General features: G+C 67.5%; 201 protein-coding genes, 6 tRNA genes, 1 other RNA gene and 2 pseudogenes (1 of these 210 cut by a window edge). 108 read left to right on the forward strand and 102 right to left on the reverse strand.

The window, feature by feature from the left end; all coding sequences use genetic code 11:
* The 8 genes from ACWPXK_RS03315 to ACWPXK_RS03350 form a co-directional block, all read left to right on the forward strand.
* Window positions 1-694 carry the 3' portion of an alpha/beta hydrolase gene (locus ACWPXK_RS03315; RefSeq protein ID WP_454194516.1) on the forward strand. 347 nt of this gene lie to the left of the window's left edge, so 694 of the gene's 1,041 nt are visible here — the last part of the coding sequence; its start codon lies off the left edge, out of view; its stop codon occupies window positions 692-694.
* A gap of 217 nt (window positions 695-911) precedes the next feature.
* A complete protein-coding gene (locus tag ACWPXK_RS03320; RefSeq protein WP_454195425.1) occupies window positions 912-2,711 on the forward strand; it encodes an alpha/beta hydrolase-fold protein in 1,800 nt (599 codons plus the stop codon).
* Between the two features lie 234 nt (window positions 2,712-2,945).
* Complete coding sequence (locus ACWPXK_RS03325) at window positions 2,946-3,464, forward strand: DUF732 domain-containing protein (protein ID WP_454194517.1); 519 nt, start codon at window positions 2,946-2,948, stop codon at window positions 3,462-3,464.
* Window positions 3,455-4,447 (forward strand): cutinase family protein, encoded by a 993-nt coding sequence (locus ACWPXK_RS03330; RefSeq protein WP_454195426.1) that lies wholly within the window; start codon window positions 3,455-3,457, stop codon window positions 4,445-4,447. The genes ACWPXK_RS03325 and ACWPXK_RS03330 overlap by 10 nt, the downstream gene beginning before the upstream one ends.
* A 168-nt stretch (window positions 4,448-4,615) precedes the next feature.
* Window positions 4,616-5,659: an LLM class F420-dependent oxidoreductase gene (locus tag ACWPXK_RS03335; protein ID WP_454195427.1), complete on the forward strand. Its 1,044-nt coding sequence runs from the start codon at window positions 4,616-4,618 to the stop codon at window positions 5,657-5,659.
* 190 nt (window positions 5,660-5,849) lie between these two features.
* Window positions 5,850-7,766: a long-chain-fatty-acid--AMP ligase FadD32 gene (fadD32, locus tag ACWPXK_RS03340; protein ID WP_454194518.1), complete on the forward strand. Its 1,917-nt coding sequence runs from the start codon at window positions 5,850-5,852 to the stop codon at window positions 7,764-7,766.
* Window positions 7,767-7,874: 108 nt separating this feature from the next.
* Window positions 7,875-13,238 (forward strand): polyketide synthase Pks13, encoded by a 5,364-nt coding sequence (pks13, locus tag ACWPXK_RS03345; protein ID WP_454194519.1) that lies wholly within the window; start codon window positions 7,875-7,877, stop codon window positions 13,236-13,238.
* On the forward strand, window positions 13,235-14,779 hold the full coding sequence (locus ACWPXK_RS03350) for an acyl-CoA carboxylase subunit beta (RefSeq protein ID WP_454194520.1): 1,545 nt from the start codon (window positions 13,235-13,237) through the stop codon (window positions 14,777-14,779). Before pks13 ends, ACWPXK_RS03350 begins: the two co-directional genes overlap by 4 nt.
* Window positions 14,780-14,848: 69 nt before the next feature.
* Here ACWPXK_RS03350 and ACWPXK_RS03355 read toward each other — a convergent pair whose 3' ends face one another.
* The gene (locus ACWPXK_RS03355; protein WP_454194521.1) at window positions 14,849-15,346 is read right to left on the reverse strand and encodes a peptidylprolyl isomerase; all 498 of its coding nucleotides are present in this window, start codon (window positions 15,344-15,346) and stop codon (window positions 14,849-14,851) included.
* A 237-nt stretch (window positions 15,347-15,583) separates the two neighbouring features.
* Here ACWPXK_RS03355 and ACWPXK_RS03360 point away from each other — a divergent pair, with 237 nt between their 5' ends.
* Window positions 15,584-18,940, forward strand: coding sequence for an arabinosyltransferase domain-containing protein (locus tag ACWPXK_RS03360; protein ID WP_454194522.1), 3,357 nt, complete (start codon window positions 15,584-15,586; stop codon window positions 18,938-18,940).
* 96 nt (window positions 18,941-19,036) lie between these two features.
* Here the strand turns inward: ACWPXK_RS03360 and ACWPXK_RS03365 are convergent, their stop codons facing one another.
* On the reverse strand, window positions 19,037-19,195 hold the full coding sequence (locus ACWPXK_RS03365) for a hypothetical protein (protein WP_169333839.1): 159 nt from the start codon (window positions 19,193-19,195) through the stop codon (window positions 19,037-19,039).
* A 68-nt stretch (window positions 19,196-19,263) separates the two neighbouring features.
* Window positions 19,264-19,683 (reverse strand): winged helix-turn-helix transcriptional regulator, encoded by a 420-nt coding sequence (locus ACWPXK_RS03370; RefSeq protein WP_454194523.1) that lies wholly within the window; start codon window positions 19,681-19,683, stop codon window positions 19,264-19,266.
* Window positions 19,684-19,782: 99 nt separating this feature from the next.
* Here ACWPXK_RS03370 and ACWPXK_RS03375 point away from each other — a divergent pair, with 99 nt between their 5' ends.
* A complete protein-coding gene (locus tag ACWPXK_RS03375) occupies window positions 19,783-20,715 on the forward strand; it encodes an NADP-dependent oxidoreductase (protein WP_454194524.1) in 933 nt (310 codons plus the stop codon).
* Window positions 20,716-20,796: 81 nt separating this feature from the next.
* Here the strand turns inward: ACWPXK_RS03375 and ACWPXK_RS03380 are convergent, their stop codons facing one another.
* The 5 genes from ACWPXK_RS03380 to ACWPXK_RS03400 form a co-directional block, all read right to left on the reverse strand.
* Complete coding sequence (locus tag ACWPXK_RS03380; protein WP_454194525.1) at window positions 20,797-24,135, reverse strand: arabinosyltransferase domain-containing protein; 3,339 nt, start codon at window positions 24,133-24,135, stop codon at window positions 20,797-20,799.
* 37 nt (window positions 24,136-24,172) lie between these two features.
* Window positions 24,173-26,044, reverse strand: a complete 1,872-nt coding sequence (locus ACWPXK_RS03385; protein WP_454194526.1) for a glycosyl transferase — start codon at window positions 26,042-26,044, stop codon at window positions 24,173-24,175.
* A 142-nt stretch (window positions 26,045-26,186) separates the two neighbouring features.
* Complete coding sequence (locus tag ACWPXK_RS03390; protein WP_454195428.1) at window positions 26,187-28,151, reverse strand: galactan 5-O-arabinofuranosyltransferase; 1,965 nt, start codon at window positions 28,149-28,151, stop codon at window positions 26,187-26,189.
* Window positions 28,152-28,366: 215 nt separating this feature from the next.
* A complete protein-coding gene (locus ACWPXK_RS03395; RefSeq protein ID WP_454194527.1) occupies window positions 28,367-29,128 on the reverse strand; it encodes a decaprenylphospho-beta-D-erythro-pentofuranosid-2-ulose 2-reductase in 762 nt (253 codons plus the stop codon).
* Window positions 29,125-30,612, reverse strand: coding sequence for an FAD-binding protein (locus ACWPXK_RS03400; protein ID WP_454194528.1), 1,488 nt, complete (start codon window positions 30,610-30,612; stop codon window positions 29,125-29,127). Before ACWPXK_RS03400 ends, ACWPXK_RS03395 begins: the two co-directional genes overlap by 4 nt.
* A gap of 207 nt (window positions 30,613-30,819) precedes the next feature.
* Here ACWPXK_RS03400 and ACWPXK_RS03405 point away from each other — a divergent pair, with 207 nt between their 5' ends.
* On the forward strand, window positions 30,820-31,314 hold the full coding sequence (locus tag ACWPXK_RS03405) for a GtrA family protein (RefSeq protein ID WP_454195429.1): 495 nt from the start codon (window positions 30,820-30,822) through the stop codon (window positions 31,312-31,314).
* A 20-nt stretch (window positions 31,315-31,334) separates the two neighbouring features.
* On the opposite strand, the pseudogene ACWPXK_RS03410 reads toward ACWPXK_RS03405, so the two are convergent.
* From ACWPXK_RS03410 to ACWPXK_RS03420, 3 genes and pseudogenes are all read right to left on the reverse strand, one after another.
* Window positions 31,335-31,934, reverse strand: a pseudogene (locus ACWPXK_RS03410) (pyridoxamine 5'-phosphate oxidase family protein); the annotation flags it as partial.
* Window positions 31,935-32,552: 618 nt separating this feature from the next.
* Window positions 32,553-34,739 (reverse strand): molybdopterin-dependent oxidoreductase, encoded by a 2,187-nt coding sequence (locus tag ACWPXK_RS03415; RefSeq protein ID WP_454194529.1) that lies wholly within the window; start codon window positions 34,737-34,739, stop codon window positions 32,553-32,555.
* A gap of 189 nt (window positions 34,740-34,928) precedes the next feature.
* Entirely contained in the window at window positions 34,929-35,447 is a 519-nt protein-coding gene (locus ACWPXK_RS03420; RefSeq protein WP_454194530.1) for a hypothetical protein, read from the reverse strand.
* Window positions 35,448-35,818: 371 nt separating this feature from the next.
* On the opposite strand from ACWPXK_RS03420, the gene ACWPXK_RS03425 reads away from it, so the two are divergent.
* Together ACWPXK_RS03425 and ACWPXK_RS03430 are read left to right on the forward strand one after the other, a co-directional pair.
* On the forward strand, window positions 35,819-36,397 hold the full coding sequence (locus ACWPXK_RS03425) for a DUF4282 domain-containing protein (RefSeq protein WP_454194531.1): 579 nt from the start codon (window positions 35,819-35,821) through the stop codon (window positions 36,395-36,397).
* Between the two features lie 214 nt (window positions 36,398-36,611).
* Window positions 36,612-37,490 carry a helix-turn-helix domain-containing protein gene (locus tag ACWPXK_RS03430; protein WP_454194532.1) on the forward strand — a complete coding sequence of 293 codons (879 nt, stop codon included), beginning with the start codon at window positions 36,612-36,614 and terminating at the stop codon, window positions 37,488-37,490.
* Window positions 37,491-37,500: 10 nt separating this feature from the next.
* Here ACWPXK_RS03430 and ACWPXK_RS03435 read toward each other — a convergent pair whose 3' ends face one another.
* Window positions 37,501-37,920 (reverse strand): MarR family winged helix-turn-helix transcriptional regulator, encoded by a 420-nt coding sequence (locus ACWPXK_RS03435; protein ID WP_454194533.1) that lies wholly within the window; start codon window positions 37,918-37,920, stop codon window positions 37,501-37,503.
* A gap of 85 nt (window positions 37,921-38,005) precedes the next feature.
* Here ACWPXK_RS03435 and ACWPXK_RS03440 point away from each other — a divergent pair, with 85 nt between their 5' ends.
* Window positions 38,006-39,469: an MFS transporter gene (locus tag ACWPXK_RS03440; RefSeq protein WP_454194534.1), complete on the forward strand. Its 1,464-nt coding sequence runs from the start codon at window positions 38,006-38,008 to the stop codon at window positions 39,467-39,469.
* Between the two features lie 120 nt (window positions 39,470-39,589).
* Here ACWPXK_RS03440 and ACWPXK_RS03445 read toward each other — a convergent pair whose 3' ends face one another.
* Together ACWPXK_RS03445 and rfbA are read right to left on the reverse strand one after the other, a co-directional pair.
* A complete protein-coding gene (locus ACWPXK_RS03445; RefSeq protein WP_454195430.1) occupies window positions 39,590-40,138 on the reverse strand; it encodes a dTDP-4-dehydrorhamnose 3,5-epimerase family protein in 549 nt (182 codons plus the stop codon).
* A gap of 2 nt (window positions 40,139-40,140) precedes the next feature.
* Complete coding sequence (rfbA, locus tag ACWPXK_RS03450) at window positions 40,141-41,013, reverse strand: glucose-1-phosphate thymidylyltransferase RfbA (protein ID WP_454194535.1); 873 nt, start codon at window positions 41,011-41,013, stop codon at window positions 40,141-40,143.
* A 225-nt stretch (window positions 41,014-41,238) separates the two neighbouring features.
* Here rfbA and ACWPXK_RS03455 point away from each other — a divergent pair, with 225 nt between their 5' ends.
* Window positions 41,239-42,273 (forward strand): alpha/beta hydrolase, encoded by a 1,035-nt coding sequence (locus ACWPXK_RS03455; RefSeq protein ID WP_454194536.1) that lies wholly within the window; start codon window positions 41,239-41,241, stop codon window positions 42,271-42,273.
* A 301-nt stretch (window positions 42,274-42,574) separates the two neighbouring features.
* Here the strand turns inward: ACWPXK_RS03455 and ACWPXK_RS03460 are convergent, their stop codons facing one another.
* Complete coding sequence (locus ACWPXK_RS03460) at window positions 42,575-43,276, reverse strand: hypothetical protein (RefSeq protein ID WP_454194537.1); 702 nt, start codon at window positions 43,274-43,276, stop codon at window positions 42,575-42,577.
* 306 nt (window positions 43,277-43,582) lie between these two features.
* On the opposite strand from ACWPXK_RS03460, the gene rfbB reads away from it, so the two are divergent.
* Window positions 43,583-44,599 (forward strand): dTDP-glucose 4,6-dehydratase, encoded by a 1,017-nt coding sequence (gene rfbB, locus ACWPXK_RS03465; protein WP_454194538.1) that lies wholly within the window; start codon window positions 43,583-43,585, stop codon window positions 44,597-44,599.
* Window positions 44,600-44,780: 181 nt separating this feature from the next.
* Here the strand turns inward: rfbB and ACWPXK_RS03470 are convergent, their stop codons facing one another.
* The 3 genes from ACWPXK_RS03470 to ACWPXK_RS03480 form a co-directional block, all read right to left on the reverse strand.
* Window positions 44,781-45,494 (reverse strand): hypothetical protein, encoded by a 714-nt coding sequence (locus ACWPXK_RS03470; RefSeq protein ID WP_454194539.1) that lies wholly within the window; start codon window positions 45,492-45,494, stop codon window positions 44,781-44,783.
* Window positions 45,495-45,985: 491 nt separating this feature from the next.
* Entirely contained in the window at window positions 45,986-47,575 is a 1,590-nt protein-coding gene (locus ACWPXK_RS03475; protein WP_454194540.1) for a DUF2142 domain-containing protein, read from the reverse strand.
* Window positions 47,572-48,564: a glycosyltransferase gene (locus ACWPXK_RS03480; protein WP_454194541.1), complete on the reverse strand. Its 993-nt coding sequence runs from the start codon at window positions 48,562-48,564 to the stop codon at window positions 47,572-47,574. The genes ACWPXK_RS03475 and ACWPXK_RS03480 overlap by 4 nt, the downstream gene beginning before the upstream one ends.
* Before the next feature lie 147 nt (window positions 48,565-48,711).
* Here ACWPXK_RS03480 and ACWPXK_RS03485 point away from each other — a divergent pair, with 147 nt between their 5' ends.
* Both ACWPXK_RS03485 and ACWPXK_RS03490 read left to right on the forward strand, forming a co-directional pair.
* On the forward strand, window positions 48,712-49,254 hold the full coding sequence (locus ACWPXK_RS03485) for a GtrA family protein (protein WP_454194542.1): 543 nt from the start codon (window positions 48,712-48,714) through the stop codon (window positions 49,252-49,254).
* A gap of 128 nt (window positions 49,255-49,382) precedes the next feature.
* Entirely contained in the window at window positions 49,383-51,293 is a 1,911-nt protein-coding gene (locus ACWPXK_RS03490; RefSeq protein ID WP_454194543.1) for a glycosyltransferase, read from the forward strand.
* Window positions 51,294-51,389: 96 nt separating this feature from the next.
* On the opposite strand, the gene ACWPXK_RS03495 is transcribed toward ACWPXK_RS03490, so the two are convergent.
* The 7 genes from ACWPXK_RS03495 to ACWPXK_RS03525 form a co-directional block, all read right to left on the reverse strand.
* Entirely contained in the window at window positions 51,390-52,259 is an 870-nt protein-coding gene (locus ACWPXK_RS03495) for an SDR family oxidoreductase (protein ID WP_454194544.1), read from the reverse strand.
* A gap of 138 nt (window positions 52,260-52,397) precedes the next feature.
* A complete protein-coding gene (locus ACWPXK_RS03500; protein WP_454194545.1) occupies window positions 52,398-53,099 on the reverse strand; it encodes a hypothetical protein in 702 nt (233 codons plus the stop codon).
* 56 nt (window positions 53,100-53,155) lie between these two features.
* Window positions 53,156-54,202, reverse strand: a complete 1,047-nt coding sequence (gene rsgA / locus ACWPXK_RS03505; protein WP_454194546.1) for a ribosome small subunit-dependent GTPase A — start codon at window positions 54,200-54,202, stop codon at window positions 53,156-53,158.
* 220 nt (window positions 54,203-54,422) lie between these two features.
* Window positions 54,423-55,433, reverse strand: coding sequence for a galactofuranosyltransferase GlfT1 (glfT1, locus tag ACWPXK_RS03510; protein WP_454194547.1), 1,011 nt, complete (start codon window positions 55,431-55,433; stop codon window positions 54,423-54,425).
* Complete coding sequence (gene wzt / locus ACWPXK_RS03515; RefSeq protein WP_454194548.1) at window positions 55,430-56,266, reverse strand: galactan export ABC transporter ATP-binding subunit Wzt/RfbE; 837 nt, start codon at window positions 56,264-56,266, stop codon at window positions 55,430-55,432. The genes glfT1 and wzt overlap by 4 nt, the downstream gene beginning before the upstream one ends.
* Before the next feature lie 8 nt (window positions 56,267-56,274).
* The gene (gene wzm / locus ACWPXK_RS03520; RefSeq protein ID WP_454194549.1) at window positions 56,275-57,156 is read right to left on the reverse strand and encodes a galactan export ABC transporter permease subunit Wzm/RfbD; all 882 of its coding nucleotides are present in this window, start codon (window positions 57,154-57,156) and stop codon (window positions 56,275-56,277) included.
* A 225-nt stretch (window positions 57,157-57,381) separates the two neighbouring features.
* The gene (locus tag ACWPXK_RS03525; RefSeq protein WP_454194550.1) at window positions 57,382-57,987 is read right to left on the reverse strand and encodes a bacterial proteasome activator family protein; all 606 of its coding nucleotides are present in this window, start codon (window positions 57,985-57,987) and stop codon (window positions 57,382-57,384) included.
* 253 nt (window positions 57,988-58,240) lie between these two features.
* Between ACWPXK_RS03525 and ACWPXK_RS03530 the strand changes: the two genes are divergently transcribed.
* Window positions 58,241-59,443, forward strand: a complete 1,203-nt coding sequence (locus ACWPXK_RS03530; protein WP_454194551.1) for a cysteine desulfurase-like protein — start codon at window positions 58,241-58,243, stop codon at window positions 59,441-59,443.
* Window positions 59,444-59,466: 23 nt separating this feature from the next.
* Here the strand turns inward: ACWPXK_RS03530 and ACWPXK_RS03535 are convergent, their stop codons facing one another.
* Window positions 59,467-60,471 (reverse strand): NAD(P)H-quinone oxidoreductase, encoded by a 1,005-nt coding sequence (locus tag ACWPXK_RS03535; protein WP_454194552.1) that lies wholly within the window; start codon window positions 60,469-60,471, stop codon window positions 59,467-59,469.
* Between the two features lie 132 nt (window positions 60,472-60,603).
* Here ACWPXK_RS03535 and ACWPXK_RS03540 point away from each other — a divergent pair, with 132 nt between their 5' ends.
* The 5 genes from ACWPXK_RS03540 to ACWPXK_RS03560 all read left to right on the forward strand — a co-directional run bounded on the left by ACWPXK_RS03540 (window position 60,604) and on the right by ACWPXK_RS03560 (window position 64,782).
* Window positions 60,604-61,782, forward strand: coding sequence for a lactate 2-monooxygenase (locus ACWPXK_RS03540; protein WP_454194553.1), 1,179 nt, complete (start codon window positions 60,604-60,606; stop codon window positions 61,780-61,782).
* Window positions 61,783-61,823: 41 nt separating this feature from the next.
* Window positions 61,824-62,324 carry a MarR family winged helix-turn-helix transcriptional regulator gene (locus ACWPXK_RS03545; RefSeq protein ID WP_454194554.1) on the forward strand — a complete coding sequence of 167 codons (501 nt, stop codon included), beginning with the start codon at window positions 61,824-61,826 and terminating at the stop codon, window positions 62,322-62,324.
* Window positions 62,325-62,348: 24 nt separating this feature from the next.
* Window positions 62,349-62,433: transfer RNA gene (locus tag ACWPXK_RS03550), tRNA-Ser, on the forward strand.
* Window positions 62,434-62,605: 172 nt separating this feature from the next.
* Window positions 62,606-63,637, forward strand: a complete 1,032-nt coding sequence (locus tag ACWPXK_RS03555) for a HoxN/HupN/NixA family nickel/cobalt transporter (protein ID WP_454194555.1) — start codon at window positions 62,606-62,608, stop codon at window positions 63,635-63,637.
* Between the two features lie 71 nt (window positions 63,638-63,708).
* On the forward strand, window positions 63,709-64,782 hold the full coding sequence (locus ACWPXK_RS03560) for an alpha/beta hydrolase (protein ID WP_454194556.1): 1,074 nt from the start codon (window positions 63,709-63,711) through the stop codon (window positions 64,780-64,782).
* Here ACWPXK_RS03560 and hisC read toward each other — a convergent pair.
* Window positions 64,779-65,852 (reverse strand): histidinol-phosphate transaminase, encoded by a 1,074-nt coding sequence (gene hisC / locus ACWPXK_RS03565; RefSeq protein WP_454194557.1) that lies wholly within the window; start codon window positions 65,850-65,852, stop codon window positions 64,779-64,781. The two genes, ACWPXK_RS03560 and hisC, sit on opposite strands and share 4 nt — an antisense overlap.
* A 118-nt stretch (window positions 65,853-65,970) precedes the next feature.
* Here hisC and ACWPXK_RS03570 point away from each other — a divergent pair, with 118 nt between their 5' ends.
* The 3 genes from ACWPXK_RS03570 (at window position 65,971) to ACWPXK_RS03580 (ending at window position 66,960) form a co-directional block, all read left to right on the forward strand.
* Entirely contained in the window at window positions 65,971-66,675 is a 705-nt protein-coding gene (locus tag ACWPXK_RS03570) for a dienelactone hydrolase family protein (protein ID WP_454194558.1), read from the forward strand.
* Window positions 66,676-66,763: 88 nt separating this feature from the next.
* Window positions 66,764-66,853: transfer RNA gene (locus ACWPXK_RS03575), tRNA-Ser, on the forward strand.
* Between the two features lie 34 nt (window positions 66,854-66,887).
* Window positions 66,888-66,960, forward strand: a tRNA-Arg gene (locus ACWPXK_RS03580).
* Window positions 66,961-67,366: 406 nt separating this feature from the next.
* On the opposite strand, the gene ACWPXK_RS03585 is transcribed toward ACWPXK_RS03580, so the two are convergent.
* Window positions 67,367-67,837, reverse strand: a complete 471-nt coding sequence (locus tag ACWPXK_RS03585; protein ID WP_454194559.1) for an SAM-dependent methyltransferase — start codon at window positions 67,835-67,837, stop codon at window positions 67,367-67,369.
* An 87-nt stretch (window positions 67,838-67,924) separates the two neighbouring features.
* Window positions 67,925-69,130 carry a helix-turn-helix domain-containing protein gene (locus ACWPXK_RS03590; RefSeq protein WP_454194560.1) on the reverse strand — a complete coding sequence of 402 codons (1,206 nt, stop codon included), beginning with the start codon at window positions 69,128-69,130 and terminating at the stop codon, window positions 67,925-67,927.
* A gap of 939 nt (window positions 69,131-70,069) precedes the next feature.
* Between ACWPXK_RS03590 and ACWPXK_RS03595 the strand changes: the two genes are divergently transcribed.
* The 3 genes from ACWPXK_RS03595 (at window position 70,070) to ACWPXK_RS03605 (ending at window position 71,772) form a co-directional block, all read left to right on the forward strand.
* Window positions 70,070-70,279 (forward strand): hypothetical protein, encoded by a 210-nt coding sequence (locus ACWPXK_RS03595; protein WP_454194561.1) that lies wholly within the window; start codon window positions 70,070-70,072, stop codon window positions 70,277-70,279.
* Window positions 70,280-70,350: 71 nt separating this feature from the next.
* Window positions 70,351-70,884 carry a hypothetical protein gene (locus ACWPXK_RS03600; RefSeq protein WP_454194562.1) on the forward strand — a complete coding sequence of 178 codons (534 nt, stop codon included), beginning with the start codon at window positions 70,351-70,353 and terminating at the stop codon, window positions 70,882-70,884.
* Window positions 70,885-70,935: 51 nt separating this feature from the next.
* Window positions 70,936-71,772 (forward strand): hypothetical protein, encoded by an 837-nt coding sequence (locus ACWPXK_RS03605; RefSeq protein ID WP_454194563.1) that lies wholly within the window; start codon window positions 70,936-70,938, stop codon window positions 71,770-71,772.
* A 368-nt stretch (window positions 71,773-72,140) separates the two neighbouring features.
* Here the strand turns inward: ACWPXK_RS03605 and ACWPXK_RS03610 are convergent, their stop codons facing one another.
* The 8 genes from ACWPXK_RS03610 to ACWPXK_RS03645 form a co-directional block, all read right to left on the reverse strand.
* Window positions 72,141-72,455: a hypothetical protein gene (locus tag ACWPXK_RS03610; RefSeq protein WP_454194564.1), complete on the reverse strand. Its 315-nt coding sequence runs from the start codon at window positions 72,453-72,455 to the stop codon at window positions 72,141-72,143.
* 273 nt (window positions 72,456-72,728) lie between these two features.
* Complete coding sequence (locus ACWPXK_RS03615; protein ID WP_454194565.1) at window positions 72,729-72,956, reverse strand: hypothetical protein; 228 nt, start codon at window positions 72,954-72,956, stop codon at window positions 72,729-72,731.
* 195 nt (window positions 72,957-73,151) lie between these two features.
* The gene (locus ACWPXK_RS03620) at window positions 73,152-74,411 is read right to left on the reverse strand and encodes a cytochrome P450 (RefSeq protein ID WP_454194566.1); all 1,260 of its coding nucleotides are present in this window, start codon (window positions 74,409-74,411) and stop codon (window positions 73,152-73,154) included.
* Between the two features lie 264 nt (window positions 74,412-74,675).
* A complete protein-coding gene (locus ACWPXK_RS03625; RefSeq protein ID WP_454194567.1) occupies window positions 74,676-75,401 on the reverse strand; it encodes a maleylpyruvate isomerase family mycothiol-dependent enzyme in 726 nt (241 codons plus the stop codon).
* Window positions 75,402-75,472: 71 nt separating this feature from the next.
* On the reverse strand, window positions 75,473-75,865 hold the full coding sequence (locus tag ACWPXK_RS03630; protein WP_454194568.1) for a RidA family protein: 393 nt from the start codon (window positions 75,863-75,865) through the stop codon (window positions 75,473-75,475).
* Window positions 75,866-75,904: 39 nt separating this feature from the next.
* A complete protein-coding gene (locus ACWPXK_RS03635) occupies window positions 75,905-76,555 on the reverse strand; it encodes a DUF998 domain-containing protein (protein WP_454195431.1) in 651 nt (216 codons plus the stop codon).
* 259 nt (window positions 76,556-76,814) lie between these two features.
* The gene (locus ACWPXK_RS03640; RefSeq protein WP_454194569.1) at window positions 76,815-77,246 is read right to left on the reverse strand and encodes a very short patch repair endonuclease; all 432 of its coding nucleotides are present in this window, start codon (window positions 77,244-77,246) and stop codon (window positions 76,815-76,817) included.
* Entirely contained in the window at window positions 77,243-78,376 is a 1,134-nt protein-coding gene (locus tag ACWPXK_RS03645; RefSeq protein WP_454195432.1) for a DNA cytosine methyltransferase, read from the reverse strand. Before ACWPXK_RS03645 ends, ACWPXK_RS03640 begins: the two co-directional genes overlap by 4 nt.
* 328 nt (window positions 78,377-78,704) lie before the next feature.
* Between ACWPXK_RS03645 and ACWPXK_RS03650 the strand changes: the two genes are divergently transcribed.
* Window positions 78,705-79,955 carry a KasA/KasB family beta-ketoacyl-ACP synthase gene (locus ACWPXK_RS03650; protein ID WP_454194570.1) on the forward strand — a complete coding sequence of 417 codons (1,251 nt, stop codon included), beginning with the start codon at window positions 78,705-78,707 and terminating at the stop codon, window positions 79,953-79,955.
* Between the two features lie 107 nt (window positions 79,956-80,062).
* Window positions 80,063-81,991, forward strand: coding sequence for a long-chain-fatty-acid--AMP ligase FadD32 (gene fadD32, locus ACWPXK_RS03655; RefSeq protein WP_454194571.1), 1,929 nt, complete (start codon window positions 80,063-80,065; stop codon window positions 81,989-81,991).
* 137 nt (window positions 81,992-82,128) lie between these two features.
* Here the strand turns inward: fadD32 (ACWPXK_RS03655) and ACWPXK_RS03660 are convergent, their stop codons facing one another.
* Window positions 82,129-82,407: a putative quinol monooxygenase gene (locus tag ACWPXK_RS03660; protein ID WP_454194572.1), complete on the reverse strand. Its 279-nt coding sequence runs from the start codon at window positions 82,405-82,407 to the stop codon at window positions 82,129-82,131.
* A 245-nt stretch (window positions 82,408-82,652) separates the two neighbouring features.
* Here ACWPXK_RS03660 and ACWPXK_RS03665 point away from each other — a divergent pair, with 245 nt between their 5' ends.
* From ACWPXK_RS03665 to ACWPXK_RS03675, 3 genes are read left to right on the forward strand one after another with little or no spacing between them, the layout of a single operon-like run.
* On the forward strand, window positions 82,653-84,464 hold the full coding sequence (locus ACWPXK_RS03665; protein ID WP_454194573.1) for an ABC transporter ATP-binding protein: 1,812 nt from the start codon (window positions 82,653-82,655) through the stop codon (window positions 84,462-84,464).
* A 2-nt stretch (window positions 84,465-84,466) separates the two neighbouring features.
* Window positions 84,467-86,353: an ABC transporter ATP-binding protein gene (locus ACWPXK_RS03670; protein WP_454194574.1), complete on the forward strand. Its 1,887-nt coding sequence runs from the start codon at window positions 84,467-84,469 to the stop codon at window positions 86,351-86,353.
* A gap of 45 nt (window positions 86,354-86,398) precedes the next feature.
* Entirely contained in the window at window positions 86,399-87,013 is a 615-nt protein-coding gene (locus tag ACWPXK_RS03675; protein WP_364326424.1) for a putative glycolipid-binding domain-containing protein, read from the forward strand.
* 254 nt (window positions 87,014-87,267) lie between these two features.
* Here ACWPXK_RS03675 and ACWPXK_RS03680 read toward each other — a convergent pair whose 3' ends face one another.
* Complete coding sequence (locus ACWPXK_RS03680; protein ID WP_454194575.1) at window positions 87,268-88,218, reverse strand: prephenate dehydrogenase; 951 nt, start codon at window positions 88,216-88,218, stop codon at window positions 87,268-87,270.
* Between the two features lie 58 nt (window positions 88,219-88,276).
* On the opposite strand from ACWPXK_RS03680, the gene ACWPXK_RS03685 reads away from it, so the two are divergent.
* The 4 genes from ACWPXK_RS03685 to ACWPXK_RS03700 all read left to right on the forward strand — a co-directional run bounded on the left by ACWPXK_RS03685 (window position 88,277) and on the right by ACWPXK_RS03700 (window position 89,979).
* Window positions 88,277-88,816 carry a tRNA adenosine deaminase-associated protein gene (locus ACWPXK_RS03685; RefSeq protein WP_454194576.1) on the forward strand — a complete coding sequence of 180 codons (540 nt, stop codon included), beginning with the start codon at window positions 88,277-88,279 and terminating at the stop codon, window positions 88,814-88,816.
* Between the two features lie 25 nt (window positions 88,817-88,841).
* Window positions 88,842-89,294: a nucleoside deaminase gene (locus ACWPXK_RS03690; RefSeq protein WP_454195433.1), complete on the forward strand. Its 453-nt coding sequence runs from the start codon at window positions 88,842-88,844 to the stop codon at window positions 89,292-89,294.
* A 66-nt stretch (window positions 89,295-89,360) separates the two neighbouring features.
* A tRNA-Ser gene (locus tag ACWPXK_RS03695) sits at window positions 89,361-89,451 on the forward strand.
* A 72-nt stretch (window positions 89,452-89,523) separates the two neighbouring features.
* Window positions 89,524-89,979 carry a deaminase gene (locus tag ACWPXK_RS03700; RefSeq protein WP_454194577.1) on the forward strand — a complete coding sequence of 152 codons (456 nt, stop codon included), beginning with the start codon at window positions 89,524-89,526 and terminating at the stop codon, window positions 89,977-89,979.
* Window positions 89,980-89,983: 4 nt separating this feature from the next.
* Here ACWPXK_RS03700 and ACWPXK_RS03705 read toward each other — a convergent pair whose 3' ends face one another.
* Genes ACWPXK_RS03705 through ACWPXK_RS03720 form a run of 4 tightly spaced genes read right to left on the reverse strand, consistent with a single transcriptional unit; the run spans window position 89,984 to window position 93,348 of the window.
* Entirely contained in the window at window positions 89,984-90,937 is a 954-nt protein-coding gene (locus tag ACWPXK_RS03705; protein WP_454194578.1) for an antibiotic biosynthesis monooxygenase, read from the reverse strand.
* A 9-nt stretch (window positions 90,938-90,946) separates the two neighbouring features.
* Window positions 90,947-92,350: an amidohydrolase family protein gene (locus tag ACWPXK_RS03710; RefSeq protein ID WP_454194579.1), complete on the reverse strand. Its 1,404-nt coding sequence runs from the start codon at window positions 92,348-92,350 to the stop codon at window positions 90,947-90,949.
* A gap of 55 nt (window positions 92,351-92,405) precedes the next feature.
* On the reverse strand, window positions 92,406-93,008 hold the full coding sequence (locus ACWPXK_RS03715) for a carboxymuconolactone decarboxylase family protein (protein WP_454194580.1): 603 nt from the start codon (window positions 93,006-93,008) through the stop codon (window positions 92,406-92,408).
* 16 nt (window positions 93,009-93,024) lie between these two features.
* The gene (locus ACWPXK_RS03720; protein ID WP_454194581.1) at window positions 93,025-93,348 is read right to left on the reverse strand and encodes a hypothetical protein; all 324 of its coding nucleotides are present in this window, start codon (window positions 93,346-93,348) and stop codon (window positions 93,025-93,027) included.
* A 275-nt stretch (window positions 93,349-93,623) separates the two neighbouring features.
* Between ACWPXK_RS03720 and ACWPXK_RS03725 the strand changes: the two genes are divergently transcribed.
* Both ACWPXK_RS03725 and ACWPXK_RS03730 read left to right on the forward strand, forming a co-directional pair.
* Complete coding sequence (locus ACWPXK_RS03725; RefSeq protein WP_364326451.1) at window positions 93,624-93,824, forward strand: hypothetical protein; 201 nt, start codon at window positions 93,624-93,626, stop codon at window positions 93,822-93,824.
* 223 nt (window positions 93,825-94,047) lie between these two features.
* Window positions 94,048-94,296: a hypothetical protein gene (locus ACWPXK_RS03730; protein ID WP_454194582.1), complete on the forward strand. Its 249-nt coding sequence runs from the start codon at window positions 94,048-94,050 to the stop codon at window positions 94,294-94,296.
* 138 nt (window positions 94,297-94,434) lie between these two features.
* Here the strand turns inward: ACWPXK_RS03730 and ACWPXK_RS03735 are convergent, their stop codons facing one another.
* Window positions 94,435-96,729 carry an MMPL family transporter gene (locus ACWPXK_RS03735; RefSeq protein WP_454194583.1) on the reverse strand — a complete coding sequence of 765 codons (2,295 nt, stop codon included), beginning with the start codon at window positions 96,727-96,729 and terminating at the stop codon, window positions 94,435-94,437.
* A gap of 203 nt (window positions 96,730-96,932) precedes the next feature.
* On the opposite strand from ACWPXK_RS03735, the gene ACWPXK_RS03740 reads away from it, so the two are divergent.
* The 5 genes from ACWPXK_RS03740 (at window position 96,933) to tgt (ending at window position 103,173) form a co-directional block, all read left to right on the forward strand.
* A complete protein-coding gene (locus tag ACWPXK_RS03740; RefSeq protein WP_364326460.1) occupies window positions 96,933-97,526 on the forward strand; it encodes a TetR/AcrR family transcriptional regulator in 594 nt (197 codons plus the stop codon).
* Between the two features lie 39 nt (window positions 97,527-97,565).
* Window positions 97,566-98,069 (forward strand): RrF2 family transcriptional regulator, encoded by a 504-nt coding sequence (locus ACWPXK_RS03745; RefSeq protein ID WP_454194584.1) that lies wholly within the window; start codon window positions 97,566-97,568, stop codon window positions 98,067-98,069.
* A gap of 79 nt (window positions 98,070-98,148) precedes the next feature.
* Window positions 98,149-99,882 carry an ABC transporter ATP-binding protein gene (locus tag ACWPXK_RS03750; protein WP_454194585.1) on the forward strand — a complete coding sequence of 578 codons (1,734 nt, stop codon included), beginning with the start codon at window positions 98,149-98,151 and terminating at the stop codon, window positions 99,880-99,882.
* The gene (locus ACWPXK_RS03755) at window positions 99,879-101,783 is read left to right on the forward strand and encodes an ABC transporter ATP-binding protein (RefSeq protein WP_454194586.1); all 1,905 of its coding nucleotides are present in this window, start codon (window positions 99,879-99,881) and stop codon (window positions 101,781-101,783) included. Before ACWPXK_RS03750 ends, ACWPXK_RS03755 begins: the two co-directional genes overlap by 4 nt.
* Window positions 101,784-101,934: 151 nt before the next feature.
* On the forward strand, window positions 101,935-103,173 hold the full coding sequence (gene tgt / locus ACWPXK_RS03760; RefSeq protein ID WP_454194587.1) for a tRNA guanosine(34) transglycosylase Tgt: 1,239 nt from the start codon (window positions 101,935-101,937) through the stop codon (window positions 103,171-103,173).
* 179 nt (window positions 103,174-103,352) lie between these two features.
* Here the strand turns inward: tgt and ACWPXK_RS03765 are convergent, their stop codons facing one another.
* A complete protein-coding gene (locus tag ACWPXK_RS03765; RefSeq protein WP_454194588.1) occupies window positions 103,353-104,132 on the reverse strand; it encodes a queuosine precursor transporter in 780 nt (259 codons plus the stop codon).
* A gap of 29 nt (window positions 104,133-104,161) precedes the next feature.
* On the opposite strand from ACWPXK_RS03765, the gene ACWPXK_RS03770 reads away from it, so the two are divergent.
* The gene (locus tag ACWPXK_RS03770) at window positions 104,162-104,677 is read left to right on the forward strand and encodes a DUF4190 domain-containing protein (protein WP_454194589.1); all 516 of its coding nucleotides are present in this window, start codon (window positions 104,162-104,164) and stop codon (window positions 104,675-104,677) included.
* 74 nt (window positions 104,678-104,751) lie between these two features.
* Here the strand turns inward: ACWPXK_RS03770 and ACWPXK_RS03775 are convergent, their stop codons facing one another.
* The 3 genes from ACWPXK_RS03775 to ACWPXK_RS03785 are packed head-to-tail and all read right to left on the reverse strand — an operon-like array spanning window position 104,752 to window position 106,956.
* Entirely contained in the window at window positions 104,752-105,453 is a 702-nt protein-coding gene (locus ACWPXK_RS03775) for an RDD family protein (RefSeq protein WP_454194590.1), read from the reverse strand.
* A gap of 46 nt (window positions 105,454-105,499) precedes the next feature.
* A complete protein-coding gene (gluQRS, locus tag ACWPXK_RS03780; protein WP_454194591.1) occupies window positions 105,500-106,417 on the reverse strand; it encodes a tRNA glutamyl-Q(34) synthetase GluQRS in 918 nt (305 codons plus the stop codon).
* Window positions 106,418-106,473: 56 nt separating this feature from the next.
* A complete protein-coding gene (locus ACWPXK_RS03785; protein ID WP_454194592.1) occupies window positions 106,474-106,956 on the reverse strand; it encodes a DUF309 domain-containing protein in 483 nt (160 codons plus the stop codon).
* Window positions 106,957-107,381: 425 nt separating this feature from the next.
* On the opposite strand from ACWPXK_RS03785, the gene ACWPXK_RS03790 reads away from it, so the two are divergent.
* Window positions 107,382-107,591, forward strand: coding sequence for a DUF397 domain-containing protein (locus ACWPXK_RS03790; RefSeq protein ID WP_454194593.1), 210 nt, complete (start codon window positions 107,382-107,384; stop codon window positions 107,589-107,591).
* A gap of 100 nt (window positions 107,592-107,691) precedes the next feature.
* Here ACWPXK_RS03790 and qcrB read toward each other — a convergent pair whose 3' ends face one another.
* Entirely contained in the window at window positions 107,692-109,332 is a 1,641-nt protein-coding gene (gene qcrB, locus ACWPXK_RS03795) for a cytochrome bc1 complex cytochrome b subunit (protein ID WP_454194594.1), read from the reverse strand.
* A 177-nt stretch (window positions 109,333-109,509) separates the two neighbouring features.
* Here qcrB and ACWPXK_RS03800 point away from each other — a divergent pair, with 177 nt between their 5' ends.
* Window positions 109,510-110,880, forward strand: coding sequence for a wax ester/triacylglycerol synthase domain-containing protein (locus tag ACWPXK_RS03800; protein ID WP_454195434.1), 1,371 nt, complete (start codon window positions 109,510-109,512; stop codon window positions 110,878-110,880).
* A gap of 63 nt (window positions 110,881-110,943) precedes the next feature.
* Here the strand turns inward: ACWPXK_RS03800 and ACWPXK_RS03805 are convergent, their stop codons facing one another.
* Both ACWPXK_RS03805 and ACWPXK_RS03810 read right to left on the reverse strand, forming a co-directional pair.
* Window positions 110,944-111,579 (reverse strand): hypothetical protein, encoded by a 636-nt coding sequence (locus tag ACWPXK_RS03805; protein ID WP_454194595.1) that lies wholly within the window; start codon window positions 111,577-111,579, stop codon window positions 110,944-110,946.
* Between the two features lie 153 nt (window positions 111,580-111,732).
* Window positions 111,733-113,310, reverse strand: a complete 1,578-nt coding sequence (locus ACWPXK_RS03810; RefSeq protein WP_454194596.1) for an MFS transporter — start codon at window positions 113,308-113,310, stop codon at window positions 111,733-111,735.
* 57 nt (window positions 113,311-113,367) lie between these two features.
* On the opposite strand from ACWPXK_RS03810, the gene ACWPXK_RS03815 reads away from it, so the two are divergent.
* Complete coding sequence (locus ACWPXK_RS03815; RefSeq protein ID WP_454194597.1) at window positions 113,368-113,760, forward strand: MerR family transcriptional regulator; 393 nt, start codon at window positions 113,368-113,370, stop codon at window positions 113,758-113,760.
* Between the two features lie 112 nt (window positions 113,761-113,872).
* Here ACWPXK_RS03815 and ACWPXK_RS03820 read toward each other — a convergent pair whose 3' ends face one another.
* Complete coding sequence (locus ACWPXK_RS03820; protein ID WP_454194598.1) at window positions 113,873-114,349, reverse strand: hypothetical protein; 477 nt, start codon at window positions 114,347-114,349, stop codon at window positions 113,873-113,875.
* A 307-nt stretch (window positions 114,350-114,656) separates the two neighbouring features.
* Here ACWPXK_RS03820 and ACWPXK_RS03825 point away from each other — a divergent pair, with 307 nt between their 5' ends.
* Entirely contained in the window at window positions 114,657-114,887 is a 231-nt protein-coding gene (locus ACWPXK_RS03825) for a hypothetical protein (RefSeq protein WP_454194599.1), read from the forward strand.
* Window positions 114,884-115,558, forward strand: coding sequence for a hypothetical protein (locus tag ACWPXK_RS03830; protein WP_454194600.1), 675 nt, complete (start codon window positions 114,884-114,886; stop codon window positions 115,556-115,558). Before ACWPXK_RS03825 ends, ACWPXK_RS03830 begins: the two co-directional genes overlap by 4 nt.
* A 4-nt stretch (window positions 115,559-115,562) precedes the next feature.
* Here ACWPXK_RS03830 and ACWPXK_RS03835 read toward each other — a convergent pair whose 3' ends face one another.
* The 3 genes from ACWPXK_RS03835 to ACWPXK_RS03845 all read right to left on the reverse strand — a co-directional run bounded on the left by ACWPXK_RS03835 (window position 115,563) and on the right by ACWPXK_RS03845 (window position 118,088).
* The gene (locus ACWPXK_RS03835) at window positions 115,563-115,874 is read right to left on the reverse strand and encodes a hypothetical protein (protein ID WP_454194601.1); all 312 of its coding nucleotides are present in this window, start codon (window positions 115,872-115,874) and stop codon (window positions 115,563-115,565) included.
* A 45-nt stretch (window positions 115,875-115,919) separates the two neighbouring features.
* Entirely contained in the window at window positions 115,920-116,612 is a 693-nt protein-coding gene (locus ACWPXK_RS03840; protein ID WP_454194602.1) for a RibD family protein, read from the reverse strand.
* 90 nt (window positions 116,613-116,702) lie between these two features.
* A complete protein-coding gene (locus ACWPXK_RS03845) occupies window positions 116,703-118,088 on the reverse strand; it encodes a helix-turn-helix domain-containing protein (RefSeq protein ID WP_454194603.1) in 1,386 nt (461 codons plus the stop codon).
* Between the two features lie 298 nt (window positions 118,089-118,386).
* Here ACWPXK_RS03845 and ACWPXK_RS03850 point away from each other — a divergent pair, with 298 nt between their 5' ends.
* From ACWPXK_RS03850 to ACWPXK_RS03865, 4 genes are all read left to right on the forward strand, one after another.
* Window positions 118,387-118,566 carry a hypothetical protein gene (locus ACWPXK_RS03850; protein WP_454194604.1) on the forward strand — a complete coding sequence of 60 codons (180 nt, stop codon included), beginning with the start codon at window positions 118,387-118,389 and terminating at the stop codon, window positions 118,564-118,566.
* Between the two features lie 11 nt (window positions 118,567-118,577).
* Entirely contained in the window at window positions 118,578-119,072 is a 495-nt protein-coding gene (locus tag ACWPXK_RS03855; RefSeq protein WP_454194605.1) for a DUF4254 domain-containing protein, read from the forward strand.
* A 181-nt stretch (window positions 119,073-119,253) separates the two neighbouring features.
* Window positions 119,254-119,763, forward strand: coding sequence for a hypothetical protein (locus tag ACWPXK_RS03860; RefSeq protein ID WP_454194606.1), 510 nt, complete (start codon window positions 119,254-119,256; stop codon window positions 119,761-119,763).
* 16 nt (window positions 119,764-119,779) lie between these two features.
* Window positions 119,780-120,070: a Clp protease N-terminal domain-containing protein gene (locus ACWPXK_RS03865; RefSeq protein ID WP_454194607.1), complete on the forward strand. Its 291-nt coding sequence runs from the start codon at window positions 119,780-119,782 to the stop codon at window positions 120,068-120,070.
* On the opposite strand, the gene ACWPXK_RS03870 is transcribed toward ACWPXK_RS03865, so the two are convergent.
* Entirely contained in the window at window positions 120,067-120,861 is a 795-nt protein-coding gene (locus ACWPXK_RS03870) for a helix-turn-helix domain-containing protein (RefSeq protein WP_454194608.1), read from the reverse strand. The two genes, ACWPXK_RS03865 and ACWPXK_RS03870, sit on opposite strands and share 4 nt — an antisense overlap.
* Before the next feature lie 253 nt (window positions 120,862-121,114).
* Between ACWPXK_RS03870 and ACWPXK_RS03875 the strand changes: the two genes are divergently transcribed.
* Window positions 121,115-121,777, forward strand: a complete 663-nt coding sequence (locus ACWPXK_RS03875) for a DUF4097 family beta strand repeat-containing protein (protein WP_454194609.1) — start codon at window positions 121,115-121,117, stop codon at window positions 121,775-121,777.
* Window positions 121,778-121,906: 129 nt separating this feature from the next.
* Here ACWPXK_RS03875 and ACWPXK_RS03880 read toward each other — a convergent pair.
* Window positions 121,907-121,994 (reverse strand) — tRNA-Ser (locus ACWPXK_RS03880).
* A 129-nt stretch (window positions 121,995-122,123) separates the two neighbouring features.
* On the opposite strand from ACWPXK_RS03880, the gene ffs reads away from it, so the two are divergent.
* Both ffs and ACWPXK_RS03890 read left to right on the forward strand, forming a co-directional pair.
* Window positions 122,124-122,218: signal recognition particle sRNA small type (gene ffs, locus ACWPXK_RS03885), an RNA gene on the forward strand.
* A gap of 181 nt (window positions 122,219-122,399) precedes the next feature.
* Window positions 122,400-123,689, forward strand: coding sequence for an aminotransferase class I/II-fold pyridoxal phosphate-dependent enzyme (locus tag ACWPXK_RS03890; RefSeq protein WP_454194610.1), 1,290 nt, complete (start codon window positions 122,400-122,402; stop codon window positions 123,687-123,689).
* 193 nt (window positions 123,690-123,882) lie between these two features.
* Here the strand turns inward: ACWPXK_RS03890 and ACWPXK_RS03895 are convergent, their stop codons facing one another.
* The gene (locus ACWPXK_RS03895) at window positions 123,883-124,323 is read right to left on the reverse strand and encodes an SRPBCC family protein (RefSeq protein ID WP_454194611.1); all 441 of its coding nucleotides are present in this window, start codon (window positions 124,321-124,323) and stop codon (window positions 123,883-123,885) included.
* Between the two features lie 9 nt (window positions 124,324-124,332).
* On the reverse strand, window positions 124,333-125,139 hold the full coding sequence (locus ACWPXK_RS03900) for a methyltransferase domain-containing protein (protein WP_454194612.1): 807 nt from the start codon (window positions 125,137-125,139) through the stop codon (window positions 124,333-124,335).
* A gap of 282 nt (window positions 125,140-125,421) precedes the next feature.
* Here ACWPXK_RS03900 and ACWPXK_RS03905 point away from each other — a divergent pair, with 282 nt between their 5' ends.
* From ACWPXK_RS03905 to ACWPXK_RS03915, 3 genes are all read left to right on the forward strand, one after another.
* Window positions 125,422-125,988 (forward strand): HhH-GPD-type base excision DNA repair protein, encoded by a 567-nt coding sequence (locus ACWPXK_RS03905; protein ID WP_454194613.1) that lies wholly within the window; start codon window positions 125,422-125,424, stop codon window positions 125,986-125,988.
* 125 nt (window positions 125,989-126,113) lie between these two features.
* A complete protein-coding gene (locus ACWPXK_RS03910; RefSeq protein WP_454194614.1) occupies window positions 126,114-126,827 on the forward strand; it encodes a hypothetical protein in 714 nt (237 codons plus the stop codon).
* A gap of 342 nt (window positions 126,828-127,169) precedes the next feature.
* Window positions 127,170-128,444 carry an ROK family protein gene (locus ACWPXK_RS03915; protein WP_454194615.1) on the forward strand — a complete coding sequence of 425 codons (1,275 nt, stop codon included), beginning with the start codon at window positions 127,170-127,172 and terminating at the stop codon, window positions 128,442-128,444.
* 67 nt (window positions 128,445-128,511) lie between these two features.
* On the opposite strand, the gene ACWPXK_RS03920 is transcribed toward ACWPXK_RS03915, so the two are convergent.
* Window positions 128,512-130,143 (reverse strand): DUF2207 family protein, encoded by a 1,632-nt coding sequence (locus tag ACWPXK_RS03920; protein WP_454194616.1) that lies wholly within the window; start codon window positions 130,141-130,143, stop codon window positions 128,512-128,514.
* A 340-nt stretch (window positions 130,144-130,483) separates the two neighbouring features.
* Here ACWPXK_RS03920 and ACWPXK_RS03925 point away from each other — a divergent pair, with 340 nt between their 5' ends.
* Complete coding sequence (locus ACWPXK_RS03925; RefSeq protein ID WP_454194617.1) at window positions 130,484-131,401, forward strand: neutral zinc metallopeptidase; 918 nt, start codon at window positions 130,484-130,486, stop codon at window positions 131,399-131,401.
* 267 nt (window positions 131,402-131,668) lie between these two features.
* On the opposite strand, the gene ACWPXK_RS03930 is transcribed toward ACWPXK_RS03925, so the two are convergent.
* From ACWPXK_RS03930 to ACWPXK_RS03940, 3 genes are all read right to left on the reverse strand, one after another.
* Window positions 131,669-132,358: a TetR/AcrR family transcriptional regulator gene (locus tag ACWPXK_RS03930; protein ID WP_454194618.1), complete on the reverse strand. Its 690-nt coding sequence runs from the start codon at window positions 132,356-132,358 to the stop codon at window positions 131,669-131,671.
* Entirely contained in the window at window positions 132,355-134,601 is a 2,247-nt protein-coding gene (locus ACWPXK_RS03935) for an MMPL family transporter (protein ID WP_454194619.1), read from the reverse strand. The genes ACWPXK_RS03930 and ACWPXK_RS03935 overlap by 4 nt, the downstream gene beginning before the upstream one ends.
* An 81-nt stretch (window positions 134,602-134,682) precedes the next feature.
* A complete protein-coding gene (locus tag ACWPXK_RS03940; protein ID WP_454194620.1) occupies window positions 134,683-135,504 on the reverse strand; it encodes a hypothetical protein in 822 nt (273 codons plus the stop codon).
* A gap of 440 nt (window positions 135,505-135,944) precedes the next feature.
* Between ACWPXK_RS03940 and ACWPXK_RS03945 the strand changes: the two genes are divergently transcribed.
* The 5 genes from ACWPXK_RS03945 (at window position 135,945) to ACWPXK_RS03965 (ending at window position 147,820) form a co-directional block, all read left to right on the forward strand.
* Complete coding sequence (locus ACWPXK_RS03945; protein ID WP_454194621.1) at window positions 135,945-138,836, forward strand: DNA polymerase III subunit gamma and tau; 2,892 nt, start codon at window positions 135,945-135,947, stop codon at window positions 138,834-138,836.
* A 291-nt stretch (window positions 138,837-139,127) separates the two neighbouring features.
* Window positions 139,128-140,342, forward strand: a complete 1,215-nt coding sequence (locus tag ACWPXK_RS03950) for an acetyl-CoA C-acetyltransferase (RefSeq protein WP_364326563.1) — start codon at window positions 139,128-139,130, stop codon at window positions 140,340-140,342.
* Between the two features lie 40 nt (window positions 140,343-140,382).
* On the forward strand, window positions 140,383-142,533 hold the full coding sequence (locus tag ACWPXK_RS03955; RefSeq protein ID WP_454194622.1) for a 3-hydroxyacyl-CoA dehydrogenase NAD-binding domain-containing protein: 2,151 nt from the start codon (window positions 140,383-140,385) through the stop codon (window positions 142,531-142,533).
* A gap of 81 nt (window positions 142,534-142,614) precedes the next feature.
* Entirely contained in the window at window positions 142,615-143,712 is a 1,098-nt protein-coding gene (locus tag ACWPXK_RS03960) for an esterase-like activity of phytase family protein (protein ID WP_454194623.1), read from the forward strand.
* Window positions 143,713-144,232: 520 nt separating this feature from the next.
* A complete protein-coding gene (locus tag ACWPXK_RS03965) occupies window positions 144,233-147,820 on the forward strand; it encodes a protein kinase domain-containing protein (RefSeq protein WP_454194624.1) in 3,588 nt (1,195 codons plus the stop codon).
* Between the two features lies 1 nt (window position 147,821).
* On the opposite strand, the gene ACWPXK_RS03970 is transcribed toward ACWPXK_RS03965, so the two are convergent.
* Both ACWPXK_RS03970 and ACWPXK_RS03975 read right to left on the reverse strand, forming a co-directional pair.
* Entirely contained in the window at window positions 147,822-149,138 is a 1,317-nt protein-coding gene (locus ACWPXK_RS03970; protein ID WP_454194625.1) for a class I SAM-dependent methyltransferase, read from the reverse strand.
* Window positions 149,135-150,577, reverse strand: a complete 1,443-nt coding sequence (locus tag ACWPXK_RS03975) for an FAD-binding oxidoreductase (protein WP_454195435.1) — start codon at window positions 150,575-150,577, stop codon at window positions 149,135-149,137. The genes ACWPXK_RS03970 and ACWPXK_RS03975 overlap by 4 nt, the downstream gene beginning before the upstream one ends.
* A 338-nt stretch (window positions 150,578-150,915) precedes the next feature.
* Here ACWPXK_RS03975 and ACWPXK_RS03980 point away from each other — a divergent pair, with 338 nt between their 5' ends.
* On the forward strand, window positions 150,916-151,350 hold the full coding sequence (locus ACWPXK_RS03980) for an SRPBCC family protein (protein ID WP_454194626.1): 435 nt from the start codon (window positions 150,916-150,918) through the stop codon (window positions 151,348-151,350).
* Between the two features lie 65 nt (window positions 151,351-151,415).
* On the opposite strand, the gene ACWPXK_RS03985 is transcribed toward ACWPXK_RS03980, so the two are convergent.
* The 3 genes from ACWPXK_RS03985 to ACWPXK_RS03995 are packed head-to-tail and all read right to left on the reverse strand — an operon-like array spanning window position 151,416 to window position 153,332.
* Entirely contained in the window at window positions 151,416-151,766 is a 351-nt protein-coding gene (locus tag ACWPXK_RS03985) for a VOC family protein (RefSeq protein ID WP_454194627.1), read from the reverse strand.
* 13 nt (window positions 151,767-151,779) lie between these two features.
* Window positions 151,780-152,592, reverse strand: coding sequence for a MerR family transcriptional regulator (locus tag ACWPXK_RS03990; RefSeq protein WP_454194628.1), 813 nt, complete (start codon window positions 152,590-152,592; stop codon window positions 151,780-151,782).
* Window positions 152,593-152,642: 50 nt separating this feature from the next.
* Entirely contained in the window at window positions 152,643-153,332 is a 690-nt protein-coding gene (locus tag ACWPXK_RS03995) for a hypothetical protein (RefSeq protein ID WP_454194629.1), read from the reverse strand.
* A 193-nt stretch (window positions 153,333-153,525) separates the two neighbouring features.
* Here ACWPXK_RS03995 and ACWPXK_RS04000 point away from each other — a divergent pair, with 193 nt between their 5' ends.
* The 3 genes from ACWPXK_RS04000 to ACWPXK_RS04010 all read left to right on the forward strand — a co-directional run bounded on the left by ACWPXK_RS04000 (window position 153,526) and on the right by ACWPXK_RS04010 (window position 155,169).
* On the forward strand, window positions 153,526-153,858 hold the full coding sequence (locus tag ACWPXK_RS04000; protein WP_067477672.1) for a YbaB/EbfC family nucleoid-associated protein: 333 nt from the start codon (window positions 153,526-153,528) through the stop codon (window positions 153,856-153,858).
* A gap of 13 nt (window positions 153,859-153,871) precedes the next feature.
* A complete protein-coding gene (recR, locus tag ACWPXK_RS04005) occupies window positions 153,872-154,480 on the forward strand; it encodes a recombination mediator RecR (RefSeq protein ID WP_195129485.1) in 609 nt (202 codons plus the stop codon).
* A 71-nt stretch (window positions 154,481-154,551) separates the two neighbouring features.
* Window positions 154,552-155,169: a LysE family translocator gene (locus tag ACWPXK_RS04010; protein WP_454194630.1), complete on the forward strand. Its 618-nt coding sequence runs from the start codon at window positions 154,552-154,554 to the stop codon at window positions 155,167-155,169.
* Between the two features lie 44 nt (window positions 155,170-155,213).
* Here ACWPXK_RS04010 and ACWPXK_RS04015 read toward each other — a convergent pair whose 3' ends face one another.
* Window positions 155,214-155,858, reverse strand: coding sequence for a hypothetical protein (locus ACWPXK_RS04015; protein ID WP_454194631.1), 645 nt, complete (start codon window positions 155,856-155,858; stop codon window positions 155,214-155,216).
* A gap of 411 nt (window positions 155,859-156,269) precedes the next feature.
* Here ACWPXK_RS04015 and ACWPXK_RS04020 point away from each other — a divergent pair, with 411 nt between their 5' ends.
* The 3 genes from ACWPXK_RS04020 (at window position 156,270) to ACWPXK_RS04030 (ending at window position 160,670) form a co-directional block, all read left to right on the forward strand.
* Window positions 156,270-159,044: a circularly permuted type 2 ATP-grasp protein gene (locus tag ACWPXK_RS04020; RefSeq protein WP_454194632.1), complete on the forward strand. Its 2,775-nt coding sequence runs from the start codon at window positions 156,270-156,272 to the stop codon at window positions 159,042-159,044.
* Window positions 159,041-159,967, forward strand: coding sequence for a transglutaminase family protein (locus ACWPXK_RS04025; RefSeq protein WP_454194633.1), 927 nt, complete (start codon window positions 159,041-159,043; stop codon window positions 159,965-159,967). The genes ACWPXK_RS04020 and ACWPXK_RS04025 overlap by 4 nt, the downstream gene beginning before the upstream one ends.
* Window positions 159,968-160,148: 181 nt before the next feature.
* On the forward strand, window positions 160,149-160,670 hold the full coding sequence (locus ACWPXK_RS04030; protein WP_454194634.1) for a hypothetical protein: 522 nt from the start codon (window positions 160,149-160,151) through the stop codon (window positions 160,668-160,670).
* A gap of 133 nt (window positions 160,671-160,803) precedes the next feature.
* Here the strand turns inward: ACWPXK_RS04030 and ACWPXK_RS04035 are convergent, their stop codons facing one another.
* The 5 genes and pseudogenes from ACWPXK_RS04035 to ACWPXK_RS04055 all read right to left on the reverse strand — a co-directional run bounded on the left by ACWPXK_RS04035 (window position 160,804) and on the right by ACWPXK_RS04055 (window position 166,572).
* A complete protein-coding gene (locus ACWPXK_RS04035; RefSeq protein ID WP_454194635.1) occupies window positions 160,804-161,514 on the reverse strand; it encodes a type 1 glutamine amidotransferase in 711 nt (236 codons plus the stop codon).
* 191 nt (window positions 161,515-161,705) lie between these two features.
* Window positions 161,706-162,944 carry a MurT ligase domain-containing protein gene (locus ACWPXK_RS04040; protein ID WP_454194636.1) on the reverse strand — a complete coding sequence of 413 codons (1,239 nt, stop codon included), beginning with the start codon at window positions 162,942-162,944 and terminating at the stop codon, window positions 161,706-161,708.
* Window positions 162,945-163,011: 67 nt separating this feature from the next.
* Window positions 163,012-163,653 carry a pyridoxamine 5'-phosphate oxidase family protein gene (locus ACWPXK_RS04045; protein WP_454194637.1) on the reverse strand — a complete coding sequence of 214 codons (642 nt, stop codon included), beginning with the start codon at window positions 163,651-163,653 and terminating at the stop codon, window positions 163,012-163,014.
* Window positions 163,654-163,733: 80 nt separating this feature from the next.
* Entirely contained in the window at window positions 163,734-165,509 is a 1,776-nt protein-coding gene (locus ACWPXK_RS04050; RefSeq protein WP_454194638.1) for a hydroxysqualene dehydroxylase, read from the reverse strand.
* A gap of 104 nt (window positions 165,510-165,613) precedes the next feature.
* Window positions 165,614-166,572: pseudogene (locus ACWPXK_RS04055) on the reverse strand (EamA family transporter).
* 111 nt (window positions 166,573-166,683) lie between these two features.
* On the opposite strand from ACWPXK_RS04055, the gene ACWPXK_RS04060 reads away from it, so the two are divergent.
* Window positions 166,684-167,610, forward strand: a complete 927-nt coding sequence (locus tag ACWPXK_RS04060) for a LysR family transcriptional regulator (protein ID WP_454195436.1) — start codon at window positions 166,684-166,686, stop codon at window positions 167,608-167,610.
* A gap of 76 nt (window positions 167,611-167,686) precedes the next feature.
* Here the strand turns inward: ACWPXK_RS04060 and ACWPXK_RS04065 are convergent, their stop codons facing one another.
* Window positions 167,687-169,306 (reverse strand): MinD/ParA family ATP-binding protein, encoded by a 1,620-nt coding sequence (locus ACWPXK_RS04065; protein WP_454194639.1) that lies wholly within the window; start codon window positions 169,304-169,306, stop codon window positions 167,687-167,689.
* 432 nt (window positions 169,307-169,738) lie between these two features.
* Window positions 169,739-171,532 (reverse strand): 2-isopropylmalate synthase, encoded by a 1,794-nt coding sequence (gene leuA, locus ACWPXK_RS04070; RefSeq protein ID WP_454194640.1) that lies wholly within the window; start codon window positions 171,530-171,532, stop codon window positions 169,739-169,741.
* 269 nt (window positions 171,533-171,801) lie between these two features.
* On the opposite strand from leuA, the gene ACWPXK_RS04075 reads away from it, so the two are divergent.
* The 4 genes from ACWPXK_RS04075 to ACWPXK_RS04090 all read left to right on the forward strand — a co-directional run bounded on the left by ACWPXK_RS04075 (window position 171,802) and on the right by ACWPXK_RS04090 (window position 177,292).
* The gene (locus ACWPXK_RS04075; RefSeq protein ID WP_454194641.1) at window positions 171,802-172,569 is read left to right on the forward strand and encodes a sulfite exporter TauE/SafE family protein; all 768 of its coding nucleotides are present in this window, start codon (window positions 171,802-171,804) and stop codon (window positions 172,567-172,569) included.
* 105 nt (window positions 172,570-172,674) lie between these two features.
* Entirely contained in the window at window positions 172,675-174,270 is a 1,596-nt protein-coding gene (locus ACWPXK_RS04080; protein ID WP_454194642.1) for an alpha/beta hydrolase, read from the forward strand.
* Between the two features lie 76 nt (window positions 174,271-174,346).
* Window positions 174,347-175,963 (forward strand): GMC oxidoreductase, encoded by a 1,617-nt coding sequence (locus tag ACWPXK_RS04085; RefSeq protein ID WP_454194643.1) that lies wholly within the window; start codon window positions 174,347-174,349, stop codon window positions 175,961-175,963.
* A gap of 453 nt (window positions 175,964-176,416) precedes the next feature.
* Window positions 176,417-177,292, forward strand: a complete 876-nt coding sequence (locus ACWPXK_RS04090) for an ion transporter (RefSeq protein ID WP_454194644.1) — start codon at window positions 176,417-176,419, stop codon at window positions 177,290-177,292.
* Here the strand turns inward: ACWPXK_RS04090 and ACWPXK_RS04095 are convergent.
* Complete coding sequence (locus ACWPXK_RS04095; RefSeq protein ID WP_454194645.1) at window positions 177,270-178,481, reverse strand: low temperature requirement protein A; 1,212 nt, start codon at window positions 178,479-178,481, stop codon at window positions 177,270-177,272. The genes ACWPXK_RS04090 and ACWPXK_RS04095 overlap by 23 nt on opposite strands.
* A 103-nt stretch (window positions 178,482-178,584) precedes the next feature.
* Entirely contained in the window at window positions 178,585-179,043 is a 459-nt protein-coding gene (locus ACWPXK_RS04100; RefSeq protein ID WP_454194646.1) for an SRPBCC family protein, read from the reverse strand.
* Window positions 179,044-179,480: 437 nt separating this feature from the next.
* On the opposite strand from ACWPXK_RS04100, the gene ACWPXK_RS04105 reads away from it, so the two are divergent.
* The gene (locus ACWPXK_RS04105; RefSeq protein ID WP_454194648.1) at window positions 179,481-179,639 is read left to right on the forward strand and encodes a hypothetical protein; all 159 of its coding nucleotides are present in this window, start codon (window positions 179,481-179,483) and stop codon (window positions 179,637-179,639) included.
* A 225-nt stretch (window positions 179,640-179,864) separates the two neighbouring features.
* On the opposite strand, the gene ACWPXK_RS04110 is transcribed toward ACWPXK_RS04105, so the two are convergent.
* Window positions 179,865-180,050, reverse strand: a complete 186-nt coding sequence (locus ACWPXK_RS04110) for a DUF1918 domain-containing protein (RefSeq protein ID WP_040773002.1) — start codon at window positions 180,048-180,050, stop codon at window positions 179,865-179,867.
* 66 nt (window positions 180,051-180,116) lie between these two features.
* Window positions 180,117-180,695, reverse strand: coding sequence for a TetR/AcrR family transcriptional regulator (locus ACWPXK_RS04115; protein ID WP_454194649.1), 579 nt, complete (start codon window positions 180,693-180,695; stop codon window positions 180,117-180,119).
* 73 nt (window positions 180,696-180,768) lie between these two features.
* On the opposite strand from ACWPXK_RS04115, the gene ACWPXK_RS04120 reads away from it, so the two are divergent.
* Both ACWPXK_RS04120 and ACWPXK_RS04125 read left to right on the forward strand, forming a co-directional pair.
* Window positions 180,769-181,344 carry a dihydrofolate reductase family protein gene (locus ACWPXK_RS04120; protein WP_454194650.1) on the forward strand — a complete coding sequence of 192 codons (576 nt, stop codon included), beginning with the start codon at window positions 180,769-180,771 and terminating at the stop codon, window positions 181,342-181,344.
* A gap of 32 nt (window positions 181,345-181,376) precedes the next feature.
* A complete protein-coding gene (locus tag ACWPXK_RS04125) occupies window positions 181,377-181,952 on the forward strand; it encodes a dihydrofolate reductase family protein (protein ID WP_454194651.1) in 576 nt (191 codons plus the stop codon).
* 6 nt (window positions 181,953-181,958) lie between these two features.
* Here ACWPXK_RS04125 and ACWPXK_RS04130 read toward each other — a convergent pair whose 3' ends face one another.
* Window positions 181,959-182,369 (reverse strand): secondary thiamine-phosphate synthase enzyme YjbQ, encoded by a 411-nt coding sequence (locus ACWPXK_RS04130; protein WP_454194652.1) that lies wholly within the window; start codon window positions 182,367-182,369, stop codon window positions 181,959-181,961.
* A gap of 164 nt (window positions 182,370-182,533) precedes the next feature.
* Between ACWPXK_RS04130 and ACWPXK_RS04135 the strand changes: the two genes are divergently transcribed.
* The 5 genes from ACWPXK_RS04135 to ACWPXK_RS04155 all read left to right on the forward strand — a co-directional run bounded on the left by ACWPXK_RS04135 (window position 182,534) and on the right by ACWPXK_RS04155 (window position 186,361).
* Window positions 182,534-183,799 (forward strand): aspartate kinase, encoded by a 1,266-nt coding sequence (locus tag ACWPXK_RS04135; RefSeq protein WP_454194653.1) that lies wholly within the window; start codon window positions 182,534-182,536, stop codon window positions 183,797-183,799.
* 3 nt (window positions 183,800-183,802) lie between these two features.
* Window positions 183,803-184,837 (forward strand): aspartate-semialdehyde dehydrogenase, encoded by a 1,035-nt coding sequence (locus ACWPXK_RS04140; RefSeq protein WP_454194654.1) that lies wholly within the window; start codon window positions 183,803-183,805, stop codon window positions 184,835-184,837.
* Between the two features lie 63 nt (window positions 184,838-184,900).
* Entirely contained in the window at window positions 184,901-185,149 is a 249-nt protein-coding gene (locus ACWPXK_RS04145) for a type II toxin-antitoxin system Phd/YefM family antitoxin (RefSeq protein WP_454194655.1), read from the forward strand.
* Window positions 185,146-185,403, forward strand: coding sequence for a Txe/YoeB family addiction module toxin (locus tag ACWPXK_RS04150; RefSeq protein ID WP_454194656.1), 258 nt, complete (start codon window positions 185,146-185,148; stop codon window positions 185,401-185,403). Before ACWPXK_RS04145 ends, ACWPXK_RS04150 begins: the two co-directional genes overlap by 4 nt.
* A gap of 40 nt (window positions 185,404-185,443) precedes the next feature.
* Complete coding sequence (locus ACWPXK_RS04155) at window positions 185,444-186,361, forward strand: aminotransferase class IV (protein WP_454194657.1); 918 nt, start codon at window positions 185,444-185,446, stop codon at window positions 186,359-186,361.
* 331 nt (window positions 186,362-186,692) lie between these two features.
* Here the strand turns inward: ACWPXK_RS04155 and ACWPXK_RS04160 are convergent, their stop codons facing one another.
* Window positions 186,693-188,042, reverse strand: coding sequence for a serine hydrolase domain-containing protein (locus tag ACWPXK_RS04160; protein WP_454194658.1), 1,350 nt, complete (start codon window positions 188,040-188,042; stop codon window positions 186,693-186,695).
* Window positions 188,043-188,602: 560 nt separating this feature from the next.
* Window positions 188,603-189,844, reverse strand: coding sequence for an APC family permease (locus ACWPXK_RS04165; protein ID WP_454194659.1), 1,242 nt, complete (start codon window positions 189,842-189,844; stop codon window positions 188,603-188,605).
* A 114-nt stretch (window positions 189,845-189,958) separates the two neighbouring features.
* Here ACWPXK_RS04165 and ACWPXK_RS04170 point away from each other — a divergent pair, with 114 nt between their 5' ends.
* A complete protein-coding gene (locus tag ACWPXK_RS04170) occupies window positions 189,959-190,426 on the forward strand; it encodes a hypothetical protein (protein WP_454194660.1) in 468 nt (155 codons plus the stop codon).
* Window positions 190,427-190,441: 15 nt separating this feature from the next.
* Here the strand turns inward: ACWPXK_RS04170 and ACWPXK_RS04175 are convergent, their stop codons facing one another.
* Window positions 190,442-191,077, reverse strand: coding sequence for an HD domain-containing protein (locus ACWPXK_RS04175; RefSeq protein ID WP_454194661.1), 636 nt, complete (start codon window positions 191,075-191,077; stop codon window positions 190,442-190,444).
* Between the two features lie 71 nt (window positions 191,078-191,148).
* Between ACWPXK_RS04175 and ACWPXK_RS04180 the strand changes: the two genes are divergently transcribed.
* Window positions 191,149-192,090 carry a GlxA family transcriptional regulator gene (locus tag ACWPXK_RS04180; protein WP_454194662.1) on the forward strand — a complete coding sequence of 314 codons (942 nt, stop codon included), beginning with the start codon at window positions 191,149-191,151 and terminating at the stop codon, window positions 192,088-192,090.
* A gap of 78 nt (window positions 192,091-192,168) precedes the next feature.
* Here ACWPXK_RS04180 and ACWPXK_RS04185 read toward each other — a convergent pair whose 3' ends face one another.
* A complete protein-coding gene (locus ACWPXK_RS04185) occupies window positions 192,169-192,963 on the reverse strand; it encodes an SDR family NAD(P)-dependent oxidoreductase (RefSeq protein ID WP_454194663.1) in 795 nt (264 codons plus the stop codon).
* 122 nt (window positions 192,964-193,085) lie between these two features.
* Between ACWPXK_RS04185 and ACWPXK_RS04190 the strand changes: the two genes are divergently transcribed.
* On the forward strand, window positions 193,086-193,751 hold the full coding sequence (locus tag ACWPXK_RS04190) for a TetR/AcrR family transcriptional regulator (protein WP_454194664.1): 666 nt from the start codon (window positions 193,086-193,088) through the stop codon (window positions 193,749-193,751).
* A gap of 151 nt (window positions 193,752-193,902) precedes the next feature.
* Window positions 193,903-194,049, forward strand: a complete 147-nt coding sequence (locus tag ACWPXK_RS04195) for a hypothetical protein (RefSeq protein ID WP_454194665.1) — start codon at window positions 193,903-193,905, stop codon at window positions 194,047-194,049.
* Window positions 194,050-194,361: 312 nt separating this feature from the next.
* Here the strand turns inward: ACWPXK_RS04195 and ACWPXK_RS04200 are convergent, their stop codons facing one another.
* Together ACWPXK_RS04200 and ACWPXK_RS04205 are read right to left on the reverse strand one after the other, a co-directional pair.
* Window positions 194,362-195,342, reverse strand: coding sequence for a DUF2332 domain-containing protein (locus ACWPXK_RS04200; protein ID WP_454194666.1), 981 nt, complete (start codon window positions 195,340-195,342; stop codon window positions 194,362-194,364).
* Between the two features lie 332 nt (window positions 195,343-195,674).
* A complete protein-coding gene (locus ACWPXK_RS04205) occupies window positions 195,675-195,953 on the reverse strand; it encodes a hypothetical protein (protein WP_454194667.1) in 279 nt (92 codons plus the stop codon).
* Window positions 195,954-196,663: 710 nt separating this feature from the next.
* Here ACWPXK_RS04205 and ACWPXK_RS04210 point away from each other — a divergent pair.
* The 3 genes from ACWPXK_RS04210 to ACWPXK_RS04220 all read left to right on the forward strand — a co-directional run bounded on the left by ACWPXK_RS04210 (window position 196,664) and on the right by ACWPXK_RS04220 (window position 199,210).
* Window positions 196,664-197,554, forward strand: coding sequence for a helix-turn-helix domain-containing protein (locus ACWPXK_RS04210; RefSeq protein WP_454194668.1), 891 nt, complete (start codon window positions 196,664-196,666; stop codon window positions 197,552-197,554).
* On the forward strand, window positions 197,544-197,747 hold the full coding sequence (locus ACWPXK_RS04215; protein ID WP_454194669.1) for a DUF397 domain-containing protein: 204 nt from the start codon (window positions 197,544-197,546) through the stop codon (window positions 197,745-197,747). The genes ACWPXK_RS04210 and ACWPXK_RS04215 overlap by 11 nt, the downstream gene beginning before the upstream one ends.
* Before the next feature lie 719 nt (window positions 197,748-198,466).
* Entirely contained in the window at window positions 198,467-199,210 is a 744-nt protein-coding gene (locus ACWPXK_RS04220; RefSeq protein WP_454194670.1) for a glutamine amidotransferase, read from the forward strand.
* Between the two features lie 60 nt (window positions 199,211-199,270).
* On the opposite strand, the gene ACWPXK_RS04225 is transcribed toward ACWPXK_RS04220, so the two are convergent.
* Entirely contained in the window at window positions 199,271-199,696 is a 426-nt protein-coding gene (locus tag ACWPXK_RS04225) for a nitroreductase family deazaflavin-dependent oxidoreductase (protein WP_454194671.1), read from the reverse strand.
* Window positions 199,697-199,791: 95 nt separating this feature from the next.
* Here ACWPXK_RS04225 and ACWPXK_RS04230 point away from each other — a divergent pair, with 95 nt between their 5' ends.
* Window positions 199,792-200,361 carry a TetR/AcrR family transcriptional regulator gene (locus ACWPXK_RS04230; RefSeq protein ID WP_454194672.1) on the forward strand — a complete coding sequence of 190 codons (570 nt, stop codon included), beginning with the start codon at window positions 199,792-199,794 and terminating at the stop codon, window positions 200,359-200,361.
* A gap of 337 nt (window positions 200,362-200,698) precedes the next feature.
* On the opposite strand, the gene ACWPXK_RS04235 is transcribed toward ACWPXK_RS04230, so the two are convergent.
* Window positions 200,699-201,094: a VOC family protein gene (locus tag ACWPXK_RS04235; protein ID WP_454194673.1), complete on the reverse strand. Its 396-nt coding sequence runs from the start codon at window positions 201,092-201,094 to the stop codon at window positions 200,699-200,701.
* An 852-nt stretch (window positions 201,095-201,946) separates the two neighbouring features.
* Between ACWPXK_RS04235 and ACWPXK_RS04240 the strand changes: the two genes are divergently transcribed.
* Together ACWPXK_RS04240 and ACWPXK_RS04245 are read left to right on the forward strand one after the other, a co-directional pair.
* Window positions 201,947-203,173, forward strand: a complete 1,227-nt coding sequence (locus ACWPXK_RS04240) for a cytochrome P450 (RefSeq protein WP_454194674.1) — start codon at window positions 201,947-201,949, stop codon at window positions 203,171-203,173.
* Entirely contained in the window at window positions 203,170-203,760 is a 591-nt protein-coding gene (locus tag ACWPXK_RS04245; protein WP_454194675.1) for a TetR/AcrR family transcriptional regulator, read from the forward strand. Before ACWPXK_RS04240 ends, ACWPXK_RS04245 begins: the two co-directional genes overlap by 4 nt.
* Window positions 203,761-203,879: 119 nt before the next feature.
* Here ACWPXK_RS04245 and ACWPXK_RS04250 read toward each other — a convergent pair whose 3' ends face one another.
* From ACWPXK_RS04250 to ACWPXK_RS04265, 4 genes are all read right to left on the reverse strand, one after another.
* Window positions 203,880-205,115 (reverse strand): FAD-dependent monooxygenase, encoded by a 1,236-nt coding sequence (locus ACWPXK_RS04250; protein WP_454194676.1) that lies wholly within the window; start codon window positions 205,113-205,115, stop codon window positions 203,880-203,882.
* A gap of 168 nt (window positions 205,116-205,283) precedes the next feature.
* Window positions 205,284-207,011, reverse strand: coding sequence for an allophanate hydrolase (gene atzF, locus ACWPXK_RS04255; protein ID WP_454194677.1), 1,728 nt, complete (start codon window positions 207,009-207,011; stop codon window positions 205,284-205,286).
* Window positions 207,012-210,623: an urea carboxylase gene (uca, locus tag ACWPXK_RS04260; RefSeq protein ID WP_454194678.1), complete on the reverse strand. Its 3,612-nt coding sequence runs from the start codon at window positions 210,621-210,623 to the stop codon at window positions 207,012-207,014. It lies immediately after the preceding gene.
* 12 nt (window positions 210,624-210,635) lie between these two features.
* Window positions 210,636-211,343: a GntR family transcriptional regulator gene (locus tag ACWPXK_RS04265; RefSeq protein WP_040773044.1), complete on the reverse strand. Its 708-nt coding sequence runs from the start codon at window positions 211,341-211,343 to the stop codon at window positions 210,636-210,638.
* A gap of 185 nt (window positions 211,344-211,528) precedes the next feature.
* On the opposite strand from ACWPXK_RS04265, the gene ACWPXK_RS04270 reads away from it, so the two are divergent.
* On the forward strand, window positions 211,529-211,987 hold the full coding sequence (locus ACWPXK_RS04270) for a hypothetical protein (protein ID WP_454194679.1): 459 nt from the start codon (window positions 211,529-211,531) through the stop codon (window positions 211,985-211,987).
* A gap of 8 nt (window positions 211,988-211,995) precedes the next feature.
* Here the strand turns inward: ACWPXK_RS04270 and ACWPXK_RS04275 are convergent, their stop codons facing one another.
* From ACWPXK_RS04275 to ACWPXK_RS04290, 4 genes are all read right to left on the reverse strand, one after another.
* Window positions 211,996-212,724: an SDR family NAD(P)-dependent oxidoreductase gene (locus tag ACWPXK_RS04275; RefSeq protein ID WP_454194680.1), complete on the reverse strand. Its 729-nt coding sequence runs from the start codon at window positions 212,722-212,724 to the stop codon at window positions 211,996-211,998.
* Between the two features lie 192 nt (window positions 212,725-212,916).
* A tRNA-Pro gene (locus tag ACWPXK_RS04280) sits at window positions 212,917-212,990 on the reverse strand.
* Window positions 212,991-213,050: 60 nt separating this feature from the next.
* A complete protein-coding gene (locus ACWPXK_RS04285; protein WP_454194681.1) occupies window positions 213,051-214,154 on the reverse strand; it encodes a hypothetical protein in 1,104 nt (367 codons plus the stop codon).
* A gap of 988 nt (window positions 214,155-215,142) precedes the next feature.
* A complete protein-coding gene (locus ACWPXK_RS04290; protein ID WP_454194682.1) occupies window positions 215,143-216,105 on the reverse strand; it encodes a metallophosphoesterase in 963 nt (320 codons plus the stop codon).
* Between the two features lie 133 nt (window positions 216,106-216,238).
* On the opposite strand from ACWPXK_RS04290, the gene ACWPXK_RS04295 reads away from it, so the two are divergent.
* Complete coding sequence (locus tag ACWPXK_RS04295; RefSeq protein WP_364326733.1) at window positions 216,239-216,703, forward strand: GatB/YqeY domain-containing protein; 465 nt, start codon at window positions 216,239-216,241, stop codon at window positions 216,701-216,703.
* Between the two features lie 126 nt (window positions 216,704-216,829).
* On the opposite strand, the gene ACWPXK_RS04300 is transcribed toward ACWPXK_RS04295, so the two are convergent.
* Window positions 216,830-219,199 (reverse strand): penicillin-binding protein, encoded by a 2,370-nt coding sequence (locus ACWPXK_RS04300; RefSeq protein WP_454194683.1) that lies wholly within the window; start codon window positions 219,197-219,199, stop codon window positions 216,830-216,832.
* Between the two features lie 367 nt (window positions 219,200-219,566).
* Here ACWPXK_RS04300 and ACWPXK_RS04305 point away from each other — a divergent pair, with 367 nt between their 5' ends.
* Window positions 219,567-219,890: a WhiB family transcriptional regulator gene (locus ACWPXK_RS04305; protein ID WP_014981178.1), complete on the forward strand. Its 324-nt coding sequence runs from the start codon at window positions 219,567-219,569 to the stop codon at window positions 219,888-219,890.
* A gap of 95 nt (window positions 219,891-219,985) precedes the next feature.
* On the opposite strand, the gene ACWPXK_RS04310 is transcribed toward ACWPXK_RS04305, so the two are convergent.
* Together ACWPXK_RS04310 and ACWPXK_RS04315 are read right to left on the reverse strand one after the other, a co-directional pair.
* Window positions 219,986-221,104: an ArsA family ATPase gene (locus ACWPXK_RS04310; RefSeq protein ID WP_454195437.1), complete on the reverse strand. Its 1,119-nt coding sequence runs from the start codon at window positions 221,102-221,104 to the stop codon at window positions 219,986-219,988.
* Window positions 221,105-221,121: 17 nt separating this feature from the next.
* Window positions 221,122-222,141: an ArsA family ATPase gene (locus ACWPXK_RS04315; RefSeq protein ID WP_454195438.1), complete on the reverse strand. Its 1,020-nt coding sequence runs from the start codon at window positions 222,139-222,141 to the stop codon at window positions 221,122-221,124.
* A 294-nt stretch (window positions 222,142-222,435) separates the two neighbouring features.
* On the opposite strand from ACWPXK_RS04315, the gene ACWPXK_RS04320 reads away from it, so the two are divergent.
* Genes ACWPXK_RS04320 through ACWPXK_RS04330 form a run of 3 tightly spaced genes read left to right on the forward strand, consistent with a single transcriptional unit; the run spans window position 222,436 to window position 223,920 of the window.
* Window positions 222,436-222,600 (forward strand): DUF4177 domain-containing protein, encoded by a 165-nt coding sequence (locus tag ACWPXK_RS04320; protein ID WP_364326744.1) that lies wholly within the window; start codon window positions 222,436-222,438, stop codon window positions 222,598-222,600.
* A gap of 12 nt (window positions 222,601-222,612) precedes the next feature.
* Entirely contained in the window at window positions 222,613-223,071 is a 459-nt protein-coding gene (locus tag ACWPXK_RS04325) for a RidA family protein (protein ID WP_454194684.1), read from the forward strand.
* 57 nt (window positions 223,072-223,128) lie between these two features.
* Complete coding sequence (locus ACWPXK_RS04330) at window positions 223,129-223,920, forward strand: MBL fold metallo-hydrolase (protein ID WP_454194685.1); 792 nt, start codon at window positions 223,129-223,131, stop codon at window positions 223,918-223,920.
* 282 nt (window positions 223,921-224,202) lie between these two features.
* Here the strand turns inward: ACWPXK_RS04330 and ACWPXK_RS04335 are convergent, their stop codons facing one another.
* Together ACWPXK_RS04335 and ACWPXK_RS04340 are read right to left on the reverse strand one after the other, a co-directional pair.
* Complete coding sequence (locus tag ACWPXK_RS04335; RefSeq protein ID WP_019044571.1) at window positions 224,203-224,877, reverse strand: Crp/Fnr family transcriptional regulator; 675 nt, start codon at window positions 224,875-224,877, stop codon at window positions 224,203-224,205.
* A 209-nt stretch (window positions 224,878-225,086) separates the two neighbouring features.
* Complete coding sequence (locus ACWPXK_RS04340; RefSeq protein ID WP_040686056.1) at window positions 225,087-225,329, reverse strand: hypothetical protein; 243 nt, start codon at window positions 225,327-225,329, stop codon at window positions 225,087-225,089.
* 172 nt (window positions 225,330-225,501) lie between these two features.
* Between ACWPXK_RS04340 and nth the strand changes: the two genes are divergently transcribed.
* The 4 genes from nth to ACWPXK_RS04360 are packed head-to-tail and all read left to right on the forward strand — an operon-like array spanning window position 225,502 to window position 228,860.
* Window positions 225,502-226,254, forward strand: coding sequence for an endonuclease III (nth, locus tag ACWPXK_RS04345; RefSeq protein ID WP_454195439.1), 753 nt, complete (start codon window positions 225,502-225,504; stop codon window positions 226,252-226,254).
* Complete coding sequence (locus tag ACWPXK_RS04350) at window positions 226,251-226,898, forward strand: TlpA family protein disulfide reductase (protein ID WP_454194686.1); 648 nt, start codon at window positions 226,251-226,253, stop codon at window positions 226,896-226,898. Before nth ends, ACWPXK_RS04350 begins: the two co-directional genes overlap by 4 nt.
* Window positions 226,899-226,953: 55 nt before the next feature.
* The gene (locus ACWPXK_RS04355) at window positions 226,954-227,670 is read left to right on the forward strand and encodes an NUDIX hydrolase (protein ID WP_454194687.1); all 717 of its coding nucleotides are present in this window, start codon (window positions 226,954-226,956) and stop codon (window positions 227,668-227,670) included.
* On the forward strand, window positions 227,667-228,860 hold the full coding sequence (locus ACWPXK_RS04360; RefSeq protein ID WP_364326761.1) for a MarP family serine protease: 1,194 nt from the start codon (window positions 227,667-227,669) through the stop codon (window positions 228,858-228,860). The genes ACWPXK_RS04355 and ACWPXK_RS04360 overlap by 4 nt, the downstream gene beginning before the upstream one ends.
* Window positions 228,861-229,066 lie beyond the last annotated feature (206 nt).

Here is a 229,066-nt window from a genome sequence, read left to right on the forward strand (position 1 = left end):
GCAGCAGTTCGGCAACGACAACATCACCTTGGTGATGCCGGTCGGCGGCCAGTCCAGCTTCTACACCGACTGGTACGCGCCGTCGAACCTGAACGGCCAGAAGACCACCTACAAGTGGGAGACCTTCCTCACCAAGGAACTCCCGGCCTTCCTGGAGGGCTACGGCGTTTCGCGCACCAACAACGCGGTCGTCGGCCTGTCCATGGGCGGCAGCGCGGCGCTGGCGCTGGCGGCCTACCATCGCGACCAGTTCAAGTTCGCCGCCTCCTACTCGGGCTACCTGAACATCTCCGCCCCGGGCATGCGCGAGGCGATCCGCATCGCCATGCTCGACGCGGGCCGCTACAACGTCGACTCGATGGCGGCTCCGTGGAGCCCGCAGTGGCTGCGGATGGACCCGTTCGTCTTCGCACCGCAGCTGCGCGGCCTGCCGATGTACATCTCGGCGGCCAGCGGCCTGCCGGGACAGTTCGACCAGCCGAACTCGGCGGTCGGCGTGTTCAACACCGGCAACGCGATGGCGCTGGAGGCCCTGTCGCTGGTGAACACCCGCGCGTTCCAGGTTCGCCTGAACTCGCTGGGTATCCCGGCCCGGTTCGACTTCCCGGCCGCGGGCACCCACTCCTGGAAGTACTGGGAGGGCCAGCTGTTCGCCTCGCGCAACATGATCCTGGACGCCACCGGCGCCTGGTGATCTGATTCACTCCTGACGCGTTCAGGCCGCACCGATCTCGGTGCGGCCTGAATTGCGTTCGGGGTGGCCCGACTGGAGCGAACAGAGTTTGCTGTGCAGCGCGTGTCTCGCATGAACCCCGCCATAACCGGAGTACAAAGCTCATGTGACAGGGATAACGCGCGGTAGCTGGGGCAAATTCGAGCGCCTCGTCGCTCGTTCGGCACGCGGGCGGCTCATGCTGCTCGCCACCGCTTTGGTGGTCCCGCTATCCGCGAGCCTGTCGGTTGCCGCTCCCGTCGTCGCGCAGCCCGCCGCGGTATCGGCCGCGCCGGTCGTGCAGAAGGTCCACTGGCTCAGCGACCGTCGCGTCGCGCTGTGGGTGACCTCGCCGTCCATGGGCGCGCCGATCCAAGTTCAGCTGCTGCTGGCCAGGGACTGGAACGCCAGGCCGGAGGCCCGGTTCCCCGTGCTGTTCCTGCTCGACGGCCTGCGCGCCACCGAGGACGAGAGCGGATGGACCAAGGAGGCGGGGGCGGTCGAATTCTTCGCCGACAAGAACGTCACCGTCGTGCTTCCGGTCGGCGGCCAGTCCAGCTTCTACTCCGACTGGCTCGAGCCGGACAACGGCCGCAACTACAAGTGGGAGACCTTCCTGACCAAGGAGCTCCCGCCGCTGCTGGAGAGTCAGTGGCGAGCATCGGATGTGCGGGGTATGGAGGGCCTGTCGATGGGCGGCACGGCCGCGATGTTCCTCGCCGCGCGCAATCCCGGGTTCGTGCGGCACGCCGCGTCCTATTCCGGTTTCCTGACCACGACGACGCTGGGCATGCCGCAGGCCATCCAGTTCGCCATGCGTGACGCGGGCGGTTTCGACTCGGCCGCCATGTGGGGCCCGCCGACGAGCGCGGAATGGGAGCGACACGACCCGTACGCGCTGGCCGACAAACTGAGGGGCGTCAGCCTCTATGTTTCCAGCGGCAGCGGTGCGATCGGTCCCTTCGACCAGGCCTCGGCCATTCCGGGGGTGAGCACCAACTTCGCGGGCATGGGCCTGGAGATCCTGTCCCGGCTGACGTCGCAGAACTTCGTCACCAAACTGGCCGAGCTGGCCGTTCCGGCGCAGGTGAACTACCGCCCGTCCGGCACCCACTCCTGGCCGTACTGGGATTTCGAGATGCGCCAGTCCTGGCAGCAGGCCGCGACCGCGCTCGGCGTCGAGCTCGACAAGCCCGCCTGCCAGACGGGCGGGGCGATCGGCGCGGTGGCCGCGACGACCGGCTGGCTCGGCGAGTGCCTCACCGGCGAGTACCCGGTGGCGGGCGGCATGGCCCAGGACTTCAAGGGTGGGCGGGTGTTCTTCGTGCCGGGCAGCGGCGCGTATCCGGTCGGCGGCATGATCGGCGCCGGTTACCAGGCCGCTATGGGCCCCGGCGGGCCGCTGGGACTGCCGACGGGCGACGAGCGCGCACTCGGGGACGGACGGGGCAGGTTCCAGTCCTTCCAGCACGGTTCGCTGTACTGGACACCACAGACCGGCGCCCAGGTGGTCCGTGGCGCGATCCTGGAGGAGTGGGGCAAGCAAGGGTTCGAGCGTGGCCCCGCGGGCTATCCGGCCGCGCCGGAAATCAAGACGCCGCACCGAGACGGTACCGTGCAGGCGTTCGAGAACGGCCCGTTCTACTACGGTCCGTCCACCGGCGTGCACCGCGTCCAGGGTTTGATCCTGGGCAGGTACGCCCATCTCGGCTACGAGAACAGCCCGCTCGGTTTCCCGGTCGCCGAGGAGCAACCGCTGAAGGATCTCGGCCGGTTCAGCCGATTCGAGGGCGGCAACATCTATTGGAGCCCGCTGTCGGGGGCCTGGGCGGTGCGCAACGGGCCGGTACTGGATGCCTGGCGCGAGATCGGTTACGAGAACGGCAAACTCGGCTATCCGATCAGCGATGAGTTTCCCATTCCTGGCGGCGTCCAGCAGAACTTCCAGGCCGGATTCATCACGGTGCGCAACGGCAAACCGGAAGTTCACGGGATCTGAAGCCCGCAGCCACACCCCCCGGCTGTGAGCGAAGCGAGGCCGGGCATCCCGGTTCGCGGCTCGGCTGGTATCCAAGGGGGCGAAGCGCGGATGCGGTCGAGTCCGTACTCTTCAAGGCTGAGCCACCAACCGCTCGATCCAAGACGTGTCAACCCCGTCGGGTGCGAGTCTTACGAGCACCGTTCGCGGCCCGGCTCGTGTCCGAGCGGGCGAAACACAGGAGGACAAGGATTCATGCATCGGACCCGTGGAAAGGTATTCGGCGTGGTTGCGGCGATCGCCGCGACCGGCCTGCTCGCCGCGTGCGGCGACAATGATTCGACCGCGACGAGCACGCCGGCGCCGACCCGCACCACGACGGTGACCCAGGCGCCTGCCGCCACCACGCCCGCCGACACCGCACAGCCGGCACCCGCGCCGGAGCAGCCCACCGCGACCGAGGCGCCCGAACGTCCGCAGCCGGTGCCGACCGAGGCCGTTCCGCCCGCGGATACCTCGAAGCTCTCCGACAAGGACAAGCGTTTCCTCGACGAGCTGGCGAAGCAGGGCGTCACCCCGTCCACCCCGGACATCGCGCTCAGCATCGGAGCGTACGTCTGCCAGGGCACCGCCGCCGGGGCGTCCGACCAGGATCTGATGACCTTCGTGAACGCCATGGCCGGTTCCGACCCGTCCTTCGACCCGTCGAAGATGCCGGTCGAGAAGGCCGGGCAGATCTACATCTCGACCGCGCGCGCGACGTACTGCCAGTGAGTTCGCGTGTCAGTTCGGCGTCCCGCCGGTCCAAGCCGGCGGGGTGCTTGATCGCGATCGGCGTCCTCGTGCTGATCGTCCTCGTCGTCCTGCTGCTGTGGTATTTGCTCGCGGGACGGTTGCGCCCGCCCGCCCCGGGGCCGAAGCCGCCGGAACGGCCGACCTCGCAGCCCGCGAGTTGCCCCGATGTGCAGATGATCTCGGTGCCGGGCACCTGGGAGTCGAACAGCTACGACGACCCACACAACCCGACCGCCAACCCGTTGTCGCTGATGCTCAACATCTCCGGCCCGGTCGCCCAGCGATTCCCGGCGGAGCGGTTGGACGTGTACACCGTCCCGTATGTCGCGCAGTTCTCCAACCCGATCGCGATTCCGCCGGACGGACAGCAGTCCTACAACAACAGCCGATCCGAAGGCACACGGCGGATGGTCGATGCCATGGCCGCCCGGCATCAGGAGTGTCCGCTGACCACCTACGTGCTCGCGGGGTTCTCCCAGGGCGCGGTGATCGCGGGTGACGTCGCCGCGCAGATCGGCGCGGGCAAGGGCCCCGTGCCCGCCGACTTGGTGCTCGGCGTGACATTGATCGCCGATGGACGGCGCACCGGCGAGACCGGCCCGGGTCAGCCGATCCAGGTGGGGACGCCGCCGCCCGGCGTGGGTGCCGAAGTCGCGTTGCGGGGGCTGAATGTTCCCGGCATCACGATGACCGGTCCGCGTCAAGGGGGCTTCGGCGCGCTCGCCGACCGCACCTACACCATCTGCGCGCCCGGCGATCTGATCTGTGACGCGCCGCGCGAGGCACTGAGTCCGTGGAACATCGTGGGCAGCGTGAACGCGCTGGTCCGGGCGGCGGGGAACCCGGTGCACGCCCTCTACCACGGCTTCGTCGTCGACCCCGATGGCGCCACCTCGACACAGTGGACGGTCGACTGGGCGGTGGGACTGATCGAGGCCGCGCCGCATCCAGCGCATTCGTGAGAAATCACAGCCAGTGAGATACCCCGCACCCCGTTGGCGTGACAAGCGCAACTCGAGTTCGGCAGCACGCTGTAAAGTGCGCTGGTGATCGCGACGCCGGGCAACGCCGCAGCAGACCTCGCCACGGGTGTCGCGCCCGTATTTCCTTACAGCCAGGAGCATGAGTTCATGACAGAAGCCGCCGCCCCGGCCACCACGGCGAGCCGCGACGCGGATGCTGCGTTGACCGCGCTGGGCACTCCATTGCGCCCGTTCCGCTTCGCGGCGGCCGGCGAGGGAAACAAGCAGGAGGGCGGTGCCCGCAAGTTCGTCCAGACCGCCCAGCAGGCCGAGGAGTACGGCTTCGACACCTTCGTCGTGCCGGACCACCTCGGCGAGCAGATCGGCCCGATCGCCGCGCTCGGCGCGCTGACCCAGGCCACCGAGCGGATCCGGCTCGGAACGTCGGTGCTGGCAAACGGTTTCCGCCACCCGGTCGTGCTGGCCAAGGACCTCGCCACGATCGACGTGCTGTCCAAGGGCAGGCTCGAGGTCGGCCTCGGCGCGGGCTGGATCAAGGAAGAGTTCGAGAACGCGGGTATCCCCTACGAGTCGCCCGGCGTCCGGCTGGAGAAGCTGGACGAGGCGCTGACCATTCTGGACGTGCTGCTGCGCGGCCAGGAGTGCACCTTCGAGGGCAAGCACTACCAGGTGCGCGGCGTCAAGGGGACTCCTCGGCCGCGGCAGGGCCCGCGTCCGCCGATCTGCACCGGCGGCGGCGGCCCGAAGATGCTGCGCCTGGCCGCCAAGCACGCCGACATCATCTCCGTCGTTCCGGTGACCACCAAGAACGGCAAGGGCCTGCTCTCCGGCATCACCATGGAGAAGGCCGTCGAAAAGGTGAATCTGATCAAGGAGGCCGCCGGTGACCGGTTCGCCGACATCGAGCTGAACTGGGCCATCACCGCCATCGTGATCACCGACGATCGCGAGAAGACGGCGGAGATGGCGCTGTCGGCGTTGGACCGGGGACTGCACCCGAACCTGGAGGTGGACGTTCAGCTGTCCGTCGAGGACATCCTGAACTCGCCCTACGTGGCGATCGGCACGTTCGAGGAGATCGCCGAGCAGATCCGACGTGTGCGGCAACTCACCTCGATGTCCTACGTCGGTGTATTCCCCACCCAGATGGACGCGTTCGCCCCCGTTATTCCCCTGCTGCGGGACGAGTGAGCGGGGCTTCTCTGTAACATGACTCTGGTTTGAGTACATCTAGCCGATAAGCGGTCACCGCGCAGACCGCACAAAATCTGCAGGCTGGCTCTGCACTTGGAGCACCCGCGGGCGAAAGCGAGTCGGGGCCTCACAGGTAATAGCGGCGATCTCGCCGTCTTGCTGCGTGTGCCTCGGAGGAGAAGAAGGAATGGAAGAGACTTTCGACGACTACCTGGACGAAACCGGGAACATCCGAATTCCCGAGGATCACACCCTGGTTGATCACGTCGAGAAGCACACCCGGAACGACGCGAACACCCTGGCGTATCGCTACATCGACTACTCGCGCGAGCGCGACGGCGAGGCGCAGGAGCTGACGTGGCGTGAGTTCGGTATTCGGCTGCGCGCGGTGGCCGCTCGACTGCAGCAGGTGACCAACCCGGGCGACCGGGTCGCGATCCTCGCTCCGCAGGGCTTGGACTACGTGATCTCCTTCTTCGCCGCGATCTACGCGGGCACCATCTCGGTCCCGCTGTTCGACCCGGACGAGCCGGGCCACACCGACCGCCTGCACGCGGTGCTCGGTGACTGTGAGCCCTCGGCCATCCTGACCGCGAGCTCCTCCGCGGCCGGGGTCCGGCAGTTCTTCCGCTCGCTGCCCGCCGCCCAGCGCCCGCGCATCATCGCGGTGGACGCGATCCCGGACAGCGTCGGCGAGACCTGGGTGCGTCCGGACATCGCCATCGACGACATCGCCTACCTGCAGTACACCTCGGGCTCCACCCGGGTTCCGGCCGGTGTCGAGATCACCCACCGCGCGGTCGGCACCAACCTGCTGCAGATGGTGGACGCGATCAAGCTGGACTGGAACTCGCGCGGCGTCACTTGGCTGCCGCTGTTCCACGACATGGGCCTGCTGACGGTGATCCTGCCCGCGGTGGGCGGCAAGTACATCACCATCATGTCGCCGAGCGCGTTCGTGCGCCGCCCCTATCGCTGGATCAAGGAACTTGCCGCGGTCTCCGACGGCGCGGGAACCTTCGCCGCCGCACCGAACTTCGCCTTCGAGCACGCCGCGGCGCGCGGTCTGCCCAAGAACGGCGAGTCGCTGGACCTGTCGAACGTCATCGGCCTGATCAACGGCAGCGAGCCGGTGACCACGTCGTCGATGAAGAAGTTCAACGAGGCGTTCGCGCCCTACGGCCTGCCCAAGACCGCCATCAAGCCGTGCTACGGCATGGCCGAGGCGACGCTGTTCGTCTCCGCCACCAAGGCCGAGGACGAGGCCAAGGTCACCTACGTCGACCGCAAGGAACTCAACGCCGGTCGCATGGTGCGGGTCGACCCCGGCCACGAGGACGCGATCGCGCAGGTGTCCTGCGGCTACGTCGCGCTCTCGCAGTGGGCGACGATCGTCGACCCGGACTCGGTGGAATCCGACGGCGGCGGCCGCGAGCTGCCCGACGGCCGGGTCGGCGAGATCTGGCTGCACGGCAACAACATGGGCATCGGTTACTGGGGTCGCCCGGACGAGACCACGGCGACGTTCCGGAACAAGGTCACCCACCGGCTGCCCGAGGGCAGCCACGCCGAAGGCACCGAGCCGGACGCGAACTGGATGCGCACCGGCGACTACGGCGTGTACTTCGAGGGCGAGCTCTACATCACCGGCCGCGTCAAGGACCTGGTGATCGTGGACGGCCGCAACCACTACCCGCAGGACCTGGAGTACTCCGCGCAGGAAGCCAGCACGGCGCTGCGCCCCGGCTTCGTCGCCGCGTTCTCGGTGCCCGCCAACCAGCTCCCGGCCGAGGTGTTCGAGCAGGGCAGCCATTCCGGCCTGCAGTTCGACGCCGACGACGCCTCCGAGCAGTTGGTCATCGTCGCCGAGCGCGGTCCCGGCGCGGGCAAGGCCGATCCGCTGCCGATCGCCGACGCGGTGCGGGCGGCGGTCTCCCAGCGCCACGGCGTGACCGTCCGCGACGTGCTGCTGGTGCCCGCGGGTTCGATTCCGCGCACGTCCAGCGGCAAGATCGCCCGGCGGGCCTGCCGGGCCGCCTATCTGGAGGGAACACTGCGGGGTGGTTACACCCAGCAAGCCTTCCCCGATGCACCGGAAGAGTAATTGCCAAGGGCGGCCTCGGACCGACCATTGACGCTCGGCGCCGACCTTCCCACGCCGAGCGTGAATTCACGGTACGCCCGGTACGCAGACAGGTAGCTTGAGGAATTGATGGCTGACAACGAGGGCACGCCCACCCAGACGACCGACACCACGTCCGCGGAAGCCGTCGCCGACGCGGCGGCCCCGGCCGAGTCCGCGAAGGGCGGCGCGCCGACCGACATGTCGGTGGCGGAGCTGCGTGAGTGGCTGCGGCGCTGGGTCTCCGACGCGACCGGACAACCGATCGAGCAGATCACCGTGGACCGGCCGATGGAGGAGTTCGGGCTCGCCTCGCGCGATGCCATCGCGCTCGGCGGTGACATCGAGGAACTGACCGGGGTGATGCTGAACGCGACCATCGTGTACCAGCATCCGACCATCGCGGCGCTCGCCGAGCGGATCATCAACGGTGAGCCGGACGTACCGGCGGAATCGTCCGACGACGCCTTCTACACCGCGGGCTACACCCCGGGCGAGGCGCACGACATCGCCATCGTCGGTCTCTCGACCCGCCTGCCCGGCGCGGGCAGCACGCCCGAGTCGACCTGGGAATTCCTCATCGGACGCGGCGACGCCATCCGGGAGCTGCCCGAGGGCAGGTGGGAGGAGTTCGCCGGCGACCCCATGGCGGCCAAGGCGATCGCCGAGGGCAACACCCTCGGTGGTTATCTCGACCAAGACGTGGTGAAGAGCTTCGACGCGGAGTTCTTCGCGATGTCGCCCATCGAGGTGGAGCGGGTCGACCCGCAGCAGCGCTTGATGATGGAGTTGACCTGGGAGGCGTTGGAACACGCAAGGATTCCGGCCAGCGACCTCAAGGGCGAGTCGGTCGGCGTCTTCATCGGCACATCGACCAGCGACTTCATGCTGATCGCCGCGCTCGGTCTCGGCGCGGAGGATCCATCCACGCCCGCCTCCGCCGCCGCGTACGGCTTGACCGGCAGCTCGTCGTCGATCATCCCGAACCGCATCTCCTACTTCTACGACTTCCGCGGCCCCTCCGTCGCGATCGACACCGCGTGCTCGTCCACTCTGGTCGCCGTGCATCAGGCGGTGCGGGCGCTGCGCAGCGGTGACGCCGATCTGGCGCTGGCGGGCGGCGTGAACATGCTGCTGGCTCCGATGGCCACGCTCGGCTTCGACTCCGTCGGCGCGGTCGCGAAGAACGGCAGGATCAAGGCGTTCTCCTCCGACGCCGACGGTATGGTGCGGTCCGAGGGCGCCGGTCTGGTGGTGCTCAAGCGGCTCGCCGACGCCGAGCGCGACGGCGACCGGATCCTCGGCGTGGTCAAGGGTTCGGCGGTCAACTCCGACGGCCGCTCCAACGGCATCGTCGCCCCGAACCCAGACGCCCAGGCCGACGTGCTGCGCCGTGCCTACCGCGACGCGGGCATCCCACCGTCCGCGGTCGACTACATCGAGGCGCACGGCACGGGCACGTTGCTCGGCGACCCGATCGAGGCCGACGCGCTCGGCCGGGTGGTCGGTCGCGGCCGCGAGGCCGACAAGCCCGCGCTGCTCGGCTCGGCGAAGACCAACTTCGGCCACCTCGAGTCCGGCGCGGGCGCGGCCAGCCTGGCGAAAGTGCTCATGGCGTTGCAGCACAACGTCATCCCGCCGAACGTCAACTACGCGGGGCCGAACCCGTATATCCCGTTCGACCAGGCGCACCTGAAGGTCGTCGACGAGCCCACCGAGTTCCCGCGGTACAGCGGCAAGGCCACTATCGGCATCTCCGGGTTCGGTTTCGGTGGCACCAACGCGCACGTCGTCGTCCAGGAGTACGTGCCGGCCGCCGCTGCCGGGCCGCAGGCTCCGTTCGCCGAGCTCGAGACGCAGTTGGACGAGGATGCGTTGGACGGCGAGACCACCGACGTGGTCGCGGAAGCCGGCGCCGTCGTCGCCGCGGCCGAGGTGGCCGCCGTCGCCGTGGCCGCGGAGGTCGCCGACGTCGACGTGCCCGTTACCGAATGGACCGCCGAACGCACCGAGCCGCTGCCGCTGATCCTGCCGGTGTCGGGCTACCTGCCCTCGCGCCGCCGTCGCGCCGCCGCCGAGCTGGCCAACTGGCTGGAGTCCGAGGCGGGCGCGCGGACTCCGCTCGCCGACGTGGCGCGGTCGCTGGCCAAGCGTAGCCACTGGCGTTCGCGCGGTGTCGTGCTCGCCAAGACGCACGAAGAGGCGGTCGCCGGACTGCGCGCCATCGCGGCGGGCAAGCCGGGCCCCGGCGTGTTCACCGCCGACGCGCCCGCCGCCGTTGGCCCGATGTGGGTGCTGGCCGGCTTCGGCGCGCAGCACCGCAAGATGGGCAAGCAGCTCTACCTGGAGAACTCGATCTTCGCCAAGGCCGTCGACGAGGTCGACGAGCTGGTGCAGGACGAGGCCGGATACTCGGTGCGCGAGATGTTCCTGGACGACAGCCAGGACTACGACGTGGGCACCTCGCAGGTCGGCATCTTCACCATTCAGGTGGGCCTGGCCGCGCTGCTGCGTGCGCACGGCGCGGAACCCGCGGCGGTGGTGGGCCATTCCATGGGCGAGGTCGCGGGCGCGTACATCGCCGGTGGCCTGAACATCGAAGACGCCGTCCGTGTGATCTGCGCCCGCTCCCGCCTGATGGGCGAGGGCGAGCAGATGATCAGCGACGATGACGTGCGCAACATGGCGCTGATCGAATACAGCGCCGAGGACGTCGCGAATCTGCTGCCGGAATACCCGGATGTCGAGGTCGCCGTCTACGCGGCGCCGACCAACACGGTGATCGGCGGCCCGCAGGAGCAGGTCGCGGCGATCGTCGCGCAGGTGGAGGCGGCGGGCAAGTTCGCCCGCGTGCTGCAGACCCGCGGCGCGGGCCACACCTCGCAGATGGATCCGCTGCTCGGCGAGCTGGCCGCGGAACTGGCCGGCATCGAGCCGACCAAGCTGAAGACCGGCCTGTACTCCACCGTGCACAAGGAAGAGTTCTTCCGCCCCGGCCACGACCCGATCCACGACGAGGCCTACTGGGTCAAGAACATGCGCCACAGCGTGTACTTCACCAACGCGGTGAAGCTCGCGGTGGACGCGGGGCACACCACGTTCCTGGAGCTGGCGCCGAATTCCGTCGCGCTGATGCAGGTACTGGGCACCACCTTCGCCGCGGGCGTGCACGACGCGCAGCTCATCCCGACGCTCAAGCGCAAGGAGGACGAGTCCGCCGGCGTGATCGCGGCGCTCGCCCAGCTCTACGTGCACGGGCACAAGGTGGATCTGCCCTCGCTGCTGAGCGTCGGCGACTACGCCGAGATTCCGCGAACCACGTTCCTGCGCAAGGAATACTGGCCGAAGGCCAGGATGTCCGCGGGCGGCAACGGCCGGATTCCCGGTGCGCACGTCGCCCTGCCGGACGGCAGGCACGTCTGGGAGGTACAGGCGGACTCGGTGACCGATCTGGCCGCGCTGGTGCATGCCGCCGCGGCGCAGGTGCTCAGCGACGTGTCGTTGGGCGCGTCGATCCCGCACGCGCCGATCCCGGCCGCGGGCACACTCACCACCACGCTCACTCCGCACCCCGGCGGCGCCTCGGTGCAGGTGCACGCCAAGCAGGGCAATAGCTTCCAGCTGGTCTTCGATGCCGTGGTGACCTCCGGCGCACCGCTGCCCGAAGCCGTCGTGGCCGAGCCGGTCCCGGCCGCGGTGACGCAGAGCGACGCCGACATCGAGATCGTGGAGACCTTCGGCGAGCGATGGGATCCGAACGGCACGCAGACCGTCGAGGAGCGGCTCGCGGTGATCGTCGCGGAATCCATGGGCTATGCGGTCGAGGACCTGCCGATGGAGATCCCGCTGATGGAACTCGGCCTGGATTCGCTGATGGCCATGCGCATCAAGAACCGGGTCGAGTACGAGTTCGACATCCCGCAGTTGCAGGTGCAAGCCGTGCGCGACGCGAGTCTGCACGAGGTCGGCAAGGTGCTGCGCTACGCCATCGAGCACCGCGACGAGGTGCAGGCGATGGCCGATCAGCAGGCCGCCGAGAAGGCCGCGGGCGGATCGGGCGAGCTGGCCGTCGACGCCGACTTCATGGCCGCGGCCAGGCAGGCGCTGGCGACCGGCGCCGACCCCCTCGCCGCGGTGGCGGGCGCTGCGACCACGTCGCCGGAGACGGGTACGCCCGGCAAGGCCACGCCGGAAACCGCTGTACCCGAGACAGATTCGGCTCTCGCCGCGGACACCGCGACATCGGAAACGTCTTCCGAAGCTGACTCGGCTCCCGCCGCGCAACCGGTTGCCGAGCCCGCGCCGGTCGAGGCGGCCCCGGCCACACCGGCCGCGGTGTTCGGCGGCGCCCAGCAGCCCGCCGACGAGGATGACGTTCCGCCGCGCGACGCCGCGGAACGCCTGACCTACGCCACCTGGGCGGTGGTCACCGGTAAGTCGGCCGGAGGCATCTTCAACACCCTGCCGATCCTCGACGAGGACACCGCCGAGAAGCTGGCCGCGCGCCTGACCGAGCGGGTCAAGGCCGAGGTCACCGTCGATGACGTGCTCGACTGCGAGACCATCGAGCAGCTCGCCGACATCGTCCGCAACCTGCAGGACAGCGGGGCGGACGTGGACGGTTTCGTTCGTCCGCTGCGTGCGCGGCCGGAGGGCTCGAACGCCGTGCCGGTCTTCGTGTTCCATCCCGCGGGCGGCAACACGCTGGTGTACGAGCCGCTGCTGAAGCGGCTGCCCGCCGATACGCCGATGTACGGATTCGAGCGGGTCGACGGCGCCATCGAGGAGCGGGCCCGCCAGTACGTGCCGGAACTGCGCAAGTTGCAGGGCGACGGACCATTCGTGCTCTACGGCTGGTCGCTGGGCGCCGTGTTGGCCATGGCGTCGGCGCAGATCCTGCGCGCGGAAGGCGCGGACGTCCGCGTGGTCGGCTTGATCGACCTCGCCATCCCGAGCGAGCCCGAGGACAACAGTCCCGAGGAGCGGATCCGCCGCATCGAGCGGTACCAGGCATTCGCGAAGAAGACCTACAACGTGCAAGGCGAACTCCCGCCCGAGCAGTTGCAGGAGCTGGCCGCAGCGTCGGACGAAGAGCAGATCAAGATGATCACCGATCTCGTCAAGATGACCGGCGCCAAGATTCCTGGCGGCGTGCTGGAGCATCAGCGCACCTCGTGGATCGAGAACCGGGCATTGCAACAGGTCCGGCCGGCCCGGTACGACGGCGACGTGGTGCTCTACCTCGCCGATCGCTACCACGACGGGGCGATCGAGCTGGAGCCGCGCTACGCCGATCGCCTGCCGAACGGCGGATGGGACGAGTACATCCCGAATTTGGAGATCGTCCACATTCCGGGCGATCACCTGCAGATCATCGATGAACCGCGGATCGGGAAGATCGGAGCCGACCTGACCGCGAAGCTCGCCGCGATCGAGGCGAAAGGGGCCAAGTGAGCACTACTGCCGAAAAACTCGCCGACCTGCGCAAGCGATTGGAATTAGCGCAGGAGCCGGCGGGTGAAGCGGGGGTGGCCAAGCGGGCGAAGAAAGGGATCCCCAGCGCCCGCGACCGGATCAACATGCTGCTCGATCCGGGAACTTTCGTCGAAATCGGTGCGCTGGTGCGCAAACCGGGTGACCCCGCCGCGCTGTACGGCGACGGCGTCGTCACCGGGCACGGTTTGGTCGAAGGCAGGCCGGTCGCAGTGTTCTCGCACGACCAGACCGTCTACGGCGGTTCGGTGGGCGAGATGTTCGGCCGCAAGGTGGCCGGGCTCCTGGAGTACGCGGCCAAGGTCGGCTGCCCGGTGGTCGGTATCAACGACTCCGGCGGGGCGCGCGTGCAGGAGGCGGTGACCTCGCTGGCGTGGTACGCGGAGCTGGGGCGGCGCCAGGAGCCGCTGTCGGGTCTGGTGCCGCAGGTCTCGATAATCCTCGGCAAGTGCGCGGGCGGCGCCGTGTACGCCCCGATCAACACCGACGTGGTGGTGGCGACCGACGAGGCGTACATGTTCGTCACCGGTCCGAAGGTGATCCGCGAGGTCACCGGCGAGGATGTGAGCCTGGAGGAACTCGGCGGCGCGCGCAGCCAGGCCGAGTACGGCAATATCCACCACGTCGCCAAGGACGAGGTGGCCGCGTTCGAGTGGGTGCGCGATTACCTGAGTTTTCTGCCGACCAGCTGCCAGGAACTGGCGCCGATCGTGAATCCCGGCTTGGAGTCGCAGATCACCGACAGTGACCTGGAGCTGAACGCGATCGTCCCGGACTCCGACAACGCCGGGTACGACATGCACGAGATCCTGCTGCGGATCTTCGACGACGGCGCTTTCCACGAGGTCGGCGCGTCCGCGGGCCGCAACATCATCACCGGTTTCGCCCGCGTCGACGGGCGCAGCGTGGGCGTGGTCGCCAATCAGCCGATGGTGTACGCGGGCGCGTTGGACGCGCGGGCGTCGGACAAGGCGGCGCATTTCGTCCGGCTGTGCGACGCGTTCGAACTCCCGCTGGTTTTCGTGGTCGACACGCCCGGGTTCCTGCCGGGAGTGGAGCAGGAGAAGATCGGCGTCATCAAGCGCGGCGGGCGGTTCTTGTTCTCCTACGTCGAGGCCAGCGTGCCGAAGGTGACCGTGGTGATCCGCAAATCCTACGGCGGCGGCTACGCCGTGATGGGATCCAAGCAGCTCGGCGCCGACGTGAACCTGGCTTGGCCCACCGCGCGCATCGCGGTGATGGGCGCCGAGAGCGCGGTCAGCCTGATCGGCGGCAAGCAGATCGAAGCCGCGCCGGAGGAGCAGCGGGCGGCGATCCGCCAGCAGATGATCGACTACTACAACGCCACGGTGGCGACGCCGTGGGTGGCCGCCGAGCGCGGGTACATCGACGCTGTCATCGAGCCGTCGAGCACCCGGCTGGAGCTGCGCCGCGCGCTACAGCTGTTGCGGGACAAGGCGGTTGCCCGCAACCCGCGCAAGCACCATTTGCTGCCGCTGTAGCGACACCGGAACACGATCGGGCCGCACCCTAAGGGGTGCGGCCCGGTTCACGTTCGGCGTGCCGAAAGGTCAGCTGACGCTGGCGGATTCGATGACGACGTCGTCGACCGGCACATCCTGGTGCATGCCCGCGGAGGAGGTCCGGACGCCCGCGATCTTGTCGACCACATCGGTGCCTTCGGTCACCGCGCCGAAGACGGCGTAGCCCCAGCCGGACGGGGTGGGGGCGGAGTGGTTGAGGAAGTCGTTGTCGGAGACATTGATGAAGAACTGCGCGGTGGCCGAGTGCGGGTCGTTGGTGCGCGCCATCGCGACGGTGTACTTGGTGTTCTTCAGGCCGTTGTTCGCCTCGTTCTGAATCGGGGCCTTGGTGCCCTTCTGGCGCAGGCCGGGCTCGAAGCCGCCGCCCTGGATCATGAAGCCGGGGATGACGCGGTGGAAGATCGTGCCGTTGTAGTGGCCGGAGTTCACGTAGTCCACGAAATTGCGCACCGTGTTCGGCGCCTTCTGATCATCCAGTTCGAGGACGATGGGCCCGTAGTTCGTCGAGAGATTCACCTTGGTCATACCCCCACCTTTCCATGCCGCCTCTCCGGGTCTTCAGGCCGTACAAGTCGGGTGACGCGGGATTTGCGTTCAGGTCCTGCGCTGGGTGCCGCTCGAGTTCTGGGGGTTCCCGGCGAGTTACCCATGTTCTTACGAAATCAATTGGCTGGGTCAAATCCAAAGCGCTGATCACACGCCATCTGACTGGTATGCCCTAAAGACCCGGAGAGGCGGAGGAGCCAGATAGCATTGCGAACCGTGCCCGACGCCGCTACCGCTGTTCTAACGAAGCCTCCCGCCACCCCGGCGGTGAAATCGAACGATTTCCGGACCGCGCGCCTGATCGCGCTGGTCGCCGGATTGCTCGGCGCGCTGTGCGCGCTGGCGACGCCTTTCTTGCCGGTCACGCAGACGACCGCGGTGCTGAACTGGCCGCAGAGCGGAACGCTCGGCAACGTGCAGGCGCCGCTGATGTCGCAGGTCCCGATCGAGCTGACGGCGACGATTCCGTGCGACACGATCGCCCAGTTGCCCGAGCGGGGCGGCATGTTGCTGGCCACCGCGCCGCCGCAGGGTGACCGCGCCGCGCTGGAGGCCATGTTCGTGCGGGTCTCGGAGAGCTCGGTGGACGTGATCGACCGGAACGCGGTCGTGGTGTCGGCCGATCGCGCGCGGATGGGCGAGTGCACGTCGTTGAGCATCAGCTCGGACGCCGATCGCACGCACGCGGTGTTCACCGGGCTCACCAAGCAGGTCGAGCGGCCGGTCGAGGGTGCGGCGCCCGAGACGGTGACGGTGCCGGTGGAGGGCCAGCTGAGCGGCGACCTGCGACCGCAGGTGGTCGGGGTGTTCTCCGACCTGAAGGGCGCGGCGCCCGCCGGGCTGGCGTTCCACATGACCGTGGACACCCGGTTCTCCTCCAGCCCCACCGCGATCAAGCTGATCGCGATGCTTGCGGCGGTGCTGTGCACGCTGGTGGCGCTGGCGGCGCTGGCCCGGCTCGACAGCAGTGATGGGCGCGGGCACCGCCGGTTCCTGCCGGCGAACTGGCTGAAGCCGACCTGGGCGGACGGCGCGGTGGTCGGCACGCTGCTGCTCTGGCACTTCGCGGGTGCGAACACCTCCGACGACGGCTACATCCTCAGCATGGTGCGGGTCGCTCCGCACGCGGGCTATATGGCCAACTACTTCCGCTGGTACGGCGTGCCGGAGGCGCCGTTCGGCTGGTACTACTACGTGATCCAGGTCTTCTCGGAGATCTCCACGGCCAGCCCGTGGGTGCGACTGCCCGCGCTGGCCTGCGCGATTCTGTGCTGGCTGGTGATCAGCCGCGAGGTCGTGCCGCGGCTGGGCCGGGGCGTGCGCACCAGCAAGGTGGCGCTGTGGACCGGTGGCTTGGTGTTCCTGGCGTTCTGGCTGCCGTTCGACAACGGTCTGCGCTCGGAGCCGATCGTCGCGCTCGGCGCGCTACTGACCTGGGTGTCGATCGAGCGGGCCATCGCGACCGGTCGCCTGCTGCCCGCCGCGGTCGCGGTGCTGGTGGCGGCATTCACCCTGGCCGCCGCGCCGACGGGTCTGATGTGCGTGGCGGCGCTGCTCGCGGGCATCCGGCCGCTGGTGCGCATCGTGGTGCGCAAGCACCGGCGGTTCGCCGCCGAGGGCGTCGGTCGGTGGGGCTCCACGCTGCCGCTGCTCGCGCCGATCGCCGCGGCCGGTTTCCTCGTGCTGACGGTGGTCTACAGCGACCAGACCTTCGCCGGTATCCAGGAGGCCAACCGGGTGCGTCAGGTGACCGGGCCGAACCTGGCCTGGTACGAGGACTACCTGCGCTACTACTACCTGTTCGTGGAGACCGTCGACGGCTCGCTGTCGCGCCGCTTCGCCTTCCTGGTGATGCTGCTGTGCCTGTTCACCACCATGCTGGTGCTGTTGCGGCGCAGGCAGGTGCCCGGCATCGCGAGCGGACCGACGTGGCGGCTGATGGGCGTGGTCTTCGGAACGATCTTCTTCATGATGTTCAACCCGACCAAGTGGACCCACCACTTCGGCGCGTACGCGGGTATCGCGGGCTCGCTGGCGGCGGTCACCGCGGTCGCGGTCTCGGCGAGCGCGCTGCGGGCGCGCAAGAACCGGGCGATCTTCCTGGCCGGGTTGCTGTTCGTGCTCGCGGTCGCCTTCTCCGGCATCAACGGCTACTGGTACGTGTCCAGCTTCGGCGTGCCGTGGTTCGACAAGCGCATCTCGCTGCACGGCTACCAGTCGAACACCCTGATGCTGATGCTGTTCGGCCTGGCGCTCGCGCTGGTCGGCTGGTACACGCTGCGCGAGGACTACACCAAGCCGCAGCCGTCGGCGAAGACGGCCCGGGGCAGGCGGATTCGCCGGTTCGCCGCGATCCCGCTGACCGTGGTCGCCGCGGCGATGGTGGCGCTGGAAGTGCTGTCGCTGGTCAAGGGCGCGGTGTCGCAGTACCCGGCGTACTCGCTGGCCCGCTCGAACATCGACGCGCTCGGCGGCAGCACCTGCGGTCTGGCCAACGACGTGCTGGTGGAACCGGACCCGAACGGCGGCAGGCTGGAGCCGATCATCGATCCGGCGCATCCGCCGACCGATCCGGCCGATCCGCTGGCCGGCGTCGACCCGGTCGGTTTCGACCCGAACGGCGTGCCCAACGACCTGTCCGCCGACAGCGTCGAGGTGAAGCCGGGTACGGGCAACACCTCCACCCAGTCGGTCGGTGCGGCGTTCGCCGAGGGCCAGAGCGCGGGTACCGGCGGCGGCCAAGGCGCGCGCGGCGTCAACGGCAGCACCGTCGCCCTGCCGTTCGGTTTGGACCCGGCGACCACGCCGATCCTCGGCAGCTACCAGAACGGTGTGCAGCAGCCCGCGAGCGTCACCTCGAGCTGGTACCAGTTGCCCGCCCGGTCGGCGGACACGCCGCTGGTCGTCATCTCGGCCGCGGGCCGGATCCTCTCCTTCGACGACACCGGCGCGATGAAGTACGGCCAGTCGCTCACCGTCGACTACGGCAAGCGACTGCCCGACGGCAGCGTGGAGAGGCTCGGCACCTACCTGCCGCGCGATATCGGTCCGTTCCCGTCTTGGCGCAACCTGCGCGTGCCGCTGGATGAGATCGCGCCCGATGCCGACGCGGTGCGCATCGTCGCCAACGATCCGATCCTGATCGGTGACCAGTGGCTGGCGTTCACCCCGCCGCGGATGCCGAAGCTGCAATCGCTCAACAGCCTGCTCGGTTCTCAGCAGCCGATCCTGCTGGACTGGGCGGTGGGCCTGCAATTCCCGTGCCAGCGGCCGTTCGACCATGAGAACGGCGTGGCGGAGGTGCCCGGTTACCGCATCCTCCCCGACCGCCCGCTGGCCATCAGCTCCACCAACACCTGGCAGGCCGAGGAATTCGGCGGTCCGCTCGGCTTCGCGCAGATGCTGGCGAAGTCGGTGACCGTGCCCAGCTACCTGAAGAACGACTGGGCGCGCGACTGGGGTTCGCTGGAGCGCTACGACCGGTACGACCGCAATGCGGTCCCGGCCAAGCTGGACACCGGTACGGCGACCAGGTCGGGCCTGTGGTCGCCGGGCCAGCTGCGGGTGTTCTGACCCCAGCCAGGGCCATCCCGGACACAGGGCCGCCGCGCAGGCAACAAATCCTGCGCGGCGGCCCTGCCGTTTGTTTCCGGTGCGATACCGGGGCGCTCAGACCTTCAGGCGAAGACCGAGCTCGCGCCGGAGCACCTCTTGCGAGGGGAGGCGGTTGAGCACGCGCAGCACCGCAGGCCGCAGCTCCCGTTGTTCCTCTTCGCTGAGCAGTCCGACAAGATCGCGCAGATCCATATCATCGAATGCCGTTGTCATGGATCTCAGATTAAGGCCAGGAGCGCGATTCGTCCTGCGATGCATCGCCACAGGTGGGAGCACATTTTTCAGACCGTACAACCGGTTTTGTCCACGCTGCTGTCGTAGCGCGCCCGCGCGGCGAGCACGTCATCCATCCGCGTCTCCGCCCAGGCTTTGACGGCGCTCATGACCGGCTGCAGGCTGTGCCCGAGCGGGGTGAGTTCGTAGTCGACGCGGACCGGGACCTCGGCGGTAACCCGCCGCTCCACCAAGCCGTCACGTTCCAGGCCGCGCAGCGTCTGTGTGAGCATCTTCGGGCTCACGCCCGCGATGACCCGGTTCAGTTCGGCGTAGCGCCGCGGGCCGTCGGCGAGCGCGGCCAGCACCAGGCTGACCCATTTGTCGCTGATCCGGTCCAGCAGCTGCCGGGTAGGGCACTCGGCGATGTACGCGTCGTAGTGCTGTTTGGCCAGGTCGCGGCGCTGCGCCGCGGTCATCGTCGCCATCGAAGTACCTCCATACCCCTAACGCACTCTCAGGTAACTACTATCCATCGGATAGTAGCTCCTCTTAGGTTGGTCTGGCATCCGAGAGGAAGGAACGTCATGCGTGCAGTAGTAGTCCGTAATCCGGGACCGGACGGCGTGGTGGAGATCGTCGAGGCGCCGACCCCGCAGCCGGGTCCGGGCACAGTCCGTATCGCGGTCGCGGCGGCGACGGTCAACCCGGTGGATCTGATGGTGCGGGCGGGCGTGGGCGGCACCCCGTTCGCCGCGCACCGGGACCAGTGGGGCATAGGTTGGGATGTCGCGGGCACCGTGGACGCGGTGGGCGCGGGCGTCACCGGATTCACGGTGGGGCAGGCGGTGGTCGGTATCAGTGACCGGCTCGACGTATCACTCGCCGCGCAAGCGGACTATGTGGTGCTGGAGACCGGAAATATAGCGCCCGCACCGGTTTCCGTGCCGCCGGTGCAGGCGGCGACCATTCCGCTCAACGGCCTCACCGCGGTGCAGGCACTCATCGCGCTGGACTTGGCGTCCACCGACACGCTGCTGGTCACCGGTGCGGCGGGTGCGGTCGGCGGATTCGCCGTCGAACTCGCGGCGGCACAAGGTGTCCGGGTGATCGCCTCCGCCTCGCCCGCCGACGAGGAAGCGGTCCGTGCCCTCGGCGCCACCGATTTCGTGCCGCGCCAGGCGTCGCTCCCCGATGCCGTGCGTGCCCTGATCCCCGGTGGCGTCGACGCCGCGCTGGACGCGGCCACGCTCGGCCCGACGGCACTCGCGGCGGTCCGGGGCGGCGGCCGGTTCGTTTCGGTGCTCATCCCAGCCACCCCTGCCCCCTTGCGTGGCATCGATGTCCGGACGATCCTCGTGCGAGCCGACCGCCGACAACTGGACGAACTCATCGCGCAGGTAGACGCCGGCCGACTCACCCTACGAGTGGCCGAAACCTTGCCGCTCACATCGGTCGACACCGCCCACAAACGCCTGGCAGCCGGCGGCATACGCGGCCGCCTGGTGCTGGTCCCCTAACCAGACCGATCCGGCGAGTGGCACATGGCTGCGGCGAAGTCCGAGATGACCTCTCCACCATGTGCCACTCGCGGACAAGCGTCAGCGGATTCGGATCGGGTCGTCGGTGGAGAGGCCGGTGCGGGTTTGCAGGGTGATGTCGATGGTGGCGGGGGTTGGGGCGTAGGGGGTGAACTTCTCGAGGGAACCCCAGTCGCGGGCCCAGTCGCGGTGGAGGTAGCTGGGGATGGTTTGCGACTTCAGCAGCAGGCCGGTCCAGCCGAGGGGGCCGCCGCCGATGTCGTCCTGCCAGGCGTTGGAGGCGTCGGAGCCGACGCGGTCGGGCAGGATGCGCCAGTTCGGGATCTCGGCGACGCCGTCCTTGTGGTCGAACGGCCGCTGGCATGGGAAGGCCAGGCCGACGTGCCAGTCGAGCAGCACCGGATCCTGCGATCCGACGACCGAATTCAGCGTGGCCAGTTTGGGCAGCCGGGGTGGGGTGACGGCCAGCCACTGCTTGGGCGTGATGTCGTTGTCGATCGCGACCAGTCGCACCGCGTTCACCTCGACGGGCAGTTGGTCCAGCGGCACGCGCAAATTGCGCCAGGACGGCGCGGGTCCGATGTCGAGCGGGTCGATGGAGCCGAGTGTGCGCACGTCTCCGTTCTGGTCGCGGACGCCGTATTCCAGATGCAGTTCTTGACCGTAGGTGAGCACACCATCGGCGTCGATCGACCGGATGCGGCCCGCCGCGGTGATCGCGAGCACCTGGTAGGCGGGGTCGTGGCGCATGCTGTCGGTCAGGTCGAGCCGGTACCACTGCGTGGTCAGCTTCGCCTGCTGCTGCTCACCCTCCTGGTAGCTGCCCAGCACCGGGGTTTCGGCCGGGTCGAGACCGAATGGCAGCGCGACGGTGCTGCCGTTGACGCCCGCCTGCTCGGTGGTGCCGCCACCCGTACCCGCGCCGGTGGTCTTGGTGGTCTTGTTCTCGGAGTCCTTCTCCAACGAATTCGCGCCGCCGCTGACCGTCTCCTCGGCGTCGGCGGTGAGGTCGCGGGCGACCCCGTTCGGCGTGAAACCTTGGTTCTGCGCGGCCAATCCGTCCGCGGGTGCGCCGGTGTAGGGCTGCAACAGCGAGTCCGCGGTGTCGGTCTCCACCAAGACCTCGTTGGCCAGCGCGCACGAATCGCCTTGCAGTGTTTCCACATTCGACTTGGTGATCGAGTACGCGGGATACTGGCCGGCCGCGGCCTTGGCCAGCGAGGCGACCTCGAAGATCACGAGCAGGGCGGCGGCGATGGTCAGCGGGGCCGAGGCCCACCGATCGAAACGCCGTGGCGCCGTAGTGGTCCCCCGCCGATACGGCTCGCGATAGTGCTGCCAGATCGCTACCAGCAACGCGACGCCGCTGAGCCCCAGGAACAGCGTGGACAGTCCCTTACCCGCGATCAGCGGAGCCTTGTCCCACCACGGAACGCCGTAGCTGGACACGTACCACCACCCGTTCGACCCGGTGAAGGTCACCGCGAGCAGGAACAGCACCGCGGCGGCGAACAGCGAGCGGTTGCGCGGCGAGCGAATGCCGGTGGTGCCCACCGCGACCGCCGCGAGCGCGGCCAGCGACCCGGCCAGTCCGGCGTACACGCCGAAGTGATGCGTCCACTTGGTGGGGGTGAACATCATCAGGAACAGCGACGCGAACACGATGCCGAGAATGCGTACCGACGGGCCGCGCGAGGTGCCCGGAATCCGTCCTTTGCGCAGCACCTGCAGTACGCACACCAGCAGGCACAGCAGCATCACCAGCACGCCGAAGCGCCGCGCCAGTGAACCGTCCGGCGACAGCATCAGCAGTGAGTCCCAGCGGGTGCGCTCGTCGAACCACGCCACGTTCGGGCCGACGATCGTGCGCACCCTGGTCGCCTCCAGCACCGTCGCCAGCGTCTGGTCGGCGAAGATCACCACCAGCACCAGCGTGCCCGCGGCCAGGCCGGGCGCGAGCAGCGCCGCGAACCGGAACACCGTGCCCGCCCTGGATGGCTTTCGCACGTCCGCGGGGGCGTTCACCGCGGCCGCGGCGTCCGCGGAACCAGCGGCGGCCGCATCCGCGTCCGGTCCGGTCCGGGTCGGGACCGCCCCGCGCGCACGCTTGATCAGGATCAGCAGCACCGGACGGGAGCCGGCGATCAGCGCAGCGATGCAGATCAGGCCGGTCGGGCCGGCCGCGAGCGAGAACGCGGCGATCAGGACGGCCACCGCGGCGGGCAGCAATCGCCCGGTCGCGATGGCGCGTTCGATCGAGCACCACGTGAGCAGCGCGCCCGCCGCGATCAGCGGCTCGGGACGCAGACCGTTGTCGTAGGGCAACCAGAACGCGAGGAACACCAAGCCCGCCGTCCACAGCGCCACCTTGTCGCGCCGCACCCGCGCGCCGAGACGCGGCAGCACTTCCCGGCTGATCACCAGCCAGCAGACGATTCCGGCCGCCAAGGTGGGCAGGCGCATCCACAGGCTGGCGTCGGAGATCCCGGCCATCCACGCCAGCACCTCGTAGGACCAGCCGAACGGGGCTTCGGGCACCGCGAACCACCGGTAATAGTTCGCCATGTAGCCCGCGTGCTCGGACGCGCGCGCCATGTTCAGGATGTAACCGTCGTCGGAGGTGTTGGCCCCGATGACGTGCCACAGCGCCAGCGTGCCCAGCACCACACCGTCCGCGGGCGTGACCCGCCACCAGTGCGCGGGCAGGAACCGCCGCGGCCTGCGGCCGTCGCTGGTGTCCAGCAGATGCAGTGCGACCAGTGCGATCAGGGTGAATACGGCGGCGGCGATCATCGCGGCCAGCTTCAGCGGTGACGGAGTCGAGGAGAATCGCGAGTCGATGTCCGCGTGCACTCGCGCGCGGTCGAGGCGACCGGCGTCCAGATCGGTGAACACGCCCACCAGTTGCGGCCGGATGTCCCGGCCGACCGTTGACCGGAATGGCGTGCCGTCCTGCCTGGACACTCCGGTGAGCTCCGCGGTCGTGGCGGCAGCGGTGGACTCGACGGTGAGCGCCGTGCACGACCCGATCTCGGACAGCGGCGCCGACAGCAGCGGAACGTCCCGCAGCACCACCGAGAGCACGCCGTCGGCCACCGAGACGACCAAGCCCTTGGTCGCCGCCTGGCCGGACGCCGCCGGAACGGTGGACAGCACGGTGCCCGCGGCGACCGATCCGGTGAGTGAGCAGGGCAGCGTCGCGTCGAACCGCAGGGGCTCGTAGGAGACCAGCGGCGCCGTGACGCTCGTACTGCCGGACTGGGGCCAGTCCAGGCTCGCCCGATCCTGCCGCACGGGCAGCAACGGGGTCAGCAACGCCAAGAGGAAGCCGAGGAGCCCTGAGACGAGGGCGATCAGTCGGCTACGGGTGAACGCTCGAGAAGCTCGGTCCGGTCGCACGGTGGTTGATGCTAGCTACCGTCCCGTGTGACCCGGACTACCGCAGCATGTGAACGTCCCACAGCCAGACGTCGTCGACCCGGGTCGGTGCGAATCCGAACAGTTGGGTGACGGTTTCACGGAGCACGTCGCCGTTCTTGGTCGGCGGCAGTACGAGGACGTCGGCCTGCCAGAACCGCAGGTCGGTCAGCGCGCGGGTGCGGGTGTCCGCGTCGATCCGCGGCACTGCCCCGGTGTCCTGCGCTTGCACCAGCAGCGCGGTGGTCGGCCGGGTCTCCGGGCCGTAGATCCCTTTCTTGGTGGTGCCGGTCGGGCCGACGAAGTAGCCGCCGGCCAGCGGGAAGGTGAAATCGGCGTCGGCCTGCCAGCGCAGCGCCCGCGCGTCCGGCGGTCGCGGGGGCGGCACCATGACGACCGAGCCGCCCCAGACGTAGCGCCGGACCGTGCCGTCGGCGAAGAAATCCGGTGTCGGTGCCCGATCGATCACCGGGAGGACGGTCGGAGTCAGCGGCAGCAGCGCGCAGGTGACCGCGGCGAACCAGGCCAGCGGCTGCCGGTCCGCCTCCGACTGCCGCCAGGTCGTCACCGCGCGCTCGGTGGCCAGCGCGAGCACCACCGCGATCGCCGGGATCGCGGCCATGCTCAGCCTGCTCTCCAGCACCGTGTTCAGCAACGGCACCTGTTCGGCCCATCGCCACGGCAGATCGATGCCGGTGGGCTGCTTGCCGATGGTGACGACCCCGCCCAGCGACAGCACGCCGAAGACCGCGATCACCACGCTCGCCGCCCGCACCACCCGGTCACGCCACAGCAAGCCCACCGTGATGACGACCAAGAGCAGCAGCGGCCACCCGAAGTACGCGTTCTGCTCGGTGGGATTGATCGCCACGTTCTCGCCGGGAGCGAAGACGCCGCCCAGCGATTCGGACGGGAACTGCACCAGCGCCTCGAGGTCGTTGCCCATCGGACCATGGTCGATCGAGCGGTAGCTCTGCGGGCCGAAGAACTGCCACCAGAGCGGAATCTCGGTGAGCGCCAGCGTGATCACCGCGGCCAGCGCGAGAGTGGGTGCGCCCGAGCGCAGCACGCGCAGCGCTTGCCGCGGTGTGTGCAGGTAGTAGACGACGGTGAACAATCCGAAGGCGAGGGCAAAGATCAGCAGCGGTTCTTCGCCCAGCGCGATCTGCAGCGCGACCAGCAGTCCCAGCGCCACCGCGTCACGAACCCGCCCGCGCGGCCGATCCGGTCCGATTCCGCCTGCCTGCCGCGCCATCCGGATCACCCGTCCCGCGATGACCGGAAGCAGTAGCAGGACGACGAAGTTCGGGTGCGCGTTCGCGTGCGAGATCATCCCGGGGGCGAAGCCGCAGAACAGGCCGCCGATCACCGCCGCGACCCGCGCGTCGACGAGTTCCCGGCAGAACAGCCGGTACCAGGCGAATGCCGTCCCGGCCAGGCCGGCGGTGAGCACGAGCACGAACGTGACGGTGGGCCCGAAGAGCAGGGTGACCGGTGTGAGCGGCACACCGACGCCGAACATGGCCGTATTGGCCATCATGTTCACTCCGGCCGGGAAGTTCTGCAGGTCGGTGCCGAGCGGATTCTGCAAGTTGGCTACCGCGTGCGCGGTGACCGCGAAGAACCATTCCCACATCGTCTGGTCCTGACCGCTTTTGATCAGGTACCCGCTGTCGGTGTTGCGCCACTGACCCGACAGCACGGTGGCCGCGAGCGCCAGATAGCCCACCCCCACGAGTAGATCGGCGCCGACGAACCGGATGCGACCATCGCGGACCGACCGGGGGAGCAGGCGTGGGCGCGCGGGTCTGGTGAGCACCTCTTCTGCTGTGACAACCGCGACCGCCGAGTCCGCCAATTCGGCGGTTTCGACGTGTTGTGCCTGTTTCACCTGCGCATCTCTCCTCGCCGACGCTGAAGCAGCCGCCCTCTGTAACCGACCACGCCGTGCGTGGACTCACAATCGGATGGGTTATCCACTGCGCGGCGGGTTCAACCTCCTCGCGTCGGCTCGGCGAGCGGCGTGGAATCGGTCAGCGACGGACGGTGACGAGGGTGAACGGGCCGATATCGGTTGTGGTGAAGCGCGGGTCGGCGAACAGCTCTTCGGGGAAGCTCACCGTGTAGCGCGCCACGTTCGGATCGTTCGGGTAGACGTCCTTCGCCAGCCGCAGCGTGTAAGCGTCGCCGCTGCGCCGGAACAGGAAGGCGTCCGGCGCGCGCCACGGACTCGTCGCGAGTGCGTCGTGCAGCTCCTGCGGCGTCTTCAGCTTGCTCCAGCGCTCGATCGTCGCCGCGCGGCCCGCGAAATCGGCGAGCGGGTTGGCGTAGTGCGAGGTGAGCGCCTGGAAGCCGAAGTAGGGATAGAAGGACAGGAAACTGGTGTCGGCCGTGAGCACCACGGTGTCCGCGCGCGGGCGTCCAGTCTGGGCGGTGAGGGCCGCGTCCACGTCATGGTAGAACGAGACGGCCGAGGGAGCCCGCTCGTCGGCACGCCGTCCGTCGCCATCGGTGTCGGTGTAGGCGGTGGTGATCTCCGCTGCCAGGATGTGCGGAATGTCCTGGGTGAACGCCAGCGCACCGACCGTCGCGACGACGATCACCACGAGCCGGAACCGGGCGGGCTCGTTCAACGCCTGGTAGATCGCCCGCGCGCCCTCCACGAACCCGAACGCGCCCGCGACCGCGAGCAGCACCAGCAAGACCGGCTCCAGCCGGAACGACAGCAGCGTGGTGCCCGCCGCCGTGGCCGCCATGGACAGCAGCGCCCACAGATAGATCGCGGCCACCCCGATCCCCAACGCCTGCGCCCGCCGCGACGACGCGGCGCGCAGTACCAGCCACACCGTGCCGATCAGGCACAGCGCACCGAGCAGGGAGAACTCGAACATCGGCAGCGGCAGCTGCGAACCCGCTTCCGGCAGATAGTGCAACGCGGTGCCGGAGCTCGCGGTGGCGCTGCGCAGCGTCTTCGCAAGGTACGGCGCCCACACGATGAGTGCGACCACTCCGGCGATCGCCCCGATCACCACCAGACGCAGCAGCGGCGGCACTCCCGCGCGCCAGGAACGACCGGCGCCGGTCGCGCCGCGGGTGCGGCGCGGATGGTCGGCGGCACGCTGCTCACGCACCGCCAGCACGGCCGCCAGCAGGCCCATCAGGCCGACTGCGAAAGCGGCCACGAGGAAGTAGAGGGTGTAGAAGGTGGCCGCCCAGCCGAGAAACAGCCCGGTGCCGATGACCGCGCCCCAGCCACCGGCAGTGCGCTGCCCGGCATCCTCCGGCGTCGTGCCCGACCGGACGTCCTCCAGCGGCCGGTAGAGCGCGCCCCAGGCGAGCACGAGCGCGGGCGGAAGCAGCAGCACGATGACGGCGCTGTAGGCCTCCGGCGCGGCGTACGCCACCGTGACCGCGGTGCTCGCCGCCGCGACGCCCACGGCCCAGTCCGCACGGATCAGCTTCGACCACAGCACCAGCGCGACGACCGCGGCCACCGCGAGGAACCCGATCGCGTACGGCTTGAACACCTCCCAGCCGTCCATCCCGAGCAGATTCGCCACCCGCCCGCCGATCCAGAACCAGCCGGCCGGGTAGAACGGCGGCAGATCCGCGTACGTCATGTCGCGCAGCGCGGCGGAGTCGGTGAGCCGGGTGAGGAACTCGGTGCGGAACTCCTGATCCACCGAGACGCCGAACAGATACAGCTTGGTCGCCGCCAGCGGCATGCCGAGCGTGACCGTGACGAACGTCGAGATCCCCACCCAGGAAAGCAGTTTCGCGATCCACGGCCATTTGTGCAGCCGCAGCAGCGCGATCGCAACTGCGAGCATGACCGCCGCGACGACCTGCCCGACCGTGGTCAGCGCCCGCGTGACGTTCGAGGAATTGAAGGCGGGCCACTGCACCATGGAAAACGCGACGAGCCCGACGGTGGCCACCACGGCGGCTACGACCGCCGCGAGCGCGGCCTCCCCCGCACCGGAGGCGAGCTGTCGCACCAGCAGCGCTGCCCGCCCCGGCGCCGGGGCCGGATCGGCGGGCTGCGACGGCGCCTCGCCCGTCGCGGTGACCGTGCTCAACGGACCGCTCCGTGCTCGTCGCACTCGATTACTCGCATAGCGCCTCCGGATTCACTGGGGTCGACTCCGTCAGACGATAGGTGCCCGCGTGATCGAGGATCACGCGGGCACTGGGTCCGAGCCCGATCGCCGGGTCAGATGGGCAGTCTGCGGAAGATCGCGCGCGGGATGTGCCGCAGGATCATCATCACGTAGCGGAAGGAGCCCGGCGCCCAGACCAGTTCCTTGCCCTTCTGCGAGGCCGAAACCGCCAGCACCGCGACGTCTTCCTTGTCGACGGTGAGCGGGGCCTCTTTGACGTGCGCGGAGAACTTGGTCCGCACCATGCCGGGCCGGATCACCAGCACACGCGGGCCGTGCGGGCGCAGCGCCTCGCCGAGTCCGAGGTAGAAGCCATCCAGGCCGGCCTTGGTCGACCCGTAGACGAAGTTCGAGCGCCGTACCCGTTCACCGGCGACCGAGGACATCGCGATGATCCGCCCGAAGCCCTGCGCCTTCATCTTCTCGCCGACCAGCACGCCGACGGAAACCGCCGCGGTGTAGTTGATCTGCGCGACCTGCACGGCCTTGCGCTGGTTCTGCCACAGCTGTTCGGGGTCACCGTCGAGGGCGAAGGCGACGATGGCGACGTCCACGTCGCCGGCGTCCCACGCGGCATCGATCACCTTCGGGTGACTGTCGGTGTCCAGCGCGTCGAAATCGATGACATCGACCTGGCTCGCGCCCGCGGCCTTCATCTGGGCGACCGCGTCCTCGCGCAGCGGATCGCCGGGCAGCGTCGCGAGGATGATGCGCGCGGTGCCTTTCCTCAGGTACTGCGCGCAGATTGCCAAGCCGATCTCCGAGGTGCCACCGAGCAGCAGAATCGACTGCGGGTTGCCAACGGCATTGATCACTGCAGCTCCAGCCTTCTCGCCATATCGGACATGAAAACTCCTGTGGGATCGACGCTCCGGCGGACCTTGATCCACTCGTCGATCCGCGGGTACATCTGGTGGAACGTCTCGGCGGTGGTCCGCGAGTCCTTCGCGGTGTACAGCCGCCCACCGAACTCGAGCACCCGCCGGTCCAGCTCGCTGACCAGCTCGTTCAGGCCCCGCTTGATCGGGAAGTCGACACAGATGTTCCAGCCCGGCATCGGGAAGCTCAGCGGGGCCTGGTTGCCAGGACCGAACAGCTTGAACACGTTCAGCGCCGAGTAGTGCCCGGACGCCTGGATATCGATGATGATCCGCTTGAACTCCTCGACCGCCTCGGTCGGCACCACGAACTGGTACTGCAGGAAGCCGTTGGAGCCGTAGCCGCGGTTCCACTCCGCGATCATGTCCAGCGGGTGGTAGAACTGCGTCAGATTCTGCACCTTGCCGGTGTAGTTGCCGCCCATCCGGTAGTACGCCTCGCCGATGGACATCAGCGTGAGCTTGTTCATCGTCCAGTTCGGGAAGATGTCCGGGACGGTCATCAGCTGCGGCGCGTCGAACTTCAGCGGCTTGCTGCGCAGCCGCTTCGGCAGCTCGTCCAGCTTCGCCAGCCTGCCGCGGGTGATGGTGGCCCGGCCCAGCTTGGGCAGCGGGCTGATCACGTCGAACCAGGCGCTCGAGTAGGTGTAGTTCGCCTCGCTGCCGTCGCTGTGCGCGGCGATGGTCTCGTCGAGCGTCGTGGTCTTCACGCCGTCGTTGAGGAAGTAGGCGGTCTCCGTCGGCACCATCTCGATGGTCGCGCGCAGGATGATTCCGGTGAGCCCGTTGCCGCCGACGGTCGCCCAGAACAGTTTGGCGTTGCGCTTCGGTGTGATGTGCTGCACCTGCCCGTCGGCGGTGAGCAGCTCGATCGAGCGCACGTGGTTGCCGAAGCTGCCCTCGCTGTGGTGGTTCTTGCCGTGGATATCGGAGGCGATCGCGCCGCCGATGGTCACCTGGCGGGTGCCGGGCAGCACCGGAACCCAGAGCCCGAACGGCAGCGCGGCCTTCATGAGCTGGTCCAGGCTGACGCCACCGTCCACGTCCACGATCCGCGTATCGCGGTCGATCCGGTGGATGTTGTTCAGGGCGGTCATATCGACGACCAGGCCGCCTGCGTTCTGCGCGTGGTCGCCGTAGGAGCGGCCGAGGCCGCGGGCGATCACACCGCGCCGTAGGTGGGCGGGCTTGCCGTCGTTGTCCTCGGCGACCATGGCGACTGCCTTGGCGATCAGTTCGGGATCGCTGGTCGAGAGCACTTCGGAAGAGGTGGGTGCGGTGCGACCCCACCCGGTCAACGTGCGGGTGCGCGTCGGAAGAGTGAACGCGTTCCCCGCGGCCGGGCCGTCGTTCGTGACGCCGGCGCCAGTGTCGTTCCCGGTTGTCGTGGTGGCGGTCGGAGCTTTCGTGGACATCGGCATAGAGGCTACAGGTATGACGCCAGATCCGGTCGCGGTCGCTGTACCCACGGGTAGTGACGAACACGTCGTTTAGAACCGAATCCATCCCGCGGGCTCCTCGGCGCTACGCTCGTCGGCGTGCAAGCCGAACCCCACCTGCCGCTCCCGGCCGAGTTGCCGCTGGTCGACGAGCCCGGCGGCGCGAGCGACGGGCCCGAAGGAGGCAGCGTGCGTAACCACGTAGGGCCCCGGGAGCGCCGAATCGGACACAGCACCGATGTCGACCTCAAGACGCAGATCATCCGGTTCACCCTCACCGGCGGGTTCTCGGCCGTCGTCGACTACGGGCTCTACAGCCTGCTGCTCAACCTGGTCGGCCTACCGGTCAGCGTCGCCAAGTCGATCGGCTTCGTGGCCGGCACCACGACCGCCTACCTGATCAATCGCCGCTGGACCTTCCAGGCCCCGCCCAGCCGCCTCCGCTTCCTCGCGGTGGTCGCGCTCTACGCGGTCACCTTCGCGGTGCAGGTCGGTATCAACGCGGTGCTCTACCACGCCTTCGACGAAGTCTGGTGGCGCCAGCCGCTGGCCTTCGTCGTGGCCCAAGGCACCGCGACGGTGATCAACTTCGTCGTCCAGCGCCTGGTCATCTTCAAGATCGGGACCGATCGCTCGGATGCGTCCGGCGGGCGCGGGACCCGGGCCGAAGCCGTCAGCGGGTGAGCCGGGCCAGGGCCGCCTTCGCGGTTCTGCGCTTTGGCGCCGAAGTAGTCCCCGCCCTTGGCGCGCATGTTGTCGGTGCCCCACTCGCGTTGCGCCCGTGCGGCGGGGACCAGGTGCGGGATGTGCTTGCGGCAGTGGATGTATGCCTCTTCGATGTCGACCACTACCCAGTGCTGCGCGACGCGGCCCTGGTGGTTGGGGGGTAAGTCGGTCACGGCGCCGCGCAGCGCGGGGTCGGCGACGATGCGTGCCGAACCGTTGATGTGCAGTCCGATGAGATCCTGGACGAAATCGATCAGCAGAATGCCGACGTGCGGGTTCTCCAGGATGTTGCCGAGACTGGCCATCACGCCGTTGCCGCGGTATTCCGGGTAGGCGATCGTGCGTTCGTCGATGACGTGCAGAAAACCGGGAAGTCCGGCGCGGAAACTCGCGTCGCATTCGCCCCGTTTGTCCGCGGTGGCGATGAAGGCCATATCCATGCGGCCGATGAATTCGATCATCTCGGCATTGAGCCGGTCCAGCACCTGATCGTCGTAGAACCGCTGGGCTCGGTCCTGTGTGCCGTACCTTTCCTGCAGTTCGCGCTCGCCGACACTGCCGATCTGTGTACCTCGCATCTCCGCCCCTCTGGGTTGTCGGAATCAGGATCCACGAGGCTCGACGTTGAACCGCGGCGCACCGAAATCCCGTTCATTTTAGATGAGAACCGCACGGCAAAACTTCGAAATCAACGTTGAGAATGCACTGAATCGCCCCGTGGCGCAAGGTTTTCCGCAAATTAGCTACAATCCGACCGGCCGGGATTGTCCGGGCGCGGTCAATTGGCCGTCGGCCGCGAAGATCTGGGATCTCATGGAAGATCCGGGGCCAGCCTCCATGATTGCGGGCTACACGGTCGCACCGTCGCCGCCGCACCTGTTTCGAGCGCAGCGAAGTCGAGCATTGCCCAGCGGCGGCTCGTGTCCGAGTTGTCCGTTGCATCCGCGATGACGTGGCGAGCGGCGGCCAGCCAGCGGAGAGCGCCCGAGGGCGGCGCAACCCCGGTACCGCGGATACCGCGCCACGCAACACATCGGCCCCACTCCATTTTCGAGCGAAGCGAGACCGAGCATGTCCCGTTCGCGGCCGGCTCGCGTCCGAGTGGCCGACGCGCAAGCGACGAAGTCGCAAGCGGCGGTCACTCGGACGCGAGCAACAAGGGGGCCGCGAACACGCAGCGCCGCAGGCGCTGCAAATCAAACACAGCTCAAGGTGACCGGGACCCCGTTGAAGACGGCGTTACCGGACGGCACGTCGACTACCGAATCATCGGTGAGCACATTGGCGTTGACCCCGGCGTGTGCACGGGCGACGGTTTGCGCGCTGTCGACGTGGCCCCAACCATGCGGCAGGCTCACCACCCCGGGCATGATGGCGTCGGTCGGCTCCAGCGGAACCGTCAGCGTCCCGGCGGCGGACTTCACCACGGCCTGGTCGCCGAGTCCGAGCCGCTCCACGTCGGCGGGATTGATATGCAGCGTGCAGCGATTCGATCCGCTCACCAGCGGCGCGATGTTGTGCATCCAGCTGTTGTTGGACCGTAGCTGGCGTCGCCCGATCAGCACGATCTCCGGGGCCGCGTCGCCGAGCCGGTCGCGCATCCGCGCCACGTCGTCGAGCAGCGGCTGCGGCGCCAGATCGACCTGCTTGGTAGCCGTCCGCAACACGCCTGGCAGCCGCGGCCGCAATGCGCCGAGGTCGATGCCGTGCGGGTTGTCCAGCAGTACTCGCAGGTTGAGCGTGCCGCCGTTCCATTCCCCGTACGGGCCAAGCCGCAACATCAGGTCGATGCGCTGCTCGGTGCTGTTCTCGCCGATCAGCTCGCCGCGCCGGTCCGCGAGCCCGGCCTTGTGCAGCAGACCCGCGATGACCAGTTCGTCCACGGCGGTGAGCGGGTCGACGCCGTCGGATCCGTCATGTGGCCGGCCGGTCAGCGCCGCGGCCAGGCGGGCCAGCACGGCGGGCTCCGAAGGCCGGTCGCCCAAGGGCACCAGCGGACGCGAATACCGGGTGTAGTTGCGAACCGCGAACTGCAGCAAGGCGAAATCGTAGTGCGGCGATTGCGTCGGACGCGGCGGCGGCAGGATCACGTCGGCGTGCCTGGTGGTTTCGTTCACGTACCGGTCCACGCTCACCATGAAGTCCAGCTGGGCGAACGCCGCGTCCAAGCGCGCGCCGCTCGGCGCGGACAGCACCGGGTTCCCGGCGACCGTCACCAACGCGCGGATCTGTCCCTCGCCCGGCGTGGTGATCTCGTCGGCGAGCGTCGCGACGGGCAATTCGCCCATGGCCTCGGGCAGCTCGCGAACCCGGCTGGTCCAGCGCCCGGTGCGAAACGGCCTGGTGCGGGGGATGCCGCCGGCGGCCGCCATGGCGAACATGGCGCCGCCGGGAGAATCGAGGTTGCCGGTCAGCGTGTTGACCGCCTCGACCAGCCACTGTGTGATCGTGCCGAACTCGGCGGTGCAGGTGCCGATCCGGGCATAGACCGCCGCGGTCGGCGCCGCGGCGAGCTCGCGGGCGAGGCGCACGATCGTCGACGCGGGCACTCCCGTGCGGACCGCCACCGTTTCCGGGTCGAATGCCGCCGCGGCCGCGCGCAATTCGTCCAGTCCGGTGACCTCGACGCGGACGTTGGTCAGCTGCTCGGCGAACAGCGTGTGCACGATGCCGAACAGCAGGTACGCATCGCTGCCCGGACGGATGAACAGGTGCTCGTCGGCCAGTTTCGCGGTGCGTGTCGCCCGGGGATCGACCACGACGAAGCGGCCGCCCCTGCGCCGCAACGCCTTCAGCCTGCCGGGGAAGTCCGGTGCGGTGCACAACGAGCCATTGGATTCAAGCGGGTTCGCCCCGAGCATCAGCAGATAGTCGGTGCGGTCCAGGTCGGGTACCGGCACGGTCAGCGGGTCGCCGAACATCAGCCCACTGGCCACCTGCTTGGGCATCTGGTCGGCCGTGCTCGCGGAGTAGATGTTCCTGGTGCTCAACGCGCGCAGCAGAATCGGTACGTACAGCGTGCCCGCGATGGTGTGCGCATTGGGGTTGCCCAAGTAGGCCGCCGCTGACTGGTTTCCGTGCTCGGCGACGATGGCGGGAAACCGCTCGGCGATGTAATCGAAGGCTTCGTCCCAGGACACGGTGCGCCAGGTGTCGCTGGCGCGGTCGCGGATCAGCGGTTCGGTCACCCGGTCCTGGTCCTCGTCGAGATGGCCGAAGCTGGCCCCCTTCGGGCAGATGAAACCCTTGCTGAAGGGATCGTTCCGGTCGCCGCGGACCGCGGTGACATGGTCGTCGGCGTCGAGGGTGAGTTCGAGTCCGCAGACCGCTTCGCAGAGCGGGCAGGTCCGCAGCAGGGTGCGCGATTGCGTGATCGGGGCCATACCCCATCTTGGCGTCCAGCGGTGGAACTGAAAAGAGAACGCTCGATATCCGCAACGCCGAACGACCGGCACCCGGCGGCGCTCTGGGGTGGGGAGCCAGAGCGCCGAGACGGATGCCGGTCGCAAACAGGCCGGTCAGCGCGGTCCCAGCCCGCGATCAGCAGGTGAACTGAATCTCGGACGCGATCTTCAGCAGGCGATGGTCAGCTTCGCGCGGCGCGACGCGCGGGCGGCGCGGACGGCGGCGGCGATCGCGACGACCGGCGGCACCCAGCGAGCCTCGGCGGGCGCGATACCCCAGTGGGCCGAGCCGGCCGAGAGCTGGGTGGGCGGCAGCGGGATGCCCGCGCCGTCGCTGTACACGGTGGCGCCGGCCTCGCGCAGCGCCTGCAGCGCCATCGCGGCCTTGCGGACACCGGTGACCAGGTGAACCTCGCGACGCTCCGCGCCGGGGATCTCGATCACCGGACCGGACAGATTGTTGGCGCGCAGGAAGCGGCGGACCTCGCCGGCCAGTTCGCCGGTGACCTCGATGCCGGACAAGTCGTCGTCGGTGATCAGGCTCAGACCGTTGGCCGTTTCGGCGACCGTCCATCCGCGCTGGTTGTAGTCCTGCGCAGCGGCGGTCATCTCGGCCGCCGTGACGGAAGTCGGAAACGTGGTGCGCACTGTCTTCTCCATTCCCCGGTAGATCTCTGGGTCCTGCATTCATGGGTCGTATCGCCAGGGGCCGCTTCGAGCGTTACGCGATCTTCGGAACAAATTTCCGGAGTGTCGCCTAGGTCTCATTTCCGAGAGGTCCGACCGTGTGCCGCCGAGCGTCCCGCCGTGGCTCGCAGTTGTTGCTACGCAGCTACTTTCGGCCGCTGACCTGAACACTCGCTGGGTCGAAGCTGTGAAACTGCTGGGGACGGTGTGATTGATGTTGCATGCGCGAAAACTTCCCGGTCCCCCGCGTTTCCGGGCTGGATCGCGCCGCCACGAACGAGGAGGATTCTCGGCATGAGGGAGCGCAGCGAGCGAATCATCATCACAGCGCTGTCGCGCATGCCGGAGCCGAGCGCCAGCGAGGCGCAGGCATGAGCGTCAGGCCGGGAGGCGATGAATCGAACGACACGGGGGTGCCCGCCGGCGGCGGCCAGGCGGAGGAATTCGAGGCCGAGTCGCGGTGGATCACGTGGAAGGCGGCCGAGCGGTCCTCCCGCGACGAGCCGGACGAGGAGCTCGCCGAGCCGTTCGGCAGCCCGCGGGCGTTCATGCAGTGGAGCGAGGCCGCCGCACGCGCCCTGCTCGACGTACAGTTCCATCGCCCGGCCACCCGCACGCTGCTGCCGCTGGCCTACATCCTCGGGCTGGTGTTCGCTTTCGCGGTGCCGATCGCGCTGACCATCTCGATGTGGCGGGTGTCGGCGGTGTTCGGCGTGCTCGCCGCGCTGCTCGGGGTTCCGCTCGCGCTGACCATCGCGGCCGCCGTGCGCCTGATTCTCGAATTCCTGGTGAACGCCTCGCGTCTGGCGACCAGGGTGGAGCACATCAGCGAGCTGGCCGACGATCTGTTCCAAGCTCTGGCCGACGTGGCGGAGCCGGTCAACCAGCTCTCCGAAGACGTTCGAGCGGTGCAGTTCTGGCGTTTCCGCAAACGCACCCCGCGCAGGTAGACAGCGCGAAACGCGTTGCGCGGAGGCCGTTTGGCGCCGAAGTGACACCGACCTGGCTGAGACACGCACAGTGACCGGTGTCAGTTTCGCTGTGAACAATGCTGTTCGGACACCCTCGAACATCCACCGCGGGTGTCCGAGAAGGTGGGCCGCGCAGCCGACCGGGACGTGATCGGTCGTAGCGCGGTCGGTGTACGGCTAGAAGGGGGGAAGTATGGGGCTACCGCAGGGGACCACCGGTTCGACGATGCCGCGGCGGCAACTCGGCCGCCAGCTACGCGATCTGCGCAACCGGGCCGGGATGACCACGCGGGTGGCCGCGCAGCAACTGGAGTGGTCGGAGGCGAAGATCTGGCGGATCGAGACCGGGCAGACCTCGCTGCGCAGTCTCGACGTCGAGGCGATGTGCAAGATCTACGGCGCGCCGCCCGAACTGCTCGAACCGTTGACGGCATTGGCGCGCGACACCAAGGCAAGGGGGTGGTGGACCGCCTACGGCGACGTCATCCCGGAGGGCTTCGAGGTCTATATCGGGCTGGAGGAGGCGGCCGCCCGGCTGTTCACCTACGAGAACGAACTCGTGCCAGGCCTGCTGCAGACCGAGGGCTACACCCGCGCGGTGCTCGCGGCGGCGCATCCGGAACTGTCCGCCGACGCTGTCGACCGCCGGGTGCGGCTGCGTCAGGCCAGGCAGGCGCTGGTCACCCGCGCCGACGCGCCGCTGCGTTTGGACGTGCTGATCGACGAGGCGGTGCTGCGGCGGCGCATCGGTGGCCCGGCGGTGACCGCCGAGCAGCTCGATCATCTGCGCCGCATGTGTGATCTGCCGAACGTCCGAATTCGCCTGGTACCCATGGATTCCGGGTATCACGAGGGCATGAGTTCGGGCCGGTTCGTGCTGCTGGAGTTCCCCGAGGTTGGTTCCGGCGAGCTACCCGAACCGCCCGTGGTGTACGTGGAGGCGTTCACCGGATCGATCTACCTGGACAAAGAGCACGAGATCACGCGCTTCCGCGCGGCTTTCGCGAGTATCGAGGCGGTGACGGTCGACGCGCGCGCGAGCATCGAGAACGTGCGCGCGTCGCTCGGATAGCGCCGCGGGGTCAGCACTTCGGCGGGCCCGGCAACTCCCACGTTTCGTTCAGGACGGCCCGATGGGTGGGCAGCGCCTGCTCGTGGACCTCGCGGCCCTTGTCGGTCAGGCAGACGAACACGACGCGGCGGTCTTCGGCGCACATGGTGCGCCGCACCAGGCCGTCGCGCTCCAGCCGGGCCACGGCGCGCGACAGCGCGCTCTGGCTCAGGTGGATGTCGCCGGCCAGATCGCTCATGCGGTAATCGCCGCAGTTGGCGTCGATCAGCCGGTCCAACGTCTCGAATTCGCTGAGTCCGATGCGATGCCGGGCCTGGAGCGCTTTCTCCAGCGCACAACTCACCACCGCGTGCCGATCGAGCAGCGCACGCCACTCTTCGACCAGCGCGCCGGTGCGCCGGCCCGCGTGCACTGTGGACGGCTTCGACATGGCCCCATCCTAGTGGCCCACGCCATCGTATGCAACTGCATTAGATGTGTTGGCATTTAATGCACGCGCATGTAATGTCCTCCGCATGACTTCACCAGCAACGCTCTCGGCCGCCCCGGCGACCGATCCGACCAGATGGTCCATCCGGCTTTGGGGCATGCTGATCACGCTGTGCATCGTGCTGTTCCTCGACGGTCTCGACGTTTCGATGATCGGTGTCGCGCTGCCGTCCATCGGCGCGGAACTCGATCTGTCCACCTCCACCTTGCAGTGGCTGGTCAGCGGTTACGTGCTCGGTTACGGCGGTCTGCTGCTGCTCGGCGGACGCACCGCCGACCTGCTCGGGCGGCGCAAGGTCTTCCTGATCGCGCTCGCGGTCTTCGCCGTCGCGTCGCTGGCCGGTGGCCTGGTCACCTCCGGTCCGCTGCTGATCCTCACCCGGTTCGTCAAGGGCCTGGCCGCCGCGTTCACCGCGCCGACCGGCCTGTCCATCATCACCACGAACTTCGCCGAGGGACCGGCCAGGAACAAGGCGCTGTCCATCTACACCGTGTTCGGCGCGGGCGGTTACTCGTCGGGTCTGCTGTTCGGCGGTCTGATGACCGGTGTCGGCTGGCGCTGGACGTTCTTGCTTCCGGTGCCGATCGCGCTGGCCGCGCTGGCCGCTGCCTACGTGCTGGTTCCGAAGGACAAGCCCGCCGAAGAAGGCGGCCACGACCTGCTCGGCGCGCTGCTGTCCACCGCCGCGATGCTGCTGCTGGTCTACACCGTTGTCTCCGCGCCGGAAGCGGGCTGGGCCTCGGTGCGCACCATCGGTTCGTTCGTCGCGGTCGCGGCGCTCTTCGCCGGATTCATCGCGACCGAGCGGCGGGTGCGCTACCCGCTGGTGCGCCTCGGCATCCTGCGCAAATCCTCCCTGGTGCGGGCCAGCCTCGCGATCGTCGCGGTGGCCGGCTCCTACTTCAGCTGGCAGTTCATCGTGACCCTGTATATGCAGGACACCCTGGGCTGGTCGCCGCTGAAGCTGGCGATGGCGCTGCTGCCGGTGGGTCTGCTGGTCGTGCTGTCGGCGTTCTTCTCCGACAAGCTGGTGGATCGGTTCGGCACCGGGCCGGTGATCGCGATCACCATGGTCGTGATGGCCGTCGGCTACCTGCTGTTCCTGCGGCTGGACACCGCGCCGTCGTACCTGACCATGCTGCTGCCCGCGGTGCTGCTCATCGGCATCGGCTGGGTCGGCTTCCCGGCCATCAACATCCAGGCCACCAATGGCATCGATGACGACGAGCAGGGCCTGGCGGCAGGCGTGTTGCAGACCGCCATGCAGGTCGGCGCGGCCATCGTGCTCGCCGTGACCACGGCGATCATCGCCTCCGGCGCGCACGCCGACATCTCCGCGGCCGGGATGCTCGACACCTACCGGCCCGGCCTGGAGTTCGCCGCAGGCGTGTCCATCGTCGGCGCGCTCGTCGCCCTGCTGGCTTTCGTGCCGAAGTACCGCAGGCAGGAGCAGCCTGCCGAGGTGAAGGAGCTGGAACTCGTCGGCTGAACGCCGCACGTCGAAGCGCCGTCATCGCAACGGATGACGGCGCTTCGGCGTTTGCGGCTGCCTCGCCGTCGCTCGGCCTGCTTCGGACGGATTACGCCCGGCAGCAGCCTTTCATGCGGCTCAGGAGAAGGGCGGGGCCACGGTGTCTTTCGCGGAACGGATGAAGGTGAGCTCCTTGCCGTCGCGACCGACCCGCGGCCACTCGATGCCAAGTGTGGGGTCGAAGGCATCGAGGTCCCGGTCGAACTCGGGCTGGTACTCCAGCGAGCACAGGTAGGTGACCGTCGACCCGTCCTCCAGCGAGAGGATCGCGTGCCCGAGGCCCTCGGACAGGAACACCGACCGCCGGTGTACGTCGTCGAGCAGCACGCTGTCCCAGCGCCCGTAGGTCGGCGAGCCACGGCGCAGGTCGACGACCACGTCGAGGAACGCGCCGCGCACACAGGTCACGTATTTCGCCTGACCCGGCGGATCCTCGGTGTAATGGATGCCGCGCAGCACCCCGGCCGCCGAGACCGAGCAGTTCACCTGCCGCAGGTCGAACGCGCGTCCGGTCGCCTTTTCGAACTCCGAGGCCTTGAATCCTTCGAGGAACATGCCGCGATCGTCGCCGTGCTGGCGCGGGGTGATCACCCACGCACCGGGCACCGCGAGTTCTCGGAACTCCATGCTCACCAGTCCCGTCCGCGTTCGAGCAAATCGAGCAGGTAGCGGCCGTAGCCGGAGCGGACCAGCGGTTCGGCGAGCGAGCGCAGCCGCTCGTCGTCGATGAAGCCCATCCGCCAGGCCACTTCCTCCGGGACGCCGATCTTCAGGCCCTGCCGCTCTTCGATGGTGCGTACATAGTTGGCCGCGTCCAGCAGTGAGTCGAAGGTGCCGGTGTCCAGCCACGCGGTGCCGCGGGCCAGCACGTCCACACGCAGCCGATCCTGCTCCAGGTAGGCGCGGTTGATGTCGGTGATCTCGTACTCGCCCCGCGCCGACGGACGCAGCGAACGGGCGATCTCGACGACGTCGTTGTCGTAGAAGTACAGCCCGGGAATCGCGTAGTTCGAGCGGGGCACCTTCGGCTTCTCCTCGATGGACACCGCGCGCCCTTCGGTGAACTCCACGACGCCATAGGCCGTCGGATCCGATACCCAGTAGGCGAAAACCGCGCCGCCGTCGATCCCGTGGAAGCGGCTGAGGCTGGTGCCGAGCCCGGGGCCGTGAAAGATGTTGTCGCCGAGCACCAGCGCGGCGCACTGGGTGCCGATGTGGTCGGCGCCGAGGACGAAGGCCCTGGCCAGGCCGTCCGGCTCGGGCTGGACCACGTAACTCAAGTCGAGGCCGAACTGGCTGCCGTCACCGAGCAGCCGCATGAACGCGTCGGCGTCCTCCGGTGTGGTGATCACCAGGATGTCCCTGATCCCCGCGAGCATCAGCGTGGAAAGGGGGTAGTAGACCATGGGTTTGTCGTAGACCGGGACCAGCTGCTTGCTCACCCCGCGCGTGATCGGGTGCAGCCGGGAGCCGGTGCCGCCCGCCAAGATGATTCCGCGCATGCTTGGAGTCTGCCAGTTTCGCGGCGCCGGGATTCGATGAGGTTCCGAGTAGTCGTCAATTCGATTACGGGCGTTTCACTTCCCCCTGCTTCAGGCGATTCTGTTGCGTAGGTCACTTGTGCACGATGTCCTGAAAAACATCGTGTGAGATGTCAGCGCCGACAGCTCGCCTGGGCGACCTCGATCCGGTCTTGACTCGGCGCGCCAGTGTTAGGTAGGTGCGCGATGTCCGACCTCGACGCCCAGTTCGGACGCCGGCATGGTGTGCGAGCCGCGGCCGGCGACGGCGAGCCCGGCGTGGTGATGAATCCGGAAGGGCCCAGCGCGCAATCGCGCTTGCTATTGGCGGCGTGCATGGGTGTGGTGCGGCCCGTGCTGCGGACGTTCCCGGTCACCAAGGCGACCATTCCGATCGGCGCCGCCACGGTGAACGGGCTGGCATGGTTGCGGCCCGAGCCGCGCGGCGTCGACCGCGAGCAGGTATCGCTCAATGGTTTCCACTTGGAGATCATCCGTCCGGCAGGCGCGGCGCGTGCGCTGCGGCACGGTGCGCTGCTCTACGCGCACGGCGGCGGTTTCGCGATCTGCAACACCCGCAGCCACCGGCCGATCGCGGCGAGCCTGGCCCGCCGCACCGGACTTCCGGTGGTCAACGTCGAGTATCGCCAGTTGCCCGGTCGGCGCATCGAGCAGTCGGTGCGGGACTGCCTGACCGCCTACCGATGGCTGCTGCGCCACGGTGCGAATCCCGCCCGGATCATCTTCGCGGGCGACTCGGCGGGGGGATACCTCGCTTTCGCGACGGCACTGCGCGCGTTGGCGGCGGGACTGCCCGCGCCGGCCGGGCTGGTCGGACTGAGCCCGCTGCTGGATCTGGACTACGGCGCGAAGCGGGACTACGTGAACGTCACACGCGATCCGTATATCCCGCTGTCGGCGTTGGAGGCGGTGGTGCGCATCGGCGCGGAGGTCGACGGCGTGCTGGATCCGGCCCTGTCGCCGGTGAACGCGGCGCTGTCCGCGCTTCCTCCGGTGCTGCTGATCGCCGCCGAGGACGAGGTGCTGCGGTTCGACTGCGAGCTGATGACGCAGCGGCTCACCGCGGCGGGCGTGCCGAACGCGCTGGAGCTGTGGCGCGGCCAGGTGCACGCCTTTATGAGCATGGCGCCGAACCTGCCGGAGAGCAGGGCGGCGCTGGCGCGGGTTTCGCGGTTCGTGCGAGCCCGCATCGAGGACGACCAGCAGGCACGGACGGCCTGACCGCCCGGCCTCTTCGAGGCGAGCCCCGCCCCGCATCCGGACGGGACGGGGCTCGCGTCCGTCCGGACTCGTTCGGCCCGGCCAGGTCCGATTTGGCTGCGCAATCCAGATTTAATTTCCAAATCGAAGTTATCTGACGTAGTCAGGGCACGTCAGAGGCCTGACAAATAGTTTCCGTTCCGTATTTGTTCAGCATTTGTTCATCTTCGCAATAGCGGCCCATGAATAGCGCCGAGCCCCGCCGCGCGGTAGCGCGGCAGGGCTCGGCGTTGGTTTTCAGTTGTGTGCGTTCAGCCGTGGATTACTTGGCCGGCGCGTTGAACGGCTGGTTGATCGTCGAGAAGTACTGGATCGCGGCGAGAATCGCGACCGGAGCGGTCACGAACAGCTGCCCGGCCAGGGTGCCGAGGAAGCCGACGGCGGCCGCACCGGCGATGCAGCCGGCGAGCGGGCCCGCGCCGAACAGGCCGAGCAGCGGCCCGGTCAGGACCAGGCCCGCGCCGGCGCCCGCGACACAGCCGAGGGCCGCGCCGCCGAGACCACCGACCAGGGTGCCGAAGGTGGCGCCCACGGAGATGGTGTCCTTCAGGCGGTTGAACGCGGCCACCTCACGGTCGTACTCGGACTTCCACGGCGCCTTGTCCTCGTACGGCAGGGCGACGGGCTTGTAGACCGCGTGCTCCATATCGAACTGCGGGGTCAGGATGGCGGTGCGGTCGGAGATCTCGGCGGCAATCGGGAACTCGAAGTCGTCGACGCGGAACTTCAGCTCGGTGCCGGCCAGGGTGGTTCCGTTGGCGGCCTTGATCTTGAACACGCCATCCTCGTTGACCAGCGAGCCGGCGTCGGTCTTGATGATGGTCGACGTCGGGGTGGCGCCCGCGCTCCAGTTCACCACGCCGCTGTCGGCTTCGGTGGCCGGAGCCGCGTTGACGGTGCCGGCGGTGACGCCGAGTGCGGCGATCAGCAGTGCCGACGTCGCGGCGAATTTCCTCATCAGCATTTTGTTTCGAACCTCGATCTGAAGCGTTCGGAGGGGACTAGACGAGCAAAATCTAGACCAGCTAACGATTGGTGAACCCGTTGTGACTGTTTATTCAAATTTTGTTCACCATGCGGACTCGCGGCTTGGTGGGATTCCGGAAATGTGGGCCTTGACCGGGGTTTTCCGCAACAAACCAAACCTGCGGTTCTCATCGATGGGAATCAAGTGAGACGAAGGTCACAGATTGAAATCCTGGATAGCTCTCGGGGTCATGGGGTTTCGAGTCCGTCGTCGGCGGGACCGTACCCCACGTAGAGTCATGGGGTGCGATTGCTCGTCACCGGCGGAGCCGGATTCATCGGCGCGAACTTCGTCCAGCAGACCGTGTCCGACCAAACCGATACGACCGTCACGGTCCTGGACGCCTTGACCTACGCCGGGAACCGGGCCTCGCTCGATCCGGTCGCCGACCGCATCGACTTCGTGCACGGCGACATCGCCGACCTCGATCTGGTCGACGAGTTGGTCAGCGGCGTCGACGCGGTGGTGCACTTCGCGGCCGAGTCGCACAACGACAACTCCCTCGCGGAGCCATGGCCCTTCGTGCAGACCAATATCGTCGGCACCTATTCGCTGCTCCAGGCTGTGCGTCGCCACGATGTGCGCTACCACCACGTGTCGACCGACGAGGTGTACGGCGACCTGGCGCCGGACGCTCCGGCGTTCACCGAGACCACGCCGTACAACCCGTCGAGCCCGTACTCGGCCACCAAGGCGTCGAGCGATCTGCTGGTGCGCGCGTGGACCCGCTCGTTCGGTGTCCGGGCCACGATCTCCAACTGCAGCAACAACTACGGCCCCTACCAGCACGTAGAGAAGTTCATCCCACGCCAGATCACCAACCTGATCGACGGGGTGCGCCCCCGCCTCTACGGCGCGGGGGACCAGGTGCGCGATTGGATCCACGTCGATGACCACAATCGCGCGGTGTGGGAGATCCTGCGGCGTGGCAAGATCGGGCAGACCTATCTGATCGGCGCCAACGGGGAATTGGACAACAAGTCCGTAGTGCGGCTGCTGCTGGAGGAGTTCGGGCGGGATCCCGGCGACTTCGACCACGTCACCGACCGGCCCGGTCACGACCAGCGGTACGCGATCGACGCGACCCTGCTGCGCACCGAACTCGGCTGGCAGCCGCGCTACGCGGACTTCCGCGCCGGATTGGCGGCGACCATCCAGTGGTATCGGGACAACGAATCCTGGTGGCGGCCGATCAAGGCCGACACCGAACGCGCCTACCGCGAGGCAGGCGAGCGGACGCTGAGCGCGGCCGGAGACTGAAGCGGCTCGAATGCCGTTGCGGGTAAGCCCCGGACGACAGTGTGGTCCTCCGCCGTAGGCCCCGACCAGCACCAGGATCACGGTGGCAGTCGGCCCCAATCGGTCAGACGAAGAACCCCGCCCGTGCTGGTGCGCGGGCGGGGCTCCGGTTCGTTTTCGGTTGTGTGCGTCGAGTGGTGAGTTACTTCGCTGGCGGGGTGAACGGCTGGTTGATCGTGGTGAAGTACTGAATCGCGGCGCCGATCGCGACCGGAGCGGTGACCAGCAGCTGGCCTGCGATGGTGCCGAGGGCACCGATGGCGATGATGCCGCCGATGCAGCCGATGGCGGCGGCCGGGAGGAACGGGCCGAACAGGCCGACGATCGTGGCGGCGGCGACGGTGGCGCCGGCGATGCCGCCGAGCACGCAGCCGACCGCGGCGCCGCCGAGGCCGCCGACCAGGGTGCCGATGGAGGCGCCGGTCGAGATGGTGCTGGTGAGACGGGACCAGGCGGCCTGCTCACGGTCGTACTCGGACTTCCACGGCGCCTTGTCCTCGAAGGGAAGGGCGACCGGCTTGTAGACCGCGTGGGCCTTGTCGAGTTGCGGGGTGAGGGTGGCGGTCCGGTCGGAGATGTCGGCGGCGATCGGGAACTCGAAGTCGTCCACCCGGAAGGTCAGCGGCGTGCCGGCGACCACGCTGCCGTTGGGAGCCTTGACCTTGAAGACCCCGTCCTCGACGACCAGGGAACCGGCGTCGGTCTTGATGATGGACTTGGTGTCGGTGGCGTGCGCGGTGAAGTTCACCGCGCCGCTGGCGGCTTCACCGGCCGGGGCCGCGTTGACGGTGCCGGCGGTGACGCCGAGGGCGGCGATCAGCAGTGCCGACGTCGCGGCGAATTTCTTCATCAGCATTTGTTCGGAACCTCGATCTGAAGCGTTCGGGGGACTAGACGAGCAAAACCTAGCCGAAGAGTGTCCAGATTGTGACGTGTCCGTGATTGACTATTAGTTGATCTTGTGCTGTATGTGGTGCCGAATTCCTACGGCCGCTTGGGTTTCCGTGATAGGTAACATGCTGTTCACGCGAATTATGTGATGCATATCACAGTACATCGGCGGAATCGCCGACCTCGACCCGGCATACGAGCAGGTCAGCGGTATCTAGGCGGTGGTCCGTCTCGCGGCCGAATCGGACCATGGCGACTCCCTCTCCGCGATGGGAGCGCGACGCCCGACTTCCCCTGCATCTCGAAGTCGTTGGCGGAGCTGCTGAGCTGATCGGCGATATGCGCTCGACCTTGCTGCGCACGAACGCGGTTGGCGGCCGCGTTACATAGCCTTCCGCGTCGCATTTGCGGCGACCATCACGAATCCCATGTGCCGCGGCCGAATGACGTTGCCGCTCAGCCCCACACGATGGTGTAGTACTTCGCCGCCGCCGCGATGAGCGCCGCGCTCGTCGTCACGAGCACGGTGACGGCCGGACCCACCGTCGGCGTCTTCGCCGCGGAATCGGTGAGCCGCAACGGCATCCAGCGCAGCAGCACCGCGAACGCGACGATCGCCAGCGGCACGAAGTAGCGGCCCTGCACGCCGTCGACGATGTAGTAGCCGACCGGCGTGAACGACATGTAGAGCGTCACGTAGATCATCGCCACGCTCGCCGCCACGGTGAGCGCGACGATCAGCGTGCGGCGGAAGGCGGGGGCGTCCATCCGCTCGGCGACGCCGAGGCTCACCGCGAACGCGAACAGGCAGGCCAGCATCGAGAGAGCGGGAACGTCGACATAGGCGAAGCCGAGCTCACCGAAGAACTGGCTGAACCAGCGCTGGTCGCGCAGCGCGATGCTCTCCCCGAACACGTGCACGAACTCCGGCGGGTCACGGAGGATGCCGCTGAGCTGGTCACCGGGACGCACCGAGTGCCATTGGTGTTGCGGCCGCATCAGTCCCATGCCGTCGCCGGTCGGCGCCGCGATCTTCATCCACACCGCGAACGCGAGCGCACCCGTCGCGGCGAAGACCCAGGGGATCCAGCGCTGCCAGCCGCGGAAGCCGAACCGGCCGGCGGGCACCAGCACGACGAGCAATGCGAGCAGCACGTACGTGGGCTTGCTCACCGGCAGCAGGATCGTCGCCGCCAGCAGCGCGCCGATCTCCGCCCGGCCCAGTCGCTGGCCGAGGAACAGAGCCTTCACCAGCAGGGCGGAAACCAGGATCGCCAAGGCGTTGGTCATGGTGTCGGCGGTGACCGTGCCCGCCTGGAACACCGCGATCGGCAGCACCGCGACGGTGAACGCCAGCCACTGCATCCGGTGCGCGCGCAGCGCGTACAGGCCGAATCCGACCACCGCGAGGTAGGCCGCCAGCCCGGCGAGCCGGGTGAGCAGGAGCAGGCCGCCGACGTCGAGCCCGAGCAGTTCGCCGAGCCGGATGCCGATCGCGGCCGGGATATAAGGCACCGGCGAGTAGGCGGCGGTATTGGTGAACCACACCGGTTCGGTGGCGTCGGAGACCGCGGCGTTCGTCAACTGGTCGTAGCGGGCGGGGCTCTCCACCATGGGGTCCGGCTCGTCCGGGTTGGTGGTGTAGTCCTTCAGGGCGTAGCCCATCAGCCCGGTGATGCTGGACGGAACATCGCCGCCGTAGGCGATGCCGCGGTCGTCGTGGATCCGCTGCGGCAGGAATCCGCCGTGCGCGACCTGGTAGGCGCGGCCGAACTGGGTGATCTCGTCATGACCCCAGAACGGCGGGGTGAGAACGGTGAACAGGCCACCGAAGATCGCCGCGAGCACGGTGAAGGCGATCGTGGCGCCGCCGAGGCGCGCCACGGCTCGGCGCGCGAAGCCCTGCACGGACCGGCCCCCATGGGTCGCCGGTGCCGGATCGGTCGCCGGTAGCGGTGCGGTGTCGGTCGCGGGTAGCGGCGCGGTGTCCGCGGGAGGGGCCAGATCCTTGTCCGGCGTCGCGGTCCGATCCGCCGAGGTCGTCAACGCCCGGCTCCGCCGTCGCGCGCGGCATCGTCGGTGCCGTTCAGGCGCTGGTCGTCCGCGCCCACCGCCGTGTACCGCAGGTAGACCAGGCGCGCGGCTTCGTGCCTGGAACGCCGGATGCCGTCCAGGATCAGGCCCGCGGTCCAGGCCAGGCTGCCCAGCAGCAGCAGGGTGAAGCCGAGGAACAGCGTCGGGAACCGCGGCACCTCATGGGTGTTGTAGAACTCGACGACGATCGGGATGGTCAGGATGATCGATACCAGCCAGCTCAGCGTGCCGAACAAGCCGTAGAACGCGACCGGCCGCTCATGCCTGGCCAGCCCGATGATCAGGGCGAGGATCTTGAACCCGTCGTGGTAGGTGCGCAGCTTGCTCTCGCTGCCTGCGGGACGGTCCCGGAAGCCGACCGGCACCGCGGTCTGTGGCACCCGCAGGTGCAGTGAATGCACGGTGAGCTCGGTCTCGATCTCGAACTCGCGGGAGACCGCGGGAAAGCTCTTCACGAAACGGCGGGAGAACACCCGGAAGCCGGAGAGCATGTCCTCGACGTTCTCGCCGAACACCTTTCCGACCACGCCGTTGAGCACCCTGTTGCCGGTCTCGTGTCCCGTGCGGTAGGCCGTGGCGCCCTCGTCCTGCTTGCGCACGCCGAGTACGTGGTCGTAGGGGCCGTCCAGCAGGGTTTTGATCATCAGCGGCGCGGCCGACGCCTCATAGGTGTCGTCGCCGTCGATCATCAAGTAGACGTCGGCCTCGATGTCGGCGAAGGCGCGGCGCACCACGTTGCCCTTGCCCTTGGTGTGCTCGTGCCGCACGATCGCTCCGGCCTCGCGGGCCCGCTCGGCGGTGGCGTCCGTGCTCAGATTGTCGTAGACGTAGACGACGATGCCCGGCACAGCGGCCTGCAGGTCGGCGACGACCTTGGCGACCGAGGCCTCTTCGTTGTGACACGGAACCACTGCGGCAATACGAAGCTCGGTGGAGTCCACCCCGGTCAATCCTCGCGATCGGTGCTGAATGTGGGAACACGGGGAGGGTACAGGGAACCCACCGCCGATGCGTGGCCGACCTCACCGGGTGCGGGGACGGTTTGCGCCCTCACGTCCGGTCGGCCCGTGCTGCGGTACCGTCGGGCCGTGCCATCCCGTGAGTCCACCGCACCCGCCGCCGAGCCCGTGACCCAGGAGACCGGATCGCTCGTTCGCACGGTGCTCACCGCGCTGCGTCGAGGCGGGGCCTTCCTCGTCGTCGGCGCGATCGGGTTCCTGGTGGACGCGGGCACGTACAACCTCCTGGTGTTCTGGGGTGGCGAGGGCCTGCTCTATCACTACCCACTGCCGGCCAAAATCATCGCGATCGCGGTGGCCACGGTGGTGACCTACTTCGGCAACAAATGGTGGACCTTCGCCCACAAGCAGACCGACAACCCCGGGCGCGAGTATCTGCTGTACGCGGTGTTCAACGTCGTCGCGATCGGCCTGCAACTGGGCTGCCTCGGCTTTTCCCGCTATGTGCTCGACCTGTCCACTCCGCTGTCGGACAACATCTCCGGCACCCTCATCGGGCAGATCGTGGCGGTGGTGTTCCGCTACTGGGCCTATGACAAATTCGTCTTCACCGGGGCTCGCGAGGACGCAGGCAACACCGCGGACAACGAATCAGCGAACGTTCAGCAATAGTTCGGGTAAGCGACGGCGCGGCTGCACGGCGGGCACGGCCACAAGCCGGTTGATATCCTCACCCCCGCCGTGAAGGCATCCAGGGGCGTGTCTGTCCCGTCCGGCACAATGAGAATTTCGAGGATTTCATGGATCAGTCGGCTACCCAGGCCGTTACCGAAACAAACGATCGCTCGACGGCCGCTGACGCGCCTGCCGCACTGCGCGCCGACCATCGGGCGCCGGACCGTCTCGTGTTACAGCGCGGCATCTTCACCGGCCCGTCGGCCAGAGTGAGCGACGAGCTGTATGCCGTCGTCAAGGGTGGCTCGCATCGGGAGCGCCAGACGTTACGCCTGGACAAGGGCGCGACCGCGCACACCAATACCTACTTCGGCCGGTTCGCCGCCAGCTACTGGCAGCGCTGGACCACGGTCACCGAAGTGCGGGCCACCATGGTGCTCGACGTCGCCGCGAAGGCGAAGATCCGGCTGGTCGCCTCCGACATCGCGGGCCACCGCAGGATCATCGACACCACGCAGGTCGACGCGAGTGGCTCGGTGACGCTGACCGCCCCGCTGGACCAGTACGTCGACGGTGGCGCGCTGTGGCTGGAATTCGACGCCATCGGCGGCGCGCTCGGCATCGCGGAGCTCACCTGGACCGCTGTCGCACCGGAGCACGTGCGACCGGTCGCGATCGCCATCTGCACCTTCAACCGTGCCGAGGACTGCGCCGAGACCGTCGCCGCGCTGTCGTCCGACCCCACCGTGCTCGCGGCGATCGATGCGGTGTACGTCGTCGACCAGGGCACCGATCTGGTCCAGGACCGGCCGCGCTATCAGGAGGTCGCGCCGGTCTTCGGGGACAAGCTGCGCTACATCCGTCAGCCCAACCTGGGCGGCGCGGGTGGTTTCACCCGCGGTCTGTACGAGGTGTCCGCAGTCAACGAGCACGCCGACGTCATCCTGATGGACGACGACATTCTGTGCGAGCCGGAGACGGTGCTGCGGCTCAACGCCTTCGCCAACCTGACGGTGGAGCCGACGTTGGTCGGCGCGCAGATGCTGTTCCTGCTCAACCCCGACTACCTCAACGTCGGCGCCGAGGAAGTGCACCTGCACCGGCTGCGGCACGGGCAGCGGGTGCCCAAGGCGCTGCGCAACACCAGCATGCTGAAGAAGAACCAGGAGCGCCGCGTCGACGCGGGCTACAACGCCTGGTGGACCTGCCTGATCCCGGCCGAGGTGGTCGCGAAGATCGGGCTGCCGATCCCGATCTTCTTCCAGTGGGACGACGTGGAATACGGCATCCGGGCGCGCGAGCACGGTTTCGTCACCGTCACGCTGCCCAACGCCGCCGTATGGCACGCGGACTTCTATTGGAAGGACTACGACGACTGGGCGCGCTACTTCAGCACCCGCAACTCGCTGATCGTCGGCTCGCTACACGCGGAGCTGGACGCGAAGGAGATCACCCGCAAGCTGTTCCGCGAACTGTCCGAGCAGTTGGTCGCGATGCAGTACGGCCTGGTGCACACCACATTGCAGGGCATCGAGGACTTCCTGAAGGGTCCGAAGGTCTTGCAGGACGGCGGTATCGAGGCTCTCGCCGCCGCGCGCACCAGCCGGGGCGACTACCCCGAGACGATCAAGCACCCGGCCGCGACGCCGCCGGTCCGCTCGGCGGACATCCAATTGCGCCGGGCCGGTGGGGAACCCAGCCGCGTGACGCTGGTGCTGATCAAGCGCGCGATCAACCAGTGGCTGGGCCGCACCCAGCACGGCATCATCGGCGTCACCAGGGAAGACGCCTACTGGTGGCATGTCTCGCTGTTCGACCACGTGGTGGTCACCGACGCCTCGCAGTCCGGCGTGCGGGTGCGCAAGCGGGACAAGGCCCGCGCCCGTCAGCTGCTGCGCCGCACCCTGCGCGTACTGCGCCGCCTGCGCCGGGAACTGCCCGCCGTGCAGGCGCAGTACCGCGCCGCCATGCCGGAACTCACCAGCCGCACCAACTGGGAACGGTTGTATGGGATAGCAAGCAAAGGCGACAGCTGATTTCGCAGGTACATGGGTAACTCGTAGGGGACGGGCTCACTCGCCCGTCCCCTGCCGCCTGCCGCCGACGTAATCATCGCGGCACCTGAGTCTGGCCTAAAGACGCGGAGAGGCGGACAAGAACAGGTCGGTGGTGAGTTCGGCGTCGCCGGGGGTGACGCGGTACTTGTCCAGGTCGGTGATGCCGTGGGCGGCGAGGACGTCGTCGTCGATGAAGAAGTTGCCGGTGGTCTCCTTGCCCGGCGAGGTGAGCACCAGGTAGGCGGCGTCGGCGTAGATGTCGGGGGTGCGCGAGGTGGCGACCATCTCCTCGCCGCCGAGCAGGTTCTTCACCGCGGCGGTCGCGATGGTGGTGCGCGGCCACAGTGAGTTGACGCCGATGCCGTCGCCCTTCAGCTCCTCGGCCAGACCCAGTGTGGTCAGCGACATTCCGTACTTCGCGATGGTGTAGCCCAGCGCCATGCCCGCCCACTTCGGGTCCAGGTTCAGCGGCGGGGACAGGGTGAGGATGTGCGGGTTGCGGCCGGCCTTCGCCGATTCGCGCAGGTGCGGGATGCTCAGCTTGGACAACAGGAAGCTACCTCGGCAGTTGATGTCCTGCATCAAGTCGTACTTCTTCATCGACAGCGCATCGGTGGGCGACAGATCGATCGCCGAGGCGTTGTTCACCACGATGTCGATGCCACCGAACCGCTCGACGGTCTGCCGCACGGCCTCGGCCACCGACTCGTCGACGCGGACATCGCCGACGAACGGCAGCACCTGCCCGCCGGCCTGCTCGAGTTCCGCGGCGGCGGTGTGGATGGTGCCGGGGAGCTTGGGGTGCGGCTGATCGGTCTTCGCGATCAGGGTGATGTTGGCGCCGTCGGCCGCGGCCCGCTTGGCGATCTCCAGACCGATGCCGCGGCTGCCGCCGGACATGATCATCGTCCGCCCCGCTAGCGGCTTGGATCCCGGTTCCGTCATGTGACCTGCTCCTTCGTGTGTACCGCGGACACCCGCGGCGTCGCGCGCTTGCACACTAAGCGTAAACCCCGGCCATATGCAATCAGTTGCATAGGGTGTGCGAAGAGAGAGCACCGGTATACCGGTGCCCTCTCTTGTTCAGAGCGCCGCGAGCGCCAGGATGTTCAGCAGGATCATCAGGCCGGTGAGTGCCCAGACGATGTAGAGGAACACCATGCCCGGCGCCTTCTGCGGAACCGGGCCGATCGCACCATTGAGGAAGATCACCACGGGCGCCTTGTAGTAGAAGCGCGTGGCCTGTCCCTCGGCGATCGGCACCGTCACGTTGGCCGGGCCCATGTCGAACAACCATGGGGTGGTGACCCGGACGTGGTACTGGCCGGGGCCGACCGGAATGTGGTTCGCACCCCAGCGGGTGTTGGGCACCCGCTGGCCGTTGACCAGGATCTTCGGCTTGGTCAACGCGAGCAGGAACGCCCAGCCGGAGTACGAGGCATCGATGGTGATGCCGGGCGGATCGGCGGGCTGGCCGTAACCCTGAGGCTGCCCGAACTGCTGCGGCTGACCGAACGGCGCGGGTTGACCATACGGCTGCGGCTGGCCGTATTGCGGTGCGGGCTGGCCGAATTGGGGCGCGGACTGCCCGTACGGGGGCTGCCCGGCCTGCGGTTGCACGAGGTGCGGTTGGCTCGGATGCTGCCCCGCGGGCGCTGGCGCGTACTGCGCCGGCGCCTGCGGGGGCGGGTACTGGCCGACCGGCGGCTGCTGACCGAACGCCGGCTGCCCAGGCCATTGCCCGGGCTGCTGGCCATGAGGCGGGTACCCGCCGGGGTGAGTCATCTATCCCTCCCAGATAGCGAACAGTGCGAGGGCGACCCTACCGTGCCTCGGGGGAATCAGCGCCGCGAGTTCTTCTCCCGGAACATCTTGCGATGCTGCTTGGTGATGTCCCGCCAGGCTCGCTCGCGTTCGGCCTGTAACCGCTTGTCGGTGCGCGCTTGGATCCGCGCGTTCTCCCGTGCCAGCTTGCGGTAACTGTCCAGCCTGCGCTGGGTCAGCTCGCCGTTCTCGATCGCGTCCCGCACCGCGCATCCCGGTTCGCCGCGGTGTGCGCAATCGCCGAAACGACACTGGGCGGCAAGAGATTCGATGTCGCTGAACGTCTTCTCGATGCCTTCGGTGGCGTCCCACAGCCCGACGCCACGCAGCCCGGGCGTATCGATCAGCGTGCCGCCGCCGGGCAGCGGCCGCAGCTCCCGGTGCACCGTGGTGTGCCTGCCCTTCTTGTCCGCCTCGCGGACCGCGTTCGTGGCGAAGATCTGCGCGCCGAGCAACGCGTTGGCAAGGGTCGACTTCCCAGCACCGGAGGGTCCGATCAACGCGACGGTGCCCGCCAGCATCGCGACGAGCACATCGAGCCCGGCGCCGGTATCCGCGCTAACCGCGAGCACGGCCGCGCCCGGCGCGACCGCGCGCACCTCGTCCAGCGGAAGGTAGGCCGCCGCGTCGGACTTGGTGAGCAGCACGATCGGCTGGGCGTCGCTTTCCCAGGCCAGCGTGAGCATGCGCTCGATGCGGCCGAGGTCCACGTCGCCGTCGGCGGCGGTGCAGATCAGCACGGTGTCGACGTTGGCGGCCAGCACTTGGCCCTGCGAGCGGCCGGACACCGACGACCGCATGATCGCCGACCGGCGCGGAAGCAGTCGCCGCACGGTGGAATCGGTATCGAGGCTCACCCAATCGCCCGTGCACAGCCCGCTGACCTCGGAATCCGCGCGGGGGCAGCGGGCGCGGGCGAGCCCCTTCGGCGTGGCCACGTCGCATTCGCTGCGGTCCATCCGGATGATCCGCGCCGGCACACAGCCTTCCTCGATCATCGAGGCGTAACGGGTGGAAACGGCTTCGGTCCAGCCGTAAGGGATGAGAAGGTCGTAGTCGACCATGGTGGAAGGAATCCTTCGTCGGGCGCCGAACCCGACCAGGGGTTCAGCGAATGGAGAATGAGCAGGAGTTTCGTGTGGCCGCATGCGTAGCGCGCCCGGACACGACAACCCGAACGTTCCTCGTCACGGTCCACACCTCCTTGCTTCTCTCGCAGTTGCCCTACCTTCGCACCCAACCCCTCACCCGCGCAACCGAATTTCCGATCGCACGAATCGGCGACTACTCGGGTTTGCCGAATTGTTCGTGGCGGCCGAGGGAGCGCAGGTGAAACCACTCGCGCAGACCCGCGGGGTCGCGGCGAGTGACGAGGAAGAACCAGGAGAAACGGACCCACTCCTGGGGCAGTAGTTTCCGCATTCCGGGCTGGGACATCAGATAGCCGCGGTTGCGGTAGGTGAAGTAACGCTTCACCGGGTCGTCGGGGTACTGCGTGTGCATCCGGCCGCCGAGAATGGGCTTGAACTCGGCCGCACCGTTGGGGTGCAGGTATGCCGTCTGCAGGCAGGTGCCGAACGGCAGTCCGGAGCGCACCAGGCGGCGATGCACCTCGACCTCGTCGCCGCGGACGAACAGGCGTAGGTCCGGCACGCCGATCACGTCGACCGCCTTCGCGGAGATCAGCGCGCCGTTGAACAGCGAGGCGATCCCGGGCAGGAAGTCCTCGTCGCCGAGTTCCGAGCGCAGCCGCCGCCACACCACGCCCCGGCGCAGCGGGAAGGCGAGGCGGTCGGGTTCATCGATATCGCAGACCACGGGCGACACCTCGACCAGCCCGTGCCGGTCCGCGCAATCGAGCAGAACGGACAGCACGTCGGGACCTTCTGGCCTGCCGTCGTCGTCGGCGAGCCACACCCAGTCCGCGCCGATGCTCAGGGCGTGCAGTATGCCCAGCGCGAACCCGCCCGCGCCGCCGAGATTGTGCGCCGAGCCCAGGTAGGTGGATTCCACCGGCTGGTCGCGGACCAGCGCGGCGACCTCCGGTTCGTTGCCGTTGTCGACCACGATCAGGTGGTCCACCGGCCGCGATTGGGAGGCAACGACTTTCAGCGACTCGGTGAGCAGTTCGCGGCGCTTGTGCGTGACGACGACGGCCACGATGCGCGCGGCCGAGCCGGAGCCCGTGGAGTCCTCGGCACCGCTCAGGTTGTCGACGCTTTCCTCCGACCCGGAGCCGACCTGGGCCTGCGCCCCTTCGTCGATCGGGGTGTCCTGCCCGGTCGGCTCACTCATGCCTGATTCCGCTCCAATTCTCGCTCGGTTCCCACGGCCCGTTCGGCCTCCATCTCGCGCAGCACGGTCGCCACGTGATTCCCCGCTTCCGGCCCCTCATAGGCTCGCACCACTTCTTCGATACCGCCACGCAAGCGGATCTGACCGTGGTCGATCCACATCGCCGTATCGCACAGCTGCGCGAGGAATTCGTTGGAATGGCTGGCGAAAACCAGGATGCCGGAACGCGCCACCAGCGACTGCAACCGGAGCCGGGCCTTCTTCATGAATTCCGCGTCCACCGCGCCGATGCCCTCGTCGAGGAGCAGGATCTCCGGATCGATCGAGGTCACCACGCCCATCGCGAGCCGGACCCGCATACCGGTGGAATAGGTGCGCAGCGGCATGGACAGATATTCGCCCAGCTCGGTGAAATCGGCGATCTCATCGATTTTCGAGAGCATCTGCTTGCGGGTCTGCCCGAGGAACAGGCCGCGGATGATGATGTTCTCGTAACCGGAGATCTCCGGATCCATGCCGACGCCGAGATCGAAGACCGGCGCGACCCGCCCGCGGATGCGGGCACTGCCGCGGGATGGTTCATAGATGCCCGAAAGCAGCCGCAGCAGCGTCGATTTGCCCGCGCCGTTGTGTCCGACCAGGCCGATCCGGTCGCCCTCTTGCAGCGAGAGCGTGATGTCCCGCAGTGCCTCGACCACGACGACGTCGGACTGGTTGCGTCCGATCGCACCGCCGGCCTTGCCGAGGAACGCCTTCTTCAACGACCGCGATTTGGCGTCGAAGATCGGGAATTCGACCCACGCCTCCTGGGTTTCGATACTCACACGGCTCACGGGCGCTCCTATACCCAGTACGGTACGCGCGAACGGTACTGCTTCATGGCGAAGATCGCCACGATCCAGCCCAGCAGGGTGATCGTGCCGACGACCAGCCAGTGCCGCAGTTCCTGCGGTTCGCCGAGCAGGGGCGCCCGGACGATTTCGAGATAGTGGAATGTCGGCACGAGCTCGGCGAGCTTGGCGCGGTCACCGGTGCCGACCTGCGATTCCAAGGTCTTGGTCGTCCACATTACCGGCGTGAGCACGAACAGCATCAGCGTGGTGCTGCCGAGAATCGGCGCGATATCGCGGTAGCGGGTGCTGAAAATGCCGAACACGATCGACACCCACGCGCAATTCAGGAAGATCAGCACGATCGCCGGAATCGCCAGCAGACTCGCAGGCCCGAGATTGCGCCAGACGCCGAACGCGGCGAGCATCACCAGGTAGATGACCATGTTGTGGGCGAAGAACAGCAGCTGTCGCCACACCAGCCGGTAGACGTGCACACTCAGCGCGGAAGGCAGCTGTTTGATCAGGCCTTCGTTGGCGATGAAGACCTCCGATCCTTCCAGGATGCTCGCGCTGATCACGTTCCAGATGATCAGGCCGACTGTCACGTAGGGCAGGTACTCCCGCAGCGGCTGACCGAGCAGCGCCGCATAGAGCACGCCCATCGCTATGGCCTGCAGACCGGTGGCGATGGTGATCCAGAACGGGCCGAGCACCGAGCGGCGGTAGCGCTGCTTGATGTCCTGCCAGCCGAGCGACAGCCACAGCTCGCGCTGGGCGAATCCGCCGGTGAAGTCCTGGAACGCGCGCCGGAACGTCTGCGAGTCCGGCACGATCTTCGCCACGGTTGCACCGGCGCGCGCGGCCTCGGTCTGCGGCGTGGTCGCGCTCACCGGATTCTCCTGCGCCGAGTCGTCGCCGGAGCGCACGTCGTCGTTCGGGGAGGCCGGTGAGCTGTCGTCTGTACGCGCTTGGTCATCGGAACCAACTGAGCTCTCTTCAGGACGCACCGCACTCGGGTCGGATACGGAGTCGGGGCGAGCGGCAGCGGCGGGCACGGTGCACGAGACTACCCCTGCGGCTTGCCGCCACCGCGTGGCACACGCGCGTCGCCGGTCTCACAAGTACTGGCCGGAACCGCCGGTGACCTGGCTCGCCTGGCCGCCGCGCGGGTCGGTGGCGTGGATGCCGGGCGGCAGGGCGCCCTGACGCATCTGCTCGAGCTGGGCGCGTGCGGCCATCTGCTGGGCGAACAGCGCGGTCTGGATGCCGTGGAACAGGCCCTCCAGCCAGCCGACCAGCTGCGCCTGCGCGATCCGCAATTCGGCGTCGGTCGGGACGGCGTCGTCGGTGAACGGCAGGGTGAGCCGCTCAAGTTCCTCGCGCAGCTCGGGGGCGAGCCCCTGCTCCAGCTCCCGCACCGAGGACGTGTGGATCTCCTTGAGCCGATTGCGGCTGGCCTCGTCGAGCGGAGCCGCGCGGACCTCCTCGAGCAGCTGCTTGATCATGGTGCCGATCCGCATGACCTTCGCGGGCTGCTCGACCATATCGGCGAGCGATTCGCCGGAGTCGTCGCGGTCGTCCGAGTCGTCCTTCTCGTCGGCGTCGGTCACCACGTGTGCGGTGTACGGCGTGTCCGAGCCAGGAGCCGCCGGGATGGCCAACGGCCTGCCGTTGGGGCCGACGACGACGATGTGGTCCGGTGCCTCATCCGAGTGCGTCATGGTCCCTATCATGTCGCGTCCGCCGCGAACGCGCTAAGCCGGTGCTCCCCGGCCCCGGCGGCGCGGAGGGCTCGCCAGGGGTTTCCCGGTCGACGCCGCCGCGTGGCCTCGGCGTTCTATTCTGTTCGGGTCGTGTGGTTCGGATTTGTCGAAAGTCGGTCGCCATGCTGAGTCCCAGGTCGCTGTGCTCCCACCAGATCGCGGAGAGGAACGCGGTTACACAGGCTCGCCCGCTGCCCTTAGAGTGGCCAACATGACTTACGACGTCGCGAGGGTTCGGGGCCTGATACCGTCCCTGGGCGACGGCTGGATCCACCTCGACCCGCAAGCGGGCATGCTGGTTCCGGATGCGGTATCCCGTGCCGTCTCAACGGGTTTCCGAACTTCTTCATTTTCGCATATCGGCCGCACCAGCGCCGCGGTGCGCAGCGCGGCGATTCTGGACGCCGCTCGCGAGGCGGTGGCCGATCTGGTCGGCGGTGACCCGGCGGGAGTCGTGCTCGGCCCCGACCGCGCGGTCCTGCTGGCCTGGCTCGCCGAATCGCTGAGCTCCCGGCTCGGACTCGGCACCGGCATCGTGCTGTCCCGGCTGGACGACGAGGCCAACGTCGCGCCCTGGCTGCGCATCGCCAACCGATACGGCGCGCACGTGCGCTGGGCCGAGGTGGAGATCGAGACCTGCGAGATGCCGTCCTGGCAGTTCGAGGAACTGATCGGTCCCACGGCGCGACTGGTGGCGCTCACCGCCGCCTCACCCATCGTCGGTTCGGCGCCGGCCGTGCGGGTGGCCGCCGACCGGGTGCACGAGGTGGGCGGGCTGCTGGTGGCCGACGCGTTCGGCGCCGCCCCCTACGCGCTGATCGACATCGACGAATTGAACGCCGACGTGGTCGCGCTGAGCGCACCGGCATGGGGTGGTCCGCAGATCGGCGCGCTGGTCTTCCGCGACCCCGCGTTCCTGGACCGGATCCCGTCGATGTCGCTGAACCCGTATGCGAAGGGCGCCGAACGACTCGAGGTCGGCGGGCATCAGTACGCGCTGCTCGCCGGCCTGACCACCTCGATCGACTTCCTCGCCGGGCTCGACGAACGGGCGCGCGGAACCCGGCGCGAGCGCTTGGAGATGTCGATCACCTCGCTGCAGGACTATCACGACGAGCTGTTCGAGCACTTGATGGCCGTGCTGAACGCGATCCCGAGCCTCACCGTGATCGGCCGCGCGTCCACCCGCATCCCCACCGTCAGTTTCACGCTCGCCGGCATGCAGGCGGAGAAGGTCGCGGCCAAGCTGGCCGACAACCGGATCGGAACGGTCAGCGGCGTGCACGGCGGCAGCAGGCTGCTCGACGCGCTCGGCGTCAACGACGAGGGCGGCGCCGTGACCATCGGCCTCGCGCCCTACACCACCAAGTTCGAGATCGATCAGCTCGGCAGGGCGCTGCTGGCGCTGGAGTGAGCGGATCGAGCGAAGGCGACCGCTCAGAGTTCTTTCACCCGCAGTACCACCTTGCCGAACACCTCGCCGGAGTCCAGCAGCCGGTGCGCTTCGGCCGCCTCTTCGATCGGCAGCTCCGCGGCGATGACCGGGACGACGGTGCCGTCGGCGATCAACGGCCACAGGTGCCTGCGGACCTCGGCGATGATCTCGGCTTTGCCGCCGACGCCGGTCGCGGGCCGCGCCCGCACGTTGGTGGCGTGGATGGCGCCCCACTTGCCCAGTAGCGCCGCTAGATTCAGCTCCGCGCTCACACCGCCCTGCATACCGATCACCACGAGTTTGCCGTGGGCGGCCAGCGCGTCGACATTGCGCCCCAGATAGGCCGCACCCATGTTGTCGAGGATGATGTCGGCGCCGCGCCCGCCCGCGCCCGATTCCTCGGCGCGCACCGCGGTGACGAAATCGTCCTCGCGGTAGTTGATCAGCACGCTCGCCCCCAGCTCCGCGCAGCGCGCCAGTTTCTCGGCCGACCCGGCGGTCACTGCGACGCGCGCGCCGAGCGCCTTGGCGACCTGGATGGCGTGGGTGCCGACGCCGCCTCCGCCGCCGTGGATCAGCACCAGGTGATCGGCGCGCAGGCCCGCGGTCATCACGAGGTTCGACCACACGGTGGCCGCCACTTCGGGCAGTCCGGCCGCCGCGCCCAGGTCGAGGCCGTCCGGGACCGGAAGCACCTGTGTCGCGGGTACCGCGACTCGTTCGGCGTAGCCGCCGCCGGACAGCAGTGCGCACACCCGATCGCCGACCGCCCAGTCCCGCACCCCGTCGCCGAGTTCGGCGATGACGCCGGAACATTCCAGGCCGATGATCGGGCTCGCGCCCGGCGGGGGAGGGTAGTGGCCTCGGCGCTGTAGCAGGTCGGCCCGGTTGACGCCGGCCGCGGCCACCTCGATCAGGACCTCGCCGTGGCGGGGCGTCGGATCGGGCGCCTCGGCCCAGGACATCGTCTCGGGTCCGCCGAATCCGTTCAGGTCGATAGCACGCACCGTGCCATAGTGCTCCGCCGGTGCGGACCACCGCGCGCTGACCCCTGTCCAGCGGCGCTGAACCTGGGCGGCAGCAAACGCAATCCGGCAAGCAGCCTGCGATGATCGGCGTCACAGACTACCGTTCCGTGGATGAGCGGCGGCTTCATCAATTTTCAGAACGAGATCTACCTGGGCGGCCTAGGTGGCGCGGTGCCCGAATTGCCCATGACAGCCGCGGGTTTGGAGTCGCTCGCGCAACAGCGGCTCGACCCGGCCGCCTTCGCCTACGTGGCGGGCAGCGCCTCGGCGGAGCGCACCGCCGCCGCCAACCGGTCGGCCTTCGATCGATACCGCATCCTGCCGCGGATGCTGCGCGGCGCGACCGGACCCGGCGCCAGGGACCTCTCGGTCGAGGTGCTCGGGACCCGGCTGGCCGCTCCCGTGCTCACCGCACCGATCGGTGTCCTCGAGCTGCTGCACGAGCGCGGTGAGGTGATCGCGGCCGAGGTGACCAAGGAGCTGGGCATCGGCACGGTGCTGTCCACCGCGGCCTCGTCGACCATCGAAGAGGTCGGCGCGGCGGCCGGTGCGTGGTGGTATCAGCTGTACTGGCCCGCGGACGACGAGCTGGCCCGCTCCTTCGTCCAGCGCGCCGAGCGAGCAGGGGCCTCGGCGATCGTGGTGACCGTGGATACCCCGACGCTCGGTTGGCGTCCACGTGACCTGGAGCTGGCGCACCTGCCGTTCCTGCACGGCAAGGGCATCGCCAACTACCTCTCCGATCCGGTGTTCCGCGCCAAGCTCCCGGCCGCGCCGGAGGAGAGCGAGGAGGCGATGCGGACGGCCATCCTCACCTGGGTCGGGTTGTTCGGCAACCACACACTGCGGCCCGCCGACCTCGCGCACCTGCGGGAATGGACCGACCTGCCGATCGCGGTGAAGGGCATCCTGCACCCGGAAGACGCGCGGCAGGTCGTCGATGCCGGCGCCGACGCGGTGGTGGTGAGCAACCACGGCGGACGCCAGGTCGACGGCTCGATCGCGGCGCTGGACGCGTTGCCCGCGGTGGTGGCCACCATCGGCGACCGTGCCGACGTGCTCTTCGACTCGGGCGTGCGCACCGGCTCGGACGTACTGGTCGCGCTGGCGCTGGGCGCCAAAGCGGTGCTCTACGGGCGGCCCTGGGCCTACGGTCTCGGCCTCGCGGGTGCCGCGGGCGTCCGGCACGCGCTGCGGATATTGCTCGCCGACTTCGACTCGGCGCTCGGGCTCTCCGGGTGCGCGGATCTCGCCGCGGTGAGCCGCTCGCTGCTGTCCACGGTGCGCTGACCTGCGGCACTCGCCGATTTGCGCAGTTCGCGGCGCATAGAATGACCATCGTGCATCCCGAACCGAGCGCTCGAGCGGTAGCCGAACCGCGGTGGCTCACCCCAGCGCAGCAGCGCGCCTGGCGCGCGTACATGGACGGTCACCAGCGCCTGATGACGGAACTGAACCGCCAGCTGCAGCGCGACAGCGACCTGACCATCGCCGAATACCGGATCCTGGTCCTGCTCTCGGAGGCCCCCGACCGCTCGCTGCGGATGAGCGAGCTGGCCGACGGCGTGCTGTCCTCGCGCAGCAAGCTGACCCACCAGATCCGGCGGCTGGAGACACAGCAGATGGTGCGCCGCAACACCTGCCTGGAGGACGGCCGCGGCGTGCTGGCCGAACTCACCGACGAGGGCATGCGCCGCCTGGAGGCCGCCGCCCCCGGCCATGTCGAAGCCGTCCGCCGCCACTTCATCGATCTGCTCGCTCCGGCCCAGCTCGAGGTGATCGGCGAGGTGTTCGGACGCGTCGACGAGGAAATCGGCAAGCACCCCGGCTGAGCGGTCCGCTACGATCAGGTCCCTGGAGACGTGGCAGAGCGGCCGAATGCACTCGCCTTGAAAGCGAGCGTCGCGAGAGCGACCGGGGGTTCAAATCCCTCCGTCTCCGCTTCACTCCTGGCTGCCTCATGCTCACGGAGATCATGAGCCGCGCTCGTTTCGCCACGATTTGCTTCGCTGAGCGGTCGAACGCACGGCCGGAGATCGCCGCTGTCGAGTATCGTTGACGTGATCGGCTTTTCGAGGGTTCGAGGGGGTCGCTCGTGCGGAGCGTCATCGGGATGGCGGTCACCGTAGTCGCGCTGCACGTGCTCGGCTGGGGAACGCTCCTGCTGTTTGTGGCGCCCGGTCATTATCTGATCCAGGGATCGGTATTCGGCGTGGGGCTCGGGGTTACCGCGTACACCCTCGGCATGCGGCACGCCTTCGACGCAGACCATATCGCCGCGATCGACAACACCACGCGAAAACTGGTGGCGGAGTATGGGAAACAGAAGACGCAAACCGTGGGTTTCTGGTTCGCCCTCGGCCATTCCACCGTAGTGTTCGTGCTCGTCGTGCTGCTCGCCTTCGGTGTGCGTGCGCTCGCGGCCGACCTGGAGAACGAGGATTCGGCGCTGCAACGCTGGACCGGTCTATGGGGTACCAGCGTCTCGGGTACCTTCCTGATCCTGATCGGCCTGCTGAATCTTGCCTCGCTGGTAGGGATCTGGCGGGTATTCCGGCGAATGCGCCGCGGCGAGGTCGACGAAGCGCAGCTGGAGCGGCAGTTGGACAGCCGTGGTCTGCTGAACCGAGTACTGCGTCCGGTGATCGGGCTGGTCCGCAAGCCGAGGCACATGTATCCGGTCGGCGTGCTGTTCGGTCTCGGGTTCGACACCGTCACGGAGGTCGGGCTGCTGGTCATCGCGGGCGGCGCGGCGGCGACCGGGCTGCCCTGGTATTCGATCCTCGTTCTGCCCGTGCTGTTCTCGGCGGGCATGGCGCTGTTCGACGCACTGGACGGCTCGTTCATGAGCTTCGCCTACGACTGGGCTTTCGCAAAGCCGGTGCGCAAGATCTACTACAACTTGGTGGTCACCGGTCTGTCGGTCGCGGTCGCACTGCTGATCGGCGGTCAGGAGATCGTCTCGATCTTCGCCGAGAAGCTCGAGGTCGAATCGGGCGTCATCGGCTGGGTCGGGAACCTCGATCTGGGTGATCTCGGTTACATCATCGTGGGCCTCTTCGTTCTCACCTGGGTGGTCGCGATCGGCATATGGCGGTTCGGCGGAGTGGAACGGCGCTGGCAGGAAGATCTCGCCACTCGATGAGCGCGACGAACGGGCTTCGACACGGCTGTGACCTACGGCCCACCAAGGGCGGCTCTGGCAGGATGGTTCGCATGCTGTCTCGCCGCGGGGTGCGGCGTTGGGTCTCCAGCGCCCTGGTCAGCGCCGCACTGGTTTCGGGTGTGGTGGCGTTCGGCGCTCCCCAGCCAACGGCGGCCCCCGGCGCTGCTCCGCCGGTGAACACCGGCTCATCGGACGGCCCCGGCCCGGCCGAGCCGACCAGTAAACAGCCCTCGACGCCCAAGATCGACCGCATCGAACCGATCAACGACCGGTGGCTGCGGGTCTTCGTCGCGTCGCCGTCGATGAGCCGGGTGGTCGAGGTGCAGGTACTGCTGCCGCACGACCAGTCCCGCCCGCGCCCGACCGTCTACATGCTCGACGGCCGCAGCGCGAGCCCCGACAGCAACAACTGGACCGAGCTCGGGCACGCGGACCGCTTCTACGCGGACAAGGACGTCAACGTGGTGCTCACCGTCGGCGGGCCGGCCAGCTTCTACACCGACTGGCAGCAGCCCGATCCGGTGCTCGGCACCAACATGTGGGAGACGTTCCTCACCAAGGAGCTGCCCCCGCTGATCGATGCGAAGTTCGACGGCAACGGCACCAACGCGGTCATGGGCGTCTCGATGGGCGCCGAGGCCGCGATGATGCTCGCGTTCCGTCAACCGAAGCTCTACACCGCGATCGCCGCGCACAGCGGATGTTTCTCGATGGGCACCGATATCGGCCAGGCGCAGGCCCGCGCGGTGGTGGCCACCTACATGGGTGAGCCGGACAACATGTTCGGCAAACAGGACGATCCGGCTTGGCTGGCCCACGACGTCACGTTGCACGCGGACGCGTTGCGGGGCAAGACGATCTATCTGTCGGTGGGCAGCGGCCTGCCCGGCGTGCATGACGTGCCCGGCACCCCGAATGTCGACGTCGCCAGCGCCATCGGGTTCGGCGGCCCGCTGGAGGCCGCGACCAATGCCTGCACCCGGCGACTCACCGACCGGCTCCGGTCGCTCGGTATCCCGGTCACCGCGCACTTCCGCGGCACCGGCACGCACTCCTGGCCGTACTGGGCGGACGAGCTGGCGCTGTCCTGGCCGACGATCGCGGGCGCGCTCGGCGTTCGCTAGCCGAGGAACCGCGTCAGTGCCGCGGGATCGGTAGCGAAGCCGAGGAACAAATCGTTCTCGTGCGGGTCGCCGACCGTGACGCGGACCCCGTCGGTGCCGTAGGGCCGTACCAGTACTCCCGCCGCCGCGCTCGCCTCGCCGAACTCGGCGCTGCGCTCGCCCAGCGGCAACCAGACGAAGTTCGCCTGACTCGGCGGCACCCGGTACCCGGCCGCCACCAGCGCGTCGCGCACCCGTCCGCGTTCCGCGACCAGAAGGTTGGTGCGATCCAGCAATTCGTGCCGTGCCTCCAGCGACGCGATCGCCGCCGCCTGCGCGAGCCGGTTGACGCTGAACGGGATGTGCACCTTCAGCAGTGCCGTGATCACGGCTGGATCGCCCACCGCGTAGCCGACCCGCAGTCCGGCCAGCCCGTAGGCCTTGGAGAAGGTGCGCAGCACAACCACATTGGGCCGGGTCCGGCCGAGCTCCACGCCGTCCGGGTGATCGGCCAGCCGCAGGTATTCGTAGTAGGCCTCGTCCAGCACCACCAGCACGTGCGGCGGCACCGCGTCCAGGAACCGGCTCAGCTCCGCCTTGCCGACGGCGGTGCCGGTGGGGTTGTTCGGGTTGCAGACGAAGATCAGCTTGGTTCGTTCGGTGACCGCCGCGGCCAGAGCGTCCAGATCGTGCACCTGGTCGGCGGTGAGCGGTACTTGGACGGTGGTGGCGTTGCCGACCTGCGTCACGATCGGGTACGCCTCGAACGAGCGCCACGCGAACAGCACCTCGTCGGACGGGGACGCGCAAGTGATCTGCACCAGCTCCTGGCACAGGGCCACGCTGCCGCAGCCCACCGCGACGTTGTCGAATCCCACCCCTAGGAAGTCGGCCAGCGCCGCACGCAACTCGGCCACCTGGTTGTCCGGATACCGGTTGGCCAATTCCGCCGCCTCGGCGATGGCCTTGGCGGCGGCGGGCAGCGGACCGAAGGTCGTTTCGTTGCTGGCCAACTTGACCGCGCCGGGATGGCTGCGGCCGGGGGCGTACGCCGGGATCGAATCGAGGTCCGGCCGGATCTGCGCTGTCACACTCCAACCCTAATCCGCGGCACAGATAGCCCGGTCAGCGTACCGGAAATTCTCTGGGCTATAGGCCCCCACGTGCGATTTTCTACCGAAGAACCGCAACTCGCCCTACGCTGGTTTCATGTCGGGCACCTACGACGATATGGCCCCGCTACGGGGAAGCGACCAGGAAGACGAGCAACCGACTGCCCGTGGGCAGGTGCCCATAACCGTGGTGGAGCCCGAGGGCAATTCCCGCGGCGGGATCGTGGTGCTGCACGAGTCCCGGGAGTTGACCGCCGCCCTGCGCGACCTGATGAACGCGCTGGCCGGGGAGGGCTGGACGGTAGTCGCGCCCGATCTCTTCCACCGGGTGACGGGCGAACCGGGGGGAGTCTTCGGCGACGAGCTGTTCGACGACTTCGACGCCTGCTTCGACTGGCTCACCCGGCGCGGGGTGTTCCCCGACACCGTCGGCGTGCTCGGTTTCGACTCCGCGGGAACGGCGGCGTTCCTCGTCGCGACCAACCGTCCGATCGGGGCCGCGGTGAGCGTCGCGGCGCGCGGCATCGTGGAGCCGCTCGCCGAGCAGGTCGATCCGCTGGTGCGGGCTGCTCCCCGGTTGCAAGCGCCCTGGCTGGGCCTGTTCGGCGCCGACGACCCAGCCACCCCACCCGACCAGGTCGAACATTTGCGCGACGCGACCGCCCGCGCGGACGTCGCCAGCCTGGTCGTCACCTACCCCGGTCTGCATCATCGCGCGGACACCGCGCCCGCCGACGATGACGCCGACGTCGTCGATTCGCAGACCAGAATCTTCGACTGGTTCGACAGTAACCTGCGCTGACCAGCCGTTTTGTGATCTGGACCGTAGCTCCTGTAACCTTGCTGCTCGGCGGTTCGAAAGGACCGGTGCCCTCGAAGAGAAGGCTCCAGGAGGCGTGCCAGAGCGGCCGAATGGGACTCACTGCTAATGAGTTGTCCCTTCACGGGGACCGGAGGTTCAAATCCTCTCGCCTCCGCCACGCCCGGGAAACCGGGTACAACTGAATAACACCTGCGCCCGTAGCTCAACGGATAGAGCATCTGACTACGGATCAGAAGGTTAGGGGTTCGAATCCCTTCGGGCGCACATCAGTAGAAGGCCCCTTCGCTCTTTGCGGAGGGGCCTTCTCGCATCTTTGACGACGCCTTTTGACGACAATGTCACTCGAACGGCAGTCCATGCCCGTTACCGTCCGTGACCCTGCTGACCAGCACGAAGACGCGGACGCCTGCACGACAGGTCCGACCCGCCCATGCCCGTCCGGAGATAATCCCAGCTCAGAGCCCGTGGATATGGCTTCGGAGACCTTCCCGGGGGTACAGGTGTGGCCCGCCAGCGGTAAAACTACGGCTACCTGCCTCGCATATAGGGCGCACAGGTCGGTAACCGGCTGGGCAGCGGAGAAGGCCATCACACCCGACACCGCGTAGGCCCGACGACACGAAGTCCCCGGCCCCTCGTCTCAAACGAGAGGTCGGGGCTTTCCGTCGGCCTAGAAATAGTCTTTGAGCATCTCGGTTGACCATGGAGCTTGCCGGATCTCTCCACGTGGGCCGAATTCCGCGAACCACGGCTTGATGTCCAGTACGGGTGTGCCGTCTACCGCGTCCAGCTCGGCTACGTGCAGGTCCAGGCCGTCTACTCGGAGCAGCCGAGTGCGGGAGACCCCGAGCCAGTTGACGCGTCGCATGTTTCGATGCCCGAAGATGCCGACCTTGGGCCATGCGGGGTTGTCGCGGGCACTGCGCGCGCCGAAGTGCAAATCGGTTGGGTCGGTCAAGTGGAACCGGAACACGATCTCGAGGTGACTGAACGCGTCCAAGCCTTGCACGGACTCTTCGGTGAACCGGGGATCATCTATGCGGATGATCGCCTGGCTACCTCCCCAGTGATCGTCTGTAGGTTCGCGACGGCCGCCCACTACATGTGCAACCGGCGCCACTTCGAACACATTATCTGCCATACGACCTTGTCCTACTTCCCGTTGGCGGCTAGATAGTCTGCGGCCCGTTCATCGAACTTATCGGCTACGACAGGGGTGAAGGCTAATTCAAGCCGAGTGTACGTAGGCAACCAAGGTTTCCCGCATGTCTCCCGCAACAGAGGAGTCCGGGAAGTTCTCTGCCAGTAGCCCTTCCAACTGGTTGAGACGCTTGCGCACCCATGAGAAGTGAGCGCTGATCGGGTTCTCCAACACTGGCGATACTGCGGCAATACTGCCGTCCAAGTCTCCGAGACGTGCGCTCGCAGAGGCCAAATAGATTTGAGACAGCATCTCATCACCGGGGGAGCGTTGCACTTGCCACGCTTCGATTGCTTCCTCAGACGCCTTCACAGACTTACGCAGCGTCTTCTCGTCGTCCGCCCACATAAGCGAAAATCCCCGGTAATAAATCTGTTTCGCTGGCGTGAATGTGAACAAGCCGGGTATTTCGTCGGGTCCCGCTGCGTCTCGTGCACGCTCCGCCTGGTCGAGCAGTTCGAGCGCGCGCGCCGCGTCGCCAAGGTTCGCGACCGACGCCGCCAAACCACACAAAAGCCGGGGTTCGGCGGTGCCGGTCGAGTGCGTGACGTACTTCAGTCCGTCTGTTGCCGCGTCTCGTGCGCGTTCGAAATCCTTCACGAACCGGAACGCCAACGCTTGTGTGCCGCGCGCCCATGCCCTCAACTGGTCGTGGTCCGCCCGGTCGCCCAGTTGGAACGATGCTTGTGCGTGAACGCGCGCCGTGTCCGCCTGCCCAAGGTCGAGCGTCAGGTACGACAACACGCCACACACACGGCCGAGCGCTACGTACAGCTCCCGTATCTCGTATGGCCGGTGCGCGCCCAACTTGATACGTCGCATCAACTCCGCGCGAATGTCCGTCGCCCGGCTGAGGGTTCGGTCATACGACTCGAACCGGGCGTTGCGGGCTACGTCGATGATGCCGGATTGCATATCGTCCAGCGGCACCGCGTCTGGTTCAGCGAGAATTGCTTCGGAGTCTCGCCGCGCCTGGTCGAGCATCCGCAACGTGTCATTGCGCCGCGCGTGGTCCGCTTGGTCCGCGTCCCACGCCGAGATCAAGGTGCCACCTGCATTGAGCGCACGGTCAACGCGTTCGGCCCATCCGCGATCTTTCGGCCAACGTCGGCCCGCTTCAATGTTCGCGAGCTGGGAGTAGTCGCAGAACGTTGCCCCGGCGAGTTCGCGCAAGGTGAGTCCGCGTTCGGTCCGTAGCTGCCTGAGCGTGCGGCCGGTTCTGTCTGGTTCCATCCCGCACAATCGTTGCTCCGCTGACGGCATCTCACACCCACCCGTGTGTTTTCAAATGTGGACCTGTCGCTTTGAAAACAGCTTAGTCCTGCATAGATGCCCTCGCTCGTGCTGATGTTGATTCGCGCCCGGTAGGGAGTGCGGAACCGCAGACACCGCAAGACTTCCGCCCTCGGGTACCGGTCAGGGGGTTGTCGAGGACCGGGCGCACCCAAAGCCTTTCCGATACGAGTAGAGGTCTTCATGGGCCACATAGTGTTTGGGGACACCCCGGTGTCTCGATGCCACTTTTACCGGCGTGTGTGCGATCTGCCCGCGGTGATCGACCCGCCCGAACCGGGCCGCATCATCATGCGAACGTCGCATGTGTGGGCACTGACCATGCCCGCGCCGTTAGGGCGGGCTGTCAGGGAAGTGATGCAGCGCCGGAGAGATGCGATGGGTCCGATCGTGGCGCACCCTCGCTCGAACAGGTGGACCTTTCTAGTTCGACCCGACCTTCCGGACAACACAAAGCTTTTCGCGGAGTTGTTCCGGCTCGACGTGTCGATTGTTCGAGAGGGTGGGACAGTCGCGTTGCCATCGCCTACGGTTGAGTCCGGCGCTATCAGGCATTGGATAGAGACACCGCAGGATAGGTTCCGCCCGTCGGGGCTGGTTGTGGTCGAGTCCATCCGTGCCTGTGGTGGTCCGGGTAGGCGTCGGGTGGTCGCTCATGTCTGACTGCACGGTTCTCCTGTCGCGGTGCCGATGGTGGGCGACGGCGGACGGGACACCGAACGGGCGCGGGTTCGTGACGCACGTCCGGTGCCCGGACAGCCAACATTGCCTGCGCCTGGTCCCGTTGGTTGGCGGCATGATCGGTGAGCACGAACGCAACATCGGCGGTGTCTGCCCATGGATCGGGGTCCGTGTCGTGGATGACCGGAGGGAAGCGCGATGAGTTCGCCGCTGCCGAACGATCCGGATGTGCATCTGTCGGTGTTCCTGCATGGCGTCCGGTTGGACTTCGCGGCCTGCCTCACTGCTGCTCTGATGTTCGTTCAAGAGCATCGAGAACGGCACTACGTCGACGCCGTGAACGTGCTCCCTGATAGTGCTGAGGGCTGGCCCAGGTTGCCGTGTGAACGGCTGTATGTCGAGCGATGATGGTTCCTTGCCCGGTGACCTGTGCGCGCGCGACACTGACCTGTTCGGACCATGACGAGAAGGAGCTAGGCGTGGGGAATGACGAGCAGCTGGCCATCGATCTCGGCGTACCTGTCGAGCAGACTGAATGGGGAAAATGGGTCGACTCCGACCGCCGCAAGGCGCAAGCCCGGAAGTTCATGGACTATGCGGGCATACGTGAGATTCCTTCGGAACCATGGCCGGAAGTCTCGGCGGAGGTGAAACGGCTCAACCCCATTGTCGCGGACCTGTTCCCGGATATGGCTACCGCGATGGCTCCCGAGAACGCCGACATGGCCGACGCATTCATTTGCTTCATCGGCGAATGCTTCATCAAGTTCGCGGGTGCTGAATGGATCGAATACGAATTGCCCGGAAGGGAATACACGTTCTACGAAAACGTAAATCCCGCCCTTCGCCTCGACACGGACGATGAAGATGAAATCACGGCATGGTACCTGATGGACAGCATGATTGGATACAACCCCGAGGATCACGAAGGTATGTTCTCGGATATGGCCGCAGCCATCCGTGAATATGCGGGTTATCACGACGAGAAGCGTAGAGAAGATTCCAGCGCATAACGTAGTCATTCACCTTCAGTCAACTGCTTCACGCCTCCGGGGGGCGCGGCAATGCCCGAGTACGACAGGGACCGCCATAACTGCAACAACAATGAGCGTGGCAGGATATTTGAAAACGGTGCGGCTCAGTACTTTCGCGACCGTGAAAACGGATACGTTCAGCAGTCGCGAATTTTCAGGGTTCCGAATGTAGGTAATGTTAGGTTCGACAAGATCAGAGACGACCGAGGGCTGATCTTCACGATTGAAGAGAAGTCCGGGAGGATGGAGAGTAAGAAGGATAAGAAACAGCTGGAGGTTGTTCGAGCGCTTCTCGACAAGGGTGAAATACAGCAACACGTACTCCGGACCGTCGAGGGCGAATACAGGTCACCGGAAGTGCAGAAGCTTATCGACGGTTTAGTCCTCGACTTCAAGGAAAAGTTCACGCACCAAATCATCCCCCGACACGTTGCCCGCGAGATTTGGGCGATCGGACTGCAAAGGGAAGCGGGTAAACAGCTCGAATTGCCCGGTGTCCGCGAGAAGGCGGGACAGGAAAAGGCTCAGGAGCTACAGAAGCGGCGGGATAAAATCGCGTTGCTGGCGCGAGCGCGAGAGCGAGCCGAAAAATTCGGGAAGATGGTGCGGTTCCGGGAAGGTGCCACGCGTGGCAGGGCGGATGCCCCCCCCAGAAGATCGAACGTGATCGGCAAGCGCGAGAAGAAGCCGAGCGAGCCAGGCAAGCACGCGAAACCGATGAGCGTGCACGGGTTGAACGGGCGGCTGCCGAACGGGTGGCGCTGGAATTCCCGGTGCCCAATCACGTCCAGGAACGGGAAGCCACCGACACAGGGGAACAGGCAGCCCGAGAGACGGCCGACGCTGCCAGCCTGGAACGGCAAGTAGCCGACGCCCGCACGGCGGAGGAGAAAGCGCGCGAAGAAGCCCGCATTGCCCGCGAGGCAGACGACAAGGAACGCGCCGAAGAACTCGCACGCCTGCAAGCCCGGGGAATGCCCCCGGAAGTAGTGAAACTTCTCGGGCTCGGGCAAGCTCAACCACCGTCAGCGGCGGTGCGGGAGCCGCCGGAGCAGGCTCCGCAGGTGCAGCGCGGCGGCACTGGCTACGGGCAGGAACGCAGCCGGGGAATCACCCGAGACCGGTGAAATCGTCTGTGTGACATCAACGCAGGCCTTCGTCACGGGCAAGATACATGTCCGGTGACTGTGTCGGGTGGCTCTGATGTGCAAGCAGAGCAAGGTATTCAGCGCGGGTCAGGCGCAGACGCGATTCAGTTCGTCGGTGTAGGGGTTGAGCTCTGTGACGTTGTCATCGATCAGCGCTCGAGCGTAAGCCGCGATGGCCTCCTTTTCGGCCCCTTGGGCGAAATCGGCCAGGCCGGTCAGCCTCTCGGACAGGGCTGTCGCCGTCGCCTGATCCAGAGTGCCTCCGCTCGTGTCGATTGCGATGTTGATCAGCTCGATGGCCTTGGCGCAGCTGGGGGACTGGGCGTGCGCGGGCGTGGCTGGAAGGAAGAGTAGAGCAGCAGCCGCAGAGAGGGCAGCGGCTAAGGACAACGACTTGGTCATGGTTTCCTCTCGGGGTGGGTAAAGAGATCCCGTGCACGCAGGGGCAGCAGTATGGAACAGCACGCAGCCCTTTACGTTCGCGAGCGTCTCGTATTATGCCCACCTCCCTCCTGGGCGCGGTGTGTGGATCAAATTCCACCGCCCCTCGGCCGGAGGACCAGAAGCCAGCGGCACTGGCAGGGGACTCTCGGTGACGTGCCGACCCAGTCGTACCGGGAGCCCCCGCTTACATGCCCAGCGTCACACTCCGGCTAGTCGCCGGATTCTCGAGGTTTACTGGCAGTTCTGCGGTCCCTGGTTGAGCAGCACAAGCTTGAGGATCGTGCATACGACCTGATTGAGCGCCTCCGCCGAGCCGGTGGAAGAGCCGCTGTCGCCGGCGGCTACCAAGGACACGGACGGAGTGGGCTGCGGCGATATCTCGGCCTGCGCGGTCGCGGCGGGGGACAGCACAGCGCCGGTCAATAGCACACCGACGGTGAGCCGAGTGATTCGATTCATCTCGAATTCGCCTTTCTGCGAAGGGTTTTGGTCCGCTGATGCGTACCGACAGGACCATCGCGGGCGTCGCTTTGCCCGTTACATCCGCATTTCCTAGTCCACGTCTGAGAGCTCAGGTGAAGCGGACGGGTCGATCCGTCAACGCGGAGCGGCCTTCTCGCATCTTTGACGACGACTTGGGTGGCGGTCGACGGCTCATTCCATGATGTGCAGCGGAGGGGACTCGGGGAAGACGACCGGCAGCTGCGTCATTGCCCGATGGAAGGGGCCCGGTCGCCACACCAGCTGCTCGGGCGGCACGGCCAACCGCATCTCGGGGAGGGCGTCGAGAAGTTGGTCGATGGCGTCCTGCACGATCAGGTAGGCGACGGATTTGGCCGGGCAGGCGTGCGGGCCGGTGCTCCAGGCCAGGTGGGAGCGATTGCCCGCGCGGTCGCCGCCACGGATCTCGGGGTCGTTGTTGCATCCGGCCAGGCTGATCAGAACCGGCTGGTGCGCGGGCAGCCAGGTGTTGTCGATCAGGATCGGCTGGCGTGGGTAGGTTGCGCAGAAGTTGGCCAAGGGCGGGTCGTTGAACAGCACCTCGTCGAGGGCGTCACGCGTCGACATGCTCCCACCGAGTACGTCGCCGCCGAAGCGGTGGTCGGTCAGCATCAGCAACAGCGTGTTGGTGATCAGATTCTGCTGCGGCTCGATACCCGCACCGTAGAAGCTGATCAGCTGGGAAAGCATCTCCGTGTCATCGAGGTTGGCCGGATGGTGCGCGAGCCGGGAGGTGACGTCGTCCGCGGGTTCCGCGCGTCGCAGCTGAATCAACTCCATCAGCGCCTCGCTGAGCATCTGCATGCCGCGGGCAGCCTCGACGGTGTCGAAGAGCGCGGCCATGCCGGTCGCGACCCGCTGGCCCAGTTCGGCTGAGCAGCCGACCATCTGGTTGAGGGCCTCGAAGACGAGCGGAAACGCATACTGGGACACCAAGTCGGCCGAGCCATCCTGGCAGAAGCTGTTGATCAGCGGGATCGCGATCTTCTCGACCGTCGAATGCAGGGCGTGCAGGTCGATCCCATCGATGGCCGCGGTATACGTCTGCCGATAGCGAGCATGTGTATCTCCGGTGTTGCGCAACGCGTTCGGATGCCACTCCATCATCGGCTTGATGGGCGAGTCGTCGGGAATGCTCCGCTGCCAGGTGCGCGGATCGGCCGGAAAATGGTCGGGGTCGTTGAGGATCCGCAACGCGGTGCGGTACCCGAGCACCAAGGTGGCGGGGACATTCGGCGCCAACTCCATCGGAACCAGCGAACCGTGCTGCTGGCGCATCTGACGGTAGCCGCTGTGCGGATCGGCGGCGAACTTCCGGCTGCGCAAGCAAACTTGAGGTGTTTCGGTACCGATCGGTGATCCCTGGACGGGGCAGCTTCGGGGGGCGGACGTTGGGGACTGCGCTGCGGTCATAGGCGTGACTCCAGACGAGGGAACAGGAATTCGGCGAGGATGATCGCTGAGCGCAGGCACGTGCCTGGATCACGCGCGTCCGTTGGCCTCGACGTCGGTCAGGCGAACGTGGTGGTGCCGTTGGCGCAGATCATCTGTCTCCGAAATGGTTTGCCGCTGGGGCAAACATCACGCTAGATCGCCCATCCGGTGGAACCTATCGTCGGAAGCGACATCTTTGGTACTGAAAGCGACATAGATGTCGTCCGCTGGTTCGCGCAGCGCCTACTTCCACGCCGGAAGGGTCGGGAGGTTGCCGGTCAAGTCCGAGCCGGGGCTGCGGCCGAGGAGCCAGGCGGCCAAGGACGATGCGGGGCCGGTGATGGTGTTGGTGGCGGGGGAGGCGCCGATGGTGGCGGTGAAGTCGGTGTCGGTGGCGTGGAGGGTGCAGGGTTCGAGTGGGTTGTCGGCGGTGAGGCGGGTCAGGTCGGTGGCGGCTTGGGGGAGGATCCGGGCGACGAACGGGGCGGGCCAGTCGGACGGCTGGTAGCCCGCGTTCAGGTCGACGTGGTGAATTTCCACCTCTTGCAAGCGCATCCAGGGGATCTCGGTCGCGGGGATGGGGCGGCCCTGGCGGGTGCGGACCTGGGTTTTCCAGGCAGTGTCGGTGAGTGAGCGCGCCAAACCGAGCCATCGGGTCGCGGCGGCCTCGTTGTCGGCCAGCTGCTCGGCGAGCGGACGAGGTGCTCCTGCCTCGATGTCGCTGTCGCGCAGGAAAGCGCTGGCGTATTGCGGTATTTCGACGCCCGTGTGTGCCCACAGCAGCAGGTTGACCAGACTGTCGGCATTGCGGGCCAGGTGGGCGAGAACGTGGCCGCGGGTCCAACCCGGCAGCAGGGACGGCTCGGTCACCGCGCTTTCACCGAGTCCGCGGATGGTGTCGAGCAGGCGTGCGGTCGCCTCGGCGACGGTGTCGAGCTGCACGGGAGTCTGCGAAGCTGCGGTGGTCACGGCTTCGACCCTAGCGACAGAAAACCCGGCCCGCCGCAACGACGAGCCGGGTCCGCACGTCCAGCCTCGCCCTACTCGGCGACGATCGCGTCGGCCTCGATTTCCACCAGCAGCGCCGGGGTGATCAGGGCTTTGATCTCGTACATGGCCGTCGCGGGCCGGATATCGCCGAATACTTCGGCGTGCGCCTTGGCGACTTCGGGCCAGCGCGCGATGTCGGTGACGAAGATGCGGGTGCGCACGACGTCGGCCAGGCTCGCGCCCGCCTCCGTCAACGCGGAACCGATGCGGCGCAGGGTTTCTCTGGTCTGCTCGCCGATGTCGTCGCCGCCGACGGCGGTGCCGCCGGGGGCCGAGGCAGTGGTGCCGCTGACCGCGATGACATTGCCGAGCCGGACCGCCCGCGAGTAGCCGACGATGTCTTCGAACTCCGAACCGGAGGAGATGTTCACGCGATCACTCATGCGCGACAGCATCGCATGGGCCGCCGTCGTGGCCGCATGTCAGCTCGGCTCGATCCGCTCCTTGGCCTCCACGATCACCGCGGCGGCCAACGCGAGCAACCACAGCGACATCGCGCCGACCTGAATGCGCTGCGCGATCCCGAGCGCGTAATTTCCGGGCAAATTGTCGGCGATCAGCATCCAGACCGTCGCGACCGAGCCGATTCCCAGCGCGACCAGTCCGAACTCGCGCAAGATCCGCCAGCGCCGATAACGGAACGCGGCGAGGCTGAATGCGAATGCCGCGACCGCGATCGAGGTGACCGCTAGCGTGCTCGTCAGCGCGTGCGGCTGATGCAGCTGCGGGAACAGTTCGCTGGGCTCGCCGCACCCGGCCTCGCCGGGGGTGCAGTCACGCAGCGGCAGCAGTACGTCGGCGATGGTCGACGCGCCGAAGCAGAACAGCGCCACCCAGCCGATCGTGGTGAGCCTGCGGCGCGGGAACAGCAGCAGCCCCGCGATCGCGGCGGACATCAGCGCCGCCCCGGTGATCGTGTCGGCGGTCGCGAACACCAGCCGGTACGGCTTGCCCTCCGCGTCCAGTTCGCTGAGGAAGGAATTGACCGGGTCGAGCTCGATCTTCAGCACGAACTGGAGCACCCAGGACGAATAGCAGAGTCCCGCGAGCGCGATCACCAGCGCGATCACCATCGACACCGGTCGCACGCGCCGGTCGGCGGTCTTCTGGCCACGCGTCACGACATCATTGTGCTGCCTACCGCCCGAACCATGAGGTAGGCACGGGCCTTTACCACCCCGCACACAGCCTCTTGTCAGCTTCGCGGGGCAGGCTGGACCGCAAGTGCAATTCGAGGAGGTCCTCATGCTCGGCTTCGCGACTGCCGCCGCCGGAATCGCGGTCATGACGGTGATGGTGGTGTCCGGCTACCTGGCCGCACACGCTCCACGCTCACTCGTGCGCGTGCGGCGCCGCTGACGCCAGCGCCTCCTGGACGCGATCGGCCGCGCTCACCGCGTCCTCGTGCTCCCACACTCGGACAACCTGCCAGCCCTCCGCGATCAACGCCGCGTCGGTGGCGCGGTCTCTTGCCACGTTTCCGGCCAGCTTGGCGGCCCACCATTCGGCGTTGTTCTTCGGGTCGGTGGCGTGTTGCGGACAGCGGTGCCAGAAGCAGCCGTCCACGTAGACCGCGACCCGTCGGCGCGGAAATACCAGATCCGCGCGGCGGCGCTGCCCGCGGATCGGTGCTCGATCGACGAAATAGCGCAGCCCGCGCCGGTGCAGCTCCCGGCGCAACGCGAGTTCCGGATCGGTCCCGGTGCGCCGCTGGCGCGCCATCCGCGCGCTGGTGGCCGCGTCCGTGCCGGGTCGCCGCGTCATGCCGCCCAGCCGCCCATCCGGTCGAGATGGCTTTCCACGTCGGCGAGGAAACCGGGTGGAAAACGCAGGCTGCCCATGGTGGTCCGGCGGAGGAATCCAGCGGTGGCGCGGGCGGAGAGCAGTTGCGCGTCGGTGAGGAAGTGGGTCAGGTCCTCGTAGGGCTCGTGCACCGGCCAGGTGGACACGGGCACCCGATAGGCCGCGCCGGCGCGCCCCCATGCGGCCACCGGCCACGGCGTACCCGGCGCGAGCCGCTGATCGCCGGGGATCGGGTCCAGCGGCGCGGACAGTCGCGATCCGACCCAGGCCGCCATCCGTACGCTCACCGCGTTGCCGACCAGCTTCCAGCGATGACCCTTCCGCACGCCGGGCACGTCGGTCGCGGGTGCGGTCCAGCCCGGGTCGAAACCTTGGAGGCGTTCGGCGTCGGCGATGCCGGGCGTGACGATCTCGCCGGACGGCAGTCGCACCGCGGGCGGGCTCGCGATGCCGAGCGCCGATCCACCCTTCAGCGTCGGCACCGCGTTCACCGCCCAGCCCAGCCCGCGCACCCCTTCGGTCCAGTAGAAGCCGCACGGATCGAGCGCGGGATCGCCGACTGTGCGCGGACCGGCGTCCTCGCCGAACAGCACCCGGCGCGGGTCTTCGGTGCGCGAGGCCAGCATCAGCACTCGTTGCCGCCGTTGCGGCAATCCGAACGCCCGCGCGTCCACCACCCGGTAGGCCCAGGTGTAACCGAGCTCGTCGAGGGCGCCGGTGATGTGCCGCATCGCCGCCCCTCGCCCGAGTTGCAGCATGAACGGTACGTTCTCGATCAGCAGCCAGCGCGGACCGCGTTTGCGGCGCACCAGCCGGAACACCTCGTCGACCAGACCCGATCGGGTGCCGGTGATGCCCGCGGTGCGTCCGGCTTGGGAGAGGTCCTGGCACGGGAATCCCGCCGCGACCAACTCCGTTCCCGCCGGGATGGCGCGCAGCCGGGTGATGTCGGAATGCAGCGGCACATCGGGGAATCGGGCCGCCAGCACGCCCTGGGCGCCGGGCTCGATCTCGCACAGCAGTTCGGTGTGCCAGCCGTGCCTGCCGAGACCGAGCTCGAGTCCGCCGATTCCGGCGAACAGCCCGACCATCCGCGCGCCCGTCAACGACCTTCCCTTTCTCGCGTCCACACCGGACGCCGCCCGCGCGTCCAGTGCCCGGGAGCAGGTTACTCGAGTCGTCCGAGGCGATCGCCGAACATCGCGACCAACGGCGAGGGCACCTGGTACGGTCCGCGTGTCACACAGTGCTATTGGTGCGCTTTTTTCCAATAATCACAGGACCGGTCGCGCGATGTCGTGATGATCGGCCGTTCCGCCTGCGCTCCAGTGCCATGTGTGCGGGCCGCCCTGGTGGTGCGCTCGCAGTGCTTTTGCTCCACGACGTTTCCTCGAGCGACGCTAGGGAAAGTGAGCGAAGATGCAGATTTCTTCCACCAAGAACGGAAATTTCCGCCCTGTCGTGGTCACCAGTCTCGCGGCGACCACGTCCATCGCCGGTGACGTGGACTCCACGTGGAAGGGTCTGCTCAATGGTGAGAGCGGCATCGACCTCCTGGAAGACAGCTTCGTCGACCAGTTCGAGCTGCCGGTGCGGATCGGCGGTCATCTGAAGGTCGCGCCCGCCATGTGCCTCGGCAAAGGTGAGACGCACGGGCTGGCCTACGTGGAGCAGATGGCCATCGCGCTCGCTCGTGAGGTCTGGCGCAACGCGGGGAGCCCGGAGGTGGACAAGAACCGGCTCGGCGTGTCCATCGGCACCGGTCTCGGCGGCGCCGAGGCGATCATCGACGCGCGGGACAAACTGCGCAACGGTGGCTACCGCAAAGTTTCGCCGTACTCCGTGCAGGCGGCGATGCCGAACGGGGCCGCGGCGTGCGCCGCGCTGGAGATCGGCGCGCGCGCCGGTGCGACGACGACGGTGTCGGCCTGCTCGTCGGGCTCGGAGGCGATCGCCAACGCCTGGAAGATGATCGTCATGGGTGACGCCGACATGGTGGTCGCGGGCGGGGTGGAGGGCTCGATCCAGGCCCTCGCGGTCGCGGCGTTCACGATGATGCGCGCCATGAGCACCCGCAACGACGCGCCCAAGCGCGCATCGCGACCGTTCGACGCCGACCGCGACGGCTTCGTCTTCGGCGAGGCTGGCGCGATGATGGTGCTGGAGACCGAAGAGCACGCCGCGGCGCGCGGCGCGACCATCCACGCCCGGCTGCTCGGCGCCGGCCTCACTTCCGACGGCTTCCATCTCGTCGCGCCCGATCCCGAGGGCTCCGGCGCGGCGCGCGCGATGACGCGGGCGCTGCAGACGGCGGGTCTGACCAGAAACGACATCACGCACGTCAACGCGCACGCGACGGGCACGCCGGTGGGCGATACGGCGGAGGCGCGCGCGATCAACAAGGCCATCGGCAACCACCCGTCGGTCTACGCGCCGAAATCGGCCCTCGGCCACTCCATCGGCGCGGTCGGCGCGCTCGAATCGGTGATCACCGTGCTGAGCCTGCGTGACGCTATCGTGCCGCCCACGCTGAACCTGGACAATCAGGACCCCCAGGTGGATCTGGATGTCGTCTGCGGCCAATCCCGGCCCGGCCGTATCGATTACGCCGTGAACAACTCCTTCGGCTTCGGCGGGCACAACGTCGCGCTCGCCTTCGGCCGATACTGACCGCGGGTGGCCGGGACACCTGCTAGCCTTCCCGACGCTTCGTTATCGACCTGTGTTCGGTGTCATTGCACGGCCTGAGCGCCTGTGCGTTGGAAAAGGATAAGGCGATGATCGACGAAACCTTCGACGACTATCTGGACGATCAGGGCAATATCAAAATCAGGGGGGACAAGACCCTGATCGACTTCGTCGACAAGCACTGCGCGGAGAACGGCGACGACCTCGCCTACCGCTACATCGACTACTCCCGCGAACGCGACGGTGAATACCTCGAACTCACCTGGCGCCAGTTCGGTGTGCGGCTTCGCGCGGTGGCGGCCCGGTTGCAGCAGGTGACGCGGCCGGGCGACCGGGTGGCGATTCTCGCTCCGCAAGGGCTGGACTACGTCGTTTCGCTTTTCGCCGCGGTGTACGCGGGCAACATCGCGGTCCCGCTGTTCGATCCGGAGGAGCAGGGCCACACCGATCGGCTGCACGCGGTACTCGGCGACTGCACGCCCGCCGCGATCCTCACCGTTGGTTCCGCGGCGGGCGGTGTGCGGAAATTCTTTCGTCATCTACCGGCGCCGGAGCGTCCGCGCATCATCGCGGTGGAGGCGATCCCGGACGGTGTCGGCGCGTCCTGGGTGCGGCCGGATGTCAACATCGACAGCGTCGCCTACCTGCAGTACACCTCGGGCTCGACCCGGACGCCCGCGGGCGTGGAGATCACGCACCGGGCGGTGGGTACGAACCTGTTGCAGATGATCGACGCCATCGGCGTGACCGAGCATTCGCGCGGGGTCACCTGGTTGCCGCTGTTCCACGACATGGGCCTGCTGTGCGTGATCCTGCCGACCGTCGGCGGCGGGTTCATCACGATCATGTCGCCGAGCGCGTTCGTGCGCCGCCCCTATCGCTGGATCAAGGAACTGGCCGCGGCTTCCGATGGTGCCGGAACTTTCGCCGCCGCCCCCAATTTCGCGTTCGAGCACGCGGCGGCGCGCGGCATGCCGAAGCCGGGCGAGGAATTGGACCTGTCCAACGTGATCGGGTTGATCAACGGCAGCGAGCCGGTCTCGGCGTCGTCGATGAAGAAGTTCAACGAGGCGTTCGCGCCGTACGGACTGCCGGAGACGGCGATCAAACCGTGCTACGGCATGGCCGAGGCGACGCTGTTCGTGTCGGCGACCAAGGCCGAGGACAAGGCGAAGGTGGTCTATGTCGACCGCGCCGAGCTGAGCGCCGGGCGGATGGTCGAGGTGGCGCCGGATGCCGACAACGCCATCGCCCAGGTGTCCTGCGGTTATGTCGCGCTGTCGCAGTGGGCGGTGATCGTCGATCCGGAGCGCGGCGCCGAGCGGGGTGACGGTGAGGTCGGCGAGATCTGGTTGCACGGCGAGAACATGGGCATCGGATACTGGGGCCGTCCCGAGGAGACCGAGTCCGTCTTCCGTGCCAAGCTGGCGGCGCGGCTGCCGGAGGGCAGTCATGCGGAGGGAACACCGCAGGACGCCAACTGGATGCGCACCGGCGATTTCGGCGCCTATCTCGACGGCGAGCTGTACATCACCGGCCGGGTCAAGGATCTGGTCATCGTGGACGGACGTAACCACTACCCGCAGGATCTGGAGTTCTCCGCCCAGGAATCGAGCCAGGCGTTGCGTCCCGGCTTCGTGGCGGCGTTCTCGGTTCCGGCCAACGAACTGCCCGCGCTGGTCTTCGAGCACGACAGTCACTCCGGACTGACGTTCGACGCCGAGGACACCTCCGAGCAGCTGGTGATCGTCGCCGAACGCAATACCGGCGCGGGCAAGCTGGAGCCAGAGCCGGTCGCCGACACCGTGCGCGCCGCGATCGCGCGGCGTCACGGCGTGACGGTGCGCGACGTGCTGCTGGTTCCCGCGGGATCGATTCCGCGCACATCCAGCGGAAAGATCGCGCGCCGCGCCTGCCGGGCCGCCTATCTGGAGGGCACGCTGCGTGGCGGCCATCAGCAACAGTCGTTCCCGGACGCGCCGCGGGAGTGGGAGTCCGAATCCGTGGTCGTCGTATAACAGGCGCGGTTGGAGGGCGTCCGTCCGTGGTCCGCGCCGGGCCGAGCGGATGGCCGAGGCAACCGCAGTAAGGCGCAGCCCGGGCGGAGTCCGCCCCTAGTCCGCGCCGGGGCGAGCGGAGGCGAGGCAGCGGCCGCCTAGATCCGAATCTCGGTTTGGTACTCGAATTCCCGGACGTCGGCGCCCATGATCTGGGCGGAGAGGTCGCTCGAGGGACCCGTGCCGCGGAAGCGCTCCATCGCGGCGCGGGTCGCCCAGCGCTCGTAGACGTTGACTCGATCGGGCTCGATCAGATCCGCGCCGAGATCGAAGTCCAGGCATCCTTCGGCGGCGCGGGCCAGCCGCACCACCTCGCGACAGTTGTCGAGGTAGCGGTCGCGATCGGTGACGCGCAGGTATCCGGCGACGATCAGCACGCTACCGAGTCTAGGCCCCCATGCCTTGACCTCGAGGTAACTCGAGGTTGTTGGCTCGGTGGATGAGTCACGATCCCCCCGCGACCGCGTCGGCCGGCGCGGATGCGCGGTCGCAGGCAGGGGACCGGCCGGAAAATCGGTTGGTCGCCGCAGGCTCCGATGCGACCCTGAAATGTCGGACCTCGATGCGAACATCACCGAGGGGCCCGCTCCACGCCGCCAGTCACATATCTCGAGGGGGAGTTTTGTCTGTCGCACTGGACATTTCATCGGCCGAACCGGAGGCCGACAGACCGGAGCGGTCCGCCGTGGCGGGCCGTGGGCATTCGCTGCGGCGGTTCTGGCCGTACCTGCGTCCGCACGTCGGGATGCTGCTCGCCGCGAGCGGTCTCGCGATGCTCGCGAGCCTGACGGCCATCGTGATTCCGCTGATGATCGCGCGAATCATCGATGGCCCGGTGGCACATCGTGATCTCGCGGGCGCTATCGGTCCGGTGGCCGTCGTCTCGGTGCTCGGTCTGGTGGAGGCGGCAGGCGTGTGGGGCCGCCGCTGGCTGATCGCCGCGCCGGCCACGCGCTTCGAAATCACCTTGCGCGCCAAGATCTTCCGCAAGTTGCAGGCGCTGTCGATCGGCAGGCACGACGCGTGGGAGTCGGGTCAGCTGCTGTCGCGTGCGGTGGACGACCTGTCCACCATGCGGCGTTTCGTGTCCTTCGCGGGGCCGTTCCTGGTCATCCACACCGTTATCATCCCGGTCGGGCTCGTCGCGCTGGTCGCGCTGAGCTGGCAGATCGGCCTGATCTTCGCGATCGTGTCGATCCCGTTGGTGGTCATCTGCCTTCGCTTCGAGCGCCGGTACTCGGTGGCCTCGCGGCGTTCCCAGGATCAGGCCGGTGACCTGGCCACCACGGCCGAGGAGTCCGCGCAGGGCGTGCGGGTGCTGAAGGCGTTCGGCCGCGGTGTGTTCTTCGGCCGCCGGTTCACCGCCCAAGCACGTGAGCTGCGGCAGACCGAGATGCTGAAAGTGCGATTGGACGCGACGCTGTGGTCGGGCATGGTGAGCCTGCCGAAGCTGGCCATCGCGTTCGCGCTCGGCTACGGCGGCTACGCGGTGGCGCACGGCACGATGACGCTCGGCACCCTGGTCGCGGGCATCACGCTGGCGACTTTCCTGCAGTGGCCGATCATCTGGACCGGCTTCCTGCTCGCCGAGCTGAACGACGCGCGCACCGCCGCCGACCGGTATTGGGAGATCATCGACACTCCCATCGATATCACCGACCCGGCCGAGCCGGTGGACTTGCCAGAGCGCGTAGTAGGCGAACTGCGTTTGACGGGCGTGCGTTTCGTCTTCCCCGATGCCGAAAAGGCGGTGCTGGAGGATGTTTCGCTGAGGGTGCGTCCCGGTGAGACGGTGGCGCTGGTCGGTGCGACAGGCAGCGGGAAGACGGCACTGCTCAACCTGATCCCGCGCTTGTACGACGTGACCGGTGGCGCGATCACCATCGACGGCATCGACATCGCGACGATGCGGGTCGCCGACCTGCGCTCGCTGGTGTCGGTGGCGTTCGAGGACCCGGTGCTGTTCTCGGCGAGCGTGCGGGAGAACGTCGCGCTCGGCGATCCGTCCGCCACCGACGCCGATGTGCGCCGCGCACTGGAGGTGGCCCAGGCGACCGAATTCGTGGACAACCTGCCCTGGGGCTTGGACACCAGGATCGGCGAACAGGGCCTGAGTCTGTCCGGCGGTCAGCGTCAGCGGCTCGCGCTGGCCCGCGCGGTGCTCGCCGGCGCGGGCGCCGGAAAGCGCAGCCGGATCATGGTGCTCGACGACCCGCTGTCCGCGCTGGACGTGGAGACCGAGGAGCGGGTGCAGGCGCGTTTGCGCACCGTGCTGGCCGACGCGACGACGCTGCTGGTCGCGCACCGTCCGTCCACGGCGGCGCTGGCCGATCGGGTGGCGGTACTCGCCGATGGCCGGATCGTCGCCGAGGGAACTCACGACCAGCTGCTGCGAACCAGCAAGAGGTACCGAGAACTGATGGGAGGTGAGTAGCGATGAGTATCGAGACGATCGTTTCGAAAGACGACGCGGCGCAGCATGATTCGGGCCGCACGGACGAGGCGGCCGATTGGCGCGGTATCGCGAGCGAGGACAAGGAGGTCACCCGGACCGGAAACCTGGTGCTGGCCAGCCGGTCCCGGCGGCTGCTGGTCGACCTGGTCCGGCCCTACCGCAAGCTGGCCGCGCTCGCGCTGGTGCTCATCGTGGTGGACAACATCGCCATGGTGTCGGCGCCGCTGTTCATCGCGCACGGTTTGGACACCGGCATCGCGCGGGGCGTCGCCGGTGATTGGGCGCCGCTCGCCTGGTCCGTGGCCGGGTACCTCGGGTCGGTGCTGGTCGGCGTGCTCACCACCTTCTCCTTCCTGCGGGTGTCCGGCAGGCTCAGCCAGAGCGTGCTGTTCGACTTGCGGGTGCGCTCGTTCACACACATGCAGCGCCTCAGCGTCGCCTTCCACGAGAAGTACACCTCGGGCAAGGTGGTCGCCCGGCTCACCGGCGATATCGAAACCCTGCAGGACCTGCTGGAGAGCGCGCTCAACCAGGCGCTGAGCGCGATCCTGTCGGTGCTGACCATCGCGGCGTTGCTGATCTACCTGGACCAGGTCCTGGCCGCGATCGTGCTGGCCGGTTTCGTCCCGCTGGTGCTGGTCACCCGCTGGGCGCAGCGCAGGCAGCGGGCGGGCTACCGCCGCACCCGCGGCGCGATCGCGAAAGTGGTGGTGCAGTTCGTCGAGTCGATGGGCGGCATGCGAGCGGTGCAGGCGTTTCGCCGCGAGCAGCGCAACGAGTCGGTGCTCGCGATCGAGGACGCCGAATTCCGCGAGGCGACCACCGCGGCCATGCGCGGCATGGGCGACTACGCCGGACTGACCAAACTGCTCGGCAACCTGACCACGGTGATCATCATCGTGGTCGGCGCGTGGCGGGTGATCGAGGGCGACCTCGCGGTCGGCGTGCTCGCGGCCTACCTGCTGTATCTCAACGAGTTCTACGGTCCGCTGGACGAACTCGCCCAGGTGTTCAACGCCTACCAGTCCGCCGCGGCGGCGCTGGAGAAGATCTCGGGCGTGCTGGAGGAGGAACCCTCGGTGCCGGAGCCCGCGAAGCCGGTGGCACTGGGGAAGGCTTCGGGCGCGGTGCGGATGGACCAGGTGTGGTTCGGGTACAGCGCGGGGCCCAGCGCGGATTCGCGACCGGTGCTGCCCGAGTTCACCCTGGACATCCCGGCCGGGCAAGTGATCGCGCTGGTGGGCGCGACCGGTGCGGGCAAGTCGACGCTGGCCAAGCTGCTGACGCGGTTCTACGACCCGTCCGGCGGCACGGTCACCCTGGACGGCGTCGACCTGCGCGACCTGTCCGACGCCGATCTGCGGCGCAACGTGGTGATGGTCACCCAGGAGTCCTACCTGTTCTCCGGCTCGGTGGCCGACAACATCCGGCTCGGCAGACCCGAGGCCACCGACGCGGAGGTATTCGCCGCGGCGCGTGCGGTCGGTCTGTACGACTTCGTGCGGGAACTGCCCGAGGGTTTCGCCACCGACGTGCGCAAACGCGGCGGCAGGCTCTCGGCGGGTCAGCGGCAGCTGGTCGCGTTCGCGCGGGTGTTCCTGGCCGATCCCGCCGTGATCGTGCTGGACGAGGCCACCTCGAGCCTGGACATCCCGAGCGAGCGGCTGGTGCAGCGGGCGCTGGAGACCGTGCTGCGCGGGCGCACCGCGGTGATCATCGCGCACCGGTTGTCCACGGTGGCGATCGCGGACCGGGTGCTGGTGCTCGAATCCGGCCGGATCGTCGAGGACGGCGCACCGGACGCCCTGATCGCGGGTACCGGCCGGTTCGCAGGCCTGCACGCGGCGTGGCGGGAGTCGCTGGTGTGATGCGAGGTATGCGGGTGCGGGCTGAATGTCGCTTACGGTAGATACGTGACAACCCAAGCCTCCGACCCCGAGAGCCCCGCCGAGAGCCCGCCGGAATCCCGGTGGCCGGCGATCCTCACCTGGCGTGCCCACGACGCGTCGCGGATGGAGTCGGTGCGGGTGACGCTCAACGGCAACCGCATCCGCGCCGCCGGGCGCATGATCGGCGGCGCGTGCGCGGAACATCCCGCGTTCAGCGCGTCATATGACCTAGTCACCGACGAGAACGGTGCGACGAAGCGGCTCTCGTTGCGTACCACGACGGCCGCCGGTGAGCGGCACGCCTCGATCGCCCGCGACGAGGAGAACTACTGGCTCATCGACGCGGGTGGCAACCACGTCCGCTCCACCTTCGCCGGCGCGCTCGACGTGGACGTGGTGCTCAGCCCGTTCTTCAACACCCTGCCGATTCGCCGCTACGACCTCCAGCACGCGGTCGAGGACGTGCAGGTCCCGGTGGTCTACGTCCGCCTGCCCGACCTGCTCGTCCAGGAGGCCACGCTGATCTACAGCAGCGCGGCCGACGGCATCAGCGTGCTCTCCCCGGTCTCCAGCGCGACCGTCACGGTCGACGCCGACGGCTTCCTGCTGGACTACCCGGGCCTGGCCGAGCGCATCTGACCGGACTTCCGGCGGTCGACGATCGTTCGCGGCATATCGCGCGTTCGAGCCCGTGCGCTGGGCGCGTTTCGGCTCGGCCGGGCGTTTCAGTTCAGCCCGCGGATTCTCCAGCCGGTTGTGATCGCCGGGCTGGATAGGTTTCTGACCGCGTCGTTCAGCCGAGTCGGATGAGGATGCTGCCGCGCATCCCGGCTGCGCGATTCTCCAACCACCTCTGGTCGCCGGGCCGGGTAAGCGCATGTGACCGCGCATTTTCAGTCGAGTCGGGTGAGGACGCCGCCGCCTGCACCGGCCACCCGCAAGTCCTCCAGCCAGTTTGGGGCACCCGGCCGGACATCGGTGATCTCCCAGCGCCGCGCCGATTCGTAGCGTTGTCGCGCGTCGTGGCCCGCTTCGACCAAATCCGCGAGGGAATGCTCCGCACGCAGGCTGTCGCGTGCCGAGCCGAGCACTCGGAGCGTTTCGTCCAGAACTTCCAGCAGTGCGGCGGAATTCGGTTCGCAGATCGCGCGCACTAGATCGGGCGCGGTGCCGGCGACCCGCGTTCCATCGCGGAACGATCCTGCCGCGAGGCCCAGGGCGAGCTCGCCGCCCGCGGCGCCGGCCGTAGCCAATGCCTCGGCGAGTATATGCGGAAGATGGGAGATGCGGGCCACGGCTCGATCGTGCTCCTCGGCCACGACCGGCACCACCACCGCGCCGCAATCCAGTGCGAGTCGCACCACGCGGCTCCACGGTTCGGCGTGCGTTCCCTCGTCCACGCCGACCGCCCACACCGCGTCGCGGAAGAGTCCCGGATCGGTCGCTGCCCATCCGGATTCGGCTGTGCCCGCCATCGGATGACCGCCGACGTACCGGTCGGCCAGACCGTGCGCGTGCACGGCCGCCGCGACCGGCGCCTTCACGCTCACCACGTCGGTGAGCGTGCAGCCCGGCGCGAAGGTGGCGATCGCGGAGAGCATGTGCCCCACCGCGGGCATGGGCACCGCGACCACGATCAGCGCGTCCGTTTCCGCGGCGCGTTGCAGCGTGGCGGTCAGGTCTTCGGTGACATCGAATCCGTCATCGCGCGCGGCCTGCGCACCCGCCGCGGAGCGGTTGTATCCCCACCCGTCATAGCCCGCGGCGGCAGCCGCGCGTAGCAACGACCCACCGATCAGGCCCGTCCCGAGGACGCATACGGGTGCTTTCTTCGCCGAAGTCACCGGAACAGATTGGCATACGACTTCAACATTTCAGCTCGAGCAGACTACCGTTGCGGCCATGGCAGCACAGCGCTCGGGCACGAACAGGGCGGCGTCGGAAGATTACGACGACGTGGAAGGGTTCGCAGTGGCGGTTGTCCGCGAAGAAGGCAAGTGGCGATGCAGCCCGCTGAGCCGGGCCGCGCTCACCGATTTGTCTGCCGCGGAAAACGAACTCAAGGCTTTGCGCAGCTCCGGGGCGGTATTCGGCCTGCTCGACGTCGACGACGAGTTCTTCATCGTGCTACGGCCCGCGCCGAGCGGCACCCGGATGCTGGTATCGGACGCGACGGCCGCGATCGATTACGACATCGCCGCCGACGTCCTGGAGGCGTTGAACGTCGACATTCCCGACATCGACCCGGACGACCTCGACGACGTCGAGCCGTGGGAAGAGGGCGACCTCGGTGTGCTCGCCGATCTCGGCCTGCCCGAACCGGTGCTGAGTGTCATCCTCGCCGAGACCGACCTCTACCCGGACGAGCAACTCGGCATGATCGCCCAGCGGCTCGGCTTCGCGGGTGAATTCTCCGCGGTGCTCGACAAGCTGCCACGCTGACGTGCGAGTCCTGCCGGACGACCCGATTCCCTCGGACGCGGACATGATGCGCGTCGCCCTGGACGCCGCGGCCGCGGCAGGGGAGCGGGACGTCCCCGTCGGCGCGGTTGTGTTCGGTTCCACCGGAAGGGAACTCGCCCGCGCCGCGAATGCCAGGGAAGCGCTCGGTGACCCGACCGCGCATGCGGAGATCCTGGCGCTGCGCCGTGCGGCCGCGGTCCACGGCGACGGGTGGCGGCTGGAGGGTGCCACCCTCGCCGTCACACTGGAACCGTGCACCATGTGCGCGGGTGCGCTGGTGCTCGCCCGGGTCGGCCGGTTGGTCTTCGGCGCGTGGGAGCCGAAGACCGGCGCCGTTGGCTCGCTGTGGGACGTGGTCCGGGACCGTCGGCTCAATCATCGACCGGAGGTGCGCGGGGGCGTGCTCGAAGCCGAGTGCGCGGCGTTGCTCGACGAGTTCTTCCGCGCCCAGCGCTGAGTACGACGTCATCGCAGGTCACCTGGCGATTTAGTGATCCGGTGACGGTCCGGTATGGTTGTCGGCGGTGGCGTGTCCGAGCGGCCTAAGGAGCACGCCTCGAAAGCGTGTGAGGGGTAACCCCCCTCCGAGGGTTCAAATCCCTCCGCCACCGCCACAGCCCCTCATCTGTTCACGCAGGTGAGGGGCTTTTTGCTCCGCAGGACGACCAGCCGAAGGAGGCCATGCGGTGACCGAACCCGGCCATCACTACTGGATGCGGCGGGCCATCGAGCTCGCGCGCCTGTGTCCGGTGGTCGAGGGCGCGTTCTCGGTGGGTGCGGTGATCGTCGCCGACGGCACGGAGATCTCGGCCGGATACTCCCGCGAGACCGACCCGAAGGAGCACGCCGAGGAGGCCGCGCTGAACAAGCTCGACTCGGCCGACCCCCGATTGGCCCGGGCCACGCTCTACAGCACGCTGGAACCGTGCTCGGAGCGCGCGACCAAGACCCGTCTGCCGTGCACGGACCGGATACTTCGGGCCGGTATCCCGGTGGTGGTGATCGCGTGGCGGGAACCGTCGACGTTCGTCGCGAATTGCGTCGGTGTGGAAAAGCTCCAGCAGGCAGGCGTCACGGTGATCGAGCTGCCCGAGCTGGCGGAGGCGGCGATGTCGATGAACCGGCACCTCGACCTGTCCTAGCGGCTCATCGGTCGTAGTCCCAGTACTGCAGCCATTTCACCGACGCGAACAACAGCAGCGTCAGCGCGTAGAGCCCGACGACCACCGCGGCACCGGCGGCGCTGACCCGCAGGCCCGCGCCGTCGACCGGATCGAGCCAGCGCCGGAAACGCGCCGCGACCGCCGGTGACAGGAAATAGCTCATCAGCCCGACGCTGACGATCTGGCTCAGCCACATCGCCAGCCACGGCTGCGCTCCGAACCGGTCCAGCACCGGGCCCAGGAATCTCGACAGCGTCATCACCGTCGGATACAGCACCAGCAGCACCAACATGGCGGTCTTCCACGTCGGCGTCATCCGGGTCGCGCCGTCGACCGTTCGTACCGTGGACCCGAACGGCGTGGTGTGCGCGTCCACGGTGAAGTCCTCGGTCAGTTTCGAGCGCAACTCCGGCAAGGCCGCGGCGCGTTCTTCCGAGCGCATCCAGTCCGACAGCTGGTTTCCCGTCCGGAACCGGAGCACCGAGAACCAGCGCCCGCTATCGCCGGACGGGAAGAGGGCGGCGCCCTCGAATCCCGGAAACTCCGAACTCACCGCGACGAGTCGCGCTTCGGTCGCCGCGAATTCGGCTTCTTTGCCGCGGGCCACGCTGTGCCGGAATACGCCGATCCCTGGTGGCGGCGATTCTCCTTCCACAATGATCAGGTCCGAGCTCTTGCGGCGAAATCCGCGCGACTCGCCTTCACTCAGCGAGCGTGTTCGCTCGGCCGAGTCCAGGAAATGGTGCAGCAGTCGCTCGGATCGAAACGTGACGCTGAAACCCGGCTCCAGCCGCGGGTCTTCGGTCACCGCGATGGCGGCGTCGACGAATCCCTCGGCAGTTTCCGCGATTTCGGTCATCCGTGCCAGCCAGCCTCGAAATTCCGCGTCGTCGGCGGTGCGGTGGAAGAGTGTGACAGCGGTCGCGGCAGCGTTCATCGACGGCTTCTAGTGGAGGTCGATGCGGCGACCCCGCACGTAAACCTCGGCGATCGCCGGCTCGCGGAGACCCATCAGCAGTGCGAATAACGTCTGGTCCCGTGCCAATGCGGGGTCTTCGGAACGAATCCCCTGTGCCAGCGCGCTTTCCAGCGACGGAACCCGAGCGGGGTCGATGACGACGAAATCGGCTTCCTTGCCGAGGTCGAAATTTCCGAACCGGCTTTCCATGTCCAGGGCCCGCGCGCCCGCCAGCGTGCCGGTGAAGAGCATTTCCGCCGGGTGCATCGACACCCCGTCTTCACCCGGTTCGGAGATGTGCACCTTGAAAGCGGCCGACAATACCTGCGGGATCAGCCATTCGTCGCCGCCGCCGAAATCCGTGCCCGCGGCCACCGTGACGCCCGAGGCGATCGTCCGCTTCCACGGCATCGTGCCGGAGCCGAGGAACTGCTGAGACACCGGGCAGTGCGCGATCGACGTGCCGGTCTCGGCCATCCGCCACAGTTCCACGTCCTGGCAGTGCACACAGTGGGCGAGGATGCTGCGCCTGCCGAGCAGGCTCTTGCCGCCCTCGGCCGATCCCGGCAGGAACTTCCCGTCGTAGGTGTCCAGGTAGGTGGCCACGTCGTACGCCTGCTTGGTGCTGTCGACCTCCCCGGTTCCCGGACGGTTGTTCTCGTTGAGATGGCTGTGGAAGTACACACCACGGTCCCGGACCGAATCGTACAGTTCACCAAGGTTTTTCAAGGTCTCGCGCGTAACCGCCAGCGAGAAACGTGGGACGACCGCCACATGCAGCAATGCCGTCCCGAGATCGCCGGTATCGGCCGCGTGCCATTTGTCGATTTCTTCGCTCGTCAGCCGGATGGCGTCGTCTTCGGTGGTGATCAGCGGCGCCGCTGACGGCTCCCCTGTCGTTTGGATACCGCGTCCGCTGACCATTCGCAGACCGCGCCGCTGGGTCTCGGTGAACAGCGCGTCTTGCGCATGGGGAAAGGCCGAGCCGAAGACCATCGCCGCCGTGGTGCCCGCCGCGATGCGCCGTTCGCAGAATTCCACGGCCGCCAATTGAGCGAATTCCGGTTCGGCGTAACGAGATTCCGCGGGAAAGATGCACTGTTCGAGCCATTCCAGCAGCTGACCGCCACCGTACGCGTCGCCCGCGAAGGTTTGCGGGAAATGAACGTGGGTGTCGACGAACCCCGGAAGCAGGAAACCCGGACGGTGGTCGAACACTTTTTCGCCGCGGTGATCGGCCGGAATATCGGCTCTGCTTCCGCAGTATGCGATGCGGCCGCCGTCGTCGATTACCAGCGCCCCGTCCGGCACGGCGACCAGGGCGTCGGTCACTTCGCCGGTAACGGGACTACCGGCGATGTGAAAAATGTGCCCCAAGTGGACTTGGCTCACTGTTCGAGGAGAACACAAATCAACCCGGCGCGGCAGAGGATCGGACGAAATGGAGTCAGACGCCGCGGGAGAACAACGTCACCGGCGGGGGCATGCGATAGCCGACGAGCTTGATGAATCGTGCGCTCACCGGGCGTTGCTTCCCTTCCAGAGGACCGGCTCCGACGGTGTTCATCATCCGGTTGATCACGTTGAAGCAGGTCCCCACCCAGACAGCCTCCTCGAACGCCTCCTCGGAAACACCCGCCAGACGCACCAGCGCGGCGTCCTCGGCGGTCAGCCCGTCCGGATCGCGGGCCATTTTCGCGAGGAAACCGAGCATGACGCGCGCTTCGGGGCGCAGCGGAGAATCAACGCCACCGGCCAAGGCGCGAGTCACTACGTCGGCATCGACATACGCGCCCGCGATGGCCTCGTGCGAGGTCGCGCAGAACGGGCACTCGTTGGCCTGGGAGGTCTGCGTCGCGAAGATCTCGCGTTCGGCGACGGTCCAGTACGACGGTCCGCGCATCGCGTCCTGGATCAGATCCGACAGCGGCGAACCGAAGAACCGATGCCGGTAGAACAGCACCTTCAGCACCGCGGGCACCTCGACCCCGCTGAACCGCCGCATGGTCCACAGCACGAACTTGGTCGGCCGGTCATGCCCGGATCTCACTGCTTCGAGCCACATTTCAGCGTCCCTCCCAGGCCAGGCGCGCCGCGCGGTAGCGGCGATCGGCCGCCCCGTAAGCGGCGACCGCGGCCGCCTCGAAGATCTCGTCGTCGCTGTGCCCGGCCGCCTTCAGCGCCGCGATGTCCCGCTCGGTGACCCGGTAGGACCGGTTCGCCACCAGTTCGGCGAAAGCGGCCAGCTCGGGCGCCGCGCCCTCGCCCGACGCGGCCCCACCCGCGGCTCCGGCCCGCAGGACCCGCCGGACCTCGCTGGACAGCCGCCCCGGCGCGGACTCGAGATGTTCACCGAACCGCCGCCACTTCTCACCCATCGAGCCTCGCATGGCCTCATTCTGGCCGACCGTCGCCGCGTTCGCCCGGCTTTGCAGGCGGGCAAGGCAACTCGCTACCGGTGCTCGTCCTTGCGCAGGACGACCGTGCGGCGGTCGAGGTCGAGGCCGACCAGCGGCTTGCCCGGCGCCGAACGGCTCGAGAATGACCTTCCCGGGACGGATATTCGGTGCGATCGGGGGTATACGCCCGATACGGAAGTGCGGGAAGGACGTGACGCGAAATGCGCCGTCGAACAGTCCGCGCGGGAGTGATGCGCGAGAGAACCATGAGAATCGGAAGTGTCATCGTCTTGATCTGGTTGCTGATCGGCGTGATCGCCGCGGCACAACGCAACTATTTCGACACCGGTCCGGTGAACTGCGCCGGTTTCGGCACGATCGTCGTCACGGTCATCGCGGGACCGCTCAACTACATGGGCGTGAACCCGAAGGTCGCGGATTGCGATGTGCCGCAACCGAGCCCGTAGCTCAACCGAGTGAAGGTGGCGAACGATGGCCGGGTTGGTACTCCACCCGGCCATCAGAAGTCGTGTCATCCTTCTGTGCCGATGTGTCCCGAACTGGCCGCGAGCTGAGTGAACTGAAAGATTGCGGACTGTTCGGTAATGCCTCTCGGCCAGTAGTTCGAAAGGGTAGCTGTCGGAAGTTCCGGGTATCCGGCTCTCGGGGAGCACGGAAGGAACCGATGAGATGCGCGACCAGGAACCTCGCACGCCGGCCAGGCGCCGAACAGGCTCCCGAGTTCTCGGGTTCCTGCTGCTGATCTGGCTGGCCATCGGGCTGCTCGCGGCCGCTCAGCGGCACAATTTCGCCAGCGGGCCCCCGATCGACTGTGCCGGATGGGGCACGATCGCCCTGACGGCGGTGGCCGGACCGCTCAATTACGTGGGCGTCAATCCCAAGGTCGGCGCCTGCGAAATTCCGGAGCCAAGCCGGTAATCGCCCACGGCTTGCCTGAGGCGGATCGGCGTCAGCCGACGTCGGTCGCCATGTGCCGACCTTTGGACGCGGACCGGGAAACGAACTCGGCCCCGCCCCCGAGGACCGGGGCGCGGGGCCGAGTGAACAGTTGTCGGATCAGCTGACGCCGACCGGCACCTTCGCCGTCTCGGCCGAACGCCGCTGCAGCTCACGCAGCTTCGAGCCTTCGACGTCGATGTCGGGCAGGATCCGGTCGAGCCACTTCGGCATCCACCACGACCACTTGCCCATCAGCACCAGTAGCGACGGGATGAGCACCATGCGGACGATGAACGCGTCCAGCAGCACGCCCACCGCCAGCGCGAAGCCGAACGACTTCGCCGTCACGTCGCTTTCCATCAGGAACGAACCGAACACCGAGATCATGATGATCGCCGCCGAGGTCACCACGCGCGCGCCGTGGTGGTAGCCGGAGACCACCGCATCCTTGGCCGACTTGCCGTGCACGAACTCCTCGCGCATCCGGGTCACCAGGAAGACCTGGTAGTCCATCGCGAGGCCGAACACCAGGCCGATCAGCATGATCGGCAGGAAGCTGACCAGCGGATGCGGATCCTCGATCAGGCCGAGCTTGCCTTCCTGGAAGATCAGCACGGTCGCGCCGAAGGTCGCGCCCATCGACAGCAGGAACCCGAGCGCCGCGGTGAGCGGCACCAGGATCGACCGGAACACCAGGATCAGCAGGACGAACGCCGCGCCCGCCACGATCGCCAGGTAGGGCACGATCTTGCTGAGCAGCACGTGGTCCACGTCGGCGTAGATCGCCGTGGTGCCGGTGATGCCGTACTCGATGCCGTACTCGGCCTTCAGCTGGCCTTCGGCCTCCCTGGCGTCGCGCACCAGGTCCTTGGTGGCCTGGTTGTTGGGTCCGGACTTCGGCACGCCGTCCAGCAGCACGCCCTCCTGGTCCTGGCTCCACTGCGGCTCGGTCACATAGTCCATGTCGGGGTAGGACGTGAGCTTGTCGCGCAGCGCCTTGACCGCGGCCTCCCGGTTCTCGGCGGGCACGCCGCTCAGGTCCGCGGCCACGTTCAGCACGCCGTTGCTGCCCTCGCCGAAGCCTTCGGTGCGCAGTTCGTAGGCCTTCCGGATGGTGGAGGTCTTGGGCATGCTGTCGTCGCCGGGCAGGCCGAGGTTCAGGCCCGCCGCGGGGGCGGCGAGCGCGCCGAGCACCGCGACGCTCAGGATCAGCGCGGCCCAGGGCGCCCGGCCGATCAGCCGGCCGAAGCGCATGCCGTTGGTGACCGAGGTGTCGTCCTCGGGGTCGTGCTGGGCCACCACGGGCAGCTTCGGCTTGAACAGGAAGCGGCCGAACGCGCCGAGCAGCGCGGGCATCAGCGTGATCGCGGTGAGCACCGCGAAACCGGCGGCGATCGCGCCACCCAGGCCCATGAAGGTCATGAACTCGACACCGACGATGCCGAGGCCCGCCAGAGCGATGATGACCGTCAGACCCGCGAACACCACCGCGGAACCGGCCGTGCCGAGCGCGGTGCCCGCGGCCTCCTCCGGCGAATCCTGCACCGCCAGCTCGTGCTTGTACCTGGACACGATGAACAGCGCGTAGTCGATGGACAGCGCGATGCCGATCATCGAGGCGAGGAAGGTGGTGAAGCTGGGGACCTCGATCACCGAGGTGCCGAGCATGATCAGCGAGGTGGCCGCGCCGAGGCCGATGATCGCGGTGACGATCGGCACGAACGCGGCGACGATGGCGCCGAACGCCACGATCATCACGACCAGCGCGACGGCCATGCCGATCAGCTCGGACTTGCCACTGGGGGCTTCCTGCTTCTGCGCGATCGAGCCGCTCATCTCGACCGTGAGTCCGGCATTGCGGGCGTCGGCGCCGATCTCGTACGCGGTAGCACGATGCTCGTCGGTGACGTCGGTGAACTTCTTGATCGTGAAGGGGACGTTGATCACCGCCACGGTCTCCGGCGCGGTCTTGCTGAGCACGTTCAGCGGTGCGCCGCTGCACTGCGCCGGGTCGGGGTTGGCCAGGCAGTCCATCTTCTCGGCCGCTTCGACCGGATTGCTGATCGGCTTGTCGTGGTCGACGATGTCGAGCTGGCCGAGCTTGGCGATGAACGCTTCCAGCGCCGCACGGTTCGCCGGGTCCGTCAGCTTCTGCCCCTCGGGGGCGGCGAGGACGTAGGTGCCGGTGACCGCGTCGAACTTGAAGGCGTCGGACGCGCCGGGGAAGTGCTTGTCGAGAATGTCATTGGCACGGGCGGACGGCAGGTCCGGCATGCTGAAGTCGTTCGTCATCGGCTTGCTGAGCTGGGCGCCCAGGCCACCGAGGAGCACGAACAAGACGAGCCAGACGGGAAGGACTATCCATTTCCGGCGGAAAGCGAACTTTCCCCATCTATACAGATAAACGGACACGAGGGGTTTCTCCTAGCGATGACTGGGACCGTGCTGGATCTGCGTGTAGACAGCACTCGCGGGGCGCCCTGCATGGCCCCACCTCCACTTGACGCTTTCTGCCTACCGTGCGGTAGGTAGACTACCTAGGAAGTAAGTGGAGGTACAACCTCTATTTTGCGGGTGGCGTTCGCCCGGCGCGCGAGTGATGAGAGGATCGTCGAATGGTTGTCCGAGACACACCCGGCGCTGTTTCCCCAGGTGGAGGCACTAAGGCCGCGATTCGCGACGCCGCGGTGAAGCTGTTCGGGGCCAAAGGATTCGAGCAGACGAGCCTGCGCGAGGTCGCGGATGCGGTAGGAATCACAAAGGCGTCGCTCTACTATCACTACGCCTCGAAGCTCGATCTGCTATTGGCGATCATCGATCCGATCGTCGATCACATGCGGTCGGTCGTCGACGAACTCGACCACGTGCAGCACGACGCGGAGGGCATCCGCCAGGTTCTGCGGACCTATCTGCGCGGTCTGATCCATCATAGGGACGCCGGTGCGCTGGTCGTGCGCGACACGGTGGCGATCATCAACGCCATGGCCGATCGCTATCCGGACTTGATGGACGCCAGTCAGGTGCTGCGCACCTGGCTGGCCGGGCCCAACGCCACCGAGGAGGCGCAGCTGCGCGCCAGCGCGGCGCTCGAGGTGATCGGCGTGGCGTTGATCTCCAAGGAACTGGTGCCCGGCGCGGACGACTCACTGGTCGAGTCATCGCTGCTGGACGCGGCGACCTGTGTGCTCGGTGTGGGCGGCGCCGCGTAGATTCGAGCTACCCACCGCCGGACGCCAGGAGTCACCGCTGTGCACATCACCGCGAAGGTCGATTACGCGGTGCGGACGCTGCTCGAGATCGCCAGTGCGCCGCCGCTGAATCAGTCCGTGGCCGGGCACGGCGCACCTGTTGTGCAGGCCGCTCCGGTAGTCAAGGCCGAGGCCATCGCCACCGCCCAGCGGATCCCGCCCAAGGTGCTCGAGTCCGTGCTCGGCGAGCTGCGCCGCGCCGATCTGGTGATCAGCAGACGCGGTCCGGACGGCGGCTACTGGCTGGCCAGGCCGGCGTCCGAGATCTCCATCGCCGACGTGATCCGCGCGATCGAGGGCCCGCTCGCGTCGGTGCGCGGGGCGCGGCCGGAGGACGTGCGCTACTCCGGCTCGGCCGAGGCCTTGCAACGGGTGTGGATCGCGCTGCGGGTCAATATCCGTGCGGTGCTGGAGAACGTGACCATCGACGACATCGCGCGCGACCGGCTGCCCGGATTCGTCGAGGCGCTCACCGAGGACCCGGGCGCCTGGGCGCGAAGATAACGCCGGACGGAAGGGCATTCATGCTGGTCGGAAATCCCCACGACGCCTCGCGCCGATTGCCGGTAGCCTGCGGTTCATCATGCTGATCAGACTGCTCCGCACGTATCTGAACCCCTACCGCGCCCAGCTGGCGGGGGTCGTTGCGCTGCAGCTGATTTCCGTCATCGCGATGCTGTACCTGCCGAGCCTGAACGCGGACCTGATCGATAACGGCGTCACCAAGGGCGATCTCGGCTACATCTGGACCACCGGTTTGTGGATGCTCGCGGTGACCGGCGTGCAGATCGTCGCCTCGTCCGCCTCGGTCTATCTCGGTGCGCAGGCGGCGATGGGCGCGGGCCGGGATCTGCGCGGCGCGGTGCTGCACCGCGTCGGCACGTTCTCCGCCCGCGAGGTGGGGATGTTCGGCGCGCCCTCGCTGATCACCCGCAATACCAACGATATTCAGCAGGTTCAGCTGCTCATCGTGATGTCGGCGACCATCCTGGTGATGGCGCCGATCATGTGCGTCGGCGGCATCGTGATGGCGCTGCGCGAGGATCTGGGCCTGTCCTGGCTACTGCTGATCGCGGTGCCCGCATTGGGTCTGTCCATGGCCGTGCTGATCTCCAAGATGGTGCCCGGCTTCCGCGACATGCAGGCCAGGATCGACGAGGTGAATCGGGTGCTGCGCGAGCAGATCACCGGGATCCGCGTGGTACGGGCGTTCGTGCGGGAACGGCAGGAGACCTGGCGATTCGGCCTGGCCAACACCGAACTGACCGACACCGCGCTGCGCGTCGGCCGGTTGATGGCGCTGATGTTCCCGACCGTGATGCTGATCAGCAATGTCACCGCCGTCGCGGTGATCTGGTTCGGCGGACGGGCGATCGACGCCGGGCACATGCAGATCGGCTCGCTCACCGCGTTGCTGTCCTACATCATGCAGATCCTGATGGCCGTGATGATGGCCTCGTTCCTGGCCATGATGGCGCCGCGTGCCGCGGTTTCCGCCGACCGGATCGGCGAGGTGCTGGACACCGAGTCCTCGGTCCATCCGCCGCGACTTCCGCAGCCGTTCACCGACGACCCGGCCGTGGTGGACTTCCAGTTCGCCGAGTTCGCCTTCCCGGGCGCGGAGAAGCCGGTGCTGAAAGCCATTCGGTTCCAGGTGCGGCCGGGCATCACCACCGCGATCGTCGGCTCCACCGGTTCGGGCAAGACCACATTGGTCAACCTCATTCCCCGGCTGATGGATGTCACCGACGGCGCGGTCTACGTGGGCGGCACCGATGTCCGCCACATCGATTTGGAGCTCTTGCGCTCGCAGATCGGGCTCGTGCCACAGAAGGCGTACCTGTTCTCCGGAACCATCGCGAGCAATCTGCGCTATGGCAATCCGGACGCCACCGATGAAGAACTATGGCGCGCCCTGGAGATCGCTCAGGCCGCCGATTTCGTCCGGGAGATGCCGGAAGGGCTGCAGGCGCCGGTCGCGCAAGGCGGGACGACGGTCTCCGGTGGCCAGCGCCAGCGGCTCGCCATCGCGCGAGCGCTGGTGAAGAAGCCGAGGGTCTACCTGTTCGACGACTCGTTCTCCGCGCTCGACGTCGCCACCGACGCCAGGCTGCGGGAGGCGCTGAAACCGCAGACCGCCGATGCCTCGGTGCTCATCGTGGCCCAGCGCATCGCCACCATCCGGGACGCCGATCAGATCGTGGTGCTCGAGGACGGCGCGATGGCGGGCATCGGCACGCATGAGCAGCTGATAAGGGACTGCTCGGAGTATCGAGAGATCGTCGAATCGCAGCTGAGTGCCGAGGAGGCGCGATGAGACCGGGAATGCCTGCTCCGGGTGCGCCGGACGCCAAAGCGAGATCATTCGGGCCCTCCCTGAAACGTCTGCTGCGCAGGCTCGCCCCGGAACGGGTCTACGTCGGGCTGATCGTCGCGCTCGTCGTTGCCTCGGTGTTGTTGAACACCCTCGGTCCCTACATCCTCGGCAGGGCGACCAACCTGGTCTTCGACGGCGTGGTCGGTAAGCAGCTCCCGCCGGGCGTCACCAAGGACCAGGCGATAGAAGCGTTGCGGGCCAAGGGCGACGACACTTTCGCCGACATGCTCAGCGCCATGGACGTGGTGCCCGGCGTGGGTGTGGATTTCGATGCGGTCGCCCGGGTTCTCGGGCTGGTGCTGGTGCTCTACCTCGGCGCCGCCGTCTTCGGCTGGCTGCAGGGGCATCTGCTCAACATCGTGATCAACCGGACGGTGAAGCGGCTGCGCAGCGACGTCGAGGACAAGATCCACCGACTTCCGTTGCGCTACTTCGACTCCGCGCCGCGCGGCGACGTGCTCAGCCGGGTGACCAACGACGTGGACAACGTGTCGCAGAGCCTGCAGCAGACCATGAGCCAGCTGTTGATCTCGGTGTTCTCGGTGCTGGGCATCCTGGTCATGATGTTCTGGATCTCGTGGGTGCTGGCGGTGATCGCGCTGCTCACCGTGCCCGCCGCCATCGTGGTCACCGCGCAGATCGCGAAACGTTCCAAGCCGCACTTCGTCAACCAGTGGAAATACACCGGCCTGGTGAATGCCCAGGTCGAGGAGGCCTACACCGGGCACGAGGTGGTCACCGCGTTCGGGCGCAACCGCGAGGTCGGCAAGGAGTTCGACAAGCGCAACGAGGAGCTCTACCAAGCCAGCTTCAAAGCGCAGTTCATCTCCGGGCTGATCATGCCCGCCATCATGTTCCTCGGGAACGTGAACTTCGTGCTGGTCGCGCTGGTCGGCGGCCTCAAGGTGGCGACAGGCAGCCTCTCGCTCGGCGAAGTGCAGGCGTTCATCCAATACTCCCGGCAGTTCAGCCAGCCGCTCACCCAGCTCGGGGCGATGGCCAACCTGCTGCAATCCGGCGTCGCCTCGGCCGAGCGGATCTTCGAGATCCTCGACGCCGAGGAGCAGACCCCCGACCCGGTGATGGACAATGCCCGTCCGGTCGATCGCGGCCGGGTGGAGTTCGAGGCCGTCTCGTTCCGCTACGAACCGGAGAAGCCGGTGATCGAGCGGCTCTCGCTGGTGGCCGAGCCAGGGCACGTGGTCGCGATCGTCGGCCCCACCGGCGCCGGCAAGACCACGCTGGTGAACCTGCTCATGCGGTTCTACGAACTGGACGCGGGCACCATCACCGTCGACGGGGTCGACATCACCAAGATCACCCGCGACCACCTGCGTTCACGCATCGGCATGGTGTTGCAGGACACCTGGCTGTTCCGCGGCACCATCCGGGAGAACATCGCCTACGGCAACCCGAACGCCGGCGAGCAGGACATCCTCGCCGCGGCGCGCGCCGCCTACGTGGACCGCTTCGTGCACGCGCTGCCCGACGGCTACGACACGGTCATCGACGAAGAGGGCTCCGGTGTCAGCGCGGGCGAGAAACAGCTGATCACCATCGCACGCGCCTTCCTGGCCAAACCGTCCATCCTCATCCTGGACGAAGCCACCAGCTCGGTGGACACCCGCACCGAGCTGCTGGTGCAGCACGCGACCGCCGCGCTGCGCCGGGACCGCACCAGCTTCGTCATCGCCCACCGCCTGTCCACCATCCGCGACGCCGACCTGATCGTCGTCATGGAATCGGGCCGGATCGTGGAACACGGCACACACGAACGCCTCCTCGAGGAGCGCGGAGCGTACTACCGCCTCTACAACGCCCAGTTCGCCGCGGCTGTGTAGTTTGGCAGCGCCTGCGGCGCTGCGTGTTCGCGGCCCCCTTGTGGCTCGCGTCCGAGCGACCGCCGCTGGCGACTTCGTCGCGGACGCGGCGGCCGCGCCCCTGTTGGTGGCCTGGTGCGGTCGGTGTCCGGGGAACTGCGAGGATAGCGGGGTGTCCGGTCCCGAATCGTTCTCCTTCACCGTTGGTACGCGTCTGGACGGGCGGCACGGCCGGTCCGGTGTGATCGGTACGCCGCACGGGTCGATCGCCACGCCCGCGTTCATTCCGGTGGGCACCAAGGCGACGGTCAAGGCGGTGCTGCCGGAGACCATGCGCGACCTCGGCGCCCAGGCGTTGCTGGCCAACGCCTACCACCTCTACCTGCAGCCAGGCGCCGACATCGTGGACGAAGCGGGTGGGCTCGGCGCGTTCATGAACTGGCCCGGGCCGACCTTCACCGACAGCGGCGGGTTTCAGGTGATGTCGCTGGGCGTCGGGTTCAAGAAGGTGCTCGCGATGGAGGCCGTCGACGTCCGCAGCGATGATGTGATCGCCCCCGGCAAGGAACGGCTGGCCACCGTGGACGACGACGGCGTCACCTTCCGCTCGCACCTGGACGGTTCCGTGCACCGGTTCACCCCCGAGGTATCCATGGGCATCCAGCACCAGCTGGGCGCCGACATCATGTTCGCCTTCGACGAGCTCACCACGCTGCTCAACACCCGCGCCTACCAGGAGCGGTCGGTGCAGCGCACGCACGAGTGGGCGCAACGCTGCATCGACGAACACGAGAGGCTGACCGCCGCACGCGCGCACCGCCCGTACCAGGCGCTGTTCGCCGTCATCCAGGGCGCGCAATACGAGGACTTGCGCCGCAAGGCCTGTCGCGGTCTCGAATCGATTCGGGGAAGCGCGGGAGCAGGTTTCGACGGCTACGGCATCGGGGGCGCGCTGGAGAAGCACAACTTGGGCGCTATCGTCGGCTGGTGCAGTGACGAGCTGCCCGAGGACAAGCCGCGACACATGCTCGGCATCAGCGAGCCGGAGGACGTCTTCACCGCCATCGAGAACGGCGCGGACACCTTCGACTGCGTGAACCCGTCCCGGGTCGCTCGCAACGCGGCGATCTACGTCGACACCGGCCGGTTCAATATCAACACCAGCCGCTTCCGGCGCGACTTCACCCCGATCGACGAGACCTGCGACTGCTACACCTGCGCCAACTACACCCGCGCCTACATCCATCACCTGTTCAAGGCCAAGGAGATGCTGGCGGCCACGCTGTGCACCATCCACAACGAGCGGTTCACGGTACGCCTGGTCGACCGCATCCGGCAGAGTATCGAGGGCGGCTACTTCGACGAGCACAAAGCAGAAGTATTGGGCCGCTGGCGGCGGAATGGTGGTTGATCTGCACCGCACCGGCCCAACTCCCCGGTTTCGAGCGAAGCGGGATCGGGCGTTGCCCGTTCGCGGCCTGGCTCACGTCCGAGGGGCCGACGCATAAGCGCAGTCGCCAGCGGCGGTCGGTCGGACGCGAGCCTTATCAGGGCCGCGCAGGCCCGGAGGTGCTGCGAATCGAACCCAGCTCAGGCTTGCAGTGGGGCGACTTCCGTTGGGGAGTAGGTAGGTTCGCGCTTCTTCAGGAATGCGATCACGCGATAGGTGATCGGAAGCACCAGAACTTCGACGAGGGTCTTCCAGAGGAAGCCGACGATCACGTAGTTCACGAACTGCTGCCAGGTGTCGATACCGATGGCGCCCGCGGCGATCGAGCAGAAGATCAGTGTGTCCGCGAACTCGCCGACGATGGTCGATCCGATCAGCCTGGCCCACAGGAACTTTTCCTTGGTCCTCTCCTTGATCAACACCAAGGTCGCGGAATTCAGTAGCTGTCCGACGAAGTATCCGGCCAGGCCTGCGATGACGAGCCGGGGCGTCGTCCCGAGGACCGTGCGGAACGCCTCTTGGTTCTCGTAGAAGCTCGCGGCGGGCAGCCGGATCGCGATGGCGAAGCACACCACCGTCAGCAGCAGGGCGGCGAAGCCGTAATAGATGGCGCGCCGGGTGGCGCGGAAGCCGTACACCTCGCTCAGCACGTCGCCGAGGATGTAGGCCAGGGGGAACAGGAAGAAGGCTCCGTCGGTGGCGATGGGCAGGATTTGCAGCGGCCCCAGCGACGCCGAGTGATCGCCGAGGAACTCCACCCCCTTGGTGGCACAGATGTTGGAAATGATCAGGGTCGCGGTGAACAGGGCCACGATCGGTGCGTAGTACCCCCGCGCCACCTGGGCAAATGCCGCATGGTCCGCGGGGCGTCCAGGCCCGCCGTGTTCTTCGGTGGTATTCGACTCACTCACCCGCATCATCCAACCAGGTTGTGGAATACCCTGTAGCAATGACGAATCCCGGCGATTCCGACGAGTGGTGGAAGCAGTACGGCGGCCAAGGCGTGTCGCCGGAGTCCGGTGGGCAGAGTTCGGTGCCGCAGTACCCGAGCGCCGAGCAGCCGTCGGGTTATCCGTCGGCGCCGCAGTACCCGGTGCAGCCGCCGTCGCAGCCGATGACGCCGCCCCCGCAACCGCAGTACCCGTCGTATCAGCAGCCCGCGCAGCCGTATCCGCAGCCGAATTACGGCTATCAGAGCCCCTACCAGCCCTACGGCGCTCCGGCGCAGGGCACCAACGGCATCGCGATCGGCGCGCTGATCTCGTCGCTGGTCGGGTTCGTCACCTGTGGGCTCGGCTCGATCATCGGCGTCATCCTCGGCGTGGTCGCGCTGAATCAGATCAAGCAGTCCGGCCAGGAGGGGCGGGGCATGGCGCTCGCGGGCATCTGGATCGGTGTCGGGGCGTTCGTGCTGGGCCTGCTGTATTTCGTCGTGGTGATCGTCGTCGGGGTCTCCAGCGCGTAGCCGCCGGGCCGGGAAAGCATCAGGGGCGCACCCGAATGGGTGCGCCCCTGCGCATTTTGGACGCCCTACGCGGCTCAGGCCTTGACGACCTGGGTGCCGCCGGCGAACTTGTCGTGCCAGCCCTGCTTGTTCGGGTCCTGGGAGATGGTGATCATGATGTAGATCACCAAACCCAGCGACACGAGGCCACCGACGCACGGAATGATGTTCGCCGCAATGAACGCGTTGCGCTTCAGCGAGGTGACCGGGTCCACATTGCCTGCGCCGCCGGGGGCGAGCACCTTCAGGCCGAGGATCTTCTTGCCGAGCGTGGCGCCCTGCGAGGTCTCCAGGCCGACGAAGTAGCCGAGCTGCACCAGAGTCCAGACCAGGCTGAGCACGATGGTCAGCACGAAGGAGTCGCTGACCAGGGCGTACAGGATGAAGTAGGGGATCAGCAGGATGATCGCGTCGATGACGCGGGCACCGATGCGGGTGCCGAGGTCACCCGGCTGACCGCCGTAGTTGTTGTTGAAACCGGGCTGCTGCGGGTACTGACCGTAGGGCTCCTGCCCGTACTGCGGCTGCTGCCCGTACTGCGGGGGCTGCTGCCCGTACTGCGGGGGCTGCTGGCCGTACTGCGGAGGCTGCTGCCCGTACTGCGGGGGCTGCTGGCCGTACTGCGGCTGCTGGCCGTACTGGGGCTGACCGTGCTGGTCGCCGCCCTGCGGGTACGGCTGCCCATACGGCTGCCCGCCCTGCGGATATTGGTTGGGGTCGTACCCACCGCTTGTCATAGTTATTTGTCCTCGTCGATTGATCAGTAGTTGGACGATGCGTACGTTACGGACATCGGCTGTGTTGCAACAACCCATTCACGTCGAGTGTCCACGGTCCGCGCGGCACCAGGCGCGGATCGAAATGCGTGAGTAGCTCGGCGGACGAGGTCGCGGTGTAGCCGAGCGAAGCGGCGAGCGCCGTGACGACTTCCTCGGGCGTGTTGCCGAGCGCCCTCCGGTCGGTAAGCGTCACGGCGCCATCCCGTTTCGCCAGCCGCCGTCCCTCCGGGTTGAGCACCAGCGGCACATGAGCGTAGCGCGGTACCGGAAGACCGAGCAGCGTCGCGAGGTATGCCTGTCGCGGTGTCGACGGCAGCAGATCGTCGCCGCGCACAACTTGGTCGACGTCCTGTGCCGCGTCGTCCACCACAACCGCGAGGTTGTAGGCCGGTACGCCGTCGCCGCGGCGCAACACCACGTCGTCGACCGGGCCGCGGTAGCGGCCGTGCAGGTCGTCGTTCACCTCGAACTCGGTGACCGTCGCGCGCAGGCGCAGCGCGGCAGGGCGGCCCGCGGCGTGCAGCCGGGTGCGCTCGGACGCGCTCAATCCGCGGCAGGTGCCGGGATAGGCACCCATCGGCCCGTGCGGCGCTGTCGCTGCCTTCTGGATTTCTCTTCGGGTGCAATAACATTCGTAGGTGCGCCCGGCGGCGGTGAGGCTTTCGATGGCCGCATCGTAAAGCGGCAGCCGTTCGGACTGGCGTACCACGGGGCCGTCCCAATCCAGGCCGATCGCGGCCAGATCGTCCAGTTGCCGCCGCTCGGCGCCGGGGCGCACCCGATCCAGATCATCGATCCTGAGCACGAAGCGGCGGCCGGTGGAGCGGGCGAACGCCCAGGCGAGCAGCGCCGTGCGGAGATTGCCCAGGTGCAGGTCACCGGACGGGCTCGGCGCGTACCGGCCCGCGCCCGGCTCAGCCACGGGCTCGGCTGGTGAACGAGGAGATGCGCACTCCTGCCATCGTAGGAGCGAGGCGATCAGCCGCGCAGACGCGGCCTCAGGTCGGCCTCCGATAGTTCTTCGCCGGCCTCCAGCGCGGCGAGTAGAGATTCCGCGTGGGCGACCAGTCCCGGACGGTCGATACCGTAGGGCATCTTATCTTTCTCGGGGCGATAGGCGGTCAGCCGGGACACCGCGCGGGCGATGAGTGTACGCGCCCCCTTGGGATTTCCGCGCTGTATGTGGGTGAGACCGACAGCGAACTGTGCGAGCGCCTGCCACAGCATCCGCTCGGCGAACGGTCCGTTCTTCCATGCGGCCTCTAAAACCTCATGTGCGTTGAATGCTAGTCCGTTGTCCAGCAGTTGCTGGGCGAAGGTCAAGGTTTGCTGGGGTGGCAGATCGAGATCATCCGGAATTCGGGCAACTCCGGTGCTGCCCGGCGGCAGTGGCCGCCCGAGCCGGTCGCGCGGGCGGGCATTACGGGCGCGACCTGCGTCGTCGCGATCGCGTTCGACCATAGTTTCCATGATGCACGGCCGCGGCGCCGCAGTCGAAGCGGGCCGTGGCGGCCGGCGAATTGTCGGCCGATAACAGAGCAATCACATCCGTTAAAAAGATTGTGGTACGCCAGTGCTGGGAATGAATGTCAACGGCTGGCAATGTTTCCGCAACCCCCTTCCTTCGCAAACGTGTGTGGCTGCGATGATTGAATAGGCAAGAGGCGGGCAAACTTTCGATGGACCTGCTAGTGTGGGCCCGCGGGGACAAGCCCCGCGCGAGGTTAATTTCCTCTCGAACTCGATGTGCGATATCCCCGCACCGGGAAAGTGCACTCTGCCAAGGGTGTACTGCGGGATTCGGCTTTCAGCCGAGTGCCGAGGCTAGCTGAAACGATGTCAGGAGAAATCTATCTCGCTCTCGACGCAGCAAAGGAGCTAGTGCCGTGGAAGTTGATTGGGCGGGCGCTGTGTGGCGCAAGAGCACATACAGCGGTCCGGATGGGAACTGCGTAGAAGTCGCTTTCCTCGGGAACGGCAATGTCGCGGTTCGTGACACCAAGGACAACGGACGTGGCCCGGTCTTGGCCTTCGTGCCGGGCGAGTGGGATGCGTTCCTAGCGGGGGTCTCGGCGGGGGAGTTCCAGCGCGGATAAACCGCACTGGAGTCGCCTGAACCAGGCAAAGCGGGCCCCGGGTCGTATGGACTCGGGGCCTTCGCGGTTTTCCGTGGACGACTTTCCGTGCCGTCCGAGATCAATGGGGCGAGCCGTTTCCGCTGCCGTTCGCCCGCTCCTGGATCTTGCGCAGCACGGCGAGTTGTTTGCGTTCCTCTTCGTGCTCGGTCGCGAAGTGCTGCGCGCTCTCCTGGCGCGGGTCCGCGCGCAGGAAGCTACCGGTGCCCGGCTTACCGGCCGCGCCGAGCTTGCTCATCTTCTTCGGGACGGGGGCGCCCTGGTATTCCAGCGGGATCGGGTGACCGTGCTCGTCCACCGGGCCGAGTGGCTGATGGATTTCGATGTACTCACCGTGCGGCAAGCGCTTGATCACACCGGTTTCCACGCCGTGCTCGAGCACCGCGCGGTCGCTGCGCTGCAAGCCGAGGCAGATGCGGTAAGCGAGGAAGTAGGCCAACGGCGGCGCGAGCAGAAGCCCGATCCGGCCCACCCACGTCGTCGCGTTCAACGAGATGTCGAACTTGTAGGCGATGATGTCGTTCACGCAGGACAGCGTCATCACCACGTAGAACGCGATGGCCATCGCGCCGATCGCGGTGCGGACCGGCACGTCACGCGGACGCTGCAGCAGGTTGTGGTGCGCGGCCCTGTCGCCGGTGAGCCGCTTCTCGATCCACGGGTAGGCGATGAGCAGGGCGAACACCAAAGTCATGATCACCGCCACCCAGAACACCGCGGGCACGGTGTAGCGGCCCAGATACAGCTCCCACGGCGGCATCAACCGTGCCATGCCGTCGGTCCACATCATGTAGAAGTCCGGCTGCGAGCCCGCCGACACCTGCGAGGGGTTGTACGGGCCCAGGTTCCAGATCGGGTTGATCTGCAACAACCCGCCCATGAGCCCCACGACGGCCAGGGTGAAGGCGAAGAACGCGCCCTGATCCGCGGCGAACACCGGCACGATCCGGGCGCCGACCACATTGTTCTCGCTGCGGCCCGGACCCGGGAATTGGGTGTGCTTCTGGTACCACACCAGGGCAATGTGCGCGGCGATCAGCGCCAGGATGATGCCCGGGAACAGCAGTACGTGCGCGATGTACAGGCGCGGGATGATGATGTCGCCGGGGAAGTCGCCGCCGAACATCAGCCAGTGCAGCCAGGTGCCGATGATCGGGATCGAGATGGTGATGCCGGAGAAGGCGGCCCGCAGACCGGTGCCCGAGAGCAGGTCATCCGGCAGCGAGTAGCCGAAGAAGCCCTCGAACATCGCCAGGATCAGCAGCAGCGAGCCCATTACCCAGTTCGCCTCACGCGGCTTGCGGAACGCGCCGGTGAAGAAGATCCGGAACAGGTGCACGATGATCGACGCCGCAAAGAGCAATGCCGCCCAGTGGTGCACCTGGCGGACGAATAGGCCGCCGCGCACCTCGAAGGAGATGTCCAGCGCCGTCTCGTAGGCCCGCGACATCGTCACGCCGCGTAGCGGCTGGTAGGAACCGTTGTAGACGACCTCCGCCATGGAGGGGTCGAAGAACAACGTCAGATACACACCTGACAGCAGCAGGATGATGAAGCTGTAGAGCGCGATCTCACCGAGCAGGAACGACCAATGCGTCGGGAAGACCTTGTTGATCGACCGCTTCATGAACGCGGCGCCCTTATACCGCTCGTCCGCCTCATGGGCTTGCGTAGCGATTGTGCGAGCTAGATCTGTAGCCATGGCCGACACCCCGCCCTGGGAGAGAGTGGTATCCGTTGCTACTACAGACGGTAGCAGAGCTTGGTGGCGGAATCGATGGGGTTTTCCGGCCGGTTGTGGAACAAGATCATTCACATTTACTTCGGGCTTGCCGGAAGTGGCCGTATCCGAGTCGATATCGTTTTACTTGTGAGCGCGATGGCCCCGCAGGACGCGACGATGTACTGGTTGTCCCGACGCACGCGCAATGATCTGTTTCTGCTGCATTGCTTCGCGGATTCTGGACGGCCGACCAAAGAACTGCGCGCCGCCGTCGCCGAACGTAGCGAACGGATCGCAGACCTGCGGGTGCGCCTGCGCGAACTGCCCGCGGACATCGATTACCCGTCCTGGACGCCCGATGAATTCACCGCCGAGCAATTCGTGGAACACCGGCTGGCGGAGCCTAATTGGTCGCGGTTGCTGGACGCGCTCGGTGGTGTGCTCGGCACTGGGGTCGACGCCGCCGTGCATCCGTGGCGATTGCATGTGTTCCGCGGGATCGTCGACGCACCAGGTCCTGGGAACGGGCCCGCCCTGGTGGCGGTGCTGCAGATGTCGCATGCGCTTGCCGATGGACGGCGTGCCTCGGCGATCGCGCGTGCGCTGTTCAGCGAGGCCGCGGAGGATGTCCCGTCTCGGGACGGTCGTCGAGCGGGGTCGGTGCCGGGAAGTGGCGGTGTATTGGCCGATGCGGCGCTAGGGCTGCTGCGTATGCCGGTTCGGCTGGGGGCGACCGCGGTGCGGGGTTACGAAGCCTTTCGGGCGCAGCAGCAACTCGCACAGTTGACCGAGTCGGGCCGACTCCCTCCACCGGGGGCAGGTTTCCCGCCAAGCTCGGTGAACCGGTCTGTGGCCGAGGGAAGCTCGCGGCATGAGGTCCGGATGCTCGTGTTCTCGGCCGCAGACCTGCGGGTACCCGGTCGCACCGTGACCGTTGTCGTCCTGACGGCGGTGTCACTGGCGCTCGCTCGCTACCTGGCCGACCGGGAGGAACCCATGCGGCGCCTGGGCGCACAGGTGCCGATGGCCCTGCCGGAGTCGTCCACCGAACGTGGCATCCGGCCGCGCAACAATTACCGCAGCCTCGGCGTCGACCTGTTCACCGACGAGCCGGACCTGCGCCTGCGCGCCGACATGATCGCCGCCGCGCTCGCCGAGCGGCGCCTGCGCGCTCAGCACCCGCTCTTGTCCGCGCAGGACCGGGTCACCGCGACCATCCCCGCCCCGTTGCTGCGCCGCGATGTCGACCGCTATCCCATCGACACCGTCCCCGACTCGATCGCGGGCCACACCGTCGTCTCCAGCGTCGACCGTGGCGCCGCCGACCTCGTCTTCGGCGGCGGCCCCGTGCGGTTCACCGCGGGCTTCCCGGCTCTGGGCTCGGTCATGCACCTCACCCATGGCGTGCACGGCCTCGGCGACACCGTCACCGTTTCCCTGCACGCGGACTCCGCGGTCGTGCCTGATGTCGACACGTACGCCGACCTGCTCCGCTCCGCCGTGAAAGAAGTCGTCGCCGCGCTGTGAGCCCACGGCGCACACCGGGATTTCCGCACGACTCTGTGCCGAGCCGATCTGCGACCAGGAGGTTCAGGCTCGGGCGAGGGCCGGTGGGGGCGTCTGCGCGAGTTCGCTGGAGACCTTGATCTCGAGTTCGATCCGCGTCGCGCTGATCACGGAGCGTTCTTCCTCGACCGTGTTCTCGATCGCCCGCGACCACAGCGCTTGGATTTCCGCGATCTCCTCGCCGGTGGCCTCACCGTCGAGTTCGATGCCACGGCGCTGCAGGGTGATGTTCAGCGCCGCGCTCAGCGTGCGCATCAGATCCGCACAGCGATTGGGGAGCTTGCGGTGTGCCACGACGCGCAGACTGCTGATGAATCCCACTGAACCGGCGATGGTTTGGCGCAGTTCCTCACCCACCCGGTCCAGCTCGTCGTCCGCCCAGCGGTCGCAGTGCATCAACTGCTGCCGGACTTCACTGGAGATCGCCAGCACGGAAGAGACCGCGGTCAGCACGGATTCGCGCCGCCACTTGTCGTGTTCCCGGCGCTCCGCCGCCGCGTTCGTCTGCTCCACACTCCGCTGCGCGGCATCGAGTGTGACCCGGTTCCGCTCGTCCGCGGCGGTGACCGCCGCCCGATTCGTGCGGTTGTTGACCAGAACGCCGACCAATGCCGCAAGGGCGACGATGAGGGAACCGAAGAGTGGGAGCCACTGAGTCACGGGGAGATCATCGCATCGTAATCGGAAGTCGCACAGTCTCGATCGGATCGTTGCGGGTAGCGGCTGAACCCACGCCTGGGTCTGTTCCCGCGACCCCGCCTCGGAATCCTCCACAAGCCGAAGAGCTTTCGGATTCGCGGGAGCAAATGCCGATCATCGCAGCACCGGCTCCGGGTCTTCGGACTTGTCGTCCCCGGAGCGGGTGTGCCGGAGCAATCCAACGGCCGTGACGGATAGTAGGGCGGCGACTGCGGCGCAGCTGAGGGCAGCGGTGTTGAGGCCATTCGTGAACGCTTCGCGGGCCGAAAGGAGCAGGGCGTCGCCGAGTTGCTCGGGAAGGTCCGCGGCGGCGGCGCTGGCACCGGCGAGAGAATTTCCGGCCGCGTCGTCAGTGGTGATCGGAACCCCGGCCGGACCGGTACGGCCGACCTCGGTGCGGTAGATCGTGGTACCGAGGACACCGAGGACGGCTACACCCACGGCAACGCCGAACTCCATGCTGGCCTCCGACATCGCCGCTGCCGAGCCGGCCTTCTCCGGCGGGGCGGTCCCGATGACCAGGTCGGTACCGAGCACCATCAGCGGGCTGGTGCCGATGTAGACCAGAACGAAACCCGCCACCAGCATCGGCAGTCCCCCAGCGCTTTCGACGAAGCCGAGTATCAGGTAGCCGATCGCCGCGATGCCCAGGGCCGCGCCGACGAGGTATCCGGGCGCGATCTTGCGGGCCATGATCGGCGTCAGGATCGACATGACGATCAACGCGAATGCCGAAGGCAACAGCCACAGTCCGGCTCCCAACGGGGACAACCCGTGGACCAGTTGCAGATACTGCGTGATGAACAGATAGATTCCGCCGACCAAGCCAAGGCTGAGCAGCAAGATCAGCAGCGCCGCACAGAACGACCGGTCGCGGAACATGCGCAGGTCGAGAAGTGGGTCGCTGAGTGCTCGTTGCCTGCGGCCGAAGATCCAGCCGAAGACGCCGCCGGTCACGATCGCCGCAACGGGCATGGCGGACGGGCCCGCTTCCGAGAGCTTCTTGATGCCGTAGACGACGGGCAGGATGGCGCAGAGCGACAGCACCACGCTCGGCAGGTCGACACTGCCCGCCGCACCGTCCCGGTATTCCGGCAGTAGCGCCGGAGCGGTGATCAGCAGCAGCGCCATCACGGGCACGCCGAGCAAGAAGACCGAACCCCACCAGAACGACTCGAGCATCAAACCACCGATTATCGGACCGGCAGCCATCCCGGCCGACATGCATGTGGCCCAGACGCCGATCGCCATACCCCGCTGCCTGGCATCAGGGAACATGTTGCTGATCAGTGCCAGGGTCGAGGGCATCAGGGTGGCGCCCGCTATGCCGAGAACCGCGCGTGCGGCGATCAGCAGGAGGGGACTGGTCGCGAACGCGGCGAGCACGGAGGCGGCGCCGAACGCGGTCGCACCCAGCATCAGCAGTTTGCGCCTGCCGATACGGTCACCGACGGTGCCCATCGTGATCAGGAAACCGGCGATCATGAACCCGTAGATGTCGGCGATCCACAGTTGCTCGATGCCGGTGGGCCGCAGGTCCGCGGTCAGATGCGGCACGGCCAGATAGAGCACGGTGACGTCCATGGCCAGCAGCAAAGTGGGCAAGGCGAGCACAGCGAGACCGATCCATTGGCGTGGACCGGCGGACAGGGACTGAATCCGTACTTCGTGTAACGGTTCTCGATCGGTCATGTCGGTTACGCTAAAGTCTCACATCTATGTGAAGGTCAAGTGCGCTCGGAGGTTTCGATGCGAATCGGAGTGTTGGAACGACGAACCGGGGTCAGTCAGCGGCTGCTGCGCTACTACGAGGAACAGGGCCTCCTCCGACCGAGTCGGCAGCCCTCGGGATATCGCGAGTACAACGAATCGGACGTCGCGACCGTGCTGCATATTCGAAATCTGCTCGCCGCCGGTCTGTCCACGACCACCATTGCCGATCTGCTGCCCTGTATGGGTTCCGAGGGTGGACAGCTCATCGCCGACTGCCCGGAATTGCTGATCGACCTGTACCGCGAACGCGAACGCATCAACTCCAACATCCGTGAGCTGGAGGCCGCCCGCGGCGCCCTCGACGCAGTCATCGCGACCGCGCCACCCGACATCGCGCGAGAAGTCGCGGACGTATCCACAGTCGGTTGACGGGCGCCGACGTTCGTGAACGAACCACGGCGGACTTCCGGTGCAACAGGCGCACCGGGCAACGGCAGCGGAGTCAGTCCGGGAAGTCCGACGTCATGCTCCAGATGAGGCGTCAGCCCCGCGCGGCGCCTTCCGGCCACACGACATCGACCGGCACGCCATGTTCACGCGCGAGTTCCACCACGCTCGCGGTGCCAGCCTTTTGTCCGTCAACGCCGTCCCATACCGCGACCAGGCGATCCACCGACCCGACCACGGCCTCGTTCGCCGCCTCGTAGGCTTCGCGGCCTGCGTCGTCGAAGTCCATCACCCGCACCTGCGCGGCTCGGCTCATCAGGTCGTCGAACGTCTCGGCGTCATCCGGCTTCACCTTCGCTTCGCGGTAGTTCCGTGACGGCAGTACCACCTCGAGCTGACCGCCCGCGTCGAGCACCGCTTGCGCGAACACTGAATCCGCGCCCCGTGCAATGCAACTCACCCCAATCAGGGCGCTTGGGTCTTGCTCGTCGAGTAGCGCGCGCACTGCTTTGTAGACCAATGGCGCTGTCGCCTCGGTGATGTTCATGTGCCCGGTGACACCGATCCGCATGCCGATTTGCTCCTATGCTGTGGCGGCAGGAAGGGGCCGCATCCGTGCCCGGAGATCGGACACCGCCCGTACCGACGTGAACTGTCCAGTGCGGGTATACACCCTCGCCACCTTCTTGCTGACACGGTTCGATGCGGAACCATGGCAGCAAGTAAGTCGATACCGGTTTACGGTCGAGTGCTGAGCCGCACCCAGTCCACGGCGAGACCGTGGTGGACGAGAACACATCAAGCTGTCGACCGTCGATGTCGAACTGCCCGACGGAGTGAGGTTCGCCCAGTACGTCGCACGGATGCCGCGATGTGCGATGACGCTGGTTCTCAACGAGCACCGCGAGGCCCTGCTGATGTACCGGCATCGGTTCATCATCGACCGCTGGGTGTGGGAATTGCCTTGCGGATATGTCGACCACGCCGAAGACGTCGCCTTCGCCGCCGACCATGCGTACGGTGATCCTGATGGAGTTCGAGAAGTCGAACTCTGTGTCAACACATTCCATGGCGCTGAGGTTGCAGTGCCCATAGACTCTGCGGGGTGAGCGAGCAGCATCCGCCCACGGGGGGCTCCCGTGCGAATCATCCTGAACAGCACCCACCATCGCGGCAACCGGGATCGCCGACACCTGAACCCGTGCCTAGTCGTCGTGCCCGACTCCACGAAATCGGGCCAGCTTGGATTACCGCGATCTCCGGCCTCATCGTCGCCTTGACCGGAGCCGGCGTGCTCGTGGGGCGCGTGACGGCACCTGCGTCGACTCCACCCGCGACGTCCACATCCGCGATCGCTTCCGCACCGACGACGACAGCGATCTCCCCACAAGCACCGACGACGGCACCGGTATCGAACGTCCCAGCTGGCACGGTGCTGGTCGAAAATTGTGCTATCGACATTGCACATGGCTACCGTCTGCCGATCGGACGACTATCTGAATGTCCCGTGCCCACAACGGATTACGGTATCGGCGTCGAGATGCGCTACTTGACTTTCTTCACTGAAGCTCCGTTGAAGCTTGCGAGGCTGGACTCGCCCCCCGCAACGTTCGAAGCCTGCAAGAAGAACACCAAGTTCACCGATGAGGTATTTGGTCCCAGAAGAAATTACGTAGTGTGTATCACCGGCAACGGTGTCGTGGCTGCCGCTACATTCACGAAGACGGCCGAAGGCGATGATCCGACCGCGACGTTCAATCTGACAATCTGGCAGGAGTAGAGCATCAGCGTGGCGGCGCGCAGCAGGGAATCTGACGCCACGCTCCAGATGTGGCGTCAGCCCTGTGCGGCGCCTTTCGGCCACACGACATCGACCGGCACACCACGTTCACGCGCGAGTTCCACCACGTTCGCGGTGCCAAGCAATTCTGTCCGGCGTCGCCGTCCCACACCGCCACGAGCCGATCCACCGCGCCGACCACGGCGTCGTTCGCCGCCTCGTACGCTTCGCGGCCCGCCTTGTCGAAGTCCACCACTCGCACCTGCGCGGCTCGGCGCATCAGGTCGTCGAACGTTTCGGCGTGATCCGGCTTCACCTTCGTTTCGCGGTCGTTCCGTGGGCCCCATCCGTTCCTCTTCGGTTACCGTTGGGTCTCCTTCGGTCGGTAGCGCAGCAGTGCGACGTCACCGATCTGGGCGACGTCGATCAATCGCATCCGGCGCGTGGAACCACCTGGATAATTGCCCGCATTGAGAAATCGTGGTGCAGCTGGATCTCCAACCACCATGGGGCCTACTGCGTAGTGCAGTTCGTCCGCCAGACCAGCGGAGAGAATCGCCGTATGGATGTGGCTGCCGCCCTCGATCATCAGTCGCCCGATTCCGCGGTCGCCGAGGTCGTCCAAGACCGCTTCCCAAAAGTTGCGGTCCTCTCCGATCGGCACGACATCGGCGATTCCATCCAGGGCTCCGGCGATCTTCTCGGCACCCGCAGGGGTTGTGTACACGACGGGGCGGCCTGCTTCGACGCCGTGGTGGAACATCCGTGCACCTGGATCGATGTCACCGGTCCTGGTGACGGTCACTTTCAACAGATTCGCGGGCTTGCCAGCCGCGACCCGAGCTTGCCGACGTGTCTCGCTCTTGATCAGCAGACGAGGGTTGTCCCGGCGAAGAGTCTCGGCGCCGATCAGGATGGCGTCGGATTCGGCGCGCACCTGGTCTACACGATCGAAGTCGGCGTCGTTGGAGACCAGTAGGCGTTCGTCGGTGGTGTCATCGATGTAGCCGTCGATGCTGGCTGCAACCGAGAGCAACACGTATGGGCGGGTCATGATGCGATAACCGCCCACTGTCGCGCGGTCTCGCAGAACTCGACGTTCTCGGGCAGGGTGTTTGGCTGTTCGAACATTGTCTCCCCGATGTCACATCAGTTGCAGCTCGGCCAGTCGTGCATCGAGTGCTCGGGCGGTGACCGACCCTGGCGCGCGAATGTGTACCAGACGACGTGCCTCGCGCAGCTGGGAAGATATCCGCGCGGACGCGGTGGCTGCTTCGGCCTCGGCACCGGCCAGGATCGAAGCGATTCCCGCATCCAGGTCACCGGCATCGACATAGATCGTGCCGAGCAGGATGTGCGATGCCGCACGGTCGCGAACAGCCTGCAGCATCAGAGAATCTTCGGCAGCCTCGATGGCCGCTTGCAGGTCGCCGATCTGCCGCAGTGCTTTCGCCTTCATCCGCGCCAGGTGCCCGGCGGTGCAGAAGTAGGCCAGCGACTCTTCCGGACCGCGCGTGGTGGTCACGTTGTAGCTGTCGGCGCGCGTAAGCGCCGCACGGGTATCGGACGTGTGACCCGACTTGGCGAGCGCGAGAGCCGCTATCCCTGCGACGTGGGCACGTAGCAGCGGATCGTTCGTTCGCGCGGCGCGGGCTTCGGCTGCCGCGGCTTGGTCTGCTGCGACCGCTGGTTTGCCGACTTCCTCTGTCATTCCAGACCATTCCGCAAGTGCCATTGCTCCGGCGGCGTGGTCGTCGATGCCGTCAGCGGCGTCGCGCGCCTTGCCGAATTGTCTTTCTGCCGACTCCTTGCGGCCGAGGTCGAACAGTTGCCAGCCCGCCGAAGTGCTGATCTTGCTGCGCAGCGACATCAAGCGTCGCTCGAGCGAATCGGGGACACGTGTGAGCAACGCTTCCGCGATATCGGCTTGGGTCAGGGTCGTGCGGATCGCGGCCTGCGGACCGAGCAGATCGTCCTGCAGGCGAATCTGATTCAGAATTGCCTCGAGGTTGTCGAGCGCAGCGGTATCGACACGATGGGATGTCGCAACCGCGCCTACGGTCCGTTCCAGCTCGTCGGCGTTGAGCGCAGCTATGATTGCCGGCGACGCCGCAGTGAGGACGGCGATGGCTCTCATCAGCTCTCGGCGTTGCATCTCGTCAACCTCCTCGCCACCCAAGCCCAAGAGTAGGGCAGTATCAACACCCGGCCCGGTCGGCGGCTGTGGGCCACGAGTGTCATTCGCCAGCGTAACCGTTGCGAGCGATCTGGGACCGGTTTCGTCTCGCTGCGATCCGCTATCCGCAAGGGCCCGCTCGAACCGGGCGACGACCTCTGGCGTGGCGGAGGCCAGCGCATTCTCTAGCAGTTCCCGACTGGTCGGGCGTAGCCGTGCTTCGGCGCCCTGGGCCTCCCAGTTAATTACCGTGCGCGCGGAGATGTGCAGTTTTGCCGCGAACTTGTCGACGCTCAACAGCACGGCGTCGCGCAACGCCCTCGATTCGATTCCCGTCCAACGATAGATGATCATCGGCCCAGCTCCGGCCCCCTGCTCGTGCTGCCGTCGTGGAACGAAAACTACACCGGGCCAAACGCATCCGCCCCCGATTCGCCGAACGACGATGCAGCGAATTTGCATGGAATCTGCACCGGTACGTCGTGGTTGCTTCCGCAGGCTCCGGAGACGCTGAAACAGCACCCGGCGTCGGTCCGCAGGCGATTCCTGATCACGGATACGTGCACCGGCCGCCAGGAGGTCGAAACGGGTTCGGGCCCTGTGTGGTCGGTCCGGCGCCGGTGTGCCCTCAAATGCCTACCAGGGAGCCGCCATGCACATTTCGCAGGACACTCGGGACCTGTGGGCCGCGCAGTACCGCGATTGCGCGGCCGAGCCCACCGATCTCGATCTGGATCGAGCCCGATTCATTCTCAACGATCACGCCGCCCATGGCGGCCGATGCTTGCAGTACCTCGCGGCGATGGCCTACTCCTTCGGATCTCAGGGATAGCCGACCGGAGCATGGACGCAGCCAACGAATCTCGGCCCAGCGGACGGCATGCCGAACGTACGACGGGGCTTCAGGAGATACCTGACTGGCACCAGCTCTGTGCCGCATTCCGCGGCGCGGTTGGCCATAACCCGGGCGACCATCTGATCACCCGATGGGCGCAAAGCCTCGCGCACCTGCACCGCACCCGCCACATCAACCCCGGACGCGCGACCGAAATCGACAACCGCCGAGCCGATCTCGTGACACTGATCAACAACTGGGTCAGCACCCACATTCAGCCCAGAACGAGCAGCGCCGAACATGTCGGCCGAACAGCGGACGCCCTCGCCGGAGCCTACGTCGACGCCGAGTTACTGCTCCTCGCCAACATCGCAGTGCCCGAAGACACGATGCATGCGGCGTGGTCGAGGGTGGGCTACCTCGCCACGCGGTGGGCAGACCTCGTCGCCGAGGTGATCGACGGGCAGCCCGGCATGCCGCGCCATCCGCCGGGCCCTCGATGATCATCCTCGTCACGGCGCTGGGCGCCGTCTTCGCCGTCGTCTTCATCACCGCGTGGCTGTTGACCGGTGTACCGGCGACCGGGCCGCGAGTGAGCGAGATCGACGAGCGCCTCAGCCATGAGGCTCCGATACGACCGCTGACAGTCGAGCAAGCCAACCAGCAATGGCCCCGGCATCTCGCATGCCGACTCGGCTGCTGCGCACGCAAGCGGGAAATCTTGCGGACGCTGCGCGCGGCGGGCGCGACGCCGGACATCGACGCCACACCGGGTTCATGCACTGCACCGACCAGTCGAGGTGGTCGGCATGCCCACCACCGAAGGAGGAAAACATGAAGGTTTGCAACAAATCTCGCGTTCTGCTCGCCGGATTCGCGCTTGCCGCCTCACTGGTTGGCGGCACGATGCTGGCGAGCGCGACACCGGCCGCCTATGCCGGGCCCTGCCTGTTCGGGCACGTCGACCCGAACGATGACAAGTCCGCGTGCCGCGGTTCGGATTCGGCGAAATGGCCGGAATCGGAATCGACCCCAGACGGTACCCCGGCGCTGTCGTGCACCCGGCTCAATGAAGGCCAGAGGGTCGCGACCCGACTTCCAGATCCTCTCGGCGAACGCCACTGGATATGCAAGAAGTACAAGGATTCGTGGGGCCACACCTACTATGACTGGACCGAGGTACTCGTCTCGTAGATGGGAGACTGGAGTAATGGCGGAGCCGATCATCCACACGCCCATGTATGAGCAGCTGCTGGCCGACGCCGAACGGCTCGCGCGCGATCGCGGCGACGGATGGGTGGGTGTCGAGCACGTCTTGATCGCTGCCTTCTCCGACTCCGACGCAATCTCGACCGTTGAGCTGCGCGATCGGATGGGCGTCGATCCCGCCGAACTGATCCGCCGGTTGGCACAAATCATCGATGCCCCGATCCCCGGACCGGGCGAGTACCGGGTGCGCAGCCTGGACGGCACGACCGTTATTCGGTCGGTCGACGGCTAGCCTGATCGTTCTGTCGTGCGATTGGGGACACTCGGCGAGCGAAGAGTCCGATCGTCATTGTCCACACTGCGTTCTGGATCTGTTCGGGGTTTGGTGTAGAGGATGTCGCGGGCTTGTTCTGCGGCGCGGACCATGCTTTCGCCGACGAAGTCGAGAAAACGAGCGACATTCTCGAGGCGGACTGCGGCCCGGGAGTCACGGCCGAGCACGCCGGCGGCTTGGCGGGCGATTTCGACGAGCTGGTCGTTGGATCGGGCGCTGGTGATCATGGCCTGGTACCAGAGGCCGTCGTCGACGACGTAGCGTTCGCGTCGGCGTTCGTCGCGTTCGCGGCGGACGAGGGTCTGACTTTCCAGGAACGCGATCGCTTTGGAGATCGACGCCGGGCTGACCTGGAGCCGTTGGACGAGTTCGGACGCGGTGAGGCTGCCTCCGTCGGTGGTGTAGAGGCAGGCCAGGACCCGCGCCATCATCTTGGGCAGGCCCGATGTCATGAAGACGGTGGTGAGGGCCTCTTCGTACGCACGCACGGCCTCGGCGTCGCGTCCGTGCGGCTGGGGCACCGACTCCGATGCTCGCGACGAGGCCGGCCTGCGCCGGGTGCGTCGTTCCGTGGCGCGGTGGGCCAGATCGGCGCGGTAGCCGGTGGGGCCGCCGTTGCGCATCACCTCACGCGTGACCGTCGAGGTCGGACGGTCGAGACGTCTGGCTATCTCCGCGTAGGCGAGTCCGTCTGCTAGCCCCGAGGCGATCTGCTGGCGTTCGGGCTGGGTGAGCCTGCCCCCTGGCATCGCGTTCCCCTTTCCTGCATCCGTGGATCCTTTGCGCTCTCTGGTGACTCGAACATAGCGTTAACGCGCAGTCATTGCAACGTAGCGAGCGTTCAATGTTGCGTTAAGCGAGAGGCTGTTGCAACGATTTAAAGCCTTTGATCTGCATTGATGCACTTTGAGTGCAACGTCATGGTTGAAGAACTCGCGAATGCAACGTAGCGTTTCCAACATCAGAAACAACGGCGGGAACGCCGCATCCAAGGAGAGCATCATGCAGAAGTTCGACACCCCAGCCCCGATCGCCGCCGTCCTCGACATCCCCGCCGGGCGCGTGCAGTTCATCGCCGCCGACCGCGCCGACACCACCGTCGAGATCCGCCCCGTCGACGCATCAAAGGGCCGCGACGTGAAGACCGCGGAGCAGACGACAGTCGAATACAGCGACGGCGTCCTGCGGATCGAGGTGCCGACCAAGAACCAGCTTTTCGGAACCTCCGGGTCCGTCGAGGTGACAGTCCAGCTGCCCGCGGGCTCACGGGTCGAAACCAAGGCCGCCGCCACCGAGTTCCGCGCTGTCGGACGGCTGGGCGATGTGACCTTCGACGGCGCCTACGACCAGATCAAGGTCGACGAGGCTGCCAGCGCCCACATCACCGCCGTCGCCGGTGACGTCCTGGTCGGCCGCCTGACCGGCCCCGCGGAGATCAGCACCAGCAAGGGGGACATCCGCATCACCGAAGCCGGCCGCGGCACGCTCACGCTGCGCACCGAGGCCGGCGACGTCACGATCGGCGCCGCCCCCGGGGTCTCCGCTTCCCTCGACGCCGGCACCAGCTACGGCCGAATCGACAACGCACTCAACAACAACGGCAGCACCGAACTCCACATCCACGCAACCACCGCCTACGGCGACATCACCGCCCGCAGCCTCTGACCCACTCCCGGACGGCGGCCTCGGCCTCGGCTCGGGTGCCGCCGTCGCCCTGCTCGACGCGGTCAACCTGCCCAAGCTACGAAAAACGCCTCTGACCAGCCAGTAAGGGCTGATCAGAGGCGTTTGCCGTGGCGGAGGATAGGGGATTTGAACCCCTGAGGGCGTTAACCCAACCCGCGTTCCAGGCGAGCGCCATAGGCCACTAGGCGAATCCTCCGTGGAGCAGCATACCGGTAGGGCCGGGCTGGTCGCCAAATAGGCGCGAGGGGATGGGGTGAAGTGCCTGGTGGAGCGGGGTGGCGGACCCCGGGGAATGGACCTGCGGGTGGGAGCGGCTACACTGGCCGACGGATCCCGCGCGGCGCGCATCCTGTGAACCCCCCCAGGGCCGGAAGGCAGCAAGGGTCAACGGGCTCTGCCGGGTGCGCGGGGTCCCCTTTCAAAGGGGTCGCGCGGACAGGGGATCCGCCGTCGGATAACGCCTCCAATTCCGCGCAGCGCACGGGTAACGTGAACACCGTCCGCGGATGCACGTGCGTCTGCACGGACACCATGTTCGGCCGCCGCCGCACATCGGTCCGGCCAACCCATCGTCCCTTCGCTGCTTGAAAGGCTGCCCAGGATGCCCCGGCAAACGCAGATCGGTTTGATGAGCCATGAGGAACTCGTGCACGAGCACGACACCCAGACCGCGAACTACGCGACGCTCAAGACCGAGAAGCTGACGCTGGACCTGACCCGGGGGAAACCTTCTCCGGAACAACTCGACCTGTCCGCCGCGCTGCTCGACTTGCCCGGCGAGGGGGATTACCGCGACGGCACCGGCACCGATTGCCGTAACTACGGTGGCCTGCACGGTCTCCCGGAGCTGCGGGCGATCTTCGGTGAGTTGCTCAACATCCCGGTGGACAATCTGCTCGCGGGCAACAACGCCAGCCTCGAGCTGATGCACGACGTGATCACCTACGCGATGCTGTACGGCACCAACGATTCCGAACGGCGCTGGGCGGCCGAGGACACACTGAAGTTCCTGTGTCCGGCCCCCGGCTACGACCGGCACTTCGCCATCACCGAGGCGCTCGGCTTCGAGATGATTCCGATCCCGATGCGCCACGACGGTCCCGACATCCACGCCATCGCCGAACTGCTGGCGAACGACCCGCAGATCAAGGGTCTGTGGGCGGTGCCGAACTACTCCAACCCGACCGGTGTCACGTTTTCCGAAGATGTTGTCCGCGAGCTTGTTTCGATGCCCGCCGCGGCACCGGACTTCCGGCTGTTCTGGGACAACGCCTATGCGGTGCACCCACTCACCGACACCGCGGCCCCGGTGCACGATGTGCTCGGCATGGCCGCCGCGGCCGGAAACCCGAACCGTCCGTTGGTGTTCGCCTCCACCTCGAAGATCACCTTCGCCGGCGCGGGCGTGAGTTTCATCGGCGGCTCTACGGCCAATCTGGACTGGTACCTGAGCCATGCGTCGAAGAAGAGCATCGGCCCGGACAAGATCAACCAGTTGCGTCACCTGCGTTTCTTCACCGACGCCGACGGCGTGCGCGCGCACATGCAGAAGCACCGCGCGATTCTGGAGCCGAAGTTCGCGCTGGTGCTGAAGATCCTGGAAGACCGCCTCGGCGCGTCCAAGGTGGCGTCCTGGACCGAACCGAAGGGCGGCTACTTCATCAGCCTGGACGTGCTGGAGGGCACCGCGGCGCGGGTGATCGCGCTCGCCAAGGACGCGGGCATCGCGCTGACCGCGGCGGGCTCCGCCTTCCCGTACCGGAAGGACCCGGAAGACAAGAACATTCGCATCGCACCCAGCTTCCCGAAGCTCCCCGAGCTGGAGAAGGCGATGGACGGCCTGGCCACCTGCGTGCTGCTCGCGGCCACCGAGAAGTTGCTCGGCAAGTAATCGCGGACAGATCGCACCCAGTGGCGCCCGGCACGGACTTCGTGCCGGGCGTTCGCCTACCCGAGGGCCCCGTCGGTAGGAGCCTGCCCGGCCCCGGGGCCCCGTCGGTCGGAGTCTGTCCGCACCCGGACCAGCCCGAGCGAGGCGAGTCGGCCGCGTGGTGGGTGCAGCCGGGCGAACGCGCGGCCGCCGCTTATCCGGTCTCCAGCAGCGTCTTGAGTTGCGCGAGGTCGGCGCGGTTCGCCCGGCGGATCGCTGCCTCCAGCAGGGGTGCCGCGATCTTCCCAAGTCCACTCGGCTCGCCCCTGTTGCGCAGCGTCATACGGGTGCCGCCCTCCGGCGTGTCCGCCCAGGTGTAGGTCGTTTCCATTGGAAACGGGCCCTCCGCGGTCCGCATCACCAACCGCTCGCCGGGCACATAGTCCACGACCTCATAGGTGTAAGTCAGCCGACGCCCCAGGAAGTGGGCGACGAATGACATCCGCGAGCCGACCCCCAGCGGCGGCTCCGTTTGCCAGGTGGCGCTGTGTATGCGCGAGTACCAGGCCGGAGCATGGGTCGGGTCGGCGGCGAAGGCCGCGACCAGCTCGCGCGAGCGGTCGATCTCGACTTCGGTCAGCACGTCGACGGCCATCGGGCCGGTTCAGCGTGGTTTGTGTGCGAGGACGGCGAACATGGTGACCGAGAGGTGGATGTCGCCGCTGGCCGCGCCCGCCTCGAGGTCGGTGAGCAGTTGATCGCGCTGCGCCTCGGTGATCGCGCCGCGCGCGACCGCCATCGCCGAGATCCTGGTGACCAGCGAGCCGACGCCGACGCTGCGGTCCTGTACCAGGGCTTGCGAGCCGATGTCGTCGACCACCAAACCGGCCTTGGTGAGCAGGCCGGGGATACGGCGGCCGGACAGCGGGTTGGTGGTCGCCGACACGAGCGTGTCGATCACCTCGCGCACGACCCGCCGGTCGCCGGGGTGCATGATCGCCGTGCCCCAGTCGCTGTCCACCACCACGACGCGTCCGCCGGGTCGCAGCACGCGCGCGATCTCGCCGGCCGCGCGGGCGGGGGCGGTCAGGTGCTGGAAGACGCGCTCGCACAGCACGGCGTCGAAGCTGTCCGAGCCGAACGGCACACCGTAGGCGTCGCCGGAGTGGAACTTGGCCGTCGAGCCCGCCTCGGCGGCCCGGCGTTCCGCGGAAGCGAGCAGGTGCGGGTCGGGCTCGACGCCGACGGCGCTGCCGTTCGGGCCAACGGCTTCGGCGAAGGCGATGACCTCCCTGCCGGTGCCGGAGCCGATGTCCACGGCATGTTCGCCGGGTCGCAACGCGAGCGCTTCATGCGCCCAGGCGCGCAGGCGGCGGATACCGGGTAGCGCGGCCTGGAGGTCACGCACGTCGACAAGCTGGTCCTGACCTGCTCGGTCGAACCGATCTGGGCGCAATCCGGAGGTGTTCATAGGCCCGTGTCCATCCCTGGCCATTGCCGTCGTGTCTGTCGGTGTCGCCGTCATCTGAGGCATGGCCTGGAGCCTACGCGGCGTGTCGTCTACCCGCGCGTAGGGCATGTGAGGAGAGTCACAATTTATGTGTATTGTCGGTGAACCGGGTGCTTGCTTTCGTGAGTACATGGGTAACTCGCCGGGTACGCCCAAAACCCGAGCGGCACCCAACGCAGGACCTGAACGCGGATCCCGCGGCACCTACTAGTACGGCCTGAATACTCGGAGAGGCGGGACAACATGCTGTGCCTGGCGCAGGACGCCGAGGCGGACACGCTTCTGACCGAGGACCACTTCGCCACGTTGCTCGGAATGCTCCTGGACCAGCAGTACCCGATGGAGCACGCCTTCCGCGGCCCGAAGAAGATCGCCGACCGGATGGGCGGGTTCGACATCCATCGCATCGCCGAGGCCGACCCGCAGGAGTTCGAGGATCTCGCCGCGACGCCGCCCGCCATCCACCGCTACGGCCGTTCCATGGCCCGGCGTGCCCAGGAGCTGGCCCGCTACGTCATCGAGCACTACGACGGCAAGGCCGAGAACATCTGGACCGCGGGCGACCCGGACGGCAAGGAGGTGCTGCGGCGCCTGAAGGACCTGCCCGGCTACGGCGAGCAGAAAGCCAAGATCTTCCTGGCGCTGCTCGGCAAGCAGCGTGGCGTGCGGCCGGAGGGGTGGCGCGCGGCGGCGGGCGCGTACGGCGAGGAGGGCTCGCGCCGCTCGGTTGCCGACGTGACCGACGCGGAATCCCTGGCGCAGGTGCGGGAATTCAAGAAGCAGGCGAAAGCGGCCGCCAAAACGACCTAGCGTGGCGGCCGTAACTCGCGGGTTGCCTATTTGAAATCTACCTGCGTTTTTTCCTCGTTCTTCCGGAGTTTGTAGCCGATGCTTTCGGCTGGAACAGCTCCACCCGAGATGAGGGATTGCAGGACATGAGGATGAGGAAGCTCGCCGTACTCGCGGCGCTGGTGACCGTGGCGACCGGAGTGGCCGCGGGTACGGCCGGTGCCGCACCGGCGGAGGAAAGTGCCGAGGGCGCGATCAATTTCACCGCGCATGCGACCGATACCCAGTCGATCATCGAAACCGATGCGGGCTCACTGGTCGTCGAGGAGGAGGTATTCAAGGTGAAGGCCTCCAACGGTACCGTGGTCGCGGCCACGCCGCTGCGGTTTCAGCTCGACGATTTCGAATTCCCGATCGCCGCAGCGATTTCCGGCCGCAGCGCCACCCTGACCCCGATCTTCGACCGGGAGCACGCGGTCTACAAGCCGGTCGCGCTGCCGTACGAGGACAAGGCGCCGTGGAAGACCGAGTACGACCGTGAGGTCGCCGCCTGGACCCGCCTGACCAGTACGATCAGCGCGGGCGCCACCATCGGCACGCTCGTCGGCGGCCTGGCCGGCGGCGCTGTCGGCTGCGTGCTCGGCGGCATTGCCGGAGCGACCGTCGCCTCCGCGGCGATCGTCGGCCTGTTCGGCGCGTTCATCCCGGCCGCGGCCATCGGCTGCCTCGGCGGCATCATCGCGGTCGGTGCGCTCGGTACCCTCGCGGGCCAGATCCTGATCACCGCTCCGGTGGCGATCGGCGCCGCGATCCAGTACTTCACGACGATCAATCAGCCGTTCGCCGCGCCCGCGAAGTAATCCGTCGCGCGAAAAGACCCCGCCCCGAGGCTCTCTCGGTGGATCGGGGTCTTTTTCGTGCGCTCACGACCTGCGGAAACAATGTGTGGGTGCGCACAACGGCGAGTCGAGGGTTGGTGCGTCGCGGATATCGGTGTTAATTTCAATGACATGTCTGCCGGCCGATGGAACCTCCCGCGGGTCACGTATGTGACCGCCGCGCTGGGTCTGCGGCTGCCTTTGACGCGCGAACTGTGTCACCTTTCTTGCTGCAGCTGAGCAGCTTTTCCTGCTCATTTGCTGCCTCGCCGCCCATGTAGGCATGTCCCGTTGGATAACGGGACTTCAGCAAGGATCCGCACAATGTCCCTTCCTACCCTCGACCGATCCGTCTCCAGGGTTGCCAGCGGTCGTGCCCGGGTTCAGCGTCCCGTGGTCGCTCCCGAACTCCGCATCGGCGACAACCCGGCGGCCGCGGTCCTGCGCGCCGCGACCGGCGGCCCTGTTTCCCGCGACAACGCCGCGCGGACAACGGGTTTGAGCATCGCCACGGTCAACCGCCAGGTCTCCGCGCTGCTCGCGGCCGGCCTGCTGCGCGAGCGCCCCGACCTGACGGCCTCGGGTGCGGTGGGGCGGCCCCGCGTCCCGTTCGAAATCGATCACGATGCCTACCTGACCATCGGCATCCATATCGGCGCCGCGGCCACCAAGATCGTGGCCGCCGATCTGCGCGGCCGCATTCTCGGCGGTCTGGCCATCGCCACCCCGCAGACCGGGCAGGAGTTCGCCACCATCACCCTCGCCCGCAGCGCGAAAGCGTTCCTGCAGCGCTGGCATCGGCGCAAGGCATTGTGGGCCGGGGTCGCGATCGGCGGCCGGGTCGATCCGCTCACCGGCGTCGTCGATCATCCGAAGCTGGAATGGCAAGGCGCCCAGGTCGGTTCGGTGCTCGGTGAGGTATTGGAGCTACCGGTGTCGGTGGCGCCGCACGTCGAGGCGATGGCCGCCTCCGAGCTGCTGTTGCCCACCGGCGAGCCGAAGGACAAGGCCCGGGTCGAGCGGGGCAGCAGCCTGTACTTCTACGTGCGCGAAACGGCCGGTGTCGCAGTGACTTTGGACGGTCGCGTGCACACTCCGAGCAACGGCCCCGGTTCGATCGCGCACTTGCCCACCGGCTCGGACGTGGAATGCACCTGCGGACGTCGCGGCTGCTTGGAGGTGACCGTGGGCGATCGCTCACTGCACTCCAGGGCGGTCGGCCGCGGCATCATCCCGGCCCATAACGGAACCGGAGGCTCGACCATCGCCGACCTGTACCGGGCGGCGGAGGCGGGGTCGGAACCCGCGCGCGAACTGCTGGCCGAACGAGCCACCATCCTCGGGCAAACCGTGGCCATGGTCCGCGACATGCTCAACCCGGATCGGGTGGTCCTCGGCGGTCAGGCCTTCACCGCCTACCGGCCCGCAGTCGCCCATGTGGCGCACGCGTTCAACCAGAGCTCCACGCTGCCGCCGACCGATATCCGGATCAGCGGATTCGGTGGGAAGGTGCAGGAATTCGCCGCGGTGGTGACGTCGCTGAGCGTCCTCTACGCCGATCCGCTCGCCGCGATCCGGCGAACAACGTTGAGCGACTGAGCAATACGAGAAAGGGCGACCGGCCACGTGGCTGGTCGCCCCTTTCTCGAGTGTGCTCGGAAAAGTCTTAGCGGTGCCGATCGCCCGCGCTCGCGAACAGCCCTTCCAGCGCGGTGATGAAGAACGGGAAGTGGCTAGCGAAGCGCTGGAGGTTGCGCTCACGCTCGAAGCCGGTGAACCAGTAGAGGCCGGGTTGCGCGTCGGCTGACGGATCGAGGTCGCGGAAGACCCGGATCCAGTTGTCGACGCGGCCGCCGATCACCGTGAACGGCAGGGCGCGAGAGAACACCGTCTCCTGGTCGATCGGGGGGATCTGTTCGCGCCGCGTCGCTTCCAACCCGCGTTGCAGCGCACGGATCTGCCGGGTGAGCTCCAACCCGCGAGCCGTGCGGACCGGCAGGTACTTCGGCAGCAGCAATGTCGCGACGCCACCGAGGGCGATGGCGACGCCGACCAGGGCGTGCCCGGAGGTCAGGGCGAGCACGACGGTCGCGGCGATACCCGCGACGACCAGCGCACCGCCCAGCCACACCGGGAGACCCGGGCGGCGGCGATCGAGGAAGTTGCCGCGAGCGACGGCGTCGGCGAGCAGCGCGGTGTGTACCGGACCGGCGGCGATACGGCCCGGCTCGCGCAGCTCGGCGAGTGTCACCGCGTCGGTGCCCGCGGGCAGCAGCGCTTGGTAGACGGCCTTCTCGTAGTCGCGCAGCTGATCGTCGGGGGCGTTCACGCGGGTGATCCGCCAGTCCCGGTCGCTGAGCGGAGCCAGCCGGATGTATCGGCGCACCGCGAGATCCACCACGGTGGCGGCGATGTCGATGGGGTCGACATACCCGTCCAGCAGTAGGCCGGCCTCACCGGGCAGCACGCCATCGGGCGAGGTGAACTGCACGCGGTCGCTCTCGCGCAGCAGCGGATCGATCGTCGCCGAACCGCTGCCGGCGGCGGCGTCCTGACGACGGGCGCGCAGCACGAACGCGACCAGGCCGGCCAGGGCGAGCAGCAGGACGCCGAACGCGACGAGTACCGGGCCGGTGATCGCGAAGGGACCTCCGGCGCCGCTGCCGCGCACGTCGGCGTTACTCGGCACGGTGCCCGGCGGCAGCTGCAGGGTCAGATCGATCGCGTCGCCCTTGTGCAGGTCGGTCTGCTCCAGGAAGAGCACTCCGTCGGATTCGATCTTGACGTCGGCGCACGGCCGCGTGTTGCCGGGCGGGCCGAGTTTGCAGTCGACGATGCCCATTTCGAAGCTGGGGCTGATCAGCGTCGCGCTGATCGCGGCGATATCCGCGTTGAGCACGCCGAGCCAACGGAATACCTGGGTTCCGGGCGCGTCGCTGACCGTGTTCCGCACCGAGTACCTGAAGGTGGATTCGCCGGGCTTCGCTTCTATGGTGAACTGGTCGTTCGCCACCGTCGCGGTGCCTGCGCCCTCCGTATCCACGTCGGTGACCTGGAAGACGCGCTCGGCGTCGTCGCTCACCTTCAGCCGCAGTGGAAGTGACATCCGGAACGAGCCGTCCGGCGGCACCGTCACCTGCTCGACCACCTCGAGGACGCCCTCGCGGCTCAGCTTCAGATCGGCGGTGATGGTTACACCGCTCGGTGCGGGCTCCGTGTGGGCGACCGGGGCCGACGCGAGCATTCCCGCGGAGGCGAGTAGCAGCGCGCCTACGGCGGCCCCCCGAAAAGTCAGCATGGCTGCCTACTCTAGACAGCTTGCTATTCTGCGTCAGCGGCTGTCGGCGATCACTGAGATGAGGGGGTACGGGGGCGTGACACAACCACCGTACGGACACGGCGCGGTTCCGCATGGCGGGCGCCCGGTTCCGCCGCAGCCCGGTTACGGTGCGCCCTTCGGCTCGCAGCCGGGTTATGGCCCGCCTCCTGGTTACGGTGCTCCGCCGGGGTACGCCGCGCCTCCTGGTCACGGTGCTCCGCCGGGATATGCCCCGCCGCCCGGGTATGGCCCGCCGCCCGGGTATGGCCCGCCGCCCGCCCACGGTGCGCCGGGTTATCGCCCGCATGTTCCGCCGCCGATGCCCTATGGTCCGCCTGGACGTCCGCCCTATCCACCGCCGCGCAAACGCGGTGGCGGCGGCTGGATTGCGCTGCTGGTCGTGGTCGTGTTCCTGGTCGCGGCCGGACTGGTGCGCAACGCGATCTCCGTCGGACGCGACGACAGCGACGCGTCCGGCCCACAGCCCACCTTCACCTTCGACCCTCAGCCGGACGGCTCGGGACCCTCGGAGACCGGCAACAACCCGCTGCTGACCGACCCCAACGCGACGCTGCTCCCGGCGCGGTGCGACTACTCCCCGTGGGGAACCCAGGTGGACGCCGCGCGGAAGTTCTTCGAAAGCGCCGCGTCGTGCCTGGAGGCGGCGTGGAAACCGGTGCTGCGCAAGGCGAATCTGCCGTTCCAGCCGCCCACGGTGAACGTCAGCGCGACCACGTCCGGCATCACCACGCCCTGCACCGGATCGACCAGCAACTTCGCCGCGTTCTACTGCCCGGCGAACAAGACCATCTACATGCCGATCAGCCAATTGCAGACCGACTACTTCAAGGACAACTGGGTGGTCTACCTGTCGGTCTTCGCACACGAGTACGGACATCACGTGCAGGCGATGTCGGGAATCCTGCGCCGGGCCAACAGCGAGCGCGCCGACGTGGGGCCACGCAGCGCCAAGGGGCTGGAATTGTCGCGCCGAGTCGAGTTGCAGGCCAACTGCTTCGACGGCATGTACCTCTCGTCCTCGGCGGAGGGCGGCTCGCTGACCGATCCGCAGCTCACCCTCGCGCGCAAGGATGCCTACGGCCGTGGCGACCAGGCAGGGGACATGCGCGACCACGGTTCGTCCGAGAACGGCGGTCAGTGGTTCGAGACCGGGCTGGACAAGAACCGTGCGGCACAGTGCAATACGTTCATCGCGTCGGCGAGCTCGGTGAGCTGAGGGGACGATCCGGGCTCCGGCGTCAGCTGCGCCCCGGACCACCCCCCACCGAGGCCACTCGCAGGCACCGGGTGGGCCAGCGGCGAAATACGGTGCCCAGCCTTCCGGCTGCGGCCATTCGAGAGGCTTCCGTCCCGGTCCTGATCGTGGGTCCCCACACCGTACGGTGCTGTCCCACCGTGGTCCGCCTGACGGCCCGCCGCAGCCCGACGGTCTACAGCCCCGAACACGTGCGCGCGGGCTGGCAGACAAGCGCTGTAGGTTCGGTCAGTCCGGCGACTCGGGGCCCCGGAGACTCGCTACCCAGGCGGTGACCGCGTCCGGTGTCGGTGGGTCCGCGCCGACCAGGTCGAACACGCTATAGCCGATACACGCGGCGCTCATCACGCGCGAGGCGACCGCTTCCACGTCGCCCCAGGGCAGGAAAGGCTTGGCGATCAGTAGCGAGGCGATGCCGTGGGCAACCGACCAGAGCTCCAGCACGACGGGCAGCGGGTCGCGTGACGCCATCGTTCCGTCGTCCATGCACTTGCGTACGGTGGCGGCGAAATGCTGGAACGCTCCACTGGTGAGGACTTGGTCCACCGCGCCCGAGGCCTCGGTGGGCGCGGTCGCCAGCCGGTACTGCTCGGGATGGGCGAGAGCAAAGCGGACGTAGGCCATGCCTTGGTCGCGCAGCTGGGTCACCGGTGAGGTCGCTGGATCGGTGGCCGCGCGCATCGCCTCGGCCAAGTCCTCGAAGACCTGGGCGACCACGGCCTCGATGAGTTCGTCCTTGTCCGCGAAGTGCCGATAGATGGACGGCGCACTCACCCCGACCAGCTTGCTCACCGCGCGGATCGAGACCGCGTCGGCATGGCCGGTCCGCGCGAGCAGTTCGGCGGTGGCGCGCAGGATCTCCTCGCGCAGCTGGGCTCCGGAACCGCGCGGCGATCGCGGACGTTGGCCACCGATCATGCCCGTCCCGCGGTTTCCAGCGTGCGGGACGCGGTGCTCTCCTCGCCCTCGGTCAGCCCGATCTTGGCGTGCAGGCGCGCCAATGGTTCGGGCGCCCACCAGTTCGCCTTGCCGAGCAGCCGCATGAGTGCCGGCGCGAGCAGGCCGCGGATGATCGTGGCGTCGACGAGCACGGTCAGCGTGAGGCCGAGGCCGAGCAATTGCATGAACGACACCTTGGAGGTCACCAGGGCGCCGAGCACGATCGCCATCAGCACGGCGGCCGCGGTGAAGATCCGGCCCGTGCGAGCCACGCCGACCGCGACCGCGCGGGTGTTGTCGTGCGTCGCCAGCCATTCCTCGCGCACCCGCGACAGCAGGAACACCTCGTAGTCCATCGATAGGCCGAAGGCCAGGCAGAACATCAGGATCGGCATGGTCGGCACCAGGTAGCCGACCGGGGTGAAGCCGAGCAGCCAGGACAGGTGGCCCTCCTGGAACACCCACACCATCGCGCCGAACGCCGCGGCCAGCGAAAGCGTGTTCAACACAAGCGCTTTGATCGGCAGCACCACGCTGCCGGTGAACAAGAACAGCACGATGAACGTGGTCAGCGCGATCAGCGCGACGGCGAGCGGCAGCCGGGCGGCCAGTGCGTGCAGCGAGTCGGCGTTGGCCGCCGCCGCGCCGCCGTAGAGCGCGGGGCCTGGTGCCGGGATCGCCCGGATCTCTTGCAGTTGCCGGTCACCGGCGGGCGAGAAGGGATCGAGCTTGGTCGCGACGCTCAGATATGTCCCGGTGTCGTTGGCCATACCGGGTGGAGGCGCGCCGAGGCGGGCCCCGGAGACGTAGATCCCGGCGCTGGACAGCACCGCCGGTACACCGTCGACCCGAGACAGCTCGGCGGCGTAAGAGCCGATCGCCGCGGTGCCGCCGCGGTATCCGTCCAGCACGATCGTGGTGTTGGCAACCGGGTCGGCCTGCGGGAACTGGGTGCGCAGCGCGTCGCCGACCTGACGGCTGGAGGCACTGGTAGGCAGCACCCGGTCGTCGGGATAACCGAACGCGACCGACAGGAACGGAGCGCCGAGCGCCAGCAGCACCGCGATGATGACGATCGCGACCGGCGCCGCGTGCCGCATCACCCAGCTGACCATTCGGTACCAGCCGGTGTCCTCCGGTGCCTGCGGGCCGGGAGCGGGCGCGCCGCGGCGGAACAGGCGCCGCAGCGGAACCCGCAGATCGAGGGAATTCACCCGAGGGCCGAGCAACACGAGCGCGGCGGGCAGGACCACGATCGAGGCGGCCGCAGCCGCGACGACGACCGCGACGCCCGCGTACGCGAAAGATTTCAGGAAGTACAGGTCGAACACGCTCAGCACGGCCATCGAGAGCGCCACGGTCAGTGCGGAGAACAGCACGGTGCGTCCGGCGGTCTGCACGGAGCGGATGGTGGCCGCGGTCGTGTCGAGGCCGTTGCCGAGTTCTTCCCGGAAGCGGCTGACGATGAACAGGCTGGCGTCGATGGCCAGCGCGAGGCCCATTGCCGTCGTCATGTTCAGCGCGTAAATCGAGACGTCGGTGAACAGCGTGAACAGCCGCAGGATCGCCAGTGTGGCGAGGATGGCGAACACGCCGATGGCCAGTGGGAGAGCGGCGGCGACCAGGCTGCCGAACACCAGGATCAGCACGATCATCGACAGCGGTACCGCGACGCCCTCGGCCAGGGCCAGATCTCGGGTGGTCTGTTCGGTCACGTCGTGATAGACCGCCGCGATGCCGCCCTGGCGGACCGTGATGCCGCCGGAGTCCAGGGCCAACTGCTTCTCCAACTCGCCCGCGGTCTGCTGAATCCGCGTTTCGTCGCCATCCAGGAAGGCGACAACCAGGGCGTTCTTGCCGTCGGTGCTGCGCAGCGCGCTCGCCAAGGGCGGCGGTGCGGTCCAGTAGGACTGGACGCCCTGCACACCGGAGCGCGCCTTCAGTGCGTCCACCAGTCCGATGCCCGTCGCTTTTGTGGCCGGATCGTCGGCGCCCGCGTCCGAGCTGACCAGCAGCACGAAGTTGGGTGCGGCGCCGCCGAAGTTGTCGGCGATGAGCTGGGTCACCCGTGCGGACTCGGCGTCGTCGGAGGTGAAGCCGCCGGACTTCAGGTGCGTGGCCGCGGTAGCGCCGAAGACGCCGAACAGCACGGCGAGGGCAAACGCCGTCGCCAGCACGATGCGGGGTGCGCGGGTGGTGAATCGGGCTATCCGGGTCAGCATCGCGGCTCTCCTCGGTAGGTTAACGGCGTTACAGTAACGCCGTTAACCTACCGTTGTCGAGGCCGCTCGACGAGCCGGAGGTCAGCCGCGGGATTTACGGATCGCCCGTAGGCCCCTGCGTCCTGGTACGGGGAGATCATCGCGCATGGCGACCCACTCGGCGGTGGTCAGCCAGAGCTGTTGGGCGCGGGCATCGGCGGTGTTGTGGAAGATCCGGCGGCCGCGGTCGTCACGCAATTCCTGTGCGACCACCGACCAGCGCGGCGGGCGGCCGTGCTCGTCCAGATAGTCGGCGAGGTACGTCGCGATGGCGGTACCGATCGTGTTCACCGGGCGCAGCGACACTCGGTTGCCGTACTGGGCGGCGTAGAAGCGCCGTGCGGCACAGAGGGATCGGGGATTGGCGTTGGAGGCGATCCAGCCGGCGCGCTGTGCCCGTTCGATCAGCCACAGATGCTTGACCGCCGACGGGGCGATATTGCCGACACGGGTGCGGATCAGCGTCATGATCTGCTCGCTGCACAGCACGTCGCGGCGGGTGGGTCCGTATCCGTATGTGGTCCAGTGCGCGTCGGCGAGTTTGGCGAGCACCCTTCCGAAGTCGTCGATGCTGCGCTGCGCGCGACGGCCGAGGCGTTCGATGCGTTCGGCCTCGCGGCGCATCTCGTTCTGCGCGGTCAGGGTGCGGATCGCGGCCATGGTGGGGACCTGGCCGCGTTCGAGGAGTTCGAGGATGGCGGCCGAGGTAGCGGGGTCGGCCGCCGCGGTCACCGGGAGCGAGTCGCGCTTGATCGCGAAATCCTGCGGGCTGATCGCGCGGCTCAGTAGAGCTACGGCGGAGCGGTCGCCGGCGAAATCGGTGCTGGACAGCCATGCGGCGGCGATGTCGTCACACGACGGCACGGTGGAAGTTCCTCCGGTGGAAGTGTGGGAATTGGCGCTGGTCACCCGTGGGCCGAGCTTTTGGTTGTGCCCCGGTCGGGATGAGGGACCGGCCGGGGTCACCAACCTGATGAAGGTTTGGCTACCGAAGTTGCCGACAGTCACGTTAGCCAGCGGATTGCGTCATGTCACTCATGGTGACGGATTCGTTATCTCCGAAAAGTCGGCGTCAATCGGGGTGTGCGTCCATATTTTCATCCTCATGAGGAGTGATGTGGCGACCGACTTCCGGATTGACCCACGCGGCATATGTGATTGCTAGATCATTGCCATCTGGTGGAGCGCGGTTGATCGCCGAAGAAGGCGCGCGGCATGTTGTGACCTGAATCACATATGCGGCCTGGAATCCGCCGTACCGGGCGGGCATGTCGTTTGTCGGTGGCCGCCGGTAACCTCTGGCCGTGGCTCTGTACCGGAAGTACCGACCGGCAACGTTCGCTGAGGTGGTGGGTCAGGAGCACGTCACCGACCCGCTGAGTATCGCGCTCGACACCGGGCGGATCAGTCATGCCTACCTGTTCTCCGGTCCACGCGGCTGCGGCAAGACTTCCTCTGCGCGCATTCTCGCCAGATCGCTGAACTGCGTACAGGGCCCGACGTCGACGCCGTGTGGTGTCTGCCCGTCGTGCGTGGCACTCGGCCCTGGCGGTCCGGGCAACCTGGATGTGATCGAACTCGACGCCGCGAGCCACGGCGGTGTCGACGACACCCGTGAGCTGCGTGATCGAGCCTTCTATGCGCCCGCCGAGTCCAGGTACCGGGTGTTCATCGTCGACGAGGCGCACATGGTCACCACCGCGGGTTTCAACGCGCTGCTGAAGATCGTCGAGGAACCGCCGGCCCATCTGATCTTCATCTTCGCGACCACCGAGCCGGACAAGGTGCTGCCGACCATCCGCTCGCGCACGCATCACTATCCATTCCGCCTGCTGCCGCCCGCCACCATGCGCGGCCTGCTCGGCCGGATCTGCGAGCAGGAGCAGGTGCCGGTCGAAGAAGCGGTGTACCCCTTGGTGATTCGCGCGGGCGGTGGTTCGCCACGCGACAGCCTGAGCGTGCTCGATCAACTGCTCGCGGGCGCGGGCCCCGAGGGGGTCACCTACACCAGGGCCGTCGCACTGCTCGGCGTCACCGACGTGGCGCTGATCGATGACGCCGTCGAGGCGCTGGCCGCCGACGACGGAGCCGCACTGTTCGGCACCGTCGACCGGGTGATGGAGGCGGGCCACGACCCGCGCCGCTTCGCCGTCGACCTGCTCGATCGTTTCCGCGACCTGATCCTGCTGCGCGCGGTGCCCGACGCCACCGAACGCGGCCTGGTCACCGGCCCCGGTGACGTGCTCGACCGGATGCGTGATCAAGCCGAGCGTCTCGGCCCGGCCACCCTGACCCGTTACGCCGATCTGCTGCACGAAGGGCTCGGCGAGATGCGCGGCGCCACGGCGCCGCGACTGCTGCTCGAGGTCGTCTGCGCCCGCATGCTGCTGCCCTCGGTGTCCGATGCGGAATCCGCCACGCTGCAGCGTTTGGAACGGCTGGAGCGGGGGTTGGCCAGCGGTTCCTTAGGCGCGGCACCTGCTGCGTCCTCGGCGACGCCCGCCGCGCCGTCCCAACCCGCTCCCTCGGGTGCGTCGCCGTCGGAGCCGCCGCGGCGCCGGGGTGCGGAGGCCCTGGCCGCGATTCGCCGCGAGAGCCGTGGGGATGGTCGATCCGGTACCGGTTCGGCGCCCAGCTCGCAGGGGGCGATCGAAGCCGGTGATGTGCCGTCCGCTGGTGATCCGGCGCAGACCGGCGGTGCTGCGAGTGCCGGGGGTGCGGTGCCCGCCGGAGGTGCCGCCGCTACCGGAGGCGCCGATCGCTCGCCGCCGGTAGGGACTGCACCAGCGGCAGGTGCGGCTTCTGGTGCTGCCGGTTCCGCCGCCGTTGCTGGACGTACCGAGGACGCATTCGCTGGTCGGCCAGCGAATGCCGGTGGCGCGGAACCCTTCGAGGTCGGTGGATCGTCCAGCCGTCCGGGATCCGGGGCGTCGGGTGTCGAGGACGGGGCCGACCGGATCGCAGCGACTGCCGAACCGGGGCCGCCTGCCGTAGTGTCGGCCGTCCCTTCAGCGGGCGGGTCGAGCGCGGCCGCGGAGCCGGATGTCTCGAGCGCTCCACACGGAACGGCGGGCGACCCGACCGGTTCCGGGTCCGCCGCATCCGGTGGCAGGTCCGGCTCGGCGCATGGCGCGCCTGCACGAGCGCCAGAACCCGGTGTTCCACAGCAGATTTCCCATGCCGGCGGGCCTGGTTCATCGAAGCCTGTGGATCCGGCTTTCGCCCGCGGCGCCGAGACGGTCGATCCGGGTGCTGGACAAGATTCGCGAACGGTCGATCCCGCTGGTGCACAGCGCGGTGACGAAGGGACCGGTGCGGCCGACGGTCGCGGCGTCGACCGAGCTGGTGCGCGGGAGCCGCGCGCCGCAGACGCTCGATCATCGCCCGCGAGCCCGGTATCGCAATCGGCCGCGCAACCGGCGTCCGACACTGCGGGTCGTGACCTGCTGAGCGAGGTGGAAGCCGCCTGGGCGGAGATCCGGGCCAAGGTGCGGGAGTTCGGCGCGGCGGTGCAGGCGATGCTCGCCGGTGCGTCGGTCGCGCGGATCGAGGGCGATGTCGTCGTGTTCGCGCATCAGCACGCGCCGCTGGCGCAGCGGTTGTCCGATCCGCGGAATCTGGAGGCGGTCCGGTCGGCGGTGCGCGCGGTGCTCGGGCGCGATCTCGAGGTGCGCTGGGAAGTGGGCGGCGCGCCGCAGCGACCCGCCGCGCCGCGGTCCGGCGGATCGGCCAATCGCTCGCGCACGTCCGGCGCCCAGGCGGCGGGACGTGAATCCGGCAACGCGCCCGGACGCGCGTCGGACACGGCGGCGCCGCCGCGATTTTCGCGACCGAGTCAATCCAGGAACGCGGGCGCGGACAAGTCGGCCGATGCGGGGCGTTCGCGCTCGGCCGGCGCGAACCCCCGCCCACATGCCGCCGACGACGACATCCCGCCGCCCGACTACCCCGACCTACCCGACGATCCCGGCCCGGCGGACTATCCGCGGCACGACCCGGAGTCGAGCGGAAACAGCGCCGTCACCAGCAGGGGCTGGGACCACGACGGGGCCGTCCCCGCCTCGACGCCGGAGGAGGAGCAGGAGATGATGGCCGCCGCGGCCGATCCGGTCGCACCCGGCGACCGGCGCGACCCGGACGAGGTCGCCCTGGAATTGCTGAAGAGTGAGCTTGGTGCCACACGGTTGGATGGTTGACAACCACCGTTCCCGCGACGTTAAGTTAACCGGAGTTCGCACACCGCGGTAGTATGAACGGGTAGCCGTGAGCTCCGGGACGACGACGTTCTATGGTATGCGCAGGCGTACGGGCGACCGGAACGTGCGTCCGCTGTTGCCTACCTGGTTTTGTACAGCGTTAGGAACGGTCGGCCACAGGGCCGGTCGGCGAGGTCAGCCGCAGCCACGCCGCACACGCGGTGTCGCCGCACACCAGCGCTCGGACGGACGAAGGTCCGGCCGCCGCACCTTAAGGAAGGAAACTCCGATATGACCACAGAGGCCTACATTTACGAGGCCATCCGCACTCCGCGCGGCCGCGGCAAGAAGAACGGCTCGCTGCACTCGGTCAAGCCGATCGACCTGACTGTTGGTCTGATCCAGGAGCTGCGCGGCCGCTTCCCGAACCTCGACGAGGACCGGATCTCCGACCTGATCCTGGGCGTGGTCATGCCGGTCGGCGACCAGGGCGCCGACATCGCCCGCACCGCGGTCACCGCGGCCGCTCTGCCCGACACCGTCGGCGGCGTCCAGATCAACCGCTTCTGTGCCTCCGGCCTGGAGGCGGTCAACATGGCCGCCCAGAAGGTCCGCTCCGGGTTCGACGACCTGGTTCTGGCCGGTGGCGTCGAGTCCATGTCGCGCGTGCCGATGGGCTCCGACGGCGGGCCCTGGGCGATGGACCCGGCCACCAACTACGACACCTACTTCGTCCCGCAGGGCGTGTCCGCCGACCTGATCGCCACCATCGAGGGCTTCTCCCGCGACGACGTGGACGCCTACGCGGTGCGCTCGCAGGAGCTGGCCGCCCAGGCGTGGACCGGCGGTTACTTCGCCAAGTCGGTCGTTCCGGTCAAGGACCAGAACGGCATCGTCGTGCTGGACCGCGACGAGCACATGCGTCCCGGCACCACCGCCGAGGACCTGGCCAAGCTGCAGCCGTCCTTCGCCGTGATCGGTGAGATGGGTGGCTTCGACGCGGTGGCGCTGCAGAAGTTCCACTTCGTGGAGAAGATCAACCACGTGCACCACGGCGGCAACAGCTCCGGCATCGTCGACGGCGCCGCCCTGGTGCTGGTCGGTACCGAAGAGGCGGGCAAGGCCTCCGGCCTGACCCCGCGTGCGCGCATCGTCGCGACCGCCACCAGCGGCGCCGACTCCACCATCATGCTCACCGGTCCGACCCCGGCCGCCAAGAAGGCGCTGGCCAAGGCGGGTCTGACCCTCGACGACATCGACCTGGTCGAGATCAACGAGGCGTTCGCCTCCGTGGTGCTGAAGTTCCAGAAGGACCTGAACATCCCGGACGAGAAGCTGAACGTCAACGGTGGCGCGATCGCCATGGGCCACCCGCTGGGTGCGACCGGCGCGATGATCACCGGCACCATGGTCGACGAGCTGGAGCGCCGCAACGGCCGGTACGCGCTGATCACCCTGTGCATCGGCGGCGGCATGGGCGTGGCCACCATCATCGAGCGGGTCTGATTCCCAACCGACAGCTGATACACCAAGGAGACACAGAGCTGTGAGCGAAACCAACATGATCGGTTGGGAGCAGGATTCGGACGGCATCGTCGTGCTGACGATGGACGACCCGAACCAGGGCGCCAACACGATGAACGAGCTGTACAAGAAGTCGATGACCGCCACGGTCGATCGGCTGGAGGCGGAGAAGGACAGCATCACCGGTGTTGTCCTGACCTCCGCGAAGAAGACCTTCTTCGCCGGCGGCGACCTGAAGAACATGATGAAGGTCGGCCCGGACGACGCCAAGGCCCTGATGGACGAGCTCGGCGAGATCAAGGGCGCGCTGCGGCGCCTGGAGCAGCTGGGCAAGCCGGTCGTCGCGGCCATCAACGGCGCCGCGCTCGGTGGCGGCCTGGAGATCGCGCTGGCCACCCACCACCGCATCGCGGCGGACGTGCCTGGTTCGCAGATCGGTCTGCCGGAGGCCACCCTCGGCCTGCTGCCCGCGGGCGGCGGCGTCATCCGCACCGTGCGCATGCTCGGCCTGCAGAACGCCCTGATGCAGGTGCTGCTGCAGGGCCAGCGCAACAAGCCGGCCAAGGCCAAGGAGATCGGCCTGATCGACGAGCTGGTCGGTTCGGTCGAGGAGCTGATCCCGGCGGCCAAGGCGTGGATCAAGGCCAACCCCGAGGCCGGCGTCCAGCCGTGGGACAAGAAGGGCTTCAAGATCCCCGGCGGCACCCCGTCCTCGCCCGCCTTCGCGGCGAACCTGCCGGCGTTCCCGGCCAACCTGCGCAAGCAGATCAAGGGTGCGAACATGCCCGCGCCGCGCGCCATCATGGCGGCCGCGGTGGAGGGCTCGCAGGTCGACATCGACAACGCGTCGCTGATCGAGTCCCGCTACTTCGTGCACCTGCTCACCGGCCCGGTCGCGAAGAACATGATCCAGGCGTTCTTCTTCGACCTGCAGACGATCAACAACGGCGGTTCGCGTCCGAAGGACGTGCCGAAGAAGGAGATCAAGAAGGTCGGCGTGCTCGGCGCGGGCATGATGGGCGCCGGCATCGCCTACGTCTCGGCCAAGGCGGGCTACGAGGTCGTGCTGAAGGATGTCTCGATCGAGGCGGCCGAGCGCGGCAAGAACTACTCGGAGAAGATCGAGGCCAAGGCGCTCTCCCGGGGCAAGACCACCGAGGAGAAGTCCAAGGCGCTGCTGGACCGGATCAAGCCGACCGCGGACGCGGCCGACTTCGCCGGTGTGGACTTCGTCGTCGAGGCCGTCTTCGAGAACACCGAGCTGAAGCACAAGGTGTTCCAGGAGATCGAGGACATCGTCACCCCCGACGCGCTGCTCGGCTCGAACACCTCCACCCTGCCGATCACCGGTCTGGCGACCGGCGTGAAGCGCCAGGAGGACTTCATCGGCATCCACTTCTTCTCGCCGGTCGACAAGATGCCACTGGTGGAGATCATCAAGGGTGAGAAGACCTCGGACGAGGCGCTGGCCCGGGTGTTCGACTACACCCTGGCGATCAAGAAGACCCCGATCGTGGTCAACGACAGCCGTGGCTTCTTCACCTCGCGCGTGATCGGCACCTTCGTCAACGAGGCGATCGCCATGCTCAAGGAGGGCATCGAGCCCGCCACGATCGAGCAGGCCGGTCTGCAGGCCGGCTACCCGGCCGCGCCGCTGCAGCTGTCGGACGAGCTGAACATGAAGCTCATGCAGAAGATCGCCAAGGAGACCCAGGAGGCCGCCCAGGCGGGCGACACCACCATGGGCGCGAAGCGGCACCCGGCGCAGGACGTCATCGACTACATGGTGTCCGAGGGTCGTCCGGGCCGCCTGGAGAAGGCGGGCTTCTACGAGTACGACGAGAATGGCAAGCGCACCGGTCTGTGGCCTGGCCTGCGCGAGCACTTCAAGACCACGGCGGACTTCTCCGTCCCGCTGCAGGATCTGATCGACCGCATGCTGTTCGCGGAGGCGATCGAGACCCAGAAGTGTTTCGACGAGGGCGTGCTGACCTCGACCGCCGACGCCAATATCGGCTCGATCTTCGGCATCGGCTTCCCGGCCTGGACCGGTGGTGTGCACCAGTACATCGTCGGTTACCCGGGCGGCCAGGAGGCCTTCGTGGCCCGCGCCGACTACCTCGCCAAGACCTACGGCGAGCGCTTCGAGGTTCCGGCCTCGCTGCGTAAGTAGTCTCCACGCCGAACGAACGACGAAGCCCGCCATCGCTTTCCGCGATGGCGGGCTTTCGTTCGTGCGGATAAGTTACCAGCCGTGCCAAGACGTAGTCACCGCATCCTGATCGCCAGTTGTGCTCTCGCGCTCGCGTCGGCGCCGCTCGCCGCCGCCGATCCGGCGGCGGGCCCGTCGGTGCGGCTGCTCGGCGAACAGACGGTAGCCCACGATCTGGACTTCGAGGGCACCACCGTGGGCGGGCTGTCCGGTATCGACTATCTCGAACGCACCGGCGAGTACGTGCTGATCAGCGACGACCGGTCGAACAAGAACCCCGCCCGGTACTACACCGCGCGTATCGATGTCGGTGTGCACGGGGTCGGTCCGGTGGCGTTCACCGGCACGCGTGCCCTGTCCACCGCGACGGGCACCGCCTACGCGCCGAATTCGGTGGACCCGGAGGAGATCCGGGTCGATCCGTGGACCGGCGACTACTACTGGACGCAGGAGGGCGAACGGCTCGACACCGTTCTCGCGGACCCGTCGACGCGCATCGCGCACTCCGACGGCTCGTATGCGGGCGAGTTGCCGATCCCGGACAACGAACGGATGCGCGCCGGCTCCGGCCCCAGGCAGAACCAAGGGCTGGAGGGCGCGACCTTCGCAGCAGGGGGCACGTTGTTCGTTACCTCGATGGAGGGGCCGCTGCTGCAGGACGGCCCGATGGCGACCACGACCAGCGGCGCGACCGCCCGGATCACCGTCCAGGCGCGCTCCGGACAGCTACTCGCCCAGTTCGCGTATCCGATGGAGCCGGTGCACGCCGAGTCACGGCCCGAACCGGGGCGCGGAGGGACCGGGATCGCCTCGATCCTGGCCGCCGACCCGCTGGATCCGACGAAACTTCTTGTGTTGGAACGCTCCTTCGTGCCGGGCGTGGGCAACAAGATCCGGGTCTACGAGGCCGATCTCGGTGTCGCGACCAATATTCTCGACGCTCCGATCGGTGCCGCGCGTCCGGTGGCCAAGCGGCTGGTCGTCGACCTCGACGACGTCGGACTTTCCGCCATCGACAACGTCGAGGGCATGACCTGGGGTCCGCGCCTGCCTTCGGGAGCGCGAACCCTGGTGCTGGTCAGCGACAACAATTTCGATCGTGACCAGATCACCCAGGTCATCGCCTTGGCCGTCGGCTAGTCGGTGCGGGGCGGGTTCTCCACCTTGCGCCGGTCACCCGGGGACCGGCGAGTTCGAGTCGAAGCCCTTCGGCGGGGTCGTCTTCGGGTATTGACACGGCGTCCCCATTCATAATTGTTTCTTCAACAAAACTCGGCGGCCGCCGCGGCCTGTCGCCGGATTTCTCGAGGGCATCCGATTGGCCGACTCTCACTTGGGTATCCGTTCCCGGGGCCGGGATATGGCCGCGCCGCCAGCAAGGCGACATCCGAGAAGGTGAGCGCCGCGTAGTTGTCGGCTGGCAAATCGTCGGCGTTTTCAGAACGCCAAGCGCCAGAACGTGAGCCTGCGGCCGCCCGCTGAGCGGCGCGAAACGCCCGGACCCGCGACACGCTCCATCCGGTTCCGAAACATCTCCCGCGGGCTCTCCCGCCGCGCTACGTTGGAGTATGCGCAGACATATCGGACACCCGCCGTGTCCGGCTTCGGCGCGAAGTTGGCCGCCGGTGACGCCGATTCGATGTGGGATCGAGGTGATCACATGAATCCACAGACGCGTTCGGCCCGGGTGGGCCCCGAATCGTCTGCGGCCGAATCGAATACGCAGCGCCAGACGCCCATCGACATCGGTGACGAGCTGGAGGCGATGGGCCTGTCCGGCGCGGTGGAGATCGGTCGTGGCGGGTTCGGGGTGGTCTATCGCTGCATCCAGACCGCACTGGACCGGGTGGTCGCGGTGAAGGTGCTCTCCTCGGAGATCGACCAGGAGAGCCGGGAGCGCTTCCTCCGCGAAGAACAAGCCATGGGCAGGCTGTCCGGTCATCCGAACATCGTCGACATCCTCCAGGTGGACGTCACCGCCACCGGTATGCCGCTGATCGTCATGCCGTACTGCACGCGCGGGTCGCTGGAGCAGTTGATTCGCGATCACGGCCCGCTGACCTGGCCGGACTCGCTGCGCGCCGGCGTGAAGCTGGCGGGGGCGATCGAGAGCGCGCACCGGGCCCATATCCTGCACCGGGACGTGAAACCGGCCAACGTCCTGCTCAGCGGTTACGGCGAACCGCAGCTGACCGATTTCGGCATCGCCCGGATTCCGGGCGGATTCCGTACGTCGAGCAGCATGATCACCGGCTCGCCCGCGTTCACCGCGCCCGAAGTGCTCAAGGGCGACGAGCCGACCGTCCGCTCCGACATCTACGGCCTCGGCTCGACGTTGTTCGCACTGCTCACCGGGCACGCGGCCTTCGAGCGGCAGGCGGGCGAGCGAGTGGTCGCCCAGTTCCTGCGGATTACCACGCAGCCCGTGCCCGACTTGCGCGAACAGGACATTCCCCAGGACCTGGCCGCGGTCATCGAACATGCCATGTCCCCGGATCCGCGCGACCGCCCGGACAGCGCGTACGAATTCGGCGAAATGCTGCGGACCGTGCAGCGCGACCACGATCAGTTGCCCGACGAGATGGCGCTGCTGGACACCACGCCGGAACCTCAGTCGACTACCTCCACCGACGTCAGCGAGCCCACCGTGGTGTGGACCGGTACCCATCCCGCGGTCACCGCGCGGCGCAGCTGGCCGCTGACGTTGCGGCCCGCCGTCTCGCAGCACCCCGGTACGCCGGGCGCGATCACGACGCCGCCAACGGCGGTAACCAAATTTCGTCCGCCGACACCGACGCGCGCCCCGATACCGCGGCCGCGTTTGCTGGACATCCTGCGTGCGGGCGACCGGCGTAGGCTGGCGGTGATCCACGGGCCCGCGGGATTCGGCAAGAGCACGCTGGCCGCGCAGTGGCGCGCCGAACTCGCCGAGAGCGACGCCGCGGTCGCCTGGATCGGCATCGACCGCGACGACGACAACGAGATCTGGTTCCTGGCTCACCTGATCGAGGCGATCCGCCGCGTGCGTCCGGATGTCGGCGACGGCTTGGAACAGGTGCTCGAGGAACGGCCCGCCGACGCGGCCGCGTTCGTGATCCCCACGCTCATCGACGAGATCCATGCCGCGCGCCAGACGATCGTGGTGATCGTCGAGGACTGGCATCGGATCACCGACGCGGGCGCGCATCGCGCGATGGAGGCGCTGCTGGACAACGGTTGTCACCACTTGCGATTCGTGGTGACCAGCCGGGAGCAGTCCGGTCTGCCGACCGGCCGGATGCGAGTGCACGACGAACTGGTCGAGATCGGCTCGGCCGCGCTGCGCCTGACCGAGGCGGAGACCAGGCAGATCCTGGTGGAGCGCAATGGATTCGAGCTCACGCCCGAGCAGGTCACCGAGATTCACACGGCCACCGACGGCTGGCCCGCCGCCATCCAGCTGGTCGGCTTGTCGCTGCGCGGCAACACCGATCCCGCACAGCTGATCGCGACGCTCTCCGAGGGCGACCACGGCATCCGCGAGTACCTCGCCGAGAACGTGCTGGACACCCTGGAACCGAGGATGCTCGAGTTCCTGATGTCGATCGCGGTGACCGAGCGGGTGAGCGCCTCGCTCGCTGCGGCGCTGTCGGACGAGGCGGACGCCGACCAGCTGCTCGAGCAGGCCGAACAGCGCGAGCTGTTCCTGCGGCGCAGCGAGCACGATCCGGACTGGTTCCGGATGCAGCCGCTGTTCGCCGAGCATCTTCGGACGCGGCTCGACCGCGTCCATCCCGGGAAATCGAAAGCTCTGCATCGCAAGGCGTCTCGGTGGTACGCCGAGCACCAGCTGCTGCGCAAGTCGGTCGACCACGCGCTGGCCGCGACCGATCTGAAGATGGCGCTGGACCTGCTGGAGAGCGGCGGCATGGACCTGATCGACGGTTCCCGCCTGGCCACGCTGCTGGGCAGCGTGTCGAAACTGCCGATGCAACAGGTGGCTTCGCGCTCGAAGCTGCTGATGGCGGTGGCCAGGGCGAACGTCAACCTGCAGCAGTCCGGCGCGGCGCGCAACGCGCTGGGCAGGCTGTCGAACATTTTGGCTCGCGGGTCATCCAGCGACGACGACGTACGCGTGCAGCGCTGCCAGGCCGTGGTACTCGCCGCGGCGGACCAGATCGCGCGCGACCACACCGAAGGCGTGCTGGACCGGGTCGCCGACTGTCTGCAACACCCGGACGAACTGCCGCCGTGGACGATATCGACCGCGGCGAACCTCACCACCTTCGTGCGGCTGTGCGAGTTCGATTTCGAGGGCGCCAGGAAGGTCCAGGAATGGGCCGTGGAATACCACGAGCGTTCGAAGGATCCGCTCGGCATGGTCTTCGGCCTATGCGGCCAGGGCGCCGCAGCCTATGAGCAACTCGACGTCGCAACCGCCACCAGGTGCTTCCAGCAGGCATGGGAGGCCGCGCGGGCGCGCGCGGGCCCGCGCTCACACGCGGTGCGCGTCGCCGCCGCGCTGCTCGGCGAATTGAGTTACCGCCGGGGCGATCTGGGCAGCGCCGACCCGCTACTGGACGAGAGTCACGAGCTGGTCACCCGGGTCGGCCCGGTGGACTTCCTGATTTCGACGTTCGTCGTCGGCGCCCGGGTCAAGGCGGTCCGCGGCGACCTGTACACCGCGGCCACCCGGCTGGACGAGGGCGCCCGCATCGCGACCGACAATCGCCTCGCCAGGTTGAGCGCGCACATCCGCGCGGAACGGCTGCGGCTCGGCCTGCCGCCGGACGCCGCGGACCGCCGCTACACCGATGTCGCCGAGTCCACGCCGCTGCAGGCGGGCCACCGGCTGACCGGCGCCGCCCTGCTCGCCGCCGAGGCCGAGGAACTGGCCGCGATCCGTGCGCTGCTCACCGAACACGGCCTCGGCTCCGATGACCGGGCGGTGCGCCGCGCCCGCGCGTTGTACGATCACACGCTGGAAAAGCGCCGTCCCCGTGCGCAACTGGACGCCGCGCTGCTGCTCGCGGAATGCCTGGCTACCTCCGGTTGGGTCGGCGAGGCCACCAACCTGCTGCTGCCCGCCGTCGCGACCTGCGCCGAACTCGGCTGGACCAGGCCGCTGCTGGACGCGGGCCCCGGCGTGGTCGGCATCCTGCGCGTGCTGCGCGCTGATCTGCCTCCGTCGGGACAGGTCGCGGACACCGAACTGCCCGCCCCGTTCCTGGATGAACTCCTGGACGAGGCGGGCAGCCAGGCTTTTTGAATTACGGCTGCCACCACGGGCGCAGTGGCACGGTCCAGTCGCCGTCGGCGGGCAGTTTGACGCCGAGTACCTGGTGCAGCTGAACCACGTTGCGCTGGAAGCCGAGCCGACAGCCCGCCATGTACAGGCCCCACACCTTCGCGGTGCCCTCGCCGACTTCCGCGACGCAGGCGTCCCAGTTGGCGACCAGGTTCTTGCACCATTCGTGCAGAGTCAGCGCGTAGTGCTCGCGCAGGTTCTCCTCGTGCAGCACCTCGAGTCCGATGTTCTGGATCTCGGAGATGATCCGGCCGGAACCGATCAGCTCGCCGTCCGGGAACACGTAGCGGTCGATGAAATCGCCCGCCTTGGTGGTGCGGGTGTTGTCCGGGCGGGTGATGCAGTGGTTCAGGAACAGTCCGCCGTCGCGCAGCTTGCTCTTGATGTAGTCGAAGTAGAACGGGTAGTTGTGCACGCCGATGTGTTCGGTGAGACCGATCGAGGACACCGCGTCGAAATCGCCCTCCGGCACGTCGCGGTAGTCGGAGTGGCGCACCTCGGCCAGGTCGGTCAAGCCGTCCTCGGCGATCTTCTTCTGCGCCCACTCCGCCTGCTCGGCCGACAGCGTCGCGCCGATGACCTTGACGCCGCGCTTGGCGGCGTAACGCACCATGCCGCCCCATCCGCACCCGATGTCCAGCAGCCGATCGCCTTCCTTCAAACGCAGCTTGTCGAACACCAGGCGGTATTTGTTTTCCTGCGCCTGCTCCAGCGACCAGTTCTCGTCACCGTAGACCGCGCAGGTGTAGGTCATGGACGGGCCGAGCACATACTCGTAGAAGGCATTCGAGACGTCATAGTGATGGTGGATGGCTTCGGCGTCCCTGGTCTTGGAGTGCCGCAGGCCCTCGAAGGCGATGCGGCGCCAGCGCGGCAGGGTCTCCTGCGGCGGCGGGGCGACCGGCTTGAGCCGCTCCCAGCCGAGCGAGCGCGCGATGGCCACCAGGGCCAGCGCGGACGGACGACGGAACTTCAGCCCGTCGATCGCCTTCAGGATTTCGTACGGATCGCCGGGGTGTACGCCGCTGGCGGTCATGTCGCCTGCGATGTAGGCGCGGGCCATACCCAGGTCGCCGGGGGCGGTCGCCAGATAATTGATGCCGCGCGGCGTCCTGATGTCCAGCGCGAACGCCGAATCCTCCGGTCCGGCCGCGCTGCCGTCGTAGGCGGTCAGGCGGATCGGCACGTCGCCCTCGACGAGGGTCTCGAAGATGTCGGCAATGCTGAGCTTGGTTCCGAGGTCAGCGAAGACATCGGAACGGTCCCGGAATGTCGTCATTTGCGTTGCACCGCCTTCGAATACAAATCCAGCAAGCGCTGGTCTGGGTCGTAGCGTTTCTTCAGTTCGGTGTAGGTGTTTCCGCCGTAAAGCGCGGCGAACTCATCCTTGTCGTAGAAGGAATCCGAGTACAGCGACTTATGTCCGTCGAACTCGGTCACCGTGCGTTCGATGGCGCGGTTGGCCGCTCCTTCTCGCTGCCCGGGGACGGTGGGAACGGCCGACCAGAATCCGACGTTTACGTAGGTTCGGTTCGGCTCCAGGGGATACAGCGGCCACGCGCGCTCGCCCGGCCGGTTTTCCTCGCCGGTCTCGCGCAATCGCAGCGGGCACAGCCAGATCGGTTCGATCGGAATCTCCCGCAGGAACCATTCCACGAAGTCGGCGGTGCGCTCCACCGGTACCTCGATGTCCTGCACCACCCGCTCACGCGGCGGATTGCCCTTGCGGGCATCCAGTTTGTCGCCGATGTGGTATTTGTGGTCGAGCGCGACGAGCTTCCAGTAGAAGCTGCTGCGCCGGTAGCGTTTCGGCCAGAACCGGCGGATCCTGGGGTTCTGTGTGCCGAACGCGCGAGAGCACCAGAACCAGTCGGTGTCCCAGCGCCACAGATAGTCGTGGATGGTGAGGCGGTCGCGTTTGGGCGCGCTGCCGTCGTGCCGGATGGACCGGTAGTAGATGTCCATGCCGGTGTAGTCGCTGGTCGGGCCCGGCTCGTCGGTTCGGCGGCCCAATGTCAGGTAGCTCTCTTCGGCGGAGAACACGACGCCGTCGAGATAGTCGACCCGCTCGCCGGAGAAAGCCCGGTCCGTCACGATCGTCGCGAGGGTCGTCTCCAGCTCGCGCAGATCGCGAAAGCGCACGTGCCGCAGCGCGACGTAGGGCTGCACCTGCTCCAGCTCGATCTTCAGCCGGACGGTGTAACCCAGCGTGCCGTAGGAGTTCGGGAAACCGCGGAACAGGTCGGCGTGCTCGTTGTCCGGCGTCGCGGTGATGATCGCACCCGCGCCGGTCAGCACGTCCATTTCCAGCACCGACTCGTGCGGCAAACCGCTGCGGAACGAGGTGGACTCGATGCCGAGCCCGGTGACCGCTCCGCCCAGCGTGATCGTCTTGAGCTGCGGAACGACCAGCGGCGCCAGCCCGTACGGCAGGGTGGCGGCGACCAGTTCTTCGTAGCTGGTCATGCCTGCGACATCGGCGGTCTTTGCGACCGGATCCACCGCGATGACCTTGGTCAGGCCGGAGACGTCCAGACCGGGCGCGGTGTTCTTGGCCCTGGCGCGGAATAGGTTCGAAGTTTTCTTGGCCAACCGGACGTTGGCGTGCTCGGGTATCGCGCGGTAACTCGCCAATAGGCGGTCGACGCCCGCTCGATGCGCGGCAAATCCTGATTCGCGTGTGGCCGGTGCGTGTCCGGCCTTCCCCAACAGACTCACTGCCACCCCTCGACGCTAGTACGCACCCTGACCTACAGCCACCGAGAAATGATCAATCCGGGAGAAAAGTCACGCGAATGTTGCATCGGGAATACCGCGCGTTCGACGTGACAGGCCGCGTGGGGCAATGCCCGATTCAGTACGGCCGAAACCCCGGCGCCGGGCCGTACTGCGGTCCCGGATAGCCCGGCTGGTTGACGTACTGTGGCCGCATGCGGCCCCCTCCATGGACTGGTCGAGTGCGGAGCATAGCAAGGCGAGGCTGGACGGTGCGCCCGCAAGGAGGCAGGGCAGGATAGGGAACGGTCGAGACACCGCATCCGGACAAGGAGCTCATTGTGGGACAGGTCAGCGCCAGCAGTTCGATCGTCGTTGCGGCGGACCCGCAGCGCGCACTCGAGGCAATCGCCGACTACGACACGGTGCGTCCGCGCATCCTCTCCTCGCATTACCGCGACTACAAGGTGGTCGAAGGTGGCAAGGGAGCGGGCACCGTCGCGGAGTGGACGCTGCAAGCCACCGAGAAGCGCACGCGCAATGTGCACGCGGTCGTCTCGGTATCGGATTCCATTGTCACCGAGCGCGATTCGAATTCAACGATGGTGAACACCTGGACAGTCACCCCGGAGGGCTCCGGCGCGCGGGTCACGCTGCGCACCACCTGGAAGGGCGCGGGCGGCATCGGGGGCATCTTCGAGGGGATCTTCGCGCCGCTGGGTCTGAAGAAGATCCAGGCCGAGGTGCTCGGGAACCTGCAGCGCGAACTGGCGTGATCGGCTGACCACGACAACGGCCCGGTACCGCGTTGGTGCCGGGCCGTTGTCGGTATCGCGCCGGTTTACTCGCCGCCGATGTCGAACAGATTGCCCTCCGGGTCGGCCAGTGTCGTCCACTTCGTGCCGTACATGTCGAAATCGCCTCTGTGCTCGGCGCCGAGGTCGATCGCACGCCGAACCTGCTCATCTCGGTCGGGTGCGTGCAGGTCCAAGTGGATCACGTTCTTGCCCGGGTTCTTGTCCGGCACCCGGATGAACATCAGCACCGGCGTGGCGCCCGCCGTCCGGCCCACAGTGGCGAACTCCGCGTTGGCATCGGGGTCGACCGGCTGGTCCAGCAGTCGCGCCCAGAATCCGGCGAGCGCACCGGCATCCGCGCAATCGATGGTCACGTGGGCGATCGAGAGTGCCATGGATATCTCCTTTTCACGGCTGGGCGATGGGCCAGCACACTTCGGTCCGGTAGGCGGTGGGGTCGTCGGCTCGGTCCGGTCCCCACAGGTACATCTCCCGGATGGGCTCCGGCAGGGCGAGGTCGTGTTCGGCTACATGGCTGCCCAGCGCGCCGTAGGTGCGATCGAAATCGTCGAACGGACCCTCGTGCACGGCGACGGCGAAACGGCGCTCGGGCAATTCGATGGCCGAAAGCCCTTGCGGCAGCTCGATGCCGGTATCGGCGATTGGGACGAACGCGACCACCTCGCCCTCGTCCTCCTCGAAGAACTCGGTGCCGTACGTGGCGCCGCTGATACCCGCGGGCGCGATGCCGGTCGCGGCCAGTGCCTCGTACAACGCCTGGAACGTCGAGCCGCACCACTCGCCGATGTGTTCGCGCGCCACCACCGCGCTGATGGCGGCGGCCGGGAAGGCCGGGACCGTGCGATGCTGCACGGCGATCGGCGTCGCGGGCGTCAGCAGCGAACGCAAGGAAGCCACGACCGCGCGGGTGCGGGTCAGTTCCTCCTCCATGCGCGTCAGGTGTGCGCGCAGCGCGGCGTCGCGGGCGTTCTCGTCCGGCGCGGCGAGCACGGCGCGGATCTCCGGAAGCGGCATGTCCAATGCGCGCAGCCGCCGGATCAGTTGCGCCTGCTCCACCTGTGCCGTCGAGTACCGCCGATAGCCCGAACTCGGGTCGATGTCGACCGGAGTGAGCAGGTGGATCTCATGGTAGTAGCGCAACGTCTTCACGCTGAGATGGCTCAGCCTGGAGAACTCCCCGATCGGGACGGTGGCCGTCATGGCCTCAGCCAACACCCTCCAGTGACGGGAGGGTCAACCGCATCCCGTGGTCAGGCGAGGGCGAAGGTCAGCAGCAGGGTGGTCTGGAAGGCGCCGCGCCACCAGGAGTAGCCGAACCAAACGCCCGGGGTGACCTCGCGGATTTCGTCGTACACCTGCGGCGTTGGCGACGGTGTGTAGTTGAGTGCCCAGGTGGGGCCACCGTCGGTCAAAGCGGGCGCGGCATAGACGTCGGCACGCCAGCCTTCGATGCCGGCACCGGTGAGACGGTTCATCAGGTAACCGCCGTCCGGTCCGGTGTAGAAGGTCTTGCCGATCCAGAACGGGGGCGCGAGAGACTGCATGATCGGCGGGCGGGTCACCCAGCCGGCCTTCACGCCCATCGGGACCGCGCCGAGCGGTGCGTCACGGAAGATGGCGTCCTGCTGTACCGGTGAGCAGCGGAACCGTAGCGAATCCAGGGTCGCCGCCTTGTCGTCCGGGTAGAGAACGCAGCCACCGCCGTAGTCGGCTACGGCCGGGACGACGACCTCCGTTTCGATGACCTCGGCGTCGGAGGACGCAGCTGGATCGGCGTCGGCGGACGCAGCTGGATCGGCGTCGGCGGACGCAGCTGGATCGGCGTCGGCGGACGCAGCTGGGGTGGTATCGGCGAATGCAATGGGGGTGGCAGCGCCGAGAAAGATGCTGGGGAGGCCCAGCGCGAGCACCACGCTGGGCAGGAAACGGTATGCCCTCATCGTTGTCTCCAGATATTCCGCATCGGTCGCCGACCCAGTTCGATGGTAGGGCGAGCCTGATCTCTCTCCATGGGAACTACCCAACCTGTTACCGGCACTGCTTCGAACACCTCGGACCGATCGGGCCGCGCCGGACATCCGGTGCGGCAGGACTAGGCTGGCCGATGACACCTTCTCCAGAGAGGACCCTCCCGTGCAGCCAGGTGGTCAGTTCGATATGCAACAGTTACTCGCCCAGGCGCAGCAGATGCAGCAGGCGGTGATGGAAGCCCAAGCCGAGATCGCGGCGAGCGAAGTGGATGGCGCGGCGGGCGGTGGGCTGGTCAAGGTCACCATCAAGGCGACCGGTGAGGTGGTGTCGCTGACCATCGACCCGAAGGCCGTCGACCCCGACGACATCGAGACCTTGCAGGACCTGGTGATCGGCGCGGTCAACGACGCGATGGCGAACGCGCAGCGCCTTGCCGCGGAACGGCTCGGGCCGTTGTCCGGGGGTTTCGGCGGCGGTTCGCTGCCAGGTTTCTGAGCCGAGGTAGCAGTTGTACGAGGGTCCGGTTCAGGATCTGATCGACGAGTTGGGCAAGCTGCCCGGCGTCGGTCCGAAGAGCGCCCAGCGCATCGCCTTTCATCTGCTCCAGGTGGAGCCGCCGGAGATCGATCGGTTGCAGGCCGCCCTGCAGAAGGTGCGCGACGGCGTGCGGTTCTGCGTGGTCTGCGGGACGGTCTCCGACGGTGAGCTGTGCCGCATCTGCGCCGACCCGCGGCGGGACCGCACCATGATCTGCGTGGTCGAAGAGCCCAAGGACGTACAGGCGATCGAGCGCACCAGGGAGTTCCGCGGCCGCTACCACGTGCTCGGCGGCGCGCTCGATCCGCTCAGCGGTGTGGGCCCCGATCAGCTGCGGATCCGGGAGTTGCTGGCGCGCATCGCGAATCAGGAGGACGGTGTCGACGTCACCGAGGTGATCATCGCGACCGATCCGAACACCGAGGGCGAGGCCACCGCCACCTATCTGGTCCGGATGCTGCGCGACTTTCCCGGCCTGAGCGTGACCCGACTGGCTTCGGGCCTTCCGATGGGCGGCGATCTGGAGTTCGCCGACGAGCTGACCCTCGGTCGCGCGCTGTCGGGGCGGCGCGCGCTGTAGCCCTGCTTGCGACAACACATTTGCGCGCTAAGGGGATTGCGCCGCGGCGAGCGTGGGTTACTGTGTCGGGGATGAGCATCGAATTCGTGCTGACGACGCTCGTCATCGTCGCCACCCCCGGTACCGGTGTGCTGTTCACACTCGCGGCCGGTCTGTCCCGAGGCACCAGGGCCAGTGTGATCGCGGCCTTCGGCTGCACGCTCGGCATCGTTCCGCACATGATCGCGGCGATCACCGGCTTGGCCGCGGTCCTCAATGCCAGCGCGGTCGCGTTCCAGACGCTGAAATACCTCGGCGTCGCCTACCTGCTGTACATGGCATGGAACACGTTCCGGGACAAGGGCGCGCTCGCGGTCCCGGAGCGGGCCGAGCACGCCGCACCGTCGGCGCGCAAAGTGATCACCTCAGCGGTGCTGCTCAACATCCTCAACCCCAAGCTGACCGTCTTCTTCTTCGCGTTCCTGCCCCAGTTCGTGCCCAGCGGCGCGCCGAACGCGTTGGCGCGCATGCTGGAACTGAGCGGCATTTTCATGCTCGCCACCTTCGTGGTGTTCGCGATCTACGGCGCCTGCGCGGCCGCGGTGCGCGACCGGGTCATCTCGCGCCCCGCCGTGGTGACTTGGATGCGCCGGGCCTTCGGCGCTTCATTCGTCGCCCTCGCAGGCCGTCTCGCCACCCAGAACCAGTGAGCGGACTTCCGCTCGGAGCCGGGAAGCGCGCGGCGGTGGGCGGTTCAGAGTTCGACGCGGGACCAGGGGAGGCTGGGGAAGCGAGCCCGGTTGTCGTTGGCCCAGTCCCAGATGACGGCGGCTACGGTGGCGGGATCGGCGACGGTGGTGCCGAAGTGCTTGTCGGGGGAGCCGTCCCGGTATTCGAGGGTGTAGACCCCGGTGTTCTCGCGGTAGGTCTGGATATAGAACTGCTCGCCGCGCTCCACGACGAGGTACGGGTTCGGCGGGCTCAGCTCGGGAACCCACTGCTCGGCGAGTGCTTTGGTGAGGTACGGGAACTCGCCCGCGCCGCCGTGGGTGACGGTGGCCGCGATGTGCCCGGCGGGATCGATCAGCCAGGCCAGCTGCGGGTCGTAGACGGCGTAGTTCAGTGGTGTCGCGAGTTCGAACAGCAGGTGGCGCACGAAGCCGATCGCGTCATACGGGCAAGATACGTACAGCGCCGCGCCGGTCGCGGCGCCGCCCACCGGGACAGTGCTGAGAAAGCTGTCCTCTTCGGGTAGCTCCGCGTTGCGTCTGTTGAGCTCGGCCGCGATCTGCGCGACCACCCCCGCCTCGGGGATGCCTTGCTGGGTGCTCAGGTAGGCGTCGACCTGCGCGATCGACGACGCGACACCGGAAGGCAGCAACACGTGGTCATAGCTCACCTCGGCCAGGGTACGGAACCGCGAAAACCCGCCGACGGGTCCCGTCGCCTTCGGTGCACCGGCAGCCGCCCGCGAGATCGCCGCAATCGATGACGAAGGCGTGTCGAGCGTGGGCGGGATCAATGCACATCTCGTCGGTGCATTCGGAGATCCGGCCCGCATGCACGATCAAGGTTCCGTGGCAGTGGTCGAACGCCGAGTCGCAGGATGAACAACTTGTTGTGCCCATGTGACCTCCTGGAGAGACCGGAGTTGTCATTCGGTGATATTGGCGCCGCACTGGGTGCGGTAGGACCATTGTCGCGTGTGTTGCCGCACTTTCTCGATCATTCAGCAATCATGTCGCAACTTTTTCTTTGTGACGGGTATCGTTCCCAACTCGCTCGATCTCTAGAGCTGTTACGTGCGAAAATGGCAGCACGATCCACCGATTCCAGTCCGTCGGACACGCTCGCTGCACGTCTGATCGAAATGCTCGAGGGTTTCCGGCGACTGTTTAGCATCCTTGATGGCGGAAGTGAGGTCGGCGCGGTGGCGGTGCGCGATGAGCCGCGAGAGACGGCGACCGGTGCGAATGCGCGCGAGCAGTTCGCGCGCTACCGCGCCGAAGGTGCCGGCACCGCCGCGTACGACGAATGCGGTAGGCCCACCGCGAGTTACTACGACGAATTGGTCGATGCCGAGGGCAAAGTGCGGCCGATGTGGCGGGAGTTGTCGGCCGATTTCGTCGACCTCGGCAGCGACGGACTCGATCGGCTGGACAGCCGGGTGCGCAGGCTGGTCGATGACGACGGCATCACCTATTTCGAGGCCGGTGCGTCGGCCGAAAGCGCGGCACCGAGCCCGTGGCGCCTCGACCCGATCCCCCTGCTGGTCTCCGCGGACGACTGGAGCCGGCTGGAGGCGGGCCTGGAACAGCGTTCCCGATTACTCGACGAGGTACTCACCGACATCTACGGCCCGCGCAGGACGCTCAGCTCGGGACTGCTCGCACCGGAAGTCGTGTTCGGCAACCGCGGTTACGTGCGAGCCGCGCACGGCATCACCGTGCCGGGGCGGCATCAGCTGTTCCTGCATGCCTGCGACCTCAGCCGTTGGGGCGACGGCCGATTCCGGGTGATCGCCGACCGGGCGCAGGTGCCGTCGGGCGCCGGATACGCGCTGGCCGATCGCAGGGTGGTGGCGACGGCGATCCCGGAGTCGTTCGAGCACGCCAATCCCCGGCCGCTGACCCCTTTCGCCAGGGCGATGCGGGCGATGCTGATCGAGTCGGCGCAGGCCGACGACGACGAGCCGGTGATCGTGGTGCTCAGCCCCGGCGTGCACTCCGAGACCGCGTTCGATCAGGCGTATCTCGCCTCGACGCTGGGCTTTCCGCTGGTGGAAAGCGCGGATCTGGTGGTGCGCGACGGGGCGCTGTGGATGCGGTCGCTGGGCACGCTGAAGCGGGTGGACGTGGTGCTGCGGCGGGTGGACGCCGAGTTCTCCGATCCGCTCGACCTGCGCCCGGATTCCCGGCTCGGTGTCGTGGGACTGGTCGAAGTGCTGCGGCGCGGGGCGGTGACCGTGGTGAACACACTGGGCAGCGGGCTGCTGGAGAATCCGGCGCTGGCCGGGTTCCTGCCTCGGCTCTCGCGCCCGCTGCTGGGGGAGGACCTGCTGCTGGAGAGCGCGCCGTCGTATTGGGGTGGCGACGACCGGGAGCGCGCACACCTGCTCGCGAATCTGGAGACGTTGATCATCCGCTCGGCGGTCGACGGCGCCACGCTGTTCGGACCCGAACTGAGCCGGGATCAGCGGGACGACTTGATCGCCAGGATCGACGCATGCGGATGGCAGTGGGTCGGTCAGGAACCGGCGCAGTTCTCCGTCGCGCCGGCCGTGCGGGAGCATGGTGGACTCGCCGCGGCTCCGGTCGGTATGCGGCTGTTCTCGCTGGCCCGGCGTGGCGGCTACACCGTGATGTCCGGTGGTCTCGGCCAAGTGCGTGAGCGCATGGTGCCCGACGGCGTCGTGACCAAGGTGGCCGCCAAAGACATCTGGGTGCGTGCCGCGCCGACGACCGCCGCCGCGGTCGGCACCGAGCCGCTTCGTGAGGAACGCGAACGGCCCACCGTCCCGGTTGTGGAATCGATCAGTTCCCCGCGTGTACTCAACGATCTGTTCTGGATGGGCCGCTACGGCGAGCGCGCCGAGGCCACCGCGCGCCTGCTGATCGCCACCCATGATCGCTATCAGGAGTTCCGCTACCGTCCCTGGCTGGAAGGCGCGGACGCGCTGCCGGTCCTCTTGGCCGCCGTCGGCCGGACCACCACCACGGCCGCACCGACCGACGGCCTGTTCGGTCCAGAGGAGCAAGACCTTGCTGCGCAGCAGGGTTCGGCCTCGCGCGCGGGACACGACTACCTCGTCGCGCTGACGATAGACCGGGAGCAGCCCGGGTCGCTGGCTTTCGCGATCGACCGGTACGGCATCGCGGCGCGAGCCGTGCGCGACCAGCTATCGGTGGACACCTGGATGATTCTCGGCGCGGTCGACCGAGCACTGGCCGACTATCGCGGAACGGCGGGTGACGAGGAGGCGGAGCTCTCGCAGGTGCATTCGCTGACCCTGGCCGGTCTGCTCGCATTGTCCGGCATCGACGCCGAGTCGCTGGTACGTGAACCCGGCTGGTACGTGATGGACATCGGCAAGCGCATCGAGCGCGGACTCACGCTGACCGCACTGCTGTCGGCCGCGCTGATCCAGGAGTATCCGGAGGAGACCGAACGCGAGGTCACCGAATGGGTGCTGCGCGTCACGGAGTCGTCGGTGAGTTATCGCCGTAGGCACCGGGATTCGGTGCGGATCGCCGCCGTCGCCGCGCTGCTGCTGTTCGACACCGGCAACCCGCGATCGCTGGCGTATCAACTGGACCGCCTCGATGCCGATTTCCGCGCGCTGCCCGGCGCGGCGCGATCGTCGCGCCCGCGGCGGCTACTGGCGGATGCGCAACGCATGCTGCGGCGCTTGGACCCCGACGACCTGGAAGTCACCGACACGGACGATCGGCGGACCGAATTGGCCGAGCTGCTGGAGGGGGTGCACGTGCGGTTGCGCAAGCTGTCCGAATCGTTCGAGACCACCACACTGTCGCTGCCGGTCGGCATGCAGCCACTATGGGGTAGCGCGCAGGTTGTCGGATGATCGCCGGGGGCGCGGCCCGGCGCTATCGGGTGGAGCACCGCACTACGTACTCGTATTCCGGGGAGGTCATCAGCTCCTATGGACGCGCGTTTCTGACGCCGCGCGATTTGCCTGGCCAACGGCTACTGACACACGACATCCACATCGACCCGACGCCGTCGGACCGGTCGGTCGGCGGGGACGTGTACGGCAACGTCGCCTCCTTTTTCCACGTCACCGCGCAGCATCGCGTCCTCGCCGTCACCGGTGCGTCGCTGGTCGAGGTCGACGCGCCCGTTCGCGATCCGGCCGACACCGCGCAGCTGTGGGAGGTAGCGCGTCCGACCAGTGCGAACGGACCGCTCGCCACGGAGTTCGCCCTCGACCTGCACCCGCGGGAGATCACTCCGGAGATCGTCGCGTACGCGGCCGAGTCCCTCCGGCCGGGCCGGCCGCTGCTGGACGCGGTGGCCGAATTGAACACCCGCATCTTCACCGATTTCACTTACATGTCCGGCGCCACGACCGTGTCGAGCAAGGTCGCCGACGTGTTCGCCGCCCGCGCCGGCGTCTGCCAGGACTTCGCGCGGCTCGCCTGCGCCTGCCTGCGGTCGCACGGTCTCGCCGCCAGGTACGTGTCCGGTTATCTGGCCACCGATCCGCCCCCGGTCAGCGCACCGTGGACGGGCAAGGAGCGGATGGTCGGCGCCGACGCCACCCACGCCTGGGCGGCCGTGTGGCTGCCCGGCACCGGCGAACACGACCGCACCGGCCACTGGATCGACTTCGATCCCACCAACGACCAGTTCGGCGACGAGCGGTACGTCACCGTGGCATGGGGCCGCGACTACGCCGACGTACCTCCGCTGCGCGGCATCATCTACACCGACGCGAAAGACAGCGCCATCACCGTGTCCGTCGACGTTTCCGAGGTCGACGGGTGATCACCGTGCGCACGGCCGTGGCCCGCTGTCTGGCCGGTCACACGCTCAGCTCTCGGCGTGCGCGCGGCGCGAACTGTGGAAGCATCGTAGGTAGCCCGTAGCCGACCGTCCGGTGGCGCCGCGGTTCCAGCCGGAATTTTCGGGGAACTGACGCCGGAATGGGGACGAAATGAACAAGCACATGACCGACACGTGGGCGGCAGACCAGCTCGCATTCCGGCCGGACGTATCACACGAGGACCTGCGCAAGCTGGTGGAGCGGATCCGGGCGGAAGGTCTCCCGGATGCGCTGTGGCTGATCCTGCGGCCGTGGACCACCGAACCACGGCGGTGGCACCCGGAGGTGTACGGCATCGATGTGCCCGAGGTCGAGGGCGGCCCGTGGGTCTGCGAGCTCAACGCACCGGTCAGATGGCACTTGCTGATCGGTGGCCTGGAATCGGTCGAGTGGGTGAACAACCGTCCGACCATCGACGAATTGGGCCGGGCCTGGGACAAGCTCGAAGCGGCAGGCATGCGCCCTTCGGTCTGCGTCAACCTCGGCCCGGCCGGGCACGACCGCTGGCAGGTGCACGTCGTGTCGGTGTCCGCGCTCGGCAAGATCGACGACGACACCATGAGCGATGTCGGCGAGACCCTCGGTGGACGACTGGGGTATTGGTCGATGAACCCCGAGTGGATCTTGTGGCGAACCGACAACTGAGACTCGCGGTTGAACCGACGACCATTCCGGCCCGGAGAAATTGACTGCGCCGCGCTTACGCGGGCAGCCGACAACTCTTCGACACCGCCGCTCTGGACTTCTGCGGCCACCGGTCGACAGATCGAGCTTTCGTTCAGGCGCGCAGGCGCTCGCGGCGGAGCTGGTCGACCTCGGGGAGGTCGAGTGGGGCCAGTTCGGTGACGCCAAGGGCGCGCATCAGCAACAGGTCGGCGAGTTCGGGGTTGCGGGCCAGTACGGGGCCGTGCATGTAGGTGCCGATCACCGAATCCTGGACGACGCCCTCCAGCCCGTCTCCGACACCGTTGCCGACACCGCGGGAGACGCGGGCCAGTCCGGTCGCGTCGCCGCCGAGCTTGGTGCCACCGCGGTGGTTTTCGAAGCCGGTGAGCGCCGCGGTGAGCCCGTCGAGCAGCGGTGTGGTCGTCACCTCGCCGATGGCGCGCTTGTGCTGCGGCGATGTGGTGACGTCGATCAGGCCGACGCCGTCCACCCGCTCGCCCGCCGAGGTCTCGTACCACTGGCCGAGCACCTGGATGGCCGCGCAGATCGCCAGCACCGGAGCGCCTTTCGCGGACGCCCGCTGCAAGCCGGGGTAGCGCTGCAGGTGCCGGGTGGCCAGCCGCTGCGCGGAGTCCTCCGCGCCGCCGAGGGTGTAGATGTCCAGCGAATCGGGCACCGGGTCGGGCAGCGTGATATCGACGATCTCGGCGTCGTAGCCGCGCATACGCAGCCGCTGACGCAGCACGAGCGCGTTGCCACCGTCGCCGTAGGTACCCATTACGTCCGGCAGAACCAGGCCGATCCGGATGGTCGATTCACTCATACTCTGTCCTCTCTGGCATGCGCGGAACCCTCCATGGTCACGCTTCGCTGCCGCCTCCGGGCCTGACCGCTCATGCCGTGTCCTCTCTGGCATGTGCGGAGCCCTCCGTGGTCACGCTTCGCTGCCGCCTCCGGGCCTGACCGCTCATGCCGTGTCCTCTCTGGCATGCGCGAAGCCCTTCATGGTCACGCTCATGCCGTCCGCTGCTCGAGGTCGCGGTTGAGATCACGGAACGCGGTGTAGTTCGCCAGCACTTCGACGTGGCCCGCCGGGCACGACGCGATGGCACGCACCGGGTCCGGCACCGTGGTGTGCGCGACACCGGCGTAGGTCAGCCGTACCGCGAGGTCGGTGGCGCGTTCGCCCGCCGCGACCACCTGCACGCCTTCGAAGTGCTCGAACCGTACATCCCACAGCCAGGAGAGGTCTTCGCCGTCGGGCACCTGACCGTTCACCGCGATCACCAGGCCCGCCGAGGTCGGTTCGATCATCGACAGCGCCTCCTGCCACCCGGCCGGGTTCTTCGCCAGCAGCAGACGGGCGTCGTGCTCGCCGACCTGCACGGTGCGGTAGCGACCCGCGATCTCGCGAACCGTCCCGGCGGCCGCCACCGCCTGCGCGGCGTCGGCGCCCAGCGCGACGGCGGCGGCCACCGCCTGTGCGGCATTGCCGCGATTCGCCCGCCCCGGCAGTGCGAGCCGCAACGGGAAACGCGCGCCGTCCCGGCCGATCAGATCGTCTCCGTCCAGCCACCAATCCGGTTCGGGGCGTTGGAAATCAGCACCGGTGCTGCGCCAGTGCGCACCCTCCCAGATGATCGGCTCACCGCTGCGCGGGCAGCTGGTCGCGTCCATCGCCCAGCCGCTGCCCGCGGCCACCCACACCACATTGGGGTGGTCGTAGGCGATCGAGGTGACCAGCACGTCGTCGCAGTTCGCGATCACCACGGTGGCCGGGTGCTTCGCCAGCCCCGCGCGCAGCTTGCGCTCGATCATGTTGATCTCGCCGACCCGGTCGAGCTGGTCGCGGCTGAGGTTCAGCAGGACCACCGCCGAGGGGTTGAGCGAGTCGGTGACGTGCGGCAGATGCAGTTCGTCCACCTCGATCGCGGCCAGCGGAGCGCGCCGGTGGGCGTTGAGCGCGGCGACGATGCCCGCGTCCATGTTGGCGCCGTCGGCCTGCGTCGCGACCTGGCCGAGCGTGCTGAGTGCGGCGGTGGTCATCCTGGTGGTGGTGGACTTGCCGTTGGTGCCGGTCACCAGCACGGTGCGCCGCTGCCGTCCGAGCTGGTCCATGACCGTCGGATCGATCTTCAACGCGATCAGGCCGCCGATCATCGAACCCTTGCCGCGACCCGCCTTCTGCGAAGCCCAAGACGCCGCGGCCGCCGCCGCCAGCGCGAGCCGCCCGCGCACCGATATGTCTGCCACGTCGCGAGTCTATGTTCGCCCCGCGATCCGGGCGCGGCGCGGTCTCCAGGGGCGTGGGCCACCCGCCTCAGTCGCGGTAGAGCTTCGCCTCGTAGTTCTCCGGCGCGTAGTAGCGCTCCAGCTGCTCCACCGTCTCGGTGATGTCCCTCTGCACCTCTTTGACCAGGCAGGCAGCGCTCGGCAGGGTGTCCTGCGGCCACTGCTGCGGCTCCCACAGATGGCTGCGCAGGAACGCCTTGGCGCAGTGGAAGAAGATCTGCTCGATGTCCACCTCGACGGCGAGGATCGGGCGATGGCCGCGCACCACCATGTCGTCGAAGTAGGGCGCGTCACGCACCAGCCGGGCTCGCCCGTTGATCCGCAATGTCTCGCGGCGGCCCGGAATCAGGAACAGCAGGCCGACGTGCGGGTTGGCCAGGATATTGAGGTAGCCGTCGGCGCGCCGGTTGCCGGGACGCTCCGGGATGGCGAGCGTCGTGTCGTCGAGCACGCGCACGAACCCAGCCGGATCGCCCTTCGGCGAGGCGTCGCAGTTGCCGTCCGCGTCGCTGGTGCTCATCACCAGGAACGGGGAGGTCGCGATCCACTCCCGGTCCCGTGCGTGCAGGGCGACCCGCTCCTTGGTGGCGGCACGCGGCATCACTTCGCCGAGCAACTGCCGCAGGTCCGCCGGGTCGGTGATCTCGTTCGGGACGGTGCTTTCGCGCATACTTCGATTCAAGCATCGCCCGGGACCGTGTGGCGATCGAATTCCCTTCGGGTGTGCTCAGATCGATCGCCCGGCCGGGATCAGACCGGCACGTCGAACATGTTCCGCTGCCCGGCCGCGTAGCGATCGGCGTCGATACTGCGCAACGGCTCCAGTTCCGGCGCCCGGTACAGCGTGAACATCCGGCAGCGCTCTGCGTTCGAACCGGCCACGTCCAGTAGCGCATTCACCGCGGCGCGCGCGGATTCGTTGGCGCCCTCCATGGTCGCCAGATCGACGTTCGTGCGCACGTAATCGCCTGCCAGGAACAGGTTTTCCAGCGCGCCGTGCGGGGCGGGCCGATACTCCCACGAACCGGCCGTGTTGATCAGCAGCGGGTCGGCGTTGGCGTTGCGCCGCTGTCCCTCCTGCCAGCTGATGCCCGGGTCGAGGAACCAGGAATGCAGGTCGGCGTCGCGCAGCACCTCACCGCGATCGTCGAGGTGGGCCTTGATCTGGGCCCATGCCTCGCGAGCGATCTCCTCGTGCGTGCACTCCTTGGCCGGTTTGCCGAACAGCATGCCGGGGGTGTTCCAGTCGGAGATGTCCACCGACAGGCAGTCCTGCACGCTGCCGTCGCCGAATTCGCTGAGCTTGTGGCGCCACAGCTGATTCTGGCTGATCGAGGTGAGCGACCACGGCGCGTCGACGTAGGCGGTGTGGCCGCGCGAGATGTCGGCCGGTCGGCGCAGGTAGAACTGGATGCCGTTCATCCAGTCGGTGACCAACCGGTCCATCCCGGCCAATTCCGGCCGCACCGCCAGCACCTGCGGTGACCACAGCGTGCGGGCCTGCTCGGCGGGCAGCGCGACGACGAAGTAATCGGCCTCGATGGTGCGCTCGGCGCCGGTTTCGTCCACCGCGCTGGCAGCGGTGATCCTGCGGTCTCGCACCTGGAGTCCGCGCACTTCGGTGCCGAGCACGAATTCCGCGCCCAACTCACGGATCCGCCGCATCCACGGGTCGATCCAGACCGCGTTGGTCGGGCCGTTCAGCACGCGGTCCAGCCCGCCGTCGTTGCCGATCTCGAGGGGATTGCCGAGGAACTGCTCGCCCATGGTGCCGATGGTGCGCACGCTCGCCGCATTTTCCTTCGCGGCGACCATGATGCTGGTCAGTGTGCGGGACAGCAGCGCACGGAACTCGTGTGAGCGCGCGTGGCCGCCGACGAAGTCGTGCCAGGAAGTGTGCTCCCACTGCCCGAGGCGGCGGGCATCGCAGCTGGAATTGAAGACCAGCAAGCGTTCGGCGAAGTAGATCCCTTCCCGGGGAGGCATTTTCAGCCCGGTCGCCAGCGCAGCGCCGAGCGTCTCCCGGAAGCCGTCCGGGGTGAACCCGGACCGTGCGCGCGGACCGAGCGGCACGCGGAAGTCGTCGCCACCGCGGCGGGCGAAGCGCGCCTCCGGCACCGCGACCAGGTTGTCCCAGACGCCATTCGAGTTACCCGGGAACGGGATTCGGCGCATGGTGTCCGGCACGTGTTGATAGAAGCCGGGGAAGAAGCGAAACCCGTGTTCCCCGGGGAGGTCCGGCCGTCCCCCAGCTCCGGTTCCCGGCACGCCGACGCTGCGGGCTTTGCCGCCCCACGCGCGTCTTTCGTAGATGGTGACCCGGAATCCACGTTCGGCCAGCTCATGCGCCGCGGTCAAACCGGCGACACCGCCACCGAGTACCGCGACCCGCGGACCGCCCGGACTCGCCGCTACCGGCGCCGGTTTCAGCGCACCCGCCGTCAGTCCCCCCGCCGTTGCCACCCCTGCCGCAACCGTGCCACGAAGCAGTGCTCTCCGCGAGACGGTCCACCGATGTTCTGCCATGCGCCGATCTGCTGTCTAGCCTCGGGACCAACTTCCACGCTCGGGCACTACTGTAAAGCGGTAGGTCTTCCCGGTCGCGTCGACCCCGCAAACCGATTGTTGTCCTATCGGTGCGGTCGAGCGATACCGAGCGCGGGTCGTCCCGTACCTATCAGGGCTTTCGTCGGCGGGGCGGCGGCGTCCACCGGTCGCGGCTTGCTCGATGTCGCGGCAAAGGCGCCTGTGATCACCACGGCACCACCGAGAAGCGACAGCGGGGTAGGGACCTCGCCGAGGAATGCCCAGGCGGCAGCTATCCCGACGACCGGAACCAGCAGCGAGAACGGGGCGACCATGCCCGCCGGGTAACGGCCCATCAAATACGTCCACAGTCCGGTGCCGACGACCGTGGCCAGGACGGCGATGTAAGCCAGCGCCACCAGGGCGGGCCAACCGGCGAGTGAGAAGGAATCGGTGAGGGCATGCAGACCGGTGGTCGGCCCCTCGGTGAACACGGACAGTACGAACAGGGGCAACGGCGGAATAGCGGTGGTCCACAGCATCAGGTGCAGCGGATTGACACAGGGGGTCTCGGTACCGGCCGAGCGAGCGCCGATATTGCCGAATGCCCAGCCCAGCCCGCCAGCGTCAGCAGCACCGGAAGCAGAGTGGCGTGTTCCAGCCGGTCCCACCCGATCACCGCCATTCCGGCGACCGCGACGGCGATGCCAGCGACCTGCACCGGCCGGATCCGCTCGCCCAGCAGCAGCGTACCGAGCACCACGGTGAACGGCGCCGAGGATTGCAGCACCAGCGAAGCGAGCCCGGTCGGCATCCCCACCCGCATGGCGGTGAACAGGAACGCGAACTGCAAGATGCCGAAACCGGTGCCGTACAGCAGGATCCAGCGCGTCCGCACCGGTGGGCGCGGAATGAACAGCAGCGCGGGAATCGCCAGCACGGCGAAACGCAGTGCCGCGAAGAAGAACGGCGGGAAGTGATCGAGCCCCACCCGGATGGCGAGGAAGTTCAGTCCCCAGAGCAGGACGACGGTGCAGCCGAGCAGGCGATCGCGAGTGGTCACGCGTTTCATCGTGCGGCCGCCCAACCATCAGAACAATCGAATAAATATGGACAAATAATGTAGTGTCGCTTAATGGTTTCCGGATCCGAGAAGGTGGTGCCCGGCCCGCCCATGGCCTTGGAACGGCTGCGTGTGCTGCGAGAATTCGCCGATCGCGGCACCGTCGCCGCTGTCGCCGCCGCGTTGTCGATGACGCCCTCCGCGGTCTCGCAGCAGCTCAAGGTGCTGGCCAAGGAAGCGGGCGTGGCCCTGCTCGAACCTGACGGCCGACGCGTCCGGCTCACCGACGCCGGGCGGGCGTTGGTGGTGCGTGCCGACGAGGTGCTCGCGGCGATGGATCGCGCGGTCGCCGAGATGGCGCACTATCGGGGCTCGCCGCGCGGCCGGGTCCGCGTGGCGGTATTCCCTTCGGGTGGCGCGCTGTTGCTGCCGCATGTGCTGCGAGGCATGGCGGACAGCGGTGTGGACGTGGTCGCGCGAGACGAGGACGTGCCCCCTTCCGAGGTGGCGCGACTACTCGCCGACTATGACGTGGTGCTGACCCATCGCGACGAACGCGCCGCGCCGATCGCCGATCCACGCGTCGCGACCCGGGTGCTCATGCGTGAACCGATCGACGTGGTCGCGGCTCCGACGCATCGGCTCGCCGGCCGATCGGCTGTCGCGCCGGAGGAACTCGCCGACGAGACCTGGCTGAGTGTGCGCGGCGGCTTCCCGGTCGACGACGTGCTGCGCTCCATCGCCACCGTGACCGGCGTGCAACCGCGTATCGCGCAGCGTCTCAACGATTTCCGCGTCATCGAGACGCTGGTCGCCACCGGCTACGGCGTCGCGCTCATGCCGCGCCACGCGGTGAGCGATCCCACGCTCGCGGTGCTGCGTCTGTCCGGCGTGCGCGCCGCCCGGATGTACGAACTGGCCATCCGGCCGCGCGCCGACGCCCGTCCGGCCATCGCCGCCGTGCTCGCGGCCTTCGAGTCGGCCGCCGCGCTGGCGACCGCCGACTCCGCGACACCAGCGGATAGGACGGTGTCCTGAGCCGTGCGGACATCGCCGCGCCACGGTGGATGTGCCTGTTGCGCCGGGCAATACCGAGAACTGCCCGGCGAACCGATCACATTCCGGGCGGCCCGGGGTAACGGTAGGGGTGCTGAGACTGCGTGCCGACGTAGTTGAAGTCGTCCGCCACCATCGCGGCCAGCTCGAGCAGCGCCCGCCGTGTGGGCTTGCTCACCAATTCCAGATCGATCTCGGCTCCCTCGGCGAGGTGGTCGTCGAACGGCACCACCTGCACCGCGCGGGTGCGGTCGAGGAACAACTTGCGCAGCTGGTCGAGATCGACGGTCGACGCGCCGCGCCGGGAAGCGTTCACCACCACGACCGTTCGCTCCACCAGCTTGCCGTAGCCGTGGTGATCGAGCCAGTCCAGGGTGGCCGACGCGCTGCGCGCGCCGTCGATGGCCGGGGAGGTGACCAGCACCAGCGAACTGGCCATGTCGAGCACGCCCGCCATCGCGGAGTGCATCAAGCCGGTGCCGCAGTCGGTCAGGATGATGTTGTAGAACGACTGCAGGATGCCGATCGCCTTGCGGTAGTCCGCCTCGCTGAACGCCTCGGAGACCGCCGGATCCTGTTCACTGGCAAGCACTTCCAGGCGGCTCGGCGCCTGCGAGGTATGCGCCCGCACGTCCGAGTACCTGCTGATGTGCTGGTCCTCGAGCAGGTTGCGCACGGTGGACCTGGTCTGGCGCGGCACTCGGTGCGCCAGCGTGCCGAGGTCGGGATTGGCATCGATCGCGATCACCCGGTCACCGCGCTGCGATGCGAAGGTCGAGCCGAGACCGACCGTAGTCGTGGTCTTGCCGACGCCACCCTTCAGCGAGAGGATCGCGATCCGATAGTCGCCGCGCACCGGCTGATTCACCCGGTCGACCAAGTCCTGATAGACGACGTCGGCGGCCGACTCGCCCGGGTTGATCATGCCGCCGGAGGCCTTGTGCACGGCACGGCGCCACCCACTGCGCGGCGCCCTGCGGGCCCGCCGGAGCAGATTCAGATCGTTCACCGAGTGCCCCGGCTGTCCGGGTTGCGGCACATGCTGCGGCTGGAACGGCTGGGCGGTCTGATGCGGGTTCGGCCCGCCCAGCCAGCCCGGGCCCTGCGGTTGCCCGACCGGTGGCGGGGGCGGCGGCGGTTGGTAAGCGGGCGGCGGTGGCTGATGCGTCACCGGCGGAGGCGGCGGAGCCCAGCTGTAGATCGGCCCGCCGGGCTGATCGGGCTGCGGCGCAGCGGATTCCGGCTGCGCGGAGTCGACGCGCCGGACCAAGCCGTCGGGGCCGATCTCCTGGCGGTACTCGTCGTAGCTGTGCTCGGGACCCTGCCCGGGTACGGGGTGGCTACCGCTGGGACTCGGCGGCGGTTGAAATGCGCCGGTAGGGAACGGCTCCCCGGGAAAAGTCGGCGGCGCATACGCACCGGCGCCCGGAGAAGCGTACGGGCCGTAAGACTCGGAGGGTCCGGACGGCGGAGGACCGTAGGACGGTGCGGGCCCGGCAGCATGCGGGTAGACAGTGGTCTGCTCGGTCGAGCCTTGCGGCTCCGGCTGTTCGGGCTGTGCGTCCGGCTGATCCAGCCCATCCGCCACGTCGGTTTCCTTCGCTTCCCCGCCGCCGGTGTGCTCGGTCGACGGGTCGGTGGACGGTGACTCCGCCTCGGTGACTTCGGCCGTGTCCACGGAATGACTCTGCAGCCAGGGCGGAGAGGTCGGATTGTGGTCGTTTGTTGTCACGGTTCCCCCATCTGCTCGGGAATTCGAGCAGAGAGCTCGGCGCTTGGAGTGCGAATCCACGCTAGCACGGGGTTCGCTGCGCCGTGTCGCGGTAGGTAAGGCGGACGCGCCGAGCGACACGCCATCGACAACTGGTCTGCGACAGCGGGATCGGGCGCCGCGCGGACGAACCGCCGCGGCGCCCTCGCCGGACACGTTCCGGGACAGGCGTACCTCCGCCTTCGCTCCGGCCATGCGCAGGCTTAGGACGGACTACGTCCGACTGTGTCCTTTATGCGTACTGCGCCTTCGCTCCGGCCATGCGCAGGCTAAGGACGGACTACGTCCGACTGCGTCCTTTATGCGTACCTGCGCCTTCGCTCCGGCCGTGCTACTCGATCAGTGGGCCCGGTTGACCGCCGATACCACCGCACGCAGCGACGCGGTGGTGATCGAGGTGGCGATGCCGACGCCCCACACCACCTTGTCGCCGATCGCGCATTCCACATAAGCGGCGGCCTGCGCGTCGTCGCCCGCGGACATCGCGTGCTCGGAGTAGTCCAAGACCTCGACGTCGTAGCCGACGCTCGCGATCGCGTCGACGAACGCGGCGAGCGGTCCGTTGCCCTTGCCGGTGATCTCCTGCTCGACGCCGTCGACCTTCACCACCGCCACGATCGAGTCGACCCCGCCGTCGGTCTCCGACGCGGTGACCCGCTGGCGCATCCGCTCCAGCGGACGGATCGGGCTCAGGTACTCCTCGGAGAAGACATCCCACATCTCCTTGGGCGTCACCTCGCCGCCCTCGCCGTCGGTGATCCGCTGGATCGCCTGGGAGAACTCGATCTGCAGACGCCGCGGCAGCGCCAGCCCGTGATCGGTCTTCATGATGTAGGCGACGCCGCCCTTGCCGGACTGCGAATTGACCCGGATGACCGCCTCGTAGGTGCGGCCGACGTCCTTCGGATCGATCGGCAGGTAGGGCACTTCCCACACGATGTCGGCGACGTCCGCGCCGGAGGCGTCCGCCGTGGCCTTCATCGCGTCCAAGCCCTTGTTGATCGCGTCCTGGTGGCTGCCGGAGAACGCGGTGTAGACCAGATCGCCGCCGTAGGGGTGGCGCTCGTGCACGGGCAACTGGTTGCAGTATTCGACGGTGCGGCGGATCTCATCGATGTCGGAGAAGTTGATCTGCGGGTCGATGCCGCGGGAGAACAGGTTCATCCCCAGTGTGACCAGACACACATTTCCGGTGCGCTCGCCGTTGCCGAACAGGCAGCCCTCGATCCGGTCGGCGCCGGCCTGAAAGCCCAGCTCGGCGGCGGCCACGGCGGTACCGCGGTCGTTGTGCGGGTGCAGCGACAGCACGATCGCGTCGCGGCGGGCCAGGTTGCGGCTCATCCACTCGATCGAGTCGGCGTAGACGTTCGGCGTCGCCATCTCCACGGTGGCGGGCAGGTTGATGATCAGCGGCTTGTCCGGTGTCGGCGCGATGATCTCCGAGACCGCGTCGCACACATCCTTGGCGTACTCCAATTCGGTGCCGGTGTAGGACTCCGGGCTGTACTCGTACCGCCAGTTGGTGTCCGGGTAGCGCTTCTCGGTCTCCAGGCACAGTGCCGCGGCGTCGGTCGCGATCTTCTTGACCGCCGCGCGATCGGCGCGGAACACCACTTTCCGCTGCAGGATCGAGGTCGAGTTGTAGAAGTGGACGATGACGTTCTGCGCGCCGGCGCAGGCCTCGAAGGTGCGTTCGATCAGCTCGGGGCGACACTGGGTCAGCACCTGGATGGTCACGTCGTCGGGGATCGCGCCGTCCTCGATGATCTCGCGGACGAAATCGAAGTCGGTCTGGCTCGCCGAGGGAAAGCCGACCTCGATCTCCTTGTAACCCATCCGCACCAGCAGATCGAACATGCGGCGCTTGCGAGCCGGGCTCATCGGATCGATCAGCGCCTGGTTACCGTCGCGCAGGTCGACCGCGCACCAGCCGGGCGCCCGATCGATGACCTTCTCCGGCCAGGTGCGGTCGGGCAAGCTGATCGGCTCGACCTCCTCGGCGAACGGCCGATAGCGGAAGGTCGGCATGGAGGAGTTCTTCTGCTTGTTCCAGGCCGGCTGGCCGGCGGGAGCGGGTTTGCTCGGCGCCGTGATGGTCCTGGCACCGGAAACGAACGCGTCAGCAGGGGACATGGGGAGTCTCTCCGTGGGGTGTGGTTTTTCCCATAGGGCTGGGTCGACCGGCGCGGCAAAACCCCGCGACGGGAGCCGGTCCGATCAGACCCCGTCGCGGCGGTCGAGAAGAAGTGCCCGCTGCATGATGTCCGCGAGTTTACCGTGCCGTCCTAGCGCCGGGAAGGGTGGTGCCGTCGTCGGGTGATCCGATGACCCGCTACGGTTCGGTCCGATAGTGGACACGCTTGTACGGGCCCGGGGGTCCGACGGGACGTCGAAGGATAGCTATGACCTGGCTGGAGCAATTGGCCGTCTTCGGTGCGGGCATCGCGGCGGGCGGTATCAACACGATCGTCGGCTCGGGCACTTTGATCACTTTTCCGGTCTTGCTCGCCTTCGGCTTGCCGCCGGTCACCGCGAATGTGTCCAACACCATAGGTCTGGTCCCCGGTTCGCTCAGTGGTGTGCACGGCTACCGCCGCGAACTCGCCGGGCAGCGGGACCGGCTGCTGCGGCTGGGCACCGCGTCGCTGCTCGGGGGCATCACGGGGGCGGTGTTGCTGCTCGTGCTTCCGCCCGCGGCGTTCAAAGCGATCGTGCCGGTGCTGATCGCTTTGGCGTTGGTCTTGGTCGTGGTGCAGCCGCGGCTGGCGAGCTGGGTGAAGCGCCGGAGGGAGAACGACGGCGCGCCGGTCCCGGAGCACGGCGGAGCCATCCTCTTCGCCGCGATCTACGCGGCCGGTATCTATGGCGGGTACTTCGGCGCCGCTCAGGGCGTACTGCTGATCGGGTTGCTCGGCGTCTTCGTGCACGACGACATCCAGCGCCTCAACGGGACGAAGAACGCGCTCGCGTTGATCGTGAACGCCGTGTCCGCGGTGATCTTCATCGTGATCGCGGACGTGGACTGGCGGGCGGCCGCGTTGATCGCGCTCGGTTCGATCATCGGCGGCCAGCTCGGTGCCAAGATGGGCAGGCGGATGCCGCCGACCGTGTTGCGCGCGGTCATCATCGTGGTCGGTCTGATCGCGGTGATCCGACTGGTGACGTCATAACTTCGTCCGGCTGCTCCTTTCAGGGGGCGGCCGGGGAATCTCAGGGTCCGATGTCAGCCCTGAGGAGGACGACGCCCGGCCGTGCGTGGGCACAGGATGATGTCCGTGCGTAGCTGGAAGTTGGTCGTCGTCGCCCTCGTCATCGTGCTACCCGCGGTGAGCGGCTGTGCCGGAACGCCGAGCCGCCAGGAGTCGGCTGTCGCCGAGCTGGTCGCACAGGCCGATGCGGCGCCGACACCACGGCTGGACTGGGCGCCGTGCGCGGAAACGCGGCTGAGCAAGTTCGAGTGCGCGACCGCGGCCGTGCCGGTGGACTACGCCCGTCCCGACGGCCCGACCCTCCCGCTCGCGGTCGTGCGGCAGCGGGCCACCGATCCGGATCGGCGGATCGGCACGTTGTTCGCCGCGGTCGGCGGTCCTGGCGGTTCGGGATTGCGCTGGGCGGCGGAGGGGGAGTTGTCCGGCGGCGAGATCGCGCGCCGGTTCGACGTGATCACCTTCGACCAGCGCGGCGTCGGTCGCAGTGGCCAGGTCCGTTGTTTCCCGGACGCCGAACAGCAGCGACGGTTCTGGTCCGGCGCATGGCTGCCGCCGGCCAATCCGGAACAGGAGCGCGCCGCCGCCGCGGCGAGCCGCGAGCTGGCGGCGGGATGTGCCGAACACGGCGGCGAGCTGCTCGGGCACCTCACCACCGTCGACGTCGCGCGCGATCTCGACCTGCTGCGCCGCGCGGTCGGCGAACCGCGGCTGACGTACGAAGGCGGTTCCTACGCAAGCTATCTGGGCCAGGTGTACGGCGCGCTGTTCGGCGACCGGGTACGCGCGCTGCACCTGCCTTCGCTGATCGACCCGAACGCATACACCAACGACACGCGCAGCTCGATCGAGAGCACCGCCGCCGGTACCGAGCAGGTGCTGAGCGAGTTCCTGCGACTGTGCGCGGAGGCGGGACGGCCGCGCTGCGCCTTCGCGGCCGAGAGCGGCTCGAACGAAGCCGTAGCACAGCGTGGTACCGGTCTGCGTGCCCGCAACGACGCTGTGCTGCAACGTCTTCGGGAGGCACCGATCGTGGTCGGAACGGGCGAGCGGGCGCGCACGGTCACCTACTCCGAGGCGATGTCATCGCACGCGCTGCTGCTGTACGACCCGAAAGAGGGCTGGCCCGCGCTGGCCGGACTGCTCGCCGAGCTGGAGCGCGGTCCGCAGGGCAACCCGGACGCCGTGAACGAGATCTTGACGACAACGGCGGCCACGGATGACTTCCTCGATTCGTTCACCGCGATCTCGTGCGCGGACAACACCTTTCCGCGTGATCCCGACCAATGGCCCGCGCTGGCAAGGGATCTCGCCGCTACCAGCCCCACCTACGGCGCGTTCTGGCTGTATATGCGCCAAGCCTGCGCGTCTTGGCCGTCGCCGCCCGAGGGATATGGCCAGCGCTACACCGGTCCGTGGATCCTGCGGTCGGACACCCCTGCTCTGCTGGTCAACAACCGATTCGATCCGGTCACCCCGCTGACCGCCGCACGGCGCGCACAGCAGGAATTGGTGAACGCCAGGCTGGTCGTCGTGGATGGCGGGTATGGGCACACCCCGCTCAACGACTGCACCCGGAAGTTGCGGGAGCGCTACCTCATCGACTTGCAGCTGCCCGCTCCGGGAGCCACCTGTCGCGCCGACGAGACGCCGTTCGGTCGATAGCAAAATCGGATATCTGTTCACAAAACGGGAATACCGGTAGTCTGCGCACGCTAGGCGTGATGATGGAAGGTGACTGGTGCGTAGACGTGCCTTGTTCAAGGCGGCGGGCACGGCCGCGCTGCTCGGTGCTGTGGGAACGATGGCCGGTACGAGCGCGGCGTCCACGGACCCGGCCTGGGAGGCTTTGTTCCGCGGGTGGGTACCGGAAATCTTTGCGCCGCTTCCTGATCCACCGCAGCACTCGCCCGCGATAGTCATCGGCTCCGGCTTCGGCGCCGCGGTCACCGCACTTCGCCTCGCCGAGGCCGGGATCGTCACCACCGTGCTGGAACGCGGTTCACGCTGGCCGAACGACCCGTGGCGGGAGATCTTCACCGGCGACGACCTGCCCGACGGTCGCGGCTTCTGGCACCGCACCCACTTCACCGGCGTCACCAAGGTGCCGATGCGGTTCGCCAGCTTCGGCGGCGTGCTGGACTGCACGGAGTACCCGGGCATCGATGTCTGGCGTGCGGCGGCGGTCGGCGGCGGCTCGGTGATCTTCAGCGGAGCCATGATCGCCCCGGAACGCCGTTTCTTCGACCACGTCTTCGGCGGCACCGTCGACTACGGCGAGATGGAGCGCGTCTACTACCCGCGGGTGCGGGAGATGCTGCGGCTGAGCGCGATGCCAGCGGACATCTACCACTCCTCGCCGTTCACGCACTCCCGCGCCTGGGACGACCAGGTGCGCAAGGCGGGCTACCACCCGCAGCCGAACGACTCGATCTTCAACTGGGACATCCTGCGCGGCGAACTGGCCGGGGCCACACGGCCTTCGGCCACCGCGGCCAGGAGCAATCTGGGCAACTCCAACGGCGCCAAATTCGACCTGAATCAGAACTACTTGAGGTACGCGCAGAACACCGGCCGCTGCGCGATCTTCCCCGGCCACCGCGTCGACGCCATCGCGCAGGACGGCGACCGCTACGCGGTCACCGTGGCGAAGCTGTCGCCCACCGGTGAGGTGCTGGCCACCCGCACCCTCACCTGTGATCGGCTGTTCCTCGGCGCGGGTTCGATCGGTACCTCCGAACTGCTGGTCCGGGCCCAGGCCACCGGTGCGCTACCCCGCCTGAACGAGCACATCGGCGACGGATGGGGCACCAACGGCGACGTGGTGCTCGCCCGTGGCGCCAGCGCGCTGGCTGGGCACGGCCAAGGCGTGCCGAGCGCGAGCCGGATCTTCGACGAATCCGGCGTGCCGCTGACCCTGGAGAGCTGGTACATCCCCGGTATCCCGTTCGAGACCGGCGCGCTGGCCTCGCTCGGCATGGTGCTCGACCCGACCCGCAGCCGGTTCGGCTACAACCGGGCCACGAACGGCGTCGGGCTCAGTTGGTCGGCGAAGAACCGCGACGACATCGTGGCCGCGGCGCGCGCGGTCGACCACCGGATCGCCGAACGCGCGGGCGCGCTCGTCGAATACGGCGCTCTCGGTTATGACGCGAACGCGTTGTTCACCGCGCATCCGCTCGGCGGCGCGGTGCTGGGGCGGGCCACCGACAACTACGGGCGCGTGCACGGCCACCCCGGGCTGTACGTGATGGACGGCGCCGCGGTGCCCGGCAGCACCGGAACGGTCAACCCGTCGCTCACCATCGCCGCACTGGCCGAACGCAATATCGAGGCGATCGTCCGCGGCGGGCGCTGATCGCGTCGCCGCCGCTTGCCTCCCGGTAGGCGTACCTCCGCCTTCGCTCCGGCCATGCGCGGGGCTGAGGACGGACTACGTCCGGCAGCGTCTTTTATGCGTACCTCCGCCTTCGGTCCGGCCATGCGCGGGTTGAGGACGGACTACGTCCGGCAGCGTCCTTATGCGTACCTCCGCCTTCGGTCCGGCCATGCGCGAGGCTGAGGACGGACTACGTCCGGCAGCGTCTTTTAGGCGTACCTCCGCCTTCGCTCCAGCCATGCGCGGGGGCGGCTGAGGACGGACTACGTCCGGCACCGTCCCTTATGTGTATCTCCGCCTTCGGTCCGGCTGTGCGCGGGTTGAGGACGGACTGCGTCCGACAGCGCCCATTAGGTGTTCTCCTCAACCGTGCCGAGCGTGCTTGCCGCGTACTACTGTCGGCGGCACCGTTCGGCGTCGAAGGGATCCGCAGTGTCCGCTCCAACCCCCAGCTCGGGCATCGATCGCTCGTCTCCCGAGCGATACGGTCTGCGGGAGGCACCGCAGCCGCAGGAGTATCCGCGCAAGCCGCCCCAACTGTGGACCGATTTCGTGATGCTGGCGCTGGCCATCGTCTCGGTGGCGCTGGTCGTCTGGATCACCTTCTTCCCGGTCTCGGGGCACACCTTCCGCGTGATCGTGTTCGTCGACTGGTCGTTGTGCGCGGTGTTCGCCGCGGAGTTCCTGTGGCGCTGGCGCCGCGCGGGCTGGCCGTGGACCTTCCCGCTCGTCTACTGGTACGAAGTCCTCGGCATGATCCCGGTGACCAGCCCGTTCTTCCGCGGTTTCCGGCTGCTGCGGATCGTGGTGATCGTCGTCCGCCTCGCCCGGGTGGCCGACCGGGTGTTCGGTGACCGCGTGACGGCCGCGGTGGTGAACCACTTCGTGGCGACCATCGTGGACACCATCCGCCGTCCGATGACGATCGCGGTGATGGACGAGGTGGCGGACGTGCTGCGCACCGGCCACTACACCCGCAATATCGCGGCGGCGCTGGAGGAGAACCGCGCCGAACTGGACGAGATGATCCTCGAACTGATCAAGAAGGACCCGCAGGCGGGCCGGGTGCGCTACATCCCGTTCCACGACGACATCATCCGGCTGATCGCCGACACCACGTTCCGCATCGTGTTCCAGGTGCTGGAAGACCCGCGGACCGACGAACTCGTCTCGGACATGTTGCGGGAGAACATCGATCAGATTCGCGACGCGGTCCGCGACGGCGTCCGGGTGCCGCCGTCCGCGTACGGCCCGACGCTGCCGGAGAACGGCGTGCGGCACCAGCTCAATCGGCTGCCGCGTGCCTGATCTCGTCCCTCGGCTGCGCGAATCGAACGGTCTCCCAAGCGATCAGGCCGATCAGGACGACGCACAGGAGGGACAGCGACGCCAGCGCGGGCAGCGCGCAGGCCAGCGGGATGAGCGCGAGCAGCACCGCCGCGGCGACCACCCGGGGCACCGTGATGACGCCCGTGGCGTAGTGCTTGAACCCCACGAGCGCGATCAAATACAGCGCGACGCCGCCGTAGAGGCAGTACAGCGGAATTCCGTAGAGCGCGTCCTTCAGGGTGTGGTGTGCGGAGTCGCCGACGTAGTAGAGAACCTTCTTCAGCCCGAGCGACAGCGCGATGATGCCAACGATCATCGGAAAATGCCAGAAGGTGTAGGAGCCCTGCGCGATCTTGATCTGCCGAACGCCTTCGGCGCGGACGAGTTCGTGTTCCACCGAGAGAGCGGCCACGTCGAAATACGCCCACCACAGCAGGCCGGAAATGGCCAGACCCAGTATCGAGCCGAGCGCGATCGGCCAGGTGATCGGCAGCCCCGCCACTCCGATGCCGATCGAGACGATGGATTCACCGAGCGCGACGATGATGATCAGCCCGTACCGCTCGACGAAATGTTTCGCCGAATTCAACCGCCAATCGGTCCCCGCGAACAGCGTCCACAGGTAGTCGCCCGCGATGGCGGCGATCCACAGCGCGATCTGCACCCGGCCGGACGTCATGGCGGCGATGACCAGCAGCGTGGTGCCGATGGAGATCGAGCCGAGCGCCCAGCGCAGCACCTGGTTCCGCAGTTTGGAGTCCTCGGAGCTGGCCAGCAAGAACATCCCGACGTGTACCAACCGGACGATCAGGTAGGCGATGGCGAAGACCAGCGGGCCGAACCAGCCGCCGGTCTTGTCGTCGAATGCCTCGGGAATGGTGAGCGCGGCGAGGAAGGCGCCGCCCATGGCCACGAACATCGCGACCCGTGCGATGCCCTCGTCGGCGCGGATCACGTTGCCGAGCCAGGAGTAGGCGATCCACAGCCACCACATCACCGCGAGTACCAGCAAGGCGCGCAGCATGTTCTTCGCGCTGGTGTCCTCGGCGGCCAGGCCGGTGACCATGGTGAACGCGAAGACGAGCACGAGGTCGAAGAACAACTCGAGCTGGGTTACCGATGCGCCTGCCGCCATCGGCTGGAACCGAACCCGCTTGGTACCGATCATGGTGCATATCGTCGCACTCCGGCCGGTTCGGCGCCGGATTGCCGCCTGGTGGGGCCGGGGATTTCGCGCAGAGCGCAGCGCCCCAGGCACTCATTCGCTTTGGCTATATGTGTTGATAGGTTTCTGGTTCCGGGAAACGCTCGGCGAAATCGATGAAGCACTCCACCACTACTTCATTGGCCTTGCGGACGGTGCGTTTGAGCAGAAATCCGGGAATCGGGAGGGGCAGATACAGCTCGACGTGGTACCAGACGTGCGTGCCGTCGACGCTGTCGGACACCTCGAACCAGCCGCCGCCCCGAACACCGCGAGTGCTGTCGGCGACGATCCATGAGCACCGGTCATCGGTCCAATCGTATTCCAGCACTTGCAGATCCGCGCTGCCGAGCAGTTCCGCCTTGACGAAGACGCGCCGCGGCCTGCGCCACCGGTCGCGCGTCGCGACCCGCACGTCGCTGTAGGAGGACGACCATTCCGGTAGTGATTCGACGGCGATCAGGGCGTCCATGACCTGTTCGGGGGCGATGTCGACGAGGAATCGGATATCTGTTTTGGTGCGCATGGCATACCTCCGACCCCCGCGTGGACAAGTCGGCCGATTGTCGCCGCCATTTGTCGGCGTCGTCAACCTGACCGCTGACGCGATTCTCGATTACCCCGGATAACGTGCCGTTATCTGCTCGAGATCGGGGATTGGACACTGCCCGAACAACTTCCGAGTAGCAGGTTTTTCGCGGAAGGGGTCCCGCTGAGCCCGCTCGCATACGATCGGGATCGGAAAGAGCGGCGCCGTCCGACGCCGTCGGTACGGGTGGAGGTTGTCATGAAGTACGCCGAACTGCTGGCGCAGGTGCGGGACACGATCACGGTGCGCCGGGTCTACGGGGAGCCGTACGAATCCAACGGGGCAGTGATTATTCCCGCCGCCTCGGTCGGAGGCGGCGGGGCAGTGGAACAGATGCCCAGGGGGAGGGCGGCGGCGAAGGAGCGGGGTTCGGTGTGGGCGCCAAGCCCGTCGGCGCGTACGTGCTGCGCGACGGTCAACTCACCTGGCACCCGGCCGTGGACGTCAACGCGATCATCGAGACGGTCGGCAAAGTGCTGATCGCGGGAATCGTCGCCTTCGCGCTGACGCGCCGCCGTACGCGACGCGCCTGACGGGTCAGCCGGGCGAAGTTCTTCCGGTAGCCCGCGCCGGGCCGAGCGGAGACCGAGGCAGCCGCATAAGGGCGCTGCCGGACGATGTCCGTCGATAGACCGCGCCGGGCCGAGCGAAGGCTGAGGCAGCCGCATAAGGGCGCTGCCGGACGATGTCCGTCAATAGGCCGCGCCGGACCGAGCGAAGGCTGAGGCAGCCGCCTAGCGCTCGGTCCGGCGTGGAGTTCAGTTGGCGGGCTCGACCACCGCGTCGGGTCCTGGATATACCAGGGACTCGTGGCCGTCGGAGTAGCGCACCAAGTAGGGCGGCGTCCCGTCCGGGCCGCGGACCTCGATGATCTCGGCCAGGTGATCCACTTCTCCCACCACGTGTCCGTGTACGCAGAGTCGATCTCCTACATGTGCGATCATCGCCCCATTATCGAACGCCGGTGGTGCGCGTCACAACCATTCGGCGAAAGCCGCGCGGGAGCTGATTCAGTCGTCTCCGCCGATGACCCGCTCGACGGCGGCCTCGATCAATGCCTGGCTCTGTTCCTCGGTGAACACCTCGGGCAGCGTGAGCCGGTCGACGATCAACCAGTTCAGCGCCAGGTAGAGCAGCAGCACCGATTTCTCGTCGCCGGGCAGGCCGGACTCGAGGTGATTGCGCACGTTGAACTCGATGTCCTTGCGCACCCGCTCGGTCAGCACGGCGCGCAGTTCCGGTCGCCGGGTCGCCTCCAGGCGCAATTCGAGCAGGGCAAGGTAGCCGGTGCGGAACGCCTCGATGCGCCCGACCGTCTCCTGCATCAGCTCGATGATGTTCGCGCGTGTCTTCGGCCCCTCGGTCAGCTTGGCCATGGTCGCTTCGCTCGGCTGTAGCCGCTCGTAGAACCGGGCGCCCGCCTGGGTCAGCAGGTCGTCGCGGTTGGCGAAGTAGTTCGACGCCGTGCCCGCGGGTACCGCGGCCTCTTTGTCCACTGCGCGGAAGGTCAGTCCGCGTGCGCCGTCGCGCGCGAGGATTTCGATCGCCGCGTCCACCAGCGCCTGTCGCCGTTCCGGGTTGGTCCGCACTTGACACCACTCCAGTCGTAGTACTACCTTCAGATCACTACATGCAGAGTACAACGAGTTAGGCGGTATGGGTATGCGAAAGCTTGTCTACTACGTGGGTGTGTCGCTCGACGGCTACATCGCGGGCCCCGCCGGGGAATATGACTTCTACCCCCTCGATGCGGAGATGACGGCCTGGATGAACACCGAATACCCGGAATTCGTGCCCAGCTTTCTGCGTACGCAGTTTGGAATGGCGGTGGATGAGCCGAACAAGCGGTTCGACACAGCGGTGATGGGCCGGGGCAGCTACGAGCCCGGGTTGTCCCTCGGTGTGACCAGTCCGTACGCGCACATGAAGCAGTACGTGGTGTCCAGCACGCTCGGTCCCGGGGGCGATCCGGCCATCGAAGTCGTCGAACGCGACCCCGTCGAACTCGTGCGGGGGCTGAAGCGGGCCGAGGGCGGGGACATCTGGCTCGTTGGCGGCGGCAAGCTCGCCGCCCAACTGCTCGGGGAGATCGACGAGATGATCATCAAGAGCTACCCGGTCGTCGCCGGCGGCGGCATCTCCGTGTTCTCCGGCGCGTTCCGCCCGACGCTGTTCACTCCGGCCCAGCGCAAGGAATTCGGCAACGGCGCGCAGGTCACCTGGTTCACCCGGGCCTGACCGCCGCCGAAATCCAGAGAAAGAGGTATCTCATGCGAAAACTCGTCTACTTCGTCGGTCTTTCCCTCGACGGCTACATCGCGGGCCCGAATGGCGAACTCGACTTCTACCCGGTCGCCGACGACATGTGGGAATGGCTGCGTGCGGAATATCCGGAGACGCTGCCCACCCATGTGCGCCCGCACATCGGACTCGACGTGGACGCGCCGAATCAGAAATTCGACACGCTGGTGATGGGTCGCGGCACTTACGATCCGGCCCTGTTCATCGGCGTGACCAGCCCGTACGCGCATATGAAGCAGTACGTGGTGTCGAGCACGCTCGGCCGGATCGATGATCCGGGCGTCGAGTTGGTCGAGTGCGATCCGGTCGGCTTGGTCCGCAAACTGAAGCGGCAGGACGGCATGGACATCTGGCTGGCAGGCGGCGGCAAGTTCGCCGCCGCGCTGCTGGAGGAGATCGATGAACTGGTGATCAAGAGCTATCCGGTGGTCGCGGGCACCGGCGTCCCCGGGTTCGCGGGCGAGTTCCGTCCGACGCAGTTCCGCCCCACCGAGCGCAGGCAGTTCGGCAACGGCGTTCAGGTCAGCTGGTTCACCAGGGCCTGAGCCCGCTCAGCCGGCGGCGAGGAAGGACAGCCGCACCTGGCGGTCCGGATTGTCGATATTGAGATCGACCAGCGCGATCGACTGCCAGGTGCCAAGGGCCAGCTTCCCGCCGAGCACCGGGACCGTCGCGTACGGCGGGATCAGCGCGGGCATCACGTGTGAGCGTCCGTGGCCGCGCGAGCCGTGCGCGTGCCGCCATCGGTCGTCGGCGGGCAGCAGCTCGCGCAGCGCGGCCAGCAGGTCGTCGTCACTGCGTGCGCCCAATTCCATGATCGCGATCCCCGCGGTGGCGTGCGGCACGAAGACGTGCAGCAGCCCGTCGCCGCCCGCTTCGCGGACGAATGTCGCGCACTGCGGTGTGATGTCCTGCACCACCTCGCTGTGGCCCGTTCTCACCTCGAGCAGCGTGCTCTTCATACGCTCATGGTCCCTCATCGCGCGCGGGCCGCGCGGCCTGCCCGGGATGGGATGCGGCTGTGGGTTTTTCCACAAGCCGGGTAGGTATCGGCAAAACCGCTGGCACCCGGCCGGTAGTCTGGATGACTGTTACCAGTTTGTTGTCGATCTTGGAGGACCCTGTCGTGGCTCTCGTGGTTCAGAAGTACGGAGGATCCTCGGTGGCGACCGCCGAGCGCATCCGGCGCGTCGCTGAACGGATCGTGGAGACCAAGAAGCAGGGCCACGACGTGGTGGTCGTCTGCTCCGCCATGGGCGACACCACCGACGAGCTGCTCGATCTCGCCCAGCAGGTGGCGCCGGCGGCGCCCGCCCGCGAGATGGACATGCTGCTCACGTCGGGCGAGCGCATCTCCAACGCGCTGGTCGCCATGGCCATCCACTCACTCGGCGCCGAGGCCCGCTCGTTCACCGGCTCGCAGGCGGGCGTGATCACCACGGGCGCGCACGGCAACGCCAAGATCATCGACGTCACCCCCGGCCGCGTCCGGGACGCGCTGGACGAGGGCGTCGTCGTGCTGGTCGCGGGATTCCAGGGCGTCAGCCAGGACAGCAGGGACGTCACCACGCTGGGCCGCGGCGGTTCGGACACCACCGCGGTCGCGCTGGCCGCCGCGCTGAACGCGGACGTCTGCGAGATCTACACCGACGTGGACGGCGTCTTCACCGCCGACCCGCGGATCGTGCCCGACGCGCAGCGGCTCGAGCAGGTCTCCTACGAGGAGATGCTGGAACTGGCGGCCTGCGGCGCCAAGGTGCTGATGCTGCGCTGCGTCGAATACGCCCGCCGCTACAACGTGCCCGTGCATGTGCGCTCGTCCTACACCGACAAGCGGGGCACCTACGTTTCTGGATCGATGGAGGACATCCCCTTGGAGCAAGCAATCCTCACCGGCGTCGCACATGACCGCAGCGAGGCCAAGGTGACCGTGGTCGGACTGCCCGACGAGCCGGGCTACGCCGCCAAGGTGTTCCGCGCCGTCGCCGACGCCGAGATCAACATCGACATGGTCCTGCAGAACATCTCGAAGGTCGAGACCGGCAAGACCGACATCACCTTCACGCTGCCCAAGACCGAGGGCGCCCGCGCCGTCGAGATGCTGACCAAGCGCCAGGACGACATCGGTTTCTCCCAGGTGCTCTACGACGACCACATCGGCAAGGTGTCGCTGGTCGGCGCGGGTATGAAGAGCCACCCTGGGGTCACCGCCACGTTCTGTGAGGCGCTGGCCAAGGCGGGTGTGAACATCGATCTTATCTCCACGTCGGAGATCCGGATTTCCGTGCTGGTCAAGGACACCGAACTGGACGAGGCGGTCAAGGTGCTGCACAAGGCGTTCGACCTCGGCGGCGACGAGGTCGCGGTGGTCCACGCGGGAACGGGGCGATAAGCCATGGGCATTCGGGTAGGAGTCGTCGGCGCGACCGGGCAGGTCGGCGCCGTCATGCGGAAACTGCTGGACGAGCGCAATTTCCCCGCCGACGAGGTGCGGTTCTTCGCGTCCGCGCGTTCGGCGGGCAAGACGCTGCCGTGGCGCGGCCGCGAGATCGTCGTCGAGGACACCGAGACCGCCGATCCGTCCGGCTTGGACATCGCGCTGTTCTCCGCCGGGGCCACCATGTCCCGGGTGCAGGCCCCGCGTTTCGCGGCGGCTGGTGTCACCGTCATCGACAATTCGTCGGCTTGGCGCAAGGATCCCGAAGTTCCGCTGGTGGTCAGCGAGGTGAACCCGGAACAGACGCGCAATCTGGTCAAGGGCATCATCGCCAATCCGAACTGCACCACGATGGCGGCCATGCCGGTGCTCAAGCCGCTGCACGACATCGCGGGTCTGCGCCGCCTGATCGTGTCCAGCTACCAGGCGGTGTCCGGTAGCGGCCTGGCCGGTGTCGAGGAGCTGATCGGTCAGGCGCGCGCGGTGATCGATGACGCCGAGAAGCTGACCCAGGACGGCCGCGCCGTCGACTTCCCCCCGCCGGACAAGTACGTCGCGCCGATCGCGTTCAACGTGCTTCCGCTGGCCGGTTCGCTGGTCGACGACGGCTCCGGCGAGACCGACGAGGATCAGAAGCTGCGCAACGAGAGCCGCAAGATCCTCGGCATCCCGGATCTCGCGGTGAGCGGCACCTGCGTGCGCGTCCCGGTCTTCACCGGCCACTCGCTGTCGGTGAACGCCGAGTTCGCCGAGCCGCTCTCCGTCGAGCACGCCAAGGAGATCCTGGCCAAGGCCCCCGGCGTCAAGCTGGTCGACGTGCCGACCCCGTTGGCCGCGGCCGGTATCGACGATTCCCTCGTCGGCCGCATTCGCCAGGACCCCGGCGTCCCCGACGGTCGCGGTCTCGCCCTGTTCATCTCCGGCGACAACCTGCGAAAGGGTGCCGCGCTCAACACGATTCAGATCGCCGAGGTGCTGCTCAGCAACCGCTGAATTACTCGCGCCACGCCCAAGCCCAGTGGTACCATATCCGGTACGACTGGGCTTGGAGGCATCATGGCTGCGGCGATTACGGCGAGCGAAGCACGCAAGAATCTGTTTCCCCTGGTCAAGAAGGTCAATGAGGATCACGACACGATCGAGATCGTGTCGAAAGGGGGGAATGCCGTGCTGATGTCCAAGGAAGACTACGACTCGCTGATGACGACCGTCGAGTTGTTGAGCGGGCGCGATGGGGCGCGTCTACGTCGATCGATCCAGGAACTCGAGAACGGTGGCGGTATCGAACGCGACCTCATCGAATGAGAGTCGTCTTTTCCGAGTCCGCATGGGAGGAATACTCGGCGTGGCTTCAGCGCGACCGTGTTGTGCTGAAGAAGGTCAACGTGCTGATCAAAGCTATCCTGTCCGATCCTTTCGAAGGCACCGGCAAGCCCGAGCCGTTGAAGCACGACCTGGCGGGTTACTGGTCCCGTCGAATCACGCAGGAACACCGCATCGTCTATCGAGTGGTGGATGATGCGCTCTGGATCGCCAAGGTCGGCAAGCACTACGAATAATAGGGTCGCTGCCCGGCGGTTGCGCTGTTAGCCTGCGGCGATGGCTAACCCTCATCCCCACGTGTATCTCGGCGACCGGATCGTTGCGGCCGATGCGGCCGTGGTCGGTGTCGCATCGTCCGCGGTGTTGTACGGACTGAGCGTCTACACCGTCTTCCCGGTGCACGTGGAGGGGGCGGCACGGACCGCGTTTCGGCTGGACGATCATTACCGGCGGCTCGAGGAGTCGTGCAAGATCATCGGGATCGATCGGTTCGCCGTGGAATGGGATTTCGCCAGGTTTCGCGCCGCCGTGGTGGAACTGATCGCGGCGAACGCACCCGACGAGGATGTCTTCGTGCGGGCGACGGTGCACGTGGTCGAATCGATTCCCGGCACTCGGGTGCGTGGCTGTGCGATCCAGGTGAGCATATTCGTCTACGACGCGGTGCCGATCGTCCCGCAGGACGGGATGCGGCTGAAGTCCAGCCCCTGGCGGCGCATTCCGGACAACGCCATCCCTTCTCGCGCCAAGGTCAATGGCGCGTATGTGAATTCGGTCCTGGCCAAGCAGGACGCGATCGACAGCGGCTACGACGACTGTGTCTTCCTGGACGGCAACGGTCATGTCTGCGAACTCAGCGCGGCCAATATCTTCCTCGTCCGGGGCGGCACGCTGATCACCCCGGACGTGTCTTGCGACATCCTCGACGGCATCAACCGCAGGACGGTCCTCACCCTGGCGGCCGAGGACGGCATTCCGGTGGTCGAACGCACCGTTGACCTCACCGAGCTGTACATCGCCGACGAGGTCTTCGTCACCGGAACCTCCGCCGGTGCGGCTCCGGTCGTCGAGGTAGACGGTCGCGTGGTCGCCGACGGCGTCCCCGGGCCGATCTCGCAGGCGCTGCGCAAACGCCACTACGCCGCGCTGCGCACCGACGACGTGCACGGATGGGTCACGGATCTGTCCGCTTAGACGCGGGGACCAGCACGCCGGTTTGGGGACGGTCGGCGGGAAGAACCGGTCCGCCCAAGGGGCAACCGATGCCGGGCTGCGCCGATCGGCGCCGGGTTGTGCGGCCAGTGGGATGTCCGCGCCCCAAGGAGGAACCTCTCGATGGATGCCAATGGTGCGGCTCGGGGCCGAGGTCAGGCAGGGATCGCGTAGCCCGGCGTGTATCAGAAGCGGCACGGACGCCCAGAGGTGGCATCGCTCAATGGATGCGGGGCCGAGGTACGGCAGGATTGCCTAGGCTGGCAAGGTATCTGCGAACGGCAGGTTCAACCGGCCCAGGGGCTATACCGCATCAGCGGATGCCCGGGGTGCGCGGATCCGGCCCGAGGCACGCCACGATGGCGCAGCCCGGCGGGGTGTCCGCGAAAGGCGGATCCAGCGGGTAGCTCAGGCAAGCGAAGACGTTGCAGCCCGGGTAGGCGGCGGGCCCGAGGCCGAAGACCGCGATCAGGATGTCGTTGTCGACGAAGCGGCGGGGGTCCAGCCGAACCGGCGGTTCGATGTAGGGGCCGGGGTCCGGCACCGGCCGCTCGTCGAACGCGTCGAATACCTTGCGAAAGAATTCATAGGGCAGTTCCTGGGTGTTCTGGATGATCCCGCTCACGCCCTGGCTGCTGACGTTTCCGAACACGCCGGTCCACACCACGGTGAGATCCAGGCTCGGAATGATGAAGACGTTCTGCATTCCGAGACCCGCCATCGTGTAGACATCGCGGGGCAGGAAATCCGCGGTCTCGGCGCAACCGGGCCCTAGCCAGAACAGGTATCCATAGCACGGGTTCGCAGGCGAGGGCGTGCGCGCTTTCCGCAGGTACTGGGCGGAGACGATGCGCTGGTCACCCCACCGTCCATCGTTGCTCACCAGCAGTCCGAGCTTCGCGAAATCCTTCGGCGGAATCATCAGGTGTGCGTAGCCGTAGGTGTGTCCGGAGCGGTCGCGGGCCCAGTAGTAGTCGCCACGTGGAATGCCGAGCGGATCGAACAATTCACGCTGCGCGAACTGTTGCAGTGGTTCACCTACGGTGAGTTCGAGCACGTAAGCCAGGAGGTCGACATTGCGCTGGCTGTAGGTGAAGACCGTGCCCGGCGGATTGTCCAGCGGCACACCGAGCGCCTGCACCGCACTGTTCGGGTCGATGGGGATCACGCCGGTGATGCCCTCGGTCACCACTCCGACCCGCATGCCCGACGTCTCGGTGAGCAGATTCTCCACGGTGATGGACCGGTGCGCGGGGCCGCCGAGCCCGGGGGGCAGGTACCGGTCGATCGGCGCGTCGAGTTCGAGTTTGCCTTGGTCCCAGGCGATTCCGGCGAGCACGGAGACGATGCTCTTGGTCGCGCTCCAGATATTCCACGCGACGTTGTCGGTCTGATTGTTCGTCAGCCCCTCGCCGATCAGGCAGTTGTGCCGGAACACCTGCACATTGAACCGGTTTCGCCCGGCTACGAACCGCAACGCTTCTTGCAGACGCAGGGAATCCAACCCGACCTGCTCCGGCGCCGCCCGCTCTGGGTCACGGCCCGAGGTAACCGCGCACCGCACGTGATCATCGGGCGCGGCGTGCGCGCTCCCGACGAACAGGTTGCCCGCTACCAGCGAAACCGCCGCGATTCCCGCTAGGAATCCGCCCATACGCCCCATGGGGAAAGGCTAGCGCCCCCGGATGTGATCACACGTTCAACAGGCGGGACGAACATGCACGGAACTTGCCGAGCCAGAGAGCCCGGCTGCGGCGAGTCGGGCGTGTGGGTGCCGTGGTCGATCACCGTGCTGGAACTCGCCCCGAACTCCGCGAGCAAGTCAGCTGACCAGTCTCGAGGACAGTGAAATGGCGGCCCGCATACCGATTCGAACAGCCATTTCACTACCCCGACTGCGTGGTCGACCACGGACTATCCACTCCTGAGAGCAGCACGGCGCCCTGGTTAGTATGTGCCCAGTATCCCAGCGAGCCGCCCCGAGAATCGGCGGTTGAGTTCGTTGGCACGACACCGCGCTGGGCGGGTCGGTATCGGCCACGCTATCCAGACCGTCGCCGCCCGTCAGGCGGGACGATGCCGAGGGCGCGGAACCTCGGGACGTATCGGGCCTACTGGTCGAATGCGCTCGCTGACGCAGTAATCCGGCAGTACTTTCGACTCGCCCCGCACCGTGCAGGCCCGGTGTCGGCCGCGGGCTTCGCGCTGCCGCTGCGAGTTTGTCTATCGGCGTGATCGCGTACGCAGCGCGTACAGCATGGCGCCGAGGGCGAGTGTGCCGAGTCCGGCGAGGACGGAACCGAGCGGCAGCGAGAATCCGACAATGACGCAGCCCGCCGCGCCGACGATGGGAATCCAGCGGGGCGGGCGGTTCTCCTCGGCGGTCAGTGTTGCGGCGGAGATATTCGCGATCAGGTAGTAGACGAGCACCGTGAACGAGGAAAAGCCGATCGCCGCGCGCAGATCGAAGACCGCGGCGACCACCGCGACGACCGCCCCGACCACCAATTCCGCGCGATGCGGCACCCCGAACCGCGGATGCACCGCGGCAAGCGCACCCGGCAGATAGCGATCCCGCGCCATGGCGAGCACCGTCCGGGACACACCGAGGATCAGCGCCAGCAGCGATCCGGCCGCTGCGAGCACCGCGCCGATCCGCACCACCGGGGCCGCCGCCGGGACGCCCGCCGCGGTGACCACTCGCGCTAGCGGGTCGGTGGCCTGGGCCAGTCCGGCGGACCCGAGCACGCTCAGCGCCGCGACCGCCACCAGCGCGTAGACCGCGAGCGCGAGTCCGAGCGCGATCATGACGGCGCGCGGAATGGTGCGCTCCGGTTCGCGCACCTCCTCGCCGAGGGTGGCGATGCGGGCGTATCCGGCGAACGCGAAGAACAGCAGCCCGGCCGCCGTGAGAACGTCGCGCGGACCGATCCGGTCGGGCAACGCCGTTGCCGCCGAGTGCGTTCCGAACACCCCGGCCACGACCACCACCGCGAGCACCGCGAGCACCACCGCGACGAGCACTCGAGTGGCCAACGCCGATTTCTGCACTCCCGTGTAGTTGATCGCGGTAATCGCCACCACCACCCCAACTGCCACCGCATGCGCCTGCTCGGGCCAGGCGTAACTACCGACAGTCAATGCCATCGCCGCACACGAGGCAGTCTTCCCCGCGACGAATCCCCACCCGGCGAGGTAGCCCCAGAACGGCCCGAGCCGCTCCCGCCCGTACACGTACGTTCCCCCGGAGACCGGATACCGCGCCGCCAGCCGCGCCGACGACATCGCATTGCAGTACGCGAGCAGCGCCGCCACCGCGAGCGCGAGCAGCAACCAGCTCCCGGCCGAGGCTGCCGCAGGCGCCAGCGCCGCGAAGATGCCCGCCCCGATCATCGCCCCGAGGCCGACGACCACCGAATCGGTGAGCCCGAGCCTGCGGTGCAAGGTCCCATCGTGCGACGCCATAACGTGCATCCTCCCGCACTCTCGTCGCCGACGCAGGACAGCCTCGAGTCGGCGAAGACCGGCACCGAGCTCGGTCAGACGAACTGCATGGTGCCAGCCCAGTACACTCGTCGAGTGATCGCATGCGACGGGCTGTGCACGCGTCCTCTCGACACGATGGAACTCCGCACCATTCTGCGGCGATGCTTCGAAGTCCCTGAGTCGGAGATCTTCGTCAGCAGCGACGACCTGGTAAACGAGGTGCTCCGGGATGTCCAGAGGGACGGCCCCTTCGCGGTCTTCTGCACATACGGGCCGGTCGGCGGGGACTTCGCGGCCGCGTTCTCGATCAGTGCGGATCCGCCACCATCCGGACAGAATTCGCTGGATAGCCAAGGATTCGTCGTCCTGCTCGCAGAGCACACCGGCTGCGACATCCTCTGCGGCTTCGGCGACGAGCCGCAGCCGTGGTTGTGGACACTCACCCGATCCGATGGTGGCCGCGTGGTGGTCCACCTCGCCGAAGACTTCGACGGATGCGACGGCGAACCTCCGTGTTCTTGCGAATACGCCCATCGCAAGGTCGTGTATCCAAAGTCGTGAACTCCCCGGGGGTCGCTACTCGCCCCAGGGAGATCGGCCTGCTACAAGCCTCTCCAGCTGCGTGGCGCCGTTCTCGCGTCGTTCGAGCCTGAATAGATACTCCATCGAATAGATCGGTGCCGCGGTTTCGGAGCTGGTTGCGTGGTCGACCACCGCATCGGTCAGCGTTCCCACCATCCGCAGTCGCGGATAGGCGGCGTGGATCGCTGCCTGATACGACTCGGTCAGGTCGGCGTGGAATCCGATGTCCATCTTGCTGCCCTCTGCCGTCAGGTACGCCAAGACCCCGCGCCGTTCGGCGATCCCGGGCGAGGTGTGCAGCGCGATCGCCTCCCACACTCGGTCGACGTCCACTTGCGGAAGACCGTGATCGGAGAGTACTCCGGCGGCGAGATCGGCGCCCTCGACCTCGAAACGTTCCTTGCCAGGGGCTAATCCGCCTGTTCCGAGATCGTGCATGACCGTGGCGGCGAACAGCAGATCCCGGTCATAGCCTGGATCGGCGTGCAAACCCTCGTGGTCGGCGAGGATCTCGGCGAAGAGATAGCTACGGACACTGTGGTTGGCGATCGCTTCGGCCTCCGATCGCCGCACGACCGCCAGAGCGGCATCAGCCAGTCGAGTGGATGGTAATTCGATACGAAAAGTCATGACAGCGAAGCTATTTCGGCACTACCAATTGCGGGAGTGGCCCGAGTGCCGCGAAACGCTACTATCGGGCCATGTCAGCCGGGGTGGGGAAACGGCGCGTCGCCGTTGTGGTGCCGGATAAGGTCGTCATGCTCGACGCCGCGATTCCGATCGACGTATTCGGTTCCGACCCCAACTACGACCTCGTCGTCTGCCCGACATCGAGCGGTGTCCCTGCCTGGGTTCCGTGGCCATCGGGTGAAACGATCACGCTGGATGCCCTGGTCGATGCCGACACGATCGTGATGCCGGGTTACGCGGGGTTCGACCAGCCACCGCCGACTCCGCTCACAGACGTGCTCGGTCAGGCGCATTCGAGCGGCGCGCGGCTGGTATCGATCTGCACCGGGGCTTTCGCCTTGGCCGCCGCAGGGCTGCTGACCAACCGGCCGGCGACGACCCACTGGCGCGCCGCCGCCCTGCTGCAGAGCAGCTATCCGGACATCGAGGTTCAACCCGATCGGCTCTTCGTCGACGATGGCGACGTGCTGACCTCGGCAGGCGTCACCAGCGGTATCGATCTGTGCCTGCACATCATCCGCAAGGACTTCGGCGCAGCCGTCGCCAACGAGCGTGCCCGAGATCTTGTCGCACCGCCGGTACGCGAAGGAGGCCAAGCGCAATACACCCGCCAGTTCCTTCCCGCCGCCACCTCCAGCACGCTCGAGGAAACACGCGCCTGGATGCTGAGAAACCTGCATCATCCGCACACGATCGATGAGCTTGCTCGCCGATCACACCTGTCGCGACGAACCTTCATCCGGCGGTTCCGCGACGAGACAGGAACCTCGACCCGTGCCTGGATCACCGCCGCCCGCATCGACCGGGCCCGGGAACTCCTCGAAACCACGGAAATCCCCGCAGACCAAATCGGATACCGCGTCGGCCTCGGCAGCCCGGCCAACACCCGTGCGGTCTTCAACCGCCATGTCGGGATCAGTCCTGGAAAATACCGTCGCCTTTTCAAAGGCTGAGCCATCGCACTACTGGCCGAAGGAGCTGCCAAAGCCCGGTGGAAGGGCGTCCCCGGCCGCACACTCCGTACTGCAAGGTCAGCTCGAGCTGGCGACGTCGGCTTCGGGTTGGAGTGCAGGGCCGAGCAGCAGGCCCCCGTCCATGACGAATTCCGAGCCCGTAGCGAAAGATGCGTCCTGGGAGGTGATGAAGAGCAACAGTCGGGTGATGTCAGAGGGTTCGGCGAGGCGGGGGATGGCGAAGGGGTCGGGCGAATAGAAGTCGGCGATGGCCGGCTGGCCTGCGACGGTGGGTTCATTGATCAGCGGTGTGGAGACGACGCCGGGGTGGATGGAGTTGACCCGGATGTTGTCCCGCCCCAGCTCCAGCGCGGCCGTCTTGGTCAGCCCACGCACGGCCCACTTGCTGGCGGTGTAGGGGGCGTAAAGGGCCGTGCCGACGTGGGCCATGGTCGAGGCGATGTTGGCGATGGTTCCGCCACCGCCCCTGCGCATCGACGGAGCCACGGCCCTGATGCCGAGGAACTGGCCGGTGACGTTGACGCTGAAGGTGTGCTCCCAGGTGCGGAGTTCGGTGTGTTCGATAGGGGCCGCCGGGTTCTGGACTCCCGCGTTGTTCACCAGTATGGTGATCGGCCCGAAGTGGCCTTCGACTTCTCGCACCACCGCCGCCCAGTCGTCCTCGCTGGCGACATCCAGGTGAACGGACAGAGCCCGATGACCGAGCCGAGCAGCGAGATCACGGCTGGCGTCGTCGTCGCGGCCGGCAATGACGACGTTCGCCCCCTCGGCGTGGTAGCCCTGCACATGGCTACTGCCCATGCCCCCGCTGCCGCCCGTGACGATGACGGTCTGGCCCTCAAAACGTCCCATGATGCATCCTTCCAGGCTCACATTAATGGTGAGTCGAGTGACTTACCTTCCTTCTCAAAGTAAGGGCAGGGCTAGAGGTGAGTCAAGTGACTTACCTCGCAGTGAGAGGCATACTGGACGGCATGACGGCACAGCCTTCGGAATACCACCGGCGCGTGGCAGCGCAGAAGCGGACGTCCATCATCGAGGCAGCGACGAAGCTGTTCCTCGACTCCGGCTACGACCGCACCTCGCTGGCCCGCATCGCCGAGGCGGCCGGAGTGTCGAGGGCGACTCTGTTCAAGCAGTTCACCACCAAAGCCGCCCTGTTCGAGGCGATCGTCACCGAATACTGGAAGGTCGACGACGAGGAGGAGCCCCTCCTCGAGCCAGGGAACCTCCGCGCAGGGCTCGAGACCATCGGACGCCGATACGTGGCCCTTCTCACCCAACCCGGCATGGCCGCCCTCTTCCGCATCGTCATCGCCGAGGTACCGCGCTTCCCGGAGCTCGGCGAGACCCAGTTCAAGCTCGGCAAGATGCCCTACTTCGAATCGGTCCGCCGCTACCTGGCAGCGGAAAACGCCGCGGGTACAGCCCGGCTCGACGATGCTGAGATGGCGGCGACCCAATTCCTCGGGATGATCTCCAATTACGTGTTCTGGCCGAGGATGCTGCTCGCACGCTGGGAGCCCGACGACGCCGCCATCACCAACGCGGTCGACCAAGCGGTGCTGACCATGCTCGCCCGATACGGCGCGCCGGGGACCACGGCGCCCGAGACACCAGCGCCCCGCCGGTCTGCGTAACCACAGGCAGGCCCGCGGCCCCGTCGAGTACACCTTCGCTCACAGTCAGTGCCAGAGCTCCTTGGACTGCCGCCTTCGCGATGGAGGCGCGCCCGATAGCCCCGGCCCACGGTCGATCGAAGCCAAAGGCCGATTATGGGACATTCTTTAGGTGCTCATGCGAACTCGGTCGAAGCGCACCGGCGAAATCACCGTCTATCCAGGCGCCGCCTACGACGCCCGCCCCACCGACGACGGCCACCCCTTCATCTGGCTCGACTACCCCACCTCCTGCGACGCGACCGAGCGCTTGGCTTGATCGAGGTAACCCTGCATGAGGTCGATGCCGTTCGCGGCCATCTGGAAGCTGACGGTCAGCTTCAAGTGCCAGCACGGCGGCACCACCGAGCACAGTGCGTAGGACGTCGGCGGTGCGCATAGGTCTCCTAGCGTCGGCGTCGGATTTCCCCGGCACAACTGTAGGACGCAGCAGTCGCTGTCCTGGTTCCATCTGATTCGGCATCGTGGCACCGCGCCCCGGCGCTCTCCGCATACCTAGCTGGTTCCTCAATAGATCTGTGCGGCAAGAGGATCAGTGCAGACATGTGGAGCCGCAAGGAAAGTCCGTCGCTCAGGAAACCGACGCACCATGTGCGAACCAGTCCAGAGTCTGGCCGTGTGGGCTCGTGTAGGCCAGGGGCACCCCGTCGAGTGCCAACACGAACTGCGCGGAGTTGCCTTGAACGGGCATGGGTAAGACGTGCCCGATCGACGGCAGTACCGAACTGCCCTCGTTGGAGATCCAGCGGCACGGCAGAGCGCGAACGGTTTCCTCGAATCGGATGCGCGAGGACGGCTCGAGGTAGGTCAGTACAGCGCTGTGGAATACGACGACTGTGGAGTTTGCTGGTGCCGCGTGAACCAGATCTGTGATCCTGGCGTTCAAGTCGCCCGCGACCAGGACGGGTGGAGAGGTTCTGGCAATGCTCGCCGCCGCCCGCAGGCGGTCCAGACGATCGTTCTGTCCCGGCCAGATCAGGGTTTCGAGCCAGCGCAGGTCGTCATCGTCGGTGACGCGTAAGGGGTTCAGGTCGACACCCGAGCGCTGGACCACTGTAGGCAGGGAGTCCGGCAATGGAACCTCGCCTGTAGTGACACAATTGAGCTCAACCGGCGACGGGCCGTCCGCCGGATGCAGGATAGGTCCGTCGTTATACCGGTAGCTGAACCGGTCGGGATACAAGCACAATCCGGCGGAGGCGCCGACTTCTATCAATGCCAGTGGACCGGGAAGACGGGCCAAGATCGGCAGCAGTACGGCCATGCGACCGGCCTCGTTGGTTTGTGTACTGTGGGTCAGGGCCACCTCGGAGACCTGTGCCCAGTGCGTGACCAACCATTCGCGGAAGTGCGGATATGGCCCCTCCGCGGCGCCGCTGAACCGTGCGGCTGCGAGAACCAGGTTCGGTTGCCGTTTGGCCGGCGGCAGCTGATCGATCAGAGTCAGCACCGTGCTGTCATCCGCTATGCCGAGACCCCATTCCAGGTAGCACGCTGAGTGGCCGTTCGCCTCGAGTTCGGCGAACCTTCGATATCGGTCGGCTGTCTCCACGAACTAGTCATACCTCGGTGTGACCAGTTGCCGTGGAAGCCTTGACGACCTGATCACACCGAAGCAACGCCCATGCTGACTACCGGATACAGAACCACCGGCAGGCGGGAGGCGTCAGGGCTGGAGGAAGAGTCTTTCGCACGGTAGGCGGGGTAGACCTGTTGTGTCGCCCGCGATTACGGCTACTGCGTCGGCGTGGTGGCGAGCCTGGTGGTCTTGGATGAACATGAGCGCGGCGGTGAGGCAGGCGGCGAAGTCGAATCGGGCGCCGTGGAGGAAGACGCTGAGGTGCACGTCTGGTTCCTCAGGGCGTGGGGAACCGTTGGCGGCAGTCACTGGTCGCTGCCCCATCGCGCTGCCTCGGTGTCTACGATCCGGTCCGACAGACCGCGCAGGTCGGCGCTGTCGTCTTTCACCTGGACGCCGGTCCACGGGCAGGGTCCGCCGTCGGTTCGCTCGTGTTCGGCGAGCTTTCCGTCAATGAGCGGAACCCAGGTCGTGCAGTGCCGCGACGGGCAGGCGACCTCGGTCAGCGTGTTGGTGAGTGGATCGAACTTGCCGAAGCCGCAATGCGACCACTTGATCCACGGTCCGCATTCGCAGTCAGGCATGTGCCGCCGCCCGTCCCCGTCCTGGTCCGGCGCATGCCCGGATCGCCGCGAGTACGACGAGTCCTGAAGGCCGGTATATGCAACGCGGTGGTTCCACCCACCGCCTGAACGATGCCCCTTGATCTGCGGGTGAAGGAAGCGCGATGGTGCCTCCTTCACGCACGACAGAGACGTTGAGGCGGAACAGCTCTGCGAAGAGGCTGACCTCATCCGGCAAGTCCGGGCGGATGAGATAGGTCCACCTGCCGGAGCGAGGATGGGCGAGTATCGCCCCGAGTGTCGATCCCCGGCATTGCATTTCGAGCTTCACTGCCTGCCCCAGATGTGCCGGCATTATCAAGGCCCACACGTGCGTGGCGGGCATGATGATGCGGCCCAGCTGTGGTGGGTCGATCACGGCGGGCAGGTCGCACACCCGTCGATAAAAGTGACACCGAGTCGCGGGTGTATCGCCAAAAGGTATGTGATCCAACAGTGCTCCCCTACACACTCGTAGCTGAAAAGTCCGTCCGTCCCCGAAATGAACTCTGATGAGGGGCAGCAGAACCCCCCTCCGGGTGTGAAGACAGGACACCACGGCGCTTCTACCTGCACTACGGTTCGCTGAGCATTCAAAACAACTCACTCAAAAACCCACGAGGGAGCTCGAGTTGGGCGCATCATGGGTTCAGAATCACGGTCTTCCACATTCAGAATCGAGGGGGTATCAGATGTCCGAGGATGGGTCGCCAACACTGCTGCGCCGGCAGTTGGGGCGCTTCCTGCGCGAGCGACGCGAAGCAAGTGGACTGACCATCGCCCAAGCGGCACAGGAGGTTCAGCTGAGTCCGGCAGCGCTACAACGACTCGAGACCGGACGTCCGCAAAAACTACGCAAACAAGATGTGCGGGCGCTGTGCGAGCTGTACGAGGTAGACCCGGAAGAGACGGAAAAGGCTGTCGATCTCGCTGTACAGGCTGCGCGGAACCCTGAAGTCACCACCCTGGGCGGGTTGTTCTCCAACGCGTTCAACATGTACGTAGGGATGGAGCAATCGGCGCGCACACTCGTGACCTACCAGGAGCAGATCCCCGGATTACTGCAGACCGCGGACTACGCGCGGGCAACGTTCAGCGCGTTCCCGGGCTACACCAGCACGGACGACATCGAGCGGCGAGTCGAGGTTCGACTGAGGCGGCAGGCGATGGTCACTCGGAAGTCCAATCCGCTGGCGATCGAGGTTCTGCTGCACCAATCCGCACTGCACCGTGCGATGGGTGGGCCTCTGGTGATGTCACGGCAACTGATGCATCTTGCCGAGGTCGGCAAGCTACCGAACGTGACGCTTCGTGTGCATCCCTACTCGGCGGGGATGACCTGGGGTTTCTTGCATGGACCATTCGTGATCTTGGATTTCGGAACGGACCGCAAGGGCAAGCAGATCGAGCCGCCCGTTGTCTATGTCGAAGGCCGGGTGAGCAGCGATCTGTATGTGGAGAAGCCCGACGAGGTGCGACGCTACTATGAACTGGCTGACGCCATCCGGGCCGATGCACTGGACGAGATCAGAACGCGAGACCTGCTTCGTCAGGTTGCAAGGGAGTATGAGCGTGAACGTTGATCTAACTGGGGCACGCTGGTTCAAGAGCAGGCACAGCGAGAGCGGTTCCCAGTGCGTGGAGGTCGCGTTTCTCGATGCGGGCATGATCGGAGTCCGCGACTCCAAGAACCCCACCAACCCGGCCTTGGTGTTCACCCCTGGTGACTGGGATGCCTTCACGGCAGGTCTCGTGGACGGCGAGTTCAACCGCTAGCCGCAACAAGTCGAAAAAGGTCCTGCCCTCAGCGTTTCGAGGGCAGGGCCTTTTCCGTACACAGACCGGACTTTGGTCAGTGGTTTCGGTGACTGCGGCAGCGGTGGACCGAAACTTCGTCCGTGAACCACGATGAACACTTGCACCGAACGGGCGTCGACCTGCACCTGATCGGCAGCGTCGAACTGGTCGCCGAGGGCGAGTGATCAGCGTGGGGCCGCTACCCAGCCGAGCGAGTGCAGCGCTCGTCGGATCGGGTTCGGGTTAATAGCCGCCTTCGCAGGGTTTGTGATGTCCCTGATCGGATTTCTGGTCGGTCTGGGCCTGGGGCATCTATTGGAATAGAGAAGGCGCGGGAAGCGGTGACATCCTGTTCTGCACCGGAGCGGCGAATAGAATGCTGAGAACGACGCCGAGCGATGCCACGGATCGCTCGGCATACCTGATGGGGAGCGAGCCGGAAGATCCTGCGGATAGGGACATTGCCACACTGGCGGCGAGCGGTAGACGTTGGATTCCCGGACGTGTTTTCCCTGCATGAACGGAGGATTGTCCGTTAACATCAGAGCGTCAAGCATCGCGTGTCGGCATAGTGCATGTGGGCGGTTCTGGCTTGCCGAGCTGATTGTGGTCAGGTCGGGAGCTCGGCTGTCGCTCCAGGGCGGGGCACCGGGCTGCACGACTTCGGCGGGAATGTTCCGTTAGGCCGAGGAGGTGACGTGAGCGGATCCAAGCCCTATCTGCTGTTGCAGTTGCGGCCCGAGCGAGACGCCGCGGACGACGAGTACCGCGCCGTGCTGCGCTTTTCCCATCTCGATACCGGCGAGCTGGTGCGCATACATATGGACCAGGAGTTGCCGGATATTGATTTGGACAATTTCTCGGCTGTCATCGTGGGTGGCGGCCCAAGTAATGTCAGTTATCCCCTTGATCGGAAATATGATTACCAAAAACGGTTCGAGCCGAAACTGGGGCAGATTGTCACCGAGGTCATCGCCAGGGATTTTCCGTATTTCGGCGCCTGCTATGGATTGGGCATCCTGGCCGTTGTACTTGGCGGTGAGGTGAGCGACCGGCGCTACGCTGAAACTGCTGGTGCGCAAACGATGACCCTCACCGATGGCGGCGCCGAAGACCCTCTGCTGAGCGGTATTCCGCGTTCGTTCCGGGCGTTCGTCGGGCACAAGGAAGCTTGCCAAGAGGTGCCACCGGGCGCGGAGTTGCTGGCCGAGTCGGCGAGTTGCCCGGTGCAGATGATCCGGGTCGGGCAGAATATCTACGCGACTCAGTTCCATCCCGAATTGGATAGCAAGGGATTGGCGCTCCGTATCGAAACCTACCGGGACGCAGGCTATTTCGAGCCGGGCGAGGCCGCGCGCTTGACGGCCCTCGGCCATCAAGAATCTGTCCCCGTTCCCGGGGAGATACTGCGCCGGTTCGTCGCCCGGTACCGAACCGAATAGACGGGCGATAGGCCGACATTTCACGGCGGGGAGTCATGCCCCGGTACGCATGTGCCGCGCTCAGGGGGCGACGGGTGGGCCCGAGCGGGTCGGTGCCTCCAGTTCGCGTACCACCTCGACGCTGAGGAACTCGGGAGCCTTGATCACCTTGCGGAGCATGAAGCGGATGAACGCTGGCATGTCGGTGGCGTTCTCGTCCCGATAGACGCGCGGCGTGCCGACCGCATAGTGCCTTCGTCTGGTTTGGAGTTCGCAACCATCCGCGGCGAGGACATTGCGCACCCAGTCCGCGTTCGAGCCGTACGTCAGTGCGATCACGTAGCCGTCTCCGCGGCGGAAGGCCCAAAGCGGTGTCCGGAAGATGTGTCCCGACTTGCGCCCGCGGTGGATCACCACCGCCCATCCCGGCGCCCACGGGGCGATGAACTTGGTGACCCGATTGAGCCCGATCTTGTTGGCTCGGGCGATCCATCGTGGAGCTGGCATCGAAAAATTCCTCACTTGTTGAGTTTCTCCGTCGAGCCTAAGAGGTGTGCGGCCGGAAAGTCAACGGCTGTAGAATTTCGTGCACTATGCCTCCGATGGGACGACGACCCGGCAAGACCGACACCCGAGATGTCTTGGTGGAGACCGCGCGCCGCAAGTTCGCCGAATCCGGTTACGACAAGACGACCGTGCGGGACATCGCGGCTGCCGCCGGAGTCGACCCGGCACTGATCCGGCACTATTTCGGCAACAAGGCCGAACTTTTCCGCGCCACTATGGGATGGCCGTTCGAGCCCGCCGACCTTGCCGCGCGGATCATCGACGGCGCGAGCGCAGCGATCGGCGACCGGCTGACGCGGGTGTTCTTCGAGGCCTGGGACCGGCCGGAATCGCGCGGCCCGCTGCTGGCTATCCTGCGCGGCGCGGCGACCCATGAGGAGTCCGCCAGTCTGGTCCGGCAGTTCATCCAGGGCCAGCTGTACGCGCAGCTCGCCTCCGCCCTGCCCGGTCCGAACGCCGAACTCAGGATCGATCTGGCGATGGCCCAACTACTGGGCATCGCCTACCTCCGCCATGTCCTGAAGGTCGAGCCGATCGCTTCGGAATCAGTCGAGGAGCTGATCGCACGGGTCGCGCCGGTGGTCACGAACCATCTGACCAGCTAGTCCGCCGGACTCCTCGCCGCTGCACAAGGCAGCGTTCCGGCGTGCATCGGCGAAGACAAAACGCCGCCAGGTCGCGAGACCTGACGGCGTTGAGCTGTCGGACGCCACGCCAACGTCACGACTCGGGTCGACGTCCCACAAGCGCCTCTCGGCGAGTGGTCGCTCTAAGCGACAAAGGGTGCGGCCCGGGGCTGTCCGGACGCCGACAGGGAGCTTCAACGACCAGCCGCCAGCACCTATTCCGCCGCGAATTCGTGATGCGCGCCACGGTGGGCGTCCGGTGGGGTCGATCAGCGCGGACGGCGATGGTCGTGCACCCGCACCGAATGGGCGGGCCTTACTCGGTCCGCGCGTCCGCCGACAAGGCCGACGCGGACGCCCTGGCGACATCCATGTCGATCTCCTGGATCTGGAGCGTCACCCCGTCCGGATCGACCACCCGCAGGCTGCGACCGAAGTCCTCGTCGAAGATCTCGTAGTCGTAGCCCTGCTCGCGCAATCGGCTCCCGACCACTTCCAGCTTCTCATCGGTCGCGAACCCGAGTTCGACCGATCCGGCGGGTCGTCCCTTCGACACCCTGAAGTCGTGCAATCCGACCGCCCCTGCATCGGCCGAAAGTTGCGCCCAGACATCGAGACTCGCGTTCGCATCGAACGCGAGCCCGAGACCGGCGTAGAACTTACGGCACGCTTCCACATCCGAGACGTACCTGATGGGCAGGACAGTCAGCATCTCTCACTCCTTCTTGGAACGGTCGCGACCGAGTATGGATCCACGCCGCACGCCGTGACCCGTTCCGCGGGGCATAGGCCGGGATTCGACACGTAACGCGCTCGATATGACGGATTCCGTCATGGTGGCGATCGCAAGGCACCGAACGGATCACACCATTGCGCGGACAACCGGGCAGGTCGGAGAACAGTGCCCCGATCGGGGCGGCACCTGCCGGCGCAGTCTTCGAGCGGGAAGCTATGCGACCGTTGTAGTAGACCTGGCCGGGTGGGGCGGCCAGGTGCGTTCATTTACAGCAAGCCCCACCAGTAGAGCAGGCTGGCCAGAATCCAGACCACCACGGTTTCCATCGTCGCTCCCAATCTCCTTGGCGCACTGATCTCCATCATCCCGCGATCGGTGGCCGTGCGGTAGGAGCTTGCCGCGTCACCACTTGGTAACTCTCCGCTACCTGCGGAATTGATCTTGCAAGGTGTTCTTAAGGGTGCGCCAAGCCCGCGCCTGCATTGTTGGTCTCGCGGGGAGCAAACGACCACCGGGGGTGGAACCGGGGAACGGCCTGTCTCGAGGGGTGACAGGCCAGGTCTCGGAGGGTGGTGTCCGCCGGGCCGGTCTACGAGGGGTGGCCGGCCCGGCGGACATGGGGTGCGGAGCGGTCGCTCGCGCTGGCTCTTCCTGGAGCTGACCGGCAACGAGGCGGTCGTTGCGGCTGCCGAAGGTAACCCACGGGTGTGCGGCACCGGACCCGACGCGGGGAACAGGCGGCCGGGCTGATGGTGAGCGTGATCGGCCCGGCCGACCAATCTGGAACCCGTTCTAGACAGTTCCGATATTTTGTCTTACCGTCGATACATGGTGAACGTTGCGTATCGGACGGCTCCCGTTTTCGAACTTCGTTCCGGCTCGACTTGGGCGTCGCCGTGGGAGATGTACGCCGCGCTGCGCGAGCAGGACCCGGTGCATCACGTCGTTCCGGCCGCGCGACCGGAGAACGACTACTGGGTGCTCACCCGGCACGAGCACGTGTACGCGGCGGCGCGCGACAGCGAGACGTACTCCTCACGCGACGGACTCACCGTGGAATACGGCGAACTCGACGAACTCGGTCTGACCGACGATCCGCCGCTGGTGATGCAGGACCCGCCGCGGCACACCGACTTTCGCAAACTGGTCGCCCGTGGGTTCACGCCGCGCCAGGTGGAGGAGGTCGAACCGGTGGTCCGCCGATTCGTGCGCGATCGGCTGGACGACATAGCGGGCCATGGTGGCGGTGACATCGTGAAGCAGCTGTTCAAGCCGCTGCCGAGCATGGTCGTGGCGCACTACCTCGGCGTGCCCGCGCAGGACCGGGCGCGGTTCGACGGGTGGACCGACGCCGTCGTCGCGGGCAGCATCGACCGCACGAACACGCGAGCCCGGGCGGCGTCGGCGGAGATGATGGGGTACTTCGCCGAGCTGATCAAGCGGCGCCGCACCGATCCCGGGGACGACACCGTGTCTCTACTCGTCCGAGCGGGGATGGCCGCCGACGACACGGATGTGCGCGGACTGGTTCAAATCCTGGCCTACACCTGGACCATGGTCGCGGGCGGAAACGACACCACGACGGGTCTGCTCGGCGGCGCGGTGCAACTGCTGCAACAGCATCCGGACCAGCGCGTCGCCCTCGCCGCCGACCCGGACCGGATTCGCATCGCGGTGGAGGAATTCGCCCGGCTGACCTCGCCGGTGCAGGGGCTGGCACGAACCACCACGCATGATGTGGAGCTGGCCGGAAAGACGGTGCCCGCCGGGCGCAAAGTTCTGCTGGTGTTCGGGTCCGCCAACCGGGACGAGCAGGCCTTCGGCGTCGACGCCGCCACTCTCGACGTCGACCGGAATCCGCAGCGCATCCTCACGTTCGGGCATGGGCCGCACCACTGCCTCGGCGCGGCCGCCGCCCGGATGCAGGCCCGCGTCGCGCTCGAGGAACTGCTCGACAGGTTCCCCAGGTACGTGGTCGACATCGAGGCGGTCGAGTACGCGAACGGTCCCTACGTCCGCAGGCCGACCACCGTGCCGTTCCGGTGCGCGGCATGAGCGGTGATTGGCTGGCCGACGGCCGCGCCGAGCTGGCCGGTGAGCGCATCCTCGACGCGGTCCGCGCGCTGTTCATCGACAAAGGGGTCAGCGGAGTGGGAATGGCCGAAGTCGCCGAGGCCGCGGGCTGTTCGAGGGCGACGCTGTACCGCTACTTCGAGAATCGACAGGCGCTCTACGTCGCCTTCGCAGGGCGCGAGGCGCGTCAACTGGTCCAGCGGGTGTGGCGGGAACGGGCGGTATCGGCGAGCGCGAAGCCGGAGGAGCAGCTGCTCGATACGTTGACCGCGCTGCTGACCGAGGTGCGTAAAACGCCGCATCTGGCGGTCTGGTTCGAACCGGCCAACGCGGGAATCGTTGCCCAGCTGGCGAATTCGCCGGGCGTGGTCGACGCGCTCGCGACGGACTTCGTCGCCGGATTCCGTCCCGAGTTGTCCGCGACCGCGGCCAAGCGTGTGGGCCAGTGGGTGGTACGCGCGATGGTGTCGCTGCTGACCTTGCCCGGCGCGGGCGAAGACGAGGAACGCGCCATGCTACGCACCTTCGTGCTGCCTTTCTTGCTCGACGGTCGGGCGGTGCTCGACTGACGGGGCGGCATCCGCCCGCCGTATCCGGACCGGCCGCTTGCTGCGCCGCGCGATCTGGGCCAGCATGCGGCCGCCGCCCCGGATCGCGGGTTACCGCATCAACCTTTCCGGACGCGGCACTAGGCGACAGTCACCCCTGAGTAGTCGGGCAGGTCGTAGGACTCGGTCTTGCTGAGCATCCGCATCATGACCGGCCGCATCGCCTTCGACATCATCAGCTTGCTGACCAGGTGCCCCGCGCGAATGCCGAAGCGGGACTTGGGCGTCATGGCATTCAGCCCGCCCGGCTGCAACTGCTGCGCCGTTTTCACGAAGGGGCGCAGCACCTCTTCGTAGCGTGCCAAGCCACGTTCGGGATCGGCAGCGCGGGCGGCGATCTCGCCGGCGAGGACGTACGCACCGACCAGCGCCATGGCCGTCCCCTGCCCGGTCAGCGGCGAGCCGCAGTAGCCCGCGTCGCCGAGCAGCACCACCCGGCCCCGGACCCAGCTCGGCATGTCGATGCGCGCCAGCTCGTCGAAGTAGAAGTCCGGTGCGTCGGCCATCGCCGCGGCGATGCGGGCGGACTCCCAGCCGCCACCGGCCAGTCGCTCGCGAATGAACTGCTGCTGGGCTTCGACATCCCGGCGCAGTGCGGGATTCGCCTCGGCACGAATCACGACAAGTGCTTTGCAGGTGCCGAGATCGGCATCGGGGCGCATGCCCAAGCCGGTGGCGCCGACCAGCGAGTGCATCGTAAACCAGTGCGGCTCCAGGTCTTCCGGCCGCGGCAGCGTGAAGAAGGACATGTATCCGCCCAGGTAGGTGGCGAACTGCTGCTCCGGGCCGAACACCATACGGCGGGTCGCGGAATGCAATCCGTCCGCGCCGATCACGATGTCGAATCGCTCGGTGGTGCCGGAGGCCAAGGTCACGTCGACGCCCGCGTCGTCTTGCTCGATCGCGGTGATCCACTCCCCGTAGCGGTAGTCGACGCCGCCCTCGGCGGCGAGCAGATCCAGCAGAACTTGATTCAGATCGCCACGGGTGATCTCGATTTCGGCGACCGCACCCTTGCCGTCGAACAGCTCGGCGGGCATGCGCAGGATCTCGCGGCCCGCGTCGTCGACGTACTTCATGCCGCGCTCGTCGAGTTGACAGTCACGGATACCCGGCATCATCCCCATCCGCTCGGCCACCTCGCGGCTCGGCCCGCGTAGGTCGACGGCCTGCCCGCCCGGCCGCGGCGCCGCGGCACGCTCCACGACGGTGGCCCGGATACCGGCCCGGACCAATTGCAGCGCAACGGCATTGCCGCCGATACCGCCACCGGCGACGAGCACTCGAAGCTGGCTGATTACGGACTTGGCGCTCATGACTTCCCTCGACTCCACTGATTATTCAAACGTCTCAGACATATGTCTAACAGACCCTGGCACACTTGTCTAGAACAAACGTCTAAATCAACGAGTACGAGAACGAGTGGCACATGGTCGCGGGGAAGTCCGAGAGGACTCCACCACCATGTGCCACTCGTGGGGGTGTTATGTGCGGTGGTGGAGGTAGGTTCGCCAGCTGGCGTAGCGGGTGATGTCGATGGCGGTACGCGCGGCGTCGTGGGTGCAGGTGAAGCCGATGACGCTGCGGCCGTCGGCAAGGTCGATGCTGGTCAGCGCCATGGGAGCGGGGAGGTCGGCGAGGAAGCGGCCGAGCCCGGCCTCGGATACCCGGAAGAGTTCCCCCGCGATCGGTGCGCCCAGGCCGGGCCCGTGACGCACCAGGCCCGGCTTGGGCGGTGTGGTGTCCAGCGCGGTCAGGCGGTAGGCGTCGGTGGTCCGGATCTCGCCCAGGAAGCGGGCGCCGAGTTGCTCGAGCTGCCAGTGCAGCGGTTGCCCGCGCAGGTGCGCGCCGAAGACGGCCAGGTCGACGCCGCGATCGACCAGCAGCGGCGCGCTTTCGTCGCCGAGCAGGCGAGCGGCCAGGTCTACGGCCACTTGGTCGGCGAAGGCCGGAGTGACCAGCATGACGCCGAACGGCGCACCGTCGGCGGTCGGTGCGCCCGGGATGGCGACAGCGGCCATATCCAGCAGATTGCAGAAGTTGGTGTAGGTGCCCATCCGCCGGTTGATCCCGATCGGGTCCGATTGCACGGCAGCGATACTGGGGTGTTCGGTAGTGGTGGGCAGCAGCAAGGCGTCGAAGCCGTGCAGCAGTTCGGCGGCTGCCGCTTTGGCGCGGGCGAGCGTGTCGAGGTCGGCCGCGAACGCGGGTCCGGTCTTCTCTCGTGCCGCGCCGACGATGGCGGCGACCGTGGGGTCGGCGCCCGCCGGTGCGGTATCGAGAAACGCGCCCACCGCCGCGTAACGTTCCGCGACGATCGCGCCGTCATAGAGCAGCAGCGCGGCGTCGAGCAGGACGGAGATGTCGATCTCTTCGGTTTTCGCGCCCGTGTCGGCGACCCCGGCGACGGTCCGGGCGAATGCCTCCCGATACGGCTCGCTGAGCGCGGCCAAGTCCTCGGCACGCGGCACGGCGATGCGCGGCGCGAGTGGAGCGGACAGCCGGACGTCGGCGGGCCAGGTCCGGCTGCGTGGGTCCCGCGGCTCCGGCCCGGCCATCACCGCGGCGGCGGTCACCGCCAGATCCAGGTCGGCGGCGAACACCGTGACGGCGTCGTAATCCGCGCAGGCGGGCACGGTTCCATGCGCGGGGATGACGCCCAACGTGGCCTTGACGCCGACGATCCCGTGCAGCGCGGCGGGCACCCGTCCGGACCCCGCCGTGTCGGTGCCGATACCGAGGTCCGCGACGGCGAGTGCCACCGCCGCCGCGGACCCCGAGCTCGACCCGCCGGACACCAGCTCCGGGTCGAGAGCGTTGCGCACCGGGCCGTACGGGCTGCGCGTCCCGACCAGCCCGGTGGCGAATTGGTCCAGGTTCGTCTTGCCCAGCACGAGCGCGCCCGCCGCGATCAATCGCTCGATCGCCGCCGCGGTCACCTCCGGGGTGTAGGCGAACTCGGGACAGGCCGCGGTCGTCGGCAGACCGGCCACATCGATGTTGTCCTTCACCGCCACCAGCAGCCCGGCCAGCGGCAAGGTCGCACCGGCGGCGAGCCGCTCGGCGACCACGGCCGCTTCGGCGGCGACCTCGCTTTCCGGCCGCAGCGTGATCCACACCTCCGGGCGATCCACCTCGGCTATCCGCCGATAGGCGGCCGCGACTCGTTCGACGGGGTCGGCCGCAGGGCTGCCTAGGACGCCTGGGGGCATTCAGTCGACTCCGATCACTACTAGGGGTGTGCCCGGTTCCACCTTGGCGCCGGGTGCGGTGAGTACCTTCAGCACGGTGCCGGCACCGGGGCTGTGCACGGGTAGTTCGAGTTTCATCGCCTCCAGCACGGCGACCGGCGCGCCAGCCGTGAGCCGTTGTCCCGCTTCGACTTCCACCCGCCAGACGTTGCCGATCATCGGCGCGGTCACCACGGTCGCGTCCGCGGGCAGGCCGGCCAATGGATCGGCGATCGGTGCGGCGACGGGGGCGACGGTGGTGCGTTCGAATTCGCCCGCCGCGCGCCACGCCGCCTTCTCCGCCTCGAACGCGGCGGCCTGCCTGCTTTCGAACTCGGCGATGGAGTCGGCCTCGGTGCGCAGCAGCCGAACATGGTCGGCCAGGGCGAAGCTGCCCTCGCTCACCTCCGCGTCGAACCGGCCCGCCTCGGCCGCCGCCCGGTACTCGAGCAGTTGCTCCGGGCTCACCGGTTCCCAGACGATGCGATCGAAGAACCGGAACAGCCAAGGCGTGCCCGGTTCGAACGGCGCGGATTGCCGGTAGCTCGACCAGATCGGCACGGTGCGGCCGATCAACTGGTAGCCGCCCGGCGAGGCCATCCCGTAGACGCACAGGTACTTGCCGCCGATACCGACGGCGTCGGACGGCGTCCAGGTGCGGGCCGGGTTGTATTTGGTGGTGACCAGGCGGTGGCGCGGATCGAGCGGAACCGCCAGCGGCGCACCGAGATACACGTCACCCAGACCAAGCACCAGGTATTCGGCGTCGAACACGGTGGTGCGCACGTCCTCGACGCTGTCGAGCCCGTTGACGCGACGAATGAACTCGACGTTCGACGGCAGCCAGGGCGCGGTGTCGCGCACGCCGCTGCGATAGCGGTCGATCGCCTCGGCGATGGACGGGTCGTCGAACGACAGCGGTAGCCGAATGGTGCGGCTCGGCACCACCAGGTCGGTGGTGGCGGGCAGCTCGAGTTCGAGGTCGGCCAGCGTGCCGAGCAGCCGATACTGCGGAAGTACCACGGGATCGAAATGGATGTGCAGGGACCGGACACCAGGGGTCACGTCGAGAATCCCGGGAAGCCGGGCCGCCGCGAGTGCTTCGGTGAGCGCGTGCACCCGCATGCGCAACCCGAGATCGAGCACCATCTCGCCGTACTCCACCAGGACGTTGTCGTCCCCGCCGCGCAGGTAGCGCACGCGCGGACGGTCCGAGGACGCCTCGACGCCACCCAAGATGCCGCGATCAGCGAGGGCTGCAAGGGAATCCGGGACGAGGTCGGGCACGCGGCTGCTGTTGGAGGAGCGCAATTCGGCCGCTTTGTCGTCGTCGACCGGCACGAACCGCACCGTGTCACCGGGACGGAGCTGGCCGAGTCGCCAGCGATGCGCGGACACCACCGTCAGCGGGCAGGCGAAGCCGCCGAGACTCGGGCCGTCGGGACCGAGCAGGATGGGCGTGTCGCCGGAGACGTTCAACGCGCCGACGCTGTAGGGATTGTCGTGCAGGTTGGACGGGTGCAGCCCGGCCTCGCCGCCGTCGGTGCGCGACCAGGTCGGCTTGGGGCCGTCCAGGCGGATGCCGGTGCGGTTGGCATGGCTGCCGACGCGCCACGGATGCGTGCAGAACTGGGCCATGTCGGCGTCGGTGAAGTACGCGGGGGCGGTCTGTGGTCCCACGCCGACGGCGAGGCGCCAGTCGTGGGTGAATTCCGGCCGCTCGTCCGGCGGCACCGCGGCGGGCGGGCCGAGCGCGTCGCCCGTGATCCGGGCGATGCCGAGTACGTCGCCGGTGGCAATCGCCTTTCCGGTGACACCGCCGAATCCGCCGAGCGTGAAGGTGGCGGCGCTGCCGTGATAGAGCGGAGCGTCGATACCGCCGCGCACCGCCAAATAGGTGCGTAAACCGGTGTCGGTGGGCGCGCCGATATCGAGCACGCCACCGGCGGGCACGGTGATGGGCTCCCACATGTCCACTGGGCGGCCGTCGACCGTCACGGGAGTCGGCGCGCCGGTCACGCAGACGGTGGTGGCGTCGGCGAAGCGCAATTGCGGTCCTTGCAAGGTGCATTCGAGCGCGGGGACGCCGATCGGATTGCCGACCGCGGTGTTGGCGAGGGTGAACGAGAGATCGTCCATCGGGCCGGACGGCGGAATGCCGACCTCCCACAAGCCGATTCGGCCCGGATAGTCCTGCACCGTGGTCATCGTCCCGCCGCGCAGCACGTCGATGCGATGCCCGGCCGGGCGGATCTCGGCCAGTGTGGTCGTGGTGTGCTCGATGCGCAGAACCCGGGCGTCGTCCGCCGCCTGACGTAGTTGCGGCAGGTTGGTCTGTACGCCATAGATGCGCGTCGTGCCGAGCGCGGCGCGCAACGCGGCGAAGGCGTCGGCGCGGTTCGCGCCGGAGCTGATCACCTTGGCCAGCAGTGGGTCGTAGTACGGGCTGATCTCCGAGCCGGTGTCGACCCACGTGTCGACCCGGACGTCGGCCGGGAACTGCGCGGACGTCACCAGGCCCGCGCTGGGCCGGTAATCGTGGCCCGGGTCCTCCGCGTAGACGCGTGCCTCCACCGCGTGACCGGTGATCGCAGGCCCGCTCTCGGGTTGTTCGTCCACCATCGAGGTATCGCCGCCCGCCAGCCGCAGCATCCATTCGACCAGGTCGACCCCGGTGACCGCTTCGGTGACCGGATGCTCGACCTGCAGGCGGGTGTTCATCTCCAGGAACGAGGCGGTGTCGTGGTCGGCGTCGTAGACGAACTCGACCGTCCCCGCCGACCGGTAGCCGACCGAGCGGCCGAGTTCTCGCGAAGCGGCGAGCAAGCGCTCCGTCAGCTCCGCGCCGAGTCCGGGCGCGGGAGCCTCCTCGATCACCTTCTGGTTGCGGCGTTGCAGCGAACAGTCCCGGGTGCCGAGACTGACGACCCGGCCGTGGCCGTCACCGAACAACTGCACCTCGACGTGCCGCGCCCGCGCCACGAAACGTTCCAGGAAGACGCCGGTCGAGCTGAAGTTCGCCGCCGCGAGGCGCTGCACGCGCTGGTAGGCGGCACGCAGCTGGTCCGGGCCGAAGCATGCCTGCATGCCGATGCCGCCACCGCCGCCGACCGCCTTCAGCATCACGGGGAAGCCGATCCGCTCCGCCTCCACGACCGCATGATCGGCCGAATCGAGCAGATCGCTACCCGGGATGAGCGGCACGCCGACCGCATGCGCCCTCGCCCGCGCGGTGTGTTTGTCACCGAAGACGCGCAGCTGCTCCGGGGTAGGCCCAACGAACGCGATCCCCGCCGCGGTCACCGTGGTGGCGAAATCCGCGTTTTCCGAGAGAAATCCGTAGCCGGGATGGATGGCACCCGCCCCGGTCGACAGCGCCGCTTCGATCACCGCATCGGCGCGCAGGTAGGACTCAGCCGCCGGGCTCGGCCCGAGATGCACGGCGACATCGGCCATTTCGACGTGCACGGACCCGACGTCGGCATCGGAGTACACGGCCACCGTCTTCAAGCCGAGCGCCCTGGCACTGCGCATGATGCGGCACGCGATCTCCCCGCGATTGGCGACGAGGACCGTATCGAATTCCAGACTCACTGCCGCTCCCCGCTAATCGGTGGCCAGCGACATCGCCGCGATCGCGCGCGTGACGCGTTCGAGCACCACGTCCAGCGACTCGCCGATGTGCGTGTGCAGCAGCCGGTAGGCCAGTGGGAGATCGTCCGCCAGAACCGCTTCCAGAATGCCGAGATGCTCGGCGATGGTGGTCTCGATCCGGTTGTTGACCATGAAGTCGTACATCCGCACGTGGCGGATGCGCGAGTTCACCGCTTTCAGCGCGCGCACCATCTCGGTGTTGCCCGCGGCGGTGAGCAGTGTGACGTGGAACTCCTCGTCGCGCACCACGAAACCCGGTTCCTGTTCCGGGGGATCGGCGCGCAGTTCCAGCCACGCGGCACGTTCGGCTTCCAGCAGTTCCCGGTCGTGGGTGACGGCGGGATTGGTCATGGCGCGCTGCAAACCGCCCAGCTCCAAGGTGATTCGCAGCTCATATAGGTCGCGGATCAGCGGGATGCTCGGCCGCACCGGGCTGAAGCCGTATTCTTCCCGTTGCAGTAATCCGTCCGAACACAAGACGGTCAGGGCTTCGCGAATCGGTGTGCGTGAGATGCCGAACCGCGCTGAGAGTTTCGGCTCGGTCAGCCGTTCGCCGAACTTGATGTCCCCGTTCATGAGTTCGCTGCGCAGAGCCGCGTACACCACGTCGCGCAGCGGCTTGCCCGCCGCGTCCGCCAAAGTGGCTATCCGTGTCGACATGCCTGTATACGCTATTGACCTCGGATGTCGATGGCGTGTCCGTAGGTTATCGCCGCGTTAGCGTCTGCTCACCGCGCCTGTCGGGGCGCTGTGCCGGGGTGGGTGTTCGATGGCGCGAAACGGAATCCGGCGCCGCGCCGACAGAGTTATCGGGTCGGTCAGCGAATTCACCGAGGAGACAAGGCATGAAGCGCAGCACGAAGTTCGCCGGAGCACTCGCCACCGCGGCGGTGGCGCCGCTCATCGCGGCAGGGAACGCCCAGGCCGACGCGGGCACGGTCTATTTTTCGGCGGGCAGCACCAACTGCGCGATCTTCGGGGACGGGTCCGTGGGATGCGATTTCGCCTACCCCTTGTTTCTGAGCTACCACGTGGGCAACTCCTACATTCCGGTGCCGGTGAAAGTGAGCGAAATGGTGATCGACCAGCCCTGGCTGCCCGCGCACCCCACCTTCGACCCCGGCACGCCGTACACGCTGCCCGGCGGCAATCCCAGCATCTACGACGTGAAGACCGGTTCGGGCCAGTGGGGACCGATCATCGAGCACGCGGGCTCGTCGTGTGCGGTGGGATTCCACGGCAGCTTGACCTGCCAGGCGAAGGGGCGTGGATTCAGTTCCTTCGGTGGGAACGTCGTCGCGTAATCGGCCGTCTACCGCGGCGCCTGGGCGGCCTCGCCCAAGCGGATGGCCTGCGCCGTCACCGTGCTCGCCGCTTCGCCGGCCAGGTAAGCCACAACCGCGGCGGGCTCGGCCGGATTCATCGCGGCGATGGCGGTCGCGAGTTCCGCGTTGTCGGTGGCGCCGACGCCATGGCTGATCGTGTTGACGGTGATCCGCCGCGCCACGAACTCCGGCGCCACGGCCTGGCCGAGTTGCTCGACCGCGCCTCGGGTCGCGTCGTAGACCGCGCCGTCCGGAGTGGGGGAGTCACAGACGGTGATGATCCGGCCCGCCTCGGCGAGGTGTTGCGCGGCCAGTTGGATCCCGTGGAACACGCCCCGCACCGTTGCGGCGAAGCCGACGTCGAACGCGTCCGCGCTGAGCTGCGCGAACGGCACGGACTCCGGCACCGCCGCGGTGTGGACGAGCAGGTCCCACCTACCGCAGTCCTCGAGCAGTGCCTCCACCAGTTCCTGGTACTCGGCCGGGTCGGCGACGTCCGCCGCCAGCCCGAGCGCCGCACCACCGGCGGCGGTGATCTCCTTGACCACGTCCGCCGCCCACTCCGGTATATGCGGATGGTGAACCACGACCTGCGCCCCTTGCGCGGCAAGCGTTTTCGCGATCTTCTTGCCGATTCCGGTGTGTGCCTCCGTGACCAGCGCGGTTTTACCGGCTAGCGGTTTGTCTGCGGGCACACTATCGACAGGCTCGCTCATTTGCCGACCTTTCGTCGATTGCGGAGTTTGGTTCTGCGAATGGTATTCGCTCGCATACCAGACGACGGCCACATCGAGCGTCATCGTGTCGGGTTCAGGCAATGGCGAGCGCGATTTCCGCTCCGCCGAGCAATACAGAACGGCTCCCAGCCGGTGAAGGCTGGGAGCCGTGTCGTGTCTCAACCACACGAGTCGGGGTGACAGGATTTGAACCTGCGACCTCTTCGTCCCGAACGAAGCGCGCTACCAAGCTGCGCCACACCCCGTGAAGCGAACCTGGAGTAGCTTACAACAGCGCGGGGTGAGACGTTAAACCGGCAGGTCAGTCAGCCTTCGAAGGCGCGAATGCTGGTGCAGATGCGCTTGGCGGTCTCGGCGTCGAGGGCGCGTGGGACGCCGGTGTCCGCGGCGATCACCATGGCGAAGGTTCCGCTGTCGGTGGGGAACGCGGCGGTGTAGATGGAGTACGCCGTCGCGCAGCCGGGCTTGGCCTCGGTGACGGTGCCCGTGGTCTCCACGAACACGCCGTGCTGGGATCCGTCCAGCGACGCCAGCGGCACGGGCGCGCCCGGTGTGCCGCCCGGAGTGCCCTGGTAGGCGAGTGTGGCGGTCTTGGTGCCGAGTTCGGTTGCCACGCGGGCGGGATCGGCGGTGTCCGAGCCGGTGAGGAAGGCGATCGTGCGGGTCGAGCCGGGGCAGTAGCCCTTGCCCTCGCTGGCATAGCCTTTTCCCGCGACGGTGTCGGGCGGGTGACCGAAGCCTCCGATGGTGTCCTGCGGGGCGATGGTCCAGTCGGCGGGCACGTCGTAGGCGGCGCCGTTATCGGGCGCCACGACCACCTGGAAGCCGGGGATGAGCGGGGTTTTGTCGCTCGCCCGGCCGGCGGTAGTCGTCGGCGCACTCTTGGTGGCCGGTGCGGGCGAGCCAGTCGAGGTGAGTGCACTCACCAGCGAGGGCGAGCTGCCCTGGGCGGAATCGTTGGATCCACTCTTGGTCAGCACCACGGCGCCCACCACGACACCGGCCACCAGCAGCACAACCAACCCGACCAGCAGCACCGCCTTTCCCCGGCCGCTCCCGCTCGGGCGGTAAGGCGGCGGCGGTCCACCGGACCCGCCGTGTGGACCGTAGCCGGGCCGGTACTGCTCGGGCGGCGGAGAACCATAGGGTCCCGGCCCGCCTACTGGTTGCCATTGGTAGTTCTGTTGCACGAACCGATCGGCGGTCGGGTGCCGGAGCACGACCGCACCGTCAACCCCTCCCGGCTCCGGGGTCGAGTGCGGACTGCCGGAGGGTGTGGGTTGGCCGAACGCACCCAGCGGTCGAGCGAGCATGGTCGGATCCACCTGCCCGGTGGTTCCGAGATTCGACTCAGGATGCGGCGGCCACTGCCCGGACGACGCGTGCTCGCCGAGGGACCGGGCCAGCATCGTCGGATCGTTGCGGCCGCTCGAGTCCTGCTCTGTAGGTGGGGATCCGTCACCCAGCGACTGGGCGATCATCGTGGGATCGGCCGTGTTCGGCGCCGAAGCACTATCCGGCGGCGTGACGGGACCACCCTGAGCGGCGGGTTGCCACTGGGGCGGCGCGGGTTGTCCGTGCGGCTGCCATTGCAAGGTCGGGTCCGGCTGGGGCGGCACGGGTTGTCCGTGCGGCTGCCACTGCATGGCCGGGTCGGGCTGGGGATTCGGCTGCCCTGCGCTGGATGGTCGGCTCTCGCCTCCGTCAACGGAGGTAACTGGCTCCCATTGCATCGTGGGATCGCTCTGTGCCGTCGACCCCGACCAGGTTTGATTCGGGTGACCTAGTTGCTGTGCGTCCGGCGATTGTCCCGCATTCCCGGTGGCTCCGGAGTAACCGACCGGCTGCCAGGGATAGGACGGTGCGGGTCCGTCACCCGTCGCGTGCGAACCGGGCCACTGCGACGTCGGGGGATACTCCGTCTGCCGGAATCCGCCCGTGCTCGGCCGCTGCTCCGAATCATGGTCGACCGCTTGTTCATTGGAGTCACGCCGCCATGGTGTGACAGGGCGCGGCGGTTGGTTCACCCCGAGTGGCTCCACGCCGGTCGGCTGCCACTGCGAAAAGGGTTGCGGTGCTTCGGACGGCGCGCCCGCCGGATCGTCGCGCTGTCCGTCGAATCCGCTCACGACTGCGCCTCGCTGGCGATCGGCTCCGTCGTGCGCGAGGGCGCGTTGTGTTTTCGGTTCACTCGCTGACCCTCGCTCCCAGTCTTCCCATACCTTGGCCGGGCTGGTTTCACCCGCACCGAAGTGCGGGCCAGAGCCCATCCCGTCCACGGACATTGGTCACCGGGGCTCGCGCTTCGGGTTCCCGGACCCAGGGCAGGGTGACGCTGTGCGTCCCGGATAGAGGGCAGTCTGCCACAGGGCACCGGCAGAGTTCTCCGACACACACTTAGCGGGCGACGGCCTCCGATGTCGACACACCGTGGCCCGTGTCGGCTCCCGGCCGTTTCGGCGGTGCGGCGACCAGCGTCAACAGGGTTGCCTCCGGACGGCAGCAGAATCGGTACGGCGCCCATGGCGAGGTACCGACGCCCGCGGAGACGTGCAACTGGGTGTGCTCGCCCCACTTCGACGGACCCTTCACCCGGGACCGGTCGATACCGCAGTTGGTGACCAGCGCGCCGTAGCCGGGCAGGCACAGCTGGCCGCCGTGCGTGTGTCCGGCCAGCACCAGGTCGTATCCGTCCTCGGCGAAGCGGTCCAGCACCCGCGGCTCGGGCGAGTGGGTGAGACCGATCCGCAGGTCGGCCATCGGATTCGGGGCGCCGGCGATGGTGTCGTAGCGGTCGCGCTGCAGGTGCGGGTCGTCCACACCGGCGGTGGCGATCCGGATACCCGCCACCTCGAGGTCGCGGCGCACGTGCGTCAGGTCGAGCCAACCGCGCTCGGTGAAGGCCGCGCGCAGGTCCTTCCACGGCAGCGGCGCGCCGAAGGTGCGGCGGTGGTTCTTCTTGAAGTACTTCAGCGGGTTCTTCGCCACCGGCGCGAAGTAGTCGTTGCTGCCGAAAACGAAAAGACCAGGACGGGAAAGCAGTCCGCCGAGGGCTTGGACCACCGCGGGCACCGACTTCTGATGCGAAAGGTTGTCGCCGGTGTTGATCACCAGATCGGGTTCCAGCCGGTCCAGCTCCCGCAACCACTGCTGCTTGAGCTTCTGACCCGGCATCATGTGCAGATCACTGAGGTGCAGCACCCGCAGCGACGACGACCCCGGCGCCAGCACTGGCATGGTCGCCTCCCGGAGAATGAAGGCGTTGCGTTCGACCAGCGAGGCGTAGCCGATTCCGGCCACCGCGGCCCCGGCGGCTCCCAGCGCGGTCGTGCGTACAGCAGAGGTCGAGATCACGGGCATTTGCCCAGCATAGGTGACCTCGCTCAGGAGCGCCGAGTGTGTTTCCGCACAAGCGACCAGTTCGTGCTCAGGAAATCGGACGCCGCGGCGAATGTAGTGGGACCGCCGCGCCCAAGCGGCTACCGTGAGCGGCATGTCGGAACTCAAATCGCAGCTGCGCGCGGACCTGACCGCCGCGATGAAAGCCAAGGACACGCTGCGCCTTTCCACGTTGCGGATGCTGCTGTCGGCGATCCAGACCGCCGAGGTCGCCGGCACCGAGGCGCGTGAGCTCACCGACGCCGAGGTCATCGCCGTGCTGCAGAAGGAGTCGAAGAAGCGCAACGAATCGGCCGAGGTCTACACGCAGGCCGGGCGCGGCGAGCTGGCGGCGAACGAGCACGCCGAGGCACGCATCATCGACGAGTACCTGCCGACCCAGCTGACCGACGCCGAGGTCGCCGATCTCGCCGATACCGCCATCGCGCAGGTCGCCGAGGAAATCGGCGAGCGGCCGGGCATGCGCCAGATGGGCCAGGTCATGAAGATCGCCACCGGACTGGCGGCGGGCAAAGCCGACGGCTCGCGCATCTCGGCCGCGGTGAAGGCGCGGCTGTAGCAGCGAATCCGCGCCGCGACCTCAGGCCCGGAGGCGGTAGCTTGCGTGGCCACGGAGGGCCAGGGAGCGGCGCAAATGCAATGCAGAAAGGGGCCGCGAACCAGGTTCGCGGCCCCTTTCGTCTGCTCAGCGGGGGAGCGGAATCGGGATCGGGATAGGTGGCAGCCGCGGCAGTGGCGGCAGCCCCGGCGCTCCCGGCGGCGGCGGTGGCGGACCCGGCGGGGGTGCGGCACGTACGGTGCCGTCACTGATGTACAGCGTGATCACCGAGCCGGGAATGGCCGAGCCGTTCGGCGCGGTCCCCATCACGGTGCCCTTGGGCCGGTCACCGGGGCCGGTCACCGGCGACACCTGGAAGCCGGCGGCGACCAGCGCGGCGGTGGCCTCGGCTTGCGTCTTGCCGACGACGTCGGGCACCTGGGCGTTGTTGGCGCCGCGCACGTACTTGTCGTCCAGCGGTGGCAGCGCGGGCGGCGGGAACAGCGGAATCACCGGTTTGATCGCGTTGAACCAGGTGCGGGCCGGTTCGTTACCGCCGAACAGGTTGCCGTCGCCGCAGTTGCGCAGCGGGAACGAGCAGATTTCGCCGGGCGTCGGGCTGTCGCCGTAGACGTAGGCCGCGGCGGCCAGCGCGTTGGTGAACCCGAGGAAGGCCGAGGAGCGGTGACTCTCGGTGGTACCGGTCTTACCGGACATCGGGTAGTTCCATTGCACCGACTGGGCCGCGGCCGTCGCGGTACCCGCGGTGTCGTCCTTGCTCATCGCATGGGCGAGGGTGTTCGCCAAGCCCGGCTCGACGACCTGCTCGCACGCCTGCTGGGTCAGCGGCACCTGTTTGCCCTGGCGGTCGATGACTTCCTTGATCGGGTTCGGCGGGCACCACCGGCCGCCGGAACCCAGCGTCGCGGCCACGTTGGACAGCTCGAGCGGGTTGATCGCGACCGGGCCGAGGGTGAACGAGCCGAGGTTCTGGTCCTTGATCATGTCGGCCAGGCTCTGGTTGCCGTGACCGGAGGAGCCCGGTTCGGTGAACGAGCGCATGCCAAGCCGGATCGCCATGTCGACGGTCGGGGTGACGCCAACGGCCTGGATCAGCTTGACGAACGCGGTGTTCGGCGATGTGGCCAGCGCCTCGGTCACCGACATGGGCGACTTGTACCTGCCCGCGTTCTCCACGCAGTAGGTGGCCGGCGGGCAACCGCGCGCGCCGCCGTTACCCATGCCCCTGGCCTCGAAGCGGCCCGGCACGTCGAGCTCGGCGCTGATGCCGAGGCCCTTCTCCATGGCCGCGGCGGTGGTGAAGATCTTGAAGATCGAGCCGGCGCCGTCACCGACCATCGAGTACGGCTGCGGCTGCACGGTCTCGTTCCCGTCCCGGTTCAGGCCATAGGTGCGACTGCTCGCCATCGCGACCACCGGATGCGAGTCCTGTCCCGGCGCGACCACGGACATGACCTCGGCGATGTTGTCCAGGTTCGGGTTGGCCGCGTCCGTCACCGCCCGCTTGACCGAGTCCTGCACGGCGGGATCGAGGGTGGTCCTGATCAGGTAGCCGCCCTTGTCGATCTGCTCGCGGCTGATGCCCGCGTTGGCCAGGTACTGCAGGGCGTAGTCGCAGAAGAAGCCGCGATCGTTGGCGGCGATGCAGCCGCGCGGCAGACCCTTGGGTTCCGGCAGCACACCCAGCGGCTTGGTCTTGGCCTCGCGGAACTCGTCGGCGCGGCTCGGGATGTTCTGGATCATGGTGTCCAGCACCGTGTTGCGCCGGGCCAGCACGCCGTCGGGATTGGTGTACGGGTTCAGTTTCGACGAGCTCTGCACCATGCCCGCCAGCATCGCGGCCTGCGAGACGTTCAGCTCGGCCGCGTCGACGCCGAAGTAGGTCTTCGCGGCGTCTTGCACGCCGTAGGAGGAGTTGCCGAACGGGACGAGGTTCAGGTACCGGGTGAGGATCTCGTCCTTGGTCAGCTCGCGGTCCAGCGTCAGCGCCATCCGGATCTCCCGGATCTTGCGCGCGGGCGTGGTCTCGATGGCGGCGCGTCGCTCGGCGTCGGTCTTGGCGACCACGAGCAGCTGGAAGTTCTTCACATACTGCTGATCCAGCGTCGAGGCGCCCTGCTGCACCTCGCCGCTGGTGGTGTTGGTGAGGAACGCGCGCAGCGTGCCCTGCCAGTCGACGCCCTCGTGCTCGGCGAAGCGGCGATCCTCGATGGACACGATCGCCAGCTTCATGTCGTTGGAGATCCGGTCGCTCGGCACCTCGAAGCGGCGTTGCTCGTACAGCCAGGCGATCGGATTGCCCGCCGCGTCGACCATGGTCGAGACCGCGGGCACCGTCCCCTCGACCAGCTCCGCGGAGACGTTGTCGACGGCGTCGGCGGCTCGATTGGAGACGAATCCGAAGCCGCCGGCGAGCGGGAACAACAACCCGGCGACGAGCACGGAGGCCAGCACGCAACTGCCGGCCAGCCGTGCGAGCGTATGTGTGATCGGCACGAAACAAGATTACGGGTTGGGATTCGAGCGTTCCTGGCGGCATTTGTCCGACGCCTGGAACTGGTTGTTCCGGAACCGGAATCGGCGTGTCGCGCGAGCGCGTTCGGCGTGTCGGATGACGGCGCGCGCGCAATCTGCCTGACCGTCCTGTGTGCGCCCCACTTTGCAGGCACGGACGTACCAAAAAATCTCGGGACGGTCTTGCGCAAGCGCCATACCTTTACCTAGATTGAGAACCCAGTGTGATAGAGCTAACACTCAAAGTGGAATGTGGTGCACTTCGCAGCGGGGTTTGGGTGCTGCGTGGTGACAACGCGATTCTGGAGCGCCGTTGACCCGGTGTTCGGACTGCAAAGGGGCACACCAAATGCACATGACAACCCCCATCGCTCGATTGGACGTGGAGCAGGCCGAAGCAAGGATCGCCTGGGTAGCCCAGGCCCGATGCAAGGAAGTAGATCCCGATCAGTTGTTCGTCCGCGGCGCGGCACAGCGCAAAGCCGCGACGATCTGCAGGCACTGTCCCGTGCTCATGCAGTGCGGCGCCGATGCGCTCGACAACCGCGTCGAGTTCGGCGTATGGGGCGGCATGACCGAACGCCAGCGCCGCGCCCTGTTGAAGCAGCATCCGGAGGTAACCTCATGGGCCGATTTCTTCCAGGCCCAGCGCCAGCATCAAGTGGCGATGTAGTCCCAGTGAACCCCGAAACGGAGCCCGCGCAAGCGGGCTCAGTTTCGTTTTAGGACCGGTATTTCCATTCGAGATATAGCGGATACGCCTAAGTATCAGGCGGTAGCCCGCGTCGTTCGAGTGAGCTGATCGCCCACCACGCGCAGCGCGTCGAGATCGGATACTTCGAACGGCAGCGCCGTGACCGAGACGATCGGCACCCGCGGGTGCGCGCCGGTGAAGCGGTGCAGCAGATGCTGTTCCCGCTTGTCGGTCGCGACGCGGCGGGCGTGCACGCGTAACACCGCCGCGGTGAGCGGGTCGTCCTGCTCGAGCTGGTCGGCGGCGGTGAGCGCGTGATCGGCCGGCAGCGAGCTGAGCACCGGATGCGTGCGGTTCAGCACCAGCCCCGCCAGCGGCATGCGCTCGGTGGAGAGCCGGTCGACGAAGAACGAGGCTTCCCGCAGAGCGTCCGGTTCCGGCGCCGCGACCACGAGAAAGTGCGTGCCGGGCTTGGACAGCATCGCGTAGGTGCGGTCGGCCCGCTCCTGGAAGCCACCGAACAGCGACTCCAGGGACTGCAGGAAGTTCGACGCGTCCTTGAGCATCTGCCCGCCGACGATGGTGGACACGCCGCGCACCGCCAGGCTCATCGCGCCGGTCACCAACCGGGTGACGCCGCGACCGGGCGCCATGATCACCCGGATCATGCGGCCGTTGAGGAAATTGCCGAGTCGTTTGGGAGCATCCAGGAAGTCCAGGGCGTTTCGCGAGGGCGGGGTGTCGACCACGATCAGGTCCCACTCGCCCCGGTGGGCGAGCTGGCCCAGCTTTTCCATCGCCATGTATTCCTGTGTGCCGCCGAAAGACGAGGCCACGGTCTGATAGAAGGGGTTGGCGAAGATCTGCTCCGCTTTTTCCGGGCTGGTGTGCTCGAGCACCATGTCGTCGAACGTGCGACGCATGTTGAGCATCATCGCGTGCAGTTCACCCTTCGCCTCCGGCCCGAGGTCCACCCGCTGCGGGGCGTTGTCCAGGTCGGCGACGCCGAGTGACTGGGCCAGCCTGCGCGCGGGGTCGATGGTGAGTACCACGACCTTGCGTCCCCGCTCGGCGGCGCGCAGCGCGATGGCGGCGGCCGTGGTGGTCTTGCCGACGCCGCCGGAGCCGCAGCAGACCACCACGCGAGCCGAGGGATCGGCGATGATCCGGGAAATGTCCAGCGGGGCAGCCATGGGGTGGGTCGGGTTGCTCATCGGACCCCCTGCGCGCTGAGGTGTTCGGCTAATTCGTACAGTCCGCCCAGATCCATCCCGTCCGGGAGGGCAGGCAGATAGAGCCGCGAGATGTCGACCTTGGCCAGTTCCTCGGCGCTGTCGTCCTGTGCTTGCAGAGTGGCGGAGTGCTCGACGGTTTCGGTGAGCAGGCCGCGGAAGTCGTCGTCGGACAAGGTGATCCCCGCGGACGTCAGACCGGCGCGAATGGCGTCGCCGTCGATATCGCCCTGGGCGGCCCGCGCGCGCAGGTCATGCGGCAGCTGGCCTTCGGTCGCCCGGTTCACGATCACGGTGCCGATGCGCAGGTCGGCGGCGGTGAGTTCGGCCACGGCGTCGGCGGTTTCCTGCACCGGCAGCGCCTCCAGCAGGGTGACCAGATGAACCATGGTCTCGTCGGAGTGCAGCAGCCGCGAAACGCCTTCGGCCTGGGAGGCGATCGGCCCGCCTTTGGCCACCTCGAGCATCGCCTTGGTGACGTCGAGGAAGCTGGCGATGCGACCGGTGGGCGGCGCGTCCACCACGATCTCGTCGTAGACCCGCCGACCGGACTTGTCCACGCGGACCGCGCACTCCTTGATCTTGCCGGTCAGGATGACGTCGCGCAGCCCGGGCGCGATCGTGGTGACGAACTCGATGGCGCCCATTCTGCGCATCGCCCGCCCCGCGAAGCCCAGGTTGTAGAACATCTCGAGGTATTCGAGGAAGGCGTGCTCGATGTCCAGCGCCAGCGCGACCACTTCGCCGCCGCCGTCGGCGGTGGCGATCCGTGTCTCGGTCGGCGGCAGCGGCGGCAGATCGAACAGCTGAGCGATCGACTGTCTGCTCTCCACCTCCACCAACAGCACACGACGCCCGCCCGCGGCGAGCGCAAGCGCCAGCGCCGCGGCGACCGTCGACTTACCCGTGCCTCCCTTACCGGAGACGTAGTGCAAGCGGGCCTGCTCGGCGCGCTTCGGCCACCGTGTGTCCAGCCCCGTCTCCGCCGAAAGCGGCACTGCTGTTGGTACTCCCACGGTCGGAGCCTATCTCCAGTCGGCCCCTCCGAGTTTTTGGCCGTACCAGACGGGTGGGTGCGGGGTAGTCTCAGGTCCTGCCGCGCCCCACGGTTGCTCGTCCAGCGACACCTGGTAGGTCTACCCAACGTGGCAACTGATTTCGTACGTACATCGGTAACTCGCCGGGTACGCCCAAACCTGTGCGGTATCCAACGCAGGACCTGAACGCGGATCCCGCGTCGCCCACTAGTACGGCCTAAAGTCCCGGAGAGGCGGGCGAGCTACGCTTCGCACATGAGTGATACGACCCTGTGGGAGTACGCGACCGTGCCATTGCTGACGCACGCGACGAAGCAGATTCTCGACCAGTGGGGTGCCGACGGCTGGGAGCTGGTCACCGTGCTGCCCGGACCGACCGGTGAACAGCACGTCGCCTACCTCAAGCGGCCCAAGCAGTAGGGCGGGGGCGCAGTGACTCAGTGGGAGAAGAACCTCGCCGAGCTCGGACTCACCCTGCCTCCGGTGGTGCCTCCAGTCGCCGCCTACGTTCCCGCGATCCGCACCGGGTCGCTCGTCTACACCTCCGGCCAGCTGCCGTTCGTGGACGGCCGGTTGTCCGCGGTCGGCAAGGTCGGAGCGGAGGTTTCGATCGAGGAGGCCAAGGAGGCCGCCCGGTTGTGCGCGCTGAACGCGCTGGCCGCGGTGCACGACCTGGTGGGGCTGGACGCGGTGGTGCGGATCGTGAAGGTCGTCGGATTCGTCGCCTCAGCACCGGGATTCGGTGACCAGCCGGTGGTGATCAACGGCGCGTCGGAGTTCCTCGGCCAGGTCTTCGGTGACGCGGGCAAGCACGCGCGTTCGGCCGTCGGGGTCTCCGAACTGCCCAAGAACACCCCGGTCGAGGTGGAACTGATCGCCGAGGTGCGCTAGGCGTACCTCCCGTTCGCTGGGCCGGAGTGTCCGGCACCGTTCTATCCGAGGTTTGCGATGACGTTGACACACCCCGCCTACGGGCAACTCCGGCAGGTCACCGAGACGGCGTCGGTGCTGTTGGCCGACAATCCGGGCCAGATGACCCTGGAGGGAACCAACACCTGGATTCTGCGGGCGCCGGGGCGGTCGGACTGTGTGGTGATCGATCCGGGGCCGAAGGACAAGTCGCACAGCGCCGCGATCGCCGAGGCCACCGGAGGTGAGATCGCCCTCACCTTGATCACGCACCGCCATCACGACCACACCGGCGGCATCGATCGGCTCACCGAGCTGACCGGGACAGCGGTGCGTGCCAAGGACGTCGGCTTTCTGCGCGGCTCGGACGCGCCGCTGGCCGACGGCGAGGTGATCGAGGCCGCAGGCCTGCGGATCACCGTGCTGGACACGCCGGGCCACACCGCTGACTCGGTGAGTTTCGTCCTCGACGACGCGGTGCTGACCGGGGACACCATCCTCGGCGCAGGCACCACCGTGCTGGATTCCAGCGACGGCACGCTGGCCGACTACTTGTCGTCGCTGGACCGCCTGGTCGAGGCGGGCCGGGGCAAGGCGTTGCTGCCCGCGCACGGCCCGGATCATCCGGACCTGGAGCCGGTCGCGCGCTACTACATCGCGCATCGGCACGAGCGTCTCGACCAAGTGCGGGAGGCGTTGCGAGTGCTCGGCGCGGACGCGGGCGCGATGGCGGTGGTGCGGCGGGTGTACGCCGACGTGGACAAGCGGCTGTGGCCGGCCGCCCGCAGCTCGGTGCAGGCCCAGCTGGACTATCTACGCGTGCACGGTTAGGCGGCTGCCTCGCATTCGCTCGGCCCGGCACATGAGCGGCTACCTCCAGCATTCGCTCGGCCCGGCGCATGTGCGGCTACCTCGAGCGTTCGCTCGGCTCGGCGCATGTGCGGCTACCTCGAGCGTTCGCTCGGCCCGGCGCATGTGCGGCTACCTCGAGCATTCGCTCGGCCAGGCGCGGACTGATGACGGAATCCGTACGGCTCCGCGCTAAGGCGGGAAACGGCGGCACGCCGGGTTCAGTGGAGCGCTGAATCCGGCGTGCCGTACGACGTTCGTGCGTTACCGGGCTCGGCGGGCGAGGCGCTCGGAGTCGGAGATGAGCACGCTCTTGCCCTCCAACCGCAGCCAGCCGCGGTGCGCGAAGTCGGCGAGCGCCTTGTTGACGGTCTCGCGGGAGGCGCCGACCAGCTGGGCGATCTCTTCCTGGGTCAGGTCGTGGGTGACCCGCAGGGCGCCCGCCTCCTGGGTGCCGAACCGCTGCGCGAGCTGCAACAGGGCCTTGGCCACCCGGCCGGGAACGTCGGTGAAGATCAGGTCGGCCAGGTTGTTGTTGGTCCGGCGCAGGCGGCGGGCGAGCACGCGGAGTAACTGCTCGGCGATCTCGGGCCGCTGGTCGATCCAGGCCTTGAGGGCGTCGCGGTCCATCGTCACCGCGCGCACCTCGGTCACCGTGGTGGCGGTGGAGGTACGCGGGCCGGGGTCGAAGATCGACAGCTCGCCGAACATGTCGGACGGGCCCATGATGGTCAGCAGGTTCTCGCGGCCATCGGGTGAACGACGGCCGATCTTCACCTTGCCGGACGTGATGATATACAGCCGGTCGCCCGGCTCACCCTCGTTGAAGATGACGTGGCCGCGCGGGAAATCCACCGGCTGAAGTTGCTTGGCGAGGGCGGCCACCGCAGTGGGCTCGACGCCCTGGAAGATGCCTGCTCTGGCGAGGGCCTCGTCCACGAATGTGCTCCTTATGGGAAATGGCTCTGTACCGGACCGAAGCGACTCGGCCAACAGCGCAGTCTACGCGGCGTGATGACAGCGTAGTGACGGACACCACGTAACGAGTGGATTGCGTGGCGCAGCGCAGAACCGTACCAGTGTGATCAGCGGCGACCGCGGGCGCCTTCCGAGTTACCCGATCCGGGAACCTTCCGCCGGCCGCCGCGTCAACTCGCGCGGGCCACGTCCAGTTCCTCGCCGCGGGAGCGGCGCCTGCGCATCCGGGCCACGGCGGCAGGCAGACCGAGCTTCGTCAGCTCCTTCACTTCGGCGTTGCTTGCTTTGTCCAGGTACTGCTGAACCTCTTCGTCGGGTTCGAGAAGCTTGCGGAGCCGATTCTCGACCCGCTCCATACCCAGTGCGAACAGCATCAACACCACTGGGAAGAGCACCACAGCGAGTCCTTGCATGACGAGCAGTAAACACGGTCCAGGTCTCAGATGGAACACGGCAACTGAACTGGAAGGGCAACGTTGGTCGGCGGTTCCGTATGGTGGACGCGTGCGCGTCTCCCCCTCCATCGCCGCCGGGAACGGCCTTCCGTCCGACTCCGAGCCCTCCGAAGCCCAGCCGGGCGCCGCCGTGGCCCCGAAACGGAAAACCAGGGCGCGACAGGCGGAAACCCGGCTCGGGCTGGTTCGAAGAGCGCGCCGGATGAACCGGGAACTAGCGGTCGCGTTCCCCGATGCGCACTGCGAGCTCGACTTCACCACGCCGCTCGAATTGGCGGTCGCGACAATACTTTCCGCCCAGTGCACCGACGAGCGCGTGAATTTCACCACGCCCGCGGTGTTCGCTCGCTACCCGGACGCCCGCGCTTATGCCGAGGCGAACCGCGCGGAGCTGGAGGAATACCTCCGGCCGACCGGGTTCTTCCGGAATAAAGCCGCCGCGCTGATCGGTCTCGGTCAGGCGTTGCTCGAGCAGCACGACGGTGAATTGCCTCACACCCTGACCGAACTGGTCCGGCTGCCCGGCATCGGGCGCAAAACAGCCAATGTCATCCTCGGTAACGCGTTCGGCGTCCCTGGCATCACCGTCGACACCCACTTCGGCCGTCTGGTGCGCCGCTGGGAATGGACCGGCGAGGAAGATCCGGTGAAGGTCGAACACGCCATCGGCGCGCTGATCGAGCGCAAGGAATGGACCATGCTCTCGCACCGGGTGATCTTCCACGGCCGACGCGTCTGCCACGCTCGCAAGCCCGCGTGCGGCGCGTGCATCCTGGCCAAGGACTGCCCGTCCTTCGGCGTCGGGCCGACCGATCCGGAGGCCGCGGCCAAGCTGGTGAAGGGGCCGGAGCGGGAGCATCTGCTCGAGCTGGTGGGCCGGTGAGTTCGGAGCCCACGGGCGGAAGGAGTGCGGGGCATGCGTGGCGTTGGGCACTTGCCGGCCTGATCGCGGTGGTGGCACTGGCCGTCGCGGTGTGGCCGCGCGGTGACGACGCCGAAACGCCCACGCCACAGTCGACCCGGATCACCTCCGGCGTTTCCGGCGAGCTGCGCGCCGCGGCCGGTCTGGCCGACTGCCCGGCTACCGCCACCACGGGGAACGGTCCGCTGGCCGGGATAACGTTGGCATGCCTGGCAGACAGCAGGCCGGTCGACTTGGCCGCAGTGCTGGCGGGCAAGCCCGCCTTGCTGAATCTGTGGGCCTACTGGTGCGCACCATGCGCCCAGGAGTTGCCGTATTTGCAGCAATACGCACAACGAGCTGGGAACGCGATTACCGTGCTGACCGTGCACAGCGACCCTGATGAAGCCAAGGCACTGGCCAGGCTGACCGGACTGAACGTGAAGCTGCCCGGCGTCCTCGACGCGGACGCGCGGGTGCGCACGGCGGTCGGAGCCCCGGCGGTGTTGCCGGTCTCGGTGCTGGTGCGGGCCGACGGCTCGGTCGCCGACGTCGTCGTGCGAGCGTTCGAGGGGGTCGATGACATCGCGAACACCGTCGCGGGCGAACTCGGAGTGGCCGCATGACAATGCGTGACGGTGCGGGTGCCCGGCAGGGTCGGCGGGTGCGGGGAGGGATGCGATGACCATCGAGATACCGCGGGACATTCCGAAATGGCTGGCCAGATCCGCCGAACCCGCTGACGATGCCGCCGATACGTTGACCAAGGCGCGTGCCCTGCGCCGGGCCTTGACCGTGACCTCGGCCCCGCGCCAAGCCGCGGTGCTCGTGCTGTTCGGCGGCTCGCCCGAGACGGACCCGGAGGCGCCGGGCGGACTGCCCGCCGACGCGGAAGTACTGCTCACCCAGCGCGCCTCCACCATGCGTCAGCATCGCGGTCAGGTCGCGTTTCCCGGCGGTGCGGTGGACCCCGGCGATTCCGGCCCGATCGACACGGCACTGCGTGAGGCCTGCGAGGAGACCGGCCTCGACCCTTCGGGCGTGGAACCGTTCGCGGTGTTGCCGAAACTCTTCGTGCCGCCGTCCCGGTTCGACGTCACGCCGGTCATCGCGTACTGGCGCACGCCGGGCGAGGTCCGGGTCGTGAACGAGAGCGAAACCGAGCGCGTGGTGCGCGTTCCGCTCGTCCAGCTGCTCGATCCGGCGAACCGCTTCGTGGTCCGCAGCACCCTCGGCTACCGGAGTCCGGCGTTCCAGGTGGACGGGATGCTGGTCTGGGGACTGACCGGCGGCATCCTCGCCGGGATCAGCAAAGCCTCCGGCTGGGATCGCGAGTGGGACCACGAGGATGTCCGTGACCTGGAGACCGCACTCGCCGCCGTGGGGATGACCTTATGAGTTCGTCGGCCTGGCTCGACATCGCCGTCGTGCTGCTCGCGTTGCTCGCCGCCTCCTCAGGGTGGCGGCAGGGCGCGGTGGCCTCCGCGCTGGCCTTCCTCGGCGTTGTGCTCGGCGCCGTCGCGGGCATCTTGATCGCGCCGCACATCCTGGTGCACGTCGACGAGGGCCGGACCAGAGTGCTCACCGGCGTGCTGCTGATCGTGGTGCTGGTGATCGTCGGCGAGGTCGCGGGCATGGTGCTCGGACGCGCCGCCCGCAGCGGTATGCGCCATCCGTTCACGCGCAGCGTGGACAGTGTGGTCGGCGCGGGATTGCAAGCGGTCGCCGTGCTGGTCACGGCGTGGCTGCTCGCGTTGCCGCTGGCCACCTCGTCGCAGCCGGCCATCGCGACGGCGATCAACGGCTCGCGGGTGCTGGCCGACGTCAACGGCGTCGCGCCGAACTGGCTGCGCCGGCTGCCCAACGAGTTCTCCAAGCTGCTCAACACCTCGGGCCTGCCGGACGTGATCGGCCCGTTCGGGCGGGCGCCGATCGCGGCCGTCGAACCGCCCGATCCGAGCGTGCTCGCCAGCCCGGTCGCCGCGTCCCTGCAGCAGAGTGTGCTGCGCATTCGCGGCGTGGCGCCGAGTTGCCAGCGGGCGCTGGAGGGCTCGGGCTTCGTGATCGCGCCGGAACGCGTGATGACCAACGCCCACGTCGTCGCGGGCACCACGAGCGTCGCGGTGGACACCCCGCGCGGTCCATTGGACGCGAATGTGGTCCTGTTCGACCCGTCCAAGGATGTCGCGGTACTCGCGGTGCCCGGGCTGACCGCTCCGGTGGTCCCGCGGGCGCCCGCGCCCGCACGCTCGGGCGACAGCGCCATCGTGCTCGGCTACCCGGGCGGCGGCCCGTACACCGCGAGCGCGGCCAGGGTCAGGGAGACGCTGGATCTGACCGGGCCGACGATTTACCGCAACGGCACCGTCGAACGGGAGGTCTACACCGTCCGCGGTCAGGTCAGGGCGGGTAATTCCGGTGGGCCGCTGGTGGATACCGAAGGGCAGGTGCTCGGCGTGGTCTTCGGCGCCGCGGTCACCGACGACGACACCGGCTACGTGCTCACCCTCGCGGAGGTCCGCGCTCAGCTCGACGCGGCCGCCAGGTCCGACATCGCGGTCGACACCGGAGCCTGCGTCCTCAGCTGAACCAGTCGGCGCCATGCGGGGGCAGTCAGGCGCTGCCTCCGCTCGGCCCCGGCGTGGGCTACGGACGGGCTGTGGTCCGGCGGCGCGCTTGATGCGGCTGCCTCGGCTATCGGCCGGTTCGGCGCAAGCAGTAGCAGGGCTTGCGCCCTTCGAGGTGGCGGCCTCGACCTTGGTCGTTCAGGCGCGGACGGACTTTGCCGTCCTTT

It is taken from the genome of Nocardia sp. Marseille-Q1738 (assembly GCF_965283145.1).

Excerpts from the sequence above, each read along its gene's own strand:
- ACWPXK_RS03640 (WP_454194569.1), bottom strand. The coding sequence starts at position 77,246 with ATGACGCGGCGACCCGGCACGGACGCGGCCACCAGCGCGCGGATGGCG.
- ACWPXK_RS04145 (WP_454194655.1), top strand. The coding sequence starts at position 184,901 with ATGGCTGCGGCGATTACGGCGAGCGAAGCACGCAAGAATCTGTTTCCC.
- ACWPXK_RS04045 (WP_454194637.1), bottom strand. The coding sequence starts at position 163,653 with ATGCGCGAAAGCACCGTCCCGAACGAGATCACCGACCCGGCGGACCTG.
- ACWPXK_RS04025 (WP_454194633.1), top strand. The coding sequence starts at position 159,041 with ATGATCGCCGGGGGCGCGGCCCGGCGCTATCGGGTGGAGCACCGCACT.
- ACWPXK_RS04030 (WP_454194634.1), top strand. The coding sequence starts at position 160,149 with ATGACCGACACGTGGGCGGCAGACCAGCTCGCATTCCGGCCGGACGTA.
- ACWPXK_RS03630 (WP_454194568.1), bottom strand. The coding sequence starts at position 75,865 with ATGAGTGATCGCGTGAACATCTCCTCCGGTTCGGAGTTCGAAGACATC.
- ACWPXK_RS03820 (WP_454194598.1), bottom strand. The coding sequence starts at position 114,349 with ATGCGGATCGGTGTCACCGGGCACATGAACATCACCGAGGCGACAGCG.
- ACWPXK_RS03370 (WP_454194523.1), bottom strand. The coding sequence starts at position 19,683 with ATGGCGACGATGACCGCGGCGCAGCGCCGCGACCTGGCCAAACAGCAC.
- ACWPXK_RS04050 (WP_454194638.1), bottom strand. The coding sequence starts at position 165,509 with ATGGCAGAACATCGGTGGACCGTCTCGCGGAGAGCACTGCTTCGTGGC.
- ACWPXK_RS04285 (WP_454194681.1), bottom strand. The coding sequence starts at position 214,154 with ATGCTGGCCCGGTCCCTCGGCGAGCACGCGTCGTCCGGGCAGTGGCCG.
- ACWPXK_RS03685 (WP_454194576.1), top strand. The coding sequence starts at position 88,277 with ATGGCAGCACAGCGCTCGGGCACGAACAGGGCGGCGTCGGAAGATTAC.
- ACWPXK_RS03720 (WP_454194581.1), bottom strand. The coding sequence starts at position 93,348 with ATGCGAGGCTCGATGGGTGAGAAGTGGCGGCGGTTCGGTGAACATCTC.
- ACWPXK_RS04245 (WP_454194675.1), top strand. The coding sequence starts at position 203,170 with ATGAGCGGTGATTGGCTGGCCGACGGCCGCGCCGAGCTGGCCGGTGAG.
- ACWPXK_RS03850 (WP_454194604.1), top strand. The coding sequence starts at position 118,387 with ATGCACATTTCGCAGGACACTCGGGACCTGTGGGCCGCGCAGTACCGC.
- ACWPXK_RS03990 (WP_454194628.1), bottom strand. The coding sequence starts at position 152,592 with ATGACGGCCACCGTCCCGATCGGGGAGTTCTCCAGGCTGAGCCATCTC.
- ACWPXK_RS03930 (WP_454194618.1), bottom strand. The coding sequence starts at position 132,358 with ATGATCGGTGGCCAACGTCCGCGATCGCCGCGCGGTTCCGGAGCCCAG.
- ACWPXK_RS03530 (WP_454194551.1), top strand. The coding sequence starts at position 58,241 with ATGACTTACGACGTCGCGAGGGTTCGGGGCCTGATACCGTCCCTGGGC.
- ACWPXK_RS03785 (WP_454194592.1), bottom strand. The coding sequence starts at position 106,956 with ATGGTCGAACGCGATCGCGACGACGCAGGTCGCGCCCGTAATGCCCGC.
- rfbA (WP_454194535.1), bottom strand. The coding sequence starts at position 41,013 with ATGCGCGGAATCATCTTGGCGGGCGGCACCGGCTCCCGGCTGCACCCG.
- ACWPXK_RS03840 (WP_454194602.1), bottom strand. The coding sequence starts at position 116,612 with ATGACCCGCCCATACGTGTTGCTCTCGGTTGCAGCCAGCATCGACGGC.
- ACWPXK_RS04330 (WP_454194685.1), top strand. The coding sequence starts at position 223,129 with ATGACGTTGACACACCCCGCCTACGGGCAACTCCGGCAGGTCACCGAG.
- ACWPXK_RS03325 (WP_454194517.1), top strand. The coding sequence starts at position 2,946 with ATGCATCGGACCCGTGGAAAGGTATTCGGCGTGGTTGCGGCGATCGCC.
- ACWPXK_RS04100 (WP_454194646.1), bottom strand. The coding sequence starts at position 179,043 with ATGCGCACCAAAACAGATATCCGATTCCTCGTCGACATCGCCCCCGAA.
- ACWPXK_RS04095 (WP_454194645.1), bottom strand. The coding sequence starts at position 178,481 with ATGATCGGTACCAAGCGGGTTCGGTTCCAGCCGATGGCGGCAGGCGCA.
- ACWPXK_RS03890 (WP_454194610.1), top strand. The coding sequence starts at position 122,400 with ATGCCCCGGCAAACGCAGATCGGTTTGATGAGCCATGAGGAACTCGTG.
- ACWPXK_RS04110 (WP_040773002.1), bottom strand. The coding sequence starts at position 180,050 with ATGATCGCACATGTAGGAGATCGACTCTGCGTACACGGACACGTGGTG.
- ACWPXK_RS03985 (WP_454194627.1), bottom strand. The coding sequence starts at position 151,766 with ATGGCACTCTCGATCGCCCACGTGACCATCGATTGCGCGGATGCCGGT.
- ACWPXK_RS03855 (WP_454194605.1), top strand. The coding sequence starts at position 118,578 with ATGGACGCAGCCAACGAATCTCGGCCCAGCGGACGGCATGCCGAACGT.
- ACWPXK_RS04190 (WP_454194664.1), top strand. The coding sequence starts at position 193,086 with ATGACGGCACAGCCTTCGGAATACCACCGGCGCGTGGCAGCGCAGAAG.
- ACWPXK_RS03335 (WP_454195427.1), top strand. The coding sequence starts at position 4,616 with ATGACAGAAGCCGCCGCCCCGGCCACCACGGCGAGCCGCGACGCGGAT.
- ACWPXK_RS04020 (WP_454194632.1), top strand. The coding sequence starts at position 156,270 with ATGGCAGCACGATCCACCGATTCCAGTCCGTCGGACACGCTCGCTGCA.
- leuA (WP_454194640.1), bottom strand. The coding sequence starts at position 171,532 with ATGTCCCCTGCTGACGCGTTCGTTTCCGGTGCCAGGACCATCACGGCG.
- ACWPXK_RS03470 (WP_454194539.1), bottom strand. The coding sequence starts at position 45,494 with ATGCTGATGAAGAAATTCGCCGCGACGTCGGCACTGCTGATCGCCGCC.
- ACWPXK_RS03590 (WP_454194560.1), bottom strand. The coding sequence starts at position 69,130 with ATGGAACCAGACAGAACCGGCCGCACGCTCAGGCAGCTACGGACCGAA.
- ACWPXK_RS03825 (WP_454194599.1), top strand. The coding sequence starts at position 114,657 with ATGACGCTGGTTCTCAACGAGCACCGCGAGGCCCTGCTGATGTACCGG.
- ACWPXK_RS03460 (WP_454194537.1), bottom strand. The coding sequence starts at position 43,276 with ATGCTGATGAGGAAATTCGCCGCGACGTCGGCACTGCTGATCGCCGCA.
- ACWPXK_RS03495 (WP_454194544.1), bottom strand. The coding sequence starts at position 52,259 with ATGACGGAACCGGGATCCAAGCCGCTAGCGGGGCGGACGATGATCATG.
- ACWPXK_RS03875 (WP_454194609.1), top strand. The coding sequence starts at position 121,115 with ATGCAGAAGTTCGACACCCCAGCCCCGATCGCCGCCGTCCTCGACATC.
- ACWPXK_RS03620 (WP_454194566.1), bottom strand. The coding sequence starts at position 74,411 with ATGACCGCAGCGCAGTCCCCAACGTCCGCCCCCCGAAGCTGCCCCGTC.
- ACWPXK_RS04340 (WP_040686056.1), bottom strand. The coding sequence starts at position 225,329 with ATGCAAGGACTCGCTGTGGTGCTCTTCCCAGTGGTGTTGATGCTGTTC.
- ACWPXK_RS03860 (WP_454194606.1), top strand. The coding sequence starts at position 119,254 with ATGCCGACTCGGCTGCTGCGCACGCAAGCGGGAAATCTTGCGGACGCT.
- ACWPXK_RS04355 (WP_454194687.1), top strand. The coding sequence starts at position 226,954 with ATGACCATCGAGATACCGCGGGACATTCCGAAATGGCTGGCCAGATCC.
- ACWPXK_RS03605 (WP_454194563.1), top strand. The coding sequence starts at position 70,936 with ATGCCCGAGTACGACAGGGACCGCCATAACTGCAACAACAATGAGCGT.
- ACWPXK_RS03915 (WP_454194615.1), top strand. The coding sequence starts at position 127,170 with ATGTCCCTTCCTACCCTCGACCGATCCGTCTCCAGGGTTGCCAGCGGT.
- ACWPXK_RS03400 (WP_454194528.1), bottom strand. The coding sequence starts at position 30,612 with ATGCCGATGTCCACGAAAGCTCCGACCGCCACCACGACAACCGGGAAC.
- ACWPXK_RS04230 (WP_454194672.1), top strand. The coding sequence starts at position 199,792 with ATGGGACGACGACCCGGCAAGACCGACACCCGAGATGTCTTGGTGGAG.
- ACWPXK_RS04180 (WP_454194662.1), top strand. The coding sequence starts at position 191,149 with ATGTCAGCCGGGGTGGGGAAACGGCGCGTCGCCGTTGTGGTGCCGGAT.
- ACWPXK_RS03445 (WP_454195430.1), bottom strand. The coding sequence starts at position 40,138 with ATGGAGTTCCGAGAACTCGCGGTGCCCGGTGCGTGGGTGATCACCCCG.
- ACWPXK_RS03560 (WP_454194556.1), top strand. The coding sequence starts at position 63,709 with ATGCTGTCTCGCCGCGGGGTGCGGCGTTGGGTCTCCAGCGCCCTGGTC.
- ACWPXK_RS03730 (WP_454194582.1), top strand. The coding sequence starts at position 94,048 with ATGCGCGACCAGGAACCTCGCACGCCGGCCAGGCGCCGAACAGGCTCC.
- ACWPXK_RS04155 (WP_454194657.1), top strand. The coding sequence starts at position 185,444 with ATGGCTAACCCTCATCCCCACGTGTATCTCGGCGACCGGATCGTTGCG.
- ACWPXK_RS04165 (WP_454194659.1), bottom strand. The coding sequence starts at position 189,844 with ATGGCGTCGCACGATGGGACCTTGCACCGCAGGCTCGGGCTCACCGAT.
- ACWPXK_RS03435 (WP_454194533.1), bottom strand. The coding sequence starts at position 37,920 with ATGTCGAAGCCGTCCACAGTGCACGCGGGCCGGCGCACCGGCGCGCTG.
- ACWPXK_RS04225 (WP_454194671.1), bottom strand. The coding sequence starts at position 199,696 with ATGCCAGCTCCACGATGGATCGCCCGAGCCAACAAGATCGGGCTCAAT.
- ACWPXK_RS03950 (WP_364326563.1), top strand. The coding sequence starts at position 139,128 with ATGACCACAGAGGCCTACATTTACGAGGCCATCCGCACTCCGCGCGGC.
- ACWPXK_RS03355 (WP_454194521.1), bottom strand. The coding sequence starts at position 15,346 with ATGACCAAGGTGAATCTCTCGACGAACTACGGGCCCATCGTCCTCGAA.
- ACWPXK_RS03770 (WP_454194589.1), top strand. The coding sequence starts at position 104,162 with ATGACGAATCCCGGCGATTCCGACGAGTGGTGGAAGCAGTACGGCGGC.
- ACWPXK_RS04310 (WP_454195437.1), bottom strand. The coding sequence starts at position 221,104 with ATGGCTGCCCCGCTGGACATTTCCCGGATCATCGCCGATCCCTCGGCT.
- ACWPXK_RS04010 (WP_454194630.1), top strand. The coding sequence starts at position 154,552 with ATGAGCATCGAATTCGTGCTGACGACGCTCGTCATCGTCGCCACCCCC.
- pks13 (WP_454194519.1), top strand. The coding sequence starts at position 7,875 with ATGGCTGACAACGAGGGCACGCCCACCCAGACGACCGACACCACGTCC.
- ACWPXK_RS04305 (WP_014981178.1), top strand. The coding sequence starts at position 219,567 with ATGCACATGACAACCCCCATCGCTCGATTGGACGTGGAGCAGGCCGAA.
- ACWPXK_RS04320 (WP_364326744.1), top strand. The coding sequence starts at position 222,436 with ATGAGTGATACGACCCTGTGGGAGTACGCGACCGTGCCATTGCTGACG.
- ACWPXK_RS04270 (WP_454194679.1), top strand. The coding sequence starts at position 211,529 with ATGAAGCGCAGCACGAAGTTCGCCGGAGCACTCGCCACCGCGGCGGTG.
- ACWPXK_RS04210 (WP_454194668.1), top strand. The coding sequence starts at position 196,664 with ATGTCCGAGGATGGGTCGCCAACACTGCTGCGCCGGCAGTTGGGGCGC.
- ACWPXK_RS04120 (WP_454194650.1), top strand. The coding sequence starts at position 180,769 with ATGCGAAAGCTTGTCTACTACGTGGGTGTGTCGCTCGACGGCTACATC.
- ACWPXK_RS03870 (WP_454194608.1), bottom strand. The coding sequence starts at position 120,861 with ATGCCAGGGGGCAGGCTCACCCAGCCCGAACGCCAGCAGATCGCCTCG.
- ACWPXK_RS03585 (WP_454194559.1), bottom strand. The coding sequence starts at position 67,837 with ATGGCAGATAATGTGTTCGAAGTGGCGCCGGTTGCACATGTAGTGGGC.
- ACWPXK_RS03905 (WP_454194613.1), top strand. The coding sequence starts at position 125,422 with ATGCTGTGCCTGGCGCAGGACGCCGAGGCGGACACGCTTCTGACCGAG.
- ACWPXK_RS04075 (WP_454194641.1), top strand. The coding sequence starts at position 171,802 with ATGACCTGGCTGGAGCAATTGGCCGTCTTCGGTGCGGGCATCGCGGCG.
- ACWPXK_RS04125 (WP_454194651.1), top strand. The coding sequence starts at position 181,377 with ATGCGAAAACTCGTCTACTTCGTCGGTCTTTCCCTCGACGGCTACATC.
- ACWPXK_RS03500 (WP_454194545.1), bottom strand. The coding sequence starts at position 53,099 with ATGACTCACCCCGGCGGGTACCCGCCTCATGGCCAGCAGCCCGGGCAA.
- ACWPXK_RS03650 (WP_454194570.1), top strand. The coding sequence starts at position 78,705 with ATGCAGATTTCTTCCACCAAGAACGGAAATTTCCGCCCTGTCGTGGTC.
- ACWPXK_RS03895 (WP_454194611.1), bottom strand. The coding sequence starts at position 124,323 with ATGGCCGTCGACGTGCTGACCGAAGTCGAGATCGACCGCTCGCGCGAG.
- ACWPXK_RS03865 (WP_454194607.1), top strand. The coding sequence starts at position 119,780 with ATGGCGGAGCCGATCATCCACACGCCCATGTATGAGCAGCTGCTGGCC.
- qcrB (WP_454194594.1), bottom strand. The coding sequence starts at position 109,332 with ATGGCTACAGATCTAGCTCGCACAATCGCTACGCAAGCCCATGAGGCG.
- ACWPXK_RS03810 (WP_454194596.1), bottom strand. The coding sequence starts at position 113,310 with ATGACCGATCGAGAACCGTTACACGAAGTACGGATTCAGTCCCTGTCC.
- fadD32 (WP_454194571.1), top strand. The coding sequence starts at position 80,063 with ATGATCGACGAAACCTTCGACGACTATCTGGACGATCAGGGCAATATC.
- ACWPXK_RS03455 (WP_454194536.1), top strand. The coding sequence starts at position 41,239 with ATGTCCGACCTCGACGCCCAGTTCGGACGCCGGCATGGTGTGCGAGCC.
- ACWPXK_RS03755 (WP_454194586.1), top strand. The coding sequence starts at position 99,879 with ATGAGACCGGGAATGCCTGCTCCGGGTGCGCCGGACGCCAAAGCGAGA.
- ACWPXK_RS03635 (WP_454195431.1), bottom strand. The coding sequence starts at position 76,555 with ATGGTGATCGCGCTGGTGATCGCGCTCGCGGGACTCTGCTATTCGTCC.
- ACWPXK_RS03430 (WP_454194532.1), top strand. The coding sequence starts at position 36,612 with ATGGGGCTACCGCAGGGGACCACCGGTTCGACGATGCCGCGGCGGCAA.
- ACWPXK_RS04290 (WP_454194682.1), bottom strand. The coding sequence starts at position 216,105 with ATGCCCGTGATCTCGACCTCTGCTGTACGCACGACCGCGCTGGGAGCC.
- ACWPXK_RS03670 (WP_454194574.1), top strand. The coding sequence starts at position 84,467 with ATGAGTATCGAGACGATCGTTTCGAAAGACGACGCGGCGCAGCATGAT.
- rsgA (WP_454194546.1), bottom strand. The coding sequence starts at position 54,202 with ATGGTCGACTACGACCTTCTCATCCCTTACGGCTGGACCGAAGCCGTT.
- ACWPXK_RS03725 (WP_364326451.1), top strand. The coding sequence starts at position 93,624 with ATGAGAATCGGAAGTGTCATCGTCTTGATCTGGTTGCTGATCGGCGTG.
- ACWPXK_RS04360 (WP_364326761.1), top strand. The coding sequence starts at position 227,667 with ATGAGTTCGTCGGCCTGGCTCGACATCGCCGTCGTGCTGCTCGCGTTG.
- ACWPXK_RS03705 (WP_454194578.1), bottom strand. The coding sequence starts at position 90,937 with ATGAACGCTGCCGCGACCGCTGTCACACTCTTCCACCGCACCGCCGAC.
- ACWPXK_RS03420 (WP_454194530.1), bottom strand. The coding sequence starts at position 35,447 with ATGCAGGACCCAGAGATCTACCGGGGAATGGAGAAGACAGTGCGCACC.
- ACWPXK_RS04235 (WP_454194673.1), bottom strand. The coding sequence starts at position 201,094 with ATGCTGACTGTCCTGCCCATCAGGTACGTCTCGGATGTGGAAGCGTGC.
- ACWPXK_RS03800 (WP_454195434.1), top strand. The coding sequence starts at position 109,510 with ATGGCCCCGCAGGACGCGACGATGTACTGGTTGTCCCGACGCACGCGC.
- ACWPXK_RS03375 (WP_454194524.1), top strand. The coding sequence starts at position 19,783 with ATGCGTGCAGTAGTAGTCCGTAATCCGGGACCGGACGGCGTGGTGGAG.
- ACWPXK_RS03845 (WP_454194603.1), bottom strand. The coding sequence starts at position 118,088 with ATGATCATCTATCGTTGGACGGGAATCGAATCGAGGGCGTTGCGCGAC.
- ACWPXK_RS04150 (WP_454194656.1), top strand. The coding sequence starts at position 185,146 with ATGAGAGTCGTCTTTTCCGAGTCCGCATGGGAGGAATACTCGGCGTGG.
- ACWPXK_RS03615 (WP_454194565.1), bottom strand. The coding sequence starts at position 72,956 with ATGAATCGAATCACTCGGCTCACCGTCGGTGTGCTATTGACCGGCGCT.
- ACWPXK_RS03765 (WP_454194588.1), bottom strand. The coding sequence starts at position 104,132 with ATGATGCGGGTGAGTGAGTCGAATACCACCGAAGAACACGGCGGGCCT.
- ACWPXK_RS03815 (WP_454194597.1), top strand. The coding sequence starts at position 113,368 with ATGCGAATCGGAGTGTTGGAACGACGAACCGGGGTCAGTCAGCGGCTG.
- ACWPXK_RS03540 (WP_454194553.1), top strand. The coding sequence starts at position 60,604 with ATGAGCGGCGGCTTCATCAATTTTCAGAACGAGATCTACCTGGGCGGC.
- ACWPXK_RS03425 (WP_454194531.1), top strand. The coding sequence starts at position 35,819 with ATGAGCGTCAGGCCGGGAGGCGATGAATCGAACGACACGGGGGTGCCC.
- ACWPXK_RS04160 (WP_454194658.1), bottom strand. The coding sequence starts at position 188,042 with ATGGGGCGTATGGGCGGATTCCTAGCGGGAATCGCGGCGGTTTCGCTG.
- ACWPXK_RS03925 (WP_454194617.1), top strand. The coding sequence starts at position 130,484 with ATGCCCTATGGTCCGCCTGGACGTCCGCCCTATCCACCGCCGCGCAAA.
- ACWPXK_RS03525 (WP_454194550.1), bottom strand. The coding sequence starts at position 57,987 with ATGACGCACTCGGATGAGGCACCGGACCACATCGTCGTCGTCGGCCCC.
- ACWPXK_RS03595 (WP_454194561.1), top strand. The coding sequence starts at position 70,070 with ATGAGTTCGCCGCTGCCGAACGATCCGGATGTGCATCTGTCGGTGTTC.
- ACWPXK_RS03970 (WP_454194625.1), bottom strand. The coding sequence starts at position 149,138 with ATGACGACATTCCGGGACCGTTCCGATGTCTTCGCTGACCTCGGAACC.
- ACWPXK_RS04295 (WP_364326733.1), top strand. The coding sequence starts at position 216,239 with ATGTCGGAACTCAAATCGCAGCTGCGCGCGGACCTGACCGCCGCGATG.
- ACWPXK_RS04035 (WP_454194635.1), bottom strand. The coding sequence starts at position 161,514 with ATGAGTGAATCGACCATCCGGATCGGCCTGGTTCTGCCGGACGTAATG.
- ACWPXK_RS04185 (WP_454194663.1), bottom strand. The coding sequence starts at position 192,963 with ATGGGACGTTTTGAGGGCCAGACCGTCATCGTCACGGGCGGCAGCGGG.
- ACWPXK_RS03995 (WP_454194629.1), bottom strand. The coding sequence starts at position 153,332 with ATGAGGGCATACCGTTTCCTGCCCAGCGTGGTGCTCGCGCTGGGCCTC.
- ACWPXK_RS03935 (WP_454194619.1), bottom strand. The coding sequence starts at position 134,601 with ATGCTGACCCGGATAGCCCGATTCACCACCCGCGCACCCCGCATCGTG.
- ACWPXK_RS03910 (WP_454194614.1), top strand. The coding sequence starts at position 126,114 with ATGAGGATGAGGAAGCTCGCCGTACTCGCGGCGCTGGTGACCGTGGCG.
- ACWPXK_RS04250 (WP_454194676.1), bottom strand. The coding sequence starts at position 205,115 with ATGAGCGCCAAGTCCGTAATCAGCCAGCTTCGAGTGCTCGTCGCCGGT.
- ACWPXK_RS03645 (WP_454195432.1), bottom strand. The coding sequence starts at position 78,376 with ATGGTCGGGCTGTTCGCCGGAATCGGCGGACTCGAGCTCGGTCTCGGC.
- ACWPXK_RS03320 (WP_454195425.1), top strand. The coding sequence starts at position 912 with ATGCTGCTCGCCACCGCTTTGGTGGTCCCGCTATCCGCGAGCCTGTCG.
- ACWPXK_RS03920 (WP_454194616.1), bottom strand. The coding sequence starts at position 130,143 with ATGCTGACTTTTCGGGGGGCCGCCGTAGGCGCGCTGCTACTCGCCTCC.
- ACWPXK_RS03570 (WP_454194558.1), top strand. The coding sequence starts at position 65,971 with ATGTCGGGCACCTACGACGATATGGCCCCGCTACGGGGAAGCGACCAG.
- ACWPXK_RS03740 (WP_364326460.1), top strand. The coding sequence starts at position 96,933 with ATGGTTGTCCGAGACACACCCGGCGCTGTTTCCCCAGGTGGAGGCACT.
- ACWPXK_RS04175 (WP_454194661.1), bottom strand. The coding sequence starts at position 191,077 with ATGACTTTTCGTATCGAATTACCATCCACTCGACTGGCTGATGCCGCT.
- ACWPXK_RS03365 (WP_169333839.1), bottom strand. The coding sequence starts at position 19,195 with ATGACAACGGCATTCGATGATATGGATCTGCGCGATCTTGTCGGACTG.
- ACWPXK_RS03440 (WP_454194534.1), top strand. The coding sequence starts at position 38,006 with ATGACTTCACCAGCAACGCTCTCGGCCGCCCCGGCGACCGATCCGACC.
- glfT1 (WP_454194547.1), bottom strand. The coding sequence starts at position 55,433 with ATGAGTGAGCCGACCGGGCAGGACACCCCGATCGACGAAGGGGCGCAG.
- ACWPXK_RS03750 (WP_454194585.1), top strand. The coding sequence starts at position 98,149 with ATGCTGATCAGACTGCTCCGCACGTATCTGAACCCCTACCGCGCCCAG.
- ACWPXK_RS03610 (WP_454194564.1), bottom strand. The coding sequence starts at position 72,455 with ATGACCAAGTCGTTGTCCTTAGCCGCTGCCCTCTCTGCGGCTGCTGCT.
- ACWPXK_RS03555 (WP_454194555.1), top strand. The coding sequence starts at position 62,606 with ATGGCGGTCACCGTAGTCGCGCTGCACGTGCTCGGCTGGGGAACGCTC.
- ACWPXK_RS04205 (WP_454194667.1), bottom strand. The coding sequence starts at position 195,953 with ATGCCTGACTGCGAATGCGGACCGTGGATCAAGTGGTCGCATTGCGGC.
- ACWPXK_RS03965 (WP_454194624.1), top strand. The coding sequence starts at position 144,233 with ATGAATCCACAGACGCGTTCGGCCCGGGTGGGCCCCGAATCGTCTGCG.
- ACWPXK_RS04130 (WP_454194652.1), bottom strand. The coding sequence starts at position 182,369 with ATGAAGAGCACGCTGCTCGAGGTGAGAACGGGCCACAGCGAGGTGGTG.
- ACWPXK_RS03490 (WP_454194543.1), top strand. The coding sequence starts at position 49,383 with ATGGATCAGTCGGCTACCCAGGCCGTTACCGAAACAAACGATCGCTCG.
- ACWPXK_RS04275 (WP_454194680.1), bottom strand. The coding sequence starts at position 212,724 with ATGAGCGAGCCTGTCGATAGTGTGCCCGCAGACAAACCGCTAGCCGGT.
- ACWPXK_RS04140 (WP_454194654.1), top strand. The coding sequence starts at position 183,803 with ATGGGCATTCGGGTAGGAGTCGTCGGCGCGACCGGGCAGGTCGGCGCC.
- ACWPXK_RS04060 (WP_454195436.1), top strand. The coding sequence starts at position 166,684 with ATGGCCTTGGAACGGCTGCGTGTGCTGCGAGAATTCGCCGATCGCGGC.
- fadD32 (WP_454194518.1), top strand. The coding sequence starts at position 5,850 with ATGGAAGAGACTTTCGACGACTACCTGGACGAAACCGGGAACATCCGA.
- ACWPXK_RS04240 (WP_454194674.1), top strand. The coding sequence starts at position 201,947 with ATGGTGAACGTTGCGTATCGGACGGCTCCCGTTTTCGAACTTCGTTCC.
- ACWPXK_RS03545 (WP_454194554.1), top strand. The coding sequence starts at position 61,824 with ATGACCATCGTGCATCCCGAACCGAGCGCTCGAGCGGTAGCCGAACCG.
- ACWPXK_RS03415 (WP_454194529.1), bottom strand. The coding sequence starts at position 34,739 with ATGGCCCCGATCACGCAATCGCGCACCCTGCTGCGGACCTGCCCGCTC.
- ACWPXK_RS03775 (WP_454194590.1), bottom strand. The coding sequence starts at position 105,453 with ATGACAAGCGGTGGGTACGACCCCAACCAATATCCGCAGGGCGGGCAG.
- ACWPXK_RS03900 (WP_454194612.1), bottom strand. The coding sequence starts at position 125,139 with ATGAACACCTCCGGATTGCGCCCAGATCGGTTCGACCGAGCAGGTCAG.
- ACWPXK_RS04265 (WP_040773044.1), bottom strand. The coding sequence starts at position 211,343 with ATGTCGACACGGATAGCCACTTTGGCGGACGCGGCGGGCAAGCCGCTG.
- atzF (WP_454194677.1), bottom strand. The coding sequence starts at position 207,011 with ATGCCCCCAGGCGTCCTAGGCAGCCCTGCGGCCGACCCCGTCGAACGA.